153 protein-coding genes, 2 tRNA genes and 3 pseudogenes (1 of these 158 only partly in view) are annotated in these 167,518 nt (G+C 71.4%); 72 read left to right on the forward strand and 86 right to left on the reverse strand.

The annotated features are described in order from the left end of the window. From ABZ406_RS05725 to ABZ406_RS05745, 5 genes are all read right to left on the reverse strand, one after another. Positions 1-122, reverse strand: the beginning of a protein-coding gene (locus tag ABZ406_RS05725; RefSeq protein ID WP_354995316.1) for a response regulator transcription factor. Its footprint begins 580 nt before the window's first position; only the first 122 of its 702 coding nucleotides appear in the window; the start codon lies at positions 120-122; its stop codon lies beyond the left edge, outside the window. An 86-nt stretch (positions 123-208) separates the two neighbouring features. Further along, a complete protein-coding gene (locus ABZ406_RS05730) occupies positions 209-820 on the reverse strand; it encodes a PadR family transcriptional regulator (protein WP_357756154.1) in 612 nt (203 codons plus the stop codon). Next, positions 817-1,641: a DUF4097 family beta strand repeat-containing protein gene (locus tag ABZ406_RS05735; protein ID WP_357756155.1), complete on the reverse strand. Its 825-nt coding sequence runs from the start codon at positions 1,639-1,641 to the stop codon at positions 817-819. The genes ABZ406_RS05730 and ABZ406_RS05735 overlap by 4 nt, the downstream gene beginning before the upstream one ends. Before the next feature lie 136 nt (positions 1,642-1,777). Then, positions 1,778-2,716, reverse strand: coding sequence for a lysophospholipid acyltransferase family protein (locus ABZ406_RS05740; protein ID WP_357756156.1), 939 nt, complete (start codon positions 2,714-2,716; stop codon positions 1,778-1,780). After that, a complete protein-coding gene (locus ABZ406_RS05745) occupies positions 2,713-3,486 on the reverse strand; it encodes a GNAT family N-acyltransferase (protein ID WP_357756157.1) in 774 nt (257 codons plus the stop codon). The genes ABZ406_RS05740 and ABZ406_RS05745 overlap by 4 nt, the downstream gene beginning before the upstream one ends. Before the next feature lie 159 nt (positions 3,487-3,645). Here ABZ406_RS05745 and ABZ406_RS05750 point away from each other — a divergent pair, with 159 nt between their 5' ends. From ABZ406_RS05750 to ABZ406_RS05780, 7 genes are all read left to right on the forward strand, one after another. Next, positions 3,646-4,293 (forward strand): hypothetical protein, encoded by a 648-nt coding sequence (locus ABZ406_RS05750; protein WP_357756158.1) that lies wholly within the window; start codon positions 3,646-3,648, stop codon positions 4,291-4,293. Between the two features lie 142 nt (positions 4,294-4,435). After that, a complete protein-coding gene (locus ABZ406_RS05755; protein ID WP_357756159.1) occupies positions 4,436-5,371 on the forward strand; it encodes an ATP-binding cassette domain-containing protein in 936 nt (311 codons plus the stop codon). Beyond that, complete coding sequence (locus tag ABZ406_RS05760) at positions 5,368-6,192, forward strand: ABC transporter permease (protein WP_354943133.1); 825 nt, start codon at positions 5,368-5,370, stop codon at positions 6,190-6,192. The genes ABZ406_RS05755 and ABZ406_RS05760 overlap by 4 nt, the downstream gene beginning before the upstream one ends. 271 nt (positions 6,193-6,463) lie before the next feature. Continuing rightward, positions 6,464-10,207 carry a multifunctional oxoglutarate decarboxylase/oxoglutarate dehydrogenase thiamine pyrophosphate-binding subunit/dihydrolipoyllysine-residue succinyltransferase subunit gene (locus ABZ406_RS05765; protein ID WP_357756160.1) on the forward strand — a complete coding sequence of 1,248 codons (3,744 nt, stop codon included), beginning with the start codon at positions 6,464-6,466 and terminating at the stop codon, positions 10,205-10,207. A 151-nt stretch (positions 10,208-10,358) separates the two neighbouring features. Beyond that, positions 10,359-10,544, forward strand: a complete 186-nt coding sequence (locus ABZ406_RS05770) for a DUF6104 family protein (RefSeq protein WP_030490374.1) — start codon at positions 10,359-10,361, stop codon at positions 10,542-10,544. 100 nt (positions 10,545-10,644) lie between these two features. Further along, on the forward strand, positions 10,645-12,714 hold the full coding sequence (gene pta, locus ABZ406_RS05775) for a phosphate acetyltransferase (RefSeq protein ID WP_357756161.1): 2,070 nt from the start codon (positions 10,645-10,647) through the stop codon (positions 12,712-12,714). Further along, on the forward strand, positions 12,711-13,826 hold the full coding sequence (locus tag ABZ406_RS05780) for an acetate kinase (RefSeq protein WP_357756162.1): 1,116 nt from the start codon (positions 12,711-12,713) through the stop codon (positions 13,824-13,826). The genes pta and ABZ406_RS05780 overlap by 4 nt, the downstream gene beginning before the upstream one ends. Before the next feature lie 89 nt (positions 13,827-13,915). Here the strand turns inward: ABZ406_RS05780 and ABZ406_RS05785 are convergent, their stop codons facing one another. Then, positions 13,916-14,089 carry a hypothetical protein gene (locus ABZ406_RS05785; protein ID WP_357756163.1) on the reverse strand — a complete coding sequence of 58 codons (174 nt, stop codon included), beginning with the start codon at positions 14,087-14,089 and terminating at the stop codon, positions 13,916-13,918. Positions 14,090-14,478: 389 nt separating this feature from the next. Here ABZ406_RS05785 and ABZ406_RS05790 point away from each other — a divergent pair, with 389 nt between their 5' ends. After that, positions 14,479-15,012 carry an aminoglycoside adenylyltransferase gene (locus ABZ406_RS05790; RefSeq protein ID WP_357756164.1) on the forward strand — a complete coding sequence of 178 codons (534 nt, stop codon included), beginning with the start codon at positions 14,479-14,481 and terminating at the stop codon, positions 15,010-15,012. Positions 15,013-15,087: 75 nt separating this feature from the next. Next, on the forward strand, positions 15,088-16,056 hold the full coding sequence (locus tag ABZ406_RS05795; protein ID WP_357756165.1) for a chlorophyllase: 969 nt from the start codon (positions 15,088-15,090) through the stop codon (positions 16,054-16,056). Positions 16,057-16,135: 79 nt separating this feature from the next. On the opposite strand, the gene ABZ406_RS05800 is transcribed toward ABZ406_RS05795, so the two are convergent. The 3 genes from ABZ406_RS05800 to ABZ406_RS05810 form a co-directional block, all read right to left on the reverse strand. Beyond that, positions 16,136-17,098 (reverse strand): zinc-binding dehydrogenase, encoded by a 963-nt coding sequence (locus ABZ406_RS05800; protein ID WP_357756166.1) that lies wholly within the window; start codon positions 17,096-17,098, stop codon positions 16,136-16,138. A 163-nt stretch (positions 17,099-17,261) separates the two neighbouring features. After that, entirely contained in the window at positions 17,262-18,440 is a 1,179-nt protein-coding gene (locus ABZ406_RS05805) for an NADP-dependent malic enzyme (RefSeq protein WP_357756167.1), read from the reverse strand. Between the two features lie 146 nt (positions 18,441-18,586). Then, the gene (locus ABZ406_RS05810) at positions 18,587-18,937 is read right to left on the reverse strand and encodes a S26 family signal peptidase (RefSeq protein WP_357756168.1); all 351 of its coding nucleotides are present in this window, start codon (positions 18,935-18,937) and stop codon (positions 18,587-18,589) included. An 84-nt stretch (positions 18,938-19,021) separates the two neighbouring features. Between ABZ406_RS05810 and sodN the strand changes: the two genes are divergently transcribed. Genes sodN through ABZ406_RS05825 form a run of 3 tightly spaced genes read left to right on the forward strand, consistent with a single transcriptional unit; the run spans position 19,022 to position 20,384 of the window. Continuing rightward, the gene (gene sodN / locus ABZ406_RS05815; protein ID WP_030336684.1) at positions 19,022-19,426 is read left to right on the forward strand and encodes a superoxide dismutase, Ni; all 405 of its coding nucleotides are present in this window, start codon (positions 19,022-19,024) and stop codon (positions 19,424-19,426) included. Beyond that, positions 19,423-19,944: a GNAT family N-acetyltransferase gene (locus ABZ406_RS05820; protein WP_357756169.1), complete on the forward strand. Its 522-nt coding sequence runs from the start codon at positions 19,423-19,425 to the stop codon at positions 19,942-19,944. Before sodN ends, ABZ406_RS05820 begins: the two co-directional genes overlap by 4 nt. Before the next feature lie 32 nt (positions 19,945-19,976). Next, complete coding sequence (locus ABZ406_RS05825; protein WP_030336681.1) at positions 19,977-20,384, forward strand: ATP-binding protein; 408 nt, start codon at positions 19,977-19,979, stop codon at positions 20,382-20,384. Positions 20,385-20,406: 22 nt separating this feature from the next. Here ABZ406_RS05825 and ABZ406_RS05830 read toward each other — a convergent pair whose 3' ends face one another. Beyond that, entirely contained in the window at positions 20,407-20,796 is a 390-nt protein-coding gene (locus ABZ406_RS05830) for a hypothetical protein (protein ID WP_238677850.1), read from the reverse strand. A 43-nt stretch (positions 20,797-20,839) separates the two neighbouring features. Here ABZ406_RS05830 and ABZ406_RS05835 point away from each other — a divergent pair, with 43 nt between their 5' ends. Both ABZ406_RS05835 and ABZ406_RS05840 read left to right on the forward strand, forming a co-directional pair. Then, positions 20,840-21,790: a diacylglycerol kinase family protein gene (locus ABZ406_RS05835; RefSeq protein WP_357756170.1), complete on the forward strand. Its 951-nt coding sequence runs from the start codon at positions 20,840-20,842 to the stop codon at positions 21,788-21,790. 450 nt (positions 21,791-22,240) lie between these two features. After that, positions 22,241-22,498, forward strand: a complete 258-nt coding sequence (locus ABZ406_RS05840) for a WhiB family transcriptional regulator (protein ID WP_088950012.1) — start codon at positions 22,241-22,243, stop codon at positions 22,496-22,498. 85 nt (positions 22,499-22,583) lie between these two features. Here ABZ406_RS05840 and ABZ406_RS05845 read toward each other — a convergent pair whose 3' ends face one another. The 4 genes from ABZ406_RS05845 to ABZ406_RS05860 are packed head-to-tail and all read right to left on the reverse strand — an operon-like array spanning position 22,584 to position 25,997. Beyond that, the gene (locus ABZ406_RS05845; RefSeq protein ID WP_357756329.1) at positions 22,584-23,351 is read right to left on the reverse strand and encodes a CbiX/SirB N-terminal domain-containing protein; all 768 of its coding nucleotides are present in this window, start codon (positions 23,349-23,351) and stop codon (positions 22,584-22,586) included. 17 nt (positions 23,352-23,368) lie between these two features. Next, on the reverse strand, positions 23,369-24,130 hold the full coding sequence (locus ABZ406_RS05850; protein ID WP_357756171.1) for a phosphoadenylyl-sulfate reductase: 762 nt from the start codon (positions 24,128-24,130) through the stop codon (positions 23,369-23,371). Beyond that, entirely contained in the window at positions 24,127-24,288 is a 162-nt protein-coding gene (locus tag ABZ406_RS05855) for a hypothetical protein (protein WP_357756172.1), read from the reverse strand. The genes ABZ406_RS05850 and ABZ406_RS05855 overlap by 4 nt, the downstream gene beginning before the upstream one ends. Then, positions 24,285-25,997, reverse strand: a complete 1,713-nt coding sequence (locus tag ABZ406_RS05860; protein WP_357756173.1) for a nitrite/sulfite reductase — start codon at positions 25,995-25,997, stop codon at positions 24,285-24,287. Before ABZ406_RS05860 ends, ABZ406_RS05855 begins: the two co-directional genes overlap by 4 nt. Before the next feature lie 384 nt (positions 25,998-26,381). Here ABZ406_RS05860 and ABZ406_RS05865 point away from each other — a divergent pair, with 384 nt between their 5' ends. Then, positions 26,382-27,905 (forward strand): glycosyltransferase family 39 protein, encoded by a 1,524-nt coding sequence (locus ABZ406_RS05865; RefSeq protein WP_357756174.1) that lies wholly within the window; start codon positions 26,382-26,384, stop codon positions 27,903-27,905. A 185-nt stretch (positions 27,906-28,090) separates the two neighbouring features. Here the strand turns inward: ABZ406_RS05865 and ABZ406_RS05870 are convergent, their stop codons facing one another. Both ABZ406_RS05870 and ABZ406_RS05875 read right to left on the reverse strand, forming a co-directional pair. Then, positions 28,091-29,683, reverse strand: coding sequence for a histidine kinase N-terminal domain-containing protein (locus ABZ406_RS05870; RefSeq protein ID WP_357756175.1), 1,593 nt, complete (start codon positions 29,681-29,683; stop codon positions 28,091-28,093). A 25-nt stretch (positions 29,684-29,708) separates the two neighbouring features. Then, on the reverse strand, positions 29,709-30,740 hold the full coding sequence (locus ABZ406_RS05875; protein WP_357756331.1) for an SIS domain-containing protein: 1,032 nt from the start codon (positions 30,738-30,740) through the stop codon (positions 29,709-29,711). Between the two features lie 189 nt (positions 30,741-30,929). On the opposite strand from ABZ406_RS05875, the gene ABZ406_RS05880 reads away from it, so the two are divergent. Further along, entirely contained in the window at positions 30,930-32,756 is a 1,827-nt protein-coding gene (locus tag ABZ406_RS05880) for a tetratricopeptide repeat protein (protein WP_357756176.1), read from the forward strand. A gap of 66 nt (positions 32,757-32,822) precedes the next feature. Here the strand turns inward: ABZ406_RS05880 and ABZ406_RS05885 are convergent, their stop codons facing one another. Then, the gene (locus ABZ406_RS05885; RefSeq protein WP_357756177.1) at positions 32,823-34,412 is read right to left on the reverse strand and encodes an MDR family MFS transporter; all 1,590 of its coding nucleotides are present in this window, start codon (positions 34,410-34,412) and stop codon (positions 32,823-32,825) included. 111 nt (positions 34,413-34,523) lie between these two features. Between ABZ406_RS05885 and ABZ406_RS05890 the strand changes: the two genes are divergently transcribed. Then, positions 34,524-35,099 carry a TetR/AcrR family transcriptional regulator gene (locus ABZ406_RS05890; protein WP_357756178.1) on the forward strand — a complete coding sequence of 192 codons (576 nt, stop codon included), beginning with the start codon at positions 34,524-34,526 and terminating at the stop codon, positions 35,097-35,099. A 70-nt stretch (positions 35,100-35,169) separates the two neighbouring features. Here ABZ406_RS05890 and ABZ406_RS05895 read toward each other — a convergent pair whose 3' ends face one another. From ABZ406_RS05895 to ABZ406_RS05930, 8 genes are all read right to left on the reverse strand, one after another. Beyond that, positions 35,170-35,679, reverse strand: a complete 510-nt coding sequence (locus ABZ406_RS05895) for a GNAT family N-acetyltransferase (RefSeq protein ID WP_357756179.1) — start codon at positions 35,677-35,679, stop codon at positions 35,170-35,172. Beyond that, positions 35,676-35,897: a biotin/lipoyl-binding carrier protein gene (locus tag ABZ406_RS05900; protein WP_196924632.1), complete on the reverse strand. Its 222-nt coding sequence runs from the start codon at positions 35,895-35,897 to the stop codon at positions 35,676-35,678. The genes ABZ406_RS05895 and ABZ406_RS05900 overlap by 4 nt, the downstream gene beginning before the upstream one ends. Positions 35,898-36,102: 205 nt before the next feature. Next, a complete protein-coding gene (locus ABZ406_RS05905) occupies positions 36,103-36,348 on the reverse strand; it encodes a hypothetical protein (RefSeq protein ID WP_357756180.1) in 246 nt (81 codons plus the stop codon). Then, positions 36,332-36,619, reverse strand: coding sequence for a mycothiol system anti-sigma-R factor (gene rsrA / locus ABZ406_RS05910; RefSeq protein WP_030490399.1), 288 nt, complete (start codon positions 36,617-36,619; stop codon positions 36,332-36,334). The genes ABZ406_RS05905 and rsrA overlap by 17 nt, the downstream gene beginning before the upstream one ends. 1 nt (position 36,620) lies before the next feature. Continuing rightward, positions 36,621-37,445 (reverse strand): sigma-70 family RNA polymerase sigma factor, encoded by an 825-nt coding sequence (locus ABZ406_RS05915; RefSeq protein WP_357756181.1) that lies wholly within the window; start codon positions 37,443-37,445, stop codon positions 36,621-36,623. 233 nt (positions 37,446-37,678) lie between these two features. After that, positions 37,679-38,296: an alpha/beta family hydrolase gene (locus tag ABZ406_RS05920; RefSeq protein ID WP_357756182.1), complete on the reverse strand. Its 618-nt coding sequence runs from the start codon at positions 38,294-38,296 to the stop codon at positions 37,679-37,681. Between the two features lie 52 nt (positions 38,297-38,348). After that, positions 38,349-38,741 carry a WhiB family transcriptional regulator gene (locus tag ABZ406_RS05925; protein WP_238687436.1) on the reverse strand — a complete coding sequence of 131 codons (393 nt, stop codon included), beginning with the start codon at positions 38,739-38,741 and terminating at the stop codon, positions 38,349-38,351. A 196-nt stretch (positions 38,742-38,937) separates the two neighbouring features. Continuing rightward, complete coding sequence (locus ABZ406_RS05930; protein WP_357756183.1) at positions 38,938-39,648, reverse strand: SOS response-associated peptidase; 711 nt, start codon at positions 39,646-39,648, stop codon at positions 38,938-38,940. A gap of 103 nt (positions 39,649-39,751) precedes the next feature. Here ABZ406_RS05930 and aroA point away from each other — a divergent pair, with 103 nt between their 5' ends. From aroA to ABZ406_RS05950, 4 genes and pseudogenes are all read left to right on the forward strand, one after another. Next, positions 39,752-41,050 carry a 3-phosphoshikimate 1-carboxyvinyltransferase gene (gene aroA, locus ABZ406_RS05935; protein ID WP_357756184.1) on the forward strand — a complete coding sequence of 433 codons (1,299 nt, stop codon included), beginning with the start codon at positions 39,752-39,754 and terminating at the stop codon, positions 41,048-41,050. 45 nt (positions 41,051-41,095) lie between these two features. Then, the gene (gene rsgA / locus ABZ406_RS05940) at positions 41,096-42,208 is read left to right on the forward strand and encodes a ribosome small subunit-dependent GTPase A (protein WP_357756332.1); all 1,113 of its coding nucleotides are present in this window, start codon (positions 41,096-41,098) and stop codon (positions 42,206-42,208) included. Positions 42,209-42,236: 28 nt separating this feature from the next. Beyond that, a complete protein-coding gene (gene hisN, locus ABZ406_RS05945) occupies positions 42,237-43,055 on the forward strand; it encodes a histidinol-phosphatase (RefSeq protein ID WP_357756185.1) in 819 nt (272 codons plus the stop codon). A 59-nt stretch (positions 43,056-43,114) separates the two neighbouring features. Next, positions 43,115-44,038: pseudogene (locus tag ABZ406_RS05950) on the forward strand (hypothetical protein). On the opposite strand, the gene ABZ406_RS05955 reads toward ABZ406_RS05950, so the two are convergent. Next, a complete protein-coding gene (locus ABZ406_RS05955) occupies positions 43,996-45,195 on the reverse strand; it encodes a glycosyltransferase (RefSeq protein WP_357756186.1) in 1,200 nt (399 codons plus the stop codon). The pseudogene ABZ406_RS05950 and the gene ABZ406_RS05955 overlap by 43 nt on opposite strands. A 224-nt stretch (positions 45,196-45,419) precedes the next feature. Between ABZ406_RS05955 and ABZ406_RS05960 the strand changes: the two genes are divergently transcribed. From ABZ406_RS05960 to ABZ406_RS05970, 3 genes are all read left to right on the forward strand, one after another. Next, positions 45,420-46,418: an SDR family oxidoreductase gene (locus tag ABZ406_RS05960; RefSeq protein WP_357756187.1), complete on the forward strand. Its 999-nt coding sequence runs from the start codon at positions 45,420-45,422 to the stop codon at positions 46,416-46,418. A gap of 59 nt (positions 46,419-46,477) precedes the next feature. After that, positions 46,478-47,212 (forward strand): STAS domain-containing protein, encoded by a 735-nt coding sequence (locus tag ABZ406_RS05965; RefSeq protein ID WP_357756188.1) that lies wholly within the window; start codon positions 46,478-46,480, stop codon positions 47,210-47,212. 85 nt (positions 47,213-47,297) lie between these two features. Next, positions 47,298-47,870: a DUF5709 domain-containing protein gene (locus ABZ406_RS05970; RefSeq protein WP_112583682.1), complete on the forward strand. Its 573-nt coding sequence runs from the start codon at positions 47,298-47,300 to the stop codon at positions 47,868-47,870. Between the two features lie 6 nt (positions 47,871-47,876). On the opposite strand, the gene ABZ406_RS05975 is transcribed toward ABZ406_RS05970, so the two are convergent. Next, entirely contained in the window at positions 47,877-48,530 is a 654-nt protein-coding gene (locus ABZ406_RS05975) for a response regulator transcription factor (RefSeq protein WP_357756334.1), read from the reverse strand. Positions 48,531-48,553: 23 nt separating this feature from the next. Next, positions 48,554-49,678 carry a DUF5931 domain-containing protein gene (locus ABZ406_RS05980; RefSeq protein ID WP_357756189.1) on the reverse strand — a complete coding sequence of 375 codons (1,125 nt, stop codon included), beginning with the start codon at positions 49,676-49,678 and terminating at the stop codon, positions 48,554-48,556. A gap of 119 nt (positions 49,679-49,797) precedes the next feature. On the opposite strand from ABZ406_RS05980, the gene ABZ406_RS05985 reads away from it, so the two are divergent. After that, on the forward strand, positions 49,798-50,253 hold the full coding sequence (locus ABZ406_RS05985; RefSeq protein WP_357756190.1) for an ATP-binding protein: 456 nt from the start codon (positions 49,798-49,800) through the stop codon (positions 50,251-50,253). Positions 50,254-50,760: 507 nt separating this feature from the next. Here ABZ406_RS05985 and ABZ406_RS05990 read toward each other — a convergent pair. Then, positions 50,761-51,699: a ribose-phosphate pyrophosphokinase gene (locus ABZ406_RS05990; protein WP_357756191.1), complete on the reverse strand. Its 939-nt coding sequence runs from the start codon at positions 51,697-51,699 to the stop codon at positions 50,761-50,763. Positions 51,700-51,804: 105 nt separating this feature from the next. On the opposite strand from ABZ406_RS05990, the gene glpK reads away from it, so the two are divergent. After that, on the forward strand, positions 51,805-53,289 hold the full coding sequence (glpK, locus tag ABZ406_RS05995) for a glycerol kinase GlpK (RefSeq protein WP_357756192.1): 1,485 nt from the start codon (positions 51,805-51,807) through the stop codon (positions 53,287-53,289). 71 nt (positions 53,290-53,360) lie between these two features. Here the strand turns inward: glpK and ABZ406_RS06000 are convergent, their stop codons facing one another. Then, complete coding sequence (locus tag ABZ406_RS06000; RefSeq protein WP_357756193.1) at positions 53,361-54,194, reverse strand: phosphoribosylaminoimidazolesuccinocarboxamide synthase; 834 nt, start codon at positions 54,192-54,194, stop codon at positions 53,361-53,363. Positions 54,195-54,331: 137 nt separating this feature from the next. Between ABZ406_RS06000 and ABZ406_RS06005 the strand changes: the two genes are divergently transcribed. After that, entirely contained in the window at positions 54,332-55,651 is a 1,320-nt protein-coding gene (locus ABZ406_RS06005; RefSeq protein WP_357756194.1) for an extracellular solute-binding protein, read from the forward strand. Between the two features lie 60 nt (positions 55,652-55,711). Here the strand turns inward: ABZ406_RS06005 and ABZ406_RS06010 are convergent, their stop codons facing one another. Continuing rightward, positions 55,712-55,960 (reverse strand): hypothetical protein, encoded by a 249-nt coding sequence (locus ABZ406_RS06010; RefSeq protein ID WP_357756195.1) that lies wholly within the window; start codon positions 55,958-55,960, stop codon positions 55,712-55,714. 175 nt (positions 55,961-56,135) lie between these two features. On the opposite strand from ABZ406_RS06010, the gene ABZ406_RS06015 reads away from it, so the two are divergent. Further along, on the forward strand, positions 56,136-59,897 hold the full coding sequence (locus ABZ406_RS06015; RefSeq protein WP_357756196.1) for a S8 family serine peptidase: 3,762 nt from the start codon (positions 56,136-56,138) through the stop codon (positions 59,895-59,897). Between the two features lie 113 nt (positions 59,898-60,010). On the opposite strand, the gene ABZ406_RS06020 is transcribed toward ABZ406_RS06015, so the two are convergent. From ABZ406_RS06020 to ABZ406_RS06045, 6 genes are all read right to left on the reverse strand, one after another. After that, positions 60,011-60,087, reverse strand: a tRNA-Met gene (locus ABZ406_RS06020). A gap of 135 nt (positions 60,088-60,222) precedes the next feature. Beyond that, positions 60,223-60,296 (reverse strand) — tRNA-Met (locus tag ABZ406_RS06025). A gap of 87 nt (positions 60,297-60,383) precedes the next feature. Beyond that, the gene (locus ABZ406_RS06030) at positions 60,384-61,322 is read right to left on the reverse strand and encodes a hypothetical protein (RefSeq protein ID WP_357756197.1); all 939 of its coding nucleotides are present in this window, start codon (positions 61,320-61,322) and stop codon (positions 60,384-60,386) included. Further along, entirely contained in the window at positions 61,312-61,821 is a 510-nt protein-coding gene (locus tag ABZ406_RS06035; protein ID WP_357756198.1) for a SigE family RNA polymerase sigma factor, read from the reverse strand. The genes ABZ406_RS06030 and ABZ406_RS06035 overlap by 11 nt, the downstream gene beginning before the upstream one ends. A gap of 190 nt (positions 61,822-62,011) precedes the next feature. Further along, complete coding sequence (locus tag ABZ406_RS06040; protein WP_357756199.1) at positions 62,012-64,996, reverse strand: UPF0182 family protein; 2,985 nt, start codon at positions 64,994-64,996, stop codon at positions 62,012-62,014. A 97-nt stretch (positions 64,997-65,093) separates the two neighbouring features. Further along, entirely contained in the window at positions 65,094-66,107 is a 1,014-nt protein-coding gene (locus ABZ406_RS06045) for a PDZ domain-containing protein (protein ID WP_357756200.1), read from the reverse strand. A gap of 115 nt (positions 66,108-66,222) precedes the next feature. On the opposite strand from ABZ406_RS06045, the gene ABZ406_RS06050 reads away from it, so the two are divergent. Further along, entirely contained in the window at positions 66,223-67,530 is a 1,308-nt protein-coding gene (locus ABZ406_RS06050) for a zinc-dependent metalloprotease (protein WP_357756201.1), read from the forward strand. A 121-nt stretch (positions 67,531-67,651) separates the two neighbouring features. On the opposite strand, the gene ABZ406_RS06055 is transcribed toward ABZ406_RS06050, so the two are convergent. After that, positions 67,652-68,260 carry a hypothetical protein gene (locus ABZ406_RS06055; protein ID WP_357756202.1) on the reverse strand — a complete coding sequence of 203 codons (609 nt, stop codon included), beginning with the start codon at positions 68,258-68,260 and terminating at the stop codon, positions 67,652-67,654. A 178-nt stretch (positions 68,261-68,438) separates the two neighbouring features. Next, positions 68,439-68,963 (reverse strand): M48 family metallopeptidase, encoded by a 525-nt coding sequence (locus ABZ406_RS06060; protein WP_357756203.1) that lies wholly within the window; start codon positions 68,961-68,963, stop codon positions 68,439-68,441. Positions 68,964-69,476: 513 nt separating this feature from the next. On the opposite strand from ABZ406_RS06060, the gene ABZ406_RS06065 reads away from it, so the two are divergent. From ABZ406_RS06065 to ABZ406_RS06075, 3 genes are all read left to right on the forward strand, one after another. Next, on the forward strand, positions 69,477-69,647 hold the full coding sequence (locus tag ABZ406_RS06065) for a DUF5679 domain-containing protein (RefSeq protein ID WP_167457767.1): 171 nt from the start codon (positions 69,477-69,479) through the stop codon (positions 69,645-69,647). Between the two features lie 213 nt (positions 69,648-69,860). Continuing rightward, positions 69,861-70,973 (forward strand): TOMM precursor leader peptide-binding protein, encoded by a 1,113-nt coding sequence (locus ABZ406_RS06070; protein ID WP_357756204.1) that lies wholly within the window; start codon positions 69,861-69,863, stop codon positions 70,971-70,973. Further along, on the forward strand, positions 70,970-72,316 hold the full coding sequence (locus ABZ406_RS06075; RefSeq protein ID WP_357756205.1) for an AarF/ABC1/UbiB kinase family protein: 1,347 nt from the start codon (positions 70,970-70,972) through the stop codon (positions 72,314-72,316). The genes ABZ406_RS06070 and ABZ406_RS06075 overlap by 4 nt, the downstream gene beginning before the upstream one ends. Before the next feature lie 361 nt (positions 72,317-72,677). On the opposite strand, the gene ABZ406_RS06080 is transcribed toward ABZ406_RS06075, so the two are convergent. From ABZ406_RS06080 to ABZ406_RS06090, 3 genes are all read right to left on the reverse strand, one after another. Then, entirely contained in the window at positions 72,678-73,043 is a 366-nt protein-coding gene (locus tag ABZ406_RS06080) for a WhiB family transcriptional regulator (protein ID WP_357756206.1), read from the reverse strand. Between the two features lie 130 nt (positions 73,044-73,173). Then, positions 73,174-73,422, reverse strand: coding sequence for a hypothetical protein (locus ABZ406_RS06085; RefSeq protein ID WP_357756207.1), 249 nt, complete (start codon positions 73,420-73,422; stop codon positions 73,174-73,176). 120 nt (positions 73,423-73,542) lie between these two features. After that, positions 73,543-75,708, reverse strand: a complete 2,166-nt coding sequence (locus ABZ406_RS06090) for an ATP-dependent DNA helicase UvrD2 (protein ID WP_357756208.1) — start codon at positions 75,706-75,708, stop codon at positions 73,543-73,545. 92 nt (positions 75,709-75,800) lie between these two features. Here ABZ406_RS06090 and ABZ406_RS06095 point away from each other — a divergent pair, with 92 nt between their 5' ends. After that, a complete protein-coding gene (locus ABZ406_RS06095; protein ID WP_112583695.1) occupies positions 75,801-76,043 on the forward strand; it encodes a mycoredoxin in 243 nt (80 codons plus the stop codon). A 124-nt stretch (positions 76,044-76,167) separates the two neighbouring features. Here ABZ406_RS06095 and ABZ406_RS06100 read toward each other — a convergent pair. Beyond that, a pseudogene (locus ABZ406_RS06100) lies at positions 76,168-77,409 on the reverse strand (MFS transporter); the annotation flags it as partial. Between the two features lie 215 nt (positions 77,410-77,624). Here ABZ406_RS06100 and ABZ406_RS06105 point away from each other — a divergent pair. The 3 genes from ABZ406_RS06105 to ABZ406_RS06115 all read left to right on the forward strand — a co-directional run bounded on the left by ABZ406_RS06105 (position 77,625) and on the right by ABZ406_RS06115 (position 79,429). Further along, positions 77,625-78,605, forward strand: coding sequence for a helix-turn-helix transcriptional regulator (locus tag ABZ406_RS06105; RefSeq protein WP_357756209.1), 981 nt, complete (start codon positions 77,625-77,627; stop codon positions 78,603-78,605). 74 nt (positions 78,606-78,679) lie between these two features. Continuing rightward, on the forward strand, positions 78,680-78,919 hold the full coding sequence (locus ABZ406_RS06110; protein WP_357756210.1) for a DUF397 domain-containing protein: 240 nt from the start codon (positions 78,680-78,682) through the stop codon (positions 78,917-78,919). A gap of 234 nt (positions 78,920-79,153) precedes the next feature. Beyond that, positions 79,154-79,429, forward strand: coding sequence for a hypothetical protein (locus tag ABZ406_RS06115; protein WP_357756211.1), 276 nt, complete (start codon positions 79,154-79,156; stop codon positions 79,427-79,429). A gap of 128 nt (positions 79,430-79,557) precedes the next feature. On the opposite strand, the gene nudC is transcribed toward ABZ406_RS06115, so the two are convergent. From nudC to ABZ406_RS06135, 4 genes are read right to left on the reverse strand one after another with little or no spacing between them, the layout of a single operon-like run. Further along, positions 79,558-80,517, reverse strand: a complete 960-nt coding sequence (nudC, locus tag ABZ406_RS06120) for an NAD(+) diphosphatase (RefSeq protein WP_357756212.1) — start codon at positions 80,515-80,517, stop codon at positions 79,558-79,560. Positions 80,518-80,554: 37 nt separating this feature from the next. Then, positions 80,555-81,907: a pitrilysin family protein gene (locus ABZ406_RS06125; RefSeq protein ID WP_357756213.1), complete on the reverse strand. Its 1,353-nt coding sequence runs from the start codon at positions 81,905-81,907 to the stop codon at positions 80,555-80,557. Beyond that, entirely contained in the window at positions 81,904-83,214 is a 1,311-nt protein-coding gene (locus ABZ406_RS06130) for a pitrilysin family protein (protein WP_357756214.1), read from the reverse strand. Before ABZ406_RS06130 ends, ABZ406_RS06125 begins: the two co-directional genes overlap by 4 nt. A gap of 10 nt (positions 83,215-83,224) precedes the next feature. Next, positions 83,225-84,340 carry an LLM class flavin-dependent oxidoreductase gene (locus ABZ406_RS06135; RefSeq protein WP_357756215.1) on the reverse strand — a complete coding sequence of 372 codons (1,116 nt, stop codon included), beginning with the start codon at positions 84,338-84,340 and terminating at the stop codon, positions 83,225-83,227. A 173-nt stretch (positions 84,341-84,513) separates the two neighbouring features. Here ABZ406_RS06135 and ABZ406_RS06140 point away from each other — a divergent pair, with 173 nt between their 5' ends. The 4 genes from ABZ406_RS06140 to ABZ406_RS06155 are packed head-to-tail and all read left to right on the forward strand — an operon-like array spanning position 84,514 to position 87,672. Further along, complete coding sequence (locus ABZ406_RS06140) at positions 84,514-85,578, forward strand: ABC transporter substrate-binding protein (RefSeq protein ID WP_357756216.1); 1,065 nt, start codon at positions 84,514-84,516, stop codon at positions 85,576-85,578. Further along, entirely contained in the window at positions 85,575-86,354 is a 780-nt protein-coding gene (locus ABZ406_RS06145; protein ID WP_357756217.1) for an ABC transporter ATP-binding protein, read from the forward strand. The genes ABZ406_RS06140 and ABZ406_RS06145 overlap by 4 nt, the downstream gene beginning before the upstream one ends. Continuing rightward, on the forward strand, positions 86,344-87,228 hold the full coding sequence (locus ABZ406_RS06150; RefSeq protein ID WP_357756218.1) for an ABC transporter permease: 885 nt from the start codon (positions 86,344-86,346) through the stop codon (positions 87,226-87,228). The genes ABZ406_RS06145 and ABZ406_RS06150 overlap by 11 nt, the downstream gene beginning before the upstream one ends. A gap of 3 nt (positions 87,229-87,231) precedes the next feature. Beyond that, on the forward strand, positions 87,232-87,672 hold the full coding sequence (locus ABZ406_RS06155) for an Rrf2 family transcriptional regulator (protein WP_357756219.1): 441 nt from the start codon (positions 87,232-87,234) through the stop codon (positions 87,670-87,672). A gap of 146 nt (positions 87,673-87,818) precedes the next feature. On the opposite strand, the gene ABZ406_RS06160 is transcribed toward ABZ406_RS06155, so the two are convergent. The 7 genes from ABZ406_RS06160 to ABZ406_RS06190 all read right to left on the reverse strand — a co-directional run bounded on the left by ABZ406_RS06160 (position 87,819) and on the right by ABZ406_RS06190 (position 98,964). Next, entirely contained in the window at positions 87,819-88,019 is a 201-nt protein-coding gene (locus ABZ406_RS06160) for a hypothetical protein (protein WP_357756220.1), read from the reverse strand. 247 nt (positions 88,020-88,266) lie between these two features. Next, positions 88,267-89,580, reverse strand: a complete 1,314-nt coding sequence (locus ABZ406_RS06165) for a DEAD/DEAH box helicase (protein ID WP_357756221.1) — start codon at positions 89,578-89,580, stop codon at positions 88,267-88,269. 225 nt (positions 89,581-89,805) lie between these two features. After that, positions 89,806-90,009, reverse strand: coding sequence for a cold-shock protein (locus ABZ406_RS06170; RefSeq protein ID WP_007464836.1), 204 nt, complete (start codon positions 90,007-90,009; stop codon positions 89,806-89,808). 226 nt (positions 90,010-90,235) lie between these two features. Next, positions 90,236-93,664 (reverse strand): UvrD-helicase domain-containing protein, encoded by a 3,429-nt coding sequence (locus ABZ406_RS06175; RefSeq protein WP_357756222.1) that lies wholly within the window; start codon positions 93,662-93,664, stop codon positions 90,236-90,238. A 147-nt stretch (positions 93,665-93,811) separates the two neighbouring features. Beyond that, positions 93,812-97,387: an ATP-dependent DNA helicase gene (locus tag ABZ406_RS06180; RefSeq protein ID WP_357756223.1), complete on the reverse strand. Its 3,576-nt coding sequence runs from the start codon at positions 97,385-97,387 to the stop codon at positions 93,812-93,814. Positions 97,388-97,555: 168 nt separating this feature from the next. Beyond that, positions 97,556-98,101, reverse strand: a complete 546-nt coding sequence (locus tag ABZ406_RS06185) for a TIGR00730 family Rossman fold protein (RefSeq protein WP_357756224.1) — start codon at positions 98,099-98,101, stop codon at positions 97,556-97,558. Next, positions 98,101-98,964 carry a TIGR00730 family Rossman fold protein gene (locus tag ABZ406_RS06190; RefSeq protein WP_357756225.1) on the reverse strand — a complete coding sequence of 288 codons (864 nt, stop codon included), beginning with the start codon at positions 98,962-98,964 and terminating at the stop codon, positions 98,101-98,103. The genes ABZ406_RS06185 and ABZ406_RS06190 overlap by 1 nt, the downstream gene beginning before the upstream one ends. A 154-nt stretch (positions 98,965-99,118) precedes the next feature. Here ABZ406_RS06190 and ABZ406_RS06195 point away from each other — a divergent pair, with 154 nt between their 5' ends. Beyond that, positions 99,119-99,283, forward strand: coding sequence for a hypothetical protein (locus ABZ406_RS06195; protein ID WP_357756226.1), 165 nt, complete (start codon positions 99,119-99,121; stop codon positions 99,281-99,283). 48 nt (positions 99,284-99,331) lie between these two features. On the opposite strand, the gene dapE is transcribed toward ABZ406_RS06195, so the two are convergent. Then, entirely contained in the window at positions 99,332-100,405 is a 1,074-nt protein-coding gene (gene dapE / locus ABZ406_RS06200) for a succinyl-diaminopimelate desuccinylase (protein ID WP_357756227.1), read from the reverse strand. A 78-nt stretch (positions 100,406-100,483) separates the two neighbouring features. Here dapE and dapD point away from each other — a divergent pair, with 78 nt between their 5' ends. Beyond that, positions 100,484-101,443: a 2,3,4,5-tetrahydropyridine-2,6-dicarboxylate N-succinyltransferase gene (dapD, locus tag ABZ406_RS06205; protein WP_357756228.1), complete on the forward strand. Its 960-nt coding sequence runs from the start codon at positions 100,484-100,486 to the stop codon at positions 101,441-101,443. A gap of 51 nt (positions 101,444-101,494) precedes the next feature. On the opposite strand, the gene ABZ406_RS06210 is transcribed toward dapD, so the two are convergent. Further along, positions 101,495-104,893 (reverse strand): S8 family serine peptidase, encoded by a 3,399-nt coding sequence (locus tag ABZ406_RS06210; RefSeq protein WP_357756229.1) that lies wholly within the window; start codon positions 104,891-104,893, stop codon positions 101,495-101,497. 106 nt (positions 104,894-104,999) lie between these two features. Between ABZ406_RS06210 and ABZ406_RS06215 the strand changes: the two genes are divergently transcribed. Further along, positions 105,000-105,632, forward strand: a complete 633-nt coding sequence (locus ABZ406_RS06215; RefSeq protein ID WP_357756336.1) for a sugar O-acetyltransferase — start codon at positions 105,000-105,002, stop codon at positions 105,630-105,632. Here ABZ406_RS06215 and ABZ406_RS06220 read toward each other — a convergent pair. From ABZ406_RS06220 to fdxA, 5 genes are all read right to left on the reverse strand, one after another. Then, a complete protein-coding gene (locus tag ABZ406_RS06220; RefSeq protein WP_357756230.1) occupies positions 105,571-106,218 on the reverse strand; it encodes a nucleoside/nucleotide kinase family protein in 648 nt (215 codons plus the stop codon). The genes ABZ406_RS06215 and ABZ406_RS06220 overlap by 62 nt on opposite strands. Further along, a complete protein-coding gene (locus ABZ406_RS06225; protein ID WP_357756231.1) occupies positions 106,218-106,868 on the reverse strand; it encodes an SIMPL domain-containing protein in 651 nt (216 codons plus the stop codon). The genes ABZ406_RS06220 and ABZ406_RS06225 overlap by 1 nt, the downstream gene beginning before the upstream one ends. Before the next feature lie 10 nt (positions 106,869-106,878). Further along, the gene (locus ABZ406_RS06230; RefSeq protein ID WP_357756232.1) at positions 106,879-107,898 is read right to left on the reverse strand and encodes a prephenate dehydrogenase/arogenate dehydrogenase family protein; all 1,020 of its coding nucleotides are present in this window, start codon (positions 107,896-107,898) and stop codon (positions 106,879-106,881) included. 130 nt (positions 107,899-108,028) lie between these two features. Then, on the reverse strand, positions 108,029-109,132 hold the full coding sequence (gene dapC / locus ABZ406_RS06235; RefSeq protein WP_357756338.1) for a succinyldiaminopimelate transaminase: 1,104 nt from the start codon (positions 109,130-109,132) through the stop codon (positions 108,029-108,031). Further along, entirely contained in the window at positions 109,129-109,455 is a 327-nt protein-coding gene (gene fdxA, locus ABZ406_RS06240; protein ID WP_357756233.1) for a ferredoxin, read from the reverse strand. Before fdxA ends, dapC begins: the two co-directional genes overlap by 4 nt. A 79-nt stretch (positions 109,456-109,534) precedes the next feature. Here fdxA and ABZ406_RS06245 point away from each other — a divergent pair, with 79 nt between their 5' ends. Beyond that, on the forward strand, positions 109,535-110,506 hold the full coding sequence (locus ABZ406_RS06245; RefSeq protein ID WP_357756234.1) for a GNAT family N-acetyltransferase: 972 nt from the start codon (positions 109,535-109,537) through the stop codon (positions 110,504-110,506). A gap of 322 nt (positions 110,507-110,828) precedes the next feature. Here the strand turns inward: ABZ406_RS06245 and ABZ406_RS06250 are convergent, their stop codons facing one another. From ABZ406_RS06250 to mshB, 3 genes are all read right to left on the reverse strand, one after another. Next, positions 110,829-111,293 carry a hypothetical protein gene (locus tag ABZ406_RS06250; RefSeq protein ID WP_357756235.1) on the reverse strand — a complete coding sequence of 155 codons (465 nt, stop codon included), beginning with the start codon at positions 111,291-111,293 and terminating at the stop codon, positions 110,829-110,831. 114 nt (positions 111,294-111,407) lie between these two features. Next, positions 111,408-111,845 carry a hypothetical protein gene (locus ABZ406_RS06255; RefSeq protein ID WP_357756236.1) on the reverse strand — a complete coding sequence of 146 codons (438 nt, stop codon included), beginning with the start codon at positions 111,843-111,845 and terminating at the stop codon, positions 111,408-111,410. Between the two features lie 17 nt (positions 111,846-111,862). Next, positions 111,863-112,789, reverse strand: a complete 927-nt coding sequence (mshB, locus tag ABZ406_RS06260; RefSeq protein ID WP_357756237.1) for an N-acetyl-1-D-myo-inositol-2-amino-2-deoxy-alpha-D-glucopyranoside deacetylase — start codon at positions 112,787-112,789, stop codon at positions 111,863-111,865. 86 nt (positions 112,790-112,875) lie between these two features. On the opposite strand from mshB, the gene ABZ406_RS06265 reads away from it, so the two are divergent. Beyond that, positions 112,876-115,020, forward strand: a complete 2,145-nt coding sequence (locus tag ABZ406_RS06265) for a prolyl oligopeptidase family serine peptidase (RefSeq protein ID WP_357756238.1) — start codon at positions 112,876-112,878, stop codon at positions 115,018-115,020. An 80-nt stretch (positions 115,021-115,100) separates the two neighbouring features. Continuing rightward, positions 115,101-115,313, forward strand: a complete 213-nt coding sequence (locus ABZ406_RS06270; RefSeq protein ID WP_357756239.1) for a DUF1737 domain-containing protein — start codon at positions 115,101-115,103, stop codon at positions 115,311-115,313. A gap of 109 nt (positions 115,314-115,422) precedes the next feature. Here the strand turns inward: ABZ406_RS06270 and ABZ406_RS06275 are convergent, their stop codons facing one another. After that, entirely contained in the window at positions 115,423-115,722 is a 300-nt protein-coding gene (locus ABZ406_RS06275) for a hypothetical protein (protein WP_357756240.1), read from the reverse strand. Between the two features lie 234 nt (positions 115,723-115,956). Between ABZ406_RS06275 and ABZ406_RS06280 the strand changes: the two genes are divergently transcribed. Next, positions 115,957-116,964: a MerR family transcriptional regulator gene (locus tag ABZ406_RS06280; RefSeq protein WP_357756241.1), complete on the forward strand. Its 1,008-nt coding sequence runs from the start codon at positions 115,957-115,959 to the stop codon at positions 116,962-116,964. Between the two features lie 349 nt (positions 116,965-117,313). Here ABZ406_RS06280 and ABZ406_RS06285 read toward each other — a convergent pair whose 3' ends face one another. The 5 genes from ABZ406_RS06285 to ABZ406_RS06305 form a co-directional block, all read right to left on the reverse strand. Next, positions 117,314-119,056 (reverse strand): ABC transporter substrate-binding protein, encoded by a 1,743-nt coding sequence (locus ABZ406_RS06285; protein WP_357756242.1) that lies wholly within the window; start codon positions 119,054-119,056, stop codon positions 117,314-117,316. 144 nt (positions 119,057-119,200) lie between these two features. After that, entirely contained in the window at positions 119,201-120,187 is a 987-nt protein-coding gene (locus ABZ406_RS06290) for an ABC transporter permease (RefSeq protein WP_357756243.1), read from the reverse strand. An 11-nt stretch (positions 120,188-120,198) separates the two neighbouring features. Further along, complete coding sequence (locus ABZ406_RS06295; RefSeq protein ID WP_357756244.1) at positions 120,199-121,206, reverse strand: ABC transporter permease; 1,008 nt, start codon at positions 121,204-121,206, stop codon at positions 120,199-120,201. Beyond that, on the reverse strand, positions 121,203-122,204 hold the full coding sequence (locus ABZ406_RS06300; protein WP_357756245.1) for a dipeptide ABC transporter ATP-binding protein: 1,002 nt from the start codon (positions 122,202-122,204) through the stop codon (positions 121,203-121,205). The genes ABZ406_RS06295 and ABZ406_RS06300 overlap by 4 nt, the downstream gene beginning before the upstream one ends. A gap of 55 nt (positions 122,205-122,259) precedes the next feature. Beyond that, a complete protein-coding gene (locus ABZ406_RS06305; RefSeq protein ID WP_357756340.1) occupies positions 122,260-123,315 on the reverse strand; it encodes an ABC transporter ATP-binding protein in 1,056 nt (351 codons plus the stop codon). 277 nt (positions 123,316-123,592) lie between these two features. Here ABZ406_RS06305 and ABZ406_RS06310 point away from each other — a divergent pair, with 277 nt between their 5' ends. The 6 genes from ABZ406_RS06310 to ABZ406_RS06335 all read left to right on the forward strand — a co-directional run bounded on the left by ABZ406_RS06310 (position 123,593) and on the right by ABZ406_RS06335 (position 131,065). Then, positions 123,593-124,141 (forward strand): Uma2 family endonuclease, encoded by a 549-nt coding sequence (locus ABZ406_RS06310; protein ID WP_357756246.1) that lies wholly within the window; start codon positions 123,593-123,595, stop codon positions 124,139-124,141. A 32-nt stretch (positions 124,142-124,173) separates the two neighbouring features. After that, positions 124,174-125,610 carry a TldD/PmbA family protein gene (locus ABZ406_RS06315; RefSeq protein WP_357756247.1) on the forward strand — a complete coding sequence of 479 codons (1,437 nt, stop codon included), beginning with the start codon at positions 124,174-124,176 and terminating at the stop codon, positions 125,608-125,610. A gap of 20 nt (positions 125,611-125,630) precedes the next feature. Beyond that, the gene (locus ABZ406_RS06320) at positions 125,631-127,013 is read left to right on the forward strand and encodes a metallopeptidase TldD-related protein (protein WP_357756341.1); all 1,383 of its coding nucleotides are present in this window, start codon (positions 125,631-125,633) and stop codon (positions 127,011-127,013) included. Positions 127,014-127,259: 246 nt separating this feature from the next. Continuing rightward, positions 127,260-128,066, forward strand: a complete 807-nt coding sequence (locus ABZ406_RS06325; protein WP_357756248.1) for a hypothetical protein — start codon at positions 127,260-127,262, stop codon at positions 128,064-128,066. Positions 128,067-128,078: 12 nt separating this feature from the next. Beyond that, positions 128,079-130,007, forward strand: a complete 1,929-nt coding sequence (locus ABZ406_RS06330; RefSeq protein ID WP_357756249.1) for a fumarate reductase/succinate dehydrogenase flavoprotein subunit — start codon at positions 128,079-128,081, stop codon at positions 130,005-130,007. Next, positions 130,004-131,065: a succinate dehydrogenase/fumarate reductase iron-sulfur subunit gene (locus tag ABZ406_RS06335; RefSeq protein ID WP_357756250.1), complete on the forward strand. Its 1,062-nt coding sequence runs from the start codon at positions 130,004-130,006 to the stop codon at positions 131,063-131,065. Before ABZ406_RS06330 ends, ABZ406_RS06335 begins: the two co-directional genes overlap by 4 nt. Before the next feature lie 85 nt (positions 131,066-131,150). Here the strand turns inward: ABZ406_RS06335 and ABZ406_RS06340 are convergent, their stop codons facing one another. Beyond that, positions 131,151-131,639 (reverse strand): (deoxy)nucleoside triphosphate pyrophosphohydrolase, encoded by a 489-nt coding sequence (locus ABZ406_RS06340; RefSeq protein ID WP_357756251.1) that lies wholly within the window; start codon positions 131,637-131,639, stop codon positions 131,151-131,153. 183 nt (positions 131,640-131,822) lie between these two features. Between ABZ406_RS06340 and ABZ406_RS06345 the strand changes: the two genes are divergently transcribed. Then, entirely contained in the window at positions 131,823-132,131 is a 309-nt protein-coding gene (locus ABZ406_RS06345) for a 4a-hydroxytetrahydrobiopterin dehydratase (RefSeq protein ID WP_357756252.1), read from the forward strand. A 20-nt stretch (positions 132,132-132,151) separates the two neighbouring features. On the opposite strand, the gene ABZ406_RS06350 is transcribed toward ABZ406_RS06345, so the two are convergent. Further along, the gene (locus tag ABZ406_RS06350; protein ID WP_357756253.1) at positions 132,152-132,580 is read right to left on the reverse strand and encodes a VOC family protein; all 429 of its coding nucleotides are present in this window, start codon (positions 132,578-132,580) and stop codon (positions 132,152-132,154) included. A 112-nt stretch (positions 132,581-132,692) separates the two neighbouring features. Between ABZ406_RS06350 and ABZ406_RS06355 the strand changes: the two genes are divergently transcribed. The 4 genes from ABZ406_RS06355 (at position 132,693) to ABZ406_RS06370 (ending at position 136,475) form a co-directional block, all read left to right on the forward strand. After that, the gene (locus tag ABZ406_RS06355; RefSeq protein ID WP_357756254.1) at positions 132,693-133,577 is read left to right on the forward strand and encodes a LysR family transcriptional regulator; all 885 of its coding nucleotides are present in this window, start codon (positions 132,693-132,695) and stop codon (positions 133,575-133,577) included. A gap of 78 nt (positions 133,578-133,655) precedes the next feature. Continuing rightward, the gene (locus ABZ406_RS06360; protein ID WP_030337500.1) at positions 133,656-134,018 is read left to right on the forward strand and encodes a PH domain-containing protein; all 363 of its coding nucleotides are present in this window, start codon (positions 133,656-133,658) and stop codon (positions 134,016-134,018) included. A 223-nt stretch (positions 134,019-134,241) separates the two neighbouring features. Next, the gene (locus tag ABZ406_RS06365) at positions 134,242-134,973 is read left to right on the forward strand and encodes a class I SAM-dependent methyltransferase (RefSeq protein WP_357756255.1); all 732 of its coding nucleotides are present in this window, start codon (positions 134,242-134,244) and stop codon (positions 134,971-134,973) included. 224 nt (positions 134,974-135,197) lie between these two features. Then, the gene (locus tag ABZ406_RS06370; protein ID WP_357756256.1) at positions 135,198-136,475 is read left to right on the forward strand and encodes an MFS transporter; all 1,278 of its coding nucleotides are present in this window, start codon (positions 135,198-135,200) and stop codon (positions 136,473-136,475) included. Positions 136,476-136,576: 101 nt separating this feature from the next. Here ABZ406_RS06370 and ABZ406_RS06375 read toward each other — a convergent pair whose 3' ends face one another. Together ABZ406_RS06375 and ABZ406_RS06380 are read right to left on the reverse strand one after the other, a co-directional pair. After that, positions 136,577-136,927, reverse strand: coding sequence for a metalloregulator ArsR/SmtB family transcription factor (locus tag ABZ406_RS06375; RefSeq protein WP_357756257.1), 351 nt, complete (start codon positions 136,925-136,927; stop codon positions 136,577-136,579). Further along, positions 136,924-137,382 (reverse strand): SRPBCC domain-containing protein, encoded by a 459-nt coding sequence (locus ABZ406_RS06380; RefSeq protein WP_357756258.1) that lies wholly within the window; start codon positions 137,380-137,382, stop codon positions 136,924-136,926. The genes ABZ406_RS06375 and ABZ406_RS06380 overlap by 4 nt, the downstream gene beginning before the upstream one ends. 115 nt (positions 137,383-137,497) lie before the next feature. Between ABZ406_RS06380 and ABZ406_RS06385 the strand changes: the two genes are divergently transcribed. Beyond that, positions 137,498-137,872 (forward strand): VOC family protein, encoded by a 375-nt coding sequence (locus tag ABZ406_RS06385; protein ID WP_357756259.1) that lies wholly within the window; start codon positions 137,498-137,500, stop codon positions 137,870-137,872. 115 nt (positions 137,873-137,987) lie between these two features. On the opposite strand, the gene ABZ406_RS06390 is transcribed toward ABZ406_RS06385, so the two are convergent. Beyond that, positions 137,988-139,178, reverse strand: coding sequence for a helix-turn-helix domain-containing protein (locus ABZ406_RS06390; protein ID WP_357756260.1), 1,191 nt, complete (start codon positions 139,176-139,178; stop codon positions 137,988-137,990). Positions 139,179-139,459: 281 nt separating this feature from the next. On the opposite strand from ABZ406_RS06390, the gene ABZ406_RS06395 reads away from it, so the two are divergent. Next, entirely contained in the window at positions 139,460-140,218 is a 759-nt protein-coding gene (locus ABZ406_RS06395) for an XRE family transcriptional regulator (protein ID WP_357756261.1), read from the forward strand. 66 nt (positions 140,219-140,284) lie between these two features. Here ABZ406_RS06395 and ABZ406_RS06400 read toward each other — a convergent pair. From ABZ406_RS06400 to ychF, 3 genes and pseudogenes are all read right to left on the reverse strand, one after another. Continuing rightward, positions 140,285-140,456: pseudogene (locus ABZ406_RS06400) on the reverse strand (XRE family transcriptional regulator); the annotation flags it as partial. Positions 140,457-140,640: 184 nt separating this feature from the next. Further along, positions 140,641-141,411, reverse strand: a complete 771-nt coding sequence (locus ABZ406_RS06405; protein WP_357756262.1) for a class I SAM-dependent methyltransferase — start codon at positions 141,409-141,411, stop codon at positions 140,641-140,643. A gap of 270 nt (positions 141,412-141,681) precedes the next feature. Further along, on the reverse strand, positions 141,682-142,767 hold the full coding sequence (gene ychF, locus ABZ406_RS06410; protein WP_357756263.1) for a redox-regulated ATPase YchF: 1,086 nt from the start codon (positions 142,765-142,767) through the stop codon (positions 141,682-141,684). A gap of 143 nt (positions 142,768-142,910) precedes the next feature. On the opposite strand from ychF, the gene ABZ406_RS06415 reads away from it, so the two are divergent. Beyond that, positions 142,911-143,480 carry an exonuclease gene (locus tag ABZ406_RS06415; protein ID WP_357756264.1) on the forward strand — a complete coding sequence of 190 codons (570 nt, stop codon included), beginning with the start codon at positions 142,911-142,913 and terminating at the stop codon, positions 143,478-143,480. 3 nt (positions 143,481-143,483) lie between these two features. Here the strand turns inward: ABZ406_RS06415 and ABZ406_RS06420 are convergent, their stop codons facing one another. Together ABZ406_RS06420 and ABZ406_RS06425 are read right to left on the reverse strand one after the other, a co-directional pair. After that, positions 143,484-144,218, reverse strand: a complete 735-nt coding sequence (locus ABZ406_RS06420; protein ID WP_357756265.1) for a peptidase E — start codon at positions 144,216-144,218, stop codon at positions 143,484-143,486. 87 nt (positions 144,219-144,305) lie between these two features. Then, positions 144,306-144,809 carry a hypothetical protein gene (locus ABZ406_RS06425; RefSeq protein WP_357756266.1) on the reverse strand — a complete coding sequence of 168 codons (504 nt, stop codon included), beginning with the start codon at positions 144,807-144,809 and terminating at the stop codon, positions 144,306-144,308. A gap of 223 nt (positions 144,810-145,032) precedes the next feature. Here ABZ406_RS06425 and ABZ406_RS06430 point away from each other — a divergent pair, with 223 nt between their 5' ends. From ABZ406_RS06430 to valS, 6 genes are all read left to right on the forward strand, one after another. Beyond that, on the forward strand, positions 145,033-146,484 hold the full coding sequence (locus ABZ406_RS06430; RefSeq protein ID WP_357756267.1) for an FAD-binding oxidoreductase: 1,452 nt from the start codon (positions 145,033-145,035) through the stop codon (positions 146,482-146,484). Positions 146,485-146,562: 78 nt separating this feature from the next. Continuing rightward, entirely contained in the window at positions 146,563-148,047 is a 1,485-nt protein-coding gene (locus tag ABZ406_RS06435) for an AlkA N-terminal domain-containing protein (protein WP_357756268.1), read from the forward strand. Beyond that, positions 148,044-148,553, forward strand: coding sequence for a methylated-DNA--[protein]-cysteine S-methyltransferase (locus ABZ406_RS06440; RefSeq protein ID WP_357756269.1), 510 nt, complete (start codon positions 148,044-148,046; stop codon positions 148,551-148,553). The genes ABZ406_RS06435 and ABZ406_RS06440 overlap by 4 nt, the downstream gene beginning before the upstream one ends. A 37-nt stretch (positions 148,554-148,590) precedes the next feature. Beyond that, entirely contained in the window at positions 148,591-150,447 is a 1,857-nt protein-coding gene (locus ABZ406_RS06445) for an ABC transporter ATP-binding protein (protein WP_357756270.1), read from the forward strand. Then, positions 150,444-152,327 carry an ABC transporter ATP-binding protein gene (locus tag ABZ406_RS06450; protein WP_357756271.1) on the forward strand — a complete coding sequence of 628 codons (1,884 nt, stop codon included), beginning with the start codon at positions 150,444-150,446 and terminating at the stop codon, positions 152,325-152,327. The genes ABZ406_RS06445 and ABZ406_RS06450 overlap by 4 nt, the downstream gene beginning before the upstream one ends. A gap of 82 nt (positions 152,328-152,409) precedes the next feature. After that, a complete protein-coding gene (valS, locus tag ABZ406_RS06455) occupies positions 152,410-155,028 on the forward strand; it encodes a valine--tRNA ligase (protein WP_357756272.1) in 2,619 nt (872 codons plus the stop codon). A gap of 43 nt (positions 155,029-155,071) precedes the next feature. On the opposite strand, the gene ABZ406_RS06460 is transcribed toward valS, so the two are convergent. The 5 genes from ABZ406_RS06460 to ABZ406_RS06480 form a co-directional block, all read right to left on the reverse strand. Continuing rightward, entirely contained in the window at positions 155,072-155,716 is a 645-nt protein-coding gene (locus ABZ406_RS06460; RefSeq protein WP_357756273.1) for a hypothetical protein, read from the reverse strand. Positions 155,717-155,809: 93 nt separating this feature from the next. Beyond that, positions 155,810-156,520 (reverse strand): ABC transporter permease subunit, encoded by a 711-nt coding sequence (locus ABZ406_RS06465; protein WP_357756274.1) that lies wholly within the window; start codon positions 156,518-156,520, stop codon positions 155,810-155,812. A gap of 1 nt (position 156,521) precedes the next feature. Beyond that, positions 156,522-157,433 (reverse strand): ABC transporter ATP-binding protein, encoded by a 912-nt coding sequence (locus tag ABZ406_RS06470; protein ID WP_357756275.1) that lies wholly within the window; start codon positions 157,431-157,433, stop codon positions 156,522-156,524. Further along, a complete protein-coding gene (locus ABZ406_RS06475) occupies positions 157,433-158,338 on the reverse strand; it encodes an ABC transporter permease (RefSeq protein ID WP_357756276.1) in 906 nt (301 codons plus the stop codon). Before ABZ406_RS06475 ends, ABZ406_RS06470 begins: the two co-directional genes overlap by 1 nt. Next, positions 158,331-159,245: an ABC transporter ATP-binding protein gene (locus ABZ406_RS06480; protein ID WP_357756277.1), complete on the reverse strand. Its 915-nt coding sequence runs from the start codon at positions 159,243-159,245 to the stop codon at positions 158,331-158,333. The genes ABZ406_RS06475 and ABZ406_RS06480 overlap by 8 nt, the downstream gene beginning before the upstream one ends. A gap of 222 nt (positions 159,246-159,467) precedes the next feature. Between ABZ406_RS06480 and ABZ406_RS06485 the strand changes: the two genes are divergently transcribed. From ABZ406_RS06485 to galT, 4 genes are all read left to right on the forward strand, one after another. Continuing rightward, entirely contained in the window at positions 159,468-160,997 is a 1,530-nt protein-coding gene (locus ABZ406_RS06485; protein ID WP_357756278.1) for a glycosyltransferase family 2 protein, read from the forward strand. 87 nt (positions 160,998-161,084) lie between these two features. After that, positions 161,085-162,614 (forward strand): adenylyl-sulfate kinase, encoded by a 1,530-nt coding sequence (gene cysC, locus ABZ406_RS06490; protein ID WP_357756280.1) that lies wholly within the window; start codon positions 161,085-161,087, stop codon positions 162,612-162,614. A 111-nt stretch (positions 162,615-162,725) separates the two neighbouring features. Then, positions 162,726-163,532 (forward strand): DeoR/GlpR family DNA-binding transcription regulator, encoded by an 807-nt coding sequence (locus ABZ406_RS06495; protein WP_357756281.1) that lies wholly within the window; start codon positions 162,726-162,728, stop codon positions 163,530-163,532. Positions 163,533-163,544: 12 nt separating this feature from the next. Next, positions 163,545-164,621, forward strand: coding sequence for a galactose-1-phosphate uridylyltransferase (galT, locus tag ABZ406_RS06500; RefSeq protein WP_357756282.1), 1,077 nt, complete (start codon positions 163,545-163,547; stop codon positions 164,619-164,621). A gap of 395 nt (positions 164,622-165,016) precedes the next feature. On the opposite strand, the gene ABZ406_RS06505 is transcribed toward galT, so the two are convergent. After that, complete coding sequence (locus tag ABZ406_RS06505; protein ID WP_357756284.1) at positions 165,017-166,234, reverse strand: NADP-dependent isocitrate dehydrogenase; 1,218 nt, start codon at positions 166,232-166,234, stop codon at positions 165,017-165,019. A 137-nt stretch (positions 166,235-166,371) separates the two neighbouring features. Between ABZ406_RS06505 and ABZ406_RS06510 the strand changes: the two genes are divergently transcribed. Beyond that, positions 166,372-167,175, forward strand: coding sequence for an MBL fold metallo-hydrolase (locus ABZ406_RS06510; protein WP_357756286.1), 804 nt, complete (start codon positions 166,372-166,374; stop codon positions 167,173-167,175). Positions 167,176-167,518: the final 343 nt, after the last annotated feature.

A 167,518-nucleotide genomic window follows, 5' to 3' on the forward strand; every position in this document is an offset into this window, starting at 1 on the left:
CTCCCACTTGTCGCGGTGGCCACGTCGAAGCCCGCGAACCGCAGGCTCGCGGAGAGCAGTTCGAGGATGTTGGGGTCGTCCTCGACGACGAGCAGTCGCGCCTCGGTCTGGGTAGCGGGCATGCGCCCATCATCGGTGACATCACTGCGCCAGCGCTGGACGCTTCCTGCAAAAAGGCTGTGAGTCGCCGGTCGTGCTGCGGCGACGGTCAGCGCAGCAGGCGACGCAGCCCGTCGAGGGCCCCGTCGAGCAGCCGGATCGCGGTGCGCAACTGGGTGTCGCTGAACTGTCGGGCGCGCATCAGACGACCCACCTCGACGGTGAACGCGGCCAGCCGCCCGTCCAGTTCGTCGAATAGTTCGGCCTGCGGCCCGGCCGTCGGCGCCGGGCGAGGCGGTGGCACGGGTGCCTCCCACCGGGCCCGCCGGGTCTGCCGGGTGGCCTCGCTCAGCTCCCGCTTGAGGTCGCGTACCGACCCGCGTACCTCACTGCGGATCTCGCCGGCCAGGCTGGACAGGTCCGCCACGGTGGCCGCGATGTCCGTTTCCAGCGCTGTCAACTCAGCGGCCCGCTGGCGCAGCTCCGCCCGACCGGCGTCGGTGATGTCGTACGTCTTGCGGCCACCGGCAGCGGTGTGGCTGACCAGCCCCTCGACCTCCAGCCGTTGCAGGCGGGGGTAGATGGTGCCGGCGCTCGGCGCGTACAGGCCGAGGAACCGGTCCTCCAGCAGGCGGATCAGCTCGTAGCCGTGCTTCGGGCCGTCGTCGAGGAGCTTGAGCAGGTAGAGCCGGAGCCGCCCGTGGCTGAACACGGAGGTCACGGCAGCTCCTCCCCGTCGTGGTCGACCGCTCGGGCGAGCAGGGCGATGCTCCCCGAGGTCGCGGAAGCCCAGAGCTTACCTTCGCCGGCACCGAGCACCCCCTCGCTGCTGGGCAGTGGGAACGTCGAGCTGCGTAGCTGCGGAAAGCCGCTGGTGATGCGCCCGGAAGCGGTGTTGAGCTGAACGGCGAGGTCGCTGTCCGCCCGGACCCGGACGGTGATGCTGCCCGAGATGGTGGTCAACCGGATCTCGCTGCGCCGGGGGTTGTCCAGATCGCAGGTGATGGCGCCGGAGACGGTCTGCGCCCGTACCCGGTCGGCGGCGCTGTCGGCGAGGATCACCTCCCCGGAGACCGTCTCCACTGTGAGGTCCCCGCGCACGCCGAGCGCCTCCACCGGCCCCGAGGTGAGCTTCGCGGAGGTGCTGCCGCGGAGCCCCATCAGGGTGATCTGGCCGGCGACGACGTGGACATCGGTCTGCCGGCGCAGGCCGGAGGCGACGAGCGAGCCCGCCACCAGACCGAGGTCGGCGAGGACGTCGGCGGGCACCGCGACGGAGACGTCCACCCGGGGATAGCGGTGGATCATCCGGAACCAACGCAGCACGTCCGACCAGCCTCGACCGCGCTCCTGACGGATGCTCAACCGGCCGTCGCTGTGGTCGATCAGGACCGGCCGTCGGCCGACCTGGGTCACGTCGACCCGGGTCGGCCCGTCGGTCGCGACCACGTTGAGTCGCCCGCTGATCAGCCGAACGTCCAGCCGGACGACGGGAGCGTCCACTGTGATCCGCTGCGGGCTCTCGACAGTCCAGCCGGCCATGGCGTCCCCCTCTCGACGACGTGCGGGAGGCACGCCGAACAGGAGAAGAATGTAACGCGATACATCGCGACAGCACAAGACAGTCGCGAGTCTCGCCCCACCGCACGATCTTCGCGCGGACGCGGGGGCCTTCGGCTCAGGCCGCCAGGTCCAGCTCGCGATCGGCGAGCCGCTGCGACAGCGGAACGGCGGGGGCCACCGTCGGCACCGGCCGCAGCCGGGTCCGCGCCACGGCACCTGGAGTGGGCACCAGGTGTACGGCCGACTCGGCGGCCCGGGCCAGCAACCGTCGATCGGCGTCACGGGCCGGGTGCAGCGCGCCGGCGATCGTCACCGAGACCACCAGGTCCCGCGCCGCGACGACCCGGGCCACGGAGCGCAGCAGGGTGTCCGCACCGAGGAAGGCGGCCGCCGTGGTGGTCGACCCGGTGGCCGCACAGCGGTAGGTGAGGCGCAACGGCACCACCGGGCTGCCCGTGTCGATGGCCGCCTGGAACGTGGCGGGCCGGAAACCACCGCCGGGGCGGCAGTCGGTGGCGTCCGTCCCGGCACACCACGTCGTACCCTCCGGGAAGACCGCCACCGACCGCCCGGCGCGCAGCGCGTCGGCGACCTGGTCCACGGTCCTCGGCAGCGCCAGCGGCCGGGCGCGGTCCACGAAGACGGTGCCCGCCGCCGCGGCCAGCAGACCCACCACCGGCCACGAGCGGATCTCGCGCTTCGCCACCATCCGGGTGGGCGCCACCGCCAACACGGCGAGGATGTCCAGCCAGGAGACGTGGTTGGCGACCAGCAGCGCGCGCCGCCGGGGCAACCGACCCTTGACCACGAGGCGGACGCCGAAGGCGCGCGCGGTGGCCCGGGCCCAGCCGCTGACCAGACCCTGCCGTTCCCGGCTGGGAAGCACCGGCAGCAGCAGCACCACCGGGATCCCGGCCAGCAGCATGCCGAGCGCGGCGACCAGCCGGAGCACCCGGCGGGCCACCGGCACCGCCGGCACCTCGCCGGCCGCCGGCAGGCAGTCGTCGTCGCAGCCCGAGGAGGGCCGCCACAGGTCACGCGGCACGGCGGTCACCGCTGCTCTCCGCCCAGGAAATGCCGCAGGTAACGCGGGTTCATCCGGTCCAGGGAGAACAGGACGTAGAAGTCCGCGCAGCCGAAGTCGCTGTCGTACGACGGCTCGCCGCAGATCCACGCGCCGAGCCGGAGGTAGCCCCGCAGCAGCGGCGGAACTCCTACCCGGCCGGCCGGGGCGGCGGTGAGCGGGCCGGCGGCAGCCGCCTCGGTGAACCAGGGCCGCAGCGGGCGCACTCGCAGCGGCGGCGGCGACAGGTGCCGGTCCCGGGCCTGGGTCCAGACCTCGGCGACGGTCCGCCCGCCGTCGGCCACCGGCACCGACGCGCAGCCGCCGAGCCAGCGGGAGCCGCGCAGGTGCAGGTACCTGATGATGCCGGCCCACATCAGGTTGATCACCGCGCCGGAGCGGTGGTCCGGGTGCACACAGGACCGGCCCGCCTCGACCAGGTCGCCGCGGAGCGGGTCGAGCGGGCTCAGGTCGAACTCGTCCTCGGCGTAGCGCCGGGCTGTGCGTCCCGGCGGCAGCAGCCGGTACGTGCCGACCACCGCGCCGGTGCTGTCCTCGCGGACGATCAGGTGGTCGCAGTACGCGTCGAAGGGATCCACGTCCAACCCGGCCTCACCGGGGAGGAGGGTGGCGCCGAGCTCGGTGGCGAACACCTCGTGGCGCAGGCGTTGCGCGGCCGCGACCTGGATGGGGTCGTCGGCGATCAGCAGGGTGTATCCGCTGGTCTTCAGGGGTGCGCCAGCGGCATGCAGAACGGCCATGGGATCTGTGTAGGTGCCCGGGTTGCCGTCCACGGGGACCACTGGTGTCGATCGGATGAACGCCGGCAGGCGAGACTGCTGGCGAGACCCGGTGGAGGCCGTGCGAGGCTGCCCGGGCCGGCCGGCGACGACGCCGGCACGCACCACCGGAGGTCGACCATGCGCATCGAGTCCCGCTACAACGGGCCCGCCGGTTCCGGCAACGGCGGCTGGAGCGCGGGCACCTTCGCCGCCGAGGCGGGTGGCGGCGGGCCGGTCGAGGTGACGTTGCGTCGGCCCCCACCGCTGGATACCGAGCTGACCCTTGTCGACGGCGAGGTCCGGGACCCGACCGGCGAGCTGGTGGCCGAGGTGCGCCCGGCCGACGTGGTCGATGCCGTCGTACCCCCTGTCGACCTGGGTACGGCGGTGGCCGCCGCGGCCAGCTACCCCGGCCTGGTCGAGCATCCGTTCCCCGGCTGTTACGTCTGCGGTCCGGACCGGGCCGACGGGCTGCGGATCTTCCCCGGCCGGTTGCCGGACGGCCGGACCGCCGCGCCGTTTCGCGCGCCCGCGCAGGTCGGTGGGGCCACGGTCTGGGCGGCGCTGGACTGCCCCGGTGGTTGGGCGGTGCTCGCGCCGGGCCGCCCGTACCTGCTGGGACGGATCGCCGCCGTGGTCGCGGCGCTCCCCACGCCGGGCGACGAGTGCGTCGTGACCGGGGCGTTGCTGCGCGTCGAGGGACGCAAGGCGTTGGTGCACACCAGCCTGTACGGACCGGACGGGTCGTTGCTCGGCGCGGCCCGGGCCACCTGGATCGCCCGCTGAGCCCCGGTCGTCGTTCGTAGGGATGAGTCGCCTCCACCCCGCGACGGACGCAAACGTACGGACCGCGCCTGATTGACCTTGTTGCCACGGGCCGTCACGCTGTGCCACGGCGTACCTAGACGCCACACACGGGAGGAGAACGATGTCTGACGGGCAGCGAAGCCCCACCAGCGACGGTCAGATCGTGGTGTCCGGTCTGACGAAGCAGTACAAGAGCGTCCGGGCGGTGAACAACCTGTCCTTCACAGTGGCATCGGGACGGGTGACCGGCTTCCTCGGCCCGAACGGCGCTGGCAAGACCACCACCCTGCGGATGCTGCTGAATCTGGTCACGCCGACCGCCGGCACGGCCACCATCAGTGGTCAGCGGTACGCCGACCTCGCCGACCCGCTGCGGCAGGTCGGCGCGGTGCTGGAGGCGTCCAGCGCGCACAAGGGCCGCACCGGCATCAACCACCTGCGGGTCATCTGCGCGGCGGCCGGGCTGCCGAAGGAGCGGGCCGACGAGGCGTTGGCGCTGGTCGGGCTGACCCCGGCGGCGAAGCGCAAGTTCAAGGGTTACTCGCTGGGCATGAAGCAGCGGCTCGGCATCGCCGCCGCGATGCTCGGTGACCCCCGTGTGCTGATCCTCGACGAGCCGGCCAACGGGCTGGACCCGGAGGGCATCCGGTGGATGCGGGGGTTCCTCAAGAACCTCGCCCACGAGGGCCGGACGGTGCTCGTCTCCAGCCACCTGCTGTCGGAGATGCAGCTGCTCGCCGACGACGTGGTGATCATCGCGGCCGGGCAGTTGGTCCGGCAGGGTCCGGTCGACCAGGTGCTCGGGTCGATGGCCCAGGGCGCCCGGGTCCGGGTCCGCACCCCGCAGGCCGAGGCGTTGACCGCAGCCCTGAAGGCGCAGTCGGCGACCATCGAGACCGGCGAGCAGGGCGTGCTGTTGGTGGGTGGGGTGGACGCCCCGACGATCGGCCGGTCCGCCCTCGCGGCCGGGGTCGAGCTGCACGAACTGACCACCGAACGGCCCGATCTGGAACGGGTCTTCCTGGAGCTGACGGCCGGAAAGGCGGGCATCCGATGAACCTGGTCCGATCCGAGCTACTCAAGATCCGTACCACAAACACCTGGTGGATCTTCGCGCTCATCTCGCTGCCGCTGTGGGCGCTCACGCTGCTCATCAACTGGCTCCAGGCCGACACCCTGACCAACGGGAACCTCGGCGACGTGCCGGCGGACCAGGCCGACACCCTGGCGGCGGCGTCCAGCGCGGACGCCTTGTCGTCGAACCTCTTCACCACCGGGCAGTTCTTCGGCCTGCTGATCGTGATGCTGCTCGGCATCATCGTGGTGACCAGCGAGTTCTTCCACCAGACGGTGACCACCACCTTCCTCACCAACCCACACCGCACCGCCGTGATGACCGCCAAGCTGGTCGCGGCCGGTGTGCTGGCGCTGCTGTTCTGGCTGGTCACCACCGTGTTCAACCTGATCGCCGGGTCGGCGGTGTTGAACGCGGTGGGGATGGAGTCGCAACTGGGCAACGACGCCGCCTGGCGGGCGATCGGGTTGAACCTGCTCGCGTACCTGCTCTGGGCAGTGTTCGGCGTCGGCATCGGCGTGCTGATCCGTAGCCAGATCGGCGCCACCGTGACCGGCATCCTGCTCTACCTGGGCGGCTCGATCGGTGCCATCTTCGTCATCGCCATCCTGGCCGACCGCTGGGGCGACTGGATCAACAACCTGCAACTGCTGGTGCCGTCGCTGGCCTCGTCTCTGATGGTCACCGGGGCGGACATCCCCGGCAACCCGCCGCGCTGGGCCGGCGCCGCCGTGCTCATCGGGTACGCGGTGGTGACCGGCGTGGTCGGCACCCTGCTGATGCGCAGGCGCGACATCTCCTGACCGACGACGTTGCGGGGTGGCGGCCGCACGGCCGCCACCCCGGTGCTCTCGGCCGGTCGACTTTCGGTCGTGCCCTACCAGCCGGAAAGCTGTCCCGCAGGCGTTGCCGAACTTATGGCATCTTCTGTGAAACCGGCCACGGGACCGAGGCTGAAATGCCTGCGGGTTCGGTACGGCGTAGCCTGGGAGCTGTCCAGTCCGTGCTCCTAATCGGGCGCGACGGACCCACCGCGTGCCACACAAACCCGCGTGAAAGAGGCGAATACCGGCCGTGTCGACCCAGCAGACTTCGCAGGAGAACCCACTGGCGGGTTTCGGCCCGAATGAGTGGATCGTCGAGGAGATGTACCAGCGTTACCTCGCCGACCCATCGAGCGTCGATTCGGCCTGGCACGACTTTTTCGCCGACTACCGACCGGCACCGGGCGCCGGCACCCCGCGCGTCGACTCGTCGGACAAGCCGACGGCCGCCCCCGAGCCGGACGGGCAGCCGGAGCCGGCCGCCACTGTCGCCCAGCCGAGCGCGCCGGCCAAGACGGCACCAGCGAGCAAGCCGGCCGCCACCCAGTCGGCGCCGGCCAAGCAGGCCACTCCGAAGGCCACCCCAGAGAAGGCCGCCGCGGCCAAGCCGGCCGCCAAGGCCACCGCGCCGAGCGCCGACGGCCCCCAGACCACCCCGTTGCGGGGCGTCGCCGCGAAGATCGTCCAGAACATGGACGCCTCACTGAGCGTGCCCACCGCGACGAGCGTGCGCGCGGTCCCGGCCAAGCTGCTCGTGGACAACCGCATCGTGATCAACAACCACCTCGCCCGCGGGCGGGGCGGCAAGGTCAGCTTCACCCACCTGGTCGGCTACGCGATGGTGCGCGCGCTGGTGCAGCACCCCGAGATGAACAACTCGTTCGCCGAGGCCAACGGCAAGCCGGCGGTGGTCCGCCCGGCACACGTCAACCTCGGCATCGCGATCGACCTGGCCAAGCCGGACGGCAGCCGCAACCTGGTGGTCCCCTCCATCAAGGGCTGCGAGCAGATGGACTTCCGGCAGTTCTGGCAGGCGTACGAGGACGTGGTCCGACGGGCGCGGCGCAACGAGCTGACCATGGAGGACTACTCCGGCACCACGATCTCGCTGACCAACCCGGGCGGCATCGGCACCGTGCACTCGATGCCGCGGCTCATGCAGGGGCAGAGCGCGATCATCGGTGTTGGCGCGATGGAGTACCCGGCCCCGTACCAGGGGATGTCCGAGGCCACCCTGGCCGAGCTGGCCGTCAGCAAGGTCATCACGCTGACCAGCACGTACGACCATCGGATCATCCAGGGCGCGCAGTCCGGTGAGTTCCTCAAGGTGATGCACGAGCTGATCCTGGGCGAGCACGGCTTCTACGATCAGATCTTCACCGCGCTGCGCATCCCGTACGAGCCGGTGCGCTGGATGCGCGACGTCGCCGTCAACTCCGAAGGTCAGATCAACAAGACCGCCCGGGTGCACGAGCTGATCCACGCGTACCGGGTGCGCGGTCACCTGATGGCCGACACCGACCCGCTGGAATTCACGATTCGCAAGCACCCCGACCTGGACGTCCTCCAGCACGGGCTCACCCTGTGGGACCTGGACCGCGAGTTCCCGGTCAACGGCTTCGCCGGCCGGCAGCGGATGAAGCTGCGCGAGATCCTCGGCGTGCTGCGCGACTCGTACTGCCGCCGGGTCGGCATCGAGTACATGCACATCCAGGACCCGGAGGAGCGGCGCTGGGTCCAGGAACGGATCGAGCGCAAGTACGAGAAGCCGTCCGCCGACGAGCAGAAGCACGTGCTCAACCGGCTCAACGCGGCCGAGGCGTTCGAGACCTTCCTCCAGACGAAGTACGTCGGCCAGAAGCGCTTCTCGCTGGAGGGCGGCGAGTCGCTGATCCCGCTGCTCGGTGAGGTGCTGGAGTCCTCCGCCGAGAACGGGCTGGACGAGGTCGTCATCGGCATGGCCCACCGGGGCCGGCTCAACGTGCTGGCCAACATCGTCGGCAAGCCGTACGAGAAGATCTTCTCGGAGTTCGAGGGTCACCTGGACCCGCGCTCGACGCAGGGCTCCGGCGACGTCAAGTACCACCTGGGTCAGAACGGCAAGTTCACCACCCCCGACGGCGAGCACGCGGTCAAGGTGTCGGTGGTGGCCAACCCGTCGCACCTGGAGGCCGTCGACCCGGTGCTGGAGGGCATCGTCCGGGCCAAGCAGGACCGGATCGACCTCAAGCTCGAGGGCTACACGGTGCTGCCGCTCGCGGTGCACGGTGACGCCGCCTTCGCCGGGCAGGGCGTGGTCGCCGAGACGCTCAACCTGTCGCAGCTGCGTGGCTACCGCACCGGCGGCACCGTGCACGTGGTGGTGAACAACCAGGTCGGCTTCACCACCGCCCCGGAGTACAGCCGGTCCAGCCTCTACAGCACCGACGTGGCGCGGATGATCCAGGCGCCGATCTTCCACGTGAACGGTGACGACCCGGAGGCAGTGGTCCGGGTGGCCCGGTTGGCCTTCGAATACCGGCAGACGTTCAACAAGGACGTCGTGATCGACATGGTCTGCTACCGCCGGCGCGGGCACAACGAGGGCGACGACCCGTCGATGTCCAACCCCCAAATGTACAAGATCATTGACTCGAAGCGCTCGGTGCGCAAGCTCTACACCGAGGAGCTGATCGGTCGCGGCGACATCACCGTGGAAGATGCGGAGGAGCTGCTGCGCGACTACCAGGCGCAACTGGAGAAGGTCTTCAAGGCCACCCGGGACGCCGCCTCGGCACCGCGCCAGCTCAACCGGCCGCGCCGCGAGGAGGAGCCGGAGCCGCAGGTCGACACCGCCACCGACGCGTCAGTGGTCAAGGCCATCGGCGAGGCGCACATCAACCTGCCGGAGGGCTTCACCCCGCACAAGCGGATCCAGCAGTTGCTGGACCGGCGGGCCAAGATGTCCGTCGAGGGCACCATCGACTGGGGCTTCGGTGAGATCATCGCGTTCGGGGCGCTGCTGCACGACGGGGTCACCGTCCGGCTCGCCGGGCAGGACTCCCGTCGCGGCACGTTCGTCCAGCGGCACGCCTCGGTCGTCGACTCCCGCACCGGCGACGACTACCTGCCGCTGAAGTCGCTCACCGGCGACGGCGACCGCTCCCGGTTCTTCGTGCACGACTCGCTGCTTAGCGAGTACGCGGCGATGGGCTTCGAGTACGGGTACTCGGTGGAGAACATCAACGCCCTCGTCGCCTGGGAGGCCCAGTTCGGCGACTTCGTCAACGGCGCCCAGTCGGTGATCGACGAGTTCATCTCGTCCGGTGAGGTGAAGTGGGGCCAGCGTTCCGCCATCACCCTGCTGCTGCCGCACGGCCACGAGGGTCAGGGCCCCGACCACACCTCCGGCCGGCCGGAGCGGTTCCTGCAGATGTGCGCCGAGGACAACATGCGGGTGTCCATCCCGACCACCCCGGCGAACTACTTCCACCTGCTGCGCCGCCAGGCCCTGTCGCCCAAGCGCAAGCCGCTCGTGGTGTTCACGCCGAAGTCGCTGCTGCGGCACAAGCTCTGCGTCTCGTCGGTGGAGGACTTCACCACTGGCACCTTCCAGCCGGTGCTGCGCGACACGGCCGCCCCGGCACCGGAGTCGGTGAAGCGGGTGCTGCTCTGCTCCGGCAAGATCTACTACGACCTGTTCCAGGCCCGGCAGGAGCGCGGCGTCACCGACACCGCGATCCTCCGGCTCGAGCAGCTGTACCCGCTGCCGGTGGAGGAGATCCGGGCCGCGCTCGCGCAGTTCCCGAACGCGGAGGACTTCGCCTGGGTGCAGGAGGAGCCGGCCAACCAGGGTGGCTGGTCGTTCGTCGCACTCAACCTGCTGGAGCACCTCACTGACGTCCGGCTGCGGCGGATCTCCCGCCCGGCCGCGGCGGCCCCGGCGGTCGGCTCGGCCAAGACCCACGAGGTCGAGCAGAACGCCCTGATCGAGGCGGCTCTCCCCCGCCCGTGACCTGACCTCAGTACGACAGCCGGGGCAGGGCCGTTTCATCACGGTCCTGCCCCGGCTCTCGTCGGTCCACTGGCCACCGAACCCCCCTCCCCCCACCGACCCCCCGCCCATCCGCCCGGCCAGCGCCGGGCCGAGCACGAGGACGTACCCCATGTACTTCACCGACCGTGGCATCGAGGAGCTGGTCGAGCGCCGGGGCGAGGAGCAGGTCACGCTGGAGTGGCTGGGCGAGCGCCTACGCGACTTCGTCGACCTCAACCCGGATTTCGAAACCCCCATCGAACGCCTGGCCACCTACCTGGCCCGCCTGGACGACCCCGACGACGAAGACGCCTAACCCCCAACCCCCGTTCCGCACCCGGTGATCAAGAAGTTTCGGTCACGATGAGGGCCGGATCTGACGCAAACTTCTTGATCAACAGGCAGGGGTTGGGGACGTGGCTCGGAGTGTGTATCTGACCAGCGTGGGGTCGGGCGGGGGCAAGTCGACCATCGCCCTCGGGTTGGCGGAGTTGCTGTCCCGCCAGGTCGGGCGGATCGGCGTGTTCCGGCCGTTGGTGGCCGACAGCGGCCAGGACCCGATCCTCGCCCTGCTGAGCGAGCGCTACCGGGTCGAGGTGCCGCTGTCCGAGCTGGCCGGGGCGAGCTACGCCGAGGCGTCGGCTCTCGTCGCCGACGGTAGGCGGGAGCAGCTCATCTCCGCGATCGTCGAGCGCTACCGGGCGGTGGAGCGGCAGTGCCCGGCGGTGGTCGTGGTGGGCAGCGACTTCGACGAGCCGGGCGACCCGGCGCACCCCAGGGAACTGGCCTTCAACGCCCGGCTGGCCACCGAGTTCGGCAGCGTGGTGGTGCCGGTGGTGGACGGCTTCGGGCAGGAGCCGGCCGCCGTCGCGTCGGCGATGCGGGGGGCGTACCACGATCTGGCCGACCTGGGCGCGACGGTGCTCGCGGTGATCGCCAACCGGGTGACCGAGCCGATGACGCTGCCCGACCTGCCGGTGCCCGCGTACGCCATTCCGGAGGTGCCGAGCGTGTCGGCGCCGACGGTGGCCGAGGTGGCGGCGGCGCTCGGCGCCACCCTGCTGGCCGGGGACGACGCCGCGCTCGGTCGCGACGTGCTGGACTTCGTGGTCGGCGCGGCACATGTGCCGACAGTGCTGGGCCACCTCACCGAGGGCGCCCTGGTGATCACCCCTGGGGACCGGGCCGACCTGCTCGTCGCCGCCAGCGCCGCGCACGTGGCCGGGCAGGTGTCGGTGGCCGGTCTGGTGCTCACCCTCGGCGAACAGCCCGACCCGAGGGTCATGCGGCTGGTGGAAGGACTCAACACCGGGCTGGCGGTGCTCTCGGTGCGCAGTGACAGCTACGACACGGTGGCCGCGTCCAGTCGCATCGAGGGTCGGCCCAGCACTGCCAGCCCGCGCAAGGTGGAGGCCGCGCTCGGCGCGTTCGAACGCTGTGTGGACACCGACGACCTGGCCCGCCGGCTGCGGGTCAGCCGGTCGACGCGGGTCACCCCGCTGATGTTCGAGAACGAGCTGATCGACAGGGCGCGCTCGAAGCCCCGGCACCTGGTCCTGCCGGAGGGCTCCGACGAGCGGATCCTGCGGGCCGCCGAGATCCTGTTGCGCCGGGGAGTTGCCGAGCTGACAGTGCTCGGCCGGCCGGACGACATCGCTCGGCGCACCCGTGAGCTGGGCATCGACCTCGGCGACGCCCAGGTGGTCGACCCGGTCACCAGCGGGTGGCGCGACGACTTCGCCGCCGAGTACGCCCGGCTGCGCGCCCACCGGGGCGTCACCGCCGAACTGGCGCACGACATCGTGGCGCAGCCCAACTACTTCGGCACCCTGATGGTGGCCACCGGCCGGGCCGACGGCATGGTCTCCGGCGCGACACACACCACCGCCGCCACCATCCGGCCGGCGTTCGAGATCATCCGTACGCTGCCGGACGTCTCGGTGGCCTCGAGCGTCTTCTTCATGCTGCTCGCCGACCGGGTGCTCGTCTACGGGGACTGCGCTGTCAACCGCGACCCGGACGCGGCCCAGCTCGCCGACATCGCGATCTCGTCGGCCGACACCGCCGCCCGGTTCGGCATCGAACCCCGGGTGGCCATGCTGTCGTACTCCACCGGCAGCTCAGGCGCCGGCGCGGACGTGGAGAAGGTCGCCGCGGCCACCGCGCTGGTCCGGGAGCGCCGGCCCGACCTGCTGGTCGAGGGGCCCATCCAGTACGACGCGGCGATCGACCCGGCGGTGGCGGCGACGAAGCTGCCCGGCAGCCCGGTCGCCGGCCACGCCACGGTGTTCATCTTTCCGGACCTGAACACCGGCAACAACACGTACAAGGCGGTGCAGCGCTCCGCCGGGGCGGTCGCCGTCGGCCCGGTCATGCAGGGCCTACGCCGGCCGGTGAACGACCTGTCCCGGGGCGCGGGAGTGCCGGACATCGTGAACACAGTGGCGATCACCGCCATCCAGGCGGCCACCGAGGAGGCGTCGTGAGTCGGGTGCTGGTGCTCAACTGCGGGTCGTCGTCGGTGAAGTGGCGCCGCTACGACGGTGACCGGGCACTCGACCACGGCACCGTCGAGCGGATCGGTGAGCCCGGCGGCGGCCCGGCGGACCACACCGAGGCGGTCCGGCAGATCCTGGACGGGTTGGACCTGACCGGGCTGACCGCGGTCGGGCACCGGGTGGTGCACGGCGGCCGGACGTTCAGCGCACCGGTGCTCGTCGACGACGCGGTGCTGGCCGCGATCAAGGATCTGGTGCCGCTCGCCCCGCTGCACAACCCGGCCAACCTGGCCGGCATCGAGGTGGCCCGCGCGGCGCTGCCGGACGTCCCGCAGGTCGCCGTCTTCGACACCGCGTTCCACCACACCCTGCCCGAGGCCGCCGCCACGTACGCGATCGACAGGGACACCGCCGAGCGGTACGACATCCGCCGGTACGGCTTCCACGGCACGTCGCACGCGTACGTGTCCCGGCGCACCGCCGAACTGCTGGGCCGCCCGTACGAACAGATCAACACGATCACCCTGCACCTGGGCAACGGGGCCAGCGCGTGCGCGGTGGCGAACGGTCGCAGCGTCGCCACCTCGATGGGCATGTCCCCGTTGGAAGGGCTGGTGATGGGCACCCGCAGCGGCGACGTCGACCCGACCGTGATCTTCCACCTGCGCCGGGAGGGCGGCCTGTCGGTGGACGACGTCGACGACCTGCTCAACCACCGCAGTGGCCTGCTCGGGCTGAGCGGCGTCAACGACATGCGCGAGGTGCTCGAACGTCGGGCGGCAGGTGACCGGGCGGCGGCACTGGCCTTCGACGTGTACTGCCGACGCATCACCGGCTACGTCGGGGCGTACTACGCCCTGCTCGGCCGGGTCGACGCGATCGCCTTCACCGCCGGGGTCGGCGAGCACGCCGCGCCGGTGCGGGCCGCCGCGCTGGCCGGACTGGGCCGGCTCGGCATCACCGTGGACGACGCCCGCAACGACGGCGAGGGCGACCGGTTGATCTCGCCCGAGGGTGCCGAGGTGAGCGTCTGCGTCATCCGCACCGACGAGGAGCGCGAGATCGCCCGGCAGACCCGGGACGTCGTCGGGGCGGCCTGACCGCACTGGGGCGCGCACCCCCGGGAGGCCAGAGGGTGCGCGCGAGTCGATGCGGTCTGTTCAGCGAGTCGCCAGCCTGGGCGACTCCGTCAGCCGGTCGCCAGCCAGGCGACGAGTGCCACCAGCACCACGACGACCACTGCCGCACCGATGATGAGCGGCAGACGGGACGGGGCCTGCGTCGGCGCCGCAACCTCCGGCGTCTGGTTGAAGGCGCGGAACGCCTCGGTGTTGCCACTGGGATCCGTGTAGTTCTCAGGCATGCCGGTGACCCTAGCGAAGCTGGTCACACGGCACCGTCCCCGGCCCACGGCGTCCCAGGTGTGGAGCCGGCCGGCGGAGGTGACCCGACCGGGTGGCGGGTGCACCCGAGCCGGACGGCGGGACCGCTACGCCCGCCCGGGCACCTACCGTGGAACGATGGGGACGGCACGGCTGATGGCTGTACTTGCGACAGCCCTGCTCGCCGACCACCGCCGTGGCCGGCGGGACCACCGGGCCGGTGCCGGCGCGCCAGGCGCCCGAGGGGTTGTACGCCGTCGGCGTGCGTACGCTCACCCTCGATCCGCGCTCGGCGCGCCCCCTGCCACTCCCCCACCCTGACCGGTTACGAGTCCCGCGCGGCCCACTGATCAGCCGGTACGGTCGCCTGGTGGACGAGCTGGCGCGCCGGCAGGTGGCAAGCATCGCCGAGGTGGTCGCGGTGGCCGGGGCGGCTGGCATCCCGGTGTGGCTGCGCGGCGGCTGGGCGATGGACTTCCAGCTCGGCACTGTGACCCGCCCGCACCTCGACGTGGACTGGTACTGCTGGCGCGACGACGCGGACCGGCTGGCCGGCCTGCTGCTGGCCCGGGGTTGGCTACCCGACCGGCGAATGCCGGTGGAGTCGCAGCTCGACCTGTTCGCCGCCGACGTGGAGGTCAGCGTCGCGTACCTGGGTCGGGATGCCGCCGGCCGTCCGACGGTGGGCGCCGGGTCGTGGGCCGGCACCCCGCTGCCCGCCGGGATGTTGGACGCCCCACCCGGCCGGATCGGCCCGCTCACCGCGCCGACCATCTCGGTGGCGGCTCAGATCGAGTTCAAGCAGATGTACCCGGTCTGGATGCCGGAACGTCCCCGCCGCCCGAAGGACGCCGACGATCTGGTGAGACTCCGCGAACTCGACGGGCACGGGGTTACCGGCTGAACGGTGGGTGAGCGGGCGCGTACACCACGCCGAAGTCCACGGGGCAGGTCCACGGGGCAGGGCACAATCGGATCCATGCCACGTCGCGTCACCCCCGCACTGCTGGCCAGCGCCGTCCTGATGGCCGGTCTGGTCGGCTGCTCAGCGGGCGACCGCCCGGGTCGGAGCACCTGGGCACCGCCGGCCGAGCCCCACACCGCCGCCACGCCGACGCCGCAGGTCCCCGCCGGGAAGGCACCACAGCGCGCCTTCGCGGTCGGCGTACGCCAGCTGAAGCTGAAGCGGGACGGCCGCGCGCTGCCGACGACGCTGTGGTACCCGGCGACCGGGCAGTTCGGCGGCGCGGCCAAGCGGTCGGCGACGGCCGCGGACGGCCGGTTCCCGGTGGTGATGTTCAGTCACGGCCTGGGTGGGCGGCCGGACGACTACGCCACGCTGCTCACCCGCTGGGCGGCGGCCGGTTTCGTGGTGGCCGCACCGACGTTCCCGCACACCTCGAAGGGTGCTGACAACAACGTCCTCGACGTGCTCAACCAGCCCGCCGACGTGTCGTACGCGTTGGATCAGGTGCTGGCGTTGGACGGCAGGGCCGGCGACGCGCTGCGCGGCCGGTTGGACGGCGAGCGGGTGGCCGCGGCCGGGCACTCGGCCGGCGGGGTGACGACCATCGGCCTGTTCACCGCCAGCCGGGACGAACGGCTGGACGCGGGTGTGGTGTTCGCCGGCACGGCGCTCGGCGTGGGCACCGCGTTCGCCGGCGCGGCCGCCCCGCAACTGTTCGTGCACGGGGAGTTGGACGAGGTGGTCGAGTACGCGGCGGGCAAGGCCGCGTACGACAAGGTGCCCTGGCCGAAGGCCATGCTGAGCCTGCCCAAGGGCGACCACGGGCGGGCACTGCTGAGCGACGGAGCGACGCTGCGGGTCGTCTCGGACACGTCGGTCGAGTTCCTGCGCTGGTCGCTCTACGGGGACGCGGACGCCAAGAAGCGCATTTCCACCGACGCGACGCGCGGCGACATCGCCACCTTCGACGACCACCTCTGATCTCCGCCGGTCGACCAACCGAAGATCCGCGCGAGCACGGCGCTCGCGCGGCGCTCGCGCGGCCTGGGGCGGGCGGGCGTCAGGCCTCGTGGTCGATGACGACCTTGCCGAAGGCGTCGCCGGAGTGCAGTCGGGAGAAGGCGTCCTCGACCCGGCTGAACGGGATGACGCTGTCCACCACCGGCCGCACCTCGTTCTCGGAGCAGAACTCCAGCAGCTCGTACAGCTCGCCGGGGGTGCCCATCGAGGTGCCCAGGATCTCCAACTGCATCGCGAAGACCCGGCGCAGGTTGACCGACGGCTCGTGCCCGGCCGTAGCTCCGGAGACCACGATCCGGGCCATCGGCGCGGCCGACTTCAGCGAGTGGTCGAAGGTGGCCGCGCCGACCGTCTCGATCACCACGTCGACCCGTTCCGGCAGCCGGGTACCGGGCTCCACGGCGATCGCGCTGAGGGCCGAGATCCGGTCCCGTTTGACGGCGTCGCGGCTGGTCGCGTACACCCGCTTGCCCATCGCGACGGCGAGGGCGACGGCGGCGGTGGCCACGCCACCGCCCGCGCCCTGGACCAGCACGCTGTCGGCGTCGGCGACGCGGCCCTTGGTGGTCAGCATCCGCCACGCCGTCAGCCAGGCCGTGGGCAGGCACGCCGCGTCGGTCGCCGCCATGCCGTCGGGCAGCGGGATCAGATTCGACCGGGGTACGGCCACCCGCTCGGCGAGCGTCCCGGCGAAGTGTTCGGAGAGGATGGAAACCCCGCGCGGGTCACCCGGCGTGACGACCACCGGGTACACGACGACCGGCCGACCCTCCGGGTCCAGCCCGACGGCGTCGCAGCCGAGGATCATCGGCAGCTGGGCCTCGGTGAGACCCACTCCGCGCAGCGACCAGAGGTCGTGGTGGTTGAGCGAGGTGGCCCGCAACCGCACTGTCACCCAGTCGTCGGCCGGAAGGGTCGGCTCGGGCTGCTCGCCGACGGTGAGCGCGGCGAGCGGGTCGGCGTCGTCGAAACGGGAGGCAAAGGCAGCACGCATGATCGGCACGGTAACAAGCTGAGCGCTCGTTAAGAAGCCGCGCGCACGGGCCGACGGCTCCTGCCGCGTCCGAGCGCGACCGGCCCGTGCGTGCGCAGACCGGCGGCGCAGAGCGCCACCGGCCCGTGCATGGGCCCACACTCGCGGCGCGGAGCGCCACCGACCCGAGTGCCTACCGGCGGGCGACGCCGTCACGGCGGGCGGCTTCGGCGACCGCCTCGGCAACGGCCGGCGCGACGCGCGGGTCGAGCGGGGACGGAACGATCGCGTCGGCGGTCAGGGACTCCGACACCACCCCGGCGATGGCGTCCGCCGCGGCGACCTTCATCGCCTCGGTGACCCGGGTGGCGCCGGCGTCCAGCGCGCCGCGGAACACTCCGGGGAAGGCCAGCACGTTGTTGATCTGGTTGGGGTAGTCACTGCGCCCGGTGGCGACCACGGCGACGTGCCGGGCGGCCACCTCGGGGTGCACCTCGGGGGTCGGGTTAGCCAGCGCGAACACGATCCCGCCCGGCGCCATCCCGGCCACCGCCGCCTCGGGGATCTGCCCGCCGGAGACCCCGACCAGGACGTCCGCGTCGCGCAGCGCCTCGGTGATGTCGCCCCGCCGGCCGTCGGCGTTGGTGCTCGCCGCCAACTCGGCCTTGGTGCCGGTCAACTCGGTGCGGTGCCGGCCGATGATCCCCTTGGAGTCACAGACCACCACCTGGTCGGGGTCGACGCCACCGGCGATCAGCATCTTCGTCACCGCCACGCCGGCCGCGCCCGCGCCACTCACCGCCACCCGCAGGTCACCGAGCTTGCGGTCGAGCAACGTCGCGGCGTTGCGCAGCGCGGCGAGGACCACGATGGCGGTGCCGTGCTGGTCGTCGTGGAAGACCGGGATGTCGAGCGCCTCGTCGAGCCGACGCTCGATCTCGAAGCAGCGCGGCGCGCTGATGTCCTCCAGGTTGATCCCACCGAACGAGGGGGCCAGCGCCCGCACCACCGCGACGATCTCGTCCACGTCCTGGGTGTCCAGGCACACCGGCACCGCGTCCACCCCGCCGAACTGCTTGAACAGCACCGCCTTGCCCTCCATCACCGGCAGCGCGGCGCGGGGACCGATGTTGCCGAGGCCGAGCACCGCCGAGCCGTCGGTGACCACGGCGACCGTGTGCGACACCCAGGTGTACTCGTCCACCAGGGCGGGGTCGGCGGCAATCGCCTCACACACCCGGGCCACCCCCGGGGTGTACGCCAGGGAGAGGTCTTCCCGGCTGGTGAGGGGCACTCTCGAGGTGACGGCCATCTTGCCGCCCAGGTGCAGTTGGAAGACGGGATCAGCGGGGTCCATGGTGGACGAAGGCATGGCGGTGACTCCAGGATCTGTCGACGCAGATGTGAGGCGGCCCGCCCCGCCGCGAGGTGGGCGGCGGGCGGTGGCACGCGGTGCGGGGGGTCACCCGGGCACTTTCCGAGCATAGTGTCGGCACCACCCCTCGGATGTGAGCAGGGTCATAACTGGTGCCGAGGCACCCGTCCGGGGCGCGGCCAGTAGCGGGCCACCACCCGTCCGCGTACGTCTGCCACCCCGTACGCCCGGGAGTCGTCGGTGATCAGGTCGTTGTCGCCACGCAGCCACCAGCCGCCGTCCTGCGGCCGGACCGCACGCTTCACCACCAGCAGATCGGGCCGGGTCCGAAAGACCGCGACCACCACGTCGCCGGCTCGGATCGGGCGGCCGCCGGGGCGTACCAGCACCGCGTCGCCGTGCCTCAGCGTCGGGGCCATGGAGGGACCGGTAACCAGGACGGGGGCCAGTGGCCTCCGCAACCGGGGCACCTCGGCCGGGTGATCGGCGTCCACTGGTTTCACCTCCACCCGGTTCGGGGAGCATTCCCAGGAGTAATGTCGCCTTTGATCATCGCAAACTTCCCATGGAGGATCCTGATGCGACTTCCGCGCATCCTTGCGCCCCGCGTCACCGCGAGCGCTCACTGCGACCTGCCGTGCGGTGTCTACGACCCGGCTCAGGCCCGGATCGAGGCCGAGTCGGTCAAAATGATCTGCGAGAAGTACCAGTCGAACACGGACCCGGAGTTCCGCACCCGGGCCATCATCATCAAGGAGCAGCGCGCCGAGCTGGTCAAGCACCACCTCTGGGTGCTCTGGACCGACTACTTCAAGCCGCCGCACTTCGAGAAGTACCCGAACCTGCACAGCCTGTTCAACGAGGCCACCAAGCTCGCCGGCGCCGGTGGCGTCAAGGGCAGCCTCGACCCGGCCACCGCCGACAAGCTGCTCGCGAAGATCGACGAGATCTCGAAGATCTTCTGGGAGACCAAGAAGGCGTGACCTCTCCGGTCATTCCGACGATCCGGCCGGCACGTCCCGAGGACGTGCCGGCCGTCGTCGCCATGGTGCACGAGCTGGCCGAGTACGAGCGTGCCCCCGAGCAGTGCCACCTCACCACCGAACAGTTGAGCTCGGCCCTGCACGGTCCCGCTCCGGCGCTCTTCGGTCACGTGGCGGTGGACGCGCACGACGAGCCGGTCGGCTTCGCGCTGTGGTTCCTCAACTTCTCCACCTGGGCCGGCGTGCACGGCATCTACCTGGAGGACCTGTACGTCCGGCCGGACGCCCGGGGCACCGGTGCCGGTCGACTGCTGCTCGCCGCACTTGCCGACATCTGCGTACGGCGCGGTTACCAGCGGCTGGAGTGGTGGATGATCGACTGGAATCCGGCCGCCGGCTTCTACGCGTCGATCGGCGCCGAACAGCTGAACGAGTGGGTTCCCTACCGGCTCAGCGGTGACGCGCTTCGCGAGCTGGCCGACCGTGCCACCACCGCCGGCACGCGTCCGGGCGACTGACCGGGTAGAGTCCCCGACCGGGGGGATGAGGCGTGACTCAACTGACTGGCCAACCAGCGACCGACGACGACGTGGTGCACCTCACGGTGCCTGCCGACGGCGGTTACCTCGGCGTGCTTCGTACCGCCACCGCCGGTCTCGCGGCCCGGTTGCAGTTCGCGCTCGACGAGATCGAGGATCTGCGCATCGCTGTCGACGAGGCGTGCGCCATGCTGCTCGCCATCGCCACCCGCGACGCCGAGTTGGAGTGCCGCTTCGCTGTCACCGAGGACGCGCTGACAGTCGAGGTGACGGTGCCGACGGTGCGCGGTGCCACCCTGCCCGCCGAGTCGTCCTTCGCCTGGAAGGTGCTCACCGCGCTGACCACCTCGGCGTCCGCCACGTCCGCCGACGGTCGGGCCACCATCGCGCTGCTCACCCGCCGCTCCGGCGGCTACTGACCGACCCGGCGCGCCGGCGCTGTCACTCGAAGCCGAGGGCGCGGGTCGTCGGAGGGCAGATCAGCAGCCAGGCCACGCCCAGGCCGAGCGCCATGAGCGGCACCCCCAGCCAACCCAGCCCGGCCTGGATCATGAACCAACCGATCGGCAGCAGCATGAGCTGAAGCACGATCGCGGGGGCCCGTGCGCCCGCCTGACGGCGCAGCAGCGCGCGGCCCAGGGCCCAGAGCGCGACGGCCGCGCCGATGGCGAACGCTGTCACCAGCAACGCCGTCAGCAGGTCGGTGCGGGTGGCGGTGAGGTCGGCCCAGACCAGCCAGACGGCGATCAGCCCGACGACGGCCGCCTCCGCCCACAGCAGCCGGACCGCCCAGCGGAGCGTGACGGGGATCGGGTCCGAGTCGATGGTCACGCGCGCCACGATACCCGGGCTGCCGGAAGGTACAGTGCCGCCCATGCGGGCCGTCCTGGTGGTCAATCCGAAGGCCACCACCACCAGCGAACGCAGCCGGGACGTGCTCGTCCGGGCGCTGCGCAGCGAAGTCGATCTCAGCGTGCGCTACACCCGTCGGCGCGGGCACGCCGTGGCGCTGGCCCGGGAGGCAGCCGCGGAGGGGGTCGACCTGGTCGTCACCCTGGGTGGCGACGGCACGGTGAACGAGGTGGTGAACGGCCTGATGACCGCCGAACCGCCGACTCGCGCCGGCGGTGCCTCGATGGCCGAGCGACTGCCCGCCCTGGCGACCGTCCCCGGCGGCTCGACGAACGTGTTCGCCCGCGCGGTGGGTCTTCCCCGGGAGTGGCCGGAGGCCACCAGCATGATCCTGGAAGGGCTGCGGCTGGGCCGGAGCCGGACGGTGGGGCTGGGCCGCGCCGACGACCGCTACTTCACCTTCTGCGCCGGATTCGGCCTGGACGCCGCGGTGATCCACCGGGTGGAGCAGGCCCGGCGCAAGGGTCGGGTGTCCACGCCGTCGCTCTACCTGCGTTCGATCATGAACCAGTACTTCCTCGCCTCGGACCGGCGGCACCCGGCGATCGTCCTGGAGCGTCCGGGCGAGCCGGCGGAGGCAGAGCTGGCCACCGTCATCATTCAGAACACGGCGCCCTGGACGTACCTGGGCGACCGGGAGGTCAACCCGAACCCGGCGGCGTCCTTCGATCTCGGGCTGGATGTGCTGGCGCTACGTCAGCTCCGGGTGGCTAGCACAACACGGACAGTGACGCAGTTCCTGTCCCGGCAACCGAATCCGCGTGGCCGTCAGGTGTTACGACTCCATGACACGGCGGAGTTCACGCTGGTCTCCAGCCGCCCCCAGGCGTTTCAGCTCGACGGTGACTATCTCGGCGAGCGGGAGAAAGTCAGATTCACCTCCGTTCCGGCCGCACTGAGAGTAATCTGCTAGGTCTCGGGGTACTGCTCTTGGTCGACGCGGTTGCCACAAGCAACCGACACGGTCGCCGCCACACCGAGGGCAGGTGCCGGAAATGTCAGCAATGTCACGCGGACTGTACTATATTGATCCTCGACTGTGGCACGGCGGGTAACCAGGAAAGCGCTGGTATCCGGACAAATAGGTTGTGGGCTTGCTCACCGCCCGGAGTTTTTCCGAGCGTCACCCTTGACATCACGACTGTTCGTGAAAGTATTCACAAGCGAACTTGAGTTACCGGGACATTGCCTGGATATGCTCGTCAGGTTGAGCTGTTCCAGCAGGTCCCCGGGCGCTGACAGCCTGCTCACGCACTGCCGAATGGACAGACGCTAACCGTCACCGTCGACACTGCGGATGCATATAGGAAAAGCACTACCAAGCAATTGTTGCCACCCATCCAGAATGAGGAGTGTTGCCGCCATGGACTGGCGTCACCATAGTGTCTGCCGCGACGAGGACCCGGAGCTGTTCTTCCCGATCGGGACGTCCGGGCCTGCCCTCCTGCAGGTCGAGCAGGCAAAGGCCGTCTGCAGGCGCTGCTCCGTGACCGACCAGTGCCTGCAGTGGGCACTCGAGTCGGGTCAGGACGCCGGCGTCTGGGGCGGGATGAGCGAAGAGGAACGGCGTGCCGTCAAGCGGCGCGGCGGCCTCCGTGTGCTGCGCGCTCACTCCGCCTGATCCCCACAACACCGCTGTACGCCCCGGTGGGTTCGCCCGCCGGGGCGTTCCGCTGTCCGGAACCGGGTCAGCGCGCTGGGACGGGTCAGTCAGTCGACGCCCGCACCCGCCGGTCGTCGACCCGACGCAGCACCAACTCGACCAACTCCGGTGCGTCGGTCAACGGCGCGGCGACGGCCACCGCGCCCGCCACCCGGGCCGCCTCGGTCACCGCGTCGTGGAACAGCCCCGGCGCCAGGAAGTACGCGGCCACCGCGACCCGGCGTGCACCGGACGCCCGTAGCCGGGACACCGCCACGCCGGCCGCCGGTGGAGCCGCCGACGCGTACGCCACCCGGCAGGGCACCCCGAACTGCGCGCCGAGCGCGTCGGCGACCCGACCCACCGAGCGGCGCGCCCGGGCGTCCCGGGTGCCCGCCGCGGCCAGCACCAACGCGTCGAAGCGGCCCGGACTCGTCTCACCGAGCCGACGGCACAGGCCGGCCAGCAGCGCGGGATCTGTCGTGTCGTCCGCCGGCCCGAGCACATCGGTCACCCGGACCGCCAGCGGTGGCCCGGACCGCACCGCCGCATCGACCGCAGCCGGGATGTCCACCCGATGGTGGTACGCGGCGGTCAGCAGCAGCGGCACCAGCACCGCCCGGCGGTGACCGGCCACGGCCAGGTCGCGCAGCACCTCGGTCGGCCCCGGTTCGGTGTGGTCCAGCCAGCTCGCCCACACCGGGGTGCCCGGCCGGGCGGCCGACATTGCCCGAGCCAACGCCCGGGTGGCATCGGCCGCCCGTGGGTCACGACTGCCGTGCGCGACAAGCACCACCGGGTCCGCCCCGCCGGCCACAGCGGGACCGGGCAGGGGCGTCGCCGGGGAGGTCAGACGTGCAGCCCGCACTCGGTCTTCTCGAACATGGCCCACCGGCCGGCCCGCGCGTCCTCGCCGGCCTTCGTCCGGCGGGTGCACGGCCAGCAGCCGATCGACCCGTACCCCTGCTTGAACAGCTCGTTCACCGGCACGTTGAAGCGGGCGATGTAGGAGTCCACATCCTTCTGCGACCAGGCCGCGATCGGGTTGACCTTGACCTTGCCGCGGCGGGCGTCGAAGGTCACCACCGGGGTGTTGGCCCGGCTCGGCGACTCGTCCCGGCGCAGACCGGCAGCCCAGGCGTCGTACCCGGTCAGCGCCCGCTCCAACGGCTCCACCTTGCGCAGCTGGCAGCAGTCGTCAGGTGACTTGTTGAACAGTCGGGGCCCGTACTGGCCGTCCTGCTGGCCGACGGTGAGTCGGGGCCGGATCGACCTGACGTTCACCGGCAGTGTCCGGGCGACCTCGTCGCGTACCCGCAGCGTCTCGGGGAAGTGCAGGCCGGTGTCGAGGAAGACCACGTCCACCCCGGGGGCCACCCGGGACACCAGGTGCGCCAACACGGCGTCGGCCATCGAGCTGGTCACGCAGAACCGGTCACCGAAGGTCTGCGCCGCCCACCGGGCGATCTCCAGCGCCGGGGCGCCCTCCAGGTCCCGAGCGGCCTGCTCGGCAAGGGCCCGCAGCTCGTCCGGGTTGCGCCGGGTCGCGTCGACGGGAGTCGGGCCACCCAGGCCGACCAGGCGCAGGCTCGCGGCCGAGACGAGACTCATGAGGTCACCCCGCGACTGAGCAGCCCGGTGAACTTCACCGAGAAGACCCGGGTGCAGGCGTGGCACTCCCAGGCGCCGTGCCCCGCCTCGTGCGGCCGCAGATCCTCCTCGCCGCAGTACGGGCAGTACAGGGGTGCCGCTCGGTTCTCGCTGCTCACCGCAGGTCCTCCTCGTCGACTCTGATCACCCAATTGGCGAACGTCTCGCCCTCGCTCCGACCGGCCAGGTAGCGGCGGGCCAGCCGTTCCACGTACTCGGGAAGCTCGTCGGCGGTGGTCTTCAGGCCGCGCAACTTGCGGCCGAAACCGGCGGTCTGCCCCTGCGCCATGCCCAACCCGCCGCCCAGGTGCACCTGGAAACCCTCGACCTGGCGGCCGTCCGGCCCGACCACCAACTGACCCTTGAGGCCGATGTCGGCCACCTGGGTACGCGCGCAGGCGTTCGGGCAGCCGTTGATGTGGATCGAGATGTCCGCGTCGAAGTCGCGCAGCCGCTGCTCCAGGCGGGCCACCAGCTCCTCGCCGCGGGCCTTCGTCTCGACGATCGCGAGCTTGCAGTATTCGATGCCGGTGCACGCCATCGTGCCGCGCCGCCAGGCCGACGGCCGGGCCCCCAGACCGATCCCGCGAAGCGCGTCGACGAGCGACTCCGTCCGCTCCGACGGCACGTCGAGCACCAGCAGCTTCTGGTACGGGGTCAGCCGAACCCGGTCGCTGCCGTGTGCCTCGACCACGTCGGCCAACTGGCTGAGCTGCGCGCCGGAGACCCGCCCGACGACCGGGGCCGCGCCCACGTAGTGCCGCCCGTCGGCCTGCTCGTGCACGCCCACGTGGTCGACCGGCTTCGACGGCAGGACCGGCGCGGGACCGTCCAGCAGCGTACGGCCGAGGTAGTCCTTCTCCAGGACCTCGCGGAAGCGCTCCACGCCCCAGTCGGCCACCAGGAACTTCAGCCGGGCCCGGTTGCGCAGCCGGCGGTAACCGTAGTCGCGGAAGATGCCCACCACCCCGGCCCACACGTCCGGCACCTCGGCCAGCGGCACCCAGACGCCGAGCCGCTTGGCGAGCATCGGGTTGGTGGAGAGACCCCCGCCGACCCAGACGTCGAAGCCGGGCCCGTGCTCGGGGTGGTCGACACCGAGGAAGGCGATGTCGTTCGACTCGTACGGGGTGTCCACCAGCCAGGACATCGACGTCTTGAACTTGCGGGGCAGGTTGGAGAACTGCTTGTCGCCGACGTACCGGGCGACGATCTCGTCCATCGCCGGGGTCGGGTCGAGCAGCTCGTCGCGGGCGACCCCGGCCACCGGGCTGCCCAGCACGATCCGTGGGCAGTCGCCGCACGCCTCGGTGGTCTGGAGGCCCACCGACTCCAGCCGGCGCCAGATCTCCGGCATGTCCTCGACCCGGATCCAGTGGTACTGGATGTTCTGCCGGTCGGTGATGTCGGCGGTGTCCCGCGCGAACTCCCGGGAGATGTCCGCGATCACCCGCAGCTGGGCCAGGCTGAGCTGGCCGCCGTCGATGCGGACCCGGAGCATGAAGAACTCGTCCTCCAGCTCGTGCGGCTCCAGCACTGCGGTGCGCCCGCCGTCGATGCCCGCCTTGCGCTGGGTGTAGAGGCCCCACCAGCGGAACCGGCCGCGCAGGTCCTGCGGGTCGATGGACGCGAAGCCGCGGTGGGCGTAGATGTTCTCGATGCGGGCCCGGACGTTCAGCGGGTCGTCGTCTTTCTTGATCCGCTCGTTGGGGTTGAGCGGCTCGCGGTGGCCGAGCGCCCACTGACCCTCACCCCGTGGCCGGCGCAGCGCTCGGGTCGGGCGAGCCGTCGGGTCCTCGGAACGGGCCGGGATGCTGCTGACCGCCATCGCGGCGTCCTCCGTTGTCTGCTGTGCCTCGGGCTTACGCGGGGCGCGGCGGCCGGCCCGGCGAAGCGGGCGGGACAACGGTGTCTTCAGACAGCCGGCGCGGAGCGCGCCCGAGACAGATTGATCGGGCGTCGTCAGTAGGCCGGACAGATCGCGCTGCGCACGCGGCCGTAATCGACGTGGCGGCGTGCCACGAAGCGGCGGACGACTGCGGCGGTCATGGGCCCCATGCTGCCACACCCCATGGGGGCCGGCCAATGTCCACGTGCTGGATCCCACATCACGGGCCGGAGGTCTTCCGCCCGGCTGGTCGGCGATGCCCGGTGGCATTCGCGTGCGGCCGGCTGACACCCACGCGGGAGGTTGCCGTGGCAGGCTCGAACCGTGGGGCAATTGTCCGAAAGGTCGGCCGGGGCGGTGTGGGAACACCTGCGCCGCCTGCCGGTCTGGCTTCCCCCGGCACTGCTGACCCTGGCGGTGACAGTGACCGGGCTGGGCTCCGCCCAACTCTGGCGCGACGAACTGGCGACGTGGAGCGCGGCCAGCCGGTCACCTGGCGACCTCGCCCGGCTGGCCGGCACCATCGACGCGGCCACCGGGCCGTACTACCTGCTGATGCACGGCTGGACCACAGTCGCCGGCGACTCCACCATCGCCCTGCGCGTACCGGCGGTGCTGGCGATGACGGTGGCCGCCGGGCTGCTCGCGGTGCTCGGAGCGCGGCTCGTCGACAGGCGCGGCGGCCTGTTCGCCGGGTTGCTGTTCGCGGTGCTCCCCGGCACCTCCCGCTACGGGCAGGAGGCTCGCCCGTACGCGCTCGCCACGATGCTCGCCGTGCTCGCCACAGTGCTGCTGGTGACCGCGCTGCGGCGACCGAGCTGGGCCCGTTGGGCCGGTTACGCCGTCGCCGTCGCCGCCCTCGGGCTCATCCACCTGATCGCGCTCACAGTGCTCGCCGCCCACGCGCTGACAGTCGTGCTCGCCTGGTGGCGGGGCCCCGGCGCGGCAGGCGTATCCACGCCGGGCAGCCCTGCCCCGGGCGATCGCGGCGCTACGCGCGACCGGCGGGTGTGGCGGTGGCTGGTCGCCGTGGTGCCGGTCGCGCTGCTTGTCGCTCCGTTGCTGCTCAAGTCCCGGACCCAGCGGTCCCGGCAGTTGAACTGGGTCCACCTGGTCCGACTGGACGACCTCACCGCGCTGCCCGGTGGCGTCACCCAGAGCAGTGTGGTCGGTGGACTGCTGGTCGGCGTCGCGGCGCTGGGCGCGGCCCGGCTCGGGCGACGCGCGCTGCTGCCGGTGAGCGCTGTCCTGCTGCCCGTGCTGCTGCTCTTCGCCGCCGGCGAGGTCGTACCTCTGTGGGTGCCCCGGTACCTCGTCTTCGTGGTGCCCTTCGCGTGCCTGCTGGCGGGCGCGGCGTTGGCCGCCGTGAGCGCACCGGCGGCGCTCGTCGTGGTGGTGCTGGCCGGGCTTCTCGGCCTGCCCGACCAGGCCGCGCTGCGGCGCACCCACGAGTGGCCACGCAGTGTGCCGGTGGACTACGCCGGTGCGGCACTGGTGATAGCAGAGGGTCAGCGGCCGGGCGACGCGGTGGTCTACTCGCCCCGGCAGAGCTGGCTGTTCCTCGACCTCGGCATCAGGTACCACATCGACGACCCACCACGCGACGTGCTGGCCACCGAGGACGAGGTCCGTCGGGGCGACCTGTGGGCGGCCGAGTGCCAGCAACCCGCGCAGTGCCTGGCCGGTACGACACGGGTGTGGCTGGTGGTCTCCGGCCGACACAGCGATCCGCTGGGCGCCGTGACCGGCGCCAAGGGCGACGCGCTCCGCGCGCAGTTCTCCGTCGCCCAGGTCTGGCCGCGCCCCGGCCTGACCGTCGCCCTGCTGAACAGCCGCCCCGACCGTTGACCGGGCCACCCCTGGGCGGGCCGGTGGCCGGGCCCGCTCACCTCGATGAGCGTGATGTCGCTGAGTCATCAGGATGACTCAGCGACATCACGCTCACCCTGAAATCCGCTCCCCGGCGCGGGACCGTCCGACGCAAAGGCGGGAGGCAGGAGGCGGGAGGCAGGAGGCGGGAGGCGGGAGGCTGCTCAGGGTTGTGAGCGACCGTCCGAGGCGTTGCGGGCCAGCGGGACGACAAGCACGGCCTCGGTGCCACCGTTGGCGCCGGCGCGCAGTTCGATGGTGCCGCGCAACTCCCCGGTGATCAGGGCTCGGACGATCTGGAGGCCGAGCCGGCTGCCCCGTTCGGCGTCGAAGTCCGGGGGCAGGCCACGCCCGTTGTCGGTGACCGAGACGTGCAGCATCTTGCGGAACCGGTGCGCCGAGACCACCACCTCCGGTCGCAGCGACGGGTCGACCTCGGGGGCGGCGACCGGGAGCAGGCCGGAGGCCGCGGGTACGGGGGCCTCGTCCGTCTCGTCGGCCGGCGGGAAGCCGTGCTCGACGGCGTTGAGCAGCAACTCGTTGAGGACCATCACCAGCGAGGTGGCGATCTCCGCCGGCAGGACGCCGAAGCTGCCCCGCCGCCGCATGCCGACGCTCACCTCGGTCGCCGCGACCTCGGTCGCCGCGCTGGCCACCCGGTCGACGATGCCGTCGAACTCGACCGCCTCGTCGCTGGACATCGAGAGCGTCTCGTGGACCAGGGCGATCGAGGCGACCCGACGGACCGATTCCTCGAGCGCGACCCGGGCCTCCGGCATGGACACCCGCCGGGCCTGCAACCGCAGCAACGCGGCCACCGTCTGGAGGTTGTTCTTCACCCGGTGGTGGATCTCCCGGATGGTGGCGTCCTTGGTGATCAGCGCCCGGTCCCGGCGGCGGACCTCGGTGATGTCGCGGACCAGCACCAGCGCACCGATCGGCACGCCGGCCGGCATCAGCGGCAGCGCTCGGGTGAGCATCGTGGCACCTCGTGCGTCGATCTCCCGGCGGGGTGGCGCCTCACCTCGCAGCGCGGCCAGGATCCCGTTCGAGGCCTCGGTGCCGTCCAGCGGATCACCGGCCAGCCGCCGGTGCAGCGCGGCCAGGTCCTCCCCCACCAGGTGCGAGGCGTAGCCCAGCCGGCGGTACGCGGACTGCGCGTTCGGGCTGGCGTAGGTGACCTTCCCGCCGGCGTCGAGCCGGACCAGTCCGTCGCCGACCCGGGGCGCCGAGGTCGTCTCGCCCGGATGCCTCGGCGGCGGGAAGGTGCCGTCCGCGATCATCTGCGCCAGGTCGTCGGCGGTGGTGAGGTAGTTGAGTTCCAACTGGCTGGGCGTACGCGCGGTGGACAGGTTGGTGTCCCGCCCCACCACGGCGATCACGACGCCGGCCTCCCCCTCGGCGGTCCGCAGCCGCACCGGGATCGCCTCGTGTCGGGCCGGCACGTCGCCGTACCAGACCGGGTCGCCCTCGCGCCAGATCCGGCCCTGGGAGTACGCCACCCCCAGGTGGGCCACCTCCGACCCGCCGACGATCCGACCCACCTGGTCGTCCTGGTAGGCGGTCGGCGCGGTGGTCGGACGGACCTGGGCGACGCAGAGGAACGTGCCCTCGGCGTCGACGGGCACCCAGAGCAGCAGGTCAGCGAAGGACAGATCGGAGAGCAGTTGCCAGTCGCCGGCGATCCGGTGCAGGTGGTCGATGTCGGCCGGACGGAGATGGGTGTGCTCCTCGGCGAGGTCGCGCAGCGTGGACACGGTGACCAGGGTGCCACGCCGCGCCTCACATCGTCGCGGTGACCTTCTTCAACCCGCGCGGCGCGTCCGGGTCCTCACCCCGGGTGAGCGCCAGGGCCAGCGCCAACCGTTGCATCGGCAGGATGTCCAACAGGGGGGCGTACCGCTCGTCGACCTCGGGAACGGCCAGCCGGGTGGCGCCCGGCACGTCGGCGGAGCCGACCACGACCACGTCGGCGCGGCGTTCCCCGAGGCGGGGCAGCACCTCACCCATCGACCGACCACCGGGGCCGGAGCCGACGACGGCGAGCACCGGGACCTCCGGGTCGGTCATCGCGAGCGGGCCGTGCAGCAGGTCGGCGCCGGAGAAGGCGAGCGCGGGCAGGTACGAGGTCTCCATCAGCTTCAGGGCGGCCTCCCGGGCGGTCGGGTAGGCGTACCCCCGGCCGGTGGTGACCAACTGACGGGCGAACCGGTAGCGGGGGGCGAGCTGGGCCGGGGTGCTGTCGGCAAGGGTGCGGGCGGCGAGGTCGGGAAGGGCGTCGAGCGCCTCCCGTTCGGCAGTGGGGAGCACTCCGTCACCGGCCCGGATCCCCTCCACGAGCATCAGGAGGGCGAGGAGTTCGGCGGTGTACGTCTTGGTGGCGGCCACCGCCCGCTCGTGGCCAGCGGCGATGTCGACGCTCAGCTCGGCCACGTCGACGAGTGGCGAGTCGGGGGCGTTGGTCACCGCGAGGGTGAGCGCCCCGGAGGCGCGGGCGGCGCGCAGCACCTCGGCCAGGTCGGGTGAGCCGCCGCTCTGGCTGACCCCGACGACGAGCGCGTCGGACAGGTCCGGGCGGGCGCCGAAGAGGGTGACGACGCTCGGCGAGGCGAGCCCGGCGGGCAGGCCGAGCCGGATCTCGGTGAGGTAGGCCCCGTAGAGGGCCGCGTGATCGGAGGTGCCCCGCGCGGTGAAGACCACGTGCCGTGGCCGACGTTCCGCGATGACCGCTGCCACCCGGGCGATCTCGGCGGCGTTGGCGGCGGAGAGCAGGCGCGCGTAGCCAGCCGGCTGCTCGTCGATGTCGGCGGCCATTCCAGCCCCTGCACGTGTCACGGAAACCCCTCCCTCTGCGCGGTTGCCGCGCGGTTCTTGCTCAGTCTTGCACTTTTAAGCGTATCGCAGCAATCTAACGAGCAGGACTGCGCAGCTGATCACCAGTTGATCTCAATATCAACTAAGCTTCACCCGCTGTACCCGGTCTACCCGCCAGGAAAGGACGACGTGCCCGAGGGAACGGACGATCCCGCGCTCTCCGCGACGGAGGAGCTGGCGCTGGCCCGGCTGGCACTCGACGAGGGCGACCTGCACCACGCCGCCGGCCACCTCGCCGGCGCGTTGGCCCGGGCCCCCACCCTCCCGGAGGTGCACGAGACGCTGGCCCGGCTCGCCGCGAGGAGCGGCGGTGGCCTCGACCTCTTCCCGATCAACCACCACACCTTCGTCGGTGCGGTGGTCGCCCGCGCCCACCTCCTCGCCACCGCCGGCCGCCCCGCCGAAGGGCTGGAGCTGCTGGCCGCGGCGACGTCGTACTCGCCCGGCACCGAGTGGGCCGGCGTGCCCTGGGTCACCGCGCCCGAGCTGGCCGAACGACTGGACCCGGAACACACCGCCCGCATTCTCATGCAGGTCTGCGCCGCGCTGCCCGACCCGGTGCCGCGGATCGGCCGGGCCCCGCTGACCCCGTACCTCACGCTCGCCCGCAACGCGGCCACCGTGCACCCCGACCACGGCCTGCTGCTGGGCGCGGCGTCCGCGCTGGCCCGGCGCCTCGGCGAGGTCGAGCTGGCGGTCCGCTGGGCCACCCGGGGGGTACGCGCGCAGCCGTCGAAGATGGGCGAGGTGTGGCTCGGGTACGCGTACCGCAGCTCTGGCCGGACCCGCGACGGCCTGGCGGCCCTCGGTCGGGCCGTCGAGCTGGACCCGGACGATCTGGCGATCTACGCGGACATCGCCGGGACGCTCGCCGAGATCGGCCGGCTGGACGAGGCGTTGGAGTGGGCCGAGCGGGCGCTGGCGCGCGACCCGTCGTTCGACTGCGCGGTGCACACCGCCCACCGGCTGCGGCACCTGCGCGACGGTGATCTCGCCCACCTGGTCGCGCTAGCCGACTTCGTGCGGGACCACCCGGACGACAGCCACGAGCACGGCGACCTGGCCCAGTGCTGCCGAGGCAGGCCCTGGCTCGGCCAACTCACCCCGGCCGGCGGGCCCCTGATCGACGCGATGCGCCAGGCGGTGGCCGATGACGACAACGGGCTCGGCGGTGCCGTCCGGCTCCCGGCCGCCGCTCCGCCGAGCGCTGTCGGCACGGCGATCTCCACCGCCCCGGGGCTGCGGATCGAGGTTGTCGGCGCGCCGGACCCCGACCCTCGGGAGCCTCGGCGCGCGTCCGCTCAGCGGTTGTGGCACTACGCGGACGTCGTCCCCACGCCCGCGCTTGCGGCGCCCTCGGCGACGGCTGTCGAACGGATCGGGCAGATCGCCCACCCGGCGTGGGCGCACCCACCGGCGGCGTACGACGCGGCGGTGGGTCTGGCCGGCCTCGACCTCGCCGATCTGCTCGGCCTGCTGGTGCACCCGCCAGCGGCGCCGGCCAACGCGGTGGGTCGGCTGCTGGCCGCCCACGACCCGTCGGTCTGGGTCCGAGGTGTGCAGGTGTGGGCCTGTCTGGGGCTGCTGCACCACCGCACCGACGAGCCGTGGGAGGGTTCGACCCGACGTCGGGTGCTGCTCGATCTGATCTGGGGAGTCGAGGACTGGGTCACCGAGGCGGCGCTGTTCGCGCTGGTCACCGCTGCCTGGGTGGACCCGTCGGTGCGGTCGGACGTGGCCCGGATGGTGGCGGAGCGGCTGGCCGACGTGGCTGCCGTGGCCCGGAGTCGACCGGTCCCGATCGCCGCGTCACTGGCTCATCTGGCGCTTGCCGCCCCGCAGTTGGACCCGGCAACGGCAGCGCTGGCCACCGAGTTGCTGAACGCCCACCAACCCCGGCTGCCCCGCCCCCGCAATCCCCTGCGCCGCCTCTGGCAACGGCTGCTCCGCCGCTAAGTCGCGGGAAAAGAGGTGCGCCGCGCCGGCCCTGAGGGCTGGCGCGGCGCGTGGGTGCGGCTTGGGCTACGCGACCGGAGCGGCCTTGCCGAGGGCGACCTCGGCGTCCTCCTCCGGAGTGGCCTGCGGCGGCGCCTCGTTGGCGGTGCGCAGCGGGATCTCCTTGATGAACCAGGCGAGCACCGGGATCACGATGGTGAACAGCACCGCCCATCCGAAGACGTGCGAGATCGAGTCGGCGAGACCGCCGAGCACCGCCTCGCGCGCCTGGGCGGGCAGTTCCCTGAGCTTCGCCAGGTCCATCCCGCCTCCGCCGCCTCCGCCATCGAAGGCCGCGCCGGCGGCGGAGTCGGCGAGCCGGTTGGCGAAGATCGCGCCGAACAGCGAGATGCCGAACGAGCCGCCGATCGACCGGAAGAACGTCGCCGCGCCACTGGCCGCGCCGAGGTCCTTCTGCTCCACGCTGTTCTGCGCGATCAGCATCGACGTCTGCATCAGGAAGCCCATACCGGCGCCGAGCACGACCATGTACAGCGAGGACACCAGCTTGCTGGTGTTGACGTCGAGCATCGACAGCAGCGCCATGCCGGTGGTCATCACCACGCCACCGATGATCGGGTACGTCCGGTACCGTCCGGTCTTCGTGATTGCCCGGCCGACGACAAGCGAGACGACGAGCATGCCGAACATCAGCGGCAGCAGCAGCAGGCCACTGTTCGTCGCCGACGCCCCCTGCACCGTCTGCTGGTAGAGCGGCAGGAAGTTCATCGCGCCGAACATCGCGAAGCCGAGCAGGAAACCGATCAGCGAGATCAGCGCGAAGTTGCGGTTGGCGAAGAGCTTCAGCGACAGGATCGGCTCCGTCACCCGGCGCTCGACCAGGCCGAACGCCACCAACGCGACGATGGCCAGCACTGCCAGGCCGAGGATCTGCGGCGACGTCCAGTCGTACTCGTTGCCGCCCCACGTGGTCACGAGCACGATAGCGGTGATGCCGACCGAGAGCAGCCCGGCGCCGAGCCAGTCGATCCGGTGCTCGGTGCGGTACTTCGGCAGGTGCATGGTGGTGATCAGCACGAGCAGCGCGACACCGCCCAGCGGCAGGTTCACGTAGAACGCCCAGCGCCAGGAGAGATGGTCGGTGATGAAGCCACCGGCCAGCGGGCCGGCCACCATGGCGATGGCCATGATGCCGGCGATCATGCCCTGGTAGCGCCCGCGCTCGCGGGGCGGGACCAGGTCACCGATGATCGCCATCACGCCGACCATGAGGCCGCCGGCGCCGAGGCCCTGCACAGCCCGGAAGGCGATGAGCTGGACCATGCCGTCCTGCGGACCGCCGAACATGCCGGAGCCGGCCATGCCGCAGAGGGCCGAGCCGACGAGGAAGACGACGACCGAGGTCAGGAAGACCGACTTGCGGCCGTAGAGGTCACCGAGCTTGCCCCAGATCGGGGTGGAGACAGTGGTGCCCAGCACGTACGCGGTGACCACCCAGGTGAAGTGGTTCAGCCCGCCGAACTCGCCGACGATCCGCGGTAACGCGGTGCTGACGATCATGTTGTCGAGCATCGCGAGCATCATCGCGATCATCAGCCCGAACAGCACGACCCGGATGTTCGTGGGTCGTGTGCCGACCTGGGTTGCCTGAGTCATGGGTAAGCTCCCCCGGAAGATTGTCGTACTTACTTGCCGCCCGGCTAGTTACCTTACTAGCCGCACGGTAAGTTGGGTACGAGCAACGGTCAAGCCATTTGGGGAGCGTGGGTGAGCGAGAGCACAGGCGGGACGCGGGAACGGATCAAGGCCGTCGCGCTCGAGCTCTTCACCGAGCAGGGGTACGAGAAGACCTCGCTCCGGGAGATCGCCGAGCGACTGAACGTCACCAAGGCGGCCCTCTACTACCACTTCAAAAGCAAGGACGACATCGTCGCCAGCTTCGTCGAGGACCGGCTGGAGGGGATGGACGCGCTGATCGCCTGGGCCGCCACCCAGCCCGCCACCCTGGACACCCGGCGCGAGCTGCTCTCCCGGTACGCCGACACGATGTTCGACGGCACCCAGCCGTCGGTGATGCGCTTCTTCGAGCAGAACCAGACCGCGCTGAAGAGCCTCTCGTCCGGCCAGAAGATGCGCGGACGGATGATGGAACTGGCCGAGGCGCTCTGCCGGGGCGACGACTCCCCCGCCGCCCAGCTACGCGCCGCGCTGTCGCTGTTCGCCGTGCACACCAGCTGGTTCGCGGTCCGCGCACCGCACATCAGCGACGACGAACGCCGCAAGCTCGCCCTGGATGTGGCCGACGAACTGCTGGCCGCCATCGGGACGCAGCACGACCCGTGACGTGATCGTCGACCGCCCCACCCGGCTCGTTCGTCGGCGACCGGCCGACCCGGGCTCGTCGGTCACCGGCTCAGCCGCGCGACAACTCCAGCCGCAGACCGAGCAGGTCCACGCCCGGCGCGGGTGACCAGTCCTTCTCCGGGACGCGGACGAACCCGCGCCGCGAGTAGAGCCGGTGCGCCGGATCGGCCATCCCGGCCCGGACACAGATCATCACAGCCGTGCAACCCAACCCGGTCGCCCGGTCGACACACGCCTCGACCAACGCGGCACCGACCCCCCGCCCCTGAGCGCCCGGGTCGACGGCGAGCATCCGGAACTCCGCCTCACCAGGCCCGGACAGCTCGGCGTACGCGGTGCCCGGCAGCACGAACGTGACAGCACCGAGCACCGCCTCGGTCGCCTCGTCGACAGCGACCAGCACCTCGCCGCTGGCGGCTCGGGTCGACACGTCGGCAAGCACCTCGCCGTACCCGTGTTCGCCCTTGAGCTGGCCGTCCGCCTCGTACGCGGCCACCGTCAAGCGGGCCACTGCCGGGAAGTCGGCCGGCTCGGCCGGACGGACCCGCAGACCGGTCAAGCGATCACCGCGATCAGGTCGCCGTCCTGCACGACGTCGCCCTCGTTGACGACGAGCTGCTGCAGCACACCGTCGGACTCGGCGATGACCGGAATCTCCATCTTCATCGACTCGAGAATCACCAGGGTGTCACCCTCGGCCACCGTGTCACCGGCCGTGGCGACGACCTTCCAGACGTTGGCCACCATCTCGGCGCGGATCTCCTCGGCCATGTCCAGGCCCTCCCTCTTCGCGACGTGCCTGCCGATGTATCCAATCATGCGTCGACAGATGGTGGGCGCGCAGCGGCACAGCCGGGATGCCAGGCCCGCCCTGGGGAAGGCGGCGCGGGCCGACCGCACTACCATCAGCGGGTCGGACCCGACGCCGGACCGCCGGTGGCCGCATCCGCGCCGAGGTCGTGCGCAGGACGGATCCGACCCATCACGAGGAGGTCAGCATGGCGAAGAAGTCCCGGAAGAAGAAGGCTCGTAAGAAGAGCGCCGCGAACCACGGCAAGCGTCCCAACTCCTGAACGGGTCGACGGGCCGGTTGCCCGTCGCCGCTCAGCTCGACCCGGCCGAGGCCGGGTATGCCGGTGGCCCGGGTCGACTCGACCCGGGCCACCGGTGTCGCCAGCTCGTGCCGACGCTCGGTCGGCCAGCTCAGACGCTCAGTCGGCCAGCTCACGGGAGTCGCTGGTCTCGAAGACCACCAACTCGGTGAGCTTGACCCGCAGCCGCTCGCGCAGCTGGTCAGGCGCGGTCTCGTTGCCACAGCAACGCGCCACGAGCGCGCGTACCTCCTGCTCCAGCCCGTACTCGCGCAGGCAGGGCCCGCACTCGTCCAGGTGGTGCCGGATCAGCGAGCGGCGCTCGTCGGCGCACTCCAGATCCAGGTAGAGATACACCTCCGCGAGCACCTCGCGGCAGTCAGTCTCGTGCGGCTCCCCACAGCTCACGTCACACCTCCCGGCCGGCAGCGGCGGTCGAGCCCTTCGACGAGCGGGCAGCGCTGAAGCCCCGCTCCCCCGCGTAGCGCTCGAGCAGCTTGCGCAGATTACGACGGCCCCGGTGCAGACGCGACATCACGGTGCCGATCGGCGTGCCCATGATGTCGGCGACCTCCTTGTACGAGAAGCCCTCGACATCGGTGAGGTAGACGGCCAGGCGGAACTCCTCCGGCAACTGCTGGAGTGCCTCCTTGACGTCACTGTCCGGCAGCCGGTCCAGTGCCTCCGTCTCGGCGGACCGCAGCCCGCTGGACGTGTGCGACTCGGCCTCGGCGAGCTGCCAGTCGGTGATCTCCTCGGTCGGCGCCTGGATCGGCTGGCGCTGCCGCTTGCGGTAGGAGTTGATGTAGGTGTTGGTCAGGATCCGGTAGAGCCAGGCCTTCAGGTTCGTGCCCTGCTCGAACTGGTGGAAGGCCGCGTACGCCTTCAGGTACGTCTCCTGGACCAGGTCCTCGGCATCCGCCGGGTTGCGTGTCATCCGCAGCCCAGCAGCGTAGAGCTGATCGACGAATGGCATCGCGTCCCGCTCGAATCGGGCCCTGCGCTCGTCCGTCTTCTCGGTGGTCAACCGCACATCCCCTCGCGTCGGATGCTTTCCCGCCGAGGATACGCGCACGGACCTGCCCGCAGATTCACTTCCGGCCGGTGTGCCCGTGCTCACCGCACCCACCCCGCCCGGTCCCGCCGTAGCGGGCCATTCCGGGCCATCCAGCAGCCTCTTCAGCTGCCGGGCGTCCCGTTCGTCCTGTTCCAGGCTTCGTGTCTCGGTTGGCACCGGTCACCCCCTCGCAGAAAAGTCGTCCGGGGGTTGTAACGCGAGATGACCACTGGGGCATTCCGGCCGGCCCTCCCGTTCCTGGTCCCGGCCCCGGCGGCGGCCGGCGCTGGGACCAGGAAGGGCCTGGGAGGACTTGTGTCACCGGCCCGATCGGGCCGGCGGCACCATCGGATGCAACGACGAGTGCCGGGCGGCGGAAACGGTCGTCCCGGCGCGCCGGGCGCCACGCATCAGCCGGCCACCCAGCGGTGGGCGGACAACCAGTCGCGTACGGCGGCGGCCGTGCCGGCCGGATCCCGGCGCAGATCGTGCGTCTCACCGGGACGGATCACCACCTGCACGGTCGGCCCCGGTTCCGGCGTTCCGAACGGGTCCCGGTCGCCGTTGACGACGAGCGTCGGCAGGCCGGTGCCCAGTTCGGCGGCCCGCGAGCGTTCCGGCCGGCCGGGCGGGTGCAGCGGAAAGGCCAACGCGACCACGCCCACCGCACCCACCGCACGCGCCGTCCGGCAGGCCACCCGGGCGCCACTGGACCGCCCACCGACCACCACCGTCGGCACGTCGGCGTGCCGCTCACGCAGCGCGGCGAGCACCGCCGCCCAGGCCTCGTCGAGGTGCCCTGCCGGTGCCGGCGCGCGTCGACCGGCGACCCGGTAGGGCTGGGTCACCCGGACCACGGCGAGGCCGGCCGCGACCGCCGCGTCCCGGACCGCGAGCAGGTCGGGCGCGTCGACGCTGCCGCCCGCACCGTGCCCGAGGACGAGCAGTGCGGTGGCCGGGCGGACCGGCAGATCGGTGTCGATCCGCGCCGGACCGCGTGGGGTGTCGATCTCGTAGCTGAGTGGCACCGGCCCATTCTGCGCCGCCGGACGGGCGGCCCTGTGCGAACCGGGCCGCCGGTCAGCTCAGCGGGACGAGAGCGAGCAGGCGATCGCGCACCGGTGGCCCGGCGTCGTCGACGGCGTCCGGGTCGGGTTCGACCTCGCCACGCCAGGCGACGAGCATCGCCCGCCGCTCCCGCGGTGTGGTGCCGCCCCACACGCCGTGGCAGTCACCGACGTCGAGGGCCCAGGCCAGGCAGGACCCCTGTACGTCGCAACTGCGGCACAGCGCGACGGCCGCGTCCGCCGGCTCGTTCGGTGCCGGAAAGAATGTCTCCGGATCGACGCTCTGGCAGGTTCCTCTGGTGCGCCACGCGTCGTCCTGGCGCCGTTCCCGCACTGCCCGCAGCAGTCGCGGATCTCGCCGCGCCGCTGCCACCTCGTGCGGGCGCGGCATACGTGCCCGTGTCATCCACCCACCTCCCCCGTGGGACCGGCAAGTGCTGTGGACGTCGTCCGCCCTGTGCGGATCGACTGCCACTACCGGCGCTGTGTTCTATCGCACTTCACAACACCGGGACAAGGGTCTGCCAGGAACCTGACTGAAGAGCCAGGAGACGAATCGCTCAGAACCCTCACAAATCGGTGGCCAACGATGCGTGGCGGCGTCAGAACAGAGTCAGGTCCTGCGGCGTCACACCCGGCGCCACCGCCACCCGTGCCGTCAGTTGAGGCCCGTCGTTGCGAACGTCCCCCACCGCCGCACCCACCGGGCGGATCTCCAACCCCGCCAACTGCTCCGTCGACGCCGGTGTGAGCAGCCGCTCCGGTTCGTCGGTCGGCGCGAGCCACGACGACCAACGCTCCGGCGGCAGCAGCACCGGCATCCGGTCGTGCACCTCGGCCAGGTCGCCGAGCGCCGCGGTGGTCAGCACGCTGAAGGTGAGCCTGGTCTCGGCGTCGGACTCCCAGACCGACCAGATGCCGGCCAACGCGAGCACCGAGCCGTCCCGGGGAGTCATGAAGTACGGCTGCCGCCCGCCGTCGGGCACCCGGACCCACTCGTACCAGCCGTCGGCCGGGACCAGACAGCGACGACGGGCGAAGGAGCGGGCGTACGCCCGACTGGTGGCCACCGTCTCCACCCGCGCGTTGATCATGCGGGCGGCCCCCGAGGCGGACCGGGACCAGTGCGGCAGCAGCCCCCAGCGACCGACGCAGAGGCTGCGGTGCCCCTCGCGGGTGACCCGGACCAGCGGCACCGGGTCGGTCGGCGCCACGTTGTGATCCGCGCGGACCTGGCCGTCGGAGTCGTCGGACGACTCGAACAACGCGCTCAGTTCGCCGGAGCTCCGGGTCGTCGCGTACCTGCCGCACATGGGGCACACGCTAACGCGTCGGAGGCCCCGTCGGCTGTCCCGCCAACCGGGAGTACGAATGCCGGGCACCGCCACCCACCGGCCGACACGGCAGAATGTAACCGTGGGGAACCTGACAGCGACCCGGCCGCCGCAGCCGTGGACCGCACCGACCGCATCCGACCCGGTGGCGACGACGCTGCGCCTGCCCGGTTCCAAATCGATGACCAACCGCGCGCTGGTGCTCAGCGCACTGGCCGCCGGCCCGTCGACCCTGGCCCGGCCGCTCCGCGCCCGCGACACCGAGTTGATGGCCGCCGGCCTGCGGGCGATGGGCGCGCACGTGTCGATCAGCGACGACGAGCGCTGGCTGGTCCGCCCGCACCCGCTCGTCGGCCCCGCGCACGTCGACGTGGGGCTGGCCGGCACCGTGATGCGGTTCGTGCCGCCGGTGGCCGGCCTGGCCGACGGGCAGGTCACCTTCGACGGTGACCCGTACGTCCGCACCCGGCCGCTCGGCCCCCTTGTCGACGCGCTGCGCTCGCTGGGCGTCCGGATCGACGTCACCGGCACCGGCAGCCTCCCGCTGACAGTGCTAGGCACCGGTCGGGTCACCGGGGGCGAGGTGGTGATCGACGCGTCCGCCTCCAGCCAACTCGTCTCCGGGTTGTTGCTCGTCGCGCCGCGCTTCGACAGGGGCGTCGTGGTCCGCCACGTCGGCCCGCCGGTGCCCTCCGCGCCGCACCTGCGCATGACGGTGCAGATGCTGAGGGCCGCCGGCGCGGCGGTCGACGACAGCACCCCCGACGTGTGGGCCGTCGAGCCCGGCCCTCTCACCGGGCGCGGCTGGGACATCGAGCCGGACCTGTCCGGCGCCGTGCCGTTCTTCGCCGCCGCCCTGGTCACCGGCGGCGAGGTGACCCTCCAGGGCTGGCCGCCCAGCAGCACGCAGCCGGTCGAGCAACTCCGCTCGCTGCTCCAGCGGATGGGGGGCGAGGTCACCCTCTCCACGAACGGGCTCACCGTCCGCGGCACCGGCGTGGTGCACGGTCTGACCGCCGACCTCTCCGAGGTCGGCGAGCTGACCCTGGTGATCACCGCGCTGGCCATGCTCGCCGACTCACCGTCGGTCCTCACCGGCGTCGGGCACATCCGCGGCCACGAGACCGACCGGCTCGCCGCGCTCACGCGTGAGTTCGGTGGGCTCGGGGCGGACATCACCGAGACACCTGACGGGCTGGAGATCAAGCCCCGACCGTTGCGCGGTGGGGTCTTCCGCACCTACCACGACCACCGGATGGCGCACGCCGCCGCGGTGGCCGGGCTCGCCGTGCCGGGCATCGAGGTGGACGACGTGGGGTGTACCTCCAAGACAATGCCGGAGTTCCCGGCACTATGGTCAGCGATGGTGACCGGCAAGTGAGCGTCCGGACGCTCACCAAGAGCTGACGCGAGAAGAGGACAGGTCCTGGCGACCAAACGGCGGGAGTACGACGAGGACGACGTACGGGTCCGTCCCGGAAAGTCGTCGCGCCCGCGAACGCGTACCCGCCCGCAGCACGCCGACGCCGTCGACGGGTTCGTCATCGCCGTCGACCGTGGGCGGTACACCTGCGTGCTCTCCGGGGCCGAGCGCGGAGTGGTCGGCGCCGAGCTGCCCACCGTCACCGCGATGCGGGCCCGCGAACTGGGCCGCAAGTCGGTGGTCGTCGGTGACCGGGTCAGCCTGGTCGGCGACACGTCCGGCGCGGAGGGCGCGCTCGCCCGCATCGTCCGGATCGCCGAACGCCGCTCGGTGCTGCGCCGCACCGCCGACGACGACGAGACCACCGCCGAGGGTCGACTGGAACGGGTGGTGGTGGCCAACGCCGACCAGTTGGTGATCGTCAGCGCGTTGGCCGATCCGCCGCCGCGCACCGGGTTCATCGACCGTTGCCTGGTGGCCGCGTACGACGCGGGCGTCGAGCCGCTGCTGTGCCTCACGAAGGCCGACCTGGCCGGGCCGGAGGAGGTGCTCGGCTACTACACCGAGCTGGAGCTGCCGTACGTGCTCAACCGCCCCGACTCCGACCTCGACGCGCTCCGCGCGCTGCTCAGCGGCAAGGTGTCGGTGCTGGTCGGGCACTCCGGGGTGGGCAAGTCGACGCTCGTCAACCGCCTCGTCCCGGACGCGCTGCGCGCGGTGGGGGTGGTCAGCGCGATCGGCCGGGGCCGGCACACCTCGACGAGCGCGGTGGCGCTGCGGCTGCCGCCGGTGCCCGGGGTGGACACCGACCCGGGCTGGATCATCGACACCCCGGGGATCCGCAGCTTCGGGTTGGCGCACGTCTCGGCCGACAGCCTCCTGCACGGCTTCCCGGACCTGGTCGAGGGCACCGTCGAGTGCCCGCCGAACTGCCCGCACACCGCCGACGAGGCCGACTGTGGGTTGGACGCCTGGGTGGCCGCCGGCAAGGCCGACCCGCGTCGGCTGGCCTCGTACCGTCGGCTGCTCGCCTCTCGGGCCGGCGAGGGTGACTCGCGTGGCGACAGCGACCAGCGCGGCCCTGGTGAGGATGACCGACGCGGCCCCGACGAGTGACCCGACGGGCGTGGGCTAGGTTGCCGGCATGACCGGGTACGCCGACGACCTCGCCCTCGCCCACCTGCTCGCCGACCGGGCCGACGCCATCGCCACGGCCCGGTTCCGCGCGCTCGACCTGCGCGTCGAGGCGAAACCCGACCTGACCCCGGTGTCCGACGCGGACACCGCCGTGGAGCGGGAGATCCGCGCCCTGCTGGCCGAGCACCGGCCGGCCGACGGGCTGCTCGGTGAGGAGTACGGCGCGCAGCCGTCCGCCGACCCGGACGGCCGCCGGTGGATCATCGACCCGATCGACGGCACCAAGAACTTCGTCCGTGGCGTGCCGATCTGGGCCACCCTGATCGCGCTCTACGACGGCGACCGGCCGGCGGTCGGCGTGGTGTCCGCACCGGCGCTCGGCCGACGCTGGTGGGCGAGCGCGGGCGCGGGCGCGTACGCCGGGCCGGGCCCCACGGCCGGCGAGCGGATCGGCGTGTCCGCGGTGCGGGGGATCGCGGACGCCAGCTTCTGTTACTCGTCGCTGAACGGGTGGGAGAGCGCCGGGCGGCTCGACGCGGTGCTCGACCTGATGCGGGACAGCTGGCGCAGCAGGGCGTACGGCGACTTCTACGGTTATGTGCTGCTGGCCGAGGGTGCACTCGACGTGATGGCCGAGCCGGAACTGTCGCTGTGGGACGTTGCGGCGCTGGTGCCGATCGTCACCGAGGCGGGTGGCACGATCACGGATCTGACCGGACGACCGGCCCCCGCCGGCGCTCCGGGCACCGACAGCAGCGTGGTGGCCACCAACGGTGCACTGCACGCCGACATCCTCACCCGTCTCGATCGGCCAGCCGAGCGCTGACCCCCGGCAACCTCTATCCTCGCCAGGTGGTCTCCTCCGGTTGGTGTTTCCTCGCGGCGATGATCGTCGCGTACGGCTTCGCCAACCTGCTCCAGTCGGTGGCGGCGGCCCGCACCACCGTCCACCACACATTCGATCCGGGCCTGCTGCTGCGCCTCGCCGGGCACCGGACGTACCTGATCGGCCTCGGCTGTCAGATCGGCGGTTTCGTGCTCGCCTTCCTGGCCCGGCGGGACCTGCCGCTGTTCCTCGTGCAGGCCAGCGTGGCCGCCGGGCTGGGGGTGACCGCCATCCTCGGGGTGCTGGTGCTGAAGTGGCGGCTGCCGGCGGCCGAGGTGGTGCTGCTGGCGCTGCTCTTCGCGGGGATCACCGCACTGGTGCTGTCCGCCCGGCCGGCACCGTCGAAGCAGCTCGGCACCGCCGGCTCGATCGCCCTTCTGATGGCGCTCGGTGTGATCGCGGTGCTCGGTTTCTTCGCCGTCCGGCTGCACGGGGCACCGGGTTCGGTGGCCCTCGGATCACTGGCCGGTCTGGCGTTCAGCTCGGCCGCCATCGCCGCCCGGCCACTGGCGTCCGCGCCGTCCGCCGAGGCGTTCCTCGCCGACCCGCTGTTCTACCTGCTGATCGCCCACTCGATAGTGGGTCAGCTGCTGCTCGGTCTGGCCATGCAGCGCGGTTCGACGACCGCCGCGGTCGCCGCGATGGACGCCGCCGGCGCGGTGCCGGCCGCGATCGTCGGCCTGTTGCTGCTCAACGACAAGATCTGGCCGGGGCGGGAGTGGCTGGCCGCGGTCGGCTTCCTGGTCACCCTGGCCGCGGTGATCGGCCTGACCCGGTACGCCGAACCGCAGCAGCAGCGCTCGGTGGCCCGGCGTCGGGACCCCGCCATGGTCGGTGCCGGCCGACCGGGCTGACCGACCGGCACCACGTCCCAGCCGACTCAGGCCTCGACCGGCTTGCGGCGGCTCACCACCCGCTCGTAGAGACGCTCCAACGCACCGGCGGTGCGCTCCCAGGTGTAGCTGCTGCGTACCCGGTCCACAGCCGCGTGGCCGTAGGCGAACCGGCCGGCGTTGTCGGCGAGCAGCCGGCGCATCGAGACTCCGAGGGCCCGCACGTCGCCGGGCGGCACCAGGCGGCCGGTGACCTCGTCGACGACGGCGTCGGCCAGGCCACCCATCGCGTAGCCGATCACCGGCACCCCGCAGGCCATCGCCTCGAGCGAGACCCGCCCGGCCGAGGAGTAGTGCGGCGTGCAGGCGACCACGTCCGCCGACCGGTACCAGGTGGCCATCTGGTCGTGCGGCACCGCCCCGACGAGGCGTACCTGGTCGACGACGCCGAGCTGTTCGGCCAGCTCGCGCAGTCGCCGCGCCTCGGCATGGTTGGCCAACCGGTCGGCCGGTGGCCCGCCGGCGATCACCAGCTCGGCGTCACCGACGAGCCGCATCGCCCGGATCAGGTCCTCCTGGCCGTGCCCCGCGGCGAGCGAGCCCACCGAGAGGATGCGGGGTCGTTGTTCGCGCGGTGCCGCCTCGCCGTCGGGGTGGAACAGGTCGATGTCGACGCCGGCCGGCACCAACGCGACCGAGCTGCGTTGCAGACCCATCCGGGTCAGCTCGTCGACCTCGTCGTTGGACTGGGCCACGGCGATGTCGACCGCCCGGGTCAACGCCCGCTCCAGCGTGATCCGCTGGCCCGGCCCGTCGTAGTGGCCGCCCAGGTGACGCAGCTGCTCGATGCCGAGCGAGTGGAACGTCTGCACGACCGGGACGTCGGTCTCCCGGACGGCGTGCGCCGCGGCGAGACCACCGAGCCAGTAGTGCCCGTGCACCACCTCGGGCCGCCAGGCACCCGACCACTCGTCGGCCAGCCAACGGCCGATCTCCGTCACGTACGGGATCAGCTCGACGGTGGGCAGTGGGGTGGGCGGGCCGGCGGGCACCTGGTGCACCTGGTAGCCGTCGACGTTCGTCGCCGCCGGCAGCGCCGGGTCGTACCGGCGGTCGTAGAGCCGGACGTCATGGCCTCGCTCGGCCAGCTCGGCGGCGACCCGTTCGATCTGCTGTCGGGTGCCCACCGGCGGGCCGTCGGCGTGGCGGTAGGAACTGGCGTGCGCGCAGACGAGGCCGACGCGCATGGGTCACCTCCCTGCGATCTTTCCTCGGCGGTGGTCCTCCCGGTCAGAGCGTCCCATTAACCCCGCGACGCTGAGCCGAAACCTGGCAGATCAGGAAGAGTCCCCGCGAGAGCCACCGACACTTGCGCCACGACAAGCACACGCGGCGCGCGACACCACGATTCGACGATGATCAACAGACCGTCAGCGGTGTGACCAGGTCCGGCCGGGGGTACCGCTCAGGAATGCCGCTGACCAGCAGCCTCGACGATTCGACAGTGGTGATCACCGGCGCGTCCAGCGGGATCGGCACGGCGACCGCCTACGCGTTGGCCCGCCGGGGCGCCGCCGTGGTGCTGGCCGCCCGCAGTGAGCCGGCCCTCCGACAGGTCGCCCAGCGCTGCCGGGAGTTGGGCGGTCGGGCGCTCGTCGTACCGACCGACGTGACCGAACTGGAGTCGGTGCGGCGACTGGCCGAGCAGGCGGCAGCCGAGTTCGGCCGCATCGACGCCTGGGTGAACAACGCCGCGGTGAGCGCCGTCGGCCTGTTCGACGAGATCCCGGTAGCCGAGTTCCGCCGGGTGCTCGAGGTCAACCTGCTCGGGACGGTGCACGGCATCAAGGCGGCCCTGCCCTACCTGGGTGCCGCCGGAGGCGGTGTGCTGATCAACAACGCCTCGGTGCTGGCCGAAGTCGCCATGCCCTACCAGTCGGCGTACAACGCCACGAAGCACGGCATCCGTGGGCTGGCCGACACCGTCCGACAGGAACTACGGGTCACCGGGCGGGGTCACATCTCCGTCTGCACGGTGCTGCCGGCCACGATCGACACCCCGTTCTTCCGACACACCGGCAACCACAGCGGCCGGGAGCTCGTGCCACCTCCCCCGATCTACCCGCCGGAGGTGGTGGCGGAGACCATCGTCCGGTTGCTGCGCCGACCCCGCCGCGAGGCGTACGCCGGTGGCGCGGCCCGGCTGATCGGCCTGCAGTGGCGGCTGGCGCCCGCGCTCGTGGAGCGCACCCTCGGCTGGTACGCCCACCGCACCCAGTTCGGCCCGGGCGTCCGGTTGGACAGCAGCGGCAATGTGTTCCACCCCGACGCGCAGGGACGCCAGGACGGTGGCTGGCACGGTCGACGTCGACAGTTGGTGCGGATGACAGCCGCGCTCGGTCTCGCCGCCGCCGGCACCGCCGTCGGCACCCTCGCCGCCATCAACCGCCGCTCCCGGTCGGCCCCCTGATGGCCGATGTCGAACGCCCACGTGCGCCAACCGTCACCGGCCCGCACAATGGGGCGATCATGTCGAGCTGTCTCGTGGAAATCGACGAGTCGTCAGCGGTGGTCCGGCTGACCGGGGTGCTCGACGCCGCCGGTGCCGAGGCGCTACGCGGCGCGCTGCTCACCCGCCTGGCGCAGCGGCCCGGGCCGGTGGTGGTCGACGTGACGGGTCTCCGCGTCGTCGACTCGGCCGGGCGGGGCGTCTTCGCCGACGTCCGCCGGGAGGTCACCGACTGGCCCGCCGCGGACCTACTGCTCTGCGACCCGGCCGTCGACGGGCCCGCCCGCCCCGACGCCGGGCTCGCCGACGTGCCGGCCTGGCCGACGCTCGACGAGGCGCTGGCAGCGGTCGCGGCGACGCCCCTGGCGGCGGTGCTCACCGCCGAACTGGCCCCGGCAGTGGGAGCCGCCCGGCAGGCGCGAGAGCTGGTCACCACCGGTTGCGAGCGCTGGGGCATGCCGACGCTCACCGACCCGGCGTGCATCGCGATCACCGAAATGGTCAACAACGTGGTGGCGCACGCCCGGACCCCGATGACGGTTCGGCTGGCACCTCAGGACAGCACCCTGCACCTGGCGGTCCGGGACCACTCGGCGCGTCAGCCGACATTCGCCGGAATGTCCCCGCCGAACCGGGCCGGTGGCCGGGGCCTGCTGCTCATCGACACCGTCACCCGCCGCTGGGGCAGCAGCGCCGTACCGGACGGCAAGGTCGTGTGGTGTGTGTTGCACCCGGACGACGAGGCCGCCGGATAGAGCTTTCGCCGCCACCGTCCGGTTCGGCGCGGTACCGCCGAAGCTCGTCCGGTTACGGCGGCAGGGCAACGGGTAGTGATCAGACATGCGCGACAACGAGTACCCGACCCCCGTGTCCGACACCGAGGCGCAGGGGCTGCCCGACACCGCCGATGACGACTCGACAGCCAACGACGACGTCCTCACCGGCCGCGAGGCGGACGGCCCGGACCCGGCCCAGCTGCCCGGCGACCGGACGCCGGTGGCGGTGGACCGGTTCGGGACGACCGCCGAGGAGCAGCTCGACGGTGAGTCACTGGACTACAAGCTCGACCGCGAGGTCTACGAGCGCCCGGCGGACGACCCGCTGGCCGGCACCATCGACCCGAAGATCGCGTTCGAGGCGGACAACCTGGAAGCAGCGGCGGAGGCCCAACTGGACGCCGACGTGATGGATCCCGGGCCGACCTCGGACCCGAACTCACCGGTCTCCCTCTACGACCACGGTCAGCTCGGCACGGTGGCCGACGCGACAGTGGGCCGGCTGGTGGAACCCGACGAGGGATCGCACACCGACCAGGAGACCGACTCGGTGGCGTACGACGCCGGATCGGCTGGCGGCGGGGCGACCGCCGAGGAGCTGGCCATCCACGAGACGGAGCCGCCGCGCTCGGTCTGACGCCGCTCAGTCGTCCAGGCCACGTTCGATGGCGTACCGGGTCAGCTCGACCCGGTTGTGCAGTTGCAGCTTGCCCAGGGTGTTCTGCACATGGTTCTGCACGGTGCGGTGCGACAGGCCGAGCCGCTGGGCGATCTGCTTGTACGACATCCCCTTCGCCACCAGCCGCAGCACCTCCGTCTCCCGCTCGGTGAGCTGAGGCGTAGCGGGTTCGGCGGCGCCGGCCGGGCCGGTCCCCCGCCCTGGTCCGGCGGCCAGCCGGCGGTACTCGCCGAGCACCAACCCGGCCAGGCCGGGGGTGAAAACCGCCTCGCCGGCCGCAGTGCGGTGGACCGCCTCCAGGAACTCGGCGGGCGCAGTCGACTTCACCAGGTAACCGGTGGCCCCGGCCTTCACCGCGTCCAGCACGCTCTGCTGTTCGCCGCTGGCGCTGAGCATCAGCACCCGGACGGAGGGCAGTGCCGCGCGCAGACCCAGGATCACCTCGACGCCGGAGATGTCAGGCAGTTGTAGGTCGAGGACGACCACGTCGGGCCGGGCGGCGGCGGCCACCCGGACGGCCTGTCGCCCCTCGCCGCTCGTCGCCACCACCAGAAATCCGGCCTCGGTCAGGTCTCGGGCCACGCCTTCCCGCCACATCGGATGGTCGTCCACCACCATCACCCGGACCGGGTTCGCCGCTGTCACCTCGGCACGCTCAGCTCGATCTCGGTCCCGGCCTCGGGGGCGGACACGATCCGTACCGTCCCACCCACGTCGACCACCCGACCCCGGATCGACTGGGTCACCCCGAGCCGCCCCTGGGCGGCCGCCTCGTCCAGCCGTCCGTCGGGGATGCCCGGCCCCTCGTCGCGGATCGACACGGTCACCGTCGCCCCCTCGTCCTCGATCAACACCCAGGCCCGCCCACCGGCGTGCCGTCCCACGTTGTCCAGGGCCGCGCCGGTCGCGGCGGCCAGCTCGCCGGCCACCCGCCGGGGCAGCGGCACCGGAGTGGCCGGGGCGGAGAGCGCCACCGCCGCCGAGGCGTACCGGCCGAGCAGGGTCCGCAGATCCACCGCCTCACCGCCGTCCGGAAGGCCGCCGGCCGCCGGGCCCGCGTCGGCGATCAGCGCCCGCAGGGCGGCCTCCTGCTCACCGGCCAGCCGGGCCAGCTCGCCGGCCTCCCCGGGCAGATCAGCGCCGCGACGCTGCACCAACGCCAGCACCTGGAGCACCGAGTCGTGAATGTCCCGGGCCAACCGCTCCCGCTCCCGGGTGGCAGCCTCCAGCTCCACCGCACGCTGTAGGCGCTCCTCGGCGCTCGCCGCCAGCCGGGCCACGTGCCCGACCACCACTCCGGCGAGCAGCATCAGGATGACGCCGGTGAACGAGGACTGGCCGATCCGCTCCCGCGTCGCCAGGTCCGCGCCGGCGACAAGCAACGCGGCCACTGTGCCCCGCCGCCGACCCCCGGAGACGGCCCAGGCCAGCACCGGGCCGGCCATCCAGGCCACCCCCAGAGTGGGTACGCCCTGAGTGAGCGCCGTCCGGCCCACCACCCACGGGGTGGCCAGCACGATCGCCAACACCACCCCGAGGTCGGCCAGCAGCAGCGGCCAACGCCGCCAGGCCGGCCGGGCGTACCCGACCGCCGTCACGCCGGTCCAGGTGATCATCAGCAGGATCAGGGCACCCACGGCGTACGGGTGGGCGTACCGGTCGGCGTCGCGCACCGCGAGCGCGCAGACGTACGCCACGGAGGCCAGCCTGAACACGGTGAGCGCACGCCACAGCGGCACCTCGTACCCACCCGGCGACGACGGCATGGCGGTCAGGATGCCACAACCCGGCCCCCGTACGGCGGGCAGCGAGTGCGCTTCAGGAAACCCTGACGTACGGTGGAAAAGCCGCGAAAGACTTCGAGATGCGCTGCCGGGACGAGCCCATGACGAACGCAGATCCGCACGCACCGCGTACGGTTGTGCCCATCGAACCCGCCCTCCTGATCGCCGAAGCCTTCGACAAGGCCCAGGTGACCGAGATTCGACACTCGGTCACCTCCTGCGCGCACGCCTCAGGGTTGAACGGCCAACGACTCGACGACTTCGTGCTCGCGATCAACGAATTGATCACCAACGCGGTCCGGCACGGCGGCGGACGCGGCTGGCTGCGCCTCTGGCAGGAGTCGGAAGTACTGGTCTGCGAGGTCGCCGACCACGGGCACGGGATCACCCCGCAGCGGTTGGGCGACCGCAGTCGACCAGCCCCGGACACCGCTGGCGGCTGGGGTCTGTGGCTGGCCCGCGAGCTGTCCGACGCGATGGAGGTCGTGACCGGCACCGCCGGCACCACCGTCCGCATCACCACCGGCCTGACCAGACAAAACCCCACCCCGCGCTAAACCCCCGCCCCGCCCCACCCTCTCGAGGGGCAAGTGGCCGCTCGCCAAACCCCTCCCCCCGCGCCGCCCCGCCCCGCCCTCCCCGCCTCGCCCCGCCCGCGCCCCGCCCCGCCCTGCCCTGCCCTGCCCTGCCGATCATGGAGTTGTGGTGGGGGGCAAAGTCAACAAATAAGACCAAAACAGGCACCACAATTCCATGATCGACTAGAACCCGCGTCGATCTTGCACTTTCTGTCCCGGCCTAAGAGGCATTCCAGACTTTTCGACAACCGAACCTGCAAGATCGGCGGGGCGCCGGGGGCATGGGGCGCGAGGGACGGGAGCGGGCAGGGCGGGCAGCGCGGAGGCGCTGGCGCGGGGTAGGGCAGGACGAAGGCGCCGACGCAGCCCGGGGCAGCGCGGAGACGCCAACGCAACGCAGCACGGCGCGGGCAGGGCGAAGACGCCAACGCAACGCAGCACGGCGCGGGCAGGGCGGGGCGGAGGCGCCGACGCGGGCGGAACAGGTTAGGCGAAGAGGGCGGAGACGCTTTCGCCGTTGTGGATTCGGCGCGTCGCCTCGGCCAGGGCTGGGGCGACCGACAGGACCTGCAACTTGGGGACCCGCTTGGCGGTCGGGATGGGCACCGTGTTGGTGCAGACGATCTCCAGGACGCCGTCCTGGTCGCTGAGCCGCTGCAAGGCGTCGCCGGAGAAGAGTCCGTGGGTGCAGGCGAGTCGGATCGACCGGACCTTGAGGCCCCGCAGGTGCTCCATCAGCTCGACGACCGTGCTGCCCTTGGCGATCTCGTCGTCGAGCACGATGACATCCCGGTCGGTCACGTCGCCGATCACCGCACTGATCTTGACGAGGTCGTCGCTGAACCGCTGTTTCGCCCCGGCGGCGACTGGCGTGCCGAGCAGCCGGGCGAAGGCTGCGGCTTCCTTGGCGTTGCCCAGGTCGGGCGAGACCACCACCGTGTTGCTGAGGTCGTACCGCCGGAAGTGGGTTGCCAGTTCCCGCAGCGCGTGCAGGTGATCCACCGGGACGCTGAAGAAGCCGTGCACCTGAGGCGAGTGCAGGGTCATCGCGAGTACCCGGTCCGCCCCGGCCGAGGTGAGCAGGTCGGCGACGAGCCGGGCGCCGATCGAGATCCGTGGCGCGTCCTTCTTGTCCGACCGGGCGTACGCGTAGTGCGGCAGCACCACTGTGATCCGGCCGGCGGAGGCACCCCGGGCGGCGTCGATCATCAGCAGGAGCTCGACCAGGTTTTCCTGGACCGGCGGCACCAGCGGCTGGATCAGGAAGACGTCCCGCTCCCGGCAGTTGGCCTGTAACTGGACTTCCAGGCAGTCGTTCGCGAACCGGGAGACCCGCACCGGGTGCAGCGGCACCCCCAGGTGGGCGCAGATCTCGGCAGCCAGGTCGGGATGGGCGGTTCCACTGAATACTGCGATGTCGCGCACGTTCGCACATCGTAGGCGAAGGAGGTGGCCGCCGACGGCGGCGGGCCGGAACCCACCCGCCGTGACGCCTGTCGCGCCGCGCCGCCGTCCGGGTACGGTGCTGCGGTGACCCCCCAGTACGTCGCCGCCATCGACCAGGGCACCACCTCCTCGCGGTGCATCGTCTTCGACCGGGCCGGGGACATCGTCGCCGTGTCGCAGCGCGAGCACCGGCAGATTTTTCCCCGGCCGGGGTGGGTGGAGCACGACGCCGAGGAGATCTGGGACAACGTCGAGCAGGTGGTCGCCGAGGCGCTGCGGGCCGCCGGCACCGACGCGTCCGGGTTGGCTGCCGTCGGCATCACCAACCAGCGGGAGACCACTGTCGTCTGGGACCGGGCCACCGGCCGCCCGGTGGCCAAGGCCATCGTCTGGCAGGACACCCGGACCGGGCCGCTGCTGCGCGAGCTTGCTTCGGCGTACGGCGAAGAGCGGTTCCGGGCCCGCACGGGCCTGCCGTTGGCCACCTACTTCGCCGGGCCGAAGTTGCGCTGGTTGCTCGACGAGGTCGACGGTCTGCGCGAGCGCGCCGAGCGCGGCGAGGTCCTCTTCGGCACGATGGACAGCTGGCTGATCTGGAAGCTGACCGGCGAGCACGTCACCGACGTGACGAACGCCAGCCGGACGATGCTGATGGACCTCACGACACTGGACTGGGCACCGGACCTGCTGGACGCGATGCGGGTGCCGGCGGCGATGCTGCCGGAGATCCGCTGCTCCGCCGAGGTGTACGGCACGGCCGGCGGAGTGCTCGCCGGTGTGCCGGTGGCGAGTGCGCTCGGTGACCAGCAGGCCGCCCTGTTCGGGCAGACCTGCTTCCAGCCCGGCGAGGCGAAGTGCACCTACGGCACTGGCAGTTTCCTGCTGCTCAACACCGGCGCCACGCCGGTGCCGTCGACCCACGGCCTGCTCACCACTGTCGCCTACCGGATCAAGGACCAACCACCGGCGTACGCCCTGGAAGGCGCCATCGCGGTGACCGGCTCACTTGTGCAGTGGCTGCGGGACAACCTCGGGCTGATCTCCACGGCCGCCGAGGTGGAGGAGTTGGCCCGCACGGTGGACGACAACGGTGGCTGCTACGTGGTGCCGGCGTTCTCGGGGCTGTTCGCCCCGCACTGGCGCAGTGACGCCCGCGGCGTGATCGCCGGTCTGACCGGCTACATCACCAAGGGGCACCTGGCGCGTGCGGTGCTGGAGGCATCGGCGTGGCAGACCCGCGAGGTGGTCGACGCGATGGACGCGGATTCGGACGTGGCGCTGCGCCGGCTGCGGGTGGACGGCGGGATGACGGCGAACGGCCTGCTCATGCAGTTCCTCGCCGATGTGCTCGACGTGCCGGTGGTCCGTTCCCGGATCACCGAGACCACCTGCCTGGGCGCCGCGTACGCGGCCGGTCTGGCGGTCGGCTTCTGGCCGGATCTGGCGACCCTGCGGGCGCAGTGGCGTTCCGACGCGCAGTGGGAGCCGGCGATGGCCCCGGACCTGCGCGATCGGGAGCTGCGCCAGTGGCGCAAGGCCGTGCAGCGCACCCTCGACTGGGTGGACTGACCTCAGCGGCTAGTGCGGACCCGCGTCACGAACGCGCGCCAGGCGGGAGCGGTGAAGGCGCGGTGTCCCGGTCAGTCCCAGCGGTTGCCGGTGAGCTTCTCGTAGACCTCGACGTAGCGGGCCCGGGTCGCCTCGACCACATCGGTCGGCAGGCCGGGGGCGGGGGCCTGCTTGTTCCACCCGCTGCCGGTGGCCCAGTCCCGCACGTACTGCTTGTCGTAGGAGAACTGCACCCGCCCGGGCTGGTACGACTCGGCGGGCCAGAACCGCGACGAGTCGGAGGTGAGCAGTTCGTCGGCGAGGACCAGGGTGCCGTCCGGCGCCCAGCCCAGCTCGATCTTGGTGTCGGCGACCAGGATGCCCCGGTCGGCGGCCAGTTCGGCGCCGCGCCGGTAGATGTCGATGGTGATCTGCCGGAGCCGTTCGGCGGTGGCCTGGCCCACCTTGTCGACGACGTCGTCGTACGTGATGGGCTCGTCGTGCTCGCCGGCCGGCGCCTTGCTCGACGGGGTGAAGATCGGCTCGGGGAGGATCGACGCCTCGCCGAGCCCTCGGGGCAGTGTTATGCCGGAGACGGCGCCGGTCTGCTCGTACTCCCGCAGGCCGCCACCGGTCAGGTAACCGCGAGCCACGCACTCGACCGGGAGCATCTCCAGCCGCTGGCAGCGGATGGCCCGTCCGGCGAACTCGGCGGGCACGTCGGTGGCCGAGATGACGTGGTTCGGCACCAGGTCGGCGAGCTGCTCGAACCACCAGAGCGAGAGTGCGGTGAGCAGGCGGCCCTTGTCCGGGATCGGCGTCGGCAACGCCACGTCGTAGATCGAGATGCGATCCGAGGCGACCAGGATCAGGTCGTCGCCGTCGGCGTAGACGTCCCGAACCTTGCCCGAGTGCAGAAGTTCCACGCGCCCTAGTACACCACGCGTCTGTGGGGTGCCTGATTCGACCACCCGGCGGAGGGTGACCGGACGGACGTTGACACCTTCGTGCGCTGCCTGCGTGAATGGTCCGACCGCCACCCCCGTAGGTCCAGGAGAGCCCCGTGCCCGTTGTTCGCCCCTCGCTCGACCGCCTCGGTGCCGACCCGGGCCGGCGCCGTCTGCTCGGCGCGCTGCTCGGCGCACCTCTGCTCGCGTCGGGCGGGCTGGCGGGATGCAGCGACGGCGCCGCCACCTCGACCGAGGACGGGCCTGTCGAGCTGTCGGTCTTCTGGTGGGGTGGCACCAAGCGGGCCGAGCTGACCGAGAAGGCGTTGCGGCTCTACTCGGACCGCAATCCCCGGGTGACCTTCCGGGTCACCTGGCAGGGCGCGGACGGCTACTACGACCGGCTGGCCACCCAGGCGGGCGGCGGGAACGTTCCGGACCTGATCCAGATCGACGACGCGATGCTCACCGAGTACACCAAGCGTGAGGTGGTCCTCGACCTCACCGACCACCGCCTGGATCTTCGGGGCCTGCCGGAGGGTCTGATCCGCTACGGCACTGTGGAGGGGCGAACGATGGCGGTGGCCGCCGGGCAGACCCACGCCGTCGTGGTCTTCAACAGGGACCTGCTGCGGGAGTTGGAGCTGCCGGAGCCACGCCCCGGGGTGAGCTGGCCCGACTACATCTCCTGGGCCACGCAGGTGACCGAGACGAGTGACGGCCGGGTGGCCGGCACCATGGACGGGTCGGGTGACTACCGGGCGCTCTGGCTCTGGCTGCGGTCGCAGGGTGGCGAGTTCTACCGGGGCAACCAGCTCGGCTTCGGCGCGGACGAGCTGATCGCGTGGTTCGAGTTGTGGCAGCGGGCCCGCAAGGACCGGGCCACGCCGAGCGCGGCCCTGGTCGAGCAGGCCGACAGTGGTGAGCCGGCCCGGCAACTGGTGGTGAGCGGGGCGACGGCGGCGTCCTTCGCCTGGTCGCACCAGCTACCGGAGCTGCAGCGACTCACCGAGTCCGAGTTGGGCATCGTCGGCTTCCCCGGCCCGCCGGGGGCTCAGTGGGCGCGGGCGTCGATGTACTGGGCGGCGTTCCGGGGCACCAGACACCCGGACACGGTCGCCGACGTGATCAACTTCCTGACCAACAACGGTGAGGTTGGCGCCCTTCTCGGCCACGAGCGTGGGCTGAACCCCAGTGCCGCGGTCCGCCGCTACGCCGAGGGCAGCATCACCGACCCGGCCCAGCGACGTGCCGCCGAGTTCGGCGAGAGCATCGCCGACCTGCTCGGGCCGGCGCCGGCGCCGCCGCCTCAGGGGCATGCCAAGGTACGCACCCTGCTGGTCACCGCCGCCGAGCGCATCCGCGTCAGGCGCGACGGCACCCGGGAGGCCACGGCGCGCTTCCTGTCCCAGGCGATCGCGGCACTGGCGGTGTGAGCACCGGCGGCGGGCCGGGACCCGGCCGCCGGTGACCCGACCGATCCCCTTGCTCCTGGCTCAGCGCGGGGGGCCACCCCGGCGGTTGCGCATCAGACGCAGCACCAGGAACACGACGATCGCGACCACCACCAGGCAGCAGAGCAGTGGGAGCACCCCGAAGCCGCCCCGGCTGCGCCGCCGTGCGGCTTCGACCACGATCTCGCCGGTGCCAGTGGACGCCCAGGCCGCGACGGGCACGAAGACCGCGAGTACGACAGCACCGAAGACCGCGCTGAGGCGGCCCCACCACTTACCGAATGAAGACATGCGCCCATCCTCGCCGACTGACGCAAACTCGGCACGTCGGTCCACGCCGATTCACGGGACCGGAGTCGCCAGGCGTTCCCCGGCCGGCAGGCAACGTGCTCGCAACGTACCGGCAAAGATGATGATCTTTACATGAATGTCTTGAGGTGATCGGATTTGCCTCATGGTCAACTCTGTGGACAGTACGTGGATCTCTCGCACCCGAAGATCTGCGGCGGCAGCGGTGGGCGTCACAGTCGTCGCCGCCCTCCTCACCCCCACGTCGGCGCACGGCGCCCCACCGCCCACACCCCCGCCGACAAGGCCCGCGCCGAGCGGCAACGCGGACCGAAACCCCGTCACTGTCACGCTGATCACCGGCGACCGCGTCACGGTGACCCCGGGCGTCCACGGCGCACCGCCCTCGGTGGACGTCAGGCGCGCGCCGGGTGCCACCGGCTCGGTGCGTATCTCCACCGAGGGCCGGGACACCTTCGTGTACCCGGACGAGGCGGTGCCGTACCTCGCCACCGGTCGACTCGACAAGCAACTGTTCGACGTCACCCAGCTCGTCGCCCAGGGCTACGACGACGCGCGGACCGCCGAACTCCCCCTGATCGTGACCCGCACGACGGCCTCGGCGAAGCTCAGGACCGGCCGCACGCTGCCGGGTGCGCAGACCACGCTGGAGCTTCCCTCCGTCCGTGGCGAGGCGATCCGCGCCCGCCGATCGCAGGCCGCGGACTTCTGGTCGGCCCTCACCGAAGGGCAGTCGCCGACCGGCCGCAGCGCTGCCACCCCGGCACCCACCTTCGCCGCCGGTGTCGACAAGGTGTGGCTCGACGGCAAGGCGAAGGCCACCCTTGCCGACACCACCGCCCAGATCGGCGCGCCAGCGGCGTGGGCCGCGGGTGGCACCGGCAGCGGTGTCCGGGTCGCCGTCCTGGACAGCGGGGTGGACACCACCCACCCGGATCTCGCCGACCGGGTGGTGGCCTCCAGGAGCTTCATCGCCGGCCAGGACGTGATCGACCGGAACGGGCACGGCACCCACACCGCCAGCACCGTGGCCGGGACGGGCGCCGCATCCGACGGCAAGGAACGGGGCGTGGCGTACGACGCCGACCTGGTGATCGGCAAGGTCCTCGACGAGTACGGCAGCGGATCGATCTCGGGGATCATCGCGGGCATGGAGTGGGCGGCGCGGGCCGAGCACGCCAAAGTTGTCAATATGAGCCTCGGCGTGAGCGCGTGGCACAACCAGGACGACCCGCTGAGCCAGGCCGTCAACCAACTGACCGCCGAGACGGGCGCGCTCTTCGTCGTCGCCGCCGGCAACAGCGGACCAGATCCGTACACCCTCGGTGCGCCGGGCACCGCGGACGCCGCACTGACCATCGGCGCGGTGGACACCTCCGACCACCTGGCGGACTTCTCCAGCGTCGGACCACGGTTGAACGACGAGGCCCTCAAGCCCGACATGACCGCTCCCGGCGTGAACGTGCTGGCGGCCCGCTCGCAGCACATCACCTGGGGTGAGGGTTACTACCACGTCGACAGTGGCACCTCGATGGCGGCGCCGCACGTCGCGGGGGCGGCCGCACTGCTGGTGCAGAAGCACCCGACCTGGAGTGCGCGGCAGCTCAAGGACGCGCTGATGAGCACGAGCGTCCGCACCCCCGACTACAACGCCTACCAGGCCGGTAGCGGCCGGTTGAACGTCGCCGCCGCCTACCACCAGGATCAGATCGTCGCGACCGGTTCGGTGGACGCCGGACTCGTCGGTTGGGGCAGCACCCCACAGCCGGTGAAGCGGACGATCACCTACACCAACACCACTGACAGCCCGATCGCTGTGGCGGTCTCCGTCGACAGCGGCACCTCTCCCGCGCAGACGTTCACGGCGACCGCCGAGCGCGTCACGGTGCCCGCTCGGGCGAGCGCTACCGTCGACGTCGTGGTGACCCCGGCCGGTCTGTCCGCCGGCAGGTACTCCGCCCAGGTCACGGCCCGCTTCGCGGCCGGTGAGGTGCACACCGCCGTCGGGGTCGCCGTCGAATCCAAGAAGTACGACCTCACCATCCACCTCAAGGACCGCTCCGGCCGACCCATGAGCGGCGAGGTCGAGGTGGTGAACGCCGACACCGGCTCCGCCTTCATGTGGGTGCCGGACGGCACGCTCACCGCCCGCCTGACGCCCGGCTCGTACACGGTCGTCACGGCGGCCGACGTGGAGGGCCTGCACGGACCCCGCTCCCTCGGGCTCGCGATGCTCACCGCCCCCGAGGTCGACCTCAGCACCAACCGGGTCGTGAACCTCGACGCCGCACGGGCCCGCCAGGTGAAGGTGGCGACACCCCAGCCGACAGCGATCGTCAACAGCAGGATCGACGTCTACCGCTCGTTCACCTCGAAGGAGCCGACCCCCACCGACTGGAGCGCGCTGCGCGAGACGTTCTGGCCGGGCGCCACCTACGACAGCCTGTGGGCCCTACCGACCGCCGGCAAGGTGAAGAAGGGCAGCTTCGTCTTCACCACCCGCATCCGGGCCGCGCAGACGCCGCTGGCGATCAGCTACCACGGCCGGCACCTCAGCGAACCCCTCGCGCAGCCGGGCACCCCGCCACTGCCCGACGGCACCTCGCGCCTGGACGCCGTCTTCGCGGGCCCCGGCGGCAGCGCCGACTACGCCGGTCTTCCCGCCCGCGGCAGAGCCGTGGTCGTGCGCGGCAACGACTCGGTGACCCCGGCGGATCAGGCAGCGGCGGCACACACCGCCGGGGCGGCGATGCTCGTCGTGGTCAACGACCGGGCGGGCCGCACGAGCGAGTGGTACGGCAACCCCGACGCCGTGACGACCGGGCCGATCCCGGTGGCCTCGGTGACGATGGACGAGGGCGAGGCGCTGATCCAGAAGATCACCGCCTCGGGCCGCAACCCGCTACGACTCGTCGTGCTCGCCCACCCCAGGGCGACGTACCTGTACGACCTGGTGGACTACCACCTGGGCGGGGTGCCGAACGATCCGTCCGCCAGGACCGACCCGCGCCACCTCGCCCGGATCGATCTCACCTTCTCTCCTCCCCCGGGTAAGCAGTCCAGCGAGACACGGATGGACTTCCCGCCGTACGAGTACGCGGCAGCGCGGCCGTTCCCGTTCGCACCGGTCGCGCCGGGGCCGCGTACCGACTGGGTCTCGGCGGGTGGCGGCATCAGGTGGATGCAGTACGCCGACGTCGCCGACTGGGCACGGTCCAACACGGAGGCCATCGCCTACCGGCCGGGCAGCGTCCAGAAGGACCGGTGGTTCGGGCCGATCACGCGGCCACGGCTGCTCAGCACCGAGATCCCGTTCCGTGGTGAGACGGCGATGAGCGCGTACATCCAGGGGTTCGGCGACGCGGGCGCCGCGCACAGCGGCGGGGCCAGCATGTCGCAGATCGCCACGTTCTATCAGGGCGACAAGCAGCTGACCCGTTTCGACGGTTGGCCCGAGGTCGGCGCCGGTGAACTGTCGCCGGAGAAACTGCCGTACCGGCTGGTCGTCGACACCACCGGCAAGCCGGAGTTCAGCCCGTACTCGACCGCCACGCACACCGAATGGAGCTTCGTCTCCGGCGGCACCACCGAGGTGCAGGCCATCCCGCTGGTCCAACTGGACTACGGCACCGACGTGGACGTCGCGGGTCGGACGAAGCGCCGAACCGACTTCGCGATCACGCCGGTGGTGGTGGGCAGCACCGCGGCTCGGGACGGCGTGTCGTCACTCCGGTTGGAGATCTCCTACGACGACGGGGCGACCTGGCAGCGGCAGGACCTGACGGCGAAGAAGGGCACCTGGCGGGCGTCGTTGAACGCGCCGCACCGGGCCGAGTTCGTGTCGATCCGGGTCACCGCCAGGCAGCGCAACGGTGGCGGCGTCACCCAGACCGTCACCAGGGCCTTCGGCCTGCGGTAGAACCAGCGGGGGCCGGTGCCGACGCGGCGCCGGCCCCCTCGGGCCCTCCACACGCACCGGCACCAAAAAGTCCGGCCCCCACACTGTGGGGGCCGGACTCATATCACTTTCAGTGGTAGCGGGGACAGGATTTGAACCTGCGACCTCTGGGTTATGAGCCCAGCGAGCTACCGAGCTGCTCCACCCCGCGTCGACTTGTTAAGACTATCCCATGCGGTCCGGCGATGATCAGCGGGGGTCACCAACCCGGTGCGACAGTCGGCCAGAATGTCGAAAGCCCGCCCCGGCGAACCGGAGACGGGCTTTCGAACTGGTGTTGCTGTCGTAGCGGGGACAGGATTTGAACCTGCGACCTCTGGGTTATGAGCCCAGCGAGCTACCGAGCTGCTCCACCCCGCGTCGGTTCGCTAACCGTAGCGCACCGACCCGGGACACCGCAAAGCGACTCCGATACCGCTTCCGTCGAGACCCCTGACCTGCGCCTTCTCAGTCGAGCCAGTTCTCGATCGCCGCGACCGCCCGTCGACTGTCCGCGTCGACCTGGGTCCGCACTGCCGTCGTGTACTCCCAACCCTGCTCCCAGAGCACCGTCACCACGTCGCCGACCCGGACCGCCCGGACCAGCCGAACCTCGTCCGTACCCGGCTCGCCCATCCCCTCCGGCATCGGGGCCCGCATCTCGAACAGCACCGACTCGTCCCCGTACCCGCCCGAGGCCAGCAGGCGCTGTCGCCACGTCCTGCTGTCGTCGGGCAGCTTCTGGTCGGGGCAGCCGCGCACGGCCTGCCGCAGCTCCCGCAACACGTCGTCGGCGCGGCCGGCCCGGTAGATGGTGATCGTGTGCCGGTAACTGCCGTCCGGCACGTTCCCCGCCGGCGTGTCCGGCAACTTGTAGGCCAGGTAGCGGCCACGACGCTGAACGAGCGCCGAGTCGCTGGACAGGCGCGTGCCGCACAGCGTCGGCAGCGCAGGGCCGTCCCCGGACGATTCCAGTCCGGTCCGATTCGGGGCCGCCAGCACGAAGAACGCGCGGTCCGGGATCGAGGTGGGCGGCCGAGGCGCCGCCGGGCCGGTGGCCGGCTGCGACGTCGTACCACCGGGGGTGGTCCGCGACGGCGGCTCGGACGACGGACCCGACGCCGGGGGCGGCGTGGGTGAAGGACGGGAGGTCTCGGTCGCCCCGGTCCGCACCGGTGCAGGTGTGTCCGCCGGCGGAGGCAGTGGTGCGGAGTCGTCCGCCGGGTACGCCAGTCGCCCACCAACGGCCACCGCGCCGACGAGCAGCGCCACCGCGAGCGTCGAGCCGGCTATCCGGGCGCGGGCCCGCCGGTCGGCGAACCGCCGCAGCGACTCCGGATGGGTCAGCTCGTGGCCGTCCGCTACGGTGCCGAGAGACCGGTACAGGTCAGACAGTTCAACTGACATCGTTCGCCTCCAACTCCACGGCGTTGAGGTCGGGCAGCAGCGCGGCCAGCCGGGACCGGCCACGGGACAACCAGGACTTCACTGTGCCGACCGGGACGTCGGTCTCCCGGGCGATCTCCTCGACGGACATGTCGAAGAGGTAGTGCAGGGCCAGCGCCTGCCGGTGCGTGGCGGGCAACTGCCGGAGCGCTCCGACCAGGAGCACCCCGTCCTCGCCCGGCGGCGGTGCGACCGCCGGTGGTCCGGTACGGCTCAACACCACCCGCCAACGGTGCAGGCGCCGCCAGCGGTCGGTCGCCAGCCGGGCCACCACGAGCCGCAGCCAGGCCTCCGGCGCCGGATGCGACGACAGTCGCCCCCACTGCCGCCAGGCCCGGGTGTACGCCTCCTGCACCAGGTCCTGGGCCTCACTGTGGTCGCCAGCGACCGCATAGCCGTACCGCAGCATCCGCCGAGCGGTGCTGCGGTAGAAGTCGTCGAAGCTCTGCGCGTCCCGCACGGCTGACCCCCCTCGTTCCCACCCCGTCGCAAGGAGGACGGCGGACCGGCGTCGCAGGTTGCGGGGCTGGACGGTGCTGTCAGTGACGTGACAGTCACCGAAAGATCAGGACAACGGCTGAGCCCCCGCCGTGCGGACCTGGTGCGGTCCGAACGACGGGGGCTCGGGAGGTACTACGTGCGGTGGCGGGTCAGCCTCCCGCACTCGGGCTGGCACCCGGCCCACCGGCGGCCTGCTGCGCCTGCTGGAACGCGGTGAGCGCCTCGTCGAGGGCCTTCAGCGCCCGGCCGTACCGCTCGAAGTCACCGGACGTCTGCGCGGCCCGGACCTCGGTGATCGCGGTCTGCACCCGGTCCGCGGCGGCAGCCAGGTCACCCGCCGGCGGGGGCGTGCCGGCGCTCGGAGTCGGTGCCGGCGTCGGCGCACCAGTCCCCGAAGGCGTCGGCGTGGGCGTCGTCGGGTTGCCCCCGGTCGTTGGCGGCGGCGACGTGCCCTGCCCCGCCTTCTTGCCCTGCTCGACCAACTGCTTGATGCCGTCGTTGATGTTGTCGGCGAGCGCCACGAAGGAGCCACCGTCACCGTACGAGAGCAGCACCTTCTGCAACAGCGGGTACGCGTCCTGCTGGTTGCTCTTCACATAGACCGGCTCGACGTAGAGCATGCCGTCGGCGAAGGGCAACGAGAGCAGGTTGCCGTACTGGACCTGCGCCTGGTTGCTCGAGAGCAGGTTGAGCTGCTGGCGGATGTTCGCGTTGTTGGTCATCTGCTGGTGCACCTGCACCGGGCCGGAGATCCGGGTCTGATCCGGCAACTCCAGCACCTCCAGCCGGGGCTGCCCGTCGACGTACGACCCGGAGATCAGCGCGGCGAGGTTCTGCCGGCCGTTCGGGGTGACCGCCGAGGTGAGCTGGAACCGGGGGCTCTCCTGACCCGGGAACTGGGTGAACAGGTAGTACGGAGGCTGCTTCTGACCGCTGTCCGGGGCGTCCGGCACGTTCGGCACCTGCCAGAAGTCCTGCGCGGAGTAGAAGTCACCCGGGTTGGTCACGTGGAACTTGGTGAGCAGGTTGCGCTGCACCTTGAACATGTCCGCCGGGTAGCGCAGGTGCTCGGTCAGCTCGACCGGGATCTCCGCCTTCGGCAGCACCAGGTCACCGCCGAACGCCTTGTTCCACGCCTTGAGCACCGGGTCGGTGTCGTCGTACTCGTAGAGCTTCACAGTGCCGTCGTACGCGTCGACTGTGGCCTTCACCGAGTTCCGCATGTAGTTGACGTCTTCCCGGGCCAGCTGGAAGGTGCCCCGGTTGGTCAACTCGTCGGTGGTCTCGGTCTGCAGGTTGACCTTCTCCGCGTACGGGTAGGAGGCCGCCGTCGTGTAGCCGTCGACGATCCACTGCACCCGACCGTCGACCACCGCCGGGTACGGGTCGCCGTCCAGGGTGAGGAACGGCGCGACCTTCTCCACCCGGTCGCGCGGGTTACGCACGTAGAGCAGCTTGGAGTCGTCGTTGATCGCCTCGGAGAGCAGGAAGTTCGACTCCTGCTCCTTGATGGCGTACAGCAGCCGCCGGGTGAAGGAGCCGATCTCCACACCGCCCTCACCGGTGTAGGTGTACGACTCGCCGCCGCCCTCGCCGACCGGCCTGTCGAACTCGGCCTTCTTGTTCGGGTCGGCCTGCCCGACGATCGCGTAGTCGTCGGCAGCCATCCGCTCGCCGTAGTAGATGCGCGGCTGCTTGGCCGGGATCTGCTCGGTCTGCGACGAGCACGCCTCCTGGGTCTTCTCCCCGAGGAAGCCGGAGACGAAGAACGGTTGACCACCGCAGACCACCTGGTTGGCCGGGGCGGCCACCAGCCCGTACCCGTGGGTGTAGACGGTGTGCCGGTTGATCCAGGTGTTCTGCTGGTCGGTCAACTCGCCGTAGTTGATCTCCCGGACGCCGACCACGTAGTCGGACACCTTGCCGTTCACCCCGTACCTGTCGATGTCCAGCTTCGGACCGAAGTCGTAGAAGCCACGCACCTGCTGGAGCTGGGTGTACGTCTCACTGACCAGTTGCGGGTCGAGCAGCCGCACGTTCGACACCACGGACGTGTCGGTGGCCAGGTTGCCCGGTGGGGTGAGGTTGTTCGCCGCGTACGGGGTCGTCTCGGTGGCCCCCAACCCGAACGCCGCCCGCGTCGCGTCGATGCTGCGCTGGATGTACGGGGCTTCCTTGTCCTTGGCGCTCGGCTTGACCTCGAACGTCTGCACCGCCCAGGGGTAGATGCCGCCGATGGCCACCGCGGACACGCCGAGCAGCGCCAGCGAGATCCCCGGCCACACCAGGTTGCGCATCCAGGCGTTGGAGAACACGAGGATCGCGATCGCCACCACGATCGAGATGTAGGCGAGGATCTCCTTCGCCGGCAGCAACGCGTTGACGTCGGCGTAACCGGCGCCGTACAACTTGGCGCCCTCGTTGTACTCCAGCAGCATGGCCCGCCGGTCCAACACGTACGCGATGGCCTTCAACAGCACGAAGACCGCGACCAGGGTGCTCAGGTGCGCGCGGGCCGCGTTGCTCATCCGGTCGCCGACGCCCTGCAGGCGGACCCCGCCGAAGAGGTAGTGCACCGCCAGCGCGCCGATCACGGCCAGCACCACAGCGGTGAAGGCCACCCCGAGCAGGTAACGCCAGAACGGCAACTGGAACACGTAGAAGCCGATGTCGATCCCGAACTCCGGGTCCTTGACGCCGAAGTCACCGCCGTTGCGGAACAGCAACCACTGGTTCCACCGGTTCTGCGCGGAGAGACCCGCGAAGAGCCCGACCACAGCGGCGGTCAGCGAGATCCAGGTGCCGAGACGCGGGCTGAGCACCATCCGGTAGCGCTCCAGTGTCGCCTGCTCCACCGAGTGCGGACGCAGACGCGGGCGCAACCGGTAGGCCAGCCACAGGTTGCCACCGACGATCACCGCCATGCCGAGGCCGACGGCGAGGAAGAGCAGCAACCGGGTGAGCAGGACACCGGTGAAGACCTCGGTGTAGCGGACCTCGTCGAACCAGAGCCAGTCGGTCCACGCCTGGACACCCCATCCGAGCAGGGTGAAGAGCACGAACACCCCGACCAGGACAGCGATGGTGACGCGCCCGCGCCGGCTCATCCTCGGAAGGGGGCTGCTGCTACGCATGACCACTGTTGGCTCCGCACGCTCGATATGATCGGCTCCGACCAGGGCACCCAGAGTACGGGGTGTTCCTGAGCGTGTCGGGGCACGGTCACACCGGTCAGCAACGCGTCGGCTGACCGCCCCCGCGCAACGTCTCCAACGCGGTCATCGCCTCGTCCAACGAGCCCACCCGCAACAGCGGCAGATCCGGCTGCGGGTTGCGGACCGCCTCCGCGCAGTTGTCGGCGGGCACCAGGAAGACCTTGGCCCCGGCGCGCTTGGCGCCGACGAGCTTCTGGGCGATCCCGCCGATCGGGCCGACGGCACCCTCGTCGTCGATGGTGCCGGTACCGGCGATGATCTTGCCGCCGGTGAGGTCGGCCGGGGTCAACTTGTCCACGATCCCCAGGGCGAACATCAGACCGGCGCTCGGCCCACCGATGTCCCCCAGGTCGATGCCGAGCGTGAACGGATGCGGCTGCTGCTGATCGATCTCGACACCGATCCGCGGTCGGCCGTCCTGCTCCTTACTGGTCACCGTCGCGGTGGCCGGCACGCCGTCCCGGGTGTAGCCGATTGTCAACGCCGTGCCCGCCGGCCGGGCCCGGACCAACTCGGTGACCTTCGCGGCCACCGGCACCGGCTGACCGTCGACCGAGGTGATCAGATCGCCGGCCTTCAACGCCCCCGCCGCCGGGCCGTCCCCGGCCACCGTCTTGATCACCACCTGCACCGGAAAGCCCAACTCCCGCAGAGCGGCGGTCTCCGCGCTGGTCTGCGACGCCTTGAAGTCCTCGGCGTTGCGCTGCTCGACCTGCTCCGTCGACTCCCCCGGTGGGTAGACCAGCTCACGCGGCACCACCGCCTCGTCGTCGGAGAACCAGCCGGCGAGCGCCCCCCGCAACCGCACGGTGGGCTGCACCCCCACCGTGGTCAGCCGCAACTGGCCGGCCGAGGTGGAGGTCTCCCGACCCGAGACCTGGATGACCTCCTTACCGTCGGTCGTACCGAGGGTGTTGACAGTCGGCCCCGGGCCCAGCACCACGTACGGAATCGGCACCCGGAGCACCCCGATGCTCAACAGGGCGGTGAACAGGGCACCGAGCAGCACCGTCAGGCCACGACGTCTCATGCCGCAGAGCGTACCGACCGGTCGCGGGTCGCCTGCCGGATGCGCCGCGCGACTTCGCCCTCAGCGCAACGCCAGCGGCGGCTACCTGGGGCGCGGTCCGCGTACCGTAGGTGTCGTGCCTGATATTCCGTTCGGTTTCGCGCTCCCGGGTGGGCAGCCACCAGACCCCAACGATCCCGCGCAGATGCAGCAGTTCATGTCGCAGTTGCAGCACCTGCTCTCCGCCCCGGGCAGCGGTCCGGTCAACTGGGACCTGGCCCGGCAGGTAGCAGCCAGCCAACTCTCGGCCGCCGGTGACCCGGCGGTGTCGATGTACGAGCGCAACGCGGTCGAGGAGGCCCTGCGCCTCGCCGACCTGTGGTTGGAACCCGCCTCGGCGTGGCCCTCCGGCATCCAGAACCCGATTGCCTGGAACCGCAACGAGTGGATCTTCAAGACGCTCGACGTGTGGCGCAAGCTCTGCGACCCGGTCGCCAGCCGGATGGTCGGCGCGATGGGTGACCTGGTGCCACCGGAGGCACGCGCCCAACTCGGCCCGATGCAGTCGATGGTGGCCTCCCTCGGTGGCGCGCTCTTCGGCGGTCAGCTGGGCCAGGCCCTCGGCTCGCTCGCCGCGGAGGTGCTCTCCGCCGGCGACATCGGGCTGCCGCTCGGCCCGGCCGGCACGGCCGCGCTGATCCCGGCGAACATCCGGGCGTACGGCCAGGGCCTGGAGCTGCCCGAGGATGAGGTCCGCCTCTACGTGGCGCTGCGCGAGGCCGCCCACCAGCGGCTGTTCCAGCACGTCCCGTGGCTGCGCGGGCATGTGCTCAGCGCTGTCGAGATGTACGCCTCGGGCATCCGGGTCAACCGGGAGGCGATCGAGGAGGCGATGGGCCGGGTCGACCCGACCGACCCCGAGTCGATGCAGGCGATCGCCCTGGAAGGCATCTTCACCCCGGAGGACACCCCGGCGCAGAAGGCCTCCCTGGCCCGCCTCGAGACCGCACTCGCCCTGGTCGAGGGCTGGGTGTGCCACGTCGTGGACAGCGCCGCCAGCGACCGACTGCCGAACGTCGTCCGGTTGGGCGAGGCGTTCCGCCGTCGCCGGGCCGCCGGCGGCCCCGCCGAGCAGACCTTCGCCGCACTCGTCGGCCTGGAACTGCGCCCACGCCGGCTGCGTGAGGCAGCGGCGCTCTGGGCAGCGCTCACCGAGCACCGTGGCATCGAGGGGCGCGACGCCGTCTGGGGCCACCCGGACCTGCTCCCGTCGGACGACGACTTCGCCGATCCGGTCGCCTTCGCGATGAACGACATGGACCTCAGCGAGCTGGACAGCTTCGACTTCACCGCCCCCGGCGGCATCGAGGAGAAGGCTCCCGGTCAGTCGGGTCCGGCCGGCCCGGCCGACAAGACCGACGGCGAGGACGACGCCAAGTCCTGACGTCCGCGCGACGACGGCCCGCGCCCGGGTGCCCGCATGATCGACGGCGAGCACCCGGGCGCGCTGTCGACGGGTCCGGGTCGGTGGTGGCGCGCGTCTCGTGAGCTGGCGGTGTGACGGTTCAGGCGGGTCGACCGGGCCCGGAGAGAAGTGCGCGCGTCGCTTCCCACCCCTCGAAGGCGGGGTCAAGCGTGGCCAGGTCAGCCGGGCCGCGCAGTCGTCGCCAGCCCGCCGTGACAGCCACGTCACCAGGGCGCGGGGCGTTGGCGCGCGCCTCAGCCGGCGTAGCGGAGTCCAGTTCCAGCGTCGGCAACCAGGCCGGCGCGGGCAGTCGTACCGCGACACCGAGCAGACCCGGACCGCCTCCCTCCACCGGAGCCACCGCGACAGGTCGGGTGGTGAGTGGGCGGAGCAGCTTGCCGACGGTCAGGGCGGGCAGGTCAGGCACGTCACTGACCAGCACTGCCGCCTGGTCGTACCCCTCCAGCGCGGCGAACACGGCGTTCGGCGTCGGCTCGGCCACCTCGTACACCGCAGTGCCGGGCCACACCAGCGCATCGGCGAGCGCCCGGTCGGCCGGGGTCACCGCTACCGCGACCTCCACCTCGTTGAGCGTGGCGAGCAGGTCGATGACGTCTTCGGCGAGCGCCGCCCGCCATTCCGCCAGGTCGACGCCGGGCGGCGACCAGTGCACCGGCCCGAGCAACGCCACCACCACCCGTCGCGCCATCCCCCGACCCTAGCGCCCCACCTCACCCAGCCACCCCACCCGGCCAAGGCCAACCGACCAAGGCCAACCTGTCCAGGGCCAACCTGTCCAGGGCCAACCCCGCATGATCGACTGAAGTCGCGGTGTCCCGGCAGCCCGGATAGCGCGGCATCCAGGAAGGCGAGTGGATCTAGACCGATCAGGTGGTGAGCGGCGCGCAGGCTGCTACTCCTTCGAGGTAGCCGCGGGCGCGTTCCGCCTTGGGGTAGCGACCGACCAACGCCCAGAACCGGGCGTTGTGGCTGGGCACGATGAGGTGCGCCAACTCGTGCAGCACCACGTAGTCGATCACCCAGTCGGGCATCTCCTGGACGCGATGGGAGATTCGGATGCTGCGGTCCGCGGGCGTGCAGGAGCCCCATCGGCCGTTCTGGTTGGTGACCCAGCGGACGCTTGCCGGCACCGCCTTGGTGGCGTACCCCGGTAAATAGAGGTCGATGAGCCGGTTGGCGCGGGCCAGCAGCTCGGCGTCGGAGCGGGCGAGGCGGCCCTCCCGGGCGGCGAGCCGGGCGAGCATCCGGTCGACCCACTCGCTCTCCTCGGCGCGGGAGAACTGGTCGGGGATGAGGACTACCACTCGCTCACCGTCACGGTACGCGGACACCGTACGTCGTCGGCGCTGACTGCGCCGCACCTCGACGACCGGCTTACGCGTCCCCGCCATCACTGGCCCGCGCAGCCTCGACTACGTGTCACGCAGGCAAGCTAATGCGTACTGACCAGGGGTCCGCAAGAGTCAACCGCACGACACGCGCCCAGAAAATGGTGATTGGTCGCCAGGCGTCCCGAAAATTTCTTGACTACAGCGCTATCGCGACATCTCGTCACCCTTCGTGAACGACGATGTCGCCGGTGCGCGGCCTGTCCCCACCGTAGGTGATCAGCGTCCCGGATGGCGCCGCGGGGGCACTCGCACGGGTGGCTGTCAGGGTTTGGTCGGCGTGTCCCCGCCAAACTGACTTATCCGACCTATTTCGCCATGCACACTCTCGACGTCGACTTGCTCACAGTGTCGATGCACAGCTGACATGGAACCGCCCAGACCTGGGTAGGGTCCGCGGACCAGCGGTCACGAAGGTGGCCGCGGAGTGAGACCCAGCGCCGGCGCCCCGTGTGGCCCGCCGCCGGGCACCCCGCCGGAACGGCATTGACCGGCGGACGAGACGAGGAGGGCACCGTGGCCGACCAGGCCCAGACGACCTACAACGGTTACTGCGTGAAGTGCAAGGAGAAGCGGGACTTCGAGGGGCACGTCGAGGTCTCGAAGACCGGAATGAACATGGCCAAGGGCAAGTGTCCGGTATGCGGAACAACAGTGAACCGCATCCTGGGCAAGGCCAAGGTCTGACCCGAACGGGTGGACGGGGGTGGGGTGGCCGGTGGCCACGCCACCCCCGTTGCAGATCGGGAACGCCGCACCCGGTGTCCTGTCGGGTGACCGACACCAGGCACGGCAGGCTGTGGAAAACCCGTCAAACCCTGTGGATAGCGCTGGACAGCGGCTTGAACGCCTGTGGACAACGATCGACCGAAAGCGAAGTTGCGGTCACGATTCGTGACCATGAGCCGCACTGCACTGCCCCGCCCGACCCTGCTACCCGGCCTCAACCGGCTCTGGCGGGACCGGCACACACTCCAGCTCGGCGTCGGCCCTGGGCCGGCCGTCCTGGTGGAACTGGCCAACCCCCGCGCCGCCCACCTGCTCGACCTGCTCGACGGCACGCGTAGCGAGCGCACCGTGCTGGCCCAGGCGGCGACCGCCCGGGTCAGCGCCGACGACGCACGTACCCTGCTCGACACCCTGCGGGCCGCCGGCCTGTTGGTGCCCGCGCACAGCCTGCTCCCCCGTGACCTGACCGGCCCGGTCCGGGCCCGGCTCGCGGCCGAGGCCGGAGCGCTGGCCCTGGCCGCCGCCCGACTGCCCGGCACCCCCGCGCAGGTCCTGCGTCGGCGGCGGGCGGCCCGGGTGCTGCTCACCGGCGCCGGAGGGCTCGGCGGGCCGCTGACTGTGGCACTGGCCCAGGCCGGCGTGGGGCAGGTGATTCCCCAGCTCAGCGGCTCGGTACGCCCCGTCGACCTGATCGGTACGGGCATCCCCGCCACCGAGCTGGGTCACCCGCTGACAGCGGCGGTGCGGGCCGCTGTCAACCGTGTCGCACCGGGCACCGGCACCCACCCGAGCCGGGCCGGGCAGATCGACCTGGTGATCCAGCTCGGCACGGACCGACCTCCCGCGCTGCTCGCCGCCGGTCTCGCCCAGCGTCGGCAGGTGCACCTGCTGGTCACGTTGCGCGAAGGCGTACCGGTGATCGGGCCGATGGTCCGCCCACCCGCCGGGCCCTGCCTGCACTGCGTGGAGTTGCACCGGGCCGATCGCGACCCGGACTGGCCGCGGCTCGCCGCTCAACTCGCCGCCGCCGACCCGGTGGCCGCCGGAACGACAGGCACCCTGCTCGTCGCCTGCGGGTACGCGTTGACCGAGGCGCTGACACAGCTGGATGGCGGTGATCCGGAGACGCTCGGTGGTGCCATGGAGATCAACGGCACCGGCCGTTTTCGTCGTCGGGGTTGGCCGCCACACCCGTCGTGTGGGTGCTCGCGAGGCCGAGTGTCCGCACCAGCCCGGCCGCAGAGCAGCAGCGGGGCCCTCCGGTCGGTAACAATGACCGAGTGACCGACATCCCGCGCCGCGCCGTGTCCCGCACCGCCAAGCTCGCCGCCCTGCCGCTCGGCTTCGCCGGCCGGACCGTCCTCGGCATGGGAAAGCGCGTCACCGGGCTCGCCTCCGACGTGATCTCCGCGGAGATCCAACAGCGCACCGCCGAGCAACTGTTCAGCGTGTTGGGCCAGCTCAAGGGTGGGGCGATGAAGTTCGGGCAGGCGCTGTCGGTCTTTGAGGCGGCGTTGCCGGAGGAGATCGCCGCGCCCTACCGGCAGGCGCTGACGAAGCTGCAGGAGGCGGCGCCGCCGCTGCCGGCCGCAAGCGTGCACAAGGTGCTGGCCGAGCAGCTCGGTCCCGACTGGCGGGACCTGTTCGTCGAGTTCAACGACGTCCCGGCCGCCGCGGCGAGCATCGGCCAGGTGCACCGGGCGCGGTGGCGCGAGCCCGGCTTCGACGAGTCGGGGGCACCGCACAGCCGCGACGTGGCCGTCAAGATCCAATATCCGGGGGCCGGCGACGCCCTGCTCGCCGACCTCAAGCAGCTGTCCCGACTGGGCGGAATGTTCCGGGCCATCCAACCCGGCCTGGACGTCAAGCCGCTCCTGGCCGAGCTGCGCGAACGGATCACCGAGGAGTTGGACTACGAGCTGGAGGCGGAGTCGCAGCGCACCTTCGCCGCCGCGTACGCCGGCGATCCGGAGATCTACATCCCGGAAGTGGTGAACGCCTCGCCCCGGGTGCTGGTCACCGAGTGGATGACGGGCACCCCGCTGGCCGACATCATCCGGGACGGCACCGAGGAGGAACGGGACGAGGCGGGCCGGTTGATGGCCACCCTGCACCTCTCCGCACCGCAGCGGGCTGGGCTGCTGCACGCCGACCCGCACCCGGGAAACTTCCGGCTGCTGCCCGACGGCCGGCTCGGTGTGATCGACTTCGGTGCGGTGGCCCGGATGCCGGAGGGCACCCCGGAGCCGATCGGTCGTATCGCCGCGATGGCCCTGCGCGGCGACGCCGACGAGGTGGTGGCGGGGTTGCGGTCGGAGGGGTTCATCGGCGCGGCCGAGGAGATCGACGCCGAGGGGGTGCTCGACTTCATGCGCCCCATGTTGGAACCCATCGCGGCGGACGGCTTCCGGTTCACCCGGGCCTGGCTACGCGCCGAGGCGGGGCGACTGGCCAGCCCACGATCCCCCACGTACCAGCTGAGCAGGCAGCTCAACCTGCCCCCGTCGTACCTGCTGATTCACCGGGTGACGCTCGGGTCGATCGGGGTGCTCTGCCAGTTGGAGGCGAAGGCCCCCTACCGGAGCATCCTGGAGCGCTGGCTGCCCGGCTTCGCTCCGGTCGTCTGACAACGCCAAGGCCCGAGCGCCTGACAGGGCCGAGGCCCGCGCGTCCCACGACGCCGAGACCCGCCGGACGACGTGCGGAAGGGCGGGTGCCGATCGGCACCCGCCCTTCTGTGTGAAGTGGTACTAGAGAATGCCCAGGTCGCGAGCCGCCTGGTTGCGGCCGGTCATGGCGACGGTACGGGCGGATCGGGCTGCCTCAGTGCTCGTGGTGGTACGACCGGCCTGAGGCCGGCGCATTCGAGCCCTGGTCAACGCTTCGTGGAGTAGTTGCATCTCGAAGGCTCCACTCGGAACGTTCAACATCGTTTTCTCACTCACTGCCGGTGTGCCACCGGCGTAGTTGGGACGGGTCGGGAACATGTCAGGCTGCCAGCCGGACCGCGCCTCGCACCTCGGACAGCCCACTGGCCGCCAGGCGCGCCTCGGCCTCGACCCGAAGCTCGGCGTCACGGGCGACGTCCTCCTTACGCGGACGGCCACGGGGCCGCTTACGCGGGACGACCGCGCCACGCTCGAAGATCTCGCCGCCCCAGACGCCCCAGGGCTCCGCTCGCTCAACGGCTCCGGCCAGGCACTCGACGCGCAGCGGGCAGTCCCCGCAGAGCGACTTGGCCAGCTCGAGCTCGGTGGGCGAGTCCGAGAACCACAGGTCGGGGTCGAACTTCCGGCAGGGCAGGTTCGCCTCCAGCTCGACGCTCACGTCGAGGGGGGCCAACGCCAGACTCATCTCCCGGTCACCTCTCTCTCACTTCGATCTCGTGGATCGCATTCCGACGTACGTACGGCGGGCAAAAAACTGAGGCCGCGGATCCCGGTAAGCGGGTTCCGCGGCCTCGAGGTGAGCCGGAGTCTGATGGTCAGACCGGTTTACCTCGAGGTGGAACGCCGCGGACATCCATGCGCTTCTTGGCGACCCGGATGCCATTGCCCGTGATGCCACTGGTCCCCTCGACTCCAGCGGGCGCGACGGTCAGGGTCAGCTCGGCCTGAACCTGGTGCACCTGTGGAACCGACGGTCGTGCAGCCGCGAGGGCCACCCGGACAGCCGACAGCGGAGCGCAGGCAGACGGCATCGCCGTCAGACGCTCATAGGTGAAGATCTTCACGGTGCCACCTCCCTCACGTTCCTCGAATCGACTGGACCGACCTTGTGAGCAGCCGGAATGGCGCCGCTCGCGTGGTGTGTTCTGAGGCTATTCCTCGCGCCGGGGCGAGGGCAAACGAATTTACGACGAGATTTCGAAAGTTTTCTCCGGGCAGACATCGTCCACCCCGGCACCGGCCACGAGGGACAGCACCGACTCCCCGTAGAGGCCCAGCTTTCGAGGGCCGATACCGGCGATGGCGATCAACTCCTCGGACCGGCCCGGCCGCCGCTCGGCCAACGCGATCAACGTCGCGTCGGTGAACACCACGTAGGCGGGAACCTTCTGCGCAGCGGCCACCCGCTGCCGCCAGTCGCGCAGCCGTTCGTGCAGCTCATCATCTATGTCGGACGGGCAGGTGGGGCAGCGGCCGAGCTTGCGGTCCGGCCCGGCGAGCAGGGTGGCACCGCAGATCCGGCAGGAGACGATCTGGGTTCGCCGCCGTTCGGGACGCCGGACCGGGCCGGCGCCACCAGTCGCCCGTTCGGTGCCGCCGGAGCGGTCCAGTTGGGGCAGGAACCGCGACGGCCGCCGGGCCCGGCCGCCCGGCGAGCGCGCGGCGGCGTACGACAGCCAGAGCCACTCCCGGGCGCGGGTGATCCCGACGTAGAGCAGCCGGCGTTCCTCCTCGACCTGCTCGACGGTCTTGGCGTACGTGGTGGGCAGGGTGCCCTCGGCGAGGCCGACCAGGAAGACGGCGTCCCACTCCAACCCCTTGGCGGAGTGCAGGGACGCCAGCGTCACGCCGTCCACCGTCGGGACGTGCTGCTGGGCGGCCCGACGCGCCAACTCCTCGGTGAAGTCGGTGAGGGTGACCGGGCGCTCCACCGAGGCGGCCTCGCCGATCGGCACGACCTCGGGGGTGGCCGCGTACTCCTCGGCGAGCTGGACCAGCGCGGACAGCGCCTCCCACCGCTCGCGGGCGGCGCCGCCGGACGGGGGCGCGTCGGGGGCCCAACCGACGGCGGTGAGCGCCTCGACGACGGCGACCGGCAGCGGTGTCTCCCCCGGGATCGAGCGGGTGGCGGCGCGCAGCGCGACCATCGCCTGGCGCACCTCGGTGCGTTCGAAGAACCGCTCGGCCCCCTGCACGACGTACGGCACGCCGGCCTCGGTGAGCGCCTTCTCGTACGCCTCGGACTGGGCGTTGACGCGGAACAGTACGGCGATCTCCTTCGCCGGCGTGCCCGCGTCGACGAGTGACCGGCAGCGCGCGGCCACCGCGTTCGCCTCCGCCGGCTCGTCGGTGAAGATCCGCAGGTCCGGCTCGGGGCCGGGTGGGCGTTGCCCGCTCAACTCGAGCCGCAGGCGTGCCTCGGTGCCCCGGGCCTGGGCGATGACCGCGTTGGCCAGCCCGACCACCTGCGGGGTGGAGCGGTAGTCACGGACCAGCCGGACGACTGTGGCGCGGCGGTGTCGGCGGGGGAAGTCGACCAGGTACGCGGAGGTGGCCCCGGTGAACGAGTAGATCGTCTGGCTGGCGTCCCCGACCACTGTCAGGTCGTCCCGGCCACCCAGCCAGGCGTCCAGCAGCCGCTGCTGGAGCGGGTTGACGTCCTGGTACTCGTCGACCACGAAGTGCCGGTACTGGCCCCGGACCTGTTCGGCGACGTCCGGGTGCTCCTCGATGCCCCACACGGCGGCCCGCAGCATGTCCTCGAAGTCGATCACGCCGTTCGAGCGTTTGATCTGCTCGTACGCGGTGAACACGTCGGCGACCTTCGTCGGCTCGTGTGGTGTGTCGCGCAGGGCCCGGGCGGCGGCGACCACGTAGTCGGTCGGCTCGACGAGCGACGACTTCGCCCACTCGATCTCCCCGGCCAGGTCGCGGGCGGCGGCCCGGTCGGTACGCAGGCCGACCCGGGCTGCGGCGAGGGTGACCAGTCGGACCTTGCTGTCCAGCAGTTCGGGCATGGCGCGCCCGGCCAGCAGCCGGGGCGCGAAGTAGCGCACCTGGCGCAGCGCGGCCGCGTGGAAGGTCCGCGCCTGGACACCGTGCGCCCCGAGCACCGTGAGACGGTGTCGCATTTCGGCGGCGGCGCGGGCGGTGAAGGTGACAGCGAGCACGTGCCGGGGGGAGATCTCACCGGTGAGCGCCCGGTGGGCGACTCGGGAGGTGATCGCCCGGGTCTTGCCGGTGCCGGCGCCGGCCAGGATGCAGACCGGGCCGGCGGGTGCGGTCACCGCGGAGCGCTGCTCCGGGTCAAGCCCGGCGAGCACCTGTTCCGACGCTGAGTGAACCGCCACAACCAGGAATCATCTCAGCTCCTCTCAGCGTTGCAGCGAACAGCCTCGGCTTGATCGGCAAGTCGGGGCCGGAGGAGTTGGAGGATCCGAGGATGCTGACGATGTATTCCACCCCCTGGTGCGGCTACTGCCACCGGTTGAAGTCGCAGCTCGACCGGGAGGGCATCGGGTACGAGGTGGTCGACATCGAGCAGGACCCGAAGGCCGCGGAGTTCGTGATGAGCGTCAACGGTGGCAACCAGACGGTGCCGACGCTGCGCTTCGCTGACGGCAGCGCCCTGACGAATCCCTCGATCGTCCAGGTCAAGCAACACCTGGAGACGCTCAACGCCTGATCTGCCGTTTCATTCTCGGTGAGCGGCCGCCCCGCCCGGGGCGGCCGCTCGTCGTGTTCCGGAGCGGGTCACGGCGGTGACTGTCGGTGGCCGCCGGGCCCTCGGCTCGGTCGGTGTCCTCGGTCGGTCGGCGGGGGGCGGGGAGCGTCGGGGGGTCGGGTGGTGTCGGCGGGCGGGCTCCGGTGGTCGGCGCGCTCAGGTGCCGGCCCCGCCACAGGTAGGTCCCGGCGGCCAGGGTGGCCATCCCGACCAGCACGAACAGCAGCCGGTAGTCGAGGAACCCGACCAGCAGGGCACCCGCCCCGATGGAGATTGCCTGCGGCCCGCTGACCATCGCCCGGGTGGCGGCGGCGACGCGGCCGACGAGCGAGGGCGGGGTGCGGCGCTGGATGAGCGTGTGCAGACCGACCATCGTCAGCGGGAGCGAGACCCCGGCCAGCAGCACCGCCACGAACCCCAACCGCAGATCGGGGTACGCGAGCGCGAGCGCGGCCGGCGAGAAGAAGGCGACCCCGGCGGCCAGCGTGCCGACCTCGCCGATCCGGCGGACCAGCGTCGGTGAGCACAGCCCGCCGAGCAACCCACCCACACCCTGCACGGTGACCAGGACGCCCACGAACGCGGCATCCCGGTTCAGCCCCTGGTCGACGTACGCGAAGATGAGCGACTCGCTGAAACCCATCACCAGTGATCCGAGCCCGTATCCGAGCAGGGCCCGCCGCAGGGCCGGCTCGCCGGCCAGGTGCCGCACTCCGGCGCCCAGCTCGGCCGGCCACCGCAGCCGTTCGGCCGGCGGCAGTTGTTGCGGGGTGGGTAGTGCTGTCACCACCGCCGCCGCGGTCAGAAATCCGACCATGCCGATTCCCGCGAGCACCCAGCCGCCGAGCGCCGCGTAGAGCGCCGCGCCGACAAGCGGACCGACCAGGCGTATCCCCTGGCGTACGGTCTGGAGCACGCCGTTCGCCTCGGCCAGCAGCTCGACCGGCACCATCTCGCGGATGAGCCCACTGAGCGCCGCGCCGAGCGTGATCGACGAGAGTCCGTACAGGGCGGCCACCAGGTAGACGATCCAGACGTCGCCCGCGTCGCGGACGGTGAACAGCGGGGCGAGCAGTACGGCCGTCACCACGTTCGCGGCGAGGAAGAACGGCCGGCGCGGGTAACGGTCGACGACCCAGCCGACGAGCGGTGCCAGCGTCATCGGCGCGATGACCGCGAAGATCGTGGCGCCGGCCAACCCGTTCGAGCCGGTCAGATCCTTGACCCAGATGGCGAGTGCGAGCAGCAGGATCGACTCGGCCGTCATGCTGGCCAGCAGGCCGCCGAACAGCAGACGGAAGTCGGGTCGGCGCAGGATCGTGCGCATGGGGTCCCTCCGGCGGGATGGCCTGCCCAGATGGGCGAGGTCGGCGGGCTGCGACCGCGGGTCCGTCGTCAGCCGGCATTCCCGTGGTCCGATTTTCGCAAGACACGCCCTCGCCGGAACCTCCGACACCGGTCGCGCCGTCCATACTGACCGTGGGGGGCGAATTTCATACAGTTACCGTCGCGTCTGCGGCGGACGACGGGAAAGAGGACACTGTGCCTCCTGCCGCACCCAGCCCAATCCTGCGTCGTCGCCGGTTGGGCGTCGAGCTGCGCCGCCTGCGTGAGGCCGCAGGCCTTACTGGCGATCAGGTCATCGAGCGTATCGGTTGGGCCTCCGCATCCAAACTGTCGCGTTTGGAGAACGGCCGCAGCCGGCCGGACCCGCAGGACGTCGGTGACCTGCTCGACCTCTACGGCGCGGACCAGGCGCTGCACGACGAGCTGCTGGGCATCACCAACGAGGCCGGCGACATGCGCGGCTGGTTGAAGAACTTCCCGGTGATGACCCAGCAACAGCGCGGCTGGGCGGAGTTGGAGGCGGGTTGCGCGGAGATCTGCGAATACAACCCGGTGCTGGTGCCGGGCCTGTTGCAGACCCCCGGGTACGCCGAGCTGCGGATCGTGTCGGCTCGGCAGGTGAGTGCGGGCGCGGGCGAGCCGAAACCCGGCGACGAGCCGGAGACCGAGGTGCAGGCGCGGCAGGCCCGCCAGTCGCTGCTGACCCGGGAACCACACCCTCCCCGCTACACGGCAGTTCTGGAGGAGGCGGCTCTCGGCCGCCGGGCCGGGCCGCCGGAGGTGTTGCACGAGCAACTGCTCCAACTCTGCGAGTTGGCGCTGCTACCAAACGTGGCTCTGCACGTGTTGCCGAGAGACACCCAGATCCCCAATTGGTACCTTCCGCCGACTGCCTTCTCCGTCTATCGGTTCGCCGATCCCCTCGATCCGGAGACATTGGCCATCGAAGGTGGCTTCACCGACGTCATGTCGACCGACTCAATCACGCTAAATCGCTATAAAGTAGTGTTCGAGTGGCTATGCACGGCGGCACTTAACGCTTCGGACACCCTCTCCTGGCTGATCGAGGCGACGGGACGGCTGACCGAGGCGGGGCCCCCATCCACAGTGGCGTTCGGGCCGGCAACGGCGCCGATCCAACGCCGCCGTGAATCGGGGCGACTGACGGACCGGTGATCCACGGGGGACCTTCCGTTGGAACGTGCGGCACCACTCGTCCCATCGGATCGCTGCACATCAGGAGCAGAACCATGAACGACATCCGCAACACACCGTCCGTTTCCGCCCACTCGTTGGCGGACGCCCCGTGGCGTACCAGCACCCGCAGCCAGACCTCCAACTGTGTGGAGGTGGCCCCGCTCGCCACCGGCCCGTCGGCCGTCGCCCTGCGCGACAGCAAGGACCGGGGCGGTCCGGTGCTGCTGTTCAACCGCGCGGGATGGCTCGGTTTCCTCACCGGAACCAAGAAGGGCCAGTTCGACCTGAACTGATTCGGACACTGGTGCGGGGCCGTCGGCGTCATGCCGGCGGCCCCGTCGCGTCGCGGCACCGGTCCGTGCGGAAGCGACCCGTCGACCCCGCTGAGCAGCCATCCGCCGATCGGACGAGCCTCAAAACCGATAGGCGCGTTTCAGTTGCTGGGACGAACACGCGGCGTAACATGACCCTCGAGAACGTGGAACTTCCACACTGGCTCTTTCGTCGCGGTTCATCCGGAGACCCTCATGCGGTTCCTGATCGTTCGCACCGACATCCGCGCCGTCGCTGACGGAGACATCGCCGCCGCCTGGGCGGACGGCCACCGCCTTCGCGACGAGACCACCACGCCCGAGCCACGCCGGCAGACGGTGCACGCCGAGGACCGGGACGCCGCGCTGCTGTTGGCCCGCGCTTTGGCCACCGTCGGCGCGGTCCGCGCCGGCAAACAACGGGTCAAGGTCCTGCCGCTGGTCGAGCCGCGGCCCGCCTTCCGACACAGACCGGGTCGCGCCGGCACCTGATTCCACAGGTCGTCCGTCGTGGTCGGACCGGCTCCCCCGCCGCGTTCATTCGCACCCACCGACCACGACGGCCCGTGTTCCCGGCCCGTGACCGCCGCGGCAACGGCGGCCACGGGCCGGGACCGTGCTCAGCGGTCGGCGTCCACCCAACCGTCCAGCCAGCGGTGGATGAGGAACAGCGCGATCGACGACGGGGGCGGCAGGATCAGCCGGGCCCCGTCGCCCACGTCCACCGTCTGCCCGGCCAAGGCCGCCCCGATCTCCCGCCGGGAGAACCACCGGGCGTACGCGATCTCGGACGGGTCGACCCGCACCGGCTCGGTCGGGTTCGCGGTGGCCAGAAAACCAAGCATCAGCGAGCCGGGAAACGGCCAGGCCTGGCTGCCCACGTACCCGATGTGCTCGACCCCGACGCCCACCTCCTCGCGGACCTCGCGCAGCACGGCAGCCTCCGCCGACTCGCCCGGCTCCACGTAGCCGGCCAGGCAGGAGTAGCGCCGACCACCCGGGGTGCCCTGCCAGCCGGCGTTGTTGCCGAGCAGGCAGCGGCCGTCCGGGCCGTCCACACCGTCGTGAACGAGCACGATCATCGCCGGGTCGGTACGCGGCCAGATCCGCCCGCCGTTGCGGTCCACCCGGGACCAACCGGCCTCGTCCATCGCGGTCGGCGCGCCGGTGCTCGTGGAGTACGCGTGTCGGGTGTGCCAGTTGACGAGCGCCAACGCTGTGGTGAAGATGCCGGCCTCCCGGTCGGCGAGCAGGTGACCCACCTCCCGGAGGTGGACCGCCCGTGTTCCCGGGATGGTCGGCAGCGGTGTGTCGACAGCGAAGACCGGCACCCCGTCCGGCTCCACACCCAGGAACATCGCGTTCGACTCGGAGCCGACCGGCACGTCACCCGCCCCGAACAGCACAAGGGTCGGAGGCGACGTCTCGGTGCGAGCCAGCGTCCGCCCCTCGTCGGTCGAGTCGAGCAGCAGCACCCTGGCCCGCAACCACGCCTCTGTCAACCACTGCGAGTCACCCCGCCGGTGCGCCGCCCGATCCAGCGTGGACCGCGCCAACGGCGGCGCGGCCTCCCCGCTCACGCCGACGCTCCGCTGCTGAGCCCCATGGTTCGCGTGCTCACGCCTTCTGCTCGGTGTGCACTGTGGTCAGCGCGGCCAGCCCCGGGGTGACCCGGTCCGCGTCGCCGAGGACCACCACCGCCGCCCGAGCCGGCGCCAGGTAGCGGGCCGCCGCCTGCGCGACGTCGTCGATGCTCGCCTTCGCCAACCGCGCCGCGTACTCGGCGAGGAAGTCCAGGCGCAGACCGTTGCCCGCGTACGCGCTGGTCAACGCCGCCAACCCGGCCTGCGTGGACATGCCGAGCTGGAGGGTGCCCAGGGCGTACTGCCGGGCCTGCTCCAACTCCTCGGGCTTCGGGGGCAACGACGCCAACCGCCCCAACTCGTACGTCGTTTCGAGCAGCGCCGGACCGGTGACGTCGGTGGCCACATCGGCGGCGGCGACCAGCACCGACCCGGCGACAGAGTGCTCGATCACCGAGTACGGGCCGTACGTGTAGCCCTTGTCCTCGCGGATGTTCTCCACCCACCGGGAGGAGAAGTAGCCGCCGAAGATCAGGTTGGCCAGTTGCAGCGGCGCGTGGTCGGGGTCGGTACGCGGCACCGCCGGCAACGCGATCCGCAGCGACGACTGCACCGAGCCGGGCCGGTCGACGAGCAGCAGCGGCCCCGGTTCCAGCGGCGGGGTCGCCGGCAGTTCGGCCGCCCGCCCGGCACCCGACCAGCCGACGAGCGCCCGCTCGGCCGCATCCAGTGCCTTCTCCGGCTGCACGTCACCGACGAGCACCAACTGCGCGCCGGTCGGATGGACCCGCTCCGAGTGCAGGGTACGCAGCGCCCCCGGTCGCACCGCCTGGATCTGGCCGGGCTCCGGCGTCTGCGTCGCGTACGGGTGCCGACCGTAGATCCGCTTGAGCAGCGCCTCCCGGGCCAGGTGCGAGGGTTGGCTCTGCGCCACCTGGATGCGGTCGACCAGCCGGTCCCGTTCGGTGGCCACCTCGTCGCTGGGATAGCTCGCGCCGGTCAGCACCTCGGCGAGCAGCTCCAGCATCCGGTCCAGACCGGTGACCAGGCCGGCACCGGAAAGCAGCAGCCGGTCCGGGTCGACACCGGCGGACAGCCCACCACCCACCTTCTGCAACTCGGCGGCGATCTGCACGCTTGTCATCGACTCGGTGCCGGACAGCATGGTCTGCGAGAGCATCGCGCCGCGAGCCAGGTGGACCCGACCGAACGGCACCCAGAGCCGCAGTTCGACAAGGGGTACGGCGGGCCGGCGTACGGCGATCACGGTGAGCCCGTTAGGCAGCGTGCGTTCGGCCTGCTTGGGCACCTTGAGCTTGCGGTTCGGCCCGAGCGGCGGCAGCGTCCGCGGCCCGACAGGCGTGGTGGTGGTGGTCGTCGTCGTCACCTGGCACCTCCGGCGATGACCTCGATGGCGGCCCGGCGCTCCGGGCGCAGGGTGGCAGCAGCGGCCCTGACCTGCTCCTCGGTGACCTCGCCGACCAGCCGGGGCAGTTCGTTGAGAAGGCCCGGTTCGCCGCGTTGCTGCTCCAGCACTGCCATCCGCAGCGCCCGTCCGAGCACCGCGTCGGTGTCGCGCAGCAGGTGGGTGGCCATCCGGGCCTGGGTGCGGGCCAGCTCGCCGTCGGTCAGCCCGTCGGTGGCCAGCCGGTCCAACTCCTCGTCGATGGTGCGCAGCACCTTGTCCACGTCGCCCCCGGGCGGCAGGTGCGCCTGCAACAGCAGCGCGGTGGGGTCGCGGACGTCGAACGGATCGCCCATGAAGCCGAGGTATCCGCCGAGGGTGGTCACCATTCGGTCCCGCTGCACCAGCCGCTCCACCAGCCGCGACGCGTCACCGTCGGTGAGCACCTCGGCCAGCACCACGTACGGCAGGTAGCCGGCGAAGTCGGCGACCGGGTCGGGCACGCGCCAGGCGCCGGCCACCGCCGGCAGCGGCGCCAGGGCGTCGGTGTACGAGGTGCGCCGCTCGGCGCTCAGGTCGGGCTCGGTGAAGTCGGGTCGTTGCGGTGCCGGGCGGGCCGGCACGTCGCCGAAGTGCCTGGTGACCAGCTCGGTCGCCTCGGCCACGTCGATGTCCCCGCTGACGGCCAGCACGGCGTTGCCGCTGGCGTAGTAGCGGCGGAAGAAGTCCGCGGCGTCGGCGACGGTCGCCGACTCCAGGTCGTCGAAGGAGCCGTAGCCGTCGTGGGCGTTCGGGAAGGTGTCGAACATGACGGGCGGCAGGGTCAGCCAGGGGAAGCCGCCGTACGGCCGGTTGAGGACGTTGACCCGGATCTCCTCCTTGACCACGTCGACCTGGTTGCGCAGGTTCTCCTCGGTCAGCCGGGGGCCACGCATCCGGTCCGCCTCCAGGAACAGCGCGCGTTCCAGCGCGTTGCTCGGCAGCGTCTCGAAGTAGTCGGTGTAGTCGAGGTGGGTGGAGCCGTTGAAGGTGCCGCCCGCGCCCTGCACATGCCGGAAGTGGGCCAGCTTCTCCAGGTTCTCCGAGCCCTGGAACATCAGGTGCTCGAAGAGGTGGGCGAAGCCGGTGCGCCCTTCCGGCTCCGATCGGATGCCGACGTCGTAGACCACCGCCACCCCGATCACCGGGGCACTGCGATCGGGGGTGAGCACCACCCGCAGGCCGTTGTCGAGGGTGAACCGCTCGACCGGATACTTCGTCGCTGGAATTCTGGATCTCCGCGCCGCCACGGAGTCGACCCTAGCGCGTCGACACGTTCGCCACCCGCGACCTTCCCGGAGCCGCCGCAACCGAGGCCGTCACCAGGGGCAGCACCTCGGCGCCGACCCGCTCGGCCTCCTCCCGGTGCGGCCAGCCGGAGAGGATGAACTCGTCGACGCCGAGCGCGGCGTACTCGTCGATGCGGGCCGCGACCTCGGCGTAGCTGCCGACCAGCGCGGTGCCGGCGCCCTCGCGGACCAGGCCGACGCCGGCCCAGAGGTTCGGTGCGACGGTGAGCCCGTCGGTGCGGCCGGCGTTCAGCGCGGCCATCCGGGCCTGACCGACCGAGTCCATCCGGCGGAACCGGGCCTGCGCGGCGGCGATCCGCTCCCTGCTCATTCCGGCCAGCAGGCGGTCGGCCTCCGCCCACGCCTCGGCGCTCGTCGCCCGGGCGATGACGTGCAGCCGGAGGCCGGTGCGCAGGGTGCGCCCCTGCTCGGCGGCGAGCGCGCGCACCCGGGCGACCCGGGCCGCGATCGACGTCGGGGGTTCACCCCACATCAGGTACACATCGGCCTGTCGGGCGGCCACCGTCTCGGCGGCCGGGGACGCGCCGCCGAAGTAGACCGGCGGCGGCACGGCGAGCGGCGTGGCCAGGCCCCCGGCGTCGACCCGGTAGTGCTTGCCGGCATAGTCGAACGGCCCGCCGGCCCAGGCGCGGCGAAGCACCTCGACGAACTCGCCGGTGCGGGCGTAGCGGTCGTCGTGCCCGAGGAAGTCGCCGTACGCCCGCTGCTCGGCCGGGTCGCCCCCGGTGACGATGTTGAGCGACAGCCGGCCGTCCGAGATGGCCTGGAACGCCTCGGCCTGCTGGGCGATCAGGGTGGGCAGGGCGAAGCCGGCCCGGACCGCGACCAGCAGGCCGAGCCGCTCGGTGTGCTGAGCGACCGCCGCGCAGACGATCCACGGGTCGGGGCAACCGGCGCCCACCGGCGTGAGGACGGCGGTGAACCCGTTGGCCTCGGCGGCTCGGCCGACCTCGGCCAGGTAGGCGACGGTCGCGGCGCGGTCGTGCCTCGCGGCGCCCGCGGTGACTGTGGCGGCACCGACCTGGTCGCCGTCGCCGGAGGTGGGCAGGAACCAGTGGAAGGTCATGGCGAAGTCGCCTCTCTGCCGGTGAGCGAATGCCGATTACCCTAGCAAGCTGGTAGGAAATACCGACATATCTGAGACGCGCCATCCCGCAATGTGGATGGGCCTTGACGCTGACCGCAGCCTGGCCCACTCTTCCTACCAACTAAGTAGGAATACTGCGGATTGGATGGACGATGAGACGGCTCCCCCTGCGCCGGTTGGTCACCCTGGCCACCCTCGCCGTGGTCGGCGCGGCGACCCTGGGCAGCACCGCCGCGTGCGGCGACGACAGCGAGGGCACGGGCGACAGCTCCGGCCCGGTGACGCTGCGCCTCGGCTACTTCCCCAACATCACCCATGCGCCGGCGGTCGTCGGCGTGGAGAAGGGCATCTTCGCGGAGAAGCTCGGCAGCAACGTCAAGCTGGACCCGAAGACCTTCAACGCCGGCCCGGCCGCCATCGAGGCGGTCTTCTCCGGCGCGCTGGACGCCACCTACATCGGCCCGAACCCGACTGTCAACGCCTTCTCCAAGTCGAAGGGTGAGGCGGTCCGGGTCGTCTCCGGCGCGGCCTCCGGCGGCGTGGCGCTCGTGGTCAAGCCCGGGATCACTGATGCGCAGGGCCTGCGGGGCAAGAAGATCGCCACCCCGCAGCTGGGCAACACCCAGGACGTCGCGATCCGGTACTGGCTCAAGCAGCAGGGCCTGAAGACCACCAAGGAGGGTGGCGGCGACGTCAAGATCGTGCCGCAGGAGAACGCCCAGACTGTCGAGACGTTCAACAGCGGCGGGATCGACGGCGCCTGGGTGCCCGAGCCCTTCGTCTCCCGCCTGGTCAACGCCGGCGGCAAGGTGCTCGTCGACGAGCGCGACCTGTGGCCGGACAAGAAGTTCGTCATCACCAACCTGCTGGTAAGCACCAAGTTCCTCAAGGCGCACCCGGACGTGGTGCAGAAGCTCGTCGACGGCCAGGTCGCCGCCAACGAGTTCGTCAACACCAAGCCGGACGAGGCTCAGCAGGCCATCTCCGACGCGATCGGCAAGATCACCGGAAAGCCGCTGGACCTCAAGCTCATCAAGCAGGCGTGGCCGACGTTGGAGTTCACCAACGACCCGATCACGTCGTCCCTCAAGGCCGGGCTCGACCACGCCGTCGACGTCGGTCTGACCGAGCCGGTGGACCTCAAGGGCCTGTACGACCTGACGTACCTCAACAACGCACTGAAGGCCGCCGGCAAGCCCGAGGTCATCCAGCCATGACGTCGACCACGACGGCGCCGGGGAGCGCGACCACAGCGGTCGCGCTCTCCGGCGTGACAAAGGTGTACGGGCGCGGGGCGAACGCCGTCCTGGCCCTGGACGGCGTGTCGCTCGACGTCGCTCCCGGCGAGTTCGTCTGTCTGGTCGGCGCGTCCGGCTGCGGCAAGAGCACGCTGCTCAACCTGGTGGCCGGGTTGGACCGGGTCAGCGGCGGGCAGATCACCCTGGCCGGCGACGCCAACCCGGGCCTGATGTTCCAGGAGCCGGCGCTCTTCCCGTGGCTGACTGTCGACGCGAACGTGGAGGTGCCGCTCAAGCTGCGCCGGCTCCCCCGGGCGCAGCGCCGCGAGCGGGTCGCCGAGCTGCTGCGCACCGTGCACCTGTCCGACTTCGGCCGGAAGCGCCCGCACGAACTCTCCGGCGGAATGCGGCAGCGGGTCGCGCTGGCCCGCACCCTGGCCCTGGACACTCCGGTGCTGCTGATGGACGAGCCGTTCGGCGCGCTGGACGCGATGACCCGCGACATCCTGCACGACGAGCTGGAACGGATCTGGTCCGAGCGCAAGCTCTCGGTGCTCTTCGTGACGCACAACGTCCGCGAGGCCGCCCGGCTGGCCGACCGGATCATCCTGCTCTCCAGCCGACCCGGCCGGATCATCTACTCCACCGAGGTGAACATCCCGCGCCCCCGTCGGATCGACTCCCCCGAGGTCGCCGCCATCGCCGCCGAGGTCACCGAGCGGCTCCGTACGGAGGTGGGCCGCCATGGCCAGTGACACCCTCACCGGTTCGGCGCGTGCCGACGCGGAGATCTCCGGACTGGACGCGCTGGAGATCGCCGGCCGGGACAAAGAAGTCTCCCGGGGCGCCCGGATCTGGGCGGCCACCTGGCCCAAGCTCGCCGCTCTCGCCATCGCCATCGCCGCCTGGCAGCTCGTGGTCCTCTCGGGCTGGAAGCCGCCGTACTCGTTGCCCGGCCCGCTGGAGGTCGGCCGCGAGCTGATGAGCCAGGCCCAGAAGCCGCAGCTCTGGGAGGGCCTGGTCACCACGCTGCGCCGGGCCGCCCTCGGGTACGTCTTCTCGGTCGCCGTCGGTCTGCTGCTGGGCCTGGCGGTGGCCCGGTCCAAGGTCCTGCGCGCCGCCATCGGCTCGATGATCACCGCATTGCAGACCATGCCGTCGATCGCCTGGTTCCCGCTGGCCATCCTGCTCTTCGAGCTGAGCGAGAAGGCGATCTTCTTCGTGGTGGTGCTCGGCGCGGCACCGTCCATCGCCAACGGGGTGATCTCCGGTGTGGACTACGTGCCACCGCTGTTGAAGCGCGCCGGCCGCAACCTGGGTGCCCGAGGGCTCAACCTCTACCGGTACGTCATCGCGCCGGCCGCCCTACCGGCGATCGTCGCCGGCCTCAAGCAGGGCTGGGCGTTCTCCTGGCGCAGCCTGATGGCCGGCGAACTGCTCGTGGTCGGCATCTCGCAGACCTCGCTCGGCGCCCAGCTCACGTACTCCCGCGAGTTGTCCGACGCACCCTGGCTGCTCTCCACGATGATCGTCATCCTGGTCGTCGGCCTGGTCGTGGACGCCGCGTTCGGCGCGGCGGACAAGGCGATCCGACGTCGCTGGGGCGTGCTCGACCAGGCGGGCAACTGACCCGTGTACGTCTCCGCGCGCAGTGACTATGCGCTCCGGGCGATGCTTGCCGTCGCCGCCGCGAGTGGCGGCGACGGCGAGGACGGCGGTGGCGGGTTGGTGAAGGCGGCCAGCCTGGCCGAGGTGCAGGACATCCCGCTCAGCTTCCTCCAGGGCATCCTGCTCGACCTGCGCCGCGCCGGGCTGCTGCTCAGCCACCGCGGCGCCGACGGCGGATACGCGCTGACCCGCCCACCAGACGAGATCACCGTCGGGGACGTGCTGCGCGCGGTCGGCGGCTCGCTCACCACGGTGCGCGGCCTGCCGGCCGACCGAGCCGGCTATCACGGGGTGGCGGCGGGGCTGACCGACGTCTGGCTGGCGGTACACGGGGCGATAGCGACAGTGGTCGACCACACGACCCTGGCCGCACTCCTAACCCAAGCCCCGGTAACCCGAAGCTGAACCCACCCCGCCGAGATCGGCGTGGTGGGTCAGTGGTGGGCGGCACCGGCGATGTGGTCGGGTCGGTGCCCCGCCGACCCGACCACACCTCGCACCGATCCTCACCGGGCCTGCCCCTCCGCCGGCACCGGTAGGCCGGTCACTGCTCAGCCCACGTGTGCGGTCGCCGGACCGGGGCCCGGGTCGCCAGGACTGTGCAGCTCCACCAGCCCGGCGGGAGCGTTACCCGCCGGGGTGGCCTGCCAGGGTGCGAAGGCCGCAACCATGGCGAGCAACAGACCGGCGAGCGCGACCGCGATCACCAGGATCAGTTCACGCAGCGCACCCGAGCCGGCTTCGCCCGCCATGGTCACCCCTCCCGCGCCGGGCCCCCCGCCCGGCTTTCCCCCGTCGGTCAGCCTCGACCACGACCGGCCGGGACACAGTCGGCCAGCCGACCCAGCGGAGGCCGATTACCGACTCGGCGGAGTGGACCACCCGGCGCGGACGGCTGACCGGTCGGACGGCCCGGAGAGCCGACCGGCCCGGACACACCGCACAGACAGAACCGACCCGCCCCACCGAAGCGGGACGGGTCGGTCGACGTGCGGAAGATCAGACGGTGCGCGGGCGACGCGGGCGACGGGACCGGCCCGACGCACGGTGCGCCGGCCGGGCGCCACCATCGGCGGACGCGCCACCTGAGGTACGGGGCCGAGAAGCAGGGGCCGGCGGGGCGACGATCGTCACCGGCACGCCGGACGGCTCACGGGCACCGGTCACCCGGGCCAGTGCCCCGTCCCCCGGTCGCACCTGGACCGACTCGGGCCGGATGCCCGCGGTGGCCATCAGCCGGGACACGTCCCGGCGCTGCTCCGGCAGGACCAGCGTGACAACCGAACCGGACTCGCCGGCCCGGGCGGTACGGCCGCCCCGGTGCAGGTAGTCCTTCGCCTCGGTCGGCGGGTCCACGTTCACCACCATGTCCAGGCCATCCACGTGGATGCCACGAGCCGCCACGTCGGTGGCGACCAGGGCGGTCACCTGACCGTTGCGGAACTGCTCCAGGATCCGGGTGCGCTGCGGCTGGGACTTGCCGCCGTGCAGCGCGGCCGCGCGTACGCCCTTGGACAGCAACTGGCGGGCCAGCCGGTCGGCGCGGTGCTTGGTGCCCATGAACAGGATGGTGCGGCCCTCACGGGCGGCGATCCGGGTCAGCGCGTCGGGCTTGTCCAGCGCGTCGACGTGCAGCACGTGGTGGGTCATCGCGGTGACCGTCGCGGTTCCCGGGTCCACCGAGTGGGTGACCGGGTTGCTCAGGAAACGGCGGACCAGCCGGTCCACCCCGCCGTCCAGGGTGGCGGAGAAGAGCATCCGCTGCCCCTGCGGCGCGACCTGCTCCAGCAGCTTGGTGACCTGCGGCAGGAAGCCCATGTCGGCCATCTGGTCGGCCTCGTCCAGGACGGTGATCTCGACCTGGTCCAGTCGGGCGTCGCCACGGTTGATCAGATCGTGCAGCCGGCCGGGGGTGGCGACAACAACTTCGGCGCCGGCGCGCAGGGCATCCGCCTGGCGCTGCAACGACAGCCCGCCGACGACTGTGGTGCAGCGCAACCCGACGGCGCGGGCGTACGGGGCCAGCGCGGTGGTGACCTGCTGAGCCAGCTCGCGGGTCGGCACCAGCACCAGGGCCAGCGGGCGACCCGGGCGGGCCTTACGGCCGGCGGTGCGCGACAGCAGCGGCAGCCCGAAGGCGAGGGTCTTGCCGGAGCCGGTACGACCCCGGCCCAGCACGTCCCGGCCGGCGAGCGAGTCGGGCAGCGTCGCCGTCTGGATCGGGAACGGCTCGTTGATGCCCTGCGCGGTCAGCGCGGTGAGCAGCGCCGGCGCCAAGCCGGTAAGAGCAAAGGACGGAATAACTGTGGTCATGCGGAGAGCCTTCCTCGACGCGGAACGTGTCGAGGGAGGGCGCCGAAGTCGGCGCTGTCAACCGGCGGCACAAGGCAGCCAGGACTCACAAGCACGAACCGAAAGGGAGTACAGGCCGGCCCGCCGCCGGGCCACCGCCTGCATGCGCAGGCGACAGCGGGGCGGGCCGGTCCCGTCACCGTCACACCCGGAGGGCGGGACAGGTAATGCTGACCGATCCGAAGATCAGAGCGGGCGGATGTTCTCCGCCTGCGGGCCCTTCTGGCCCTGGGTCACCTCGAACTCGACCCGCTGGTTCTCGTCCAGGCTCCGGTAGCCGGAGGACTGGATCGCCGAGAAGTGGGCGAAGACGTCAGCGCCGCCGCCGTCCGGGGTGATGAAGCCGAAGCCCTTGTCAGCGTTGAACCACTTCACGGTGCCAATAGCCATGTGTTTCGTCTCCTTGACGGAACGTCGGACACGCACGTGTTGCCTGCCCGAAGAGGAGCGCTCCGCGCGGGGATGCGCGAATCGCCTGTCGCTTCTGGTCGCCCCGCCCGGAGAACTCCGGACACAACAAAGAGCGCCTGGGGCCACAATCCCGCCAGGCGCACACAGAGTCTCTGGTAACCAAAACTGCAACCCGGAAAAGCTACCACAGCCTCCCCCGTCATGGTCAAGCTTGGGCGGAATCTTCGGGCAACTGAGCGATCATGGCCGTGAGGCCCGTCACGTCCAGCAGGTCGGCGGGGCGGACTGTCACCCCGTGCCGGACGTAGTGGAACGCCGCGCCCACCCGGTCGACCGGCACGCCGGCCAACTCCGCCCAGGCCAGCCGGTACACGGCCAGCTGCACGGCGGCCACGTCGGCGGCCGGCCCGGTGGGCTGCGCCCCGGTCTTCCAGTCGACCACGTCGAACCGACCACCCGGCCGGGCGAAGACCGCGTCCATCCGGCCCCGCACCACCACTCCGGCTATCACAGTGGCGAACGGCACCTCCACCTCCACCGGCGACCGGTCGGCCCACTCGCTGGCCAGGAACCGCTCCTGAAGCTCGACCAGAGCCTCGTCCGGGGCGGCATCGGCGTCCGCCGCGCCGGGCAGCTCGTCCAGGTCCAACAGCCGGTCGGCGCCGAAGCGCTGCTCCAACCAGGCGTGGAAGGCGGTGCCTCGACGGGCGTACGGGTTGGGTTCGGCCGGCACCGGACGACGCAGCGTACGGGCCAGTGCCGCCGGATCGCGCCGCAACGCCACCAGTTGGGTGACGCTCAGCGCCCCCGGCAGTGCCACCTCAACCGCACCGGAGAGCCGGGTCAGCTCGGCGCGCTCCGCCAACAGCAGGTCCGCCTCGCGTTGCCAGCGCGCCACCTCCGGATCCACCGCCTCGACAGTCGACCCGTCGGGCGTGACCGACCCGGCCGGCACCGGAGAGGCGAGCACCGGCCCGACCGGCCCGGGGAGCGCCGCCGCCGGACCGTCGGCCATCAGGCGACGCACCAGACCGGCAGCCTCGGCCAACGCCGGCCGGCGACCGCCCAGCGGGTCGGCCGGCCACTCCGCGCGGAGCACCACCTCGGCCGTGGGGTTCGCCGCGTCCGGGGTCGGCTCCGGAGCCCAGGCGTCGACCAGGTGCCCCGGCCCGCCGTCGAGGCAGGCGTCGTACACCTCCCGCAGGAAGACCGACGGACCTCGCGGTCGCTTCGTGCCCTCCCCCCACCAGTAACCGGAGCAGAGCAGCAGCCGGCGCGGCCGGGTCACCGCCACGTACGTCAGCCGGCGTTCCTCCCGCTCGTCGTGGGCCCGCCACGCGTCGGTGAAGTCGGTCACCGCCCGCGCCACGGCCCGCTGGTCACCCGCATCGTCGAGCGCCAGCTCGGGCAGCCCGTCGGCGTCGCCGCGCAGCGGGAACGGCAGCACACCCAACCCACCCAGCCAGTGGTCGGAGTTGCGGACCGGCCCCGGCCACAGCCCACGACTGAGCCCGGCCACCGCCACCACGTCCCACTCCAGGCCCTTGGCGGCGTGCGCGGTGACCACCTGCACCGCACCCTCCACCACCTCGACCTCGCCCGGCGCCAGGCCACGCTCCTCGTCCTCGGCGGCGGCCAGGTAGGACAGGAAGCCGGACAGGGTCGCTCCGGGCGTCTCCCCGCTGAACCGCGCCGCCACGTCGCCGAGCGCGTCGAGGTGCCCGCGGGCCAGGCCCGCGTCGCCGGCACCGTCCCGGCCGGCCCGCACCGCTACCTCCACGTCCAGGCCGATGGTCCGCTCGATGTCCGCGATCAGGTCCGGCAGCGCCTGGTCCAGGCGGTAGCGAAGCAGCGCCAGCTCCCGGCCGTACGCGCGCAGCCGCGCGAACCCCTCCGCCGAGTACGCCTGCGCCGGCCCGAGGTCGGCCAACGCCTCCACCAGGGTCGCCTCGTCCAACAGGTCGGGGCTGATCTCCGAGGTTTCGTCGGCGGCCACCTGTCGTCTGGCGTTCGCGATGGCCCGAGCCCGCCGGTGCAACGCCACGAGGTCACGCGGCCCGATCCGCCAACGGGCGCCGGTCAGCAGCCGCAGCAGCGCGGCGCCGTCGGTCGGGTCGGCCAGCACCCGCAGCGTGCAGACCACGTCGCGTACCTCGGGGGTGTCCAGCAGGCCACCCAGCCCGACCACCTCGACCGGCAGACCACGCTCGCGCAGCGCCGACTCGATCGCCGGGATCTGGCTGCGGACCCGGACCAGCACGGCGGTCGTCGGACGCCGCGCCACCGGGATGTGCTCCGGGGCTGCGCCCGGCATCCCGGCCGCCCCCCGCCAGGCGGCGAGCACACTGTCGGCGATCCAGTCGGCCTCGTCGGCGTACGTGGGCAGCATCGCGCAGTGCACGGTGCCGCCGGCCGCACCGCCCGGACTACGGTGCGGGATCGGGTCGCGGACGGTCAGCGCGGAGCGCAACTCCGGCACCCGGGCACCCGCCGCCCGCAGCGGGGTGGAGAGAGCGTTCGCCACCCGGAGGATCTCCGGGCGGTTGCGCCAACTCGTGGTGAGCCCCAACGCCGGGGCCGGCTCACCGTCGGCGCGGGCGAACTCGGTGGGGAACCGGTCCAGGGTGCCCGCGCTGGCCCCCCGCCAGCCGTAGATCGACTGGCACGGGTCACCCACCGCGGTCACCGGGTGCCCACCACCGAACAGCGCGTTGAGCAACACCACCTGGGCGTGGCTGGTGTCCTGGTACTCGTCGAGCAGCACCACCCGGAAACGGTCCCGCTCGATCACGCCGACCCCCGGATGATCCCGGGCCACCCGGGCCGCCCGGGCGAGCTGGTCGGCGAAGTCCATCGCCTCGAAGGCCTCCTTGCGCCGGGCGTACGCCCGCACCAGCGGCAACAAACGCAACCGGGTCTGCTGGAGGGTGAGCGCCTTGCGCACGTCGGCATACACCCGACCCGGCCGGGACTGCACCTCGGCGAAGAACCGACCGGTCCAGGCCGCCAGGTCGTCCGGCGCGACCAGGTGCTCGTCCAGCTCCCCGGCGAGCGCCAGCACCGCATCGGTGATGGTGCTGGGCATCCGGTCCACCTCGGACATGTCGCCGTCGTAGTTGCGCACCAACAGGTCGACCAGCTGCCAGCGGGACGCCTCGGTGAGCAGCCGGGTGGACGGCTCGTAACCGGCCCGCAGCCCGTGCTCGGTGACGATCCGCCCGGCGTACGAGTGGTAGGTGGAGACGGTGGGCTCACCAGCGATCGGGTCGTCCAGCGAGTCCCGTCCCTGCCTGCCGACCCGGCGGATCAGCTGGTCGAGCCGGGTCCGTACCCGGTGGGCCAGCTCGCCGGCCGCCTTCCGGGTGAAGGTCAGCCCGAGGATCTGCTCCGGCCGCACGTACGAGTTGGCCACCAGCCAGACCACCCGGGCGGCCATCGTCTCGGTCTTGCCCGACCCGGCGCCGGCGACCACCAGCAGCGGCTCCACCGGGGCTGCGATGATCGCGGCCTGCTCCCGGGTGGGCGCCGGCAACCGCAGAAGCTTGGCCAGCTCCACAGGTGTGTACCGGGGGCCGGAGTCGGCGAGTCGGGGCGTCGGCGCGGGACCCGCGCCGAACAGGGTGGGCTGACTCACGGTGCCATCTCAGTTCGTGACTGCGGGGCTCGCAAGCTCACTCCTCGCCCTCACGGGTGCCATGTCAGTTCGTGACTGCGGGGCTCGCAAGCTCACTCCTCGCCCTCACGGGTGCCATCTCAGTTCGTGACTGCGGGGCTCGCAAGCTCACTCCTCGCCCTCACGGGTGCGCCGGACGGTGGGCGGCTCGACGACCTGACGCCCCTGACCGGAGACCGGGCAGCTGGTGCGCACCGGGCAGACCCGGCACTTCGAGTTGGCCACCGCGGCGAACGTGGCGGCTGCCATCGTATCGGCGGTCCTCCGGACCAGCGCGGTCGCCCAACCGGCCGCCGGCCCCTCGCCTGCCGCCGGCTGATTCTGCTCCCTGGCGTTCTTGGCGGACGTCCCGAGCTGCACCAGCGCGGCGCCCCCGGACTCGTCACCGAACTCGGCGAACGCCCCCGCCTCCACCGCCGCCTGGTACGCGCCGAGCTGTGGGTGCTCCGCCAGGTCGGTGCCGGTGACGGCAGTGGACTTGCCGGTCTTCAGGTCGATCACCACGAGCCGCCCGGCCTCGTCGACCTCCAACCGGTCAACCCGACCGGTGAGGTCCACGGGCCGATTCGGGTCGTCCAGGCGGACGGCGAACTCGTGCTCGATGGCGAGCAGCCGACGCGGGTTGGTGGCCAGCCAGCGCAGCAACTTGTCGACCATCGCCTCGGCGCGTTCCCGTTCCGGCCCGGCCATCCATCGGGCCGCCAACTCGATCGCGTCGAAGCGGGCGGCCACGTAGTCGAGCAGCGCGCCCCGGTCGGCGCTGGCGTCCTCGGCGAGCATCGCGGCGGCGTGCACCAGGTTGCCCACCCCCTGCGCCGTGCTTGTCGGGCCGCTACCGCCGTGTCGTTCCAACAGCCAGCGCAGGCTGCACCGCAACGCGCTCTCCATTGCCGACGGGGTGACCCGCACCGGGTCACCGTCGTCGACGAGCGGCCGGTCGTCGGAGAGCACCCGCAGCCCCCACCAGTCGTCGGGGTGCGCGCCGGGCACCCCGGCGACGGCGAGCCGGGCCAGTTCGGCTGCCGCGGCGCGCCGCCGGGCCGTCGGGGCGGCCGGGTCGGTGATGGCGGTACGCAGTTCCGCCACCAACGCCGGCAGGGTGAGCGCCCGGGGTGGGCGGGTGACCGGCAGCGCCCCGGGGCGGTCCGGTTCCTCGTCGCCTGTCGCACCGCTGGTGGCAGCGGCGTCGACGGCCGTGACCTGCGGTGGGCCGCCGGCTCGCGGGCCCGGCGGTGTCGGCGGATCGGTTGCCCCACCACCGTTCGACGGGCCGGGCGAAGGCGTGCTCGGGCCAGGCGGAGGCGTGGACGGCGTGGACGGGGGCGGGGTGCTCGGGCCCAACTCGTGCAGGAACCGGCTCGGCTGCTCCTCGTGATCGTCACCGCCGACGGCTGCGGACGCCACGGCGCTCACCAGTAGCCGGTGCCGGGCCCGACTGATGGCGACGTGGAAGAGCCGACGCTCCTCGTCCAGCAACGCCGAGGTCTGACCCACCACGTTCGCCGCTGTCGCGCCGTCGACCGAGCGGCCGGCCAGCACGTCGACAAGCCGCTCGGAGCCGAGGAGGCTGCCGCGCAGTCGCAGGTCCGGCCAGATGCCCTCCTGTACGCCGGCCACCGCGACGAGGTCCCATTCCAGGCCCTTCGCCGCGTGCGCGGTGAGCAGGCGTACCGCCGCACCCCTGTCGGCGGTCGGGGCGATCGTGTCGGCGGGCAGGTCCTGGGCGAGCACGTGGTCGAGGAAGACCTCGGTACGCGCGCCGGGCAGCCGGTCGGTGAACCGGGCTGCGGCGTCGAAGAGGACCAGTACGGCGTCCAGGTCACGGTCGGCCGCCTCGGCCCGCCGTCGCCGGGCCAGGTCTCCCTCGCCGGCCTCCGGCCTCCCCTGGTTGATCGCGCCGGCCCACCGTTCGGCGAGACCACTGGCGTGCCAGACGGCCCAGAGCACGTCCTCGGCTGTCGAACCGGGCCGGTCGGCGGCTTCGCGTGCGATGGCCAGCAGCCCGGCCACCGCCTGCGCCGGCTCCGCCCAGCGCCGGTCGATGCCCCCCAACTCCTCCGGGTCCTGCAACGCCTCGACGATCAGCTCCCCGGAGGGGCGTCGGTCACCGCCGGCCAGCGCGAGCGCCCGCAGGCCCTGCCGCAGCCGCCGCTCGGCCAGGGGGTCGGCCCCACCCAGCGACGAGTGCAGCAGCGCGACCGCCGCTTCCTCGTCGAGCCGTTCCGGCTCCAGCGCGCAGCCCAGCAGGAGCAGCAGCGGCGCGACAGCCGGTTGCAGGTGCAGGGGAAGGTCCTCACCGTGCACCACCGTTGGTACGCCGGCGGCGTGCAGCGCCCGTCGCAGGGTGGGCAACTGCAGGGCGGTCGACCGCACCAGCACCGCCATCCGTGACCAGGGCACACCGTCGAGCAGGTGGGCCGAGCGCAGCGCGTGGGCCAGCCAGGCGGCCTCGCTCGTCGCCGAGCGGAACGTGTGCACCTCGACCACCCCGGGCGGCGCGTCCGGCAGGGGGTGCAGCCGACGGTGCGCGGCCGGCCCCCGCAGCCGACGGCCCAGCCGGGCGACGGCCGCGAGCAGGCCCGGCCCGGCCCGGTACGACGTGGTCAGCAGCACCTGTGCGGACGGCGCCCCGGAGGCCGTCCGGAAACGGTGCGGGAACGTCGCCACGCCGGCCGGGTCGGCGCCGCGGAAGGCGTACGTGGACGAGTCCGGGTCGGCGAACGCGACGAGGGACTTGCCGCCGCTGGCGATGACCGAGAGCAGCTCCAGTTGGGCGGGGTCGGTGTCGGCCAACTCGTCGAGGTAGACGTGGGCGAGCCGACGGCGCTCGGCGGCCAGCAGTTCCTCGTCGTCGCGCAGCAGCCCGGTGGCCGCCCGGACCAGCTCCGCCGGGTCGTACGCGATGGAGCCCCGGTTGCTGACGTCGCGCAGCGCGAGCACCGAGACGTACTCCCGGAGGAAGCGGGCGGCGGCCGGCCAGTCGGCGCGGCCGAGCTTGTCGCCGAGCCGGGCCAGGTCGATCGGGCCGACGCCGCGCTCGGCGGCGCGCATGAGCAGGTCGCGTAGCTGCCCGGCGAACGCCCTGGTCCGTAGGGCGGGGCGCAGGTCGGTCGGCCAGCCGACCGGGTCGTCCTCGGGCTCCTCGCCCACCACGTCCAGCAGCTCACGGATGATCAGATCCTGCTCGGGGCCGGTGAGCAGCCGGGGCGACGGCTCACCCCGCTCGGCGGCGGCACGGCGGAGCAAACCGAAGGCGTACGCCGGGAAGGTGCGCACCAGCGGCTCGCGCAGCACCCGGTGGCCGTCCTGCGCGACCCGGGCCTCGATGCGCTGCCGCAGTGCGGTGGCGCCTCGCCGGCCGAAGGTCAGCACCAGGATCCGTTCGGGGTCGACCCCCTCGGTCACCCGGGCGGCGACCGCCTCGACAAGCGTGCTGGTCTTGCCGGTGCCCGGCCCACCGAGCACGAGCATCGGCCCGTCGGTGTGCCCGACGACCTCGGTCTGGACCGCATCGGCCCGCCAGCCGCCGCCACCGGCCGCCGGTTCGGGCCGGGCCGCACCATCGGGCCCGGCCGGAGAGCCGACACCGCCCGCGGACGTGCCCGACACCGAAGCACTGTCAGGCGTCGCCCCGTCCCCCCGCGTCGGCCCACCGGGCCGCCGCACCAACCGGTACGCCTGCATCAACTCATCCCATCAGACCCGTACGACACCCACCCGAACGAACTCCCCCGCCCCACTCCCGCCCCACCCCACCCCATCCACCTCCGTCGATCATGGAGTTGGCGGTGCGACACGCCGACAGAAGCGTCGCCAACTCCATGATCGACGCGGAAGAGAGCGGGGCGGCGGTCAGGTCAGGTGGGATTCCAGGACGTCCAGGGCCTCGGGGACGGTGGTGGTGACCGTCAGGAGGTCGCGGCCGGCGGGCTTGAGGAAGGTCTGGTCGGTCAGCGCGTCCAGCCAGTCCAACAGGGGACGGTAGAAACCGTCGGTGTCGATGAGCACCATCGGCTTGGCGTGCAGGGCGAGGGTGGCGGTCGTCCAGACCTCGAACAACTCGTCAAGGGTGCCCAGCCCGCCGGGCAGGGTGAGGAAGGCGTCCGACTTGTCGATCATGAGGGTTTTGCGGCCGGCCATCGAGTCGGTCACCAGCAACTCGTCGGAGGCCAGGTCGGCGACCTCCAGATCGACGAGCGACTGCGGGATCACGCCGATGGTGCGCCCACCGGCGGACCGGGCGCCGTCCGCCAGGGCGCCCATCATGCCGACGCAGCCACCACCGCTGACCAGCGTGTGCCCGCGCCGGGCCAGCTCCGCGCCGGTCTCGGCGGCCAGATCCAACCAGCGCTGATCGAGGGTACGGGAGGAGGCGCAGAAGACACAGATCGCCGCCATCAGTCCTGGTCCCGAGCCTGTTCGGCGGCCTGCTCGGCGGCCTGCTGGTCCGCACCGGTACGGGCGACGGCCTCCTCGCGGACCGCCTCCTGCTCGGCGGAGAGCGCGGCCTCCGAGGCGACGATGTAGCGGACCGCCTCGTTCACGTCGTCGGTGAGGCAGATCAGGTCCAGGTCGACCGGCCCGATCTTGCCGGTGACGGCCATCGTGTCGCGCAGCCAGTCGATCAGACCCTGCCAGTAGGCGACCCCCATGAGCACCACCGGGAACCGGGTGACCTTGCCGGTCTGCACAAGGGTGAGCGCCTCGAACAACTCGTCCATGGTGCCGAACCCGCCGGGCAGCACGACGAACGCCTGCGCGTACTTGACGAACATCGTCTTGCGGGCGAAGAAGTAGCGGAAGTCGATGGCCAGGTCGACCCAGTCGTTGAGGCCCTGCTCGAACGGAAGCTCGATGCCGAGCCCCACGGAGAGCCCGCCGGCTTCGCTGGCGCCCCGGTTGGCGGCCTCCATCACTCCGGGTCCACCGCCGGTGATCACCGCGTAGCCGGCTCGGGCGAGCGCGTCGCCCAACTGCTCGGCCAACTGGCACTCGGCGCTGTCCGGCAGGCTGCGGGCGGAGCCGAAGACGCTGACCGCCGACGGCAGGTCGGCGAGTGTGTCGAAGCCCTCGACGAACTCGGCGAGAATGCGCAGCGCGCGCCAGGCGTCCTTGGTCTTCCAGTCGCTCCGCCCCCGTGAATCCAGCAGCCGCTGATCGGCGGTGCTGCTCGGGATGGCCCCTCTGCGCAGGGTGACCGCACCGCGATGCCGCTCCCGTCCCGGACCGCGACCGGCCTCCCGCCCGTTGCTCTGGCTCATGGGGCAACCGTAGTGGAGCAGCACCGGTCGGGTGCGCGGGGCGGGGACGCCGAGAAATTGTTCGCGATCAAGGGCAACTATTCGGCGCTCCCGTACGTCTTACTATTCACATACCGGGTATGCCCCGGCGCGCGCCTTCGGGGGAGGAGACAGCGTGATCAGCAACAACGAGATGATCCGGATCCGTCGCCAGATGCAGCGACGGATCCAGGACGTGGTGGCCGAACGCCGCCGCACCCGAGACCTGGCGCCCTCCCCGTCCCCCGCGCAACCCGGAGCCGATCAAGAGGTTTGCGTCGCCGACAACGGGCCCGGCTGACGCAAACCTCTTGATCACCGGCGGGTGGGCCGGGGTTGGGGGTCCGGGTCAGGCGGGGGCCAGCCAGCGGTGCAGGGTTGCCGCGCCGTCGCGGATCTTGCTGATCTCGACGTGCTCGTCGGGGTGGTGGGCGAGGTTCGGGTCACCCGGGCCGAAGTTCAGCGCGGGGATGCCCATCGCCGCGAACCGGGCCACATCCGTCCAGCCCAGCTTGCCGATGGGCGCGGCACCGACCGCCGCCAGGAACTCCTTCGCGGGGGCCGCGTCCAGGCCGGGCGCGGCACCCGCTGCCGTGTCGGTGACCGTCAGCTCGAAGCCCGCGAACACCTCACGCAGGTGCGCCTCCGCCTCGGCCGGAGTGCGATCCGGGGCGAACCGGTAGTTGACCTCGACCTCGCACAGGTCGGGGACGACGTTGCCGGCCACCCCGCCGTTGATCCGCACCGCGTTCATGCCCTCGCGGTAGTCGCAACCGTCGATGGTGACCCGCCGCGCCTCGTACGTCTGGAGGCGGCGCAGCACCTCACCGGCGGCGTGGATGGCGTTCACCCCGTGCCAGGAGCGCGCCGAGTGGGCGCGGACACCGGTCGTGGTGACCACCGAGCGCATGGTGCCCTGGCAGCCCGCCTCGACGATGCCGTACGTCGGCTCCAGCAGCACCGCGAAGTCCGCCTCCAGCCACTCCGGGAACGCCTGGGCGACGAGGTTGAGCCCGTTGTAGCGGGACTCGATCTCCTCGGCCTCGTAGAAGAAGTACGTCACGTCGTAACGCGGGTCGGGCAGGGTCACCGCCAGGTGCAGCGCGTACGCGGTGCCGGACTTCATGTCGGAGGTGCCGCAGCCATACATCAGGTCGCCGCGCATCGTCGACGGGAAGTTGTTGTTCAACGGCACCGTGTCGAGGTGCCCGGCCAGCACGACGCGCTGCGACCGACCGAGGTCGGTACGCGCCATCAGGGTGTTGCCGTGCCGGTGGGTGGTGAGGTGCGGTACACCCCGCAGCACCTCCTCGACACAGTCGGCGATCGCCTTCTCGTTGAGGGACACCGATTCTATGTCGACCAGAGCGCGGGTCAGCTGCACCGGATCGGCGAGGACCTCGGGGGTCAGCGGGTTCTCCATGGTTCGCACGGTACCTTCAGGTCTGTCAGCGCGAGGAGCGAGCCGAGGTCAGCCCGGCCGTGACCGAGAGGTGTAACAGTGACGTCCGCAGATTCCGCCTGGGGCATCGGCCTGGCTACGGTCACCGCCGACGAGCAGGTGCTCGATACCTGGTACCCGACCGGCAAGCTGGGCCTGGGCGAGCTGCCGCTGGTCGCCGGCGAGGACAAGGCGGACGTGCTCGACCTGCCGCCGGCCGCGCTCGGTGACCGGCCGCTGCCTGGTCTGCGTACCGTGCAGGTGGTCACCGTGATCGGCTCGCTCGACGACCCGATCAAGGACGCCTCGGACGCGTACCTCCGGTTGCACCTGCTGTCGCACCGCCTGGTCCGGCCCAACCAGCTCAACCTGGACGGCATCTTCGGCAAGTTGGCGAACGTGGCCTGGACGTCCGCCGGGCCGTGCCCCCCGGAGCGGGTGGACGAGCTGCGCGTCATCGAGCGGGCCGCCGGCCGGCACCTGGCGGTCTACGGGGTGGACAAGTTCCCCCGGATGACCGACTACGTGGTGCCCTCCGGGGTGCGGATCGCCGACGCCGACCGCGTGCGCCTCGGCGCACACCTGGCCGCCGGCACCACTGTGATGCACGAGGGCTTCGTGAACTTCAACGCCGGAACCGTCGGCACCTCGATGGTCGAGGGGCGGATCGTGCAGGGCGTGCTTGTCGGCGACGGTTCCGACATCGGCGGTGGGGCCTCCATCATGGGCACCCTCTCCGGCGGTGGCACCGACAAGATCAGCATCGGTGAGCGGAGCCTGGTCGGCGCGAACGCCGGCGTCGGGATCTCGCTCGGCGACGACTGCGTGGTCGAGGCCGGCTGCTACATCACCGCCGCGTCGAAGATCACGCTTCCCGACGGCCGGGTGGTCAAGGCCCGCGAGCTGTCCGGCGTCGACGGGTTGCTGTTCTGGCGCAACTCGGTGACCGGCGCGCTGGAGGTCCGGCCGCGCACCGGCCGGGGCATCGAGCTGAACGCCGCCCTGCACGCCAACGACTGACGGCCCCGCCGGGTCCGCGGCGTCCAGCCGCGGACCCGGACGGGGTACGCCTCAGCGCAACCGGTACGCCTGGATGATCCGTTGGGTCACCGTGTTGCCGGCGGTGTCCCGGGCGGTGGCCTGCAGCGAGGCGTAGCCGTTGCCGGCCGGATGCCGCAACAGTGCCACCCAGCCGTCGGCCGAGGTACGGACCAGCTTCGCCTTGGCCCAGGTCTTCCCAGCGTCGTACGAGACGTCGACGGTGAGCTTCTCCACCCGGGCCGCCGGCGCGCCGGGCTGACGCTGCACCCGGACCGGGACGACGAAGCCCTGCCCGGCCGGAGCACTGTTGTCGACCCGCAGTGGCGGAGCGAAGCGGATCGCCGACACTGGCAGTCGGGCCGGCGTCTCACCGGCGACGTGCTTCGACCGGAAGGTCCAGCTGGACTCCACAGCGGTGCTCAGGTCGGTGAAGCTCCGCTTCGACGACGTGACGAGTCGGTAGTCCGCAGCACCCGGCGGCACGGTGAAGTTGGCGTAACCGGCGTACTCGCTCTCGCCGACCAGCTTGCCGTTGCGCCAGAGCTTGGTGTGCTCACTGTCGCTCAGCGAGGCACCCGGATGCCCGGCCGCGTCGCTGAACATCGGTACGTCGACCAGTATCGTGTCACCGGCCCGGGTGACGCTCTGCTCCGGCCAGCGCGGTTTCGGGAACGACGGCGCGTACGGCGCCTGGTTCCAGATCTCCTGCACCGTTCGCCCGGCACGGTACGCGGTGGGGTTGGAGAAGAGCGCGGCCTTCGCGATCAACCAGCCGTCCTCGTCGAGCGTTCCGAAGAAGACCTCCGACTCCCACTTCACACCATTGGTGTTGTAGTACTCGACCCGTTGGCCGGGCACCACAGTGGGCATGATGAGGGCGGAGCTGCCGACGTTGTACTCGAACGCGGGGAGCACCATCCGTTCGGCTGTCATGCCCGGGTCGCCCCCGCGGAACTTGTGCACGACGGTGGCCAGGTCCCGTCGGGTGTAGTCGCGGACGAACCCGGTGGGCATCCGGCCGGGGATCGCTTCGGCAAGCGCGTACAGGTACGGGCTGTCGGCCAGCTTCGGCGTGGTCCAGGTGCTGCTGACGGTGGCGACGAACCTGTCGGCGGAGACCGGCTTGCCGATCTGACCACTGGTCAGGCCGGTGTACGTCTCAGCCCAGAGCCCGACGCCGTACCCGCTGCCGTCGTCGGCGGTGAAGTTGCCGCTGACGTCGATCAGTTGCGGGACGGCGGTCCGGTCCGGCACCGTCGTCCGTACCGGCTTGGCCCGCCGGGCGTCCACCACAATCCGGGTGTCCCTCTCGACGGTGACGTCGGGCTGCATCAACAGGGACATCCCGCGCTGCTCGTCCTCCGGTCCGGGCTCGAAGACGAGGCCGCTCAGGCCGTAGTGCCCCTTGGGCACCCGCACGGTCGCCACCCCGTCGGAACTGACGAGGTCCCGGGCGCTGTAGGTGTCCGTTCCGAACAGCAGCGTCCAGTGGTCCGCCGTCCGCGCACCGGCGCGGTTCAGGTGCTCCACTGTGAGCGTGTAGCTCTCCACCTCCCGGTTCACTGCCAGCGGGGTGACAGCGACGACGGCCCCGGATCGGGCCACGATCCGACCGGTCCAGTAACCGTCGGCGTCGCCGAGCCGGGTGTCGGTGGTGACGGTAGTGGCCGCCGTGCCGCCCGCCGGCACTGTCAGTTGGCTGGCGCCCAACTGGAACAGGCCTGTCGGAAGCGCCCGACCGCCGGGGCCGGCGCCCTCGACGCTGAGGTCCACGGTGACCGGGGCCGGACCGTCGTTGCGCCAGGTCACCGTGCGGGTGATCGGGGCGTCGTCACTGTGCGGCCAGAGCGTACGGCCGAACGAGACGCTCACCGGGTCGGTGCTGAGCTGCTGGGTGATCGCGTGTGCGACGTCGACCCGCCCGGCACCCTGCTGGTAGGCGGTCTGCTCCGGGTGAGGCTTGGCGGCGGCCATCAGGGTGGCCTTGAGCCGGTCGGCCCGCCATCCCGGGTGCTGCTGGGCCAGCAGCGCTGCCGAACCGGCCACGTGCGGGGTGGCCATCGAGGTGCCGGAGAGGGTGACGTAGCGGTCCCCCACCGGGTCGCCGATGAAGCCGTCGGCGGACCGTGCGGCGACGATGTCGACGCCGGGCGCGGTGATGTCCGGCTTCAACGCGTCGTCGCCGATCCGCGGTCCCCGGCTGGAGAAGTCGGCCAACTCGTCGTCGCGGTCCACCGCGCCCACTGCGAGCGCGGCGTCGGCGCTGGCCGGGGAGCCGACCGAGCCGTCCGAGCCGTCGTTGCCGGCGGCGATGACGAAGAGCGTGCCGGTCTGCGCGGTCAGGGTCTGCACGGCCTCCTCCACCGGGTCCACCTCCGGGGTGTCCCAGCCGCCGAGGCTCATGTTGATCACTGCGGCCTTCTTCTCGACCGCGGCCCACTGCATGCCGGCGAGGATCGCCGAATCGGTGCAGCCCGCGTCCTCGCAGACCTTGCCGTCCAGCAGCGTCGCGTCCGGTGCCACCCCCCGGTACTTGCCGCCGGAGGCGGCACCGCTGCCCGCGATTGTCGAGGCCACGTGGGTGCCGTGGCCGACCGTGTCCCGAGAGTCGGCGACCTCGGTGAAGTTGCGCGCCTCGGCCACCTTCCCGGCCAGGTCCGGGTGGGTGGCGTCGACGCCGGTGTCCAGCACCGCTACCGACACTCCGGTGCCGGTGAACCCGGCCGCCCAGGCGGCGGGCGCGCCGATCTGCGGCACGCTGTGGTCCAGGCTCATCTGTCGACGGCCGTCCAGCCAGATCCGCTCGACGCCCCCCGCCGCGTCGAGCCGGGCCCCGGCGGGACCGGTGGTGATCTGCGCCCACACCGCGCCCAGGGAGGACTTGTCGCTGTTCAGGGCGGCACCGCGGATCACCGGAAGGTCGCGGGTCAGCCGCGAGCCGGGCAGGGCGGCCGAGGCGCGCCGGGCGGACCCGGTCGAGCCGTACGTCACCAGCAGCGGCAGGTTGTTGCGGTGGGCGTCGTCGTAACGCGCCTCGATGAGCCCGGTGATGTCGAAGAGTCGCCGGTCCACCCGGCCGGAGCGCAGCAACGGCACCGCGTCCGTCGGCGTCACGGTGAGGCGTCCGCGCTCGCGCTGGACCAGGAACTGCACGTCCTCGCGGCCGGCGCCGGGCCGGACCGAGGCACCGGAGGCGGTGACGGTGACCCGGTCACCGGTGATCAGCGTGACGGTGGTCGAGCGGTTGGCGACTGGTCCACCCGGAGTGGACTGTGGGCCGGTGCCGCCCGGTGGGGCGGGCACGGCGGTGGCGGCTGAGACGGGAGCCGGCGCGGAGAGCGCCAGCGCGAACACGAGGCCGAGAGCGGCCAATCTTCTTCCCTGGTGCAACGGATCCTCCTCGTCAAGCGTCTTGATGGATGGAGTCACATTGACAACCCAGAATTACATACCGAGTATGTAAAATGAAGTCCGAAAAATGACGGACCTGCCACGAGCCGACGAACCGGGCCGGCATGATCGGGCGGTGACCTCCATGAAGGACAAGATGCTCGCCGGCGAGCCATACATCGCCGACGATCCCGAGATCATCGCCGACCTGGACCGGGCCGCCCGACTGATGGAACGCTTCAACACCAGCCCGGCGGCCGACCCGCAGGCCCGAATCGCGGCCCTGCGGGAGCTCCTCGGCGATCTCGGCGAGGACACCTGGATCCGCCCACCGTTCTACTGCGACCACGGATGGCAGATCCGGATCGGCCCGCGCAGCTTCGTCAACTACAACGCCGTCTTCCTCGACGTCGCGCGGATCACCCTCGGCGCGGACGTTCAGGTCGGCCCGAACGTGCAGCTCCTCACCCCGACGCATCCGGTCGAGCCTGGCCCACGACGGGACAAGTGGGAGGCGGCCAGACCGATCACCATTGGCGACAACGCGTGGCTCGGCGGTGGCGCGATCGTGCTGGCCGGCGTGACGATCGGCGCGAACACCGTCGTCGGCGCGGGCGCGGTGGTCACCCGCGACCTACCCGCCAACGTGGTGGCGGTCGGCAACCCGGCCCGGCCGGTCCGTCAACTCGACCAGGACGCGACGGGCGGGGGTGCGATCAGGCCGCCGGCTGCTCCAACAGGCGCACCACCAGATCGGCCCGGTCGGCGGTCGGGGTGATCACTGCGGCATTCGACTCGTCGCTGCCCAGCGCCCACGCCCGCGCCTGCTCCGGAGACCGACCGAAGGCCTGGTGCCGGGCGGTCAGCCGGCGGTGCCGCATTTCGGCATCCAGGTCGAGAAACCACGCCTCGTGCAACAGCGGTCGGATCTCCTGCCAGGGGAAGTCCGGCAACAGCAGGTAGTTGCCCTCGGTCACCACCAGCCGGACCGACGGCAGCACCTCGATCGAGCCGGCCACCGGCTCCTCCCACTCCCGGCGAAACTCCGGCGCGTAGACCGACGTCGGCTCCAACCGGTGCAACCGGCGCAGCAGCGAGACGTACCCGTTGGCGTCGAAGGTGTCGACAGCACCCTTGCGGTCGGCGCGGCCCAGGCGGGCCAACTGCGACTGCGCCAGGTGGAAACCGTCCATCGGCACCAGGCAGGCGGCCGAACCGACCTCGGCGACGATCCGCTCCGCGAGGGTGGACTTTCCGGCGCCCGGTGCCCCGGCGATGCCGAGAAGCTGTCGCGGGCCCGCCTCGGCCAGCGCCGACGCCCGCGCCACCAACTCGTCGACTGACAGCACCCGGGCCGGGGGCATCAGCCCAGAACCGGTTCGCTGATGGTGAACCGCGCCTGCACCGCCGCCTGCACCGTCTGCGGCTGCGGGTCCAGCTCGAGCTCCGGCGGGCCACCGCCCGCGTCGCCGACAGCGGCGAAGGCCGCACGGGCGAACATCGGCCGGTCGGCGGGACCCGCATCAGCCAGCTCGATCAACGAGGTGACCCGGGCGCCCAGCGCCTCCGCGTACTCCCGGGCCCGCTGCAACGCGTCGCTGATCGCGGCGTGCCGGGCCGCGCGGTGAGCGGGGCTGTCCGGGCGAAGCTCCCACCACGGGCCGGCCACCTCGACCTGGTCCTGATCGGCGAGCCGCAGCATCAACTCACCAAGCGCCGTGAAGTCGGTGACAGTGACCGTGGTGGTGACACTGCCGTGCCAGGCGATCACCCGCTCACCCGACCGCCGCGTCTCCGGCCGCACCCGCAGGTCGCCGGTCTCCCGCCGCGCCACCGCCGGCCCGGACCCGTCGAGCAGCACCCGGACCGCCGCGGCCCGCTCGGCCAACCGGGTCAACGTCGCCTCCCGGTCCCGGTCGCGGGCTGTCGCGGTGACCGCGAACCGGGCCAGCTCGGGCGGCACCTCCTGGTACGCCTCGCCGCGCACCTGCACCACCGGACCGTCCACCGTCATGCCCCTCAGCCTAGTCAGCCACCGGGCGCCGCGCCGTGTAGGAGACCATGTCCGCGTCGATGCGCAGACCGGTCAGATGGCCGCCGGCCACGCCCAACTCGCGCAGCCAGGACACCTCCTCGGCGTGGTCACCGCCGGCCGGAAACTGCCTGTCGTACGCGTCGAACCGCCTGTCGCGCAACGCCGCGCGGGCGGCCCGCGCCTCGTCGTAGTGCGCGACGAGCGCCGGGGCGTCGTCGGCGCGCAGCGCGGCGGCAAGGTCGTCCAGGAAGGCGGTGACCTCGGACAGTTCACCCAGCACCCGGTCCCGGTTGCCGAGCAGCATGTTGGCGGTCCGCTCGGCGGGGGTGCCGGCGACCCGGGTGCCGTCGGAGAAGCTGCCGGCGGCGAGCGCGAGGATCGCGTCGCGCAGCGGTGCGCGCTGCACGGCGCCGGCCAGCGCGCCGGCCAGCAGGTGTGGCACGTGTGAGGCCAGCGCGGCAGCCGAGTCGTGTTCGGTGGCGGACATCGGCACCACCCGCGCCTCGAAGACCTCCACCAGCAGCTCGGCCAGCCAACGGAACGCGGTGATGGCCGGCCCGGGTGCCGGGCAGAGCACCCAGGCCGCGCCGGTGAGCAGGTCAGGCAGGGCGGCCGTCAGACCGGCCCGGTCGGTGCCCGCCATCGGATGGCCGGGCACGAACCGGTGCGTCAGCCCCTGGGCGGCGGCGATAGCCGCCACCTGCTCCTTGGTGCTACCGACGTCGGTCAGCACACAACGCTCACCGGTCATCGCCGCCACCTCGACAAGCGTCGCCGGGAGGGTGGGCAACGGCCCGCACAGGAAGACCACGTCCCGGTCGGCCACCGCCTCGACCAGCCGGTCCGGCGCGGGTACGCCCGCCTGGCGGGTCTCCCGCCGGGTCGTCTCGTCCGGGTCCCAGCCGACCACGTCGACGCCGGCGGCGGCCATCCGGAGCAGCACCGAACCACCGATCAGGCCGGTGCCGACCACTGCCGCCCGCACCCGCGCACCCGACCTGTCCACCATCCGCACACCTCGATGTTCCCGCTGGGGTGCGGGGCCTCGGCCCCGACCAGGTCCGGGGCCGAGGATATCGTTCGGCGCAGTCAGATCGTCGCGTCGCAGACGCTGGACGGCTCGACCGCCCGGACGGCGATCAGGCGAGGCGCGCCGCGACGCCGGCGATGTGTTCGTCGGACTCGGTGAGCGCGACGCGGACGTGCTGCCCGGACGTCGGGCCGTAGAAGGCACCGGCGGCGACCAGGATGCCGCGGCGGGCCAGCCAGTCGACTGTCTGCCAGCAGTCCTCACCCCTGGTCAGCCAGAGGTACAGGCCCGCCTCGGAGTGCTCCACGGTGAACCCGGCACCGGTGAACGCCGCGGCGAGCACCTCGCGCCGGGCGCGGTAACGCTCCCGCTGCTCCTCGGCGTGCCGCTCGTCCTCCAGCGCGGCCACCATTGCCGCCTGCACGGGCGCGGGCACGATCATCCCGGCGTGTTTGCGGACCTTGAGCAGCTCAGCGACGAGTGCCGGGTCACCGGCGACGAAGCCGGCCCGGTAGCCGGCGAGGTTGGACCGCTTGGAGAGCGAGTGCACGGCGAGCACCCCGTCGTAACTGCCCCCGCTGACCTGCGGAGACAGCACCGAGACCGGATCGGCCGACCAGCCCAGTGGCAGGTAGCACTCGTCGCTCGCGACCACCGCGCCGCGCTCGCGGGCCCAGTCGACCACCTTGCGCAGGTGCGCCGCGGGCAGCACCCGGCCGGTCGGGTTGCCGGGCGAGTTGACCCAGACCAACCGGACCCTCGGGGTCGGCCCGAGCGAGGTGAGCGAGTCGGTGCGGACGACTGTGGCGCCGGCCAGGCGGGCGCCGTCCTCGTAGGTGGGGTACGCGATCGACGGCACCACCACCACGTCACCCGGACCGATGCCGAGCAGCGTGGGCAGCCAGGCCACCAGCTCCTTCGAGCCGATGGTCGGCAGCACACCGAGACCGTCGACACCGGCGCCACAGGCACGGGACACCCACGCCGCGATCGCGGCCCGCAGCGCCGGCGTGCCGGCGGTGAGCGGATAACCGGGAGCATCGGACGCGTCAGCCAACGCCCGCCGGATCACCTCGGGCACCGGGTCGACAGGCGTACCCATGGAGAGGTTGATCAGGCCCTCCGGATGCGCCGCGGCCAGCGTGGCCGCGGCGTCCAGGGTGTCCCAGGTGAACTCGGGCAGCCGCGACGAGACCGGCGCGGGCCGGTTCAGTGGCCCTCGCCGCGCGGCGGCTGCGCGACGACGAAGGTGGCGTCCTTCTCCACCTTGCCGATCTTCGAGGCGCCACCGGGCGAACCCAGGTCCTCGAAGAACTCGTAGTTCGCGCCGGTGTAGTCCTTCCACTGCTCTGGAACGTCGTCCTCGTAGAAGATCGCCTCCACAGGGCAGACGGGCTCACAGGCACCACAGTCGACGCACTCGTCGGGGTGGATGTAGAGCATCCGATTGCCCTCGTAAATGCAGTCGACCGGGCACTCCTCGATGCATGCCTTGTCGAGCACATCTACGCACGGCTCGGCGATGATGTAGGTCACCGGTCTTCTCCTCCGCAAGACTCGCCGCGATCTCCCGCGACGGTAAGAGCCTAGTATCTCGCCGGGGAGGGGGTCGATCGTGCTCCGACAGCAGGATGTGGGACACCGAATCGTGGTCCGCCGGATTGTGGGGATTCGCGAAGGCCGCCCACAATTCTCCGATGCCCTGGGCGAGCTGGTGGAGCTGAGCGAGACTCATCTCACGCTGGCCACCGCGCAGGGGCAACTACGCGTCCCGGTGGCGCAGGTCCACCGGGCCAAACGCGTACCGCCGACCCGCCGGCCCACCGCCGCCGCGGTCGTGGCGCTGGAACAGGCCGCCAACGAAGCCTGGCCGGCACCGACCCAGGGCCGGCTCGGTGACTGGCTGCTCCGGTCCGCCGAGGGCTGGACCGGACGCGCCAACTCGGCGCTGCCCATCGGCGACCCGGACCGGCCACTGGCCGCCGCCGTCGACGCGGTGGAACGCTGGTACGCCGACCTGGGCCAACCCGCGTTGATCAACACCCCGCTGCCCCTCGCCGCACCCGTCGGCGCCGAGCTGGACGCCCGCGGCTGGAGCACCCGCCCACCGACGCTGGTGCAGACCGCGCCGCTACCAGCGCTCGTGTCACCACCCAGCACCGGCCCGGCCGGCGAGTCGGGCAGCGCGGTCGTCGAACTGGCCACCGCGCCCAGCGACGAGTGGCTGGCCATCGCCGCCGGCCGCAAGGGCGGCCTGCCGGACGCCGCCCGGCACGTGCTCACCGCAGTGCCCCAGGTCCGCTTCGCCCACGTGTACGCCGACAGCACCCTGGTGGCCGTCGGCCGCGGCACGGTAACCGGCCAGGGTCGCTGGCTGGGCCTCAGCCTGATCGAGGTCCTACCGGCGTCCCGCCGCCAGGGGTTGGCGCGCCGCGTGATCCACGAATTGGCCAGCTGGGGCCTGTCGGGCGGCGCGACACACGCGTTCCTCCAGGTCGAGCAACGCAACACGGCGGCGGTCGCGCTCTACCAGCGGCTCGGCCTCGTCACCCACCACACCTACCTGACCCGGGTAGCCCCAAACTGACCCCGACCGCCCCGGTACGGCGGCCGGGGCGCTGCCGGCTCCGGGCCGAGCCGGGCACGGCCGCCGGGCCGGTGGGCGCGTGGCCCGGGCTTGATCCACTCGGCTTCCCGGAAGTCGCGGCATCCAGACGCCCAGAACCCCCCGACCTCAAGGAACGCGAGTCGATCAAGCAGGGACGCCGCGTGGCCGCACGCAAACGGCACGCCGAAGGGCGACGTGCAAGCGGCACGCCGAAGGGCGACGTGCAAGCAGCACGCCGAGCGGCCGCAGGCACCGTCCGGGCGGGGGGACGCAACCTCGGGCAGAGCCGGGCGGGGCGGTGTCAGCGGCGGACGACTCGGCGGGGCTTGGCGGCTTTGACCTCCGCGTACCGCTTGAGCTGCTGGGAGCGGTAGTCACGCCCGAGCGCGGTGAGCACCAGGTAGCCGATCAGCAGCCCCGCACCGGTGGCGAGCAGGTAGAAACCGATCCGGAGGAGGAACGTCGCCGCGCCGCCGTCGAACGGGTTCTGACCGACCAGCAGGGGCCCGACCAGCACGGTCAGCAGCATGGCCACCGGCACCACGAGGGCCATGTCGGCGGCCCAGCCCGGGAGCGGTCGGCGGCGACCCCAGCGGAAGGCGACCACGGCGAGGATCAGCCCGATCACCGCGAACATCGCCAGGGACACCCGATCGGCGGCGGCCTCGTCGTCGTCGAAGCCGAACCTGGTGATCAGTCGGGCGACCACGTTGACCGCGAACAATGCTGCCACGAGCACCCCGATGTCACGCCACCGCTTGTCCATCGCCGGACCCTCCTGCCGTACGCCCCGTCGCGGGGTTCGCACCCCTGGCAGGAATATCTACCACCCCTACCTGTGAGATGCCATCAGCCGGCAGCATCCACCTACTCAGGGGCGTCAGCCGTTGAGCATGGTTGGCTGCGGGGCGAGGATCTGCCGGAATCCCATCACCGCGAACGTCATCGCACCGGCCACGATCATGGCCAGCCCGACCCAGTTGTCGCCGGCCAGCAACAGGTCACCCTCGTTGGTCCGGACGGCGGCGACCGCCATCAACGCGAACCAGGGCACCGCCGGCAGTGCCACCGCCCAGCGACGGCCGACGGCCTCGTACGCGAACCAGCTCAGCAGGATGTTGGCACCGATGGCGATGAGCACCGACACGCCGACCAGTTGCCCGCCGACGCGGAGCGTGGCGAGCAGCAACTCCAGTACGCCGGTGAGCACTCCGGCGAGGACCACCACTATCGCGCCGACCAGCCGCAGGCCCAGGTCCAGCAGTCGCGGCGGCGGCCCCGCCGGTGGCGGGGCTTCCTCGTCCTCCAGGACCGACATCGGTGCGGCCGGCACTGTCACCGGAGACCGGCCGCCGCGACCGGGGACCGGTCCGGGGCGGTTTCCGCGGGTAGCCCGGCGAAGAGGTCGTCCTCCCAGCCGTACGGCCCGGTGCCCGGGCCCTTCTCGCCGACCGCGAGGGTGAAGTACTCCACGCCCATGAACTCGCCCCCGAAGTTGCCGGCGATGGCGTACAGCCAGGAGTTGGCCGGGATCTGCGTGGCGTGCGCGCGCATCGCGGCCTCCTTGGCCGTGTGCTGGTCGGTGCCGTCGACCCGGGCGGCGATCTGGGCGTCCGGGGTGCCGAAGGGCAGGTCGGCGATGTCTTCGATGCCGCCGAACGGGTTGTCGGAAGATTCCGCGAAGTGCGTCATCCCGGCCTCCAGGACGCTGAGCGGCATGGCCGTCCAGTAGACCTTGAGCGGGGCGCAGCCCTCGGCGGCGGCCAGTTCGACAGCGCGCATCGCCACCCGGTGCGCCTGGATGTGGTCGGGGTGCCCGTAGAAGCCGTTCGGGTCGTACGTGACGAGGACCTGCGGGCGTACCTCTCGCATGATTTCCACGAGATGCCCGGCGGCCTCGTCGAGGTCGGCCTGCCAGAAGGCCCGGGGGTTGTCGTTCGTCGCGAGCCCCATCATCCCGGAGTCGCGGTAGCGGCCGGCACCGCCGAGAAAACGGTGGTCGCTGACGCCGAGCGCGTCGCACGCGGCGGCCAGCTCGGCCAACCGGTACCCGCCGAGCTGGTCCGCCTCGGCGGCGGCGAGCTGGGCCAGCGCGGGCACGTGGATCTCGCCCTCCTCGCCGAGCGTGCAGGTCACCAGCGTGACGTGCGCGCCGTCGGCGGCGTAGTGGGCCATCGTCGAGCCGGTGCCGATCGACTCGTCGTCGGGGTGCGCGTGGACCAGCAGCAGGCGGCGGTCGGGCAGCGTCGTCACGACGGTCACTCTAACTGGCGGTTAGGCCCGGCCACCGCTGACGCGTCCGCCCAGGTCGGCCACATCACCTCCGCTCCCGCTCTACGATTTGGCGTGTGGACTTCCCGGAGCTGGCCGCCCGCACCCGCCGGTTCAGCCACGGCGCGCCACGCGCTGTCTCGGTGGCTGAGGACGGCTCCCGAGTGCTCTTCCTGCGCTCCGCCGGCCCGGAGGATCCGGCGGACGCGCTCTGGCTGCTGGACGTGGGCACCGGCGAGGAGCGGCTGGTCGCCGATCCGGCGACCCTGCTCGGTGAGGGCGGGGATGTCAGGGCCCTCTCCCCCGGTGAGCGGGCGTTGCGTGAGCGGTTGCGGCTCAGCGCCGCGGGGATCGGCTCGTACGCGTTGGACGCGGCCGGCCGGGTTGCCGTGTTCACGCTGGCCGGGCGGTTGTTCCGGGCCGACCTGGTGCACGGCGACGTGGTGGAGGTGGCCACCGTCGGTCCGGTGCTGGATCCTCGCCCGGACCCGAGCGGGCAGCGGTTGGCGTACGTGACGGACGCCGCCGAGGGGGTGCGCCGGGGTGAACTGCGGGTGATCGACCCCGACGGCACCGACAACCTGTTGGCCGGCGAGGACGCCGGAGTGAGCTGGGGCCTGGCCGAGCACATCGCGGCGGAGGAGTTCGGCAGGTACCGGGGGTACTGGTGGGCGCCGGACGGCCGCATGGTGCTCGCCGCCCGGGTCGACGAGTCGCGCCTGGAGCGGTGGCACCTGCACGACCCGGCGCAGCCGGCCAGCCCGCCGACCGCCGTCGCGTACCCCCGGGCTGGTGGGCCGAACGCCGAGGTCAGCCTGCACCTGCTCGACCTGGACGACGGCTGGGTCGACGTGCACTGGGACCGGGAGACGTACCCGTACCTCACCGGGGTCAGCTGGGGTGAGGGCAGCCCGTTGATCACCGTGCTGCGGCGTTCGCAGCAGCACGGGCTGGTGCTGGCGGTGGACCCGCGAACGGGCGAGACGCAGGTGCACGCCGAACTGGCCGATCCGCGCTGGGTCGAACCGATCGCCGGCACCCCCGCACACCTGCCGGACGGGCGGGTCCTGGTCGGCGGCGAACTGGCCCACGACGGGTACGACGCGAGGTGCCTCTTCGCGGACGGCACCCTGCTCACGCCGCCGTCGCTGTACGTACGACGGGTGGTGGGTCGGCTGCCGGCCGCCGCCGGCCCGGCCGACCTGCTGGTGGAGGCGAGCGACGGCGAGCCGAGCGAGCGGCACCTGTTCCGGGTCCGCACCACGATCGGCGGCGGGGTGGACGCGCGCCGGCTCACCACCGACTCCGGCTGGTACACCGCCGCAGTGGGCGGGGACGTGCTGGCCGTCGGCGTCGCGTCGCTGGACCATGCCGGGGTGCGCTGGACGGTACGCCGCGGCGAGAAGGAGATCGCCGAGCTGCGCTCGTTCGCCGCCGCCCCGCCGTACTCTCCGCTGCCGCTGCTGGAACGCGTCACCGATCGGCGGCTGCCGGCGGCGGTGCTCTACCCGGACAACCACGTGACGGGTCGGCGGCTGCCGGTGCTGCTGGACATCTACGGCGGCCCGGGGCACCAGGAGGTCGTGGCGGCGCGGGCCGCGTGGTTGGAACGGCAGTGGTGGGCCGACGCCGGCTTCGCGGTGGTCACCATCGACAACCGGGGTACGCCGGGCGTGGCGCCGTCGTTCGAGAAGGCCATCCACCGGCGGGTCGCCGACGTGATCCTGACCGACCAGATCGACGCGTTGACAGCACTCGCCGGCAAGCACCCGGACCTGGACCTGGGCCGGGTGGGGGTACGCGGTTGGTCGTTCGGCGGGTGGCTGGCCGGGTTGGCGGTGCTACGCCACCCGGAGCTGTTCCGCTGCGGGATCGCGGGCGCCCCGGTGACCGACTGGGCGTTGTACGACACCGCGTACACCGAGCGTTATCTGGGGTTGCCGGAAGACGGTCTGGACATCTACGCGCACCATTCGTTGGTCGAGTTGGCCGCCGAGCCGGTCACCAGCCCGGACCAGGCCCGACCGTTGCTGTTGGTGCACGGCATGGCCGACGACAACGTGGTGGCCGCGCACACGCTGCGGTTGTCGGCGGCGCTGCTGAGCACCGGCCGGCCGCACGCCGTGCTGCCGTTGACCGGGACCACGCACATGGCCGCGAACGGCACCGCCGAGCGGCTGCTCCCCCTGGAACTGGAGTTCCTGCGTACCCATCTGGGCTGAGCAGATCCGCTCCGGCCCAACCAGAGGGCCTACGGTAGGTCGGCGAGACGGTGCGGCGGCCGGCGACGAATAATGCGGGGGTGTCGGAATCCCCGAAGCCACTCGGCTACCGCCTCATCACCGGACCGGACGACGCCGAATTCTGCGCCCGCGTCAGCGCCCTTCTCGATCAGGGCTATCGGCTGCACGGGTCGCCAGCACTGACCTTCAACGGCGAACGCGTCATCGCCGCCCAAGCGGTGGTGCTGCCGCACGACGTCGCGTTCGAGACGTACCGGAGCGACGGCGGGTAGCGGATCGGCGGCGGATGCCCGGCTCCTCACGCGCCAGAACTCGCAATCTCGGACACTTTCCGTCATCGCTTGACGGAAAGTGTCCAAGATCTGCTCTGCCGACTACCTGTCAGTCGTCCTCGATGCGCCCGGTGGCGGGGTCGACCATGGCCAGGAAGTCGCGGATGTTCTTCCTGTGCTGGTCGAGAGACAGGCCGAGTGTCGGACTCGCACCGAATCCGTAGCCGGGGTTCGGCCCGCTGAGCCAGGTGTAGTCGGTGCCGTCGCACTCGTTCCGACGGAGAGCGAACGTCTGTCCATCGACGTCGAGCGTGCGCGGCGGGGTATCGACGGCACCGTCAGGGTCGCGGGGCGGGCCGGGCACTGCCTCCCGGTCGCCATCGCCGTCATCTGGGTAGATCGGCTTCACCTGGCCATCTTCGTGGATACGCCCGTCCGTCGCACCGAGTTGCCTCAGTGGCCGCGCGACGCCGGCCAGGCGATCCCGTGCCAGGGGTGACCGCAGAGTGGTGCGGGTCGACCTCGTTGCCCTGATCGGAAGCTCGGCGGCTTCGGGGGGCTTCGTAAGGGGTGCCACCGCCCCTCGCGGCGCTGTCTGTGGGAGCTTGCATCTCAAGCCGCTTGAGATCGCATAGTGGGCCCCGTGGACAGAAACGAGTTGTACGCCATCGGAGATGTCGCCCGGCGGACCGGCCTGAGCGTCAGCGCCGTCCGGTACTACGGGGACGCCGGTGTCGTCACGCCGGCCGCCAGCACCCCGGCCGGCCACCGCCTGTACGACGTGTCGGCGATCGCCCGGCTGGAACTGGTCCGGACGCTGCGCGAACTCGACGCCGGCCTGGACGAGATCCGGCGGGTGCTGGCCGGTGAGGCGACGCTGGCCGAGCTGGCCGCCACCCACCTGGCCCTGCTGGAACGGCAGGAGGCACGGTTGCGCAGCCGACGGGCGGTGTTGTCGGCAATCCTGCGGCAGGGCTCCACTGCCGAGCAGGTCACGCTGATGCACAGGCTGGTCGGCATGTCCGATGAGGAACGCGACCGGCTGATCGACGAGTTCTGGGCCGAGGTTTCCGCCGGATGGGATCCGCCGGAGCGGATGGTCGAGTGGTGGCGGGCGGCCCGACCGGAGCTGCCCGACCATCCCACCGCAGCCCAACTGGAGGCGTGGATCGAGCTGGCCGAGCTGGTCCGGGACGCCGAGGTCCGGCAGGCCGTACGCAGTGAGTTGCACGAGGTCTGCACGACCGGGGCGGGGCCGCTGATGACCTCGTCGCCGATGTTGGACGCCCTGGAGGAGGGTGCGGCGATCGGCCAGCCGGTGATGGACGCGGCGCGGGAGCAGGTGCCGCCCGACTCACCCAGGGGGCGGGAGATCGCCGACCGGTGGATGGAGTGGCTGACGGGCATCTTCGCGACGCCGGACAGCCCTGGAATCCCGGACACGCCCGAGTTCCGGATCCAGGCCGCCGACCAGATGCTGAAGGGCGCGCAGTGGGACCGGACGCCGCCCGAGCAGGAGGGGCCGTACGACAGGTACCTGGAGCTGGTCGCCATGGTGAACGACGCGCCGCCGGAGCAGTTCCCGTACGAGTGGCTGGCCGCTGCGCTGCGCGCGTCCGCCCCGACGGAGGTGACCGACAGTCGTTGCTGACCATCGGTGGCGGCCGTCACCTCTGAGGCGCCTTGGCGCGAGGAACTGGGTGGTGGCTTCGATGAGCAGGCTGCGGGTGCCGGGTTCGGCCCATGCCTCGTCCGACCGGCGAACCAGTCACACGCCACGGAGCACGAGTTCGGTGACCCGCCCCGGATGGGCCTGCGACTGCCACTCGCGAAGCCGGCCGGCCGGCGAGCCGACGATCTCGGGTTTCAGGGAAGCGGGGTGTCGAGGTGCCCTGGACACCCCGGTTTTTAGGAAACGGAGTCGATCAAGGGGCGAACCACAGAAGGGCCCCCTCCCGACGACGTTGTCGGAAGGGGACCCTGCTGGTCTGCGGTGTGACTTACGGCTTGACGTGCGCGTTCACGAACGACGGGTAGCCGAAGACGCTGGAGATGAAGATCCCGCCCGCCTTGGACCCGTGCACGTTGTAGGCCACGTCGACGTAGAGCGGCACCACCGGCGCGTACTCCTTCATGATCCGCTCGTCGAGCTTGGCCCACTCCGCGCCCTGGTCGGCTGCGGGCATGGCCTGGATGCGGTCCATCTCGGCGTTGATCGCCGGGTCGTTGAAGTAGGCCTGGTTGCTGTTGCCCTCGGCCTTGATCGAGCGACCGTCGTAGAGCACCGGCAGGATCGACGCCCCGCTCGGCCAGTCCGCCGCCCAGTTGCCGATGTACAGGTCCCAGGGGTTGTTCTTCTTCTTGATCTCGTCGAGCTTCGCGTCGTCCGAGATGTTCCGCAGCGTGATCTTGAAGCCGGCCCGCTCCAGGTTGGCCTTGAGCTGGGCGCCCTGCTGCTGCTCGGTCGAGTTGTCGGCGACACCGAGGACCAGCTCCGGCGTCTGCCCGCCGAGCAGCTCCTTGGCCTTGGCGACATCGCCGTTGGGGCCGGCCGGGTACGCCTCGTACGCCTTGTAGCCGATGGTGGCCGGCGGCATCAGCGTGGTCAGCGGCGCGGCCACGGTCTGACCGCCGAGCGCCTTGATCATGCCGTCCCGGTCGATGGCGTAGTTCAACGCCTGGCGGACCTTGAGGTCGGTGACCCGCTGGTTGTTGATCACGAGCTGGTTGGCGCTCGGCGTCGGCGAGAGGATGGTGCGCGACTTGAGCGTGGCGTCGCCGGCCACCTTCGCGACAAGTGAGGCGGGCACCGTGTTGAAGGCGAGCGCGCTCTGGTCGGCGCCGTTGTCGGCGATCACCCGGTTGTTGGCGGCGTCCGCGGTCGGGCCGAAGCTCCAGACGAACTGGTCCGGGTACTGGTGCCGGACGGCGTCGGTGGCCGGGTCCCAGTTGGGGTTGCGGTCCAGTGTGATCTGCACGCCGACCTGGTTCTTGGCGACCTTGTACGGGCCGGACGAGAACGGCTGCTTGTCCAGGTCGACACCGGTGTCCTTGTCGGCTGGCAGCGGCGCGGTGGTCGGCAGCGACGCCGCGAACGGCAGGTCACAGCGGGGCTTGGCGAACTCGAAGCGCAGCGTCTTCGCGTCCGGCGTGCTCAGGCCGGGCGGCAGCGACGTCTTGTTCTTCTTGAAGTCCCACTTGGTGTCGAACTGGGCGGTGTCGGCCAGCCACTCCTGGATGTAGGTAGGGCCGCCGGAGAGGTCCGGGTCGAAGGACCGGGCGATGCCGTACGCGATCTCCTTGGAGGTGATCGGCCGGCCGTCCTCGAACTTCACCCCGTCCTTGATCGTGAATTCCCAGACCTTGCAGTCGTTGTTGACGTTCTTGCCCGGTGTCTCGGCCAGGTCGCCAACCAGGACCAGGCCGCCCTTGCCGTCGTCCTTCCAGGTGGTCAGGTAGCGCGACCACAGGGGGTTGGCCATCAGACCGGCGAACGAGTACGTCCGCTGCGGGTCCAGGTGGGAGATCGGCGACTCCCGGATGACGCTGAACACGCCGCCCTTCGCAGCGCCGCTCACCTCGGCGGCCGGCCCCTGCGAGTCCTTGGGGTCGGTCGCGATGACCCCGGTCTGCTTCCGGTCGGTGTCCACAGTGGTGCCCTCGCCCGTGTTCTTCGAGCACGCACCCAGTGCCACCACCAGAGCGATCGCGCCGCCTGCGGCAGCCACCACGCGTGGTCTCATGAAGTACCCCCTTCACCCATGTGCCGTGCGTTTCGTCGGGGCGAGAACCGCCGACGTCCCGAGGATCGTAAAGAAGAAAACCTACGAGTTGTGTAACAGTTGTCGATAAATTCCGCCACTGGCGGCGCCCCGGCCAGCAACAGCTCAGCGCAGCCGCACCCGGGGGTCGATCGCCGCGTAGAGCAGATCCACCAGCACGTTCGCCAGCACCACGAAGACCGCGGCGATCAGCACGGTGGCCATGATGGTGGGCAGATCGCCCGAGCGCACCGCGTCCACCGCCGTCCGCCCCAACCCCTGGATGCCGAACGTCGTCTCGGTGATCACCGTCCCGCCCAGCGCCCCGCCCACGTCCAGCCCGGCGATGGTCACCACCGGGGTGATCGCCGCGCGCAGCGCGTGTCGCCCGTACACGGTGGGTTTGGCCAGGCCCTTGGCCCGCGCGGTCCGGACGAAGTCCTCCGACAGCGTCTCCAACATCTGCGCCCGGGACAACCTGGCGTAGATCGCCGAGAAGAGGAAGGCCAGCGCCACCCAGGCCAGCACGAGTCCGCTGGCCCACCTCGCCGGGTTGTCGAAGAGGGACGTGTAGCTCGGCACCGGCAAGAGCCGCAGGTTGTAGACGAACACCAGCAGCAGCACCGCGCCCACGAAGTACAACTGCAACGAGGCACCGGTCAGCGAGAAGCCGATCGCCAGCCGGTCCAACCAGGTGCCCCGACGCAGCGCGGACACCATGCCGAGACCCACACCGAGCAGCAACCAGAGGATCGCCGCCGGGATCACGATGCTCAGCGTCACCGGCAGCACCCGGGCGATGGTGTCCGAGACGGCCTCGTTGGTGACGTACGACCAGCCCAGGCAGGGTGCGTCGCACCGGCCGCCCTGGGCGCTGCCCAGGTCCCGACCGGTGACGATGCCCTTCATGTAACCGGCGTACTGGCTGATCAGCGGGTCGTTGAGGCCCAGGTCGTCGCGGACCCGCTCCAGCCGCTCCGGGTTGCAGTTCTTCGAACAGATGCTGCTGACCGGGTCGCGGGGCAGGGCGAAGAACATCAGGAACGTCAACACGCTCACCGCGAAGAGCGTCAGCGTGGCGGAGAAGAGTCGCTTGAGCAGAAAACGCGCCATGAATGTGACCCCTACCGGGACGACTTCGGGTCGAGCGCGTCCCGCAACGCGTCGCCGAAGAGGTTGAAGGCGAACACCAGAGCGAAGATCGTGATGCCCGGGAAGAACACGTACGCCGGGTCGGTCTGAAGGAAGTCCAGACTCCGGTAGATCATCCGGCCGAAGCTCGGCGTCTCGTCGCTGAGGCCGACGCCGATGAAAGACAGCGCCGCCTCGCTGGTGATGAACTGCGGCACCGCCAGCGAGAACGACACCAGGATCGGCGCCCAGATGTTCGGCAGCAACTGCCGGAAGAGCATGTGCCCCAGCCCGGCCCCGCTGGCCCGGGCCGCCTCCACGAACTCCCGCTCGCGCAGCGCGATCACCTGCCCGCGGACCAGCCGGGCCGTGCTGGTCCAGCCGAAGATGGCGAAGACCGCGATCAGCACCCCCACCCCGAACGCGGACGACACCTGCCCCCGCTCCCCGTAGAAGCGGAGCGTGATGGTGGGCGTGAGCGCCAGCGCGATGATCAGGAAAGGCATGGCCAGGGTCAGGTCGGTGATCCAGTTGATCACCGCGTCGAGCCAGCCGCCGAGATAGCCGGCGAGCGCGCCCAGCACGATCCCGATCGTGGCGGTGATCAGGGCCGCCGCGAACGCGATGAACAGTGAGGTCCGCAACCCGTAGATCAGCCGGATGAAGATGTCCCGGCCCAGCCCCGGCTCCAGACCGAACCAGTGCCCGCCGCTGACCCCGCCGGCGTAACCGAGCGGCATGCCGAAACCGTCCAGCAGATTCTGGAACTGCTCACGCGGGCCGATCCCGTAGACCATCTCGATCAGCGGGGCGGCCAACCCCAACAGCAGGAAGAACACCAGGAGTACGCCGCTGACCATCGCCGTACGGTCACGGCGCAGCCGCAGCCAGGCGAGCTGGCCGGGCGAGCGACCGACGACGCCCTTCACGGCGGGCCCGCCCGGGTCCGTGCCGGACTCGATCTCGGCCAGCGCCACACCCTCCACCGGGGACAGGCTCACGACGACACCTCCTCGACGATCGGGGCCGCCACCTCGGGAAAGTGGCACGCGGTGGCCTGCCGACCGCCGTCGCGCGGTGTCAACGCGGGCTCCTCCGTGGCGCAGATGTCCTGCGCCTTCCAGCAGCGGGTACGGAACCGGCAGCCCGACGGCGGGTCCAGCGGGGAGGGCACGTCACCGGTCAGCCGGATGCGGCCCGCCGGGCCGAGCTGGGTGACGTCCGGGATCGCCGAGAGCAACGCCCGGGTGTACGGATGCTGCGGGCGCTCGTAGATGTCCGCCCGGTCGCCGATCTCCACGATGCGACCCAGGTACATGACAGCGACCCGCTGGCAGAAGTGCCGGACCACTGCCAGGTCGTGCGCGATGAACACGAAGGCCAGGCCAAGCTCACGTTGCAGGTCGCGTAGCAGGTTGACGACCTGCGCCTGGATCGAGACGTCCAGCGCGCTCACCGGCTCGTCCGCGACGATCAGCTTCGGCCGCAGGGCCAACGCGCGGGCGATGCCGATGCGCTGGCGTTGACCACCGGAGAACTCGTGCGGGTAGCGGTTGTAGTGCTCCGGGTTCAGCCCGACCAGCTCCAGCAACTCCTGCACCCGGGCCTTGATCCCGCCCGGCGGCTTGATCCCGTTGACCTGCAGGGGCATCGCCACGATCCGGCCCACCGTGTGCCGGGGGTTCAGCGAGGCGTACGGGTCCTGGAAGATGATCTGGAGTTCCTGGCGCAGCGGGCGCAGCTCCCGACGACCGGCGTGCGTGATGTCCCGCCCGTCGAACTCGATGCTGCCGCTCGTCGGTTCCAGCAGCCGCACCAGCATCCGACCGGTGGTCGTCTTGCCGCAGCCCGACTCCCCCACCAGGCCGAGCGTCTCACCCGGGCGCACATCGAAGTCGAGCCCGTCGACAGCCCGCACCAGACCGGTGGCGCGCAGCCCCTGACGTACCGGGAAGTGCTTGCTCAGGCCGCGTACCCGCAGCAGTGGTTCATCGGTCATCTCCACGGTCCTCCGTTCGGGACTGCGGTACTTCGCTGCGCTGCGTTCCTCGCCCTCACACAGCCACCCCCACTCGTGCGACGTCCTCGGCGTAGAACGTGGCGCGCTCCTCGGCACCGAGGTGGCAGGCGACCAGGTGGCCATCGGCCCCGGCGGGGCGTAGCTCGGGGACCTCGGTGCGGGAGCGGCTGCCGGGGCGGTCCGCGTACCGGCAACGCGGGTGGAACGCGCAGCCCGGCGGCAGGTTGATCAGGCTGGGCGGGTTGCCGGGGATGGGCAGCAGGTCCGCGTCCGCGTCGCCGTGCAGCGACGGCACGCTGGAGAGCAACCCCCAGGTGTACGGATGCTGCGGCGCCCGGAGCACCTGCTCGACGCTGCCCCGCTCGACCGCACGGCCGCCGTACATGACGAGCACGTCGTCGGCGACCTGGCCGACCACTCCCAGGTCGTGGGTGATCAGGACGATCGCGGAGTGGAACTCGGCCTGGAGGTCGGCGAGCAGATCCAGGATCTGCGCCTGCACCGTGACGTCCAGCGCGGTGGTCGGCTCGTCGGCGATCAGCAGCGCCGGGTCGTTGACCAGGGACATCGCGATCATCGCCCGCTGGCGCATGCCGCCGGAGAACTCGTGCGGGTACTGGTCGAAGCGGCGCGCCGGCTGCGGAATGCCGACCCGGTCGAGCATGTCGACCGCCCGCTGGCGGGCCTCGCGCCGGTTGGCCTTCGAGTGGTGCACCTGGTACGCCTCGGCGATCTGCCGGCCCACCGTGTAGTACGGGTGTAGCGCCGACAGCGGATCCTGGAAGATCATTGCCATGTCCCGGCCGCGCAGCCGGCGTACCTCCTCGTCGGCGAGGCCGACCACCTGCCGGCCACCCACCGAGATCTCCCCGGTGATGGTGGCCCGTTTCGGATCGTGCAGGCCGAGGATGGCCAGCGAGGTGACGCTCTTGCCGGAGCCGGACTCGCCGACGATGCCGAGGGTGCGGCCCCGCTCGACGGCGAACGACACCCCGTCGACAGCGCGCACTACGCCGTCCTCGGTGTCGAACCGGACCCGCAGATCACGTACGCGCAGGTAGGCGTCCTGGTCGGAGCGTTGTGCCGGCACGACGGCACGGTCGTCCGGTTCGCCGGACGGCGGGGGTTCCGAGCTGTCCACGGCCACCTCCCTCAGTGACGAAGAGAACTTACAACAAAGTCCCGAGGGTGAAAATAAGCTACAAAGCCGGCACGTGTCAGCGGGCCCGAGCGTAACGAGTCGGCATCGGCCCCGCACCCCCGTCACCTCGCCATCCACGCCCGTTCATGGCTCTGGACGCACGTCAAGTGCGATCATTGGACACGCAACCAGCGGAGGATGCCCCTGGCGCGAGGTGGAGGTGACGATGACTGCGGCGGTGTTCAACCACGAAGGCCCGTGGACCGAAGAGGAGTACCTCGCCCTCGGGGAGACGCAACAACGCGTCGAACTCTTCGACGGGAGCCTTCACGTGACCCCAGCCCCCACCCCCCGGCACCAGAACATCTCGGGCGAACTACGTGCGGTGCTACGAGCCCCGGTTCGCGAAGCGGGCCTGCACGTCTTGGAAGCGGTGAACGTTCGGCTCAGGCCGGGACGAATTCCGATTCCCGATCTCGTCATCACCCTTCCGATCGACTTCGACGAACTCAACGTCGAGGCGAGTGACGTGCGGCTGGTATGCGAAATCATCTCGCCGAGCAACGCGTCTACCGACAAAGTCCTCAAGATGCACTACTACGCCGCTGCCGGCATCGAGTGGTATCTCCTGGTCGAGCAGGACAGCGGCACGATGCATCTGTACCGGCGGCGAGGCGGTCACTACACCGAGCAGTCCGTGACCAGACCGGGCGAGGTGCTGGTGCTGACTGAGCCGGTGAAGGCCACCATTCGACCTGAGGAACTGCTCCCCTGACGGGCGTCGGTCGGCTGGCCTAGGGTCGGTTCATGACCGAGTTCGACGCGGCCGCCGCCGCCGTCCAGGCAGCCCTCGACGCGGGTGCCCGGTACGCCGACGCCCGGGTGATGCACCGCCGCTACGAGTCGATGACCGCGCGCAACGGTGACGTGGAGGAGCTGACCCAGGACGAGAGCATCGGGCTGGGAGTCCGAGCGTTGGTCGGGGCGAGCTGGGGCTTCCACGCCGTACCCGATCTGTCGGACGCCGCCGCCCGCGACGCCGGCCGGCGCGCGACGCGGACCGCCATGGCGAGCGCCCGGGTGCCGGGCCCTGCGGTCGACCTGGTGCCGGTCGAGGCCGTCACCGCGACCTGGGCTTCCGCCTGTGAGATCGACCCACTCGGGGTGCCCCTGTCGACCAAGGGCGACCTGCTTGTCGACGCGACCCGCACGATGGCCGAGCACGGCGCGGACCTGGCCGAGGGCCTGTACCAGATCTGGGACACCGCGAAGTGGTTCGTCTCCAGCGAGGGCCACCGGATCGACCAGCGCATCCGCGAGTGCGGCGGCGGCATCTCGGCCACGTCGATCGGTGACGGCGAGACGCAGCGCCGGTCCTGGCCGAGCTACCGCGGCCAGTACGGCACGACCGGGTGGGAGCTTGTCGAGTCGCTGGACCTGGCCGCGCACGCCGCGCAGATCGCCGAGGAGTCCCGGGCGCTGCTCACCGCTCCGCAGTGCCCGGCCGGTGAGACGGATCTGATCCTCGGCGGCGAACAGTTGGCCCTTCAGATCCACGAGTCGGTCGGGCACGCCATCGAACTGGACCGGATCCTCGGCTGGGAGGCCGCGTTCGCCGGCACGTCCTGGCTGGACCTGGCCCAGCTCGGCTCACTGCGCTACGGGTCCGAGCTGATGAACATCACCATCGACCCGACCATCCCTGGTGCGCTGGGCAGCTTCGGTTTCGACGACGAGGGCTCCCCGGCGGTCAAGCGGGACGCGGTCCGGGACGGCCGGTGGGTGGGGGTGCTGGCCGGCCGGGACTCCGCAGCGGTGGCCAGCCTCGACTACGGCGGCAGCGTACGGGCCGACGGGTGGGCCCGGCTGCCGATGGTGCGGATGACGAACGTCGGTCTGGAACCCGGCCCGCACACGCTGGAGGAGATCATCGCGGCGACCGACGACGGTGTGCTGATGGACCTCAACCGGTCCTGGTCGATCGACGACAAGCGGCTCAACTTCCAGTTCGGCTGCGAGGTCGGCTGGGAGATCAAGAAGGGGCGGCGGGGGCGGATGCTGCGCAACCCCACGTACACCGGGATCGGCCCACTGTTCTGGCGCTCGATGGACATGCTCTCCGGCGAGACGGTCTCCTGGGGGACGCCCAACTGCGGTAAGGGCCAGCCCGGCCAGGTCGGGCACACCGGCCACCCGGCCGCGCCGGCCCGGTTCCGCAACGTCCGAGTCGGGGTGTCAGCGTGAGCGCGAGGAGTGAGCCGGAGCTGGCGGGGCAGGTGGTGGAGCTGGTTCGGCGTCTCGGCGGGCCGGCCGCGCAGGCCGAGGCGGTGGTGACGCGGGCGGACCTGGCGTTGACCCGGTTCGCCAACTCGGGCATCCATCAGAACGTCTCCGAGTCGACGGTAGGGGTCCGGTTGCGGGTGCACGTCGACGGTCGAACGGCTGCCGGCGGCGGCAGTGTGGTCACCGCCGACGGGTTGACCGCCCTGGTGGAGCGCACCCTTACCGCGGCGCGGCTGTGCCCGCCCGATTCGGGTTGGCCGGGGCTGGCCCCTCCGATGCCCATGCCGGACGCGCCGCCCGTCGACGAGGCCACGGCGCACGCCGAGCCGGATCAGCGGGCCGATCGGGTGAAGGCGTTCGTGGCCGCCGCCGGAGGGCTGAGCACCGCCGGATACTGCCGTACCGCGCACCGTTCGTCGGCGTTCGCGAACTCGGCCGGGCACTCGGCGTACGGGCGCTCGGTGGAGGCGGCGATGGACGGCATCGCCCGCCGTAACGGCGCGGACGGGGTGGCCCGGCGCAGCGCCGACCGGTTGGCCGACCTCGACGGCGCCGAGTTGGGCGCGCAGGCGGCGGCGAAGGCGCAGGCGGCGGCCGACCCGGTCGAGTTGCCGCCGGGGCACTACGAGGTGGTGTTCGAGCCGGCGGCGGTGGCGGACCTCCTGCAGAACCTGTCGTTCTACGGCTTCAACGGCAAGCGGTACGCCGAGCGGCAGTCGTTCGCCGAGCCGGGCGCGGCCCAGTTCGACAGGGCGGTGACAGTGGTGGACGACCCGCTGGGCGGCTCCGGGTTGCCGTTCGACGCGGAGGGCACCGGCCGGCGGGCGCTGACGCTTGTGGAGGCGGGCGTCACCCGGGCGGTGGCGCACGATCGCCGGTCCGGTGCCGAGGCGGGGGCGCAGTCCACCGGGCACGCGGTGGCGGGGGGTGCCACCTGGGGTCCGATGCCGCGCAATCTGCGGCTGACCGGCGCGGTGGCGGGCCCGGCCAGTGCGGTGGGACGGAGCACCACCGGCGGGGCGGCCGGGGCTGTCGTCGATGCGGACACCGCCGCGTTGGTGGCCGGCGTACGCCGAGGGTTGTTGGTCACCGACCTCTGGTACACGAGGGTGCTCGACCCGAAGAGCCTCGTGGTCACCGGGTTGACCCGTAACGGCGTCTGGCTGATCGAGGACGGCACAGTAGCGCGGGCGGTCCGTGACCTGCGGTTCACCGAGTCGTACCCGCGGGCGCTCGGGCCGGGGGCGGTGCTCGGGCTGGGGGCGCGGGCGGTACGCCAACCGGAGCGGGTGGACGGTGCCTGGTGGGCGGCGCCCTCGCTGCGGTTGGCGTCCTGGCACTTCACCGGAGGTGCCTCCGGCTGACGGTGGCGACGAGGCGCGGCAAACCGGCGTGCCCGAGGGCTTTTCCGCAGGCCAGACACACGGGACACTCCCTTGCGCGGACGGCTCGGGGAGATCGGCGTAACGTGTGTCACTTAGCTGCGTCGGTCGATCCGGCGTGGTCGTTGGTGTGCGCATGACGTGGCAGCGGGTGCGGGTTCGCCGGTCCGCGTGCCGACCGGAGAGAGACCAGCCCGCCCGTACGGGCCCGTCGAGGAGACGACTCGAATGACTTCAACGGCAACGAGGCCGAGGGGGGCGCGGGCGCGCGCCGCCATCGCGGCGAAGACGTTGCGTACCGACCGATGGTGGTTCGCCCCGCTGATCACCGTGATCGGGCTCAGCGCCTGGGTCGCGTACGCGACGGTCCGGGTCTTCATGCACAAGTGGTACTGGGTGGACCAGTTCCACTACCTGACCCCGTTCTACTCCCCCTGCGTGACCGACAGGTGCGTCGAGGAAGCCTCGCACTTCGGCCGTTTCCTGCCCGGCTGGTGGGTCATCCCGGACGCCGCGCTGACCCTGCCGTTCCTGCTGCTGTTCCGGCTCACCTGCTACTACTACCGCAAGGCGTACTACCGGTCGTTCTGGCTGTCGCCGCCGGCCTGCGCCGTCCCGGACGGTCACAAGGAGTACGGCGGTGAGACCCGTTTCCCGCTGCTCGGGCAGAACCTGCACCGCTACTTCTTCTACGCCGCCGCGATCATCTCGCTGATCAACACCTGGGACGCGATCCTCGCCTTCCACTCGCCGAAGGGCTTCGGCTTCGGGCTGGGCAACATCATCCTGCTGCTCAACGTGGTGATGCTGTGGGCGTACACGATCTCCTGCCACTCCTGCCGGCACATCATCGGTGGCCGGCTCAAGCACTTCTCCAAGCACCCGGTGCGGTACAAGGCCTGGACGTTCGTCTCGGCGTTGAACGTCCGGCACATGCAGCTCGCCTGGATCACCCTCGGCACCCTGGCGCTCGCCGACTTCTACATCATGGCGCTCGCTGCCGGCTGGTTCTCCGACCTGCGGTTCATCAACTAAAGGGCCCCTGACATGACCACAACCACTCGCATCGAGCGACACCACTACGACGTCGTCGTCATCGGGGCCGGCGGCGCCGGTCTGCGCGCGGCGATCGAGGCCCGGCTGGCCGGCAAGAAGACCGCGATCATCTCCAAGTCGCTGTTCGGCAAGGCGCACACGGTGATGGCCGAGGGCGGCGCGGCCGCCGCGATGGGCAATGTGAACAGCCGGGACAACTGGCAGGTGCACTTCCGCGACACCATGCGCGGCGGCAAGTTCCTCAACAACTTCCGGATGGCCGAGCTGCACGCGAAGGAGTCGCCGCAGCGGATCTGGGAGCTGGAGACGTACGGTGCGCTCTTCGACCGCACCAAGGACGGCAAGATCTCGCAGCGCAACTTCGGTGGTCACGAGTACCCGCGCCTGGCGCACGTCGGCGACCGGACCGGCCTGGAACTGATCCGCACCCTCCAGCAGAAGATCGTCTCGCTTCAGCAGGAGGACCAGCGGGAGTTCGGCTCGTACGACGCCCGGATCAGGGTTTTCTCCGAGACGACGATCACCGAGCTGCTGCTCGACGGCGACCGGGTGGCTGGCGCGTTCGGCTACTACCGCGAGTCGGGCGAGTTCATCCTCTTCGAGGCGCCGGCGGTCGTGCTGGCCACCGGTGGCGTCGGCCGCTCCTACAAGGTCACCTCGAACTCGTGGGAGTACACCGGGGACGGGCACGCGCTGGCGCTGCGCGCCGGGGCGACCCTGATCAACATGGAGTTCCTCCAGTTCCACCCCACCGGCATGGTCTGGCCGCCCTCGGTGAAGGGCATCCTGGTCACCGAGTCGGTGCGCGGTGACGGCGGTGTCCTGAAGAACTCCGACGGCAAGCGGTTCATGTTCGACTACGTCCCCGACGTCTTCCGCAAGCAGTACGCGGAGACCGAGGAGGAGGCGGACCGCTGGTACACCGACCCGGACAACAACCGGCGCCCACCGGAGCTGCTGCCCCGCGACGAGGTGGCCCGCGCCATCAACAGCGAGGTGAAGGCCGGCCGGGGCTCCCCCGCCGGCGGTGTCTTCCTGGACATCGCGAGCCGACGCTCGGCCGACGAGATCCGCCGCCGCCTGCCGTCGATGTACCACCAGTTCAAGGAGCTGGCCGACGTCGACATCACGGCCGAGCCGATGGAGGTCGGGCCGACCTGTCACTACGTGATGGGCGGCGTCGAGGTGGACCCGGATTCGGGTGCCGCCTTCGGCCACGTACGCGGTCTGTTCGCCGCCGGTGAGGTCTCCGGTGGCATGCACGGCTCCAACCGACTCGGTGGCAACTCCCTGTCCGACCTGCTGGTCTTCGGCAAGCGGGCGGGCGGGCACGCCGCCAGCTACGCCGACGGGCTGACCGCCCGGCCGAAGGTGGCGGTGAGCGAGGTCGAGGCCGCTGTGGAGACCGCCCTCGCTCCGCTGCAACGCGACACCGGCGAGAACCCGTACACCCTTCAGCAGGACCTCCAGGTGGTCATGGGTGACCTGGTGGGGATCATCCGCAGGGAGGGTGAGCTGGCCGACGCCCTGGTTCGGCTCGCCGAGCTGCGGGAGCGGGTGGCGAAGGTGAGCGCGGCCGGCGGCCGACGCTACAACCCGGGCTGGCACCTGGCCCTGGACCTGCGCAACATGCTCGTGGTCTCGGAGTGCACCGCGAAGGCGGCGCTGGAGCGGCAGGAGTCGCGCGGCGGGCACACCCGGGAGGACTACCCGGCGATGGAGCCGAAGTGGCGGCAGGTGAACCTGGTCTGCGCGCTGGACGGTGAAGCCGTGCAGCTCACCCGCAAGCCGCTGCCGAAGATGCGGCCGGAGTTGATCGGCCTCTTCGACCGGGCCGAGCTGGCCAAGTACCTCACCGACGAGGAGATCGCCGACTTCGACGCCCTCGTTGCCGACGCTGGAGAGGCGGACAACCGATGAGCGCGAAGCGTCAGTTCCGGATCTGGCGGGGCGACGAGAGCGGCGGTGACCTCCAGGACTACATGGTGGAGGTCAACGAGGGCGAGGTCGTCCTCGACGTCATCCACCGCCTGCAGGCCACCGACGCGCCCGACCTGGCGTGCCGGTGGAACTGCAAGGCCGGCAAGTGCGGCTCCTGCTCCATGGAGATCAACGGCAAGCCGCGGCTGGGCTGCATGACCCGGATGTCGACCTTCGGCGACGACGAGACCGTCACGGTCACCCCGCTGCGAACCTTCCCGATCATCCGGGACCTGGTCACCGACGTCTCGTTCAACTACGAGAAGGCACGGGAGACCCCGGCGTTCGCCCCTCCGGCGGACGTCGCCCCGGGTGACTACCGGATGCAGCAGGTCGACGTCGAGCGCTCGCAGGAGTTCCGCAAGTGCATCGAGTGCTTCCTGTGCCAGACCGTCTGCCACGTGATCCGCGACCACGAGGAGAACAAGCAGGCGTTCTCCGGCCCGCGGTACTTCATCCGGGCGGCCGAGCTGGACATGCACCCGCTGGACGCCCGGACCGACCGCAAGGAGTACGCGCAGGCCGAACAGGGCCTCGGCTTCTGCAACATCACCAAGTGCTGCACCGAGGTCTGCCCCGAGCACATCAAGATCACCGACAACGGGATCATCCCCATGAAGGAACGGGTCGTCGACCGCAGGTACGATCCCCTTGTGTGGCTTGGTAGCAAGATCTTCCGTCGGGGCGAGACGCCCCAGACCAGCGTGACCACCGCCCGTCAGGGCTCGACGACGTCGGGCTCGACCCGGGGCGGGGTCCACTCGCACGCGGGCGGCTCGCACGACACGGGGGCCGAGGCGCAGGCGCAGCGCGGCGTCAACTGGGACCGGGAGGTGCCCCACCCGACCGCTCCGGCGGTCGACGACCGGGGCAAGCTGCCGCTGACCGAGTTGACCTTCGACCGGGCCGCCGCGCCGTCGCCGTTCGGCGACGACGTGACCTTCCCGCTGCCTCCGGAGCACCTCAACTTCGCCCACCCCGACCAGGACAAGCACTAAATACACCCGAACAAGACGGGGGCCGCGGCTGTTGCCACGGCCCCCGTCCCACTTTGGGGGGTTGATCATGAGGTTGACGAGACCGTCAAGCCTCGAACGACCCGTCAAGCCCATGATCAACGGGGGGTGGCCCGGGGGTTGGGGTCAGGAGGGGGCGGAGGGCGACGACGATGGGGGCGTCGGCGGGGAGCCAGGTGACCGAGTCCAGTTCGTCGGCGGTGAGCCAGCGGAGCGCCTCGTGCTCCAGTGCCTGGGGCTGGTCGTCACCGAGCAGGCGGGCCGCGTACACCTTGAGCACCGAGCGTCCGTGCGCCATCCGTACGTTGCGGCCGACCCGGTCGCCGATCTCGACGCGTACGGCCAACTCCTCGGCGCACTCCCGGATCAGCGCATCGGTCTCGGTCTCCCCCGGCTCGACCTTTCCGCCCGGAAACTCCCACATGCCCGCCACCTCGGGCGGGGCGGAACGCGCACAGGCAAGCACTCGCCCGTTCCGGATGATCGCCGCGCCGACGATCACCTTCAGGTCCCGTCGTTCGGCCTGCCCGCCATCATTCGCCCGTTCGGTCCGCACGGGCGTCCAGGGTGCCAGATCAATCGGCGGTTTGGGTACCGAAGCCGTCCGCTAGGCCAACAAGACACGGAAGTGTGGGCGTGGACACCCCCTCCGAGCAGCGGGAGACTAGGGGACACCGACAAGACACGGGATGGCGACGATTTGGCCACAAGCCGGCAACGGCGCTTGGGGGGTGCGGTGATGCGCGTGCTGTTCAACAGCAGGGCCAAGCACGACTACCTTTCCGACGCGTTGACCTTGCTATCTGGTTGGACACGCGACGGCGAGCAGATCCGACGGACGCTCGTGATCGACGATACCCAACACGCCGCACTAACTGAACGGGTCAAGGTCGTCGCGGATGCGCTGCACCTGCGACCCGAGATCAGCCGCCGGGCCGACAGCACCCAGATCCGGGTGGGGCACGGCAGCGGCGAGCCCCTGACCGAGGGCGAGGTCCTGCTGGCCGCCCGCATCGAGGACGCGTACCGGGCGGTCACCGAGTCCTGACGCTCCCGCGCGTCCGTGGCTCAGGCGTCGTCCTCGACGTCCTGCGGGTACCAGCGCAACTCCACCACATTGCCGTCCGGGTCGCTGACATAGATCGAGGTCGCCGAGCCGCGGGCACCGAACCTGTCCACCGGCCCGGTCAGCACCGTGAAGACCCCCGACTCGACCACCCGCTCCCAGTCCAGTGGTGCCACCACGAGGCAGAAGTGGTCGACGTTCGTGCCCTGCCGGTCGCCCCGGACGAGGTCGATGATGCACCCGGCGCTCACCCGCACCGACGGGAACGGCACCTCTCCGGCCCGCCACTGCTCGACCCGGACCGGCGGCAGCCCGAGCTGGCCGCAGTAGAAGGCCAGGGAGCGCTCCACGTCGGCGACGGTCAGCACCAGGTGGTCGAAGCCGGTCACCCGTACCGCGCTCAGGTCTGCCTGGTCGTTGTCGATGCTCATGTCGCAGCCTTTCGTCAGGTGTGCACTGCCGTTCACGATCCCCGGACGAGGGACGCCGACCAAGACCTGATCCCGCTACGATCGTTGCCCACAGGTCAACGATGGGAACGGTGTGCTGGAGCGGTACGAGGTCGAGACGTTCCTGACGCTCGCGGAGGAACTGCACTTCGGCCGGACCGCCGAGCGGTTGACAGTCAGCACCGGCCGGGTCAGCCACATCGTGAAGAAGCTGGAACGCCGGATCGGCGCACCGCTGTTCGCGCGTACCAGTCGGGTCGTCCGGCTCACTGCGATCGGCCGGCAGCTCGCCGACGAACTGGCTCCGCTGGTCGCCGCGATGGACGACGCCGTGCGCCGCGCGACCGACTCCGCTCGGGGCGTGACCGGGACACTGCGGGTGGCGTTCCTCGGCGAGTGGACCGCGCCGGTGCTGCTCCGGGCGGTAGCCCTGTTCGGTGAACGGCACCCCGACTGCCGGGTGGAGGTGCACGAGGCACAGTTGTCCACCACCCGCTCGGGGCTGCTCGACGGCTCTACTGACGTGTTGATCGCCTCGTACCCGTTCGACGGCATGGCCACCGGCCCGGCGCTGCTCTCCGAGGGGCGGGTGCTGGCGGTGGCGGCGGGTCACCCGCTCAGCCGGGAGCGGTCGGTGTCGGTGGAGGTGCTCGCCGACCACCCGGTGGTGCAGTACCCGACCGTGACCTCGGTGGAGTTCAAGCGGGACCGCACCCCGGAGCGCACCCCGTCCGGCCGGCCGGTGCCGAAGGGACCTGCCGGGAACACCTTCTCCGAGATGCTGTCCCTGGTCGCGCTGGGCCGAGGTGTCCTGCCGGTGGGCGAGCACACGCGGCGCTACTACCCGCGCCCCGACGTGGCGTACGTGCCCATCCACGACGCGCCACCGATCGAACGCGGGCCGGTCTGGCTGCCCAGCAACACCACCACCCGGGTACGCGAGTTCGTCGCTGCCGCGACCGACGCCAACCCCCGATGACGCGCGCCATCGACTGTTCCAGGTGTAGGACACGGCCGGACGACGGCACGGTGGCACTGGCTTTCTAGCCTGGATCGCATGGCGAACATCGCGTACGACCGCAAAGAGCAGGTCCAGCAGATCGAAAGTGGCCTCCTCGAAGGCGAGCAGATCATCGCCGTCTACGACGCCGTCGGCACCGGCACCGGGTTCATCGGGCTGACCGACCGCCGCGTGATCATCCAGGACCGCTCGTTCGTCGGGAAGCGGTTCGCGATCACCAGCATCCCGTACTCGAAGATCACCAGCGTGAGTGTGGTCAGCAACAAGTCGTGGGGTGGGTCGTTCTTCTCCACCGGCGCCATCGCCATCCACGTCGGTACGCACACCTACGAGGTGGAGTTCCGTGGCGCGCAGAAGAGCCACCACGTCCACAACGTGATCCTGCACCACATCTCCTGACCGCACGTCCCGTCGTGGGCCCGGCTGGCGTAATCGCCTTGCCGGGCCCACGGCGTCTCTGATGTCCTGAGTCGACAGCCGCGCGAAGGGAGCAGCCACCATGCCCAACACGACGAGGTCCCCCGAACCCGCAGTCATCCGACCCGAGGAATCGAGACTTCGTGAGCATTCCCGTTCCCCTGGCGCTGTTGGGCGCCACTGACCCCCACCCCGGAGGCCGCTGATGTCGGTCTTCGACGATCCCGGCCTGTTCGGCCGCCTCTGGGCCGCCGACTACGACGGCCCCGGCAACCCCGACCCCGCCCCAGCAGTGGACTTCCTGGCCGAACTGGCCAACGGCGGCCCGGTTCTCGAACTGGCGATCGGCACCGGCCGGGTCGCGCTGCCGCTGGCCGAACGCGGCCTCGCCGTGCACGGCGTCGAGGCGTCCGAGGAGATGCTCGCGCACCTGCGGGCGAAACCCGGAGGCGACCAGATCCCGGTGGTCGTCGCCGACATGGCGGACGTACCGGTGGCCGGCGAGTTCCGACTCGCGTACCTGGTCTTCAACACCCTGTTCAACCTGGTGGACGCCGAGCGGCAGGCGGACTGCTTCCGCAACGTCGCCCGGGTGCTGTCGCCCGGCGGGGCGTTCGTCGTCGAGACGTTCGTGCCCGACCCGCGGGACTTCGACGCGGACGAGCAGGTGCAGGTACGGGAGGTCACCGAGGACTCCGCGACGATCCGACTGCACCGGTACGACCGGCCGGCGCAGCGGTTCATCCGGCAGACCATCACGTTCGACGCGGACGGTGTGCACCTGAAGCCGTTCGCCATGCGGTACGCCTGGCCGCACCAGATCGACGAGATGGCACGGCAGGCAGGGCTCCGGCTCACCGAGCGGTACGCCGACTGGCACCGACGACCGTTCCAGGCCGACAGCCCGTCGCACATCTCCGTCTACCGGGCGGAGTAGCGGCGGTCGGTCGACTCCGGTTCCGGGAGCCTGGGGTGTCGAGGCAGCCTTGACCCCCGCCTCCACGGAACCGGAGTCGACTTCCGTCGGCGGGAGCGGACCGGCGCGCGGGCCGTCCTCTCGTGGTGGACGAGGCCGGTGATTCGAGCCCTTCGCCCTCGGCTGAATCTGCTGCCAGCAGTAGGTTGTTGATCCGCAGGTCCCGCGCCGGGTGAGCTGACTCCATGACGGACGCCGCCCGATTCCCGCGCTCCTCTCCGTACTGGCCGGTGGTCAGTCACCCTCGGCTCCGACGCGTCCTACCCGGGCTCGCGGTCTCGGCGTTGGGGGACGGTCTGGGGGTCGTCACGGTGAGCTGGCTCGCCGACCAACTCGCCCCGCACGGCCAGCGTGGCACCTGGATCGCGCTGGCCATGGCGGCGTACACGCTGCCCAGCGCGGCCGGGACCGTCATCTTCGGCCGGTTGCTGCGTGGGCGTAGCGGTGCCCAACTCGCCGGATGGGACGCCATCCTGCGGGCCGGTGCGCTCGCCGCGATCCCCCTCGCGCACCTGACCGGTGTGCTCACCGTCTGGCTGTACGTCGTCCTGCTCGCCACCTCGGCGCTACTGCACTCGTGGGGTGCCGCCGGACGCTTCACCCTGATCGCCGAGCTGCTGCCACCACAGCATCACCTGCCGGCGAACGCCCTGCTCACCACCATCGCCGCATTCGCCACCATCGTCGGCCCACCGCTGGCGGGCATCCTGATCGGCTGGGTGAGCCCGGTGTGGGTCATCGCAGTCGACGCCGCCACCTTCGCGGTGCTGGCCCTCACGTACCGCTTCGCCCTTCCCGTCAGCGGCGGTGCCCGCCGGGCCGAGCGCACCATCTCGCGGACGGCCGGTTTCGCGGTGATCCGCCAGAACCCCAGCCTGCTGGGCCTGCTGGTGTTGAGCCTCGGGTTCTTCTTCCTCTTCGGACCGGTCTACGTGGCGATGCCCATCCACGTCACCGACGACCTGCACGGTTCCGCGACGCTGTTCGGCGTCTACTACACGGCGTTCGGTCTCGGCGGCCTCGTCGGGGGTGTGATCGCCGGTCACCTTCGCGACTGGCCGATGCGGGTCACCACCATCGGCATCGTCATCGGGTTCGGGGTGGCCATGCTGCCCCTCGGCCTGGGCGCACCGGTCGGCCTGTCGCTGCCGGCCTTCGCGCTCGCGGGGGTGATCTGGGCGCCGTACCGGTCCACCTCGATGGCGCTGTTCCAGCGCAGCACGTCGACCGCTCAGCTCCCGGCGGTGCTCGCCACGAACGGCGCCATCCTCGTGCTGGCGGTGCCCCTGGGCACCATTCTGGGCGGGCCGTTGGTGAGCGCCTTCGGCGCGCGTCCGACGCTGCTGCTCTGCGCGGTGACGATCGTGGCTCTCGGCCTGGCCGCCGGGGGGATCGCGATGTTGCGGCGAAACGCGCGATCCCCCAGCAGTTCAACCGGAACCGACGTCACTGCCCGTCGCTGATCCGGACGTCGTCGGGCGACGCCATCGGGAGTTTGTCAGTGCCCGCCAGACGTCGGCCCGCAGAGCGAGGACGCCGACCCGGTCCAGGATGTCGACCGTCTTCAGTCTCCTCCGTTGCTGGTGCGGTGACGTTCGATCGTCTCGGCGATGCGCTTGATCCGGCGGAGTCGGGCGTCCCAGGTGGAGCCGACCGCCGACAACTGGGCGACCGCGCGGGCGAGCTGCGCCTCGTCCACCTGGAAGTGACGCTCGCGACCGGCCGGCTCGGCGTGGATCAGCCCGACCCGGTCCAGGACCGCCAGGTGCTTCGAGACGGCCTGCCGGGTGACGGGTAGCTGCCTGCTCAACGAGGTGGCAGTGCCCGGCCCGTCGGAGAGAAGAAGATCGATCATCGTACGTCGGATCGGGTCGCCGATCGCCGACCACAACTCGTCGTCGACCACGAGGCTCACGGGGTCGCGACCAGCCGCGTGACGTACTCGCCCAGCCGGGGCATGTAGTGGTTCCAACCGTTCTCGTGGTCGCGGTACTGCTCCTCCAGGACGGCGACCTCCCAACCCAGCTCCCGGAACCCGGTCTCGGTCATCCGGATCAGCGTCCCCGTGCCGCTGGGCACCAGGTCGAAGGTGACGAGCAGAGCCTGCCCGCCCCGGTCCGGCTCGGTGAAGCACCACCGGAAGGAGAACCGCTTTGGCGGGTCGACGTCGACGACGGCGAGCGCCACTGTCTTCGTCTCACCGGTGTCGGCGTCGCGCCACACCAGCTCGCCGGGCGCGCCGGCGACCGACTCGAACCTCGCGTCGTCGGGCCACCACTCCCGCATGTGCTCGGGTTGGCTGACCACCTCGAAGACGACCTCGGGGGACGCGTCGACGTGGATGTCGCGTTCGATCGTTCCCTGTTCCATGTGCACAACCTTTCGCAACCTTTGGTTGCATCAAACCTACGACAGTCGGCGCCCATTGCGCAACCTTTCGTTGCGTGTCGGGGGTTCCGTCGTACCCGAGGTGCACGATCGGCCCATGTCTGAACCGTCGCCGCACCGACACCACGCCATCGACTACATCGAGCTCACTGTCACCGACCTCGCCGTCGCCAAGCGCTTCTACTCCGACGCGTTCGGGTGGCAGTTCACCGACTACGGGCCGGAGTACGCCGGCATCCGCAGCCCGCACGGCGACCCCGCGCCCGAGGTGGGCGGCCTCCGCCTGGACAGCGACGTGCGGGCGGGCGGCCCGCTCGTGCTGCTCTACTCCGACGACCTGGATCGGTCAGTGCAGGCCGTGCAGGACGCCGGAGGCCAGGTGGTGAACGGGCCGTACGAGTTCCCCGGTGGCCGGCGGTTCCACTTCACGGACCCCAGCGGCAACGAGTTGGGCGCCTGGGCCGAGCAGTAGCGCACGAGTTCAAACGGTCAGATGACGAGCGCGACCACGAGACCGATCAGCACCGATGCGGCGGCACCGGCTACCAGGGATTATCTCCGGGATTCAATGCATCGAGCGGTCATGCTCACACCACGCCGAGCGTGCCGGCGAGTTCAGTGATCGTCGTCGGCGCGTCCGGCGCGCGGGCTGCCTGCGCGACCACGTCCCGAGCCGCTGGCCGGTACCGCACCTCGGCGGGCGCGATCCTGTCGGCCCACACCAGAACCCGGGCCGCGTTGGCGGGGTCGTCGGTCTGTAGGTAGGCACGGGCCGCGTCGAGCAGATGCGCGGCTCGGTGTTCGACGGGCAGCCACCGCCACCCTTCTCGAATGGTCGCCGTCTCGTGCAGGGCAACCGCGTCGTGCCCGTTGCCCAACTCGACGGCAGCGGTAACGCGCGCCAACTCGACCGCCGTCGGTCCGAAGGCGGTCCGGTGATGGTCGTGTCCATCGCCGACCCGAGCAGCCATCTCGGCAGCTTCGTCCAGCAACTCGACAGCGGCGCGGTCGTCGCCGGGCCTCCCTGGCGCCAGCGCGGCCTGGATCAACAGCGCCCCACACAACGACAACTCCTGCGGCGTGGCCTGATCGCCATCATCGTGGGCAATCCGGTACGCGGCGGCCAGCATCACCGACCGCGCCCGCGACGACGCCCGCAGCACCTGACCAAGCTGCACCGCCGCGGCAGCCACCAGCAATCGATCTCCGATCGCGGCGGACATGGCCCGGTCGGCTGCCAACCAGGCAAGGCTCGCCTCGTCCAGCTTCACCAGCACCGACGCCGTCAACCGGTACGCCTCCACCAACGCCATCCGGTCAGTCTCCGAGTCCCGAGCATGCGCACGCTGGACATCGATCAACAACCAAGGCAACAGCTCAACCACCTGCGGATAGCGCGCGTGCTGAAAGGTGGTCCAGGCGTGCTCGACCTGCCGGGCGCGACGATCAGACGACATGACATCGTGGCGCGCCGCCGAAGGGCCAAGCGCCATCTCGTACGTCGACAGCGCCGCCCGAACCTGCGCGATGCCCTCGATTCGCTCGCCCGCTCCGACGGATTGGGCATCACGCCCGAGCAGAGCTGCGGTGTCGACCCGCAGGACAGCAGCAATGTCCCTGATGGTCGACACTCGCTCCAGGGACCGGACGCCGCGCTCGACCTTGTCCACCCAACTTTTCGACTTCCCGAGACGATCAGCGAAGGACTGCTGCGACAGCTTCCGCCGGGCCCGCAGGTAGGCAACCCGACGCCCGATCGGCAGGGAATCACCGTTCATCACGCCACCGCCGATCGGGCACCGCGCGAGTCGTCTCCTCGGCAGGTATTCGATTCGCCTCCGCCTGCGCGAGAAGCCGCTGTTTGGCCGCCTCCCGCTCGGCCGCCTGTGCCTGCTCGCCCCGGCCGGACCCTGTCTCACGCTGCCTACCGCTCACCTGTGCCCTCTCGCCAAGGAACGCATGCATCACAGAATGCCGCCCTTCTGTCGCTGGACACGACGGCTTAGCGCGCGACATAGCGGGCACACCGGGGGCGACATTTAGACGACAGTCAACTAATGTGAGCCGCATGACGAGCCCCAACGCTGCTCTCCGGGCGGTCCGCGCCGGCATGAGGATGAGTCAGGATGATTTCGCCCGCGCGCTTCAAGCCGCAGGCCACCGCACAGGCGAACCGAACGATGCCAACAAGCGCCTCGTTCAGCGGTGGGAGTCCGGGGCGATCGCCGCCCCGCGTCCCGTCTACGCCCGCGCCCTGGAGGTCGTCACAGGCTTGCCCATCTCGCTACTCGGATTTGCGCAGATGCCAGGTGGCCACGCTGCCGAGGACCAGCACGGCAGAAACGACCTTGCGTCGCCGATATCGAACCTGGCCACGCCGACTCCCGTACACCGGCCGGCTGCAGCCCACGGGTCATACGAGGGTGTGTGGCTCAGCCGGTACCAATACCATTCCAGTGGACGGGAAGAGTCGTTCGCCGGGCAACACTTCGTCGTTGTGATCCAGCACGGCGATCGGCTGACCGCCCGCAGCCTCCCGAGTTCGGCCGCGTCGTCGCTGTCGCTCGACCTCACCGTGGACGGCAGCGTCATCACCGGCACGTGGGTGGAGCAGACTGACCCGGGTGGCTACTACCGGGGCGCCCGCTATCACGGCGCTATCCAGTTGCTAGCGGAGCCCACCGGCCGGCGGATCGCCGGGAAGTGGGTCGGTTTCGGCAAAGACATGGACGTCAACACTGGCCCCTGGGAGCTGATCTTCCAAGACGCCTCGACCTCCAAAGCGACGCTCGACCGGTACAACACCCCGGCCGGGTAGCCATCCCCAACGGCGTGCCCACCGCGCGATGGACGTCGTCGTGCAACGTCAGGACAGCAGGTCAGGCAGGAGCGAACCCAACGCCACGCCATACACCGGCACCATCTCGGTGAGCGCTGCACGCCGATCCGTGAGACCGTGCATCGCCGGCACCAGATCGACCAGTCGGTGCAGGGCACCTGCATAGTCACCGCCCGTACAAGCCACGCACGAGAGCCGCCTCACGCCGCACCTGCTCGGTAGTCGCGGCGCTGTCGGCCCGGCCGCGCCCCCTCGCCAGATCCGGGTGTGCTCCGCGACCTCATCGACGACCTTGGACCGTGGCTCGCCACAGAATGCGCAGTCGTCCAAGGCATGAAGGCGGCCCGCCCCTGACGCCGCGAGGCGTTAGAACCTTTTGTGGTCCACCGGTCGCTGATCGGTTATCGCCGCCGGGCGCGCAGCACGCCGGTCAGCATGGGCAGAGTGAACTCACCGTGCGCCGTTTCGGGTCGGCTCCCGAGGAAGGCGCTGATCCGGCTGAGCGCGGTCGCTCGCTCCTCTTCCGCCATGACAAGCATCCCGGCCCGCGTCGCGAGCGTTGCGACGAGCGAGTCGGCGGTACGGCGCTGCCCGTGGGGGAACTCGACCTGCTCCGCCGACCCGAACCGCGCGTCGAGCCCGGTGCTCGGAACGAGCATGTCCGCCGTCGCCGTGCGCCAACTGCTCAACGTGTCACGCGGGCCGATGGCCGCACTCCCGCTGACCCGTTCGAGCTCGGCAACCCAGTCGATCCGGTCGTCCATGATGTTCCAGAGACCGGCCAGGACACCGCCGGGTGCGAGGACCCGGGCGATCTCCGCCCCGGCCACGGCCATGTCGAACCAGTGCAGGGCGTTGCCGGCCACCACGGCGTCGACAGACCCGTCCGGCAGCGGAATGGCCTCTGCGCTGCCCGACAGGGCACGGACGGCCGGGACCGCACGGCGTAGCTCGGCGAGCATCGCCGGATCGGGTTCGACCGCCACGACGTCAGCGCCCACAGCGCCCAGCGTCGCGGACAGCTTGCCGGTGCCGGCGCCCAGGTCGAGCACGCGGAGACCGGGCGCGGGCTCCAGCGCCCACCGCACCGCGGCCTGCGCGTAGTCCGGGCGGTGCTCGGCGTACGCCGTAGCTGCCGCACCAAACGACGATCGGAGCAGCTGATCCGTCATGCGGTCAACCTACCGCCGCTTGTCGACATCGACCGCGATCATGGCCACCATGCAGATCGGTCCGGGAGGCGCAATCGACCTAGATCCACTCGCCTTCCTGAATACCGGGTAGTCGAAGCCGTCGGGACACCACGACTTCAATGAAGCCGAGTCGATCTTCTCGTCGAGGGGCCCCGCTGACCGCCGAAACCCCGGTCCTCGTCGGCTGAGGCGTCCACCGGGCTTCCCATGCCTGCGCCATGTGCCCGGGCAGCAGACGTCGGACCTGCGTCAGACGTTGAAGCGGAACTCCACGACGTCGCCGTCCTGCATGACGTACTCCTTGCCCTCGATGCGGACCTTGCCCGCCGCCTTGGCCGAAGACATGGAGCCGTGCTCGACCAGGTCGTGGTACGAGACCACCTCGGCCTTGATGAAGCCGCGCTGGAAGTCGCTGTGGATGACACCCGCGGCCTCCGGCGCGGTGGCGCCGACCGAGACCGTCCAGGCGCGTGCTTCCTTGGGGCCGGCAGTGAGGTACGTCTGGAGGCCGAGGGTGCGGAAGCCGACCCGGACGAGCTGGTTGAGGCCGGGCTCGTTCTGCCCGATCGACTCGAGCAGTTCGCGGGCCTCGTCCTCGGGCAGGTCCACCAGCTCAGATTCGATCTTGGCGTCCATGAAGATCGCCTCGGCGGGGGCGACCAGGGCGCGCAGCTCGTCGAGGAACGTCTCGTTGGCCAGCTCGGCCTCGTCGACGTTGAAGACGTACAGGAAGGGCTTGGTGGTGAGCAGGTGCAGCTCGCGCAGGTGCTCCAACTCGATCTTGGCGGCGGCGGCCCCTGAGTAGAGGGTGGTGCCACCGTCGAGCACCTCGATCGCGGCCTTCGCGGCGGCGACAGCGGCGGCCCGGTCCTTGCGGAGCTTGGCTTCCTTCTCCAACCGGGGCAGCGCCTTGTCCAGGGTCTGCAGGTCCGCGAGGATCAGCTCGGTGTTGATCGTCTCGATGTCGTCGGCCGGGGAGACCTTGCCGTCGACGTGCACCACGTTCGGGTCGGAGAAGGCCCTGACGACCTGGCAGATCGCCGAGGCGTCCCGGATGTTGGCCAGGAAGGCGTTGCCCCGGCCCTGCCCCTTCGACGCGCCACGGACGAGGCCGGCGATGTCGACGAACGACACCGGCGCCGGCAGCACCTTCTGCGAGGAGAAGATCTCGGCCAGCTTGCCCAGCCGCTCGTCGGGCAGCCCGACCACGCCGACGTTGGGCTCGATGGTGGCGAACGGGTAGTTCGCCGCCAGCACGTCGTTCTTGGTCAACGCGTTGAAAAGCGTGCTCTTGCCGACGTTGGGCAGGCCGACGATGCCGATGGTGAGACTCACGACGGGCCAGCTTACGCCGGTCCCGGCCGGGCCGGTCCAGGCGGCTCCGATTCGGCCCCTCGCAGGTGGCCGATCGTCGCTCCCCGCCGGGCCTCGGCGACGTTGCTAATCTCGCGGTTCGACGGTCCGTTGCTGGAGGTGGGATGACCTCGACGTTGCCTGAGCTGTACATCGCCGTCGACGTGGAGGCGGACGGGCCGATCCCCGGGCCGTACAGCATGATCTCGCTGGGTATGGCCGTGGCCGGCCGGCCGGACCTGACCTTCTACAGCGAGCTGCGTCCCATCTCCGACGAGTACCTGCCGGCGGCGCTTGCCGTCTCCGGCCTGGACCGGGACCGTCTGCTGCGGGAGGCGCCCACCGCGCAGGAAGCGATGTCCGCGGCGGCGGCCTGGGTGGACGGGCTGCGCCGAATCGGTCGTCCGGTGTTCCTCGCCGCCCCGGCCGTCTGGGACGGCATGTTCGTGCACTGGTACTTCGTCCGCTTCGTCGGTCACAGCCCGTTCGGCGCGACCGGCTCTGGTGTGGATCTCCGCAGCTACTGGATGGGCTTGACCGGCACCGAGTGGGCCCGGAGCCGCCAGGGCACGATCAAGCACGAGCTGGGCCTGCACGACATGCCCCACACGCACCACGCCGGGGAGGACGCCGCCGAGCTGGCCCACGTCTTCGACGCCGTGCTCCGACGTGGGCGGCCGGTCGACGAGGCGTGACCCTCAGACGAGCAGGCGGGGGACGATGACCGCCTCCCGGACGCTGCCATCGGTGCCGCGGCTGACCTCGTACGCCGAGACGCCCTCGCGGTCCGCGATCGCCTCGGCCAGTTGGGTGCCCTGGTAGACCAGGCCGACGCCGTCGTCGGTGCAGTGGCTGGTGGGGAGCGTGCCGTCGCCGACCAGCTCGTGCATGAGCGGGCGGCGCTGACCCTCGCTGTCGTAGTGCACCCCGTTGCCGTACGGCAGCCAACCCAGACCGTCGGTGAAGCCGCGCAGCCGGGGGCCGAAGCTGTCGGTGGCACCGCCGACATGCCAGCAGATCGAGCCGGCGGACACGCCGGCCAGCACCACGCCCGCCTGCCAGCACTCGTGCAGGATCTCGTCGAGCCCGTGCACCCGCCACACCGCCACCAGGTTGGCCACGCTGCCGCCGCCGACCCAGATCACGTCCTGGGCGAGCAGGTGGGCGCGGACGTCCTCGACGTTGGGCATCGGGAACAGCGCGAGGTGGGACAGCCGGAACCGGGTGTCGGCGAACGCGGAGTAGATGGCGGTCAGCGAGGTGGGCTGGTCGCCGACGGCCTGCCCGAGGTAGCAGACCCGTGCCTGCGGACCGGCCTCGGCCAGCTCGGCCGCCAGCTCGAAGACCGGGCTGGGTCGCAGGTCGTAGGGCCCGCGGTCGCCCCGGAAGAAGCCCATGCTGGTGGCGATGATCGTCGGGTCACTGGCGGGCATGTCGGAGCGTCCTTCCGTCGGGGCGGTGCGTCGTCCATCCTGCCGCAGCCGACCTCCGACCCGCCCGGTGCGGGGCCGACCCCACGATCAGTGCGACTGGCCCGGACGCCGTTGCCGGGGCACCTCGGCGTCGGGCCACTGGCCGAGGGCCGGGCGGTCGGCCGGGGGCAGTTGCGCGGCGGCGGCTCGGGGCAGGGTGAACCGGTCGGCGGCGGCCGGCCCGGCCGAGACCGACTCGCGCAGCATCCACCGCACCTCGTCGACAGTCCAACCCAGCCCCGGCCGGCCGGCGATCTCGCGGATCAACCGCCGGCCGACCCGCGTGTCGTCGTCGTAGAAACGCATGCACCGGTGATGCGTCCACATCCCGAGCGCCCGCAGGCCCGCGTCGTCCAGGGAGCCGGCCAACCGGCCGCACGCGGTGTCGGCGAAGCTGTGCTCGGGGTCGCCCGCCCGGTCCCGTTCGATGGCGCCCACGGCGGCCGGCGCGACGGCGCGCATCCGGCGGTAGAAGGACTGCGCCACCGCGCGGGGCAGCGGCGGGAACGCACCCGGTGTCGACGCCGCCGCCCAACCCGCCACGCTCGTCATTCGCCGCACCCCTTCTTCAATTGGTGGCCGGACGCTACCCGGGACGACCGACACTTTCGGGCCGAAAACCCCACCGATCGAGGACAGCCACGATGACCTGGGACTCCGGTAGCTGTGACACCCGGGAGACTCCGGTCACCGAACTTGTCGAGGCCGGCGCGTCCGCTCATCCTTGGCCCATGACCGATCCCGGACACCCGAGGCCTCAGCCGCCGGGGCACCGATGAGCACCGCCCTGGCCCGGGTGCCCGACTCCCTCCGGGGGCAGATCGTCACCCCCGGCGACCGCCGGTACGCGCAGCTGCGCTCGACGTACACCAGGTCGGCGTCTCCCGCCGCCGTCCTGTTGCCGAAGACCACCGCGCAGGTGGTCGACGCGCTCCGCTACGCGCGGGAGCAGCGGCTGCCCATCGCGGTCCGCAGCGGCGGGCACGGCCTTTCCGGAGTCTCGTCGAACAACGGTGGGGTGGTCGTCGACCTCTCCATGCTCAACCGGGTTCAGGTGATCGACGAGCGGGCCCGGCTGGTCCGGGTCGAGGCCGGTGCCCGCTGGGCGAACGTCGCGACGGCGCTGGCCCCGTACGGCCTGGTGGTCAGCTCGGGTGACTACGGCGGCGTCGGCGTCGGCGGCCTGACCACCGGCGGCGGCGTCGGCTGGCTGGTCCGCGCCCACGGCCTCACCATCGACCGGGTCCGCGCCGTCGAGGTGGTGCTGGCGGACGGGACGCTGGTACGCGCGGACGCCGACCACGAGCCGGAGCTGTTCTGGCTGGTCCGTGGTGCCGGGGCCGGCGCGGGCATCGTGGTGGCCTTCGAGATCGAAGCGGTCGAGCAGCGCAACGTCGGTGTCGCGCAGCTTGTCGTCGAGGCGCATCCGGACGGCCGCACCGTCCGGGAGTGGACGAGCTACCTCGCGCAGGCGCCACGGGAGTTGTCCGCCGCCGCAGTGGTGTTCGTCGAGGGCCGATCGGTCCTCATGTCCATCACCGCCGTGGTCGCCGCCGAGAGCCTGCGCCGGGCCCGGCCTGCGGTGGAGCCGCTGCTCGCCATCGGCAAGGTGCTCGAACACCGGACCGACCTGCTGCCCTACCCGACGCTGGTGCCGACCGCGCACCTCAACCCCAACGTCGGGCAGCAGCGTGGCACGACCACGAACGGTCTGTTCACGGCGCTTGACGACGCCGGGGCCCGGGCCGTGACGCGGGCGGTGACCGGGCCGGGGCGGGCCGTGATCCAACTCCGCTCGTTGGGTGGGGCGGTCAACGACGTCGCCGCCGACGCGACCGCGTACCCGCATCGTCACCAGGACACGCTGATCGTCGCCTCGGTGTTCCCGCCGCAGGCCGACACCGCGTTGAACGTCGCGTGGCGGGCCGCCGGGGCACGCGCCGACGGCGCGTACGTCAACTTCGAGAGCCGACCGGACCCGGCGGCGTTCGCGCGGATCTACCCGGGTGAGACCGGGGCCCGGGTCCGTCGGCTGTGGAAGCGGTACGACCCGGACGGCGTGTTCCGCTCGCCCCTGCTGACCGGCCAGCCGAACCGCGCCATTGAGCCGGCGCGCACCGCCCAGCCGGCGCGCGCCGCGCAGCCGGACCGCGCCGCGCAGCCGGACCGCGCCGGCCTACCCACCGGGTCTGGTCAGCCGCACCGGCGCCGTCGACGCCCCCGGTGAACCGGTCCTTCCGCGCCGGAACACCCAGGTCCGATTCCCGCCAGCCGATCACCCGTCGAGCGGGGCATCATCGGTGACATGGAGTTGGACTTCGAGCGGTGTTACCGGGCCGTGGACAGCCGTGACCAGCGGTTCGACGGCTGGTTCTACACCGGTGTGACGTCCACCGGCATTTACTGCCGGCCGTCCTGCCCGGCGATCACGCCGAAGCGGCAGAACGTCCGGTTCTTCCCATCGGCCGCCGCCGCGCAGGGTGCCGGGCTGCGCGCCTGCCGCCGCTGCCGGCCGGACGCCGCGCCCGGCTCCCCGCTGTGGGACGTCCGGGCGGACGTGGTCGGCCGGGCGATGCGGCTGATCGCCGACGGGGTCGTCGACCGGGACGGCGTGCCGGGGCTGGCTTCCCGACTGGGCTACACGGAACGGCACCTGCACCGGATGCTGAACGCCGAGATGGGCGCCGGGCCGCTCGCGCTGGCCCGGGCCCAACGCGCCCAGACCGCCCGGATCCTGATCGAGACGACCGACCTGGCGATGGCCGAGATCGCGTTCGCCGCCGGCTTCGGCAGCGTGCGGCAGTTCAACGACACGCTTCGCGAGGTGTACGCGAGCGCACCGTCGGACCTGCGCACGGCCCGCGGCCGCCAGCAGGTGCCGGCCGGGGCGGGAACCATCGCGCTCCGGCTGGCGTACCGCCCGCCGTTGCACGCCAGGGCGCTGCTGCACTTCCTCGCGGTGCGGGCGTTGCCTGGCGTGGAGGAGGTCCGCGACGGGACGTACCACCGTGGTCTGCGGTTGCCGCACGGCACCGCCCAGGTGGCGCTGACCCCGGCGGACGGGCACGTCGCGGCGACGTTGCGCCTCGCCGACCTGCGGGACCTGGCGCCGGCGGTGGCCCGCTGCCGCCGGTTGCTCGACCTGGACGCGGACCCGGCGGCGATCGACGCCACGCTGGCCGCCGACCCGGCGCTCGCCCCGGCGGTCGCCGCCGAACCTGGCATCCGCGTGCCCCGGTCGGTCGACGCGTTCGAGCTGGCCGTCCGCGCCATCATCGGCCAACAGGTCTCGATAACCTCCGCGAGAACAACCCTGACCCGCCTCCTCGCCAGCCGGGTTGATCATGAGGTTGACGAGGCCGGTGGAGATCGAACTCCAGGTCAACCTCATGATCAACGGGGTGTGGGTGGGCTGCGGGGGTTCTTGAGCCCGGAGGCACTGCTGGGGGTGCCGGACTCGGGGTTCGGGATGCCGGTGGGGCGGCGGGAGGCGCTGCGGGGATTGGCTCGGGCCGTGGTGGACGGTTCTGTCGACCTTGCCGCCGGGGTGGATCGGGAGGACGCCGTCCAGCGGCTGCTCGCGCTACCCGGCATCGGCCCGTGGACGGCCGACTACCTGGCCCTGCGCGCCTTCGGCGACCCGGACATCCTGCTCAGCTCCGACCTCGCGGTCCGGCGCGGCGCCGCCGCGCTCGGCCTCCCCGACACCCAAAAGACCCTCGACAGGTACGCGGAGCGTTGGCGTCCCTGGCGGTCCTACGCCACCATCAGACTCTGGAGAGCGGCATGAACATCGACAGCACCGTACTGCGGACACCGGCCGGCCCACTGAGCATCCTCGCCGGCCCCGACGGTGACGTCCGGGCGGCCGGCTTCACAGCGGACCCGGCGGCGCTGCTGCCCCTGGTCCACCCCTCCCTGCGGGCACCGCTACGGGAGCGGGCCGACCTCGGCCCGGTCAGCACCGCGGTCCGCTCCTACCTGGATGGTGACCTCACCGCCATCGACACGGTGCCGGTGCGTCAACGCACCGGCGGTGAGTTCATGGCGCACGCCTGGCAGGTGCTGCGCGAGGTGCCACCGGGCACGCCCGTCACCTACACCGGGTACGCGGCGCTGGCCGGCCGGCCGCCTGCGGTGCGGGCCGCCGCGGCCGCCTGCGCCCGAAACGCGGCAGCCCTCTTCGTGCCCTGCCACCGGGTGCTCCGTACCGACGGCACGCTCGGCGGCTACCGCTGGGGCCTGGAGGTGAAGAAGTGGCTTCTCGGTCATGAGCGACGCTTGACAACAAGCTGACAGGGGCACCGACACGCATTGACGCTACCGTCTGGTAGTGCCTGTGGAGAGCGACGGCGACCCGGCCGCCCGGGCCGCCGCGGGCACCCGTTCCGTGCACAACCTCTGGCGGCTGCGCCGCTACCTGCGCCCGTACGCCGCCGAGTTCGTCTGGCTGCTCGTCGCGGGGCTCGCCGGCACCGCGGCCGGGATCGCCGTCCCGCTTGTCGTGCAGCGGGTCGTGGACGGCCCGGTGGCCCGACACGAACCGGCCGGGCTGGTCCAACTCGGTGTCCTGGCGTTGCTGCTCGGTGTCGTCGAGGCGGTGCTCATCTTCATCCGCCGGTGGGTGCAGTCGTCCTCGGCGGTGGGCATGGAGGCGGCGCTGCGCGCCGACGTCTACGCCCACCTGCAACGGCTGGCGACCAGCTTCCACGACCATTGGCAGTCCGGCCAGTTGCTCTCCCGGATCACCAGCGACCTGTCGGTGATCCGCCGGTTCCTCTCGTTCGGCGTGTTCTTCCTGGTGCTCAACCTGACCACGTACGTGGTGGTGGTGGCGCTGCTGATCAACCTGCACCCGGCCCTCGGGGTGCTCGTCGCGGCCAGCGCGGTGCCGCTGTTGCTGATCAGTCGTCGGTTCGGCCGGCACTACCACGCCGCGTCCCGCCGGATGCAGGACCAGCAGGGCGACGTGGCGACGCTTGTCGAGGAGACCGCGCAGGGTCTGCGCACCATGAAGGCGTACGGGCGGGGGCCCGAGCTGACCGCCAGCTTCGCCGGTGCCGCCCGGCGGTTGCACGACACCGGCGTCGGCAAGGGGCGGTTGCTGGCGAACACCGCCGCGCTTCTCGACCTGGTGCCCAACGTGACACTGGGTGTGGTGCTGGCGGCCGGGGCGGCCGCCGCCGCGCACGGGGCGCTCACCATCGGCGAGTTGGTGGCGTTCGTCAGCCTTCAACTGATGCTCATCTGGCCGGTGCAGTCACTGGGTTGGATCATCGCCAACGGTCAGGAGGCGGCCACCGCCGCCGACCGGATCCAGGAGGTGCTGGACACGCCACCCCAGATCGTGGACTCTCCCGGCGCGGTGACGCTGCCGCCCGGCGCGGTACGGGGTCGGCTGCGCTTCGAGCAGGTCGCGTTCAGGTACCCGGGGGCCGGCGAAGCGGTGCTGCACGAGATCGACCTGAGCGTCGAGCCGGGCGAGACGCTGGCCCTGGTCGGTGCCACCGGGTGCGGCAAGAGCACACTGCTGTCCCTGGTGCCCCGACTGCACGAGGTGACCGCCGGCCGGATCACAGTCGACGGGCACGACCTGCGCGACCTGCGGTTGGCCTCGCTGCGCCGGCTGGTCGGGGTCGCGTTCGAGGAGCCCACGCTCTTCTCCATGTCGGTGCGGGAGAACCTCACCCTGGGTCGCCCGGACGCCGGTGACGACGAGGTCCGCGCCGCCCTCGCGTTGGCCCAGGCCGACTTCGCGTACGACCTGCCGTGGGGGTTGGCCACCCGGGTGGGCGAGCAGGGGTTGTCCCTCTCCGGCGGGCAACGGCAACGGCTGGCGTTGGCGCGGGCCGTGCTCGGCCGACCGGCGGTGCTGGTGCTGGACGACCCCCTCTCCGCTCTGGACGTGCACACCGAGGCCCTGGTCGAGGCGGCACTGCGGCGGGTCCTGCGCGACACCACGGCGCTGCTCGTGGTGCACCGGCCGTCGACGATCGCCCTGGCCGACCGGGTCGCCCTGCTGGAGGACGGACGGATCACCGCGACCGGTCGGCACTCCGACCTGCTGGCCACCGTTCCGGCGTACCGGGCGCTGCTCGCCGCCGAGCCGCCCGCCGGCCAGCCACCGCCGGCCGGGACCAGCGGGCCGAGTTCGTCCCCTTCGGACGGGTGGGGGTTGGTGCGCTCGTGACCACCCCGAAGCAGGCCGACCCGCCGCCCGAGGAGGATGAACCCGAACTCGTCCGCTGGCGCGGCACCGCCACCGACCCGGAGGCCGACCGCAGTCGAGCCGAGGACACCAGCCCCGAGGCGGTGGCCCGGCTACGCCGGCTCAGCCGCACCCTGCTGGGCGACCTGGTCCGCCCGCACCGGAGGCGGCTCGCCGCGGCTGTCGGCCTGCTGCTGGTCCAGAACGGTTCCGCGATGGCCGGCCCGTACCTGGTGATGATCGGAATCGACCGGGCCATTCCCCCGTTGCGTGCCGGCGACTCCGGCCCGCTGATCACCGTCGCCAGCGCGTTCGCGGTGGCCTCGGTGACGGAGTACGCGGCCCGCCGCGGCTTCCTCACCGTCTCCGCCCGGATCGGCCAGGCCGTACTCCTCGACCTGCGGCAGCGGGTGTTCGGGCACTTCCTACGACTGTCGGTGGGTTTCCACGAGCGGTTCACGTCCGGCCGGATGGTCTCCCGGCTCACCAGCGACCTGGACTCGATAGCCGAACTGGTCGACGGTGGGATCGACAGCCTGGTGCTGGCCGGGCTCTCGATCCTGTCGGTGGCCGCCATCCTGCTCTGGCTGGACCTGCCGCTGGCTGCGGTGACCCTGCTCGCCTTTCCGTTCCTGTTCTGGCTCTCCCGCTGGTTCGCCCGGTCGTCGGCGAGCGCGTACCGACGGACCCGGGACGCTATCGCGCTCGTCATCGTGCACTTCGTCGAGTCGATGCGGGGCATCCGGGCCGTGCAGGCGTTCCGCCGGGAACCCCGCAACCAACGGATCTTCGTGGCGCTCGGCGACGACTACCGACGGACCAGCCTGCACGCGTTCCGGCTGATCGCCACGTACTCGCCCGCGATCAAACTGATCGGCAACGTCACAGTGGCGGTGGTGCTCTGCTACGGCGGTTGGCGGGTGCTCGGCGGGCGGACCGAGGTGGGCGTGCTCGCCGCGTTCCTGCTCTACCTGCGCCGCTTCTTCGAGCCGATGCAGGAGCTGAGCCAGTTCTACAACTCGTTGCAGTCGGCCACCGCCGCGTTGGAGAAGCTGGCCGGGGTGCTCGACGAACGACCCTCCGTCGCCGAACCGGCGCGGCCCACGCCCCTGCCGACCGGGCCCGGCCAGGGTGAGGTGGTCTTCCGGGCGGTCAGCTTCGGCTACCGGGCCGACACCCCGATCCTCTGCGGGCTGGAGTTGACGGTGCCGGCCGGGCAGACCGTGGCGCTGATCGGGCCGACCGGGGCCGGCAAGTCGACCATCGCCAAGCTTGTCGCCCGCTTCCACGACCCCGACACCGGCACCGTCCAGTTGGACGGGGTCGACCTGCGCGACGTCCGCGACGCCGACCTGCGCCGCTCGGTGGTCCTCGTGACGCAGGAGAACCACCTGTTCAGCGGGACCGTCGCGGACAACATCAGGTTCGGTTGCCCGGCGGCCGACGACGCCGCCGTCCAGGCCGCCGCGCAGGCGATAGGCGCGCACGACTTCATCGCCGCACTACCCGAGGGGTACGCCACCCAGGTGCACCGACGCGGCGGCCGACTCTCCGCCGGGCAACGCCAACTTGTCGCGTTCGCCCGCGCGTTCCTGGCCGACCCGACAGTGCTCATCCTGGACGAGGCGACGTCGTCGCTCGACGTGCCGACCGAACGTCTCGTGCAGCGGGCACTCGGTACCATCCTGCGGGACCGCACCGCACTGGTCATCGCGCACCGGCTCTCCACTGTGGAGACCGCCGACCGGGTGCTCGTCATCGACCGCGGAAAGGTTGTCGAGGACGGCCCACCCGCCGTGCTGGCCGAGGCCGACGGTCGGTACGCCGCCCTACACCGCCAGTGGCGCGACTCGTTGATCTAGGGCTGGCGTCGAAGCCCTCGCTGCCGGTGTGTTCGGCCGCAACTACGTCGCCCCGCACCCGGCAGGTGCCTACGATCGCAGAATGACCGATACGGCGAGGACGGCCCGCGCCGGCGTTCCCGAGCGTCCCACCCTGGACGGGCTCGAGGAGAGCTGGGCACGCCGCTGGCAGGAGGACGGCACGTACGCGTTCGACCGCTCGAAGGAGCGGAAGGACGTCTACGCGATCGACACCCCGCCGCCGACCGTATCGGGCGAGTTGCACATGGGGCACGTCTTCTCGTACACGCACACCGACACCACCGCCAGGTACCAGCGGATGCGCGGCAGGACCGTCTTCTACCCGATGGGCTGGGACGACAACGGGCTGCCCACCGAACGTCGGGCACAGAACGTGTACGGGGTGCGCTGCGACCCGTCGCTGCCGTACGACCCGGTGTGGCGGCCACCGGCGGCCCCGGTCGACGACGCGGCCCGCCGTGACCCCACCCCGATCTCCCGGCGGAACTTCATCGAGCTGTGCGAACGGCTGACGGTCACCGACGAGCAGGCCTTCGAGGCTCTGTGGCGGCGGCTGGGGCTCTCGGTGGACTGGTCGCTGACGTACACGACGATCGGCCGGATGGCGCGGACCACGAGCCAACGGGCGTTCGTCCGCAACCTGCGCCGCGGCGAGGCGTACCAGTCGGAGGCGCCGACCCTCTGGGACGTCGGCTTCGCCACAGCTGTCGCCCAGGCGGAGTTGGAGGACCGGGAACGCCCCGGCGCGTACCACCGGTTGCGGTTCGCCGCTGCCGACGGGCGGGAGGTGCTGATCGACACCACCCGACCCGAACTGCTGCCGGCCTGTGTCGCGCTGGTCTGTCACCCCGACGACGAGCGGTACGCCGACCTGGTGGGCGGCACCGTGCGCAGCCCGCTGTTCGACGTCGAGGTGCCGGTGTACGCCCATCCCCTCGCCGAGCCCGGCAAGGGCACCGGCGTCGCGATGGTCTGCACGTTCGGTGACCTGACCGACGTGACCTGGTGGCGTGAGCTGGGGCTGGACACCCGGGTGGTGATCGGCCGGGACGGTCGGCTGCTCCCCGAGCCGCCGCACGGGGTGCCGGCGCAGCCGTACGCGGCACTGGCCGGGCAGACGGTCAACGGTGCCCGGCGGGAGATCGTCGGGCTGCTGGCCGACGCCGGTGACCTGATCGGCGAGCCGCGCCCGATCACCCACCCGGTCAAGTTCTACGAACGCGGTGACCGGCCACTGGAGATCGTGTCGACTCGACAGTGGTATCTGCGCAACGGCGGCCGGGACGAGGCGCTGCGCGCCACGCTGCTGGCCCGGGGCGAACAGTTGCACTGGGTGCCGGGGCACATGAAACACCGCTACGACAACTGGGTGGGCGGCCTGAACGGGGACTGGCTGGTCAGCCGCCAACGCTTCTTCGGGGTGCCCGTGCCGCTGTGGTACCGGCTCGACGACACTGGCGAGCCGGACTGGTCCCACCCTCTCACGACGGACGAGTCGGCGCTGCCAGTCGATCCATCAAGCGACCCGGCACCCGGCTACGACGAGTCGCAGCGCGGCCGACCGGGCGGTTTCATCGGCGACCCGGACGTGCTGGACACCTGGGCCACCTCGTCGCTGACCCCGCAGATCGTCGGCGGTTGGGAGACCGACCCGGACCTGTTCGCCCGGGTCTTCCCGATGGACCTCCGCCCGCAGGGGCAGGAGATCATCCGGACCTGGCTCTTCGACAGCGTGGTCCGTTCGCACTTCGAGCATGGCGTGTTGCCCTGGCGGGACACGGTGCTCTCGGGCTGGATCCTCGACCCCGACCACAAGAAGATGGCCAAGTCCAAGGGAAACGTGGTCACCCCGCTGGCCCTGTTGGAGCAGCACGGCTCGGACGCGGTGCGCTACTGGGCGGCCAGCGGCAAGCCCGGCATGGACCTGGCCTTCGACCCGGCGCAGATCAAGGTCGGCCGACGACTGGCCACCAAGCTGCTCAACGCGTCCAAGTTCGCGCTCGGGCTGGGCGCGGCGGACGCCCTGCGCTCCCCGTACGACAACTCCAGCTCGGCGCGTCTGACTCCGCGCCGCGACCTGGAGCTGTCGGCAACAACACCACTGGACCGGGCCATGCTCGCCGAGCTGGCCACCGTGGTCACCGCCGCGAGCACCGCCCTCGACTCGTACGACCACACTGCGGCGTTGCAGGTGACCGAGGCGTTCTTCTGGCGGTTCTGCGACGACTACATCGAGCTGGTCAAGGAGCGCGCCTACGGCACCGGGGCGGGCGCCGACTCCGCCCGGGCGGCGTTGGCGGCGGCGCTCTCGGTGCAGCTGCGGTTGTTCGCCCCGGTGCTGCCCTACGTGACCGAGGAGGTCTGGTCCTGGTGGCGGTACGGCTCGGTGCACCAGGCGCCGTGGCCCACCACGTACGAGGTGGCCCGGACGATCGAGGGGTCGGGTGAGCCGGCGCTGCTGCGGCTCGCCGGTGAGGCGTTGAGCCAGGTGCGCCGGGCCAAGTCGGAGCGGAAGCTGTCGATGAAGGCGGAGGTGCCGTTGGCGGAGGCGCTCGGCCCGGCGGCGCTGCTGGAGCAGCTCACGCTCGTGGCCGACGACCTACGGGCGGCGGGCCGGATCGGCAAACTCGACCTGCTCCCGGACCGCACCCCGGAGCTTGTCATCGCCTGCGCCTTCTGACCGGGTCCGCCGCCGTCCGCGCGGGCGGCGGCGGGCCGCCCGGTCACCAGCCGCGCAGGAAGCGCAGCCCGAGCAGGAACGCGATCACGGAGGGCCCCACCAGCAGGGTGATCGCCTGGAGGCGGTACGGCATCCGGTGCCGGGTCAGCTCTCCCGCGTTGCCCAGCACGATGGCCCCGGCCAGCATCAGGAACGCTCCCCACCAACCGGTCTCCAGGTGGATCAGCTCCACCCGGATCAGTTGCAGGGTCAGGCCGAGCAGCGCCCCGGTCAGCGCGAGCAGGGCCACCGCCCGGTGCAGGCCACGGGCCAGCGGGTGGGCCGCCCGCCACCCGTAGGTGCCGGCGACCGCCAGGCAGGGCAGCACCACGAGCAGCGGCCAACCCCGCCCCATCACGCCGAACATCAGCAGCGCGCCCACCGCGAAGACGATCGTGCCGACGCAGGCGAGCACGTACCCGGCGAAGGCCCGGCCACCGCCGCGGGCCAGCAACGGCCCGCCGCTGGCCGCGATCAACGCGGCCGGGATCAGGATGAACACGGCCCACCAGTGGAACTGGCCGCTGCCCTGCGCCGCCGTGGCGACAGTGGCGCAGGCCAGCCCCGCGATGGCCAGGCTGGTCAGCCACGGCCGGCTGCTCCGGGAGTATGGCTCAGCCAACGACGTCCGCTCCGCTTCGACGCTCACGCCCTTCAGCCTGGCCCGAGGTGACCCGACCGGTCCATCCGGCCAGCCCTACCGCCGCGCGGGGGCTGGCCGGAACAGCGACCCGCACCGCTGTCAGCTGGTCTCGCCGGCCACGCTGAACGACCGGAGGCGGTCGATGGCGAGCACCGTGAAGCCGACGCTCACCAGCGCGGTCATCACCGACGCCACCGGCACCGACACGCTGGTCTCCAACAGCCCGGTGGGGGCGAGCTTGTCGGCGAGGGCGATCACGTACTGCTGGATGGAGAGCACCTTGGTGCCGCTGACGAAGTTGCCCAGCAGCCCTTCCCAGATCAGCACGTAGACCAGGCCGAGGAGCACCGGCCGCCTGGTGACCAGGCTGAGCGCGAGGAACAGCGCCGAGTACGCCAGCGCCCCGAGCGCCGCCGCGACCGCCAGCCCCAGACCGAGGCGTACCGAATCGGCGAGCACGCCCGCGACGTAGAGCGGCACCGCGACGGTGACCGCGGTGACCCCGGCGGCGACAGCGAGCTTCGGCAGCACGATCTGCCAGCGCGGCAGCGGCTTGGTCAGGATGTGCACCACGGTGCCGTCGTCAATCTCGGCGCCCAGCACCCCCGTGCCGATGATCAGCGCGACCACCGGCAGCACCACGGCGAGCCCGAGGCCGACAAGCACCGACGGCCCCCACTGGCGCGGGTCCACCCCCAGCGACCGGCAGAGCACGGCCAGCCCGAGCAGCACCAACGGCAGCGGCAGCAGCAGCAGGAACCGACGTCGGCCGAACAACCCGCGCGCCGTGATCCAGGTAATCGTCGACATGTCAGGCCTCCACCAGATAGGAGAAGACGCTCTCCAGGGACTCGTCGGACGGCACCAACTGGCGCACCCGGATGCCTTTGCTCAGCGCGATCCGGGGCAGCGCCCGCGTGAACGCGCCGTAGTCACCGGCCCGCACGGTCAGGCCGGTCGGGTCCAACTCGACCCCACTCACCGACGCCTCGGCGATCAGCGCGACGGCCAACGCCCGGTCGTCGGTGGAACGCACCGCGAAGACGTGCGGGCGGTTGGTCATCAACCGGCGGATGGTCCGGAAGTCACCGGAGGCTGCCAACCGGCCGGCAACCATCACCTGCACCGTGCCGGAGACCTGCTCGACCTCCTCCAGGATGTGCGAGCTGAACAGGATCGTCCGGCCGGCGTCACCAAGGGTGTGCAGCAGCTGCATCATGTGCAGCCGCTGGCGGGGGTCCATACCGTTGAACGGCTCGTCGAGCAGCAGCACCTGCGGGTCGTGCACCAACGCGGCGGCCACCCGGGCGCGCTGACGCATGCCCTTGGAGTACGTGCCGATCCGGCGGTCCTGCGCCGACTCCAGCTCCACCAGGTCGATCGCCCGTCGGGCGGCGGCCGCCGGATCGGGCAGCCGGTGCAGCTTCGCGCTGGCCAGCACGAACTCGTACGCGGTGAGGAAACCCTGCACCGCCTCCCGTTCGCTGACCAGCCCCAGCCGCCGGTAGACGTCCGGGTTACGCCAGGTCGGCTCGTCGTCGAGGGTGACAGTGCCGCGCGACGGGGAGAGGAACCCGGCCATCATGTGCAGCAGCGTGGTCTTGCCGGCGCCGTTCGGGCCGAGGAGCCCGGTCACGCCCGGCCCCAGGGCCATGCTGATGTCGTTCACCGCCACCACGTTGCCGTACCACCGGGACACCCCGGTCAGGCTCAGCGTGCTCATCAGGAGGCGACCTTCCGGTAGCGGGCCAACAGGAGGGCTGTCGCACCGGCGACCAGCAGCACCGCGGCCAGGGCGTAGACCGGGCCGAACCCGCCGATCGTCATCTCGCCGGGATCGCCCTCGACGAGCAGGTCACCCAGGGACCAGATGCCCACCCCCTGCACGAGCGTGGAGGGCGAGGCGAGCCCGGCCAGCTCGTTGGCGGCACGCGACGGCAGGATGCTCAGCACCCCGACGATCGGGGTGGTCATCAGGAACACCGCGACCACACCGCCGGCGGCGAAGGCGCGCTTGCCGGTCAGCGACGCGACGAGCAGGCCGACCGAGGCGAAGACCACCGCCCACAGCCCGGCGTAGAGCAGCCCGGGCAGCAGGTCGAGCAGCTCGTTCCACACCCCGCGCATGCCCTGCTTGGTGGTGAACGCGGCACCCAGGAACATCAACAGCTGCGGCCCACCGAGCAGCAGCCAGAGCGCGGTGACGAGCGCCAACAGCTTGGCCGTCGCGTAGTCGGCGCGCGGCAGCGGCCGGGAGAAGTACAGCGGCAGCACGCCGCTGCGCAGGTCCCGGGAGACCAACTCCGGTGCGACGACAGCGACGAAGAAGATGACCAGCCAGCTCATCGCGTCGGCGAACTGGGCGTACGTGGCGACCGGCTCGCCGATCTGGCTGCGTACCGCGGCCAGGGCCACCGCGACCAGGGCGACGATGCCGACCACGAGCCACGGGAAGATCTTGGCCTTGGCGCTGCGCCCGAAGCCGAACGCGGTGCGCAGACCGTGCAGGTAGAGCGCGCCGAAGACCTGTCGGCGGCCCAACCGCGGACCCTGGTAGCGCTGGTAGCCGATGTCGTGGATGACGCCGCTCGGCGTGGAACGCACGGCGGCGGTGGACGGCTCAGGCATGAGTCAGCTCCCTCGTGGCGAAGAGTTCGGCCACCCGGTGCCGGCGCTGGTCCAGTCGATGCAGGGGCAGGTCCAGTTCGGCGACCGCACCGAGGATCAGGTCGTAGGTGCCGTCGTCGGCGAGCGGCACGAGGAGCAGTCGCCCGTCCCGGGCGACAGGCAGTTTCAGCTCGGCGAGCCGGGCGGCGAGTTCCTCGACGCCTTCGCTGACCTCGACGGCGAGCACGTCGGTGGCCGAGGTCATCGCGGAGATGTTGTCGGCGCGCAACAACCGGCCACCGTCGATGGCGATGAGCGTGTCGCAGATCCGCTCGACCTCGCCGAGCAGATGCGAACAGACAAGCACCGAGATGCCGAACTCGGTGCCGATCCGGTGCACCAGGGCCAGCATGGCGTCGCGGCCGGCCGGGTCCAGGCCGTTCGTCGGCTCGTCCAGCAGCAGCAGGTCGGGGTCGTGCACCAGCGCCTGGGCCAGCTTGACGCGCTGCTTCATGCCGGTCGAGTAGCCGCCGACCGGCCGGTAGCGCTCCTCGTAGAGCCCCACGTGCCGCAGCGCCTCCGAGGCCCGCTCGCGAGCCGCGGTGCGGGGCAGGCCACTCATCCGGCCGAGGTGGGTGACCAGCTCGGCGGCGGACAGGTCCGGGGGAAGGCAGTCGTGCTCCGGCATGTAGCCGACCCGGTTGCGGACGGCTGCCGGGTCCGCGGTCGGGTCGATGCCGAGCACCGAGACCTGACCACTCGTCGGTGCGATCAGGCCGAGCAGAATCTTGATCAACGTGGATTTTCCGGCGCCGTTCGCGCCCACCAGGCCGATGATCCCGGGCTCGACGGCGACGGTGAGGTCGGCCAGCGCGGTGACCCGACCTCCGTACGTCTTGGTGAGCGACTGGGTCGCGATCAGTGTCACGAGCCCAGCGTAGGGAGTCGATGCCCAGCATGGACACCGGCACGCCCCCGGCGCTCCCCTGATCCTTTTCCGGCCGGACCCCTAAGGTCCCGCCCGGTGCCCGGCGACGTTTCCGCCGGTCCTGCGTTCGGCCCGACCCCGCCTCGGGAAAGACGAATCCGGGGTGACACCATTCACCTCCCGTTCACCAGATATCGATCGGGCTGGTGATCGACTGACGACGTGGGAGGGATCCTGAAAGCCAAGGTGGGCGTCCCCAAGGTGAGCGTCGTGGTGCCGGCGTACAACTGCGGCCCGCACATCGAGAAGCTCGTCGCCTCGCTGCTGCGACAGTCGCTGCCCGCTGACGAGTTCGAGGTCGTCTTCGTCGACGACGGCTCGACCGACGACACGGCCACGCGACTCGACCGGCTGGCCGCCGAGCACCCACACATCCGGGTGCTGCACATCGAGAACTCCGGCTGGCCGTCGCGTCCGCGCAACCTCGGGATCGAGCACGCCCGCGGCGAGTACGTCTTCTTCGCCGACGACGACGACTGGTTCGCCGACGAGGCGTTGGAGCGGCTCCACGCCTGCGCGTCGGCGAACGACGCGGACATCGTGATCGGGAAGATGGCCGGCTACGGGCGACCTGTGCCGCGGGAACTGTTCCGGAAGAACCGCTTCGACGCCACCCTGGCCAACTCCCCCCTGATCGACAGCCTGACCTGCCACAAGCTGTTCCGGCGCTCCTTCCTCATCGAGCACGGTCTGCGGTTCCCGGAGGGCGGCAAGCGTCGGCTGGAGGACCACTCGCTCGTCGTCCGGGCCTACTTCCTGTCCCGGCGCACATCGGTCTTGTCCGACTACCTGTGCTACCACCACGTCCACCGGGGCGACGGTAGGAACGTCACCGCCGGCGAGATGGACCCGGCGAGCTACTTCGCCAGCGTGCGGGAGGCGCTGGACGTGGTGGACGCCCACACCGAGCCGGGCGCGCTGCGGGACCGGCTGCACCGGCGCTGGCTGCGCAACGAGATGCTCAGCCGACTGCGCGGCAAGCGGCTGCTGGACGCCCCCGAGGCATGGCTGGAGCAGGTCGCACTGGAGACCCAGAAGGTCATCCAGGACCGCTTCGCCCCAGGCGTCGCCGCCGGGCTGCCGCCCCTGCTCCGCGCCGTGGCGTACCTGGCCGAGCGGGGCCGCGTCGCGGACCTGCGCCGGCTCGCCTCCTGGGAGGCGGGCATCGCCGCACACGGCAGGATCGACGAACTCCAGCACGCCGACCACGCCGTCACGGTGACCGTGGCCGCCGAGCTGCGCTCCGCGAACGAGCCGGTCGGCTTCCGCGCCGACGACGGCCGCGACGTGCTGATGCTCCCGATGGAGGAGATCGCCCCCGAGGTGCTGGACGCCACCGCGCAGGTGCGGAAGGCGCGCCTCGACCTGGTGGCCCGCCACCGGGAGACCGGCGGCGAGATCTTCCTTCCGATGACCTTCCGGACCGAGCGGGTCACCGGCGCGACCGGAGCGGACATCGTGCACCTGGTGCACCGGGCCACCGCGACGATCGACTTCGCCGCCCTCAACGGTGGCCGGACCAGGGGCAGTTGGATGCTCAAGGCCCGGATCTCCAATGTGGGCTGGACCGAGGACGCGCGCCTGCCGCTGGTGTTCATCTGCCGGGCCGACGGCTCGCGACCCCGGATCCGCGACGAGCGGAAGGTGTGGAACCGGGTGCGGTCGGCGGTAGGCCGGCGGATCAAGCGCTGATCCGCCCGCCCGGGTCGTGGAGTGGCGCCCTCGACCGATGGGCGGTCGGCTGCGAAACTGTGTGCGGTCAGCGAGTGGGGGGTGTGGATGAGCAACGGCTGGGTGCTGCCCGACGAGGTGCTTCGGGACGCACCGGCGTACACGCCACGTCCCGGTGAGCTTGCGGATCTGGAGCTGCTACTGACCGGCGCGTACGCCCCTCTGACTGGCTTCATGACCCGCGCGGACCTGGTCTCGGTCAGCCGGCGCGGCCGGCTGGCCGACGGCATACCGTGGCAGGTCGCTGTCGTCCTCCAGGTGCCGGCCGCACTGGCGCAGAGCTTCGACCCGCGCGACCCGGCCCGCCGGGCACTCGTCCTGACCGACGGGGAGGGCGCCCCGGCGGCCGCGCTGGACGTCGCCGACGTCTGGCCGGTACGCGAGGGTGTGGCGGGGGTCGGCGGGCAGGTCCGGCGACTGGGCGACGGTGGGCACGGTCCGTTCCAACGGCTGCGCCGCAACCCGGAGGAGGTCCGCGCACTGCTGCCCCCGGGCCGGGTGCTCGGGGTGATCGCCGATCGGCCGCTGCATCGTCCGCAGCTCGCCCAGATCGCGCATGCCGCCCGCACCCTGGCCGCTCATCTGCTCGTCCTGATCCCGATCGGTGAGGGTGGCGCCGACGGGCTTCCACCGGAGGCGCTGGTCCGTGCGATCTTCGCCGCACGGGACCGCATGCCACCCGCCACCCTGGTCGCGGTGCCGCTGTCACACCGACGCGAAGAGATCAGTGACGCGCTGCTGCGCGCCCGGGTTTCCGCCGCGTACGGGGTCACCCACCTGCTCTCCACCGGGGAGATGCTCTCCGGCGCCGGGTTGCGGGTGCTGGTGCCACGCGAACTCGCGTACGACAACCGGGACGGGCAGTGGCGCTGGCGGGAGGACATCCCACCGCGCAACCGCCGGCTCGCGCTGACCCAGGCGGAGATCGACGACCTGCTCGACCGGGGCTTCCCGCTGCCGGAGTGGCACACTCCGCCCGCTGTGGCGCGGGAGTTGGCCCGGGCCCGGCCGCCGCGTCGGCAGCGTGGGCTGGTGGTCTTCCTGACCGGCCTCTCCGGCTCCGGCAAGTCGACCATCGCCCGTGGGCTGGCGGACGCGCTGCGGGAGAGCGGCGACCGCACGGTGACCCTGCTCGACGGGGACGTGGTGCGCCGGGAACTCTCCGCCGGGCTGAGCTTCAGCAAGTCCGACCGGGATCTCAACGTACGCCGGATCGGCTGGGTGGCCGCCGAGATCGCCCGGCACCGTGGGGTGGGCATCTGCTGCCCCATCGCTCCGTACGCGGCAGCCCGGGCCGCCGCCCGGGAGATGGCCCTCGCCGCCGGGGCGGATTTCGTGCTGGTGCACGTCGCCACTCCGTTGGAGGTGTGCGAGCGGCGGGACCGCAAGGGCCTGTACGCGCGGGCGCGCGCCGGCCTGCTCACCGGGATGACCGGCATCGACGACCCGTACGAGGAGCCGACCGACGCCGATCTGGTGCTCGACACCACGGAAATGAGCGTGGCGGACGCCGTGCAGGCAGTGCTGCACCACCTGACCGATACCGGCTGGGTGGAGCTGAAGATCGCCACCGCCTGAGGCGTCGCCCCACCCTTTCCTTTCACCGCTGAGCCGCACGCGCTAGTGTTCATCTTTGTTGGAACACGTTTGACCGCGTGAGGTACGTGGACGTCCGGGGAGGCACGGCTGATGCTCGCTCAACAGCGGCAGGCGGCCATCCTCGAGCGGGTCCGCTCGACCGGCGGGGTCCGGGTCAGCGAGTTGGCCGGCGAGTTCGGCGTGTCCGACATGACCATCCGGCGTGACCTGGACGCGCTGCACGAACGCGGCCTGCTGGCCAAGGTGCACGGCGGCGCCACCACCACCGGGCCCAGCTCGACCGACGAGCCGGGCTTCCGCGCCAAGTCGGTCCGCCAACTGCCGGAGAAGGCGGCGATCGCCGACCGGGCGGCCCAACTGGTCCGGCCGGGAGCGGCCATCGCGCTCTCCGCGGGCACCACCACCGCCGAACTGGCCCGCCGGCTGGTGGACGTGCCCGACCTGACCGTCGTCACCAACTCGCTGCCGGTGGCCGAGATCCTGCACGCGGGCGGCCGCCCGGACCAGACGGTGGTGCTGACCGGCGGCGTACGCACACCGTCGGACGCGCTTGTCGGCCCGCTCGCGGTCGGGGCCGTCCGGTCACTGCACCTCGACCTGCTCTTCCTGGGCGTCCACGGCATCACCGAGCGGGCCGGCTTCACCACCCCGAACCTCATGGAGGCGGAGACCGATCGGGCGCTCGTGGCCGCGGCAGACCACCTGGTGGTGCTCGCCGACCACACCAAGTGGGGCACTGTGGGCATCTCCTCGATCGTCGCACTGGCGGCGGCCCACGTACTGGTCAGCGACGACCGGTTGCCCCCACCCGCACGACGGGTACTCGGCGAACAGGTGGGCGAACTGATCACTGTGCAGGCGAGGGGCGGGCCGCGTGACGCGCACGCCGACAACTGAGGGGACGGCGCCGTGAAGCGCACCGCGATCGACTTGGCCGACGGCCGGGAACTGATCTACTTCGACGAGCGCGACGACGCGGTCCGCGACCAGCCGGACCGCCGGGACCTGCCGCCGCCTCCGCCCGCCTCACAACTGCGGTACGACCCGCTCACCGACGAGTGGGTGGCGGTCGCCGTGCACCGGCAGACCCGCACCTTCCTCCCGCCGGCGAACGAGTGCCCCCTCGACCCGTCGGTGGGCGACCGGCTGACCGAGATCCCCGCGCCCGACTACGACGTGGTGGTCTTCGAGAACCGGTTCCCGTCACTCAGCGGTCGGGTGGCCGAGGAGCCCGGCGAGATCACCCCGTTCACACCGGTCCGGCCGGGCGTCGGCCGGTGTGAGGTCGTCTGCTTCACCTCCGACCACAACGCCTCCTTCGCCAGCCTGCCGCCGCGCCGGGTCCGCACCGTGCTGGACGCGCTAGCCGACCGCACCGAGGTGCTCGGCGCGCTGCCCGGCGTCGAGCAGATCTTCTGCTTCGAGAACCGGGGCGTCGAGATCGGCGTCACCCTGCACCACCCGCACGGCCAGATCTACGCGTACCCCTTCGTGACGCCGCGCACCCGCGCGCTGCTGGCCGCGGCACGCAGGCACGCCGAACGGACCGGCGGCGGCAATCTGTACGCGGACGTACTGGCCGCCGAGCGCGCCACCGGCGACCGGGTGGTCGTCGAGAACGAACACTGGACGGCGTTCGTGCCGGCGGCCGCGCGCTGGCCGTTCGAGGTACACGTCGCGCCCCATCGCGTGGTGCCGGACATCCCCGCGCTCAGCGACAGTGAGCGGGACGCCTTCGGGCCGCTCTACCTGGATCTGCTGCGCCGCTTCGACGGCCTGTTCGACATGCCGATGCCGTACATCTCGGCCTGGCACCAGGCGCCCGTGCGGATCGACCGCGAGCTTGGCCACCTGCACCTGCAGCTGTTCAGCATCCGGCGGGCGCAGGACAAGCTGAAGTACCTGGCCGGCTCCGAGTCCGGGATGGGCGTCTTCATCAACGACATCGCCCCGGAACGCGCGGCCGACCTGCTGCGCGCAGCCTGACCAGCACCGGCGCGGCGCGGGCGGCGCGGGAGCGTTGCGGGGCGCGCGTGACGCCGGAGCGGTGCGGGCGGCGCGGCGTCGGAGCATCGCGGGCGTCCGGTGTCCCTGGCGGCGCTTGAGCCCGGCGGGAAACAGGGCGCGGGGGGCCCGGGACAGGGCCCCCCGCAGGGAAGGGACGGCTGGCTGTGCACGGCACAGCCGGGAAGGCTGGCTGATCGGCGCACGGGTGCCGCGGGTCGACAGTGGTCAACCTTCCTGGACTCGACTGGCATCTCGTCCATCCTGGTCAACGAGGCGCGCCGGCCGCAGTGACGACGACCGGCACGGCGACGCCGGACACGCCGAAGCCCGCCGGCAGGGGTGCCGGCGGGCTCCGATGACGCGGTACGCCTGGATCAGGCAGCGATCTTGCGGGCCAGGTTCTCGTCGAGCGCGTTCATGAACTCGTCGGTGGTCAGCCACGGGGCGTCGCGCGAGATGAGCAGCGAGAGGTCCTTGGTCATCTGGCCACCCTCGACGGTGTCGACGATGACCTGCTCCAGGGTGTTGGCGAACTCGGTGACCGCCGGGGTGCCGTCCAGCTTGCCCCGGTGGGCCAGGCCCCGGGTCCACGCGTAGATCGACGCGATCGGGTTGGTCGAGGTCTTCTCGCCCTTCTGGTACTGCCGGTAGTGCCGGGTGACAGTGCCGTGCGCGGCCTCGGCCTCGACGGTCCGGCCGTCCGGGGAGAGCAGGACGGAGGTCATCAGACCCAGCGAGCCGAAGCCCTGCGCGACGGTGTCGGACTGCACGTCACCGTCGTAGTTCTTGCAGGCCCAGACGTAGCCGCCCTCCCACTTGAGCGCGGCGGCGACCATGTCGTCGATGAGCCGGTGCTCGTAGGTGATGCCGGCGGCGGCGAACTCGGACTTGAACTCGGTCTCGAACACCTCGGCGAAGATGTCCTTGAACCGGCCGTCGTACGCCTTGAGGATGGTGTTCTTGGTGGACAGGTAGACCGGGTAGTTGCGGTCCAGCCCGTACCGGAACGACGCTCGGGCGAAGTCCCGGATCGACTCGTCGTAGTTGTACATGCCCATGGCGATGCCGCCGCCGGGGAAGTTGGCGACCTCCATCTCCATCGGCGCGCCGCCGTCGGCGGGGGTGTAGGTGATGGTCACCGTGCCCGGGCCGGGAACGACGAAGTCGGTGGCCTTGTACTGGTCACCGTGGGCGTGCCGGCCGATGATGATCGGCTTGGTCCAGCCGGGGACCAGCCGCGGCACGTTGGACATGATGATCGGCTCACGGAAGACGACGCCGCCGAGGATGTTGCGGATGGTGCCGTTGGGCGACCGCCACATCTTCTTCAGGCCGAACTCCTCGACCCGGGCCTCGTCCGGGGTGATGGTCGCGCACTTGACGCCGACGCCGTGCTCCTTGATGGCGTTTGCGGCGTCGATGGTGACCTGGTCGTCGGTCTCGTCGCGGTGCTGGATCGACAGGTCGTAGTAGTGCAGGTCGACGTCGAGGTAGGGCAGGATCAGCTGCTCCCGGATCTGCTTCCAGATGATCCGGGTCATCTCGTCGCCGTCGAGTTCTACGACCGGGTTGTTTACCTTGATCTTCGCCATCGGCCGGCGCTCCTCTCGGGGGACACGTGCTCAAGCAGTACGAGCGTACTGCAATTGGGCCGGCAGCCCCCAGCCGGCCTCGACCGGCCGGCGGAACCGGGCTGCGCGGAACAGGAATGCCCTGGAATCATCGTCCGATGCCACTGAACCGCACCCTCGGGTCTATCACGGTCACCGCACTGACCGACGGTGAGGGTGCCTTCTTCCAGCCTCGCGCGGAGGCGTTTCCGCAGGCCACAGCGTCGCACTGGGCGGAGGCCGACCGGCGCGACCCTGGCTCGGTGACCGCCGACGGGCAGTGGTGGCTGCCGTTCCGCAGCTTCGCGATCCGCGACGGCGACGGGCCGGTCACGCTCGTCGACACCGGAATCGGCCCGGCCGACGCACCCGCCGCGAGCTGGGCACCCGTGCCCGGCCGGATGCCCGCCGAGCTGGCCGCCGCGGGCATCGACCCGGCCGACGTCCACACGGTGGTGCTCACCCACCTGCACAGCGACCACATCGGCTGGGCGGTCACCGGCACGCCCGGCCGGCCGCACTTCCCGAACGCGAGCTACCTGGTGCAGCGCGCCGAAATCGACGCCGCGGAGACGCTCAACCCCGGGCTACCGGCCGGCCTCGTCGCACCCTTGCGCGCCGCCGGCCAGCTCCGGGTGGTCGACGGCGACACCACCCTCACCCCGGCGGTACGTCTGCTGCCCACTTCCGGCCACACCCCCGGTCACCAGTCGGTGCTCCTGACCTCGGCCGACGAACGGATGCTGCTCACCGGCGACCTGCTGGTGCACGTGGTGCAGCTCGTCGACCCCGACCTGGCGTACGCCCACGAGGAGGACCCGGACCTCGCCCGCACCCGGCTGACCGCCCTGCGAGACCACTCCCCCACCGTCCTCGCCACCCCCCACCTGGGCACCCCCTTCACCCCGCACCCGTCCCGCTAGATCACCGGCGTAGGGGCGCCCAAGATCCACCCCACCCCACCCCGCGGCTCCCCGCCTGCCCCCGCTCCAACCCCCGCCCCACCTGGGTTGATCAAGGGGTTTGCGTCACCACAACCGCGAATCCTGACGCAAACCCCTTGATCAACCGGGGTGGGGGGGTGGGCGGGGTGGGGACGGGGTGGGTGGGGATGGGGGCGGGGTGGGTGGGGATGGGGAAGGGGGGGGGGGGGGGGGGGGGGGGCGGGGGGGGGGGGGGGGGGGGGGGGGGGGGGGGGGGCGGCGGTGGTGAGGGTGACGGCGATGAGGGTGGACACGGCGATGAGTGTGGGTCGCTGGCGTCTCA

This window comes from Micromonospora sp. NPDC005710 (assembly GCF_040630995.1).
Classification (GTDB): Bacteria; Actinomycetota; Actinomycetes; order Mycobacteriales; family Micromonosporaceae; genus Micromonospora.

Excerpts from the sequence above, each read along its gene's own strand:
- ABZ406_RS05735 (WP_357756155.1), bottom strand. The coding sequence starts at position 1,641 with ATGGCCGGCTGGACTGTCGAGAGCCCGCAGCGGATCACAGTGGACGCT.
- ABZ406_RS05745 (WP_357756157.1), bottom strand. The coding sequence starts at position 3,486 with ATGGCCGTTCTGCATGCCGCTGGCGCACCCCTGAAGACCAGCGGATAC.
- ABZ406_RS05750 (WP_357756158.1), top strand. The coding sequence starts at position 3,646 with ATGCGCATCGAGTCCCGCTACAACGGGCCCGCCGGTTCCGGCAACGGC.
- ABZ406_RS05755 (WP_357756159.1), top strand. The coding sequence starts at position 4,436 with ATGTCTGACGGGCAGCGAAGCCCCACCAGCGACGGTCAGATCGTGGTG.
- ABZ406_RS05760 (WP_354943133.1), top strand. The coding sequence starts at position 5,368 with ATGAACCTGGTCCGATCCGAGCTACTCAAGATCCGTACCACAAACACC.
- ABZ406_RS05770 (WP_030490374.1), top strand. The coding sequence starts at position 10,359 with ATGTACTTCACCGACCGTGGCATCGAGGAGCTGGTCGAGCGCCGGGGC.
- ABZ406_RS05785 (WP_357756163.1), bottom strand. The coding sequence starts at position 14,089 with ATGCCTGAGAACTACACGGATCCCAGTGGCAACACCGAGGCGTTCCGC.
- ABZ406_RS05795 (WP_357756165.1), top strand. The coding sequence starts at position 15,088 with ATGCCACGTCGCGTCACCCCCGCACTGCTGGCCAGCGCCGTCCTGATG.
- ABZ406_RS05805 (WP_357756167.1), bottom strand. The coding sequence starts at position 18,440 with ATGCCTTCGTCCACCATGGACCCCGCTGATCCCGTCTTCCAACTGCAC.
- sodN (WP_030336684.1), top strand. The coding sequence starts at position 19,022 with ATGCGACTTCCGCGCATCCTTGCGCCCCGCGTCACCGCGAGCGCTCAC.
- ABZ406_RS05835 (WP_357756170.1), top strand. The coding sequence starts at position 20,840 with ATGCGGGCCGTCCTGGTGGTCAATCCGAAGGCCACCACCACCAGCGAA.
- ABZ406_RS05840 (WP_088950012.1), top strand. The coding sequence starts at position 22,241 with ATGGACTGGCGTCACCATAGTGTCTGCCGCGACGAGGACCCGGAGCTG.
- ABZ406_RS05850 (WP_357756171.1), bottom strand. The coding sequence starts at position 24,130 with ATGAGTCTCGTCTCGGCCGCGAGCCTGCGCCTGGTCGGCCTGGGTGGC.
- ABZ406_RS05860 (WP_357756173.1), bottom strand. The coding sequence starts at position 25,997 with ATGGCGGTCAGCAGCATCCCGGCCCGTTCCGAGGACCCGACGGCTCGC.
- ABZ406_RS05875 (WP_357756331.1), bottom strand. The coding sequence starts at position 30,740 with ATGGCCGCCGACATCGACGAGCAGCCGGCTGGCTACGCGCGCCTGCTC.
- ABZ406_RS05885 (WP_357756177.1), bottom strand. The coding sequence starts at position 34,412 with ATGACTCAGGCAACCCAGGTCGGCACACGACCCACGAACATCCGGGTC.
- ABZ406_RS05925 (WP_238687436.1), bottom strand. The coding sequence starts at position 38,741 with ATGACACGGGCACGTATGCCGCGCCCGCACGAGGTGGCAGCGGCGCGG.
- ABZ406_RS05930 (WP_357756183.1), bottom strand. The coding sequence starts at position 39,648 with ATGTGCGGCAGGTACGCGACGACCCGGAGCTCCGGCGAACTGAGCGCG.
- hisN (WP_357756185.1), top strand. The coding sequence starts at position 42,237 with ATGACCGGGTACGCCGACGACCTCGCCCTCGCCCACCTGCTCGCCGAC.
- ABZ406_RS05955 (WP_357756186.1), bottom strand. The coding sequence starts at position 45,195 with ATGCGCGTCGGCCTCGTCTGCGCGCACGCCAGTTCCTACCGCCACGCC.
- ABZ406_RS05960 (WP_357756187.1), top strand. The coding sequence starts at position 45,420 with ATGCCGCTGACCAGCAGCCTCGACGATTCGACAGTGGTGATCACCGGC.
- ABZ406_RS05965 (WP_357756188.1), top strand. The coding sequence starts at position 46,478 with ATGTCGAGCTGTCTCGTGGAAATCGACGAGTCGTCAGCGGTGGTCCGG.
- ABZ406_RS05970 (WP_112583682.1), top strand. The coding sequence starts at position 47,298 with ATGCGCGACAACGAGTACCCGACCCCCGTGTCCGACACCGAGGCGCAG.
- ABZ406_RS05975 (WP_357756334.1), bottom strand. The coding sequence starts at position 48,530 with ATGGTGGTGGACGACCATCCGATGTGGCGGGAAGGCGTGGCCCGAGAC.
- ABZ406_RS05980 (WP_357756189.1), bottom strand. The coding sequence starts at position 49,678 with ATGCCGTCGTCGCCGGGTGGGTACGAGGTGCCGCTGTGGCGTGCGCTC.
- ABZ406_RS05985 (WP_357756190.1), top strand. The coding sequence starts at position 49,798 with ATGACGAACGCAGATCCGCACGCACCGCGTACGGTTGTGCCCATCGAA.
- ABZ406_RS06010 (WP_357756195.1), bottom strand. The coding sequence starts at position 55,960 with ATGTCTTCATTCGGTAAGTGGTGGGGCCGCCTCAGCGCGGTCTTCGGT.
- ABZ406_RS06030 (WP_357756197.1), bottom strand. The coding sequence starts at position 61,322 with ATGTCAGTTGAACTGTCTGACCTGTACCGGTCTCTCGGCACCGTAGCG.
- ABZ406_RS06040 (WP_357756199.1), bottom strand. The coding sequence starts at position 64,996 with ATGCGTAGCAGCAGCCCCCTTCCGAGGATGAGCCGGCGCGGGCGCGTC.
- ABZ406_RS06045 (WP_357756200.1), bottom strand. The coding sequence starts at position 66,107 with ATGAGACGTCGTGGCCTGACGGTGCTGCTCGGTGCCCTGTTCACCGCC.
- ABZ406_RS06055 (WP_357756202.1), bottom strand. The coding sequence starts at position 68,260 with ATGGCGCGACGGGTGGTGGTGGCGTTGCTCGGGCCGGTGCACTGGTCG.
- ABZ406_RS06060 (WP_357756203.1), bottom strand. The coding sequence starts at position 68,963 with ATGGCGGGGACGCGTAAGCCGGTCGTCGAGGTGCGGCGCAGTCAGCGC.
- ABZ406_RS06070 (WP_357756204.1), top strand. The coding sequence starts at position 69,861 with ATGAGCCGCACTGCACTGCCCCGCCCGACCCTGCTACCCGGCCTCAAC.
- ABZ406_RS06080 (WP_357756206.1), bottom strand. The coding sequence starts at position 73,043 with ATGAGTCTGGCGTTGGCCCCCCTCGACGTGAGCGTCGAGCTGGAGGCG.
- ABZ406_RS06095 (WP_112583695.1), top strand. The coding sequence starts at position 75,801 with ATGCTGACGATGTATTCCACCCCCTGGTGCGGCTACTGCCACCGGTTG.
- ABZ406_RS06110 (WP_357756210.1), top strand. The coding sequence starts at position 78,680 with ATGAACGACATCCGCAACACACCGTCCGTTTCCGCCCACTCGTTGGCG.
- ABZ406_RS06115 (WP_357756211.1), top strand. The coding sequence starts at position 79,154 with ATGCGGTTCCTGATCGTTCGCACCGACATCCGCGCCGTCGCTGACGGA.
- ABZ406_RS06135 (WP_357756215.1), bottom strand. The coding sequence starts at position 84,340 with ATGACCTTCCACTGGTTCCTGCCCACCTCCGGCGACGGCGACCAGGTC.
- ABZ406_RS06140 (WP_357756216.1), top strand. The coding sequence starts at position 84,514 with ATGAGACGGCTCCCCCTGCGCCGGTTGGTCACCCTGGCCACCCTCGCC.
- ABZ406_RS06145 (WP_357756217.1), top strand. The coding sequence starts at position 85,575 with ATGACGTCGACCACGACGGCGCCGGGGAGCGCGACCACAGCGGTCGCG.
- ABZ406_RS06150 (WP_357756218.1), top strand. The coding sequence starts at position 86,344 with ATGGCCAGTGACACCCTCACCGGTTCGGCGCGTGCCGACGCGGAGATC.
- ABZ406_RS06160 (WP_357756220.1), bottom strand. The coding sequence starts at position 88,019 with ATGGCGGGCGAAGCCGGCTCGGGTGCGCTGCGTGAACTGATCCTGGTG.
- ABZ406_RS06165 (WP_357756221.1), bottom strand. The coding sequence starts at position 89,580 with ATGACCACAGTTATTCCGTCCTTTGCTCTTACCGGCTTGGCGCCGGCG.
- ABZ406_RS06170 (WP_007464836.1), bottom strand. The coding sequence starts at position 90,009 with ATGGCTATTGGCACCGTGAAGTGGTTCAACGCTGACAAGGGCTTCGGC.
- ABZ406_RS06180 (WP_357756223.1), bottom strand. The coding sequence starts at position 97,387 with ATGCAGGCGTACCGGTTGGTGCGGCGGCCCGGTGGGCCGACGCGGGGG.
- ABZ406_RS06185 (WP_357756224.1), bottom strand. The coding sequence starts at position 98,101 with ATGGCGGCGATCTGTGTCTTCTGCGCCTCCTCCCGTACCCTCGATCAG.
- ABZ406_RS06190 (WP_357756225.1), bottom strand. The coding sequence starts at position 98,964 with ATGAGCCAGAGCAACGGGCGGGAGGCCGGTCGCGGTCCGGGACGGGAG.
- dapE (WP_357756227.1), bottom strand. The coding sequence starts at position 100,405 with ATGGAGAACCCGCTGACCCCCGAGGTCCTCGCCGATCCGGTGCAGCTG.
- ABZ406_RS06215 (WP_357756336.1), top strand. The coding sequence starts at position 105,000 with ATGAAGGACAAGATGCTCGCCGGCGAGCCATACATCGCCGACGATCCC.
- ABZ406_RS06220 (WP_357756230.1), bottom strand. The coding sequence starts at position 106,218 with ATGCCCCCGGCCCGGGTGCTGTCAGTCGACGAGTTGGTGGCGCGGGCG.
- ABZ406_RS06225 (WP_357756231.1), bottom strand. The coding sequence starts at position 106,868 with ATGACGGTGGACGGTCCGGTGGTGCAGGTGCGCGGCGAGGCGTACCAG.
- ABZ406_RS06230 (WP_357756232.1), bottom strand. The coding sequence starts at position 107,898 with ATGGTGGACAGGTCGGGTGCGCGGGTGCGGGCGGCAGTGGTCGGCACC.
- ABZ406_RS06250 (WP_357756235.1), bottom strand. The coding sequence starts at position 111,293 with ATGGACAAGCGGTGGCGTGACATCGGGGTGCTCGTGGCAGCATTGTTC.
- ABZ406_RS06255 (WP_357756236.1), bottom strand. The coding sequence starts at position 111,845 with ATGTCGGTCCTGGAGGACGAGGAAGCCCCGCCACCGGCGGGGCCGCCG.
- ABZ406_RS06285 (WP_357756242.1), bottom strand. The coding sequence starts at position 119,056 with ATGAGACCACGCGTGGTGGCTGCCGCAGGCGGCGCGATCGCTCTGGTG.
- ABZ406_RS06290 (WP_357756243.1), bottom strand. The coding sequence starts at position 120,187 with ATGGCGCGTTTTCTGCTCAAGCGACTCTTCTCCGCCACGCTGACGCTC.
- ABZ406_RS06300 (WP_357756245.1), bottom strand. The coding sequence starts at position 122,204 with ATGACCGATGAACCACTGCTGCGGGTACGCGGCCTGAGCAAGCACTTC.
- ABZ406_RS06310 (WP_357756246.1), top strand. The coding sequence starts at position 123,593 with ATGACTGCGGCGGTGTTCAACCACGAAGGCCCGTGGACCGAAGAGGAG.
- ABZ406_RS06315 (WP_357756247.1), top strand. The coding sequence starts at position 124,174 with ATGACCGAGTTCGACGCGGCCGCCGCCGCCGTCCAGGCAGCCCTCGAC.
- ABZ406_RS06325 (WP_357756248.1), top strand. The coding sequence starts at position 127,260 with ATGACTTCAACGGCAACGAGGCCGAGGGGGGCGCGGGCGCGCGCCGCC.
- ABZ406_RS06330 (WP_357756249.1), top strand. The coding sequence starts at position 128,079 with ATGACCACAACCACTCGCATCGAGCGACACCACTACGACGTCGTCGTC.
- ABZ406_RS06335 (WP_357756250.1), top strand. The coding sequence starts at position 130,004 with ATGAGCGCGAAGCGTCAGTTCCGGATCTGGCGGGGCGACGAGAGCGGC.
- ABZ406_RS06345 (WP_357756252.1), top strand. The coding sequence starts at position 131,823 with ATGCGCGTGCTGTTCAACAGCAGGGCCAAGCACGACTACCTTTCCGAC.
- ABZ406_RS06350 (WP_357756253.1), bottom strand. The coding sequence starts at position 132,580 with ATGAGCATCGACAACGACCAGGCAGACCTGAGCGCGGTACGGGTGACC.
- ABZ406_RS06360 (WP_030337500.1), top strand. The coding sequence starts at position 133,656 with ATGGCGAACATCGCGTACGACCGCAAAGAGCAGGTCCAGCAGATCGAA.
- ABZ406_RS06365 (WP_357756255.1), top strand. The coding sequence starts at position 134,242 with ATGTCGGTCTTCGACGATCCCGGCCTGTTCGGCCGCCTCTGGGCCGCC.
- ABZ406_RS06370 (WP_357756256.1), top strand. The coding sequence starts at position 135,198 with ATGACGGACGCCGCCCGATTCCCGCGCTCCTCTCCGTACTGGCCGGTG.
- ABZ406_RS06380 (WP_357756258.1), bottom strand. The coding sequence starts at position 137,382 with ATGGAACAGGGAACGATCGAACGCGACATCCACGTCGACGCGTCCCCC.
- ABZ406_RS06385 (WP_357756259.1), top strand. The coding sequence starts at position 137,498 with ATGTCTGAACCGTCGCCGCACCGACACCACGCCATCGACTACATCGAG.
- ABZ406_RS06390 (WP_357756260.1), bottom strand. The coding sequence starts at position 139,178 with ATGAACGGTGATTCCCTGCCGATCGGGCGTCGGGTTGCCTACCTGCGG.
- ABZ406_RS06405 (WP_357756262.1), bottom strand. The coding sequence starts at position 141,411 with ATGACGGATCAGCTGCTCCGATCGTCGTTTGGTGCGGCAGCTACGGCG.
- ABZ406_RS06415 (WP_357756264.1), top strand. The coding sequence starts at position 142,911 with ATGACCTCGACGTTGCCTGAGCTGTACATCGCCGTCGACGTGGAGGCG.
- ABZ406_RS06420 (WP_357756265.1), bottom strand. The coding sequence starts at position 144,218 with ATGCCCGCCAGTGACCCGACGATCATCGCCACCAGCATGGGCTTCTTC.
- ABZ406_RS06425 (WP_357756266.1), bottom strand. The coding sequence starts at position 144,809 with ATGACGAGCGTGGCGGGTTGGGCGGCGGCGTCGACACCGGGTGCGTTC.
- ABZ406_RS06430 (WP_357756267.1), top strand. The coding sequence starts at position 145,033 with ATGAGCACCGCCCTGGCCCGGGTGCCCGACTCCCTCCGGGGGCAGATC.
- ABZ406_RS06435 (WP_357756268.1), top strand. The coding sequence starts at position 146,563 with ATGGAGTTGGACTTCGAGCGGTGTTACCGGGCCGTGGACAGCCGTGAC.
- ABZ406_RS06440 (WP_357756269.1), top strand. The coding sequence starts at position 148,044 with ATGAACATCGACAGCACCGTACTGCGGACACCGGCCGGCCCACTGAGC.
- valS (WP_357756272.1), top strand. The coding sequence starts at position 152,410 with ATGACCGATACGGCGAGGACGGCCCGCGCCGGCGTTCCCGAGCGTCCC.
- ABZ406_RS06465 (WP_357756274.1), bottom strand. The coding sequence starts at position 156,520 with ATGTCGACGATTACCTGGATCACGGCGCGCGGGTTGTTCGGCCGACGT.
- ABZ406_RS06470 (WP_357756275.1), bottom strand. The coding sequence starts at position 157,433 with ATGAGCACGCTGAGCCTGACCGGGGTGTCCCGGTGGTACGGCAACGTG.
- ABZ406_RS06475 (WP_357756276.1), bottom strand. The coding sequence starts at position 158,338 with ATGCCTGAGCCGTCCACCGCCGCCGTGCGTTCCACGCCGAGCGGCGTC.
- cysC (WP_357756280.1), top strand. The coding sequence starts at position 161,085 with ATGAGCAACGGCTGGGTGCTGCCCGACGAGGTGCTTCGGGACGCACCG.
- ABZ406_RS06495 (WP_357756281.1), top strand. The coding sequence starts at position 162,726 with ATGCTCGCTCAACAGCGGCAGGCGGCCATCCTCGAGCGGGTCCGCTCG.
- ABZ406_RS06505 (WP_357756284.1), bottom strand. The coding sequence starts at position 166,234 with ATGGCGAAGATCAAGGTAAACAACCCGGTCGTAGAACTCGACGGCGAC.
- ABZ406_RS06510 (WP_357756286.1), top strand. The coding sequence starts at position 166,372 with ATGCCACTGAACCGCACCCTCGGGTCTATCACGGTCACCGCACTGACC.